Source organism: Croceicoccus marinus (genome assembly GCF_001661675.2).
In the GTDB taxonomy this organism is placed as follows: domain Bacteria; phylum Pseudomonadota; class Alphaproteobacteria; order Sphingomonadales; family Sphingomonadaceae; genus Croceicoccus; species Croceicoccus marinus.
The window spans coordinates 504043-702500 of sequence record NZ_CP019602.1; the positions used below are offsets into that span (position 1 = coordinate 504043).

At 66.4% G+C, this 198458-nt stretch carries 173 protein-coding genes, 3 tRNA genes and 1 pseudogene (1 of these 177 running past the window's edge); 75 read left to right on the plus strand and 102 right to left on the minus strand.

The genetic code is table 11. From position 1 onward, the window contains the following. The first annotated feature begins 2 nt into the window (after window positions 1-2). The 4 genes from A9D14_RS02485 to A9D14_RS02500 are packed head-to-tail and all read left to right on the plus strand — an operon-like array spanning window position 3 to window position 3582. Window positions 3-1109: an ABC transporter permease gene (locus A9D14_RS02485; RefSeq protein WP_066842669.1), complete on the plus strand. Its 1107-nt coding sequence runs from the start codon at window positions 3-5 to the stop codon at window positions 1107-1109. Further along, complete coding sequence (locus A9D14_RS02490; protein ID WP_083987970.1) at window positions 1109-2020, plus strand: ABC transporter ATP-binding protein; 912 nt, start codon at window positions 1109-1111, stop codon at window positions 2018-2020. The genes A9D14_RS02485 and A9D14_RS02490 overlap by 1 nt, the downstream gene beginning before the upstream one ends. 12 nt (window positions 2021-2032) lie before the next feature. Then, window positions 2033-2971 carry an MlaD family protein gene (locus tag A9D14_RS02495; protein ID WP_066842671.1) on the plus strand — a complete coding sequence of 313 codons (939 nt, stop codon included), beginning with the start codon at window positions 2033-2035 and terminating at the stop codon, window positions 2969-2971. After that, window positions 2971-3582, plus strand: a complete 612-nt coding sequence (locus tag A9D14_RS02500; RefSeq protein WP_066842672.1) for an ABC-type transport auxiliary lipoprotein family protein — start codon at window positions 2971-2973, stop codon at window positions 3580-3582. Before A9D14_RS02495 ends, A9D14_RS02500 begins: the two co-directional genes overlap by 1 nt. 13 nt (window positions 3583-3595) lie before the next feature. Here the strand turns inward: A9D14_RS02500 and A9D14_RS02505 are convergent, their stop codons facing one another. From A9D14_RS02505 to crcB, 6 genes are all read right to left on the minus strand, one after another. After that, a complete protein-coding gene (locus A9D14_RS02505) occupies window positions 3596-4213 on the minus strand; it encodes a flavodoxin family protein (protein WP_066842674.1) in 618 nt (205 codons plus the stop codon). Between the two features lie 79 nt (window positions 4214-4292). Then, window positions 4293-5006, minus strand: coding sequence for an ATP12 family chaperone protein (locus A9D14_RS02510; protein WP_066842676.1), 714 nt, complete (start codon window positions 5004-5006; stop codon window positions 4293-4295). Next, a complete protein-coding gene (locus A9D14_RS02515; protein WP_066842678.1) occupies window positions 5003-5290 on the minus strand; it encodes a hypothetical protein in 288 nt (95 codons plus the stop codon). Before A9D14_RS02515 ends, A9D14_RS02510 begins: the two co-directional genes overlap by 4 nt. Beyond that, window positions 5283-5945, minus strand: coding sequence for an HAD-IA family hydrolase (locus A9D14_RS02520; RefSeq protein ID WP_066842680.1), 663 nt, complete (start codon window positions 5943-5945; stop codon window positions 5283-5285). Before A9D14_RS02520 ends, A9D14_RS02515 begins: the two co-directional genes overlap by 8 nt. Then, window positions 5942-7273 (minus strand): RluA family pseudouridine synthase, encoded by a 1332-nt coding sequence (locus tag A9D14_RS02525; RefSeq protein WP_066842681.1) that lies wholly within the window; start codon window positions 7271-7273, stop codon window positions 5942-5944. Before A9D14_RS02525 ends, A9D14_RS02520 begins: the two co-directional genes overlap by 4 nt. Further along, window positions 7273-7692 (minus strand): fluoride efflux transporter CrcB, encoded by a 420-nt coding sequence (crcB, locus tag A9D14_RS02530; protein WP_066842682.1) that lies wholly within the window; start codon window positions 7690-7692, stop codon window positions 7273-7275. Before crcB ends, A9D14_RS02525 begins: the two co-directional genes overlap by 1 nt. Before the next feature lie 305 nt (window positions 7693-7997). Between crcB and rpsU the strand changes: the two genes are divergently transcribed. The 6 genes from rpsU (at window position 7998) to gatB (ending at window position 12448) form a co-directional block, all read left to right on the plus strand. Continuing rightward, window positions 7998-8204, plus strand: a complete 207-nt coding sequence (gene rpsU, locus A9D14_RS02535) for a 30S ribosomal protein S21 (protein WP_066842689.1) — start codon at window positions 7998-8000, stop codon at window positions 8202-8204. 134 nt (window positions 8205-8338) lie between these two features. Further along, window positions 8339-8866, plus strand: coding sequence for an FKBP-type peptidyl-prolyl cis-trans isomerase (locus A9D14_RS02540; protein ID WP_066842691.1), 528 nt, complete (start codon window positions 8339-8341; stop codon window positions 8864-8866). Between the two features lie 72 nt (window positions 8867-8938). Beyond that, on the plus strand, window positions 8939-9241 hold the full coding sequence (gene gatC / locus A9D14_RS02545; protein WP_066842693.1) for an Asp-tRNA(Asn)/Glu-tRNA(Gln) amidotransferase subunit GatC: 303 nt from the start codon (window positions 8939-8941) through the stop codon (window positions 9239-9241). Then, window positions 9241-10725 (plus strand): Asp-tRNA(Asn)/Glu-tRNA(Gln) amidotransferase subunit GatA, encoded by a 1485-nt coding sequence (gene gatA, locus A9D14_RS02550; RefSeq protein WP_066842695.1) that lies wholly within the window; start codon window positions 9241-9243, stop codon window positions 10723-10725. The genes gatC and gatA overlap by 1 nt, the downstream gene beginning before the upstream one ends. Then, window positions 10722-10961 (plus strand): hypothetical protein, encoded by a 240-nt coding sequence (locus tag A9D14_RS02555; protein WP_157668111.1) that lies wholly within the window; start codon window positions 10722-10724, stop codon window positions 10959-10961. Before gatA ends, A9D14_RS02555 begins: the two co-directional genes overlap by 4 nt. Continuing rightward, window positions 10958-12448 (plus strand): Asp-tRNA(Asn)/Glu-tRNA(Gln) amidotransferase subunit GatB, encoded by a 1491-nt coding sequence (gene gatB, locus A9D14_RS02560; RefSeq protein WP_066842699.1) that lies wholly within the window; start codon window positions 10958-10960, stop codon window positions 12446-12448. The genes A9D14_RS02555 and gatB overlap by 4 nt, the downstream gene beginning before the upstream one ends. A gap of 82 nt (window positions 12449-12530) precedes the next feature. On the opposite strand, the gene A9D14_RS02565 is transcribed toward gatB, so the two are convergent. Then, complete coding sequence (locus A9D14_RS02565; protein WP_066842701.1) at window positions 12531-15434, minus strand: M16 family metallopeptidase; 2904 nt, start codon at window positions 15432-15434, stop codon at window positions 12531-12533. A 349-nt stretch (window positions 15435-15783) separates the two neighbouring features. Between A9D14_RS02565 and clpB the strand changes: the two genes are divergently transcribed. Next, window positions 15784-18363, plus strand: a complete 2580-nt coding sequence (gene clpB / locus A9D14_RS02570) for an ATP-dependent chaperone ClpB (protein ID WP_066842703.1) — start codon at window positions 15784-15786, stop codon at window positions 18361-18363. 109 nt (window positions 18364-18472) lie between these two features. Then, window positions 18473-19048: a hypothetical protein gene (locus A9D14_RS02575; protein WP_157668112.1), complete on the plus strand. Its 576-nt coding sequence runs from the start codon at window positions 18473-18475 to the stop codon at window positions 19046-19048. 171 nt (window positions 19049-19219) lie between these two features. On the opposite strand, the gene A9D14_RS02580 is transcribed toward A9D14_RS02575, so the two are convergent. Next, on the minus strand, window positions 19220-22135 hold the full coding sequence (locus A9D14_RS02580) for a TonB-dependent receptor domain-containing protein (protein ID WP_157668113.1): 2916 nt from the start codon (window positions 22133-22135) through the stop codon (window positions 19220-19222). Between the two features lie 321 nt (window positions 22136-22456). Here A9D14_RS02580 and A9D14_RS02585 point away from each other — a divergent pair, with 321 nt between their 5' ends. Continuing rightward, window positions 22457-22927 (plus strand): MarR family winged helix-turn-helix transcriptional regulator, encoded by a 471-nt coding sequence (locus A9D14_RS02585; RefSeq protein WP_066842708.1) that lies wholly within the window; start codon window positions 22457-22459, stop codon window positions 22925-22927. Window positions 22928-23033: 106 nt separating this feature from the next. Here A9D14_RS02585 and A9D14_RS02590 read toward each other — a convergent pair whose 3' ends face one another. The 7 genes from A9D14_RS02590 to A9D14_RS02620 form a co-directional block, all read right to left on the minus strand. Next, a complete protein-coding gene (locus tag A9D14_RS02590; RefSeq protein WP_066842709.1) occupies window positions 23034-24020 on the minus strand; it encodes a type II secretion system F family protein in 987 nt (328 codons plus the stop codon). Between the two features lie 24 nt (window positions 24021-24044). Continuing rightward, window positions 24045-25016, minus strand: a complete 972-nt coding sequence (locus tag A9D14_RS02595; RefSeq protein ID WP_066842710.1) for a type II secretion system F family protein — start codon at window positions 25014-25016, stop codon at window positions 24045-24047. Window positions 25017-25089: 73 nt separating this feature from the next. Next, window positions 25090-26358: an AAA family ATPase gene (locus tag A9D14_RS02600; RefSeq protein ID WP_066842713.1), complete on the minus strand. Its 1269-nt coding sequence runs from the start codon at window positions 26356-26358 to the stop codon at window positions 25090-25092. Window positions 26359-26380: 22 nt separating this feature from the next. After that, window positions 26381-27049, minus strand: a complete 669-nt coding sequence (locus A9D14_RS02605) for a CpaD family pilus assembly protein (protein WP_066848004.1) — start codon at window positions 27047-27049, stop codon at window positions 26381-26383. A 26-nt stretch (window positions 27050-27075) separates the two neighbouring features. Beyond that, on the minus strand, window positions 27076-28602 hold the full coding sequence (locus A9D14_RS02610; RefSeq protein ID WP_066842715.1) for a type II and III secretion system protein family protein: 1527 nt from the start codon (window positions 28600-28602) through the stop codon (window positions 27076-27078). Between the two features lie 77 nt (window positions 28603-28679). Then, a complete protein-coding gene (cpaB, locus tag A9D14_RS02615) occupies window positions 28680-29687 on the minus strand; it encodes a Flp pilus assembly protein CpaB (protein ID WP_066842718.1) in 1008 nt (335 codons plus the stop codon). Window positions 29688-29788: 101 nt separating this feature from the next. Next, window positions 29789-30307 (minus strand): A24 family peptidase, encoded by a 519-nt coding sequence (locus A9D14_RS02620; protein ID WP_066842720.1) that lies wholly within the window; start codon window positions 30305-30307, stop codon window positions 29789-29791. A gap of 103 nt (window positions 30308-30410) precedes the next feature. Between A9D14_RS02620 and A9D14_RS02625 the strand changes: the two genes are divergently transcribed. Next, window positions 30411-31421 (plus strand): alpha/beta fold hydrolase, encoded by a 1011-nt coding sequence (locus A9D14_RS02625; protein WP_232468730.1) that lies wholly within the window; start codon window positions 30411-30413, stop codon window positions 31419-31421. After that, window positions 31421-32551 carry an NAD(P)/FAD-dependent oxidoreductase gene (locus tag A9D14_RS02630; protein WP_066842721.1) on the plus strand — a complete coding sequence of 377 codons (1131 nt, stop codon included), beginning with the start codon at window positions 31421-31423 and terminating at the stop codon, window positions 32549-32551. The genes A9D14_RS02625 and A9D14_RS02630 overlap by 1 nt, the downstream gene beginning before the upstream one ends. Before the next feature lie 14 nt (window positions 32552-32565). On the opposite strand, the gene A9D14_RS02635 is transcribed toward A9D14_RS02630, so the two are convergent. Next, window positions 32566-32733, minus strand: coding sequence for an LbetaH domain-containing protein (locus A9D14_RS02635; protein WP_083987556.1), 168 nt, complete (start codon window positions 32731-32733; stop codon window positions 32566-32568). Between the two features lie 200 nt (window positions 32734-32933). On the opposite strand from A9D14_RS02635, the gene A9D14_RS02640 reads away from it, so the two are divergent. The 7 genes from A9D14_RS02640 to A9D14_RS02670 all read left to right on the plus strand — a co-directional run bounded on the left by A9D14_RS02640 (window position 32934) and on the right by A9D14_RS02670 (window position 40593). After that, complete coding sequence (locus A9D14_RS02640) at window positions 32934-33524, plus strand: response regulator transcription factor (protein ID WP_157668114.1); 591 nt, start codon at window positions 32934-32936, stop codon at window positions 33522-33524. Window positions 33525-33893: 369 nt separating this feature from the next. Beyond that, window positions 33894-35054, plus strand: coding sequence for an isovaleryl-CoA dehydrogenase (locus A9D14_RS02645; protein ID WP_066842722.1), 1161 nt, complete (start codon window positions 33894-33896; stop codon window positions 35052-35054). Window positions 35055-35069: 15 nt separating this feature from the next. After that, window positions 35070-35348 (plus strand): hypothetical protein, encoded by a 279-nt coding sequence (locus tag A9D14_RS02650; RefSeq protein ID WP_066842723.1) that lies wholly within the window; start codon window positions 35070-35072, stop codon window positions 35346-35348. Continuing rightward, window positions 35349-36956 carry a carboxyl transferase domain-containing protein gene (locus tag A9D14_RS02655; protein WP_066842725.1) on the plus strand — a complete coding sequence of 536 codons (1608 nt, stop codon included), beginning with the start codon at window positions 35349-35351 and terminating at the stop codon, window positions 36954-36956. It begins immediately after the preceding gene. A gap of 17 nt (window positions 36957-36973) precedes the next feature. Next, complete coding sequence (locus A9D14_RS02660) at window positions 36974-37456, plus strand: hypothetical protein (RefSeq protein WP_157668115.1); 483 nt, start codon at window positions 36974-36976, stop codon at window positions 37454-37456. Then, window positions 37453-39327 (plus strand): acetyl-CoA carboxylase biotin carboxylase subunit, encoded by a 1875-nt coding sequence (locus A9D14_RS02665; protein WP_066842730.1) that lies wholly within the window; start codon window positions 37453-37455, stop codon window positions 39325-39327. The genes A9D14_RS02660 and A9D14_RS02665 overlap by 4 nt, the downstream gene beginning before the upstream one ends. A 48-nt stretch (window positions 39328-39375) precedes the next feature. Further along, entirely contained in the window at window positions 39376-40593 is a 1218-nt protein-coding gene (locus A9D14_RS02670) for a mechanosensitive ion channel family protein (protein ID WP_066842732.1), read from the plus strand. Window positions 40594-40630: 37 nt separating this feature from the next. Here the strand turns inward: A9D14_RS02670 and A9D14_RS02675 are convergent, their stop codons facing one another. The 3 genes from A9D14_RS02675 to A9D14_RS02685 form a co-directional block, all read right to left on the minus strand. Beyond that, window positions 40631-42004: an amidohydrolase family protein gene (locus A9D14_RS02675; RefSeq protein ID WP_066842734.1), complete on the minus strand. Its 1374-nt coding sequence runs from the start codon at window positions 42002-42004 to the stop codon at window positions 40631-40633. After that, window positions 42001-43365 carry an amidohydrolase gene (locus A9D14_RS02680; RefSeq protein WP_083987972.1) on the minus strand — a complete coding sequence of 455 codons (1365 nt, stop codon included), beginning with the start codon at window positions 43363-43365 and terminating at the stop codon, window positions 42001-42003. The genes A9D14_RS02675 and A9D14_RS02680 overlap by 4 nt, the downstream gene beginning before the upstream one ends. A 148-nt stretch (window positions 43366-43513) precedes the next feature. Further along, window positions 43514-45727 carry a spermidine synthase gene (locus A9D14_RS02685; protein WP_066848011.1) on the minus strand — a complete coding sequence of 738 codons (2214 nt, stop codon included), beginning with the start codon at window positions 45725-45727 and terminating at the stop codon, window positions 43514-43516. A gap of 183 nt (window positions 45728-45910) precedes the next feature. Here A9D14_RS02685 and A9D14_RS02690 point away from each other — a divergent pair, with 183 nt between their 5' ends. Continuing rightward, entirely contained in the window at window positions 45911-46858 is a 948-nt protein-coding gene (locus A9D14_RS02690) for a complex I NDUFA9 subunit family protein (RefSeq protein WP_066848019.1), read from the plus strand. 89 nt (window positions 46859-46947) lie between these two features. On the opposite strand, the gene A9D14_RS02695 is transcribed toward A9D14_RS02690, so the two are convergent. Beyond that, a complete protein-coding gene (locus A9D14_RS02695; RefSeq protein WP_066842736.1) occupies window positions 46948-47619 on the minus strand; it encodes a glutathione S-transferase family protein in 672 nt (223 codons plus the stop codon). Window positions 47620-47861: 242 nt separating this feature from the next. On the opposite strand from A9D14_RS02695, the gene A9D14_RS02700 reads away from it, so the two are divergent. The 3 genes from A9D14_RS02700 (at window position 47862) to dcd (ending at window position 49736) form a co-directional block, all read left to right on the plus strand. Next, window positions 47862-48344, plus strand: coding sequence for a UPF0262 family protein (locus A9D14_RS02700; RefSeq protein ID WP_066842738.1), 483 nt, complete (start codon window positions 47862-47864; stop codon window positions 48342-48344). Window positions 48345-48355: 11 nt separating this feature from the next. Then, the gene (locus A9D14_RS02705) at window positions 48356-49087 is read left to right on the plus strand and encodes a glycoside hydrolase family 25 protein (protein WP_066842740.1); all 732 of its coding nucleotides are present in this window, start codon (window positions 48356-48358) and stop codon (window positions 49085-49087) included. 94 nt (window positions 49088-49181) lie between these two features. After that, complete coding sequence (dcd, locus tag A9D14_RS02710; protein ID WP_066842742.1) at window positions 49182-49736, plus strand: dCTP deaminase; 555 nt, start codon at window positions 49182-49184, stop codon at window positions 49734-49736. Here the strand turns inward: dcd and yghU are convergent, their stop codons facing one another. Beyond that, window positions 49737-50570, minus strand: coding sequence for a glutathione-dependent disulfide-bond oxidoreductase (yghU, locus tag A9D14_RS02715; RefSeq protein WP_066842744.1), 834 nt, complete (start codon window positions 50568-50570; stop codon window positions 49737-49739). Window positions 50571-50653: 83 nt separating this feature from the next. On the opposite strand from yghU, the gene A9D14_RS02720 reads away from it, so the two are divergent. The 3 genes from A9D14_RS02720 to A9D14_RS02730 all read left to right on the plus strand — a co-directional run bounded on the left by A9D14_RS02720 (window position 50654) and on the right by A9D14_RS02730 (window position 53505). Then, window positions 50654-51529 carry an XdhC family protein gene (locus tag A9D14_RS02720; RefSeq protein WP_198302036.1) on the plus strand — a complete coding sequence of 292 codons (876 nt, stop codon included), beginning with the start codon at window positions 50654-50656 and terminating at the stop codon, window positions 51527-51529. Then, on the plus strand, window positions 51526-52101 hold the full coding sequence (locus tag A9D14_RS02725) for a nucleotidyltransferase family protein (protein WP_066842748.1): 576 nt from the start codon (window positions 51526-51528) through the stop codon (window positions 52099-52101). The genes A9D14_RS02720 and A9D14_RS02725 overlap by 4 nt, the downstream gene beginning before the upstream one ends. 78 nt (window positions 52102-52179) lie before the next feature. After that, on the plus strand, window positions 52180-53505 hold the full coding sequence (locus tag A9D14_RS02730) for an alkaline phosphatase PhoX (protein WP_087910538.1): 1326 nt from the start codon (window positions 52180-52182) through the stop codon (window positions 53503-53505). Between the two features lie 137 nt (window positions 53506-53642). On the opposite strand, the gene A9D14_RS02735 is transcribed toward A9D14_RS02730, so the two are convergent. Then, window positions 53643-53717: transfer RNA gene (locus A9D14_RS02735), tRNA-Gly, on the minus strand. Window positions 53718-53994: 277 nt separating this feature from the next. Here A9D14_RS02735 and A9D14_RS02740 point away from each other — a divergent pair. After that, window positions 53995-54906: a tetratricopeptide repeat protein gene (locus A9D14_RS02740; RefSeq protein ID WP_066842750.1), complete on the plus strand. Its 912-nt coding sequence runs from the start codon at window positions 53995-53997 to the stop codon at window positions 54904-54906. A 14-nt stretch (window positions 54907-54920) separates the two neighbouring features. Next, window positions 54921-55544, plus strand: a complete 624-nt coding sequence (locus tag A9D14_RS02745) for an LON peptidase substrate-binding domain-containing protein (protein WP_066848022.1) — start codon at window positions 54921-54923, stop codon at window positions 55542-55544. A gap of 13 nt (window positions 55545-55557) precedes the next feature. Here the strand turns inward: A9D14_RS02745 and A9D14_RS02750 are convergent, their stop codons facing one another. The 12 genes from A9D14_RS02750 to A9D14_RS02805 form a co-directional block, all read right to left on the minus strand. Next, window positions 55558-56181 (minus strand): MarC family protein, encoded by a 624-nt coding sequence (locus tag A9D14_RS02750; RefSeq protein WP_066842752.1) that lies wholly within the window; start codon window positions 56179-56181, stop codon window positions 55558-55560. 1 nt (window position 56182) lies between these two features. Then, window positions 56183-56905: a hypothetical protein gene (locus tag A9D14_RS02755; protein WP_083987559.1), complete on the minus strand. Its 723-nt coding sequence runs from the start codon at window positions 56903-56905 to the stop codon at window positions 56183-56185. After that, window positions 56898-57767, minus strand: coding sequence for a bifunctional methylenetetrahydrofolate dehydrogenase/methenyltetrahydrofolate cyclohydrolase FolD (gene folD, locus A9D14_RS02760; protein ID WP_066842754.1), 870 nt, complete (start codon window positions 57765-57767; stop codon window positions 56898-56900). Before folD ends, A9D14_RS02755 begins: the two co-directional genes overlap by 8 nt. Before the next feature lie 2 nt (window positions 57768-57769). Next, complete coding sequence (locus tag A9D14_RS02765; protein WP_232468732.1) at window positions 57770-58015, minus strand: YggT family protein; 246 nt, start codon at window positions 58013-58015, stop codon at window positions 57770-57772. A 165-nt stretch (window positions 58016-58180) separates the two neighbouring features. Next, the gene (locus tag A9D14_RS02770; protein WP_066842758.1) at window positions 58181-58723 is read right to left on the minus strand and encodes a hypothetical protein; all 543 of its coding nucleotides are present in this window, start codon (window positions 58721-58723) and stop codon (window positions 58181-58183) included. Between the two features lie 2 nt (window positions 58724-58725). After that, window positions 58726-59634 carry an acetylglutamate kinase gene (argB, locus tag A9D14_RS02775; RefSeq protein ID WP_066842760.1) on the minus strand — a complete coding sequence of 303 codons (909 nt, stop codon included), beginning with the start codon at window positions 59632-59634 and terminating at the stop codon, window positions 58726-58728. Between the two features lie 78 nt (window positions 59635-59712). Beyond that, complete coding sequence (locus A9D14_RS02780; RefSeq protein WP_066842763.1) at window positions 59713-62502, minus strand: phosphoenolpyruvate carboxylase; 2790 nt, start codon at window positions 62500-62502, stop codon at window positions 59713-59715. Between the two features lie 41 nt (window positions 62503-62543). After that, the gene (locus A9D14_RS02785; protein WP_066842765.1) at window positions 62544-63176 is read right to left on the minus strand and encodes a bifunctional 4-hydroxy-2-oxoglutarate aldolase/2-dehydro-3-deoxy-phosphogluconate aldolase; all 633 of its coding nucleotides are present in this window, start codon (window positions 63174-63176) and stop codon (window positions 62544-62546) included. 30 nt (window positions 63177-63206) lie between these two features. After that, window positions 63207-65036: a phosphogluconate dehydratase gene (edd, locus tag A9D14_RS02790; RefSeq protein WP_066842767.1), complete on the minus strand. Its 1830-nt coding sequence runs from the start codon at window positions 65034-65036 to the stop codon at window positions 63207-63209. Between the two features lie 148 nt (window positions 65037-65184). Then, window positions 65185-66639 (minus strand): glucose-6-phosphate dehydrogenase, encoded by a 1455-nt coding sequence (gene zwf, locus A9D14_RS02795; RefSeq protein ID WP_066842769.1) that lies wholly within the window; start codon window positions 66637-66639, stop codon window positions 65185-65187. Between the two features lie 136 nt (window positions 66640-66775). Further along, window positions 66776-67579: a transglutaminase-like domain-containing protein gene (locus A9D14_RS02800; RefSeq protein WP_066842771.1), complete on the minus strand. Its 804-nt coding sequence runs from the start codon at window positions 67577-67579 to the stop codon at window positions 66776-66778. 163 nt (window positions 67580-67742) lie between these two features. After that, window positions 67743-68159, minus strand: a complete 417-nt coding sequence (locus tag A9D14_RS02805; RefSeq protein ID WP_066848056.1) for a secondary thiamine-phosphate synthase enzyme YjbQ — start codon at window positions 68157-68159, stop codon at window positions 67743-67745. A 195-nt stretch (window positions 68160-68354) separates the two neighbouring features. Here A9D14_RS02805 and A9D14_RS02810 point away from each other — a divergent pair, with 195 nt between their 5' ends. Further along, complete coding sequence (locus A9D14_RS02810) at window positions 68355-69428, plus strand: diacylglycerol/lipid kinase family protein (protein WP_066842773.1); 1074 nt, start codon at window positions 68355-68357, stop codon at window positions 69426-69428. 2 nt (window positions 69429-69430) lie between these two features. Next, entirely contained in the window at window positions 69431-70354 is a 924-nt protein-coding gene (locus A9D14_RS02815; protein WP_066842776.1) for a hypothetical protein, read from the plus strand. On the opposite strand, the gene A9D14_RS02820 is transcribed toward A9D14_RS02815, so the two are convergent. The 4 genes from A9D14_RS02820 to A9D14_RS02835 form a co-directional block, all read right to left on the minus strand. Further along, window positions 70351-70791, minus strand: coding sequence for a hypothetical protein (locus A9D14_RS02820; RefSeq protein ID WP_066848059.1), 441 nt, complete (start codon window positions 70789-70791; stop codon window positions 70351-70353). The genes A9D14_RS02815 and A9D14_RS02820 overlap by 4 nt on opposite strands. 65 nt (window positions 70792-70856) lie before the next feature. Then, window positions 70857-71408: a DUF924 family protein gene (locus A9D14_RS02825; protein ID WP_066842778.1), complete on the minus strand. Its 552-nt coding sequence runs from the start codon at window positions 71406-71408 to the stop codon at window positions 70857-70859. 6 nt (window positions 71409-71414) lie between these two features. Beyond that, window positions 71415-72842, minus strand: coding sequence for a metalloprotease TldD (tldD, locus tag A9D14_RS02830; protein ID WP_066842780.1), 1428 nt, complete (start codon window positions 72840-72842; stop codon window positions 71415-71417). A gap of 68 nt (window positions 72843-72910) precedes the next feature. Beyond that, window positions 72911-73162 carry a zinc-finger domain-containing protein gene (locus tag A9D14_RS02835; protein ID WP_066842782.1) on the minus strand — a complete coding sequence of 84 codons (252 nt, stop codon included), beginning with the start codon at window positions 73160-73162 and terminating at the stop codon, window positions 72911-72913. Between the two features lie 107 nt (window positions 73163-73269). On the opposite strand from A9D14_RS02835, the gene A9D14_RS02840 reads away from it, so the two are divergent. Continuing rightward, window positions 73270-74232, plus strand: a complete 963-nt coding sequence (locus tag A9D14_RS02840; protein WP_066842784.1) for an ABC transporter ATP-binding protein — start codon at window positions 73270-73272, stop codon at window positions 74230-74232. Here A9D14_RS02840 and A9D14_RS02845 read toward each other — a convergent pair. The 10 genes from A9D14_RS02845 to A9D14_RS02890 form a co-directional block, all read right to left on the minus strand. Continuing rightward, window positions 74220-74660: an acyl-CoA thioesterase gene (locus tag A9D14_RS02845; RefSeq protein ID WP_066842786.1), complete on the minus strand. Its 441-nt coding sequence runs from the start codon at window positions 74658-74660 to the stop codon at window positions 74220-74222. The genes A9D14_RS02840 and A9D14_RS02845 overlap by 13 nt on opposite strands. 193 nt (window positions 74661-74853) lie before the next feature. Continuing rightward, window positions 74854-75165 carry a hypothetical protein gene (locus A9D14_RS02850; RefSeq protein WP_066842788.1) on the minus strand — a complete coding sequence of 104 codons (312 nt, stop codon included), beginning with the start codon at window positions 75163-75165 and terminating at the stop codon, window positions 74854-74856. A 259-nt stretch (window positions 75166-75424) separates the two neighbouring features. After that, window positions 75425-77632, minus strand: coding sequence for an alpha/beta hydrolase family protein (locus tag A9D14_RS02855; protein WP_083987563.1), 2208 nt, complete (start codon window positions 77630-77632; stop codon window positions 75425-75427). A gap of 151 nt (window positions 77633-77783) precedes the next feature. Next, entirely contained in the window at window positions 77784-78032 is a 249-nt protein-coding gene (locus A9D14_RS02860; protein WP_066842790.1) for a hypothetical protein, read from the minus strand. Between the two features lie 116 nt (window positions 78033-78148). Next, the gene (locus A9D14_RS02865; RefSeq protein ID WP_415877347.1) at window positions 78149-79711 is read right to left on the minus strand and encodes an amino acid permease; all 1563 of its coding nucleotides are present in this window, start codon (window positions 79709-79711) and stop codon (window positions 78149-78151) included. Window positions 79712-79975: 264 nt separating this feature from the next. Beyond that, window positions 79976-80824, minus strand: a complete 849-nt coding sequence (locus A9D14_RS02870) for an eCIS core domain-containing protein (protein ID WP_066842794.1) — start codon at window positions 80822-80824, stop codon at window positions 79976-79978. A gap of 265 nt (window positions 80825-81089) precedes the next feature. Next, complete coding sequence (locus tag A9D14_RS02875; protein ID WP_066848064.1) at window positions 81090-82127, minus strand: sugar kinase; 1038 nt, start codon at window positions 82125-82127, stop codon at window positions 81090-81092. A gap of 149 nt (window positions 82128-82276) precedes the next feature. After that, on the minus strand, window positions 82277-83077 hold the full coding sequence (locus A9D14_RS02880; protein WP_066842796.1) for a fructosamine kinase family protein: 801 nt from the start codon (window positions 83075-83077) through the stop codon (window positions 82277-82279). Beyond that, window positions 83074-83550: a low molecular weight protein-tyrosine-phosphatase gene (locus A9D14_RS02885; protein ID WP_066842797.1), complete on the minus strand. Its 477-nt coding sequence runs from the start codon at window positions 83548-83550 to the stop codon at window positions 83074-83076. The genes A9D14_RS02880 and A9D14_RS02885 overlap by 4 nt, the downstream gene beginning before the upstream one ends. 49 nt (window positions 83551-83599) lie before the next feature. Continuing rightward, the gene (locus tag A9D14_RS02890; protein WP_066842799.1) at window positions 83600-84211 is read right to left on the minus strand and encodes a TetR/AcrR family transcriptional regulator; all 612 of its coding nucleotides are present in this window, start codon (window positions 84209-84211) and stop codon (window positions 83600-83602) included. Window positions 84212-84300: 89 nt separating this feature from the next. On the opposite strand from A9D14_RS02890, the gene A9D14_RS02895 reads away from it, so the two are divergent. Genes A9D14_RS02895 through A9D14_RS02905 form a run of 3 tightly spaced genes read left to right on the plus strand, consistent with a single transcriptional unit; the run spans window position 84301 to window position 90267 of the window. After that, on the plus strand, window positions 84301-85503 hold the full coding sequence (locus tag A9D14_RS02895) for an efflux RND transporter periplasmic adaptor subunit (protein WP_232468734.1): 1203 nt from the start codon (window positions 84301-84303) through the stop codon (window positions 85501-85503). A 4-nt stretch (window positions 85504-85507) separates the two neighbouring features. Further along, window positions 85508-88801 carry an efflux RND transporter permease subunit gene (locus A9D14_RS02900; RefSeq protein WP_066842801.1) on the plus strand — a complete coding sequence of 1098 codons (3294 nt, stop codon included), beginning with the start codon at window positions 85508-85510 and terminating at the stop codon, window positions 88799-88801. Further along, a complete protein-coding gene (locus A9D14_RS02905; protein ID WP_157668116.1) occupies window positions 88798-90267 on the plus strand; it encodes an efflux transporter outer membrane subunit in 1470 nt (489 codons plus the stop codon). The genes A9D14_RS02900 and A9D14_RS02905 overlap by 4 nt, the downstream gene beginning before the upstream one ends. 25 nt (window positions 90268-90292) lie before the next feature. Here A9D14_RS02905 and A9D14_RS02910 read toward each other — a convergent pair whose 3' ends face one another. Together A9D14_RS02910 and A9D14_RS02915 are read right to left on the minus strand one after the other, a co-directional pair. Beyond that, entirely contained in the window at window positions 90293-91483 is a 1191-nt protein-coding gene (locus A9D14_RS02910; protein ID WP_066842803.1) for a two-component regulator propeller domain-containing protein, read from the minus strand. Window positions 91484-91505: 22 nt separating this feature from the next. Further along, on the minus strand, window positions 91506-92330 hold the full coding sequence (locus A9D14_RS02915) for a sulfite exporter TauE/SafE family protein (protein ID WP_066848073.1): 825 nt from the start codon (window positions 92328-92330) through the stop codon (window positions 91506-91508). 262 nt (window positions 92331-92592) lie between these two features. Between A9D14_RS02915 and A9D14_RS02920 the strand changes: the two genes are divergently transcribed. Next, the gene (locus tag A9D14_RS02920) at window positions 92593-94884 is read left to right on the plus strand and encodes a putative bifunctional diguanylate cyclase/phosphodiesterase (protein ID WP_066842805.1); all 2292 of its coding nucleotides are present in this window, start codon (window positions 92593-92595) and stop codon (window positions 94882-94884) included. Here the strand turns inward: A9D14_RS02920 and A9D14_RS02925 are convergent. Together A9D14_RS02925 and A9D14_RS02930 are read right to left on the minus strand one after the other, a co-directional pair. Then, entirely contained in the window at window positions 94881-95327 is a 447-nt protein-coding gene (locus tag A9D14_RS02925; RefSeq protein WP_066842807.1) for a cytidine deaminase, read from the minus strand. The genes A9D14_RS02920 and A9D14_RS02925 overlap by 4 nt on opposite strands. A gap of 6 nt (window positions 95328-95333) precedes the next feature. After that, entirely contained in the window at window positions 95334-96197 is an 864-nt protein-coding gene (locus tag A9D14_RS02930) for a mechanosensitive ion channel family protein (RefSeq protein WP_066842809.1), read from the minus strand. A gap of 225 nt (window positions 96198-96422) precedes the next feature. On the opposite strand from A9D14_RS02930, the gene A9D14_RS02935 reads away from it, so the two are divergent. Continuing rightward, window positions 96423-97229, plus strand: coding sequence for a S1/P1 nuclease (locus tag A9D14_RS02935; RefSeq protein ID WP_232468736.1), 807 nt, complete (start codon window positions 96423-96425; stop codon window positions 97227-97229). 15 nt (window positions 97230-97244) lie between these two features. Here the strand turns inward: A9D14_RS02935 and A9D14_RS02940 are convergent, their stop codons facing one another. Beyond that, window positions 97245-97919, minus strand: coding sequence for a queuosine precursor transporter (locus A9D14_RS02940; protein WP_066842814.1), 675 nt, complete (start codon window positions 97917-97919; stop codon window positions 97245-97247). 177 nt (window positions 97920-98096) lie between these two features. Between A9D14_RS02940 and A9D14_RS02945 the strand changes: the two genes are divergently transcribed. Both A9D14_RS02945 and A9D14_RS02950 read left to right on the plus strand, forming a co-directional pair. Beyond that, window positions 98097-99452 carry a NupC/NupG family nucleoside CNT transporter gene (locus A9D14_RS02945; RefSeq protein WP_066842816.1) on the plus strand — a complete coding sequence of 452 codons (1356 nt, stop codon included), beginning with the start codon at window positions 98097-98099 and terminating at the stop codon, window positions 99450-99452. 10 nt (window positions 99453-99462) lie between these two features. Continuing rightward, complete coding sequence (locus tag A9D14_RS02950) at window positions 99463-100407, plus strand: isopenicillin N synthase family dioxygenase (protein WP_066842818.1); 945 nt, start codon at window positions 99463-99465, stop codon at window positions 100405-100407. On the opposite strand, the gene pabB is transcribed toward A9D14_RS02950, so the two are convergent. Next, window positions 100391-101539: an aminodeoxychorismate synthase component I gene (pabB, locus tag A9D14_RS02955; RefSeq protein WP_066842820.1), complete on the minus strand. Its 1149-nt coding sequence runs from the start codon at window positions 101537-101539 to the stop codon at window positions 100391-100393. The two genes, A9D14_RS02950 and pabB, sit on opposite strands and share 17 nt — an antisense overlap. 118 nt (window positions 101540-101657) lie before the next feature. Here pabB and A9D14_RS02960 point away from each other — a divergent pair. Further along, window positions 101658-101731: transfer RNA gene (locus A9D14_RS02960), tRNA-Gly, on the plus strand. 43 nt (window positions 101732-101774) lie between these two features. On the opposite strand, the gene A9D14_RS02965 is transcribed toward A9D14_RS02960, so the two are convergent. Then, on the minus strand, window positions 101775-102431 hold the full coding sequence (locus tag A9D14_RS02965) for an alpha/beta hydrolase (RefSeq protein WP_066842822.1): 657 nt from the start codon (window positions 102429-102431) through the stop codon (window positions 101775-101777). Between the two features lie 231 nt (window positions 102432-102662). On the opposite strand from A9D14_RS02965, the gene A9D14_RS02970 reads away from it, so the two are divergent. From A9D14_RS02970 to A9D14_RS02985, 4 genes are all read left to right on the plus strand, one after another. Next, window positions 102663-103652 carry a cysteine desulfurase family protein gene (locus A9D14_RS02970; protein ID WP_232468866.1) on the plus strand — a complete coding sequence of 330 codons (990 nt, stop codon included), beginning with the start codon at window positions 102663-102665 and terminating at the stop codon, window positions 103650-103652. Beyond that, a complete protein-coding gene (locus A9D14_RS02975) occupies window positions 103649-104737 on the plus strand; it encodes a cysteine desulfurase family protein (protein ID WP_066842824.1) in 1089 nt (362 codons plus the stop codon). The genes A9D14_RS02970 and A9D14_RS02975 overlap by 4 nt, the downstream gene beginning before the upstream one ends. A gap of 5 nt (window positions 104738-104742) precedes the next feature. Beyond that, window positions 104743-105075: a 2Fe-2S iron-sulfur cluster-binding protein gene (locus tag A9D14_RS02980; protein WP_066842825.1), complete on the plus strand. Its 333-nt coding sequence runs from the start codon at window positions 104743-104745 to the stop codon at window positions 105073-105075. 236 nt (window positions 105076-105311) lie between these two features. Next, window positions 105312-106238, plus strand: coding sequence for a transglutaminase-like cysteine peptidase (locus A9D14_RS02985; protein ID WP_066842826.1), 927 nt, complete (start codon window positions 105312-105314; stop codon window positions 106236-106238). A 7-nt stretch (window positions 106239-106245) separates the two neighbouring features. Here the strand turns inward: A9D14_RS02985 and A9D14_RS02990 are convergent, their stop codons facing one another. The 7 genes from A9D14_RS02990 to A9D14_RS03020 form a co-directional block, all read right to left on the minus strand. Further along, entirely contained in the window at window positions 106246-107517 is a 1272-nt protein-coding gene (locus A9D14_RS02990) for an HlyD family type I secretion periplasmic adaptor subunit (RefSeq protein ID WP_066842828.1), read from the minus strand. Beyond that, window positions 107514-108512: a cell wall hydrolase gene (locus A9D14_RS02995; protein WP_083987569.1), complete on the minus strand. Its 999-nt coding sequence runs from the start codon at window positions 108510-108512 to the stop codon at window positions 107514-107516. The genes A9D14_RS02990 and A9D14_RS02995 overlap by 4 nt, the downstream gene beginning before the upstream one ends. Continuing rightward, the gene (locus A9D14_RS03000; RefSeq protein ID WP_083987978.1) at window positions 108505-110682 is read right to left on the minus strand and encodes a type I secretion system permease/ATPase; all 2178 of its coding nucleotides are present in this window, start codon (window positions 110680-110682) and stop codon (window positions 108505-108507) included. The genes A9D14_RS02995 and A9D14_RS03000 overlap by 8 nt, the downstream gene beginning before the upstream one ends. Before the next feature lie 32 nt (window positions 110683-110714). Continuing rightward, complete coding sequence (locus A9D14_RS03005; protein ID WP_066848085.1) at window positions 110715-112133, minus strand: TolC family protein; 1419 nt, start codon at window positions 112131-112133, stop codon at window positions 110715-110717. After that, window positions 112133-112897: an OmpA family protein gene (locus tag A9D14_RS03010; RefSeq protein WP_083987571.1), complete on the minus strand. Its 765-nt coding sequence runs from the start codon at window positions 112895-112897 to the stop codon at window positions 112133-112135. Before A9D14_RS03010 ends, A9D14_RS03005 begins: the two co-directional genes overlap by 1 nt. Window positions 112898-112965: 68 nt before the next feature. Beyond that, entirely contained in the window at window positions 112966-119955 is a 6990-nt protein-coding gene (locus A9D14_RS03015; RefSeq protein WP_066842830.1) for a DUF5801 repeats-in-toxin domain-containing protein, read from the minus strand. A 512-nt stretch (window positions 119956-120467) separates the two neighbouring features. Further along, a complete protein-coding gene (locus A9D14_RS03020; RefSeq protein WP_066842832.1) occupies window positions 120468-121013 on the minus strand; it encodes a type 1 glutamine amidotransferase domain-containing protein in 546 nt (181 codons plus the stop codon). 176 nt (window positions 121014-121189) lie between these two features. Here A9D14_RS03020 and parC point away from each other — a divergent pair, with 176 nt between their 5' ends. Next, window positions 121190-123502: a DNA topoisomerase IV subunit A gene (gene parC, locus A9D14_RS03025; RefSeq protein ID WP_066842833.1), complete on the plus strand. Its 2313-nt coding sequence runs from the start codon at window positions 121190-121192 to the stop codon at window positions 123500-123502. A gap of 177 nt (window positions 123503-123679) precedes the next feature. On the opposite strand, the gene A9D14_RS19285 is transcribed toward parC, so the two are convergent. After that, window positions 123680-123922: a hypothetical protein gene (locus A9D14_RS19285; protein WP_157668117.1), complete on the minus strand. Its 243-nt coding sequence runs from the start codon at window positions 123920-123922 to the stop codon at window positions 123680-123682. 132 nt (window positions 123923-124054) lie between these two features. On the opposite strand from A9D14_RS19285, the gene argJ reads away from it, so the two are divergent. Next, window positions 124055-125275 (plus strand): bifunctional glutamate N-acetyltransferase/amino-acid acetyltransferase ArgJ, encoded by a 1221-nt coding sequence (argJ, locus tag A9D14_RS03030; protein WP_066842835.1) that lies wholly within the window; start codon window positions 124055-124057, stop codon window positions 125273-125275. Further along, complete coding sequence (locus tag A9D14_RS03035) at window positions 125272-126063, plus strand: inositol monophosphatase family protein (protein ID WP_066842837.1); 792 nt, start codon at window positions 125272-125274, stop codon at window positions 126061-126063. Before argJ ends, A9D14_RS03035 begins: the two co-directional genes overlap by 4 nt. Here the strand turns inward: A9D14_RS03035 and trxA are convergent, their stop codons facing one another. The 7 genes from trxA to A9D14_RS03070 form a co-directional block, all read right to left on the minus strand. Next, window positions 126064-126384 carry a thioredoxin gene (trxA, locus tag A9D14_RS03040; protein ID WP_066842839.1) on the minus strand — a complete coding sequence of 107 codons (321 nt, stop codon included), beginning with the start codon at window positions 126382-126384 and terminating at the stop codon, window positions 126064-126066. A 95-nt stretch (window positions 126385-126479) separates the two neighbouring features. Further along, window positions 126480-129974 carry a double-strand break repair helicase AddA gene (gene addA / locus A9D14_RS03045; protein WP_066842841.1) on the minus strand — a complete coding sequence of 1165 codons (3495 nt, stop codon included), beginning with the start codon at window positions 129972-129974 and terminating at the stop codon, window positions 126480-126482. Next, window positions 129971-133012: a double-strand break repair protein AddB gene (gene addB / locus A9D14_RS03050; protein ID WP_066842843.1), complete on the minus strand. Its 3042-nt coding sequence runs from the start codon at window positions 133010-133012 to the stop codon at window positions 129971-129973. The genes addA and addB overlap by 4 nt, the downstream gene beginning before the upstream one ends. Window positions 133013-133014: 2 nt before the next feature. Continuing rightward, entirely contained in the window at window positions 133015-133752 is a 738-nt protein-coding gene (locus A9D14_RS03055) for a nucleotidyltransferase family protein (RefSeq protein WP_066842845.1), read from the minus strand. Between the two features lie 5 nt (window positions 133753-133757). Beyond that, the gene (locus tag A9D14_RS03060) at window positions 133758-134786 is read right to left on the minus strand and encodes an aminoglycoside phosphotransferase family protein (protein WP_066842847.1); all 1029 of its coding nucleotides are present in this window, start codon (window positions 134784-134786) and stop codon (window positions 133758-133760) included. Continuing rightward, entirely contained in the window at window positions 134783-135250 is a 468-nt protein-coding gene (gene tsaE / locus A9D14_RS03065; RefSeq protein ID WP_066842849.1) for a tRNA (adenosine(37)-N6)-threonylcarbamoyltransferase complex ATPase subunit type 1 TsaE, read from the minus strand. The genes A9D14_RS03060 and tsaE overlap by 4 nt, the downstream gene beginning before the upstream one ends. Before the next feature lie 9 nt (window positions 135251-135259). Continuing rightward, window positions 135260-137584 carry a PAS domain-containing sensor histidine kinase gene (locus A9D14_RS03070; RefSeq protein ID WP_066842851.1) on the minus strand — a complete coding sequence of 775 codons (2325 nt, stop codon included), beginning with the start codon at window positions 137582-137584 and terminating at the stop codon, window positions 135260-135262. 275 nt (window positions 137585-137859) lie between these two features. Here A9D14_RS03070 and A9D14_RS03075 point away from each other — a divergent pair, with 275 nt between their 5' ends. Together A9D14_RS03075 and A9D14_RS03080 are read left to right on the plus strand one after the other, a co-directional pair. Next, a complete protein-coding gene (locus tag A9D14_RS03075; protein ID WP_066842853.1) occupies window positions 137860-138060 on the plus strand; it encodes a hypothetical protein in 201 nt (66 codons plus the stop codon). Between the two features lie 336 nt (window positions 138061-138396). Continuing rightward, entirely contained in the window at window positions 138397-139566 is a 1170-nt protein-coding gene (locus A9D14_RS03080) for a polysaccharide pyruvyl transferase family protein (RefSeq protein ID WP_066842855.1), read from the plus strand. A gap of 59 nt (window positions 139567-139625) precedes the next feature. Here the strand turns inward: A9D14_RS03080 and ahcY are convergent, their stop codons facing one another. Further along, window positions 139626-141035, minus strand: coding sequence for an adenosylhomocysteinase (ahcY, locus tag A9D14_RS03085; protein WP_066842857.1), 1410 nt, complete (start codon window positions 141033-141035; stop codon window positions 139626-139628). 279 nt (window positions 141036-141314) lie between these two features. Next, a complete protein-coding gene (locus A9D14_RS03090) occupies window positions 141315-141785 on the minus strand; it encodes a hypothetical protein (protein WP_066842859.1) in 471 nt (156 codons plus the stop codon). 206 nt (window positions 141786-141991) lie between these two features. Between A9D14_RS03090 and A9D14_RS03095 the strand changes: the two genes are divergently transcribed. After that, a complete protein-coding gene (locus A9D14_RS03095) occupies window positions 141992-142471 on the plus strand; it encodes a peroxiredoxin (protein WP_066842861.1) in 480 nt (159 codons plus the stop codon). A 268-nt stretch (window positions 142472-142739) separates the two neighbouring features. After that, window positions 142740-143084, plus strand: a complete 345-nt coding sequence (locus A9D14_RS03100; RefSeq protein WP_066842862.1) for a hypothetical protein — start codon at window positions 142740-142742, stop codon at window positions 143082-143084. Between the two features lie 61 nt (window positions 143085-143145). On the opposite strand, the gene accC is transcribed toward A9D14_RS03100, so the two are convergent. From accC to A9D14_RS03115, 3 genes and pseudogenes are all read right to left on the minus strand, one after another. Further along, on the minus strand, window positions 143146-144495 hold the full coding sequence (accC, locus tag A9D14_RS03105; RefSeq protein ID WP_066842865.1) for an acetyl-CoA carboxylase biotin carboxylase subunit: 1350 nt from the start codon (window positions 144493-144495) through the stop codon (window positions 143146-143148). Between the two features lie 16 nt (window positions 144496-144511). Continuing rightward, window positions 144512-144979 (minus strand): acetyl-CoA carboxylase biotin carboxyl carrier protein, encoded by a 468-nt coding sequence (gene accB / locus A9D14_RS03110; protein WP_083987979.1) that lies wholly within the window; start codon window positions 144977-144979, stop codon window positions 144512-144514. A 279-nt stretch (window positions 144980-145258) separates the two neighbouring features. Further along, window positions 145259-145673 (minus strand): annotated as a pseudogene (locus A9D14_RS03115) (holin family protein). A gap of 102 nt (window positions 145674-145775) precedes the next feature. On the opposite strand from A9D14_RS03115, the gene A9D14_RS03120 reads away from it, so the two are divergent. Next, entirely contained in the window at window positions 145776-146357 is a 582-nt protein-coding gene (locus A9D14_RS03120) for a GNAT family N-acetyltransferase (RefSeq protein WP_066842870.1), read from the plus strand. Window positions 146358-146375: 18 nt separating this feature from the next. Here A9D14_RS03120 and A9D14_RS03125 read toward each other — a convergent pair whose 3' ends face one another. Next, window positions 146376-147032: a TetR/AcrR family transcriptional regulator gene (locus A9D14_RS03125; protein ID WP_083987573.1), complete on the minus strand. Its 657-nt coding sequence runs from the start codon at window positions 147030-147032 to the stop codon at window positions 146376-146378. A gap of 120 nt (window positions 147033-147152) precedes the next feature. Here A9D14_RS03125 and A9D14_RS03130 point away from each other — a divergent pair, with 120 nt between their 5' ends. The 3 genes from A9D14_RS03130 to A9D14_RS03140 are packed head-to-tail and all read left to right on the plus strand — an operon-like array spanning window position 147153 to window position 151763. Then, on the plus strand, window positions 147153-149510 hold the full coding sequence (locus A9D14_RS03130) for a TonB-dependent receptor (RefSeq protein WP_066842871.1): 2358 nt from the start codon (window positions 147153-147155) through the stop codon (window positions 149508-149510). 20 nt (window positions 149511-149530) lie between these two features. Then, window positions 149531-150442 carry an alpha/beta fold hydrolase gene (locus A9D14_RS03135; protein WP_066842873.1) on the plus strand — a complete coding sequence of 304 codons (912 nt, stop codon included), beginning with the start codon at window positions 149531-149533 and terminating at the stop codon, window positions 150440-150442. A gap of 31 nt (window positions 150443-150473) precedes the next feature. Then, entirely contained in the window at window positions 150474-151763 is a 1290-nt protein-coding gene (locus A9D14_RS03140; protein WP_066848097.1) for a spinster family MFS transporter, read from the plus strand. A 13-nt stretch (window positions 151764-151776) separates the two neighbouring features. Here the strand turns inward: A9D14_RS03140 and A9D14_RS03145 are convergent, their stop codons facing one another. From A9D14_RS03145 to A9D14_RS03155, 4 genes are all read right to left on the minus strand, one after another. Next, on the minus strand, window positions 151777-153219 hold the full coding sequence (locus A9D14_RS03145; RefSeq protein ID WP_066842875.1) for a helicase HerA domain-containing protein: 1443 nt from the start codon (window positions 153217-153219) through the stop codon (window positions 151777-151779). Between the two features lie 622 nt (window positions 153220-153841). Then, window positions 153842-155986, minus strand: coding sequence for a malate synthase G (locus A9D14_RS03150; RefSeq protein WP_066842877.1), 2145 nt, complete (start codon window positions 155984-155986; stop codon window positions 153842-153844). 70 nt (window positions 155987-156056) lie between these two features. Then, on the minus strand, window positions 156057-156209 hold the full coding sequence (locus tag A9D14_RS19765; RefSeq protein ID WP_185884015.1) for a hypothetical protein: 153 nt from the start codon (window positions 156207-156209) through the stop codon (window positions 156057-156059). Between the two features lie 64 nt (window positions 156210-156273). Continuing rightward, a complete protein-coding gene (locus A9D14_RS03155; protein WP_066848100.1) occupies window positions 156274-157869 on the minus strand; it encodes an isocitrate lyase in 1596 nt (531 codons plus the stop codon). Between the two features lie 171 nt (window positions 157870-158040). On the opposite strand from A9D14_RS03155, the gene A9D14_RS03160 reads away from it, so the two are divergent. The 3 genes from A9D14_RS03160 to A9D14_RS03170 all read left to right on the plus strand — a co-directional run bounded on the left by A9D14_RS03160 (window position 158041) and on the right by A9D14_RS03170 (window position 160212). Then, complete coding sequence (locus tag A9D14_RS03160) at window positions 158041-159438, plus strand: helix-turn-helix domain-containing protein (RefSeq protein WP_066842879.1); 1398 nt, start codon at window positions 158041-158043, stop codon at window positions 159436-159438. Between the two features lie 234 nt (window positions 159439-159672). Further along, complete coding sequence (locus tag A9D14_RS03165; RefSeq protein WP_066842888.1) at window positions 159673-159885, plus strand: cold-shock protein; 213 nt, start codon at window positions 159673-159675, stop codon at window positions 159883-159885. Between the two features lie 87 nt (window positions 159886-159972). Further along, window positions 159973-160212 carry a hypothetical protein gene (locus tag A9D14_RS03170; RefSeq protein ID WP_066842890.1) on the plus strand — a complete coding sequence of 80 codons (240 nt, stop codon included), beginning with the start codon at window positions 159973-159975 and terminating at the stop codon, window positions 160210-160212. A 261-nt stretch (window positions 160213-160473) separates the two neighbouring features. Here A9D14_RS03170 and A9D14_RS03175 read toward each other — a convergent pair whose 3' ends face one another. Both A9D14_RS03175 and A9D14_RS03180 read right to left on the minus strand, forming a co-directional pair. Further along, a complete protein-coding gene (locus A9D14_RS03175; RefSeq protein ID WP_066848104.1) occupies window positions 160474-162345 on the minus strand; it encodes an AMP-binding protein in 1872 nt (623 codons plus the stop codon). Between the two features lie 23 nt (window positions 162346-162368). After that, on the minus strand, window positions 162369-163769 hold the full coding sequence (locus A9D14_RS03180; protein ID WP_066842892.1) for a DcaP family trimeric outer membrane transporter: 1401 nt from the start codon (window positions 163767-163769) through the stop codon (window positions 162369-162371). Between the two features lie 245 nt (window positions 163770-164014). Between A9D14_RS03180 and acs the strand changes: the two genes are divergently transcribed. Further along, window positions 164015-165982, plus strand: a complete 1968-nt coding sequence (gene acs / locus A9D14_RS03185) for an acetate--CoA ligase (protein WP_415877348.1) — start codon at window positions 164015-164017, stop codon at window positions 165980-165982. A 5-nt stretch (window positions 165983-165987) separates the two neighbouring features. On the opposite strand, the gene A9D14_RS03190 is transcribed toward acs, so the two are convergent. Continuing rightward, window positions 165988-166410, minus strand: a complete 423-nt coding sequence (locus A9D14_RS03190; protein WP_157668118.1) for a hypothetical protein — start codon at window positions 166408-166410, stop codon at window positions 165988-165990. Window positions 166411-166605: 195 nt separating this feature from the next. Between A9D14_RS03190 and A9D14_RS03195 the strand changes: the two genes are divergently transcribed. After that, window positions 166606-167265, plus strand: a complete 660-nt coding sequence (locus A9D14_RS03195) for a response regulator transcription factor (RefSeq protein ID WP_066842896.1) — start codon at window positions 166606-166608, stop codon at window positions 167263-167265. 10 nt (window positions 167266-167275) lie between these two features. Here the strand turns inward: A9D14_RS03195 and A9D14_RS03200 are convergent, their stop codons facing one another. The 6 genes from A9D14_RS03200 to A9D14_RS03225 form a co-directional block, all read right to left on the minus strand. After that, on the minus strand, window positions 167276-170635 hold the full coding sequence (locus A9D14_RS03200; RefSeq protein WP_066842898.1) for a hybrid sensor histidine kinase/response regulator: 3360 nt from the start codon (window positions 170633-170635) through the stop codon (window positions 167276-167278). Window positions 170636-170739: 104 nt separating this feature from the next. Beyond that, on the minus strand, window positions 170740-172515 hold the full coding sequence (locus A9D14_RS03205; protein WP_066842900.1) for a sodium:solute symporter family protein: 1776 nt from the start codon (window positions 172513-172515) through the stop codon (window positions 170740-170742). Window positions 172516-172527: 12 nt separating this feature from the next. Then, window positions 172528-172803, minus strand: coding sequence for a DUF4212 domain-containing protein (locus A9D14_RS03210; protein WP_066842901.1), 276 nt, complete (start codon window positions 172801-172803; stop codon window positions 172528-172530). A 130-nt stretch (window positions 172804-172933) separates the two neighbouring features. Continuing rightward, complete coding sequence (locus tag A9D14_RS03215; RefSeq protein ID WP_083987577.1) at window positions 172934-173626, minus strand: exonuclease domain-containing protein; 693 nt, start codon at window positions 173624-173626, stop codon at window positions 172934-172936. Continuing rightward, complete coding sequence (locus A9D14_RS03220) at window positions 173623-175530, minus strand: DUF294 nucleotidyltransferase-like domain-containing protein (protein WP_066842903.1); 1908 nt, start codon at window positions 175528-175530, stop codon at window positions 173623-173625. The genes A9D14_RS03215 and A9D14_RS03220 overlap by 4 nt, the downstream gene beginning before the upstream one ends. A 63-nt stretch (window positions 175531-175593) precedes the next feature. Continuing rightward, the gene (locus tag A9D14_RS03225; protein WP_066842905.1) at window positions 175594-176619 is read right to left on the minus strand and encodes a fumarylacetoacetate hydrolase family protein; all 1026 of its coding nucleotides are present in this window, start codon (window positions 176617-176619) and stop codon (window positions 175594-175596) included. Between the two features lie 85 nt (window positions 176620-176704). On the opposite strand from A9D14_RS03225, the gene A9D14_RS03230 reads away from it, so the two are divergent. After that, the gene (locus A9D14_RS03230) at window positions 176705-177925 is read left to right on the plus strand and encodes an APC family permease (RefSeq protein WP_066842907.1); all 1221 of its coding nucleotides are present in this window, start codon (window positions 176705-176707) and stop codon (window positions 177923-177925) included. A gap of 25 nt (window positions 177926-177950) precedes the next feature. On the opposite strand, the gene A9D14_RS03235 is transcribed toward A9D14_RS03230, so the two are convergent. Then, a tRNA-Ser gene (locus A9D14_RS03235) sits at window positions 177951-178042 on the minus strand. A gap of 258 nt (window positions 178043-178300) precedes the next feature. Between A9D14_RS03235 and A9D14_RS03240 the strand changes: the two genes are divergently transcribed. After that, entirely contained in the window at window positions 178301-179188 is an 888-nt protein-coding gene (locus A9D14_RS03240; RefSeq protein ID WP_066842909.1) for a DUF1134 domain-containing protein, read from the plus strand. Between the two features lie 96 nt (window positions 179189-179284). On the opposite strand, the gene A9D14_RS03245 is transcribed toward A9D14_RS03240, so the two are convergent. Together A9D14_RS03245 and A9D14_RS03250 are read right to left on the minus strand one after the other, a co-directional pair. Beyond that, on the minus strand, window positions 179285-180268 hold the full coding sequence (locus A9D14_RS03245) for a calcium/sodium antiporter (protein ID WP_198302037.1): 984 nt from the start codon (window positions 180266-180268) through the stop codon (window positions 179285-179287). A gap of 44 nt (window positions 180269-180312) precedes the next feature. Continuing rightward, a complete protein-coding gene (locus A9D14_RS03250; protein ID WP_066842913.1) occupies window positions 180313-180531 on the minus strand; it encodes a hypothetical protein in 219 nt (72 codons plus the stop codon). Between the two features lie 358 nt (window positions 180532-180889). Between A9D14_RS03250 and A9D14_RS03255 the strand changes: the two genes are divergently transcribed. Continuing rightward, on the plus strand, window positions 180890-182065 hold the full coding sequence (locus A9D14_RS03255) for an amino acid aminotransferase (protein ID WP_066848113.1): 1176 nt from the start codon (window positions 180890-180892) through the stop codon (window positions 182063-182065). A 51-nt stretch (window positions 182066-182116) separates the two neighbouring features. Here the strand turns inward: A9D14_RS03255 and A9D14_RS03260 are convergent, their stop codons facing one another. Genes A9D14_RS03260 through A9D14_RS03280 form a run of 6 tightly spaced genes read right to left on the minus strand, consistent with a single transcriptional unit; the run spans window position 182117 to window position 186173 of the window. Then, window positions 182117-182722: a riboflavin synthase gene (locus tag A9D14_RS03260; protein WP_066842915.1), complete on the minus strand. Its 606-nt coding sequence runs from the start codon at window positions 182720-182722 to the stop codon at window positions 182117-182119. Further along, the gene (ribD, locus tag A9D14_RS03265; RefSeq protein ID WP_066842917.1) at window positions 182707-183705 is read right to left on the minus strand and encodes a bifunctional diaminohydroxyphosphoribosylaminopyrimidine deaminase/5-amino-6-(5-phosphoribosylamino)uracil reductase RibD; all 999 of its coding nucleotides are present in this window, start codon (window positions 183703-183705) and stop codon (window positions 182707-182709) included. Before ribD ends, A9D14_RS03260 begins: the two co-directional genes overlap by 16 nt. Then, the gene (locus A9D14_RS19970) at window positions 183689-184246 is read right to left on the minus strand and encodes a hypothetical protein (protein WP_232468740.1); all 558 of its coding nucleotides are present in this window, start codon (window positions 184244-184246) and stop codon (window positions 183689-183691) included. Before A9D14_RS19970 ends, ribD begins: the two co-directional genes overlap by 17 nt. Window positions 184247-184303: 57 nt before the next feature. Beyond that, window positions 184304-185065 carry a M48 family metallopeptidase gene (locus A9D14_RS03270; protein WP_066842921.1) on the minus strand — a complete coding sequence of 254 codons (762 nt, stop codon included), beginning with the start codon at window positions 185063-185065 and terminating at the stop codon, window positions 184304-184306. After that, the gene (locus tag A9D14_RS03275) at window positions 185062-185562 is read right to left on the minus strand and encodes a YcgN family cysteine cluster protein (RefSeq protein ID WP_066842922.1); all 501 of its coding nucleotides are present in this window, start codon (window positions 185560-185562) and stop codon (window positions 185062-185064) included. Before A9D14_RS03275 ends, A9D14_RS03270 begins: the two co-directional genes overlap by 4 nt. Beyond that, window positions 185550-186173 (minus strand): SCO family protein, encoded by a 624-nt coding sequence (locus A9D14_RS03280; protein ID WP_066848116.1) that lies wholly within the window; start codon window positions 186171-186173, stop codon window positions 185550-185552. Before A9D14_RS03280 ends, A9D14_RS03275 begins: the two co-directional genes overlap by 13 nt. Before the next feature lie 143 nt (window positions 186174-186316). On the opposite strand from A9D14_RS03280, the gene A9D14_RS03285 reads away from it, so the two are divergent. From A9D14_RS03285 to A9D14_RS03310, 6 genes are all read left to right on the plus strand, one after another. Then, window positions 186317-186958: an ankyrin repeat domain-containing protein gene (locus A9D14_RS03285; RefSeq protein ID WP_415877349.1), complete on the plus strand. Its 642-nt coding sequence runs from the start codon at window positions 186317-186319 to the stop codon at window positions 186956-186958. Beyond that, complete coding sequence (locus tag A9D14_RS03290) at window positions 186958-187620, plus strand: COQ9 family protein (protein ID WP_066842923.1); 663 nt, start codon at window positions 186958-186960, stop codon at window positions 187618-187620. Before A9D14_RS03285 ends, A9D14_RS03290 begins: the two co-directional genes overlap by 1 nt. Window positions 187621-187700: 80 nt before the next feature. Beyond that, a complete protein-coding gene (locus tag A9D14_RS03295) occupies window positions 187701-188018 on the plus strand; it encodes a FeoA family protein (RefSeq protein WP_066848120.1) in 318 nt (105 codons plus the stop codon). After that, complete coding sequence (gene feoB / locus A9D14_RS03300; protein WP_066842925.1) at window positions 188015-189865, plus strand: ferrous iron transporter B; 1851 nt, start codon at window positions 188015-188017, stop codon at window positions 189863-189865. Before A9D14_RS03295 ends, feoB begins: the two co-directional genes overlap by 4 nt. Before the next feature lie 91 nt (window positions 189866-189956). Next, a complete protein-coding gene (ssb, locus tag A9D14_RS03305; RefSeq protein WP_066842927.1) occupies window positions 189957-190529 on the plus strand; it encodes a single-stranded DNA-binding protein in 573 nt (190 codons plus the stop codon). A 139-nt stretch (window positions 190530-190668) separates the two neighbouring features. Further along, window positions 190669-191688 (plus strand): 2-hydroxyacid dehydrogenase, encoded by a 1020-nt coding sequence (locus A9D14_RS03310; protein ID WP_066848128.1) that lies wholly within the window; start codon window positions 190669-190671, stop codon window positions 191686-191688. A 54-nt stretch (window positions 191689-191742) separates the two neighbouring features. Here A9D14_RS03310 and A9D14_RS03315 read toward each other — a convergent pair whose 3' ends face one another. Further along, window positions 191743-192264, minus strand: coding sequence for a YceD family protein (locus A9D14_RS03315; protein WP_066842929.1), 522 nt, complete (start codon window positions 192262-192264; stop codon window positions 191743-191745). Then, window positions 192261-192773: a ubiquinol-cytochrome C chaperone family protein gene (locus A9D14_RS03320; RefSeq protein ID WP_232468742.1), complete on the minus strand. Its 513-nt coding sequence runs from the start codon at window positions 192771-192773 to the stop codon at window positions 192261-192263. The genes A9D14_RS03315 and A9D14_RS03320 overlap by 4 nt, the downstream gene beginning before the upstream one ends. A 246-nt stretch (window positions 192774-193019) precedes the next feature. Here A9D14_RS03320 and A9D14_RS03325 point away from each other — a divergent pair, with 246 nt between their 5' ends. From A9D14_RS03325 to A9D14_RS03340, 4 genes are all read left to right on the plus strand, one after another. Next, on the plus strand, window positions 193020-193517 hold the full coding sequence (locus A9D14_RS03325; protein ID WP_083987585.1) for an outer membrane protein assembly factor BamE: 498 nt from the start codon (window positions 193020-193022) through the stop codon (window positions 193515-193517). A gap of 78 nt (window positions 193518-193595) precedes the next feature. Beyond that, window positions 193596-194195 (plus strand): ATP-dependent protease subunit HslV, encoded by a 600-nt coding sequence (gene hslV, locus A9D14_RS03330; RefSeq protein WP_066842933.1) that lies wholly within the window; start codon window positions 193596-193598, stop codon window positions 194193-194195. A gap of 13 nt (window positions 194196-194208) precedes the next feature. Continuing rightward, window positions 194209-195507 carry an ATP-dependent protease ATPase subunit HslU gene (gene hslU / locus A9D14_RS03335; protein WP_066842935.1) on the plus strand — a complete coding sequence of 433 codons (1299 nt, stop codon included), beginning with the start codon at window positions 194209-194211 and terminating at the stop codon, window positions 195505-195507. A gap of 14 nt (window positions 195508-195521) precedes the next feature. Further along, window positions 195522-195716, plus strand: coding sequence for a DUF1737 domain-containing protein (locus A9D14_RS03340; protein WP_066842937.1), 195 nt, complete (start codon window positions 195522-195524; stop codon window positions 195714-195716). Window positions 195717-195776: 60 nt separating this feature from the next. Here A9D14_RS03340 and A9D14_RS03345 read toward each other — a convergent pair whose 3' ends face one another. Together A9D14_RS03345 and A9D14_RS03350 are read right to left on the minus strand one after the other, a co-directional pair. Then, entirely contained in the window at window positions 195777-197270 is a 1494-nt protein-coding gene (locus A9D14_RS03345; RefSeq protein ID WP_066842939.1) for a SulP family inorganic anion transporter, read from the minus strand. Between the two features lie 150 nt (window positions 197271-197420). Next, window positions 197421-198458, minus strand: partial view of an ABCB family ABC transporter ATP-binding protein/permease gene (locus A9D14_RS03350; RefSeq protein WP_066842941.1) — the 3' portion only. Its footprint extends 780 nt past the window's final position; only the last 1038 of its 1818 coding nucleotides appear in the window; the start codon falls outside the window, past its right edge; its stop codon occupies window positions 197421-197423.

The window sequence follows — 198458 nt, forward strand, 5'->3', positions numbered from 1 at the left end:
CCATGCGCGAATGGGCCGAATTCGATTTGCAGGAGGGCGAGGGCGGCCCGGTGCTGGTGGTGACCGGCCCGCTGACGGTCTCGTCCATCGCCCCGCTGGACTATCGCCTGCGCGAGATTGATTCGCTGCATGCCATCGACATTTCCGGCGCGACCAATATCGACACGGTCGGCGCCTGGGTGGTGATGCGCGCCTCGCGAACGCTTGACGCGCGCATCGACGGCCCGAGCAACAAGGCCAGGCGCCTGCTCGACACGGTGGAGACCTGTTCCAGCAGTGCCGACATCACCCCGCCGCGGCTGAACCTGGCGGAGCGCGTGACCAGTTCGGTCGGCGAGAGGATGTTCGGCTGGGCACGCGGCGTGGTCGGCGTCGTCGACTTCCTGGGCGCCACCATGCTGGCGCTGGGATCGGTGATCCGCCATCCCCGCCGCTTTCCGATGACCGCGCTGGTCCGCCAGTTCGAGCTGGTGGGCGTATCGGCGCTGGGCATCATCGGGCTGATGAGCTTCCTGATCGGCATCGTGATCGCGCAGCAGGGCGCGGTGCAGCTGGCGCAGTTCGGGGCCGAGATCTACACCATCAACCTGACCGGGCGGCTGGCCTTTCGCGAGCTGGGCGTGCTGATGACCGCGATCATGGTCGCGGGCCGGTCGGGCAGCGCCTTTGCCGCGCAGATCGGCACGATGAAGCTGACCGAGGAAGTGGACGCGATGCGGGTGATCGGCGTGTCGCCGATGGAACGGCTTATCCTGCCGCGCATTCTGGCAGCCGTGCTGATGATGATCCCGCTTGGCTTTTTCGCATCGGTGCTGGCGATCGTCGGCGGTGCGTTCATCGCCAATTTCGCGCTCGACATCCCGTTCTTCACCTTTTTGCAGCGCATCCGCGAGGTCGTCCCGCTGACCGACGTGTGGGTCGGCACGATCAAGGCGCCGGTGTTCGGGCTGATCGTGGCGCTGGCTGGCTGCTATCAGGGCATGCAGGTGTCCGGCAATGCCGAGGAAGTGGGCAAGCGGACCACCATGGCGGTGGTGCAGGCGATCTTTGCGGTGATCGTGCTGGACGCGTTCTTCGCCATCTTCTTTACCGAGATCGGGTGGGGCTGATGCCAAGCGAACGTTCACGCGACCTGATCGAGCAGGCCAAGGAAAAGGCCAGCTTCACGCCGCCTTCCTTCGACGGCGAATATCCGATCGTGATCGAGGACCTGACCAACGCGTTCGGCCCGCAGGTGGTGCACGAGCATCTGTCGCTGAAGGTGAAGCGGGGCGAGATCCTGGGCGTGGTCGGCGGATCGGGCACCGGCAAGTCGGTTCTGATGCGATCGATCATCGGGCTGCAGACGCCGACCGCCGGCAGGATCGAGGTGCTGGGCCGCGACCTGACCGATCCGGACAACCGCGACGACGAAAGCATCCGTTCGCGCTGGGGCGTGCTGTTCCAGGGCGGCGCGCTGTTCTCGACCCTGACCGTGGCCGAGAATGTCGAGGTGCCGCTGAAGCAGTTCTATCCCGAGATCGCGGCGAGGCTGCGGCACGAGATCTCGCGCTACAAGGTGGTGCTGTCGGGCCTGCCGGCCGAGGCGGCGAGCAAATATCCATCGGAACTGTCGGGCGGCATGAAGAAGCGCGCCGGGCTGGCGCGCGCGCTGGCGCTCGATCCCGAGCTTCTGTTCCTGGACGAGCCGACGGCGGGGCTGGACCCGGTCGGCGCGGCAGCGTTCGACCGGCTGACGCGCGAGCTGGCCGATACGCTGCGGCTGACCGTCTTCCTGATCACCCACGACCTCGACACCTTGCACGCGATCTGCGACCGGGTGGCGGTGCTGGCGGACAAGAAGGTGATCGCGGTGGGCACGATCCCCGAACTGCTGGCGACCGACCATCCGTGGATCCAGGAATATTTCAACGGGCCGCGCGGGCGCGCGGCCGAGGCATCCTATGCGACGTCGCGGGACAACCCTGACAACAGGCGCGATGCGGGTGCGATGGACAAGACAGGGCCCGACAGGGCATAGGGGCAGGCAACGATGGAAACGCGGGCAAATCATATCTGGGTGGGGGCCGTCACCCTGTTGCTGCTGGCGATGGCCGCCGCATTCGTCATCTGGATCGCCCGGCTGAACGAAGGCGCGCAGAACGAATACGACATCTTCTTCAAGCAGTCGGTCAGCGGCCTGGCCCGCGGGTCCGAAGTTGCCTATGCGGGCGTCCCCGTCGGCAAGGTGACCCGGATCGAGCTGTGGGAGAAGGACCCTGAATTCGTGCGCGTGCGCGTCACGGTGGACGAGGAGGTGCCGATCCTGCAGGGCACCACCGCGACGATCCAGGGCAGCTTCACCGGCGTATCGACCATCCAGATGGAAGGCGCGGTGCGCGGCGCTCCGCCGATTACCGAGCCGGGGCCCGAAGGCGTGCCCGTGATCCCGACCAAGCGCGGCGGGCTGGGCGAATTGCTGACCAATGCCCCGCTGCTGATGGAGCGATTGGCCAATCTGACCGAGCGGCTGACCATGGTGCTGTCCGACCAGAACCAGGAATCGATCGAGGGCATCCTGCAGAACACCAACCGCATGACGCGCGACCTTGCCGAGGCGACGCCGCGGATCGACCAGACCATGGCCGAGCTGCAGGCGACGCTGCGGCAGGCGACGCAGACCCTGGCCGAGTTCGAGCGCGTGGCGCAATCGACCGATCGGCTGGTGAACGGCGAGGGGCAGTCGCTGGCCGACCAGCTGCGCCAGACGCTGCAGAGCGCCGAGAGTGCGATGACCACGCTGGAGGCGACGATCGACGACGTGCGGCCTGCCGCGCAGCAGCTGTCGTCGAGCACTCTGCCCGAGACCGAGGCCGCGATCCGCGACCTGCGCGCCACCACGCGGGCGCTGCGCAATGTGACCGAAAAGCTGAACGACGATGGTGCGGGGGCCTTCCTGAACAGCCAGCCCCTGCCGGAGTATGAGCCGTGATGATTGTGAAGCGCGTTCTTTCCCTGGCAGCCGCCGCATTGCCGGCCGCCTTGCTGGCGTCATGCGTCAGCATCGGCGCGGGCGGCGACCCGCCGGAGCAGCTGATTACCCTGACCGCGCGCACCACCGCGCCGGCCGGCGCGACCAGCCAGGGCACGGTGGATTCTGCCATCTTCGTGTTCGAACCCGAGGTCGAGGATCGGCTGGACGTCAATCGCGTGCCGGTGCAGATCGACCCATCGAGCGTCGCCTATCTGCAGAACGCGTTCTACGTCGACCATCCCTCGCGCCTGTTTCAGGGATTGCTGGCCGAAACCCTGCGCGTTTCCACGGGACGCCTGGTGATCGCGGGTGCCGATCCGGGCCTTCCCAATCGCACGCGCCTGTATGGCCGGCTGGTCGAGATGGGCTATGACGTGCCGTCGATGTCGGTGACCGTCACCTATGACGCGGTGCGCGTCGATCCCGAGGGCAACATCAACGCGCAGCGGTTCTCGCACAGCGTGCCGGGCATCGCGGCGGATTCGATCTATGTGGCGCCCGCGCTCAACGATGCGGCGAACGAGGTTGCCGCATCGGTGGCGCAATGGATGGGCGGGTTTCAAGGCTAGGCGACAGGCTGCGTCAGCCGGGGAACGGGCTGCCTTTCAGCAGGCCTGCCAGATGGGCCGCGTTCGATGCGACCATCGCGGCCGTCTGGGTAACCTTGTCGGGCACCTGCTTCAGGTCCTTGAAATCGGTCGATCCCATCGCCTCGCCGACCCAGTAGCAATTGGCGACCGGCGGGATGGTCCAGCCGGTGTCGTTCAGCGACTGGAAGATCTGCGAGGACGCCCAGTGCGCGCCATCCTCGTTCCCGACGATGCAGCACACCGCCAGCTTGCCATAGCTGGGCATGCGGCCCTGGTCGTCGGTTTCGGACAGGAAGGCGTCCATCCGTTCCAGCACGCGCTTGGCGACCGAACTGATCTGGCCCATCCAGATCGGGGTGCCGAAGATCAATATGTCGTGCTTCAGGATCTCTTCGCGCAGCGATGGCCAGTCGTCGCCCTCGCCCTCGTCCGAGGTTACGCCGGGCAGGATGTTGTGCGCGGCGGCGCGGATGGTGCGGGCGACCTTCACGTCATGCTCGGCAAAGGCCTTTTGCACGACCTGGATCATCGAATCGGTGGACGATACGGCGCTTTCGTCGCCTTTCAGCGTGCAGTTGATGGCGATGGCCGTGGGGGTGTTGGTGGACATGGGGGCTTCTCCTTGTTTGCCGAAGAAGCGGGCGGGCGGCGTTAAGGTTCCGCCTTCAAGATGGCCCCAAGGTGCAGGGTCAGGGTTCGGGTGCGTCGGCGTCCCGGGCCAGAAGCGCGAAATCCCGCGCCAGTGCGAAGCCGCGCGCCCGCGCGTCGCGGCGGGAAAGCGCCTCGGCTTCCCAGCCCCATTGCTGCGCCTGCCAGTCCTCTTCCAGATTGGCCGCGGCGAACAATGTTTCGGCGTCCTGCCCGCCGTCCAGCGCCGCGAGCCCGGCGATCAGCGAGGCGGACAGGCTAGCCAGGTTCTGCAGCGCGGCCAGGGTGAAGCCGTCCATCGCGGCCAGATCTTCGGCGATGCGGGCGCGAGTTTCGGCGGGATGCGGCGCATAGGTGATGCCGGTCACGCGCGAAAAGCGGCAATCCAGCGCCTTTTCCGCGGCGAGCACCAGCGGTTCCCAGACCTCTTCCTGCCGTTCGCGCAGTGCATCGCCCTCATCGGCGAGGTAGCACAGCGTATCGGTTTCGGCGAAGGGCATGATCGCGGCGATGGCGATGACGGGATCGCGCGAGACGCGGTCGATCGCGTAATCGGCCATGTCGCGCAGCACGAAGCCCGCGGGATCGATCGTCTCGCCCTGCGCGGCCCATTCCTGCGCCAGCGCATCGGCCAATGCGCGCGTCGGCACGATCTGCGGCGCGCCGCCCTGCGTCTTCAGTCCGCGCCCGTCGAGCGTGACCTGCCAGCCGCCAGCCTCGGCCCTGACGTCGACATCCTTGTAGAAACGCTTCATGGCAGGAGCCGGTCGTCCGATGAGTTGTGGGATCCCGATGAGTTGCGGGCCTGCGACGACCTGCGAGCCAGCGCCTCGCTGTTCCAGGCACGGGCCATCATGCGCGGCACCAGCAGCGCTTCGGCCATGCCGGCGACCAGCAGCACGAAGCCCAGCCAGCGGGGCAGTCCATCGGGCCAGGGAATGTCGGCCGCCGCCGCCAGCAGGCCATAGACCGCGACGGCCACGCCGGCCATGCGCGCCAGCTGCATCGCGAAGAAACGCGCCGCCGCGGGATCAGCCATGGGGCACCGTGAGCATGGCGGCCAGCTCCTCGACCGTGTCGACGACGCGGTCGGCGCCGGTCGCCAGCAGTTCCTCGGCATGGTGATAGCCCCAGTCGACGCCGATCGCGCGCACGCCCGCGGCGCTGGCCATCAGCATGTCGAAGCTGGTGTCGCCGATCATCACCGCGTCCTGTGCCTGCGCCCCGGTTTCCCAGAGCACGGCGGTGATCATCGCGGGATCGGGTTTGGACGGGTGGTCGTCGGCGGTCTGCAGGCTGCAGAACAGATCGGAGATGCCGTGCGCGGCCAGGCAGTGGCGCAGGCCGCGCCGCGACTTGCCGGTCGCGACGGCCAGCTGCCAGCCATCCTGGTGCAGCCGCCTGAGCAAGGGGCCGATGCCTTCGAACAGGGGCTCGTCGATGCGGCCCTGGCGGCGGTGTTCGCGAAACGCGATGCGATAGCTCTCGGCCAGCATTTCCTGCTGATCGGGCGTGCTTTCGGGCAGCAGCAAGCCCATCGCCTGCGGTAGCGACAGGCCCACCGCGCGGCGGATCAGCGCGCGCGACGGCGCGGCGAGGGATGCTGCGGCAAACGCCTCCTCCATTGCCTCGCACACATTGGCCTGTCCGTCGACCAGCGTGCCGTCGCAATCGAAAATGGCGATCCGGCTCATCTGCTGCCGGGCTTTCGGGGGGAGGGCTTTCGGGATGCGGGCTTGCCGGCAGCTTTGCCAGGCGGCCTGCCAGCGGGCTTGCCGGATGACCTGCCGGATGACTTGGCGGCAGGTTGCGGGCTACCCTTTCCCTTCTTCACGCCGCTCCGCTTGACCCCGCCCTTCTCGAACGGGGCCGCTGCGTCCGAACGCTTGGTGGTCGGCTTGCCGGGCTTGGGCGATCCGGTGGTTCGGTCGCGGCGTTCGCCCCGGCGTTCCTTGCGCAGATCCTTGGCATGGCGGCGCGCGGCGATCTTCCTGTCCTCGCGCGAGGGGGGCGGGGGGCCTTCCTCGGGCAGGGCGGCAGACGCATTCTCGTCGAAGCCGAGCTGCTGCATGCTGGCCGCGAAATGGTCGGGCAGCGGTGCCGTGACGTCGAGCGGCGTGCCATCGGGATGGTCGATGATCAGGCGCCGGGCATGCAGGTGCATCTTGCGGCTGATGCTGCCGGTCAGGAACGCGGCCTGCCCGCCATATTTGCCGTCGCCCACGATGGGATGGCCGATCGCGGCCAGATGCACGCGCAGCTGGTGGGTGCGGCCCGTCAGCGGCTCGAGCTCTACCCAGGCGGCCCGGTTGCCCGCGCGGTCGACGACGCGATATTTCGTGCGGGCGGGCTGGCCTTCGGGATCGGGCATCATCTTTTCGCCCCCGGTGCCGGGCTGCTTCGCCAGCGCGAGGTCGATGGTGCCGGCCGAGATGTCGGGCACGCCCGTCACCAGCGCCCAGTAGATCTTCTTGGCGCTGCGGCCCGAGAACCGCTTGGAAAAGAACGCGGCGCTGCCCGGGGTGGCGGCGGTCAGCAGCACGCCCGACGTATCCTTGTCGAGCCGGTGGACGAGGCGCGGGCGGGGGACCTTGCTGTCTTCTTCCGGCACGAAGGCTTCGAGCAGGCGGTCGACGTGGTGCTTGGTGCCGGTGCCGCCCTGCGTGGCAAGCCCGGGCGGCTTGTTCAGCACGATGGCGGCGCGGTCGCGGTGAAGGACCATCTCGTCCGCCTCGGCCAGTTCCTCGTCGCTCAGCTGGATGCGCTGGCGCTGCGGCCCCTTTGACAGGCTTTCGCCGCCGGGGGGGACGCGGATTTCCTGCCCCGCGACGATCCGGTCCTCGGGCTTGGCGCGCTTGCCGTCGACGCGGATCTGGCCGGTGCGCGCCCAGCGCGAGATGGTGTTGAAACCGATCTGCGGCATGTGCCGCTTGAACCACCGGTCGAGGCGCGCGCCATCGTCGTCGTGGCCCACGGTGAAGCGGCGGATCGTATCCTCTTGAGCCGGGAATTGTTCAGGCATCAAAGGGTCCCTCGTGCAAATGTCAGGCCTGCGACCAGTCCAGCAAGACCCAGCACCAGCGAAGCGATGATATAGATGAGTGCCAGCCCCGCTTCGCCGCGCTGCCACAGCAGCACGGTTTCCATCGAGAAGCTGGAGAATGTAGTGAAGCCGCCCAGCAGGCCGACGCCCAGCAGCAGGCGCCATGGCTCGCCGCCCCCGCCGGTCGATGCGTCGTGGCGGGCGAGCCAGGCGATCAGCACGCCCATCGCCGCACTGCCCAGCGCATTGGCCGTCAGCGTGGCCCACGGGAAAGCCAGCGCCTGCGGCGGCGACAGATGCGTCACCAGCCGCCCCAGCTGATAGCGCAGCACGGCCCCCGTGCCGCCGCCCAGGGCGACGAGAAGCGATGCGGCAAGATGTGAAAGCGGCGTTGCCATGGAACCATTGTGTGTAACGGGGGAGGGGGCTCGGCGAAAGGGGTAGTGGTCATCGACCTTCTTTGCCTGTGGATTTGCGTCCGATGGGCCTTTTGTGGTAGTAACGCAACAGTTGGTGGATGCATCCGGCCGATTCCCTTAACAAGCGCGCTTGCTTTGCGGGGTCCGTGCTGTTAGCGGCGCCGCCGGTTCAGGCCGGTCCCGTGGGGATTCGGCCCACGCAGTATTTTTAAGCAGATCACACGGCGCTCGCGGCGATTCGCTTCCCGCAGGTGTCCTGTCAGAAACCGAGGTAATAGCGTTTTATGCAAATCATCGTTCGCGATAACAATGTCGACCAGGCTCTCCGTGCACTCAAGAAGAAGCTGCAGCGCGAGGGCGTCTATCGCGAGATGAAGCTGCGTCGCCACTTCGAGAAGCCCAGCGAGAAGCGCGCCCGCGAAAAGGCCGCTGCCGTTCGCCGCGCCCGCAAGCTGGAGCGCAAGCGGATGGAACGCGACGGCGTTCGCTAAGGACTGAAGGTTCGGAGCGGCCGTGCGGGCCCGCATCGCTAGCCGCTTGAACCTTGTCGCCGCATAAGCCAAAGGGGCGCGGGAACTTCCTTCCCGCGCCCTTTTTGCATCTCTTACGGAAAGCGCATCACATCATGACGGAAATCACTCGCGTCCCGCTTCAGCCGATCGGCAAGGGTATCCTCTCCAAGCTCTGGATCGGTATCGCCATCGCGGTGCTGCTGGCTGCGGGCGCCGCATGGGCGACGCGCTATCAGGGGCTGGAAGTCACCACCCTGTCCGAAGGCACTGGCGGTTCGCCCACGATGGAGGACATCGTGAACGTGAACTACGAAGGCAGGCTGGCCGACGGCACCGTCTTCGATTCGGCCGATGGCGCGATCTTCCCGGTGGCGGGCGTGGTGCCCGGCTTTGGCCAGGCGCTGCAGCAGATGAAGCGCGGCGGCCGGTACGAGGTGTTCATCCCCGCCGACCAGGCCTATGGCGCGGAAGGGGCGGGCGACCGCATTCCCCCCAATGCCGACCTGACCTTCACCGTCGAGCTGATCGATTTCCGTTCCGAAGCAGAGCTGCGCGCGATCCAGCAGCAGATGCAGCAGATGGGCCTTGGCGGCATGGCGCCGCCGCAGGGTGCACCCCAAGGCGTGCCCGCCGGGCAATAAGCGCGGGGATTAAGCACCCGGCACGTCAACAGACGCTTGGCATGGGCGCGATGGCAAGCTAATCGCGCCGCCATGTCTGTCGATAAAGCAACGGTCGAAAAGATCGCCTCGCTGGCCCGCATCGCCCTGCGCGACGGGGAAGCCGAGGCGTTCGTTCCCGAACTCAACCAGATCCTCGACTGGGTCGAACAGCTTGGCGAGGTCGACGTGACCGGCGTCGAGCCGATGACCGCGGTCATTCCGGGCACGCTGCGGCTGCGCGATGACGTGGTCGATGCCGACCCGCTGACCGGCGGCAACCGGCGCGAGGACGTGCTGGCCAACGCGCCCGCCGCCGAACACGGTTTCTTCGGCGTGCCCAAGGTGATCGAATAATGAGCAATCTGACCGAACTGGGCGTCGCGGCGATCCGCGACGGTGTCGCGGGCGGCGAATTCACCGCGGTCGAGGTGGCGGAGGCGTTCAACGCCAATGTCGCGGCGGCCAGCAGCCTCAACGCCTTTATCGTGGCGACCCCCGAAGCGGCGGTCGATGCGGCCAAGGCGGTCGATGCCAAGCGCGCCGCGGGCGAACCCTTGGGCAAAATGGGCGGCGTGCCGATCGGCATGAAGGACCTGTTCGCCACCAAGGGCGTGCAGACCACCGCGGCCAGCCACATCCTTGAGGGCTTTACTCCGCAGTACGAATCGACCGTGTCGCAGAAACTGTGGGACGCGGGCGCGGGCATGCTGGGCAAGCTGAACCTGGATCAGTTCGCGATGGGTTCGTCGAACGAGACGAGCTATTTCGGCAATGTCATCAGCCCGTGGCGCAGGAAGGATGGCGGCAATGCGGCGCTGGCCCCCGGCGGTTCGTCGGGCGGATCCTCGGCGGCGGTGGCGGCGCGTCTGGCACCGGCGGCGACCGGCACCGATACCGGCGGATCGATCCGCCAGCCAGCGGCCTTCACCGGCATCACCGGGATCAAGCCCACCTATGGCCGCTGCTCGCGCTGGGGCGTGGTGGCGTTTGCCTCGTCGCTCGACCAGGCAGGGCCGATGGCGCGCGACACGCGCGACTGCGCCATCATGCTCGAGGCGATGGCGGGATTCGATCCAAAGGATGCGACCTCGCTCGACATGCCGGTGCCCGAATGGGAAGCGGGGCTGAACCCCGACATGACCGGCAAGCGCATCGGCATACCGCGCGAATACCGCATGGACGGGATGGACGAGGATGTCGCGAAAAGCTGGGACGAGGGCATCGCGTGGATGAAGGACGCGGGCGCCGAGATCGTCGACATCTCGCTGCCGCATACCAAATATGCGCTGCCCGCCTATTACATCATCGCACCTGCCGAGGCGTCCTCGAACCTCGCGCGCTATGACGGGGTGCGTTACGGCTTGCGCGACCTGCCCGATGGCGCCGGGCTGCAGGACATGTATGCCGCGACCCGCGCCGACGGCTTCGGGCCCGAGGTCAAGCGCCGCATCATGATCGGCACCTATGTGCTGAGCGCGGGTTTCTATGACGCCTATTACAACCAGGCGCAGAAGATCCGCACGCTGATCGCCCAGGATTTTGCCAAGGCCTTCGGGCAGTGCGACGTGATCCTCGCCCCGACCTGCCCGACCGCAGCCTTCGCGCTGGGCGAGAAGACGAGCGATCCGCTGGCGATGTATCTGAACGACGTGTTCGCGGTGCCCGCCAGCCTTGCCGGGCTGCCGGCGATGAGCGTTCCGGCCGGCATGAACCGCGAGGGGCTGCCGCTGGGCCTGCAGATCATCGGCAAGGCCTTCGACGAGCAAGGCGTGCTGAACGCCGGGCTGGCGATCGAGAAGGCGGCGGGTTTCGTGGCGACGCCGGACCGGTGGTGGTGAACGTCTCGCCGGAATATACTCTGGCGATGGCATCGCTGAACGCCTCGCTGCAGTCGATCCGGATGATCGCGAGCACGGGCCTCGTCTCGCCGCGCGACGTCGATGTGTCGCTGGAAGGCGTGGCCCGGACGCTGGAGCATCTGCCGGACGAACTCTCGTCGCGGATCATGCCGATCCTCGACAAGCAATTCGCCGCGATCAAGCGCGCTGCCGAACTGAACTGGGACGAAGAATGAGCGAATATCGTATTCACGGCGCAACGGGCGAGTGGGAGGTCGTGATCGGCCTGGAAGTCCACGCGCAGGTCACTTCGCAGGCCAAGCTGTTCTCCTCGGCCGCGACCGCGTTCGGGGCGGAGCCCAATACGCAGGTGTCGCTGGTCGATGCCGCGATGCCGGGCATGCTGCCCGTGCCGAACCGCGAATGCATCCGCCAGGCGGTGCGCACCGGCATGGCGATCGACGCGCAGATCAACAAGTGGAGCCGGTTCGACCGCAAGAACTATTTCTACGCCGACCTGCCGCAGGGCTACCAGATCAGCCAGCTCTATCATCCGCTGGTGGGCGAGGGGCATCTGGACATCGCGCCGGACGACAAGGATCCCGAGAACACCAAGCGTATCGGTGTCGAGCGCATCCATGTCGAACAGGACGCGGGCAAGCTGATGCACGACCAGCATCCGACCATGTCCTATGTCGACCTCAACCGCAGCGGCGTCGCGCTGATGGAGATCGTGTCGAAGCCCGACATGCGCTCGCCCGCTGAGGCGGGCGCCTATGTGCGCAAGCTGCGTTCGATCCTGCGCTATGTCGGGTCGTGCGACGGGAACATGGAGGAAGGATCGATGCGGGCCGACGTCAACGTGTCCGTCCGCAAGGCAGGGGAAGAATTCGGCACGCGGACCGAGACGAAGAACGTCAATTCGGTGCGCTTCGTGATGCAGGTCATCGAGTATGAGGCGAACCGGCAGATCGACGTGCTGGAATCGGGCGGCAAGGTCGACCAGGAAACCCGCCTGTTCGATCCCGACACCGGCACAACGCGCACCATGCGGTCGAAGGAAGACGCGCATGACTATCGCTATTTTCCCGATCCGGACCTGCTGCCGCTGGAGCTGGACGATGCGTTCCTGCACGATTGCCGGGAATCGCTGCCCGAACTGCCCGACGCCAAGCGCCACCGGTATGAGAACGAGCTGGGGCTGACCGCCTATAACGCGAACCAGCTGACCGCCGATGTCGACGTCTATAATAGGTTCGAGGATGTGCTGGCGGCGACCGCCGACAAGACCGGCAAGCCGGAGAAGGACGTCGCGACGCAGGTGGCCAACTGGGTGCTGTCGGTCGCGCCGGGCGTGAAGAACGCCACCGAAGGCGCGGTGGAGGCGAACGATACCACCGCTGCCAATGCGGGCATCCTGGCGCTGGCGGCGGCCAATGTCGTGTCGGGCGGGCAGGCGAAGGAGATCTACGAGATCGTCCTGAAGACCGGCCGCGAACCGGACGAGATCGCCGAGACCGAGGGGCTGAAGCAGAACAGCGACACCGGTGCGATCGAGGCGGTGATCGACGAGGTGCTGGCCGCCAACGAGGACAAGGTCGCCGAATATCGCGGCGGCAAGGACAAGCTGTTCGGCTTCTTCGTCGGCCAGACGATGAAGGCGATGAAGGGCAAGGGCAATCCCGCCGTGGTGAACGATGTGCTGAAGGCCAAGCTGGGCTGACCTTTGCGCCGCGACGAGGCCAGACGAAAAGGGGCGCCGGTCATGGCCTGACCGGCGCCCCTTTTCCTTTGTGCGTTGCCGATTATTCGGCCGCTTCGCCCACGGTCGCGGTTTCGACCGTCAGGCCCAGCTGGTCGAGCTGCGGGCGCACCGTCGCCGCATCGCCCACCACGACCCAGACGAGGCCGTCGTCCAAGTTCTGCTCGCGCGCGACCTGGTCGAGCATGGCGGGGGTCAGCGCTTCGTACTTGGCGGGAAGCAGCTCGTAGTAATTGTCCGGGCGGTCCAGCTCGACGATATTGACGAGGCCGGCCAGCACGCCGCCGCTCGTCTCGAACGTGCCGGGCAGGCCGCGCACTTCGCCATTCACCGTCCGGACCAGCTCGTCCTCGCTCACCCCGTTGGCGGTGAGGAAGCCGTCCATCTGTTCGCGCAGCGCCGCGATTGAATCGCCGGTGCGGTCGGCCTGGACCGGCGCATAGACCGCAAAGGCGACCTGCTCTTCGGGCGAGACGAGCAGGCTGCGCACGCCATAGGACCAGCCCTTGGTCTCGCGCAGGTCCGAGTTGAGGCGTGACAGGAAGCTGCCGCCCAGCACGCTGTTCGCGGCATCCAGCGCGACGAGGTCGTCGGTACCCTTCTTGTCGATCACCTTGCCCGCGAAGATCATCGACTGCGGCGAGGCGGGCCGGTCGATCAGGATCACGCGCGGTTGCGGCGCGGGCAGCGCGACGTCGAAGTTTTTCTCAGGCGCAGGGGCGGAAGGGCGCGCCCAGTTGCCGAACGCCTGCCGGGCAAGGCTGGTGACCTGCTCCATCGTCACGTCGCCCACGACATAGAGCCGCGCCTGGTCGGGCCGCAGCCAGGTCGAATGGAACTTGCGCAGGTCCTGCGTGGTCAGTTCGGTCACGACGCTGGCTTCGCCCAGACCGCTTGGCGGAACGCCATAGGGATGGGCCGGGCCGTAGATCGCGGGCATCAGCACCTTTTGCGCGACCGCCAACGGCTGCGTATTCTCGGCATTGATGCGGTTGAGCTGCTGGCTGCGGACACGCTCCAGCTCGCTGGTGTCGAACGCGGGGTTGCGTACGTAATCGGCCAGCAGCGCGAAGCTCTGCGCCAGATTGGGCTCCAGCGCCGAGAGGGTGAACACGGTGTTGTCGCGATTGGCGCTTCCGCTGATCGAGGCGCCAAGACGTTCCTGCGCGATCGCCAGTTCGGTCGCGTCCAGCGTGGTGGTGCCGGCGTCCATCGCTTCCAGCATCAGCGACTGGGTGCCCAGCGCGTCCTTGGGATCGGCGGCGTGGCCCGCATCGAAGCTGATCTGCGCGGTGATCATCGGCACGCCTTCGCGCTGCGCGAGGTAGATCTCCATCCCGTTGTTCAGAACGGCGCGCTGGATGTCGGGAAATTCGAGCGGCTGCAGATCGCCCATCGCAGGCAGCGAGGAGCGGTCCGGTTCCGCCTTGGGAGCCGCGACCACGGGGCCGGTCATGCTGCCGGGCTGCCAGAAATATTCGGGCGTGCGCATCGGCGGCGTCTTGCCGGTGACATAGCCGCCGCGGTTCTCGCCGCCTTCCTGACGCTTGCCGGGCATGACGGTCAGGCGGAACACCGGCCGGTCGAGCCAGCGGATTGCCGCGTTCTGCACTTCCTCGGGCGTGACGGAGGCGATGCGGGCCAGCCGCTTCTTGTAGAATTCCGGATCGTCCGCATAGAGCAGGCCCTGCGCCAGCGTCGGCGCCTTGCCGTCGAACCCGCCCAGATTGTCGAGCCCGCGGATTTCCGCCGCCGCATATTGGGTGGCGGCGCGCTGCAGCTCGTCCTCGGTCGGGCCATTGGCGATCAGGTCGGCAAGCTCGGCATCGAGTGCGGCCTCGAGATCGGCCAGTTCCACGCCCGGCTTCAGATCGGCATAGACCTCGAACTGTCCGGCCTGCGCGAAGGTGCTGGTCTGCGCGACCGCCGAGACGGCCAGCTGCTTGCCGCGCACGAGCTGGTTGTCGAGTCGCGAGGACGCAAGGCCGCCCAGCACGCGCGCCGCCATTTCCAGCGGCACCGCGTCCTGGTCGTTCAGGCCCGGAATTGCCCACAGGCGATAGACGCGCGGGGTCGACACCTGGTCGTAGATCACCTTGGACACCGGCGCGTCGAGCGTAGGGACGGGAGCCTCCACCGGCTCGATCTCCGGCCCGGCGGGGATGGAGCCGAACCAGCGGTTCACCTTTTGCTTGGCGGTTTCGACATCGATGTCGCCCGCCAGCACCAGCACGGCATTGTTGGGCCCGTAATGGCCGGTAAACCAGCTTTTCACATCCTCCAGCGTGGCGCCGGAAAGATCGTCCATCGAGCCGATGGTCGAGTGATGATAGGGATGGCCCGAGGGATAGAGCGTCTCGAGCTGTTCGTATTCCACCATGCCGAAGGGCTGGTTGTCGCCCTGCCGCTTCTCGTTCTGGACGACGCCGATCTGGTTATCGAGATTTTCCTGCGTCACCGCGCCCAGCAGGTGGCCCATGCGATCGGATTCGAGGAACAGCGCGGTATCGAGCGCGCCGGTCGGCACAGTCTGGAAATAGTTGGTGCGGTCGAACCAGGTAGTGCCGTTGAAATCGGTCGCGCCGACCTGCTGCAGCGGTTCGAAGAAATCGCCGGGGGCGTTTTCCGACCCGTTGAACATCAGATGCTCGAACAGATGGGCAAAGCCGGTCTTGCCGCGCGGCTCGTGCTTGGATCCGACGCCGTACCAGACCGAAACCGCCACGACGGGTGTCTTGCGGTCTTCGTGGACCAGCACGGTCAGGCCGTTTTCAAGCGTGAACATCTGGTACGGAATGTCGACGCCCGCGATCAGCTCTTCCAGTGGGGCGGGTTCGGCCTGGGCCGGGGCCGCGGGGATAGCCTGGTTGGCGAGTGCGGTCGCGGCGGGGGCAGCCATGATCGAGACGGCCGAGGCGGCGATGAGCAGCCTTGTATTGAGGCGCATGAGATCTCCAGTCCGAAATGGCGCGTGCCCGGTCTTCCTTTCCATCCGGTGGAAGGGTGCCTGCCCGCGCAGATGGTTGCTACTGTTATCAAAAGGAGCGGCGGTTTCCAGCCAATTGCGGACTTTCGTCGAAGGGAATCGCGTTTTCGTCGATCAGGGGCGTCCGGGGCAGGGTTGAAATTGCCGGGCGCTGTCCGAAATTCATGCCGGCAGCGAAAAACGCGTCTCAAAAACGGGTGCAGGAGGCTTGTGTTGTAAATAGGCAACACTATCTTGTGTTGGATCGAAGGTGCCGCTGTTGGGCCTTCGGCGTCAATTGGCCTGCCAAGGCAATGAGGGGCAACATCCCATGAATCTGGAAAAATTCACCGATCGCGCCAAGGGCTTCCTGCAAGCGGCGCAGACCGTGGCGATCCGCATGAACCATCAGCGGATCAGCCCGGCGCATATTCTGAAGGCCCTGCTGGAAGACGGCGAGGGCATGGCATCCGGCCTGATCCAGCGCGCGGGCGGCAATGCCGGTTTCGCGCAGGCCGAGATCGACGAGGCGCTGGGCAAGGTGCCGCAGGTGTCGGGCGGCGGGGCGCAGCAGACGCCGGGCCTGGACAACGATGCCGTGCGCATGCTGGACCAGGCCGAGCAGCTGGCGACCAAGTCGGGCGACAGCTATGTCACCGTGGAACGGCTGCTGCTGGCGCTGACCCTGGCGACCACGACGTCTGCAGGGCAGGCGCTGAAGGCTGCGAACCTGACTCCGCAGGCGCTGGAGGCGGCGATTACCGAGCTGCGCGGCGGGCGCAAGGCCGATACCGCCAGCGCCGAGGAAAGCTATGACGCGCTGGAGAAATACGCCCGCGACCTGACCGAGGCTGCGCGCGAGGGGAAGCTGGATCCCGTGATCGGCCGCGACGAGGAAATCCGCCGCACCGTGCAGATCCTGGCCCGCCGCACCAAGAACAATCCCGCGCTGATTGGCGAGCCCGGCGTGGGCAAGACCGCCATTGCCGAGGGGCTGGCGCTGCGCATCGCCAATGGCGACGTGCCGGATTCGCTCAAGGATCGCCGCCTGATGGCGCTCGACATGGGCAGCCTGATCGCGGGCGCGAAATATCGCGGCGAGTTCGAGGAACGGCTGAAGAGCGTGCTGGACGAGGTGAAGGGCGCAGAGGGCGAGATCATCCTGTTCATCGACGAGATGCACACGCTGATCGGCGCGGGCAAATCCGAAGGCGCGATGGACGCGGGCAATCTGCTGAAGCCCGCGCTCGCCCGCGGTGAGCTGCATTGCATCGGCGCGACCACGCTGGATGAATACCAGAAATATGTCGAGAAGGACCCCGCGCTGCAGCGGCGTTTCCAGCCAGTGTTCGTGGGCGAGCCTACGGTCGAGGACACGATCTCGATCCTGCGCGGGCTGAAGGAGAAGTACGAGCTTCACCACGGCGTGCGCATCACCGACGGGGCGATCGTCGCGGCCTCGACGCTGTCGAACCGCTATATCTCGGACCGCTTCCTGCCCGACAAGGCGATCGACCTGATGGACGAGGCCGCCAGCCGCATCCGCATGGAGGTGGAGTCCAAGCCCGAGGAGATCGAGAACCTCGACCGCCGGATCATCCAGCTGAAGATCGAGGAATCGGCGCTGTCGAAGGAAACCGATTCCGCGTCGCAGGACCGGCTGGCCTCGCTGCGCGAGGAACTGGCGAACCTTGAGCAGCAGTCGAGCGAGCTGACCACCCGCTGGCAGAACGAGCGCGACAAGATCGCGGCCGAGGGCAAGATCAAGGAAGAGCTGGACCAGGCCCGCATCGAGCTGGAACAGGCGCAGCGCGCGGGCGACCTCGCCAGGGCGGGCGAGCTGTCATACGGCAAGATCCCGGCGCTGGAAAAGCAGCTGTCCGAAGCCGCCGCGCAGTCAGAAAACGCGCTGCTGCGCGAGGAAGTGACCGAGGACGACATCGCCGGTGTCGTCAGCCGCTGGACCGGCGTGCCAGTCGACCGGATGATGGAGGGCGAGCGCGAGAAGCTGCTCAAGATGGAGGAGGTCATCGGCACCCGCGTCATCGGGCAGGAACAGGCGGTGCAGGCGGTGTCAAAGGCGGTGCGCCGCGCGCGTGCGGGCCTGCAAGATCCGAACCGCCCGCTGGGCAGCTTCCTGTTCCTGGGCCCCACGGGCGTCGGCAAGACCGAGCTGACGAAAGCCCTGGCCGAATTCCTGTTCGACGACGACAGCGCGATGGTCCGCATCGACATGTCGGAGTTCATGGAGAAGCACGCGGTTGCCCGGCTGATCGGCGCTCCTCCGGGCTATGTCGGCTATGAGGAAGGCGGCGTGCTGACCGAGGCCGTGCGGCGCAGGCCATACCAGGTCGTGCTGTTCGACGAGGTCGAGAAGGCGCACAGCGACGTCTTCAACGTGCTGCTGCAGGTGCTGGACGATGGCCGTCTGACCGACGGGCAGGGCCGCGTGGTCGATTTTTCGAACACGCTGATCATCCTGACCTCGAACCTGGGTAGCCAGTACCTTGCCAACATGGACGACGGGCAGAAGGTGGAGGATGTCGAGCCGCAGGTGATGGACGTGGTGCGCGGGCATTTCCGCCCCGAGTTCCTCAACCGGCTGGACGAGATCATCCTGTTCCACCGCCTTGGCGCCGAACACATGGCGCCAATCGTCGAGATCCAGGTGAAGCGCGTGCAGAAGCTGCTGAAGGACCGCAAGATCGTGCTGGACCTGACCGACGCGGCCAAGCGCTGGCTGGGACGGGTCGGCTACGATCCGGTCTATGGCGCAAGGCCGCTGAAGCGCGCGGTCCAGCGCTATGTGCAGGACCCGCTGGCCGACATGCTGCTGGGCGGGCAGGTTCCCGACGGATCGACGGTGCATATCGACGAGGGGGACGGGGCGCTGAATATCTCGGTCGCCTGATCCGGTCTGCACTCATGGCGGCGTGCCCGATCGGCTTGACCCCGGCGGGCGCGCTGTTAGCGTTCTGACCATCTGACAGGCGGATGCCTGCATGTATTGGAAAAGCTGGATGAAGAAGGCGAAACAAACTGGTTCCACCTCGGCGGCGGCGGCGTTGGCTTTCCTGGCCGTCTCCTTGGCTTCGCCCGTCGCACACGCACAGGAGGAGCGGGAATCGCGCCTTCTGGCGCCGTTCGCGGAATGCGGATCGATCAGCGAGAATGCAGAGCGGCTGGCATGCTTCGACATGGCGCTTGACCGGCTGCCGGAAATTCGTGCTGCCGAAGAGCGGCGCGATGCGCAGTTGAGTGCCGACACCTTTGGCCTGACCCAGCGCGAAAGGCAGGACGCCGGACCCGGGCCTTTCGCAGATGCCGGGGCGGACGCGGCTTATGCCGCCGGTCTGGACCGTGATGAAGAAGGCAATTTCACGATGACCATGACGATCGAGGACGTGCTGGTGAACGAGAGGCGCAGCACGGTAATCCTGTTCGACAACGGGCAATTGTGGCGAGAGACCGGGAACGGCAATCTGCGGGGGCTTCGCCGGGGCTGGGAGGCGACCATATCGTCGAGCGACTTCGGCGGGTACCGGCTGCGCGTTCCCAATCGCAACGGATTCATGGGGGTGCAGCGCGTTCGCTGATTCCGCTGGCGGCAGCGCATAACGGTGCGGCGGCTTGTGTGAAACGCGCGACGTGCGACGGTCGCCGGTGGAGCGGTATCGCGATCGCGCTTAAATCTTCAGGCGCAAAAAGGAAGGGGGGTGGAGGCCGAAGCCTCCACCCCCCTTTTCATCTTCGTCTCGGTGTACCGATCAGAAGCTGAGGTCAGCCGTCAGCATGAAGCGGCGGCCAAGTACGTCATAGTTGCTCGGATAGGTGTTACCCGAGTTGTAGGCCGTCGAACCGATGTAGGACGATACGATCGGAGCCTTCTTGTCCAGCAGGTTGAAGACCGAGAACGTCATCCGCAGGTTGTCGGTGATCTGGTTGCGGTAGGTCGCATCGAAATAGCTGCGCGCACCGATCTCCGTGTACTCGGGCAGGATGCCCGAATCTTCAAGCACGAAGCCTTCGTCGTTCAGCTCTTCATACTTGAGTGCGTCCATCCAGGTCCACAGCACCGAGAATTCACCGGCGGTGCCGAAATCGAGCCCGACGCGCGTGTTGAAGCTGAATTCCGGCTGCGGGGGATCGCAATCAACGCCGTATTCACCCGAACAGATCAGCGCATCCGACGTCGGCGAGGCCTTGAAGTAATACTCCTTGGTCCAGTTGCCGGTGACGTCGAAATTCACACCGCCGAAGCCGGTGGGAAGCGCGTAGGTAAGACGAGCATCGACACCCGAGGTCTTGATGGTGCCCTGGTTGGTAAGGTTCAGCAGCAGACCCGGAGTGTCGCCACCACCGTTGAGCGAGCCATTGAGCGGATTACGGACGATCAGCGCGCAGGCATCCTCGTTGAAATCCTCATAGCACGGATCGAGGATGTCGCCCGGTGTCGGGGTGGTGATCGCGTCGGTTACCTTGATGTTGTAGTAATCGACGGTCAGCGACAGGCCGGGAACCGACAGCGGAGTCAGGACCGCACCAAGCGTCCAGGAGTCAGCCTTTTCGGTTTCCAGATCGGGATTGCCGCCGCTCGTGGCGTTGATCTGCCCAGCATTCGGCTCGGGGATCTGGCCGATTTGACCAGCCGGAGCACCCTGCGAGATACAGATATTCGTCAGCGTGGCATTGCCAACCGGATTGGCGCCCTGGCAAGGATCGAACGCCAGGTTCGACAGGCCCGTGGTGACCGGATCGAACAGTTCGCCGATGTTGGGTGCACGTTCCGAACGCTGGTAGATGCCGCGGATCTTGTAACCCGGTGCGACTTCCCAGTTACCGCCGGCCTTCCAGGTGAAGGTGCTGCCTGCATTCGAATATTCCGAATAGCGAGCGCCGACTTCGGCCGACAGGTTGTAGATGAACGGCACGTCTTCGACCAGCGGGACGATTGCTTCGCCAAAGACTTCCCAGACGTCATACTCACCCGAGAACGAGGGAGCGGGCGCACCGGTGCCAAGCACTTCGTCCTGCGTCGCGCTTGCGGCGTCGGACTGCTGTGCAGCGCGGTAACGGCGATATTCCGAACCGACAGCGACACCGATCGGGGTCTGGGCGAAGAGGAACCCTTCCGGAGTCAGGTCGCCGCTGATGTTCCCGCTGACGACCGAAAGGGTCGTCTTGGTCGTTCCGATCGCAGGAGCATTGAAGAAAGCGATCGACTGCGGATCGATCGACTGCCCGTCACCGAACAGGTTGATCGGATAGCAGCCGTTCGAATCGTCAAGGCAGGTTTCGGCATCAGTCGTGCGGAGAGCCTGCTGCACACGCGACTTGAGGCCCCAGTTGACGTTGGTTTCGGTACGATCCGATTCGCCGTAGGTACCGTAGAGGTCCCAGTCCAGAAGTTCGGTCAGGGCGCCGCGCGCACCGGCCCAGATCTGGAACTGATTGGTGACATAATCGGTTTCGCGGGGACCCATTTCGACGAAGCGACGATTGATCGTGGTCGCTACTTCGGTGCCGCTTGCGATGGCGCCGGCGCAATCCGCGATTTCGTTGTCGGCGCAGAGCTGTGCCTGGATTGCCGGCGTGAGGAACGCGTTGTTCAGCGGAAGCTGCCACGTGTCGCCGAACATGCCCGACGGGGCAAGGGCCAGCGAAACGGTCGACTTCGTGAACATGCCCTTCGCATAAAGCTCGATCGAGTCGGCAACTTCGTAGTTTGCCTGACCGTAAACGTTGAAACGTTCCATCGGGGTTTGGAAGTAGTTGAAGGGTGCGAAGTTAAAGCTGCTGTAATACGGAACCAGCGAGCCGGTTTCCGGATCATACTGATCGCCGTTGAGGCGAGTCGGAACTGCCGTGCCCGAACCGAGCTCCTGGCCGCCGACGAACAGCGTCTGCCTGGAAACATCGCGGTCGCCCTGAAGCACCGGGTCGATCGTCTGGTAACCGACGTTCAGCACGGCATTGCCGCGGCCGTCGTCGAGATTGGCACCCAACGTGACGTCGGTGCGGAAACGCTTGCCGTCGCCGTCTTCGTTCAGGCCAATCGAGGTGGTGACGTTCGCGCCTTCGAAATCACGCTTGGTGACGAAGTTCACGGCACCCGAGATCGCGTCGGCGCCATACACCGAGGATGCACCGCCGGTCAGGATGTCGACGCGTTCGATCAGCGCGATCGGAATGATGTTGAGGTCGGTCTGCGACGCAGTGCTGGAAGGCACGAGGCGAGTGCCGTCGAGCAGGATCAGGTTGCGGTTCGAACCGAGGTTGCGCAGGTTGAAGGTAGCGAAACCGCCGCTGCCATTGTTGACGTTGTTGCCGATGCCCGGTGCCACGCCCGGAAGCTGGCCCAACAGTTCTTCGGCATTGGTCGCCTGGCGAAGCGAGATCTCGTTTTCGCCAACCACGTTCACCGGGCTCGACTGTTCGAGATTCGGGTTGGTGATGCGCGAGCCGGTGACGATGATGGCTTCTGACTGTGCGGCTTCCACTTCGGCTTCGGTCTGCGCCTGCGGCTCGACCTGAGCAAACGCGGGGGTGGTGCCGATAAGCGCCACGACCCCGAGTGCCGTGCCAGCGCGAAGCGCCGGCTTCCGGATGTGAGTGAGTTTCATAATTGCAGTCCCTATAAGATGGCCCCAGGGCTTCGGCTGCTGTCGGCCCCAGTATTCCAACTTCAATTCACCCGTACGCGAACTGAAGCTTCGCGTTGATTGACCATTCGCTTTGTGATTGCAAAAGCGATGGTATCAGGAGTAACGTTTTTGAAATGTAGCGTTGCACATTCGCAACAACGACTGTGGCCTTATAGATTCCGACGACGGCCCGCCCTGTTTGCCCAGGGTGACATGTCGGATTGCTTGGGGTGTGAACGAACGGGATCGACGGATCGGGAGGGCTCTCGATGGGACCGAGGGGATCGGGATGGAAGTAGACCGCAAAGACCACTGCGTGGGTTATGAGCGCAAGGGCGAGGGCGCGCCAGGGATGCGCTCATGACGGCTGAGAGATCGCGCCTTGCAGAATTCCTTCCCTATCGTCTTTCCATTACCTCGAACGCGGTTAGCCAGCGTATTGCGGTGGAGTATCGATCGCAATTCGATCTGAAGCAGACGGAATGGCGCGTGATGGCGGTTCTGGGTGATGTCGGGCCGCTGACGCAGCGCCAGCTGGTCGGTGCCACCTTCATGGACAAGGTTGCCGTGAACCGCGCATGCAAGGCGCTGGTCGACGGCGAACTGGTGAAGCGGGATCGCAATACCTTCGACGGCCGTTCTCATCTGCTCGAATTGACAGAGAAGGGCACGGCTCTTCACGCGCGTGTAATGCCCCTCGCCCTGCGCATGGAGGCCGAGATCATGAGCTGTCTTTCAGCCAAGGAGCGCAGGGATTTCAGCAAGACGCTCGACAAGCTCTTCGCCAAGGTCCGGGATATTGATTTGGATGCATGTGCCGATGACGAGTGAGTTCCGGGGGCGGTCGCCCATCGTTTCGCGCTTCGATCAACGCTAGGATAGGGGCGGCGCCGGTTGGTCCGGAGCCGCCCTTTTACTCGCCGGTCGCCCGGGCCCCCTAGAGCATCGCGTCCGAGATCGAGCAGGCCGCGGGGCCCAGGATCACGATGAACAGCACCGGCAGGATGAACAGGATCAGCGGCACGGTCATGATGGCGGGCAGGCGCGCGGCCTTTTCCTCGGCGCGCATCATGCGTTCGTTGCGGAATTCGGCCGACAGCACGCGCAGCGCCGAGGCGAGCGGCGTGCCATAGCGTTCGGTCTGCACCATGGTCGTGGTCACGCCCTTCATCGCTTCCAGATTGACCCGATAGGCCAGGTTTTCGAACGCCATCCGGCGCTCGGTCAGGAAGGACATCTCGATCGAGGTCAGCGCGAATTCGTCGGCCAGCTCGGGATAGGCGCGGCCCAGTTCGCGGGCGACGCGGTTGAAGGCGGAGTCGACGGTCAGGCCCGCTTCGGCGCAGATGACCAGCAGGTCGAGTGCATCGGGAAGCCCCTTGCGGATCGCGTCGGTGCGCTTGTTGACGATGTTCTTCAGATAGATGCCCGGGCCGTAATAGCCCGCTGCCAGGCTGGCCGCGAAGGCGGCGAGGCGCTTCATCGGGCCCCAGTCGGGATAGGTATCGGTCCAGTAGACCATTATTGCCGCGAACAGGCCGAACACGATCGGTAGGACCAGCCGCGCGGCGACGACGACATAGGCCAGTTCCTTGCGGCGGATGCCGGCCTGCATCAGCTTCTGCTCGATCTCCTTGATCTGGCTGTCCTGCAGCATCGAGAAGCGGGCGAGATAGTCGCGCACCTTGTCGGTCATGTCCGTCTTGCGGCGCAGCGTTCGGCGCTTGACCTGCGCTTCGGTCATCAGGCCGAGCTTCAGTTCCTCGCGCCGAGCGTTCAGCGACTTGACGCGCTTGGCCATCGGGTCGCGCACGGTCAGCGCGGCATAGATCGCCATCATGGTGGCGAGCGCCGCGATCCCTGCCAGGATCGATCCGACGAGGATGACATCAACGCCGAGAAGGGTGGGGCCGGTTGTCTGCATGATAAGTCTCGTGCCTTTTCCCGATCAGATCTCGAAATTGACCATCTTGAACATGACGAAGGCGCCGATGCTGATCCAGCACAGTCCGAACATGCCGGCGACCATCAGGCGTTCGTCGACGAAGAAGCCGCCGAGATATTCGGGATTGAGGATGTAGACGATCGTGAACACCAGGAAGGGCAGGGCGCCGACGATATAGGCCGATGCCTTGGCTTCCGAGCTCATCGCGCGGATCTTCAGGCGCATCTGGATGCGCTTGCGCAGCACGTCGGCCAGGTTGGCGAGCGTTTCCGCCAAATTGCCGCCCGTCTCGCGCTGGATGGCGAGCGAGATGCAGAAGAACTTGAATTCGGGAATGTCCAGCCGGTCGGCCGTTTCCTGCAGCGAATCGTCGAGCGACTTGCCGACCTTCACGCGGTCGGTGATCGCCTTGAATTCCTCGCCCACCGGGCCGGGGATCTCGGTCGAGACCACCGCCAGCGTCTCGGTAACCGGAAGGCCCGAGCGCAGGCCGCGGACCAGCAGGTCGATCCCATCGGGAAAGCGCGCATTGAACATGGCGAGGCGCTTCTTGATCTGGCGGCCGACGATGAAATGCGGCAGCCCCATGCCGAGCACCGCTCCTCCCGCGAGCGCCAGCAGCGGGGCGCCGGTCTTGATCAGGATTGCCACCGCGGCGGCCAGCGCGAGGCCGCCCGACACGTAGAAATAGTTCGCGACCGTCCAGTTCTTGCCGGTGCGATGCAGGCGCAGTGCCAGCGCCGCGATCTTGGAATCGGAACCTGCCGCATGGCGCACGCGCGGCTTGCGCGCCGAGATTGCCTTCTTCAGCTGCGCCTCGACCCGCGCTTCGGCGCTTTGCGAGTGGCGGTAGCGGATCTGCTGCAGGCGCTTGGCCTGCTGGCGCGAGGATCCCGAACCGTAGAGGGCGAAAAAGGCGATGCCCAACACCAGCATCATGCCGATGACGACAATGAAAATCTGCGCTAACTGCATCGCCGTGAACCTCCGGTACGCTAAATCAAACTGATGCGCGGTCCCCGCCCCGACCGGGGCAGGGACGCATGCATCAGGCCTTCTGCCTGGTCTTGGCCTTCATCGAGCCAAGGCCGAACTTCTCCATCAGGGATCCGCCGCCGGCATTGCCCCCAATGGGTGCCGCATCGTCGCCGTTGACCGCCATGATACTGCGGCCAAGATCGCGCAGCACGGCGGATGCCTTGCTGGCGCGGTTTGCCTCGACGAAGACCTGCCCGACCTTGGCGGCCTGGGTCGCGGTCTTGATGTCCATCGGCATCAAATAATCGATCTTGCGCTCGATCGAGGCTTCGAAATCGGACTTGCTGATTTCGCCCGCGCCGCTGGTGATCTTGTTGGCGACCACGATCGGCTTCATGTGCGAGGCATTGGTCGCGACCCATGACAGGATGCGGATCGCATCGCGCGCGCCCGACAGTGTCAGCTCGGTCGCCAGCACGAAGACATCGGCGTCGGCCAGCACGTGCGGAAAGTTGATCAGCATGTTGCGCGGCAGGTCGACGACTGTCATGTCGAAGGCCTGCCGGAACTCTTCCTCAAGCTGCACGAAGGCGCTGCCGTCGGTCATCAGCGGCGAATGGATCGGCGCTTCGGAAGACAGGACTGACAGATTGTCGTTCGCTCGCACCATCGCGCGTTCGATGAACAGCCCGTCGATGCGCGAGGGGTTCTCGATCGCGTCGGACAGGCCGCGTCCCGGTTCGAGGTCCATCGTAAGCGCGCCGGTGCCGAAATGCACGTCGAGGTCGAGCAGCGCCGTCGGCAGCTTGTGCTCGGCGCTGAACAGCCAGGCGAGCGAGGTCGCGATGGTCGAGGCGCCGACGCCGCCGCGCGTGCCGACCACTGCGGTGATGACATGATTGCGCGCGGCCGCCGCATCGGGATTGTGCCGCGGCGCGCTGAGCACGCTTTGGGCCTGCAGCAGCGAATCGCGCAAGGCCTCCTCGCTCAGCGGCTTGAGCAGATAGTCCTGCAGCCCGCTGGCGGTGAGGTCGCGGTAAAGGCGCACGTCGTTGATCTGGCCGACCGCGATCACCACCGTGCCGGGTTCGCAAACCTCGGCCAGGGCGTTGATGTCGGACAGCGGGTCGCCGCATTCGGACAGGTCGACCAGCAGGATCTGCGGGCTGGCCGAGACCGAAAGCGTCTGCACCGCGTTGCGAAGCCCGCCCATGTTGCACTTCTCATGCGGCATGGCGAGGTTCGAGACGGTGGTGCGGACCACTTCCATGGTGGCTTCGTCGCTGACGAAGGCGGCAAACGCATCGCGCTCGCTCATTCCGGATGACATCTGGTTCATCTTATTTCTCCTTCGCGATCCGTTAGCTGCCGCCGCCGCCGCCCTGCTGGGTTGATATCGTGGGCAGGCCGCCTTCGCCGGTGGGCGCCTGTTGGCGATAGCTGTCGATGGCCTTCGTCGAGCTCATCACCACGGTTTCGCCGGTGCCCTTCTGGCCGGTCAGCAGGTCCTCGGGATTGGCAACCATCGCGGCGAGATTGGCGTTGACCGCGCAGCCATAGCCGTCGCTGGTGGCGTTGTTCGGATTGAAGTCGGTCTTGTCGGTCCACATCGGGCAGTTCTCGACCGCGGCGATGCTGCGCGTGACGACCACGCGGGCTACGCCGGGGCCGGTCTGGCCTTCGGTGACGGGCGGGGATTCGGCAAGGATGATGCCCTGCCGGTCGGCCAGCGCCATCAGGTCCGCGCGCGCGGCGGGGCCGATATTGGCGGTATCGACCGAAACCTTGTCGCCATAGGAAATGTCCATGGCTTCCCACCAGCCGGCCAGCCGGCTCTGTTCGCCGATCGGAACCCCGGATGCGCTGGTCATCACGTCGAACACATAATTCGTGCGCGACACGACCGGCTGGTGTTCGGAGTAAAGCGTGCGATTGGAAGACACGCCGCCGACGCAGCCTGCCAGGCCAGCCGCGGCGCCGAGCAGAAGCGCGGCGCTGGCCGCCTTTCGCGCAGTGATGGTCTTGATCATCTTGGTCACTCTGCTGCTCCCGTCTGTCAGAAGTTGAAGCCGGGCTTGGCGTCGCCGGCATCGGCGCTGCGAACCGGGGCGGATTGCTGCGGAACATCGTTCATACCGACGACCGGACCGGTCGGGGCCGCCTCGCTGGCGCGGGGCATCGGACGGCGTTCGCCGCCGGTTTCGCCATCGAACTGCATGCCCAGCAGCTGGCCCAGGACCGTGGGGTTCTTGTAGCCATCGGTGGGCAGCGCGATGTCCTTGGCGTCCACCGGCTTGACCAGATAGGGCGTGACCACGATCACCAGCTCGGTCTCGCCGCGGCGGAAGCTGGTGGAGCGGAACAGATTGCCCAGGATCGGCAGGTCGCCGGCGCCCGGCGTCTTGTCGATGGTCTGGTTCGAATAGTTCGACAGCAGGCCGCCGATCATGAAGCTCTGGCCCGAACCCAGTTCAACCGTCGTTTCCGCGCGGCGGGTGGTGAGGGCGGGGACCTCGAAGCCTTCCAGCGTGACCGAACCCGCGCTCGAGAGTTCCGAAACCTCCGGACGGACGCGGATCGAGATGCGGCCATTGGCCAGCACCGTGGGCGTATAGGCCAGGCTGACGCCGTATTTCTTGTATTCGATGGCGACGGTGCCCAAGCCCTGGCTCATCGGGATCGGGAATTCGCCGCCCGCCAGGAACTCGGCCGTTTCGCCCGACAGCGCGGTAAGGTTCGGCTGCGCCAGCGTGGTGACGAGGCCGTCCTGCTCACCAAGGTCGAGTGCGCCTGCAAGGTCGAGGCCTAGGAACCTGCCGAAGCCGGCAATCGTGCTGCCGCCGCCACTGCCGGTGACGAGGCTGGCGTCGATGTCGCCGCCAAGCTTGTTGAATCCAGTTCCCAGAGGTGCGCCAGGTCCATAGGGGTTCACAAAGCCCCCACGGCCTTGTGTGACGCCGAACTTGAAGCCACCGGTGGAGTCGAGTGACGCCAGGTTCACGCCGATGGCGCGGACCAGCGTGCGGCTGACTTCGGCGAAGCGCACCTGCAGATTCACCTGCAGCGGGGTAGCCAGCTTCAGGCGGCTGATCACGTTCGTCCCGTCGCCCACGAAGGCGGAGACGAGGCGCTCGGCCTCTGCCGCGTCTTCGGGCGCGGCGACGGTGCCGGTCAGCAGCACCGTGTTGTTCATGGTCGCGGTCGAGATTTTCGCCTCTGGCATGGCGAGACCGAGCATCTGGTCGATGCTGTCGATGTTGGTGCCCACGCGGATATTGGCCGACCAGATGATCGCGCCCGCCGCGTCGCTGGCATAGACCGTCGTCTCGCCGCCCGACTTGCCGAACAGGTAGATCTGGTTGGTCGACTTCACCTGCACGTCGGCGACGCTGTCGTCGGCGATGAAGATGTCGGCCATGCGGCCGCCCACGTTCACCAGCTGGCCGCGCCCGATCGACAGCAGGATCTGGTCGGAGGGCGCCGGCATCGTCTGCGCAGCGGCGATGGTCGCGGTGCCCGGCAGGCCGATCGGCGCCAGGGCTGTGGCAGCGAGCGCGAGGCCCGAAAGCAGGCGGCGTTTCATGCTATGTCCCCCCTTGGACATGATAGTGCGGTTCTTGGTCACGGCGTGTCTGCTCCCGTCCCTGCAGCGCTGGCTGGTCACTTCCCGGCCGGCACGATGACGGTGTTGTTGCCGCGGCTGACGCGGACGGTCGGTCCGCTGGGCCGGACGGCGGCAGCAGCAGGTGCCGTGCCGCTGGCGACCGGCGCGGGATCCGCGCCCCGGCTCTGGCTGGGCATGTAGCGCGACTGGAAGCGCGAGACGTCGCCGCCGGTCTGGAAGGTGGTTCGGCCTTCCTGTGGGCGGTTCATCGCCAGCTGCAGGATTTCCTCTTCCTCTTCGGGCGTGGCGCCATCGGGCACGACCACCTCGCCCGAGGCGATGGCGCGGTCGAGTTCGGCGCGGTTGTCGGCGATCGAGCGCAGGGCCAGCGAAAGCGTGCCGACTTCCTGGGCGACATAGATCTTTTCGGCGATGCGCGGCGTGGCTTCCAGCGTCACGGTGCGGAAGCTCTTCACCACGGTCTTGCCCTCGACCTGCTCGGTCTCGGTCGACTGGTCGGTGGCCAAGACGCGCAGGTTGCGCAGCACGGTTTCCGTCGCGTTGAAGCCGGGTTCGTCGCGGCCGCCGCCGATGGCCTGCGTCAGCAGCAGGTCGACGCGGTCGCCCGGGAACACGAAGCCCGCCACGCCGGTCTTTTCCGACACGGTGACCGTCACGGCGCGCATGCCCGGCCCCAGCGCAGCGGCCAGGAAGCCGCGGTCGCCCGGCTGGACCAGCGTGCCCTTGGTAAGCGGCTGGCCGGCGGTGACGGGGAAGCGCGCGACGGTACCGAGCAGCTTCTGCATGTCAGCCTGGCCCTCGACGAAGTAGACGTCCTGCACCATCTCCTTGGGCCACATCTTGAACTGCAGCGCATCGGCGGTGATGATCGTTCCGACGGGCAGCGCACGCTGGGCGACCAGCACGCGCGGGCCTTCGGGCTCGGCCACTGCGGCCTCTGCCTGGGGGGCGGTGCCCCCGGCGAACATGCTGCGTGCCATCAGCGCGGTCCCCACCGCGACGACCAGCGCGAATGCCAGCAGGATCAGCTTCTTCTTGTCCATGGCTCCAAAGCCCCTTCGTCAATCGGATCGGGGATTCTTGCCCCCATCGTGCTGCCAGACTCACCGGCAATGGTTAAAATCAGGTCAAGGCGACCCGCTCATCACGCAAAATTCGCAGAACTTCCCGAAAGTACCGTCTCGATGTCCGGGCCGTAGCGGACCGCGAACATCACCAGCATCGCCAGCGCGGCCGACACGCCATAGGGCGTGGCGCGCGCCTCCACGGTCCGCCCCTCGCGCCGGGCACGGCGTACGCCGCGCAGCACGATCAGGGTCGCGATGCCGTTGACCGCCATGGTCAGCAGCACCACCATCATGAACAGCGAAGGTTCGAGCCACAGCGCGAGCGCGGTGAACAGCTTCACGTCGCCGCCGCCCATCTGGCGGATCTCGAAAAGCAGGGCACCGAACGCGAACCAGCCCGCCGCCAGCGCCAGCTGGACCGCGATTCCCGGCCATGGCGAGAGCCCGCTCGCCCACCAGAACAGCGGAGCGGCGATGGCGATCGTACCGGTCAGCCGATTGGTGATCTTCCGGCGGCGCAGGTCGGTGATGCCTGCGTACAGCACCGCGATTGCCAAGGCGGCAAGCAGTCCGTAAGCGATGAGTTGCGTGTTCATGTCCAACCGGTTCCCCCTGATCACGGGCCGGTCTAGAGGGCAGGACTTACCAAACAGTAACCATGCCCGCGAAGATGCCGTTACCCAAAGTGAACCCGCGTCCTTGACCCAGTTCTCATCCGACCTGTCCCGCCTGTCATCGGCCGATCCGGCAGCGGCCCGCCGCGCCATTCCCGGCCATGCGCGCGAATCGGTCTGGAAAGCCCCCGACGGGCATGAAATCCGGCGCATCGACTGGCGCCGGCCCGCGGAATCGCGCGGCTCCCTGCTGTTCCTGGGCGGGCGCGGCGATGCGTATGAGAAATATCTGGAGACGCTGGAATACTGGTTCGGCCAGGGCTGGCAGGTCACCGCGATCGACTGGCGCGGACAGGGCGGGTCGGGGCGGCTGGGCGACGATGACGCGACCGGGCACATCGGCGATTTCACGCACTGGATCGACGATCTGCGCGGCTTCTGGCGCGACTGGAAGGCCGAGTCGGGCGCGAATCGTCCACCTTGCGGCAAGCACGTCCTGATCGGCCACTCGATGGGCGGGCAACTCGCGCTGCGCGCTGTGGCGGAGCGGGCGGTGGATCCGCGGGCGCTGGTGCTGGTTGCGCCGATGCTGGGCTTTGCCGGACCGCCGCTGGCGCCTTGGATGTGGCATGGCGCGGCGCGTATCATGGCTGCGCTGGGCCCGGTCAGCCGGCCCGCCTGGAAGATGGGCGAAAAGCCGGGTCAGGCGGCCGGGGCGCGGCAGGGCATCCTGACGCACGACGTCTCGCGGTACGAGGACGAGCTGTTCTGGCGCGAGGAGCGCCCGCAATTACGGCTGGGCGCGCCGAGCTGGGGCTGGGTCGAGCGTGCTGCCGAATCGATGCGCCGGACCGCCCGTGCCGACATGCTGGCAAGGGTGACGCTGCCGGTGCTGATCGTCTCTACCAGCGCGGACCGGCTGGTCAGCGCCCGCGCCATCCGCCGCGCCGTGCGCCTGCTGCCCGATGCCCGGCTGCTGGAATTCGGGGCAGAGGCCGCGCATGAGATCCTGCGCGAGGGCGATGAAGTGAGAGGCCGGGCGCTGGCAAGGATCGACGCCTTTCTTGCGGAGCAACTCGCTGTAGAAGGCCGCTGATGGGGGATAGCTGCGACATCGCGATCATCGGCGCGGGCATGGCGGGCGCCAGCCTTGCCGCCAGCCTTGCAGGCTCCGGAGTGGGCCGCGGAGTGGGCCAAGGGGCGGGCGAGACATCGGTCGTGCTGCTCGAGGCGGAGGATGCGCCCGGCTATCACGCGACGGGCCGCTCCGCCGCGTTCTGGGAGGAAACCTATGGCGGGCCAAAGATCTTCCCGCTGACCGCCGCCAGCGGACCCTTTTTGCGCGAGGGCGGATTCCTGACGCAGCGCGGCGTCTTGCATATCGGAAGGCAGCGGGACGAGGGCGCCATCGACGCCTTCATCGACCAGTTTCGCGCGCTGGGCGCCCGGATCGAGCGGCTTGGGCGCGACGCCGTGGCCAGGCTGGTGCCGGGGCTGCGGCCCGAATGGGTGCTGGGCACGTGGAGCGAAGCATGCGCCGACATCGACGTGGCCGCCTTGCACGCGCATTTCCTGGCCGAGGCCAAAGCCGGGGGCGCCCGCCTGCGGACCCGCGCAAGGCTGGTCGCCGCGCAGCGCGAAGCGGGCGAATGGCGGCTGGCTCTGACGGATGGCGAGACATTGCGGGCGCGGGTGATCGTCAATGCGGCGGGGGCGTGGGCCGACGAGGTGGCCCGGATCGCGGGCGCGCAGCCCATCGGCATCGCGCCGCTGCGCCGAACCGTCGTGCAGTTGCGCTGCCAGCCGCCCGCGCCGGCCGATCTTCCGCTGGTGCTCGACATCGGGGGGACATTCTATTTCAAGCCCGAGAACGGGCGCCTGTGGCTCAGCCCGCATGACGAGACGCCGTCGCCCGCCTGCGATGCCGCGCCCGACGAGATCGACGTCGCGCTGGCGGTCGAGCGGCTGGAGCAGGCGGTCGACTGGAACGTGGAAGCGGTGGAGCGCAAATGGGCCGGGCTGCGCAGCTTCGCGCCCGATCGCGCGCCGGTCTATGGCTTCGATCCGCGGGTGCCGGGCTTTTTCTGGTGCGCGGGGCAGGGCGGCTTCGGCATCCAGACATCGCCCGCCGCCGCCGACATGGCCGCCGCCATGCTGCTTGGCCGCGATCCGGTGGGGCCGGGCAGGGGCGTCGATCCCGCTCCGTTCAGCGCGGCACGGTTCTGACTGGCGGCCTTGGACTAGTCGTCCGCGGCGGGCTTGACGAATTCGCCATATTGGCGGACCCGGATATTTTCGCGAATGATCCTGGCGGGGTTGCCCGCGACGATCGTGTTCGGCGGCACGTCCCTTGTCACCACCGACCCGGCGGCCACGACCGCATTGGGACCCACGCGCACGCCGGGCATGATGATGCTTCGGCAGCCGATGAAGCAATTTGATATCTTTACGCCTCCTAAGAATCTTCGGGGATACAGGCGCTTATTTAAACTTTAACCATTCCTTTAATCCTTAAATTAAGGCGGAAATCGATAATATGATGAGCTAAGGTTTCGTCACAATATTGAGGTTGAAGGTCGTAGAAATGAGAAGGGTTAGGGTACATGTATTGGATGCGAACCCCCTTCGAAGGGCGCAACTTGCCCGAGCTCTTAACGAAGCCGGAGCTCATGCCGAAATATACGAAAGTGAAGATGAGCTATGTGCACGAGCCCTAATTTCCGGCTTTATAACTGCTGATCATGATACTTTCGGAACAGATACAGGCCAGGGTGACGTAATTAGGCTGATGGAAAAGACCGGCCTTCCTGTTAGCATTTATTCTGACGAGCCTGCCCTTGCTCGTGTAGTTCGTGCGATGCTGGAGGGTGCCTTCGATTACATGAGTTGGCCTATTTCAAAGGCGAAGCTCGTTGATCTTTTGCGCAACTCCGAGCATCTAGAACAAACTTTGACCCAAGAGTTGAAGGCGCGTACTGAGGCGTTGGAACTGCTTGCATATCTGAGTCCGCGCGAGCGTGAGGTGCTGTCTTTGGCCGCGGAAGGCCATTCCAATAAAAGCACTGCGAGAGTTCTGGATCTTAGCCCTCGTACTGTCGAAATCCATCGGTCCAAAGCATTCAAAAAAATCAATGCGCGGTCGGTGGCGGATGCTATACGAATCTGTCTCCAAGGAGGATTGAGTCAACAACAGCGTTAAATAAGTCTCTATCACAGTCGTGTATATGCCGAGAAAACAGAGTAAATTTCTTATTATATATTGATCGGGTTATCGGCGAGGATTGGCGTTTTAGACTCATTGGGCCACCATGCCTAATTATCTGCATTACAAAGCCAGTCTCTCGGCGCCTCGTTGATAAGACTTCGGGGTGAAAGCAAATGTCGTTTTCGCGTGAACCGGTGCGATGCAATTCCGTCGTCGCGCGGCGGCTAGCCGGCGGCGATGCTGCAAAATGACCTGCTTGCGCCGCTGCATGCGATTCCTGTTTTCAGTTGAAACCATCCCCTGTCTGACACTACGGGACATCGGACATTCCTGCCGCGAAGAGAGCAGGGGAAAGAGGATTCTATGCGCGCGACCCCCGATTTCGATTTCGCCCTGGGCGAAACTGCCGACATGATCCGCGAGACGGTGTCGCGCTTCGCCGACGAGCAGATTGCCCCGCTTGCCGAGAAGACGGACAGGCAGGATGTCTTCCCGCGCGAATTGTGGAAGCCGATGGGCGAGCTTGGCCTGCACGGCATCACCGTGGGCGAGCAGTGGGGCGGGCTGGGCCTTGGCTATCTGGAACATCTGATCGCGGTCGAGGAAGTGTCCCGCGCCAGCGCGTCGGTCGGCCTGTCCTATGGCGCGCATTCCAACCTTTGCGTGAACCAGATCCACCGCTGGGCCTCGGACGCGCAGAAGGACAAGTACCTGCCCGGGCTGGTCAGCGGCGAGCATGTCGGCAGCCTGGCGATGAGCGAGGCAGGCGCGGGCAGCGATGTCGTGTCGATGAAGCTGCGCGCCGACAGGGTCGATGGCGGCTGGAAGCTGAACGGCACCAAGTTCTGGATCACCAACGCGCCCTTTGCCGACGTGCTGGTCGTCTATGCCAAGACCGATGCGGACGCGGGCGCCCGCGGCATCACGACCTTCCTGATCGAGAAGGATTTCGCCGGTTTCTCGATCGGCCAGAAGATCGAGAAGATGGGCATGCGCGGATCGCCCACGGCAGAGCTGGTGTTCGACGACTGCTTCGTACCGGACGAGAACGTGATGGCGGGCGTCGGCGAAGGCGTCAAAGTGCTGATGAGCGGCCTCGATTACGAGCGGGTGGTGCTGTCGGGCGTGCAGCTTGGCATCATGCAGGCATGCCTCGACACGGTGATCCCCTATCTGCGCGAGCGGGAGCAGTTCGGAAAACCGATCGGATCGTTCCAGCTGATGCAGGCCAAGCTGGCCGACATGTATGTCGCGCTGCAGTCGGCGCGGTCCTATTCCTATGCCGTGGCGCGCGCCTGCGACGAAGGCCAGACGACGCGTTTTGACGCGGCGGGAGCGATCCTGCTGGCCAGCGAGAACGCGTTTCGAACCGCGAACGAGGCGGTGCAGGCGCTGGGCGGGGCAGGCTATACGCTCGACTGGCCGGTGGAGCGCTATCTGCGCGACGCCAAGCTTTTGGACATTGGTGCCGGAACGAATGAGATACGACGCATGTTGATCGGCCGGGAACTACTCAAAAGCTGATCACGAGGTAATTGCATGAGCGAGACGACACTGGACGCCCTGCAGTATTACGGGGCGGGCGCCGCCTTGCTGGCTGCGTTTCTGGTCTCGCTCAATCTGGGAGTGAAACTGACTGGCTGGGCCTTTGTCATCTTCGTCACCAGTTCGATTGCCCTTATCCTTTGGGGCTTCATCAATGACGAGGGCGAGGGCATAGGCTGGCAGAACATAGGGCTGCTGGCGATCAATGTGGTGGGCGTCTATCGCTATCTGATCGTGGGCGAGCCGAAGAAGAAAGCGGAGAGCGAGAGCTAGATGAGTGCCCCAGTCCTGACGTCTAAACTCGACCGCGAAGGCCCCGAGGCGAAGCAGCGCGCCGCCTATAACCGCAGGCTGGCAGACGAATTGCGGGACAGAGTGGCAGAGGCGGCGCTGGGCGGCCCGCAGCGGCACCGCGACAAGCATGTCTCGCGCGGCAAGCTGCTCCCGCGCGAACGGGTGGAGCGGCTGCTCGATCCGGGTTCTCCCTTTCTGGAGATCGGCCAGCTTGCCGCCAATGGCATGTACGAAGGCGACGTCAGCGGCGCATCGATGATCGCGGGGATCGGCCGCGTATCGGGGCGGCAGGTGATGATCGCCGCCAACGATCCCACCGTGAAGGGCGGCTCGTACTATCCGATGACGGTGAAGAAGCATCTTCGCGCGCAGGAGATCGCGCAGGAGAACCGCCTGCCGTGCATCTATCTGGTCGACAGCGGCGGCGCCAATCTGCCCTATCAGGCCGAGGTGTTTCCCGACCGCGATCATTTCGGGCGCATCTTCTTCAACCAGGCGACCATGAGCGGGATGGGCATTCCCCAGATCGCCTGCGTGATGGGAAGCTGCACCGCGGGCGGCGCCTATGTCCCCGCGATGAGCGACGAGAGCGTGATCGTGCGCGAACAGGGCACGATCTTCCTGGCTGGCCCGCCGCTGGTCAAGGCGGCCACGGGCGAGGTCATCAGCGACGAGGATCTGGGCGGCGGCGACCTGCATGCACGCAAGTCGGGCGTGGTCGACCACCTGGCCGAGAACGACGAGCATGCGCTGACCATCGTGCGCGACATCGTCAGCCATCTGGGCGCGAACCCCGCCGCCGCCAGTGACATCGCGGTCCGCGAACCCCGACCGCCCAGGTTCGACGCCGAGGACCTCTATTCCATCATCCCCGACGACGTGCGCGCGCCCTACGACGTGCACGAGGTCATCGCGCGGCTGGTCGATGGCAGCGAGTTTCACGAATTCAAGCCGCTCTATGGCAGCACGCTGGTCTGCGGCTTTGCCCATGTCTGGGGCATGCCGGTGGCGATCCTTGCCAACAACGGCGTATTGTTCAGCGAAAGCGCGCAAAAGGGCGCGCATTTCATCGAACTGGCCTGCCAGCGCCGTATCCCGCTGCTGTTCCTGCAGAACATTTCCGGCTTCATGGTCGGCGGCAAGTACGAGGCCGAGGGCATCGCCAAGCACGGCGCGAAGCTTGTCACCGCTGTCGCAACGGCGCAGGTGCCCAAGATCACCGTGGTGATCGGCGGCAGTTTCGGCGCGGGCAATTACGGCATGTGCGGGCGCGCCTATTCCCCGCGCTTCATGTTCACCTGGCCCAATGCGCGCATCAGCGTGATGGGCGGCGAACAGGCGGCCAGCGTGCTTGCCACGGTCCACCGCGATGCCTCGACCTGGAGCGAGGACGAGGCCGAGGCGTTCAAGACCCCAATCCGCCAGAAATACGAGGACGAGGGCAACCCCTATTATGCCACCGCCCGGCTGTGGGACGACGGCGTTATCGATCCGGCGCAGACCCGTGACGTGCTGGGCCTTGCGCTCTCGGCCTCGCTGGAGGCGCCGATTGCCGAACGCGCGCCGTTCGGCGTGTTCCGGATGTGATGGCCATGGTGCTTGCCATGCTTTCCTCAGCGGTGCTTGCCATGTCCGCGAATGCCGCCGTGCCGCCGCCGGAAGAGGGTGACGACCGCACCGCCATTCTCGTCGCCGTCAACGCGCTGTTGGACCGGCTCGGCACCGCCGATGGCGAGCAGTTTCGCGAGGTGCTTTCCCCCGAGGGCACGATCTTCATCCATAATCTGATGGATACCGCCGATCCGCAGCTGATCGTGCGTTCCAACGCGATCATGACCGAGCGTGCGGCACCGGGCGACCAGCAGCTGACCGAGAAGATGGGCATCCCCACCGTCCTCCAGCGGGGCGACATGGCGCATGTCTGGGCGCCTTATGCGGTCTGGATCGAAGGCGAAAAGACGCATTGCGGCATGAACTCGCTCTCGCTGTCACGCAGCCTGGGTGTGTGGCGCGTCACCAACCTGTCCTATACGGTCGAACCGACCGATCGCTGCGCCGAACTGGGTGCGCCGGAGAGTCCCGAATGATCTCGAAACTGCTTATCGCCAACCGCGGCGAGATCGCCTGCCGTATCATCCGCACCGCGCGGGAACTGGGCGTGGCGACGGTCGCGGTCTATTCCGATGCCGATGCCAAAGCGCTGCATGTGCGCATGGCGGACGAGGCGGTGCATATCGGCCCGTCGCCTGCCGCCGAAAGCTATCTGGTCGGCGACAGGATCATTGCCGCCGCAAAGCAGACAGGCTCAGAGGCGATACATCCCGGCTATGGCTTCCTGTCCGAAAACGCGGCGTTCGCGCAGGCTGTGATCGATGCAGGGCTGGTCTGGGTGGGCCCAAAGCCGGCCAGCATCAGCGCCATGGGGCTGAAGGACGCCGCCAAGAAACTGATGCGCGAGGCGGGCGTGCCCGTCACTCCGGGCTATGAGGGCGAGGACCAGTCGGCCCAGCGCCTGTCGGCCGAGGCGGACAAGATCGGCTATCCCGTGCTGATCAAGGCAGTCGCGGGCGGCGGCGGCAAGGGCATGCGCAAGGTGGATGCACCCGGGAATTTCGCTGCCGCGCTGGAAAGCTGCCGACGCGAGGCCAAGGCCAGCTTCTCGAACGACGAGGTGCTGCTGGAAAAATGGATCACCAGCCCCCGCCATATCGAGGTGCAGGTGTTCGGCGACAGCCACGGCAATGTCGTTCATCTGTTCGAACGCGACTGCACGATGCAGCGCCGCCACCAGAAGGTGATCGAGGAAGCGCCCGCACCCGGCATGGACGCGGATACGCGCGAGGCGATCTGCGCCGCCGCCGTTCGAGCCGCGAAGGCAGTGGACTACGAAGGCGCGGGCACCATCGAATTCATCGCCGACGCCAGCGACGGTTTGCGCGCCGACCGCATCTTCTTCATGGAAATGAACACGCGCCTGCAGGTCGAACATCCGGTGACCGAGGAAATCACTGGCGTGGATCTGGTCGAATGGCAGCTGCGGGTCGCCAGCGGCGAGCCGGTCCCGCTGGAGCAGCACCAGCTTTCGATCAATGGCTGGGCGGTCGAGGCGCGGCTCTATGCCGAGGATCCGAGCAATGGGTTCCTGCCATCGATCGGCCCGCTGACCGAGTTCAATCCCGAGGACGTTCGCGTCCGGCTCGACACCGGGGTCGAGGAGGGTGATGCGATTACCCCCTTCTATGATCCGATGATCGCCAAGATGATCGCCTTTGCCGAAGACCGGGAAGACGCGATCGAGCTTTTGCGCGATTCGCTGATGGGCACCAGCGTCTGGCCGGTGAAGACGAACGGCGCGTTCCTGGTGAAGCTGCTGGCGGACGAGGATTTCGTGGCCGCGGACATGGATACCGGCCTGATCGAGCGCAAGGGCGAGGCGCTGATGCCCGCCTCGCTGCCGTCGGACGAGGTGCTGCGCGGGGCCGCGCGCAAGCTGATGGAGGAAGGGCCGCTGCCCGCGCCCGCCATCCCCGGCTTCCGCCTGAATGCCGCTCCCCGCCTGATGGCGCGGCTGGAGGTCAATGGCGCCGAAATCGACGTCGATTATACGGCCGACGCCGAAAGCTGGTTCATGGGCATGAGCGAGGGCCGCGACCGCGTCATGGTGACGCAGGACGGCCAGACCTTCGGCATTCGCCATGCACGCGCGGGCGGCAGCGGTCACCATTCCGCCGCGGACGGCGCGATCCTGGCGCCGATGCCGGGCAAGGTCATCGCGCTCGACGTGGCAGAGGGGGACAGCGTGACCGAAGGACAGCGCCTGATGGTGCTGGAAGCCATGAAGATGGAGCACGCGCTGACCGCGCCGTTCGACGGCATCGTTCGCGATCTGGCGGCCAGCGTCGGCGGGCAGGTCGAGGTGGAGACGATGCTGGCGCGGATCGAGGCAGGCGAAGAGTAGCCCCGCGCGGGTTGAAGCGGGCGGGGGTTTCGGGCATCCGCCCGTTCCATGTCGGAATTCTACACGCTTTTCCACGAACAGCCGCTCTGGGCGCAGTCGGCGATCGGCCTGGCGCTGCTGGCGCTGGCGGCGGCAATCGTCAATTTCCTGATCAAGCACGTGCTGCTGCGCCTTGCCGCGCCGTTCCTCGACCGGCGGAGCAAGACCGCGGACAGGGCGGCGGCGCGGCTGGCGAACGTGGTGCCCGCGCTGATCGTGGGCAATGGCATCTATCTGGTGCCCAATCTGCCGCCGGGGCTTGTCGTGCTTGTCCACAATGTCTGCAACGCGCTGATCGTGGTGTTCATCGCCTTCGCGATCAGCGGGGCGCTGTCCTATGTGAACGAGCTTTACGCCCGCCGGCCCGAGGCCAAGAACCGCCCGATCAAGGGCTATGTCCAGGTCGTCAAGATCGCGGTCTATTGCGGGGCGCTGATCCTGGCCATCGCGACGCTGATGGACCGGTCGCCGCTATTGCTGCTGTCGGGCCTGGGCGCGATGGCCGCCGTGCTGCTGCTGGTGTTCAAGGACACGATCCTGTCGCTGGTCGCGTCGGTCCAGATCGCCTCGAACGACATGCTGCGCGTGGGTGACTGGATCGAGATGCCGTCCATGAACGCCGACGGCGACGTGATCGACATCGCGCTGCACACGGTGAAGGTGCAGAACTTCGACAAGACGATCACGACGATCCCGACCTACAGGATCATCACCGAGAGCTATCGCAACTGGCGCGGGATGAAGGAAGCGGGCGGGCGGCGCATCAAGCGCGCCATCCATGTTGACCAGAGCGCGATCCGCTTCATGACCGACGAGGAAAGCGCCGATGTCCGGCGCTTTCGCATCCTGGCCGATTATCTCGATGAAAAGCAGGCCGAACTGGCGCAGTGGAACGCGAAGAATGCCGGGGACAGCCCGGTCAACGCCAGGCGATTGACCAATATGGGCACGTTTCGCGCCTATGTCGGTGCCTATCTGCATCGCCATCCGCATGTTCGCGACGACATGACGGTGATGGTCCGCCAGCTACCGCCCGAGCCGGAGGGGCTGCCGCTGGAAATCTATTGCTTTACCGACACCACCGTGTGGGGCGATTATGAGCGGATCCAGTCGGACATCTTCGATCACCTGATCGCGATCCTGCCCGAGTTCGGACTGCAGCTGTATCAGCAGCCCAGCGGCATGGACATGCGCGCCGGGCTGGCGGGGACTGGTCCCAAGGGGTGACCGGCGCGGCATGGCGCCGCGCCGGTCGGCAGGCCGCTTACCAGTCGTAGGCCTTGGGCAGCTCGCTGCGGTCGAGGTCGCGGTAGCGATTGCGCAATGCGCTTTGGTGGTTGTCGAGCGGCTGCTCCACCCCGTCGATCCATACGCGTTCCGGCGCGGAGGACAGTTCGAGCGGATCGCCGTCCCAGATGACCACATCCCCATGCGCGCCGGGGGCGAGCACGCCCGCCTGTCCTTCCATGCCCGCGATCTTCGCAGGTACCGAAGTGATGGCGGCGAACGCCTCGCCCCAGGTCAGGCCGGTGGCGCCGGGCACTTTCTGCAGCCCCACCAGATTGCCCGCGAACTGCGGGGCGAAGCGCGGCTGGAAATCGTCGGTGAAGGGCCCGATGGCGACGGTGACGCCCGCGTCCTTCATGCGGCCGATATTGCTTTGCGTCGCGGCCAGTTCCTCGAACGCGACGGGCAGGTCGTCGAGCGCAAAGGCGACCGCGGGCACGCCCGCCGCCGCGATGTCGCTGGCGACCAGCCAGCCTTCGTGCACGCCGACAAGCACCAGGTCGAGCTGCGGGAACTCGTTCTTCAGCGCCAGCACCGCGCGGATGTCGGCTGCGCGGTCGACCTGCACGTAGAGCGGCTGCGACCCGTTCGCCACCGGCACCAGCGCGGCGGCATCGAAGCGGGTCAGCAGCACGTCCTCGCCGCGCTGCGTCTCGTTATCCACCATGCGCGGGTCGATCGGCAGGTCGTCGCCGGTCCGGACAGCTTCGGGGCGCGATGCGGTGCCCGCGATGCCCGACCGGTTGCCATAGTCGCGCGCCTCGCGCAGCGCGTTGCGCAGCAACGCATGGGCCGCGGTGCGGCTGCCGCCCGCAAGCCGCGCACCGGTCTCGTCCAGGTTGATGAACTGGAACGCGCGCGCACGGGTGACCGTGTCGGGATCCTCGCCCAGGTCGATGATCGCTCCCTGGCCCGAGAAGATCGAGCTGCCCGGCTGGCCGATCACCGTCGCGCGGGTCACCCCGCCCATGCGGCTGACAAGGATGTGCTGCGATGCCGGATTGATCGCGACCGACATGTCGAGCGATGCGGAAAAGGGCGAAGCCTCCGCCTCGCGGTCGTCGCTTTCCTCGACTGCGCCGACATCCCACAGGCCGAGGTCGGTCACGGCGGAGAACAGGCCGGGCGTGACCCATTTGCCGGTGCCGTCGATGACCGGGACCCCGGCGGGCACGGCAACGCCGCTGCCCGCGGCGACCACCCTGCCGCCGCGCACGACGACGGTGGCGTCCTGGATCGGTTCGCTGCCGTCGCCGGTGGCGACCGTGGCGCCGGTGATCGCCAGGTCCTGCGCGATGGCAGGGGACACGAGAGCGACGGAGAGCGCGAGCGCGCTTGCAAGCATCTTCATTTCACGTCTCCCGCACCGGGCTGGCCGAGTTCGAAATCGCTGACGGGGCGGCGTTTCGGATCGTTGGCGTCGAACATCAGCGCGCCGTCGATCCACACCTTCTCGGGCCGGGAATAGACCGAGAGCGGGTCGCCGTTCCACAGCACCACGTCGGCGGCCTTGCCGATTTCCAGGCTGCCCGTCTCGTCCGCGATGCCCATCGCCTTGGCCGGGTTGTGCGTGATCCAGCCGATAACCGCGGCATCGGAGATGTCGATGCCGATGCGGCGGCCCGCGGCCTGCGCCTTGGCAGCTTCCTGGTTCAGGCGCTGGATGCCGTCCTGATCGTCGGAGTGGATGACGACGCAGGCGCCCGCGTTCTGGATCAGGGCGGCATTTTCCAGGATGCCGTCATAGGCTTCCATCTTGAAGCCCCACCAGTCGGCCCAGACCGCCGAGCAGATGTCGTTCTCGCGCAGCAGGTCGCCGATCTTGTAGCTTTCGACCGCGTGGTGGAAGGTGGAGACGGTGTAGCCGAATTCCTTGGCCATATCGATCACCAGCGCCATCTCGTCCGCGCGGTAGCAATGGTTGTGGATCTTGATCTCGCCGTCGAGCACCGCCTTCAGCGTTTCCTTGGCCAGGTCGCGATCGGTCCCGTCATAGGCCTGCGCGTCGATCCAGGTCTGCCGGTTGACCGCGAAATTGCCCATTCGGGTCGATGGTGCCTGTCCCTTGCCGCCATAGACGCGCTTGGGGTTCTCGCCGCAGGCCATCTTCAGGCCATAGGGCGCGCCGGGAAATTTCATGCCCTGCACGGTCAGCGCGGGCACGTTCTTCAGCGTCACCGAACGCCCGCCCATCAGGTTCGCCGAACCGGGCAGGATCTGGAGGCTGGTCACCCCGCCGTTCGACAGGGCCCGCGAAAAGCCGGGGTCCTGCGGCCAGACCGAATGTTCGGCCCAGACTTCGGGCGTGGTGGGCGATGTCGCCTCGTTCCCGTCGCTGTGCGCGCCGACGTCGGGCGAGGGATAGTCGCCAAGGTGCGAGTGGATGTCGATGACGCCGGGGGTCACGTATTTGCCCGTTCCGTCGATCTGGTCATAGCCCGCCGGCACGCCCAGCGAGGCATCGCCCACGCCGGTGATCCGGCCGTTTTCGAACAATACGGTCGCATTCCGCATTTCGCCGCCAAGTCCGTCGAAGACGGTGGCGCCGACCAGAGCGGTGGGGCGGTCCGGATAGGGGGCATAGGTCGAGGGATAGGGGTTCGACACGGGCGGCGCGGCGGACGCCGACTGCGTGCCGGTCTGGTCTGCGGCGCATGCCGAGACGGCTGCGGCGGCGCAGGCCAGCAAGGCGGCCCGGGCGGCGAAACGGATGGAAGGCAAGAGCAACCTCTCTTTCCTGAAAGGGTCGGGCGGGGCAGCGACCCGGCGCGGGGATGCGGCGGGCCGGTTACGCGATCGCAGGTGCGAAATGGTAACCGATGAACCTATCTCTTGCGCGGGGCATCCTGGTCAAGTGCCTTCACCAGCGGATCAGCGGAAGGATCGAGGCATTGTCGTCGGTCCACGCCTGTTCGCTGGGCGGGGGCAGTTGCGACCATTCCGCCTCGCTGTCCTCTATCAGCCGGTTATGGCTTTCGTTGTCGCGGGTCAGCGCGATCCACAGCGAGGGCGTCATGCCGGGGCCAAGGTCGTCGGTATCCATCCGCATGGCGCCATGCCAGCCGCCCCGCCGCGCCAGAGCGGCGACCATCGGCGCAAGGTCGAGATAGCGGTTCGAGACATGGACCAGCAGCAGGCCGTCGGTAGCCAGTGCATCGCCATAGATCGCGAACGCCTCCTGCGTCAGCAGATGCACGGGAATCGCGTCGGATGAGAATGCGTCGATCGCCAGCAGGTCAAAGCTGTCCGCCGGCTGATCGTCCAGCGCGATGCGCGCGTCGCCGATCACGATGCGTGCGTCGGGGGTGCAATCCGACAGGAAGGTGAACGCCCCCGCTTCGGAAAAGGCGACGACCTGCCGGTCGATCTCGAAAAAGGTCCAGCGCTGGTCCGGCTTGCGATAGCAGGCGAGCGTCCCGACGCCGAGGCCCACGACGCCGACCCGGGCATCGGGCGCGGCATGGCGCATCGCGATGCCGACGCCCGAGGTGGTGCCGTAATAGCTGGTGGGATCGGTCGCGCGGTCGGGATCGATGAACTGCTGGCCGTGCAGCGTGGTACCGTGGGTCAGATAGCGCAGCTCTCCATCGGCCGAATTCTCGATATGATAGGCGCCGAAATAGCTGCGCGCGCGCTGCCCGTCGATGCTGGACTGGATGGTCGACCAGCCCAGATGCCCAAGCATCAGCAGCGACAGCACCGCGACATAGAGCCAGCGCTGCGATCCGACGATGATGCCGATGACGGCGATCAGCCCGATGAACCCCGCCACCCTTGCGTTCAGCCCGTACACGGCGGCGAGCGAGAGTTCATAGGCGAGCCACGCCGCCAGCGCGAGCAGCAGCGCCCCGGCCGCCACTGGCAGCCAGCCGCCCCGGCGCCAGAAGGCGGAGACGAAGGGCAGTTCGATCGGGCGCAGCAGCATGGCGGCGGTGATCAGCAATATGGCGTGTTCATAGATCCAGTCGAACACCACCGGGGCGATCAGCGCGCTGAAGATGCCGCCCAGCGCCCCGCCGGTCGCGGTCATCAGGTAGAACAGGGTCAGGTGGCGCGGATCGGGGCGCAGGTCGAAAAGCCTTTTGTGCAGCGCGACCGCGACCAAAAACAGCAGCACCGCCATCGCCAGCGCAATCTCCATGCTGGCCTGCCCCGCCGGTGACAGCGCCAGCGCGCCCACGAACAGCAGGGTGATGGGGGCGATGGTCGACAGGTGCTCGGCCAGCGTGCCCTCCTCGCTGAAGGCGACAGTATAGCTGAGCAGGTAGAGGCCGAGCGGGATCACCCACAGCATCGGGGCGGCCATGACGTCGGTCGTCAGCAGGGTCGTCGTCGACAGCATCAGGCCCGAGGGCACCGCCGCCAGCGCGATCCACAGCGCCAGCAGGCGCGGCGTCACCGCGGGTGCCTCGCGTTCGCGGTCGTCGGGGGAGACATATTCCTGGAAATCGGTGCCGGCGTTCCAGCGCGACCATCCGGCCAGGGCGACCATCGCGATCAGCGCGACGAAGCCCGCGCTCCACAGCAGGCTCTGCACCGCCAGCGGCATGGTCGGTTCGAACAATAGCGGATAGGCGATCAGCCCGCCGAAACTGCCCAGGTTGGATGCGCCGTACAGCACATAGGGATCGCCCGCATCGAGCGAGGCGGCGAACCAGCGCTGCATCAGCGATGCCTGCGACGACAGCATGAAGAACACCGGCCCGATCGACAGCAGGAACAGGCCGGGCACCCACAGCGCCTCCCACCCCGGCGCGGCGGGCGGCAGTTCGGCCAGCGCGATCGGCAGGGTCAGCGCGGCGGCGACCAGCAGCGCGAGGTGGAGCACGACCTGCCGGCGCATCCGCTGGCGCGCGATCGCATGGCTGTAGAGATAGCCGCCCAGAAGCAGCAGCTGGAACACCAGCATCGCGCTGTTCCAGACATTGGGCGCGCCGCCCACCACGGGCAGCGCGAAGCGCGCCGCCATCGGCTGGATCAGGAACAGCAGGAAGCTGCCGACCAGGATCGTGGCGACGAACAGGTTCTGCCGTGCCGGCGCGGTGCCGGCCCGGTCGGCGGTCAGTTCGATCATCTGGGCAGCGCCTTCATCGATGCCATGCATAGGCGATTGGCGCGCGCGTGCAATCCACCTGCGCGCACGGACTTGAGAACACCAATGATGTTTCGGCAGTTGCAGGATGGGGCGCGCTTGGCTTAAGGCGCGGGCCTGATGATGAACGGCGGCCGGTTGGGCCGTGCAAGCAAAGGGCATGACATGTCGGTTTTGAAGGGCAGGCTGGTCACGCTGATCGGCGGCAGTGGCTTTTTCGGGACCCATGTCGCGCAGGCCCTGCTGGAACGGGGCGCGCGGCTGCGCGTGGCGGCGCGCAATCCGAAGGACGCGTTCTCGCTGAGGCCGCTGGCCAATCTGGGGCAGATCCAGTTCGCCCGCGCCGACATCACGAACGAGGCGTCGCTGAACGCCGTGATCGACGGCGCAGACGCGGTGGTGAACCTGGTCGGCGCGTTTTCGGGCAATCTGAACGCGATCATGGGCACGGGCGCGGGCGATGTCGCGCGCATCGCCGCGGACAAGGGCTGCAGCGCCATGGTCCATATCTCGGCCATCGGGGCGGATCCGAATTCATCCATCGATTACCAGAAGTTCAAGGGCGAGGGCGAGATACGCGTGCTGGACGCGTTTCCGATGGCGACCATCCTGCGCCCTTCGATCCTGTTCGGGTCGGACGACAATTTCCTCAACATGTTCGGCGGTCTGATCTCGTCCATGCCGGTGCTGCCGGTGTTCGCGCCTGATGCGAAGCTGCAGCCGCTCTATGTCGACGATGCGGCAGAAGCGGTCGTGTCGGCGCTGGAGGATCCGGGCAAGCATGGCGGCAAGACCTATGAAATCGCGGGTCCCGAAACCGTCACCATGATGGAGCTGAACGAGCGGATCGCCGCCGCGCAGGGCCGCAAGCGCCATTTCGTGCCGCTGCCCGACATGGTGGGTTCGGGCATCGCCAGCATCTCGGGCTTCATCCCCGGCGCGCCGATCAATTCGGACCAGTATGCGATGCTGTCGCAGGGCAATACCGCCAGCGGCGACATGCCGGGCCTGATGAGGCTGGGCATCCAGCCCCGCCCGATGAGCCTGTTCCTGGAACGCTGGATGGTGCGCTATCGCAAGCACGGCCGGTTCAGCGACGACCGGGACATCTGAGGGCGCGACATCTGAAGGGCGCGACATCTGAAGGGCGAGACATCTGAGGGCGCCGCATTCCGGCGGCGCGAATTCCGACGGGTTCGCGCCTAGGCGTTGACGTCGGCGTAATGGCGCGGCGGCAGCGCGCCATCGACGCGGTCCGACAGCAGAGGCTGGAAGCTGGGGCGGCTTTTCAGCACAGAATACCAGCCGCGCGTCGATTCGTGCCCGCGCCAGTCGATCCCGCCCAGATAATCCACGACCGAGATCTGCGCCGCCGCGGTGAGGTCCGCCAGGCTCATCGTTGCGCCCGCCAGCCAGCGGCGATGGTCGATCAGGTAATCGCAGTAATCGAGGTGCTGGTCCGCCAGCCGCATCGCATCGCGCAGCGCCCGCGAATCGGGCGTCTGGCGCAGCACCACGCGCTTGGCATAGCGTTCGGTCAGCAGCGGGGCGGTGACGTCGCCCCAGAAATTCTCGTCGAACAGGGCGACCAGCCGCCGGATTTCTGCCCGATTTGCGGCCGGGCCGTTAATCATCGGGTTCTTCTCGACCGTTTCTTCCAGATATTCTGCGATGGCGCGGCTGTCCGCCAGCACGAGGTCCTTGTCCTCATGCCGCATGGCGGGGGTGCGGCCCGCCGGGTTGATCAGGTAGAATTCCTCGCGCAGCGCCCAAGGATTCTCGGGCTCGAGCGTGTAGGGCACGCCCTTCTCGCTCATCAGCAAGCGCAGCTTGCGGCTGAACGGACACAATGCGAAATGATGTAGCCGCCACATGGCCCCTGGAAATCGTCCCTCGTTTGCCGATCCCGCCGGTCTTCGTCCTGATCCCGCCCGGCGCGGATCCACCGCAAGCGATAGACGCCTGCCCCCGGTGCCCGTCAACAAGCCTTACCAATAATAGTTCCCCTGTTCATAGACTGTTGGCGGCAGGCCGCGGCGCATCCGTGCAGCGATCGGGGCAGTTCTTGCCATTGGCGCTTGTGCGGCAAGCTGCCATTTGCGATGGCACCGGCCCTATGTCCGATCCGCGCATCACCGACATCACCCTGGACGAGGCCACGATCACGTGGCGCAATCCCGATATCGAGCAGGAGCGCCGCGTCGCCATCTTCGACCTGATCGAAGAAAACAGCTTCAAGCCGGTGCGATCGTGGGAAGCGGGGCACAAGGGGCCTTATCGGCTGGCGCTGTCGGTGGTGGACGGCAGGCTGTCGATCTCGGTCAAGGACGAGGAAGGCGGAGAGCTTGAGACGCTGCTGCTGGGCCTGGCGCGCTTTCGCAGGCCGATCCGCGAGTATTTCGCGATCTGCGACAGCTATTACCAGGCAATCCGCAAGGCGACCGCTTCCGAGATCGAAACCATCGACATGGCGCGGCGCGGCATTCACAACCGCGCGACCGAACTGCTGATGGAGCGGCTGGAAGGCAAGATCGAGACCGATTTCGCCACCGCGCGCCGCCTGTTCACGCTGATCTGCGTATTGCACATTCGCGGGTGACGGCGGCGGGCATGGCGAAAGGCAAGCGCATCTGGCGCGCGGGCGCGATCGTGCTGGCTGGCGCCCTGCTGACGGGCGCGGGGTCGGCGTGGTGGCATGCCGCGCACTGGGAACCGGCGGACGGCAGCTATCCGGTGCAGGGCGCCTGGGTGGACGAGCGGCACGATGCACGCGCCGTGCTGGCGCTGGCCGAGGGGGGCGAGGGCGGCACGCCGCTGGTGCGCTTCGTCTATGCCACCGCCAGCAGCGGGGCGTCGGGTCGTAACGACCGCTTTGCCGAAGAGCGCGAGCGCGCGGGCCGTTCGGGCCTCCCGTTCGGCGCGGTACATGTGTTCGACCCGTGCGTGCCCGCCGACCGGCAATCGGCCAATTTCGTCACGCTGGTCCCGCGGGACCGCACCCTGCTGCCGCCTGCCGTCCAGCTTAACGCACTGGGCGAAGACTGCCCCCGCCCGGTGCGCGCGGCGGAGGTGGAGAGCGAGCTTGTCACGTTCCTGAACCAGATCGAGGCGCATGCAGGCCGCCGCGCGGTACTGGCGCCGAGCGAGGCGTTCGAGGCCGCCTATGGCTTCGGCGCGCGGTCGAAGCGGGCGCTATGGCTGGGCCAGGACCGCGAGGAGCCTGCCTATGCCGGCGGCGACTGGGCGATCTGGACCGCGAACAGCGCGCTGCGTCTGGATCAGCTGGAGGAGCCGGTCGGCTGGCTGGTGATGCGGCGCGAACCCGGCGGCGAAACGGGCTGACGGCCGGGATCGTGCACAGGAAGCGGGCGCGCAGGGCTTGCCCCCGCGCCAGCCGATTGGGCAGACCGGTTGCAACAGATATATTGGAGCGAACATGGCGATTCTCTCGGACCGGTGGATCCGCGAACAGGCACAGGCGACGGGCATGATCGAACCCTTCGTCGAGGCGCAGCGGCGCGACGGCTGCATCTCGTACGGCCTGTCGTCCTATGGCTATGATGCGCGGGTGGCGGACGAGTTCAAGATCTTCACCAATGTCGACAGCGCCATCGTCGATCCCAAGGACTTTGCTGCCAACAGCTTCGTCGACCGCAAGACCGACGTCTGCGTCATTCCGCCCAACAGTTTCGCGCTGGCCCGCACGGTCGAATATTTCCGCGTGCCGCGCGATGTGCTGGTGATCTGCCTGGGCAAGAGCACCTATGCGCGCTGCGGGATCATCGTCAACGTCACCCCGCTCGAGCCCGGCTGGGAAGGCCATGTCACGCTGGAGTTTTCGAACACCACGCCGCTGCCCGCCCGGATCTATGCGAACGAGGGCGCGTGCCAGTTTTTGTTCCTGAAGGGGAACGAGCCGTGTGAGGTCAGCTATGCCGACCGGACGGGCAAATACATGGGGCAGCGCGGCGTGACGCTGCCCCGGCTTTGATCAGTCGAGATCGGCGGCGGAGTGCCGCTCGTCCACGGCGCCTTCCACCCGGTCGGATGAGGCATTGACGCGCAGGCCCCGCTTGACGCCGGGGCGTTCGGCGATCGCCTTGGCCCAGCGCTGCACGTTTTCATAGCTCGCGACGTCGAGGAATTCCGCCGCGTCGTACAGGCGGCCCAGCGCCAGCTGCCCGTGCCAGGCGAAGATCGCCATGTCGGCGATGGAATAGTCGTCCGCCAAGAATTCGCGCGTTGCCAGGTGCTTGTCGAGCACGTCCAGCTGCCGCTTCACTTCCATCGTATAGCGGTCGATCGGATAGCGGTATTTCTCTGGCGCATAGGCGTAGAAATGGCCGAAGCCGCCGCCAAGCAGCGGCGCGGTGCCCATCTGCCACATCAGCCATGACAGCGTTTCGCTGCGCTGCGGCCCATCGGCCGGCAGGAACGCGCCGAAAGTCTCGGCCAAGTGCAGCAGGATCGCGCCCGATTCGAATACGCGGAACGGCGTGCCGGTGCTGCGGTCCATCAGAGCGGGGATCTTGGAATTGGGGTTCACCTCGACAAAGCCGCTGGTGAACTGGTCCTGGCTCAATATGTCGATCTTCCAGGCATCGTATTCGGCGCCCTTGTGCCCGGCCGCCAGCAATTCCTCGAACAGGATGGTCACCTTCTGGCCATTGGGCGTGCCCAGCGAATAGAGCTGGAAGGGATGCTCGCCCACAGGCAGCTCGCGATCTTCCCGAGCGCCGGCGGTGGGGCGATTGATGGCGGCGAACTTGCCGCCGTTCTCGCTGTCCCAGGTCCAGACCTTGGGCGGCGTGTAGGCGTCGTTCATGAAGGGGCTCCTCGCGAAAATCTCGATTGCTGCGGTTGCGCATGCTTGTGACTGCGCGCTGTGGTCGCGATATGGGGTGGATGATGACAGACGCAATCGCCGCAGGGATCTACAGCGACAATGCGGCGCTTCGCCGCGCCGCGCGGGGGGATGCCGCGCTGTGCACGATCACCCATATCGATGGCAGCTTCTCGCGCAGGGTGGGGGCGCAGCTGGCGGTCGGCCCCGATGGCGGGATCACCGGCAGCATGGCGGATGGCTGCCTGGAAGCCGCGCTGGCGCATCACGCGGCCGAGGCGGCGGCGCAAGGGGAGCCTCGCTTCCTGCATTTCGGCGGAGCGGGCGACCCGATGGATCTGCGGCTGCCCTGCGGGTCGCGCATCGCGGTGACGGTCGATCCCGATCCGGCTCGTGAGGGGCTGGCGCAGGCGGTCGGCGCGCTCGACGCGCGGCGGCATGCCGAGCTGACGGTGCCGCTGGCGGACGGTGTGTTCCGCCGCACCTATCGGCCCGAGCTGCGCATCGTCGCGATCGGCACGGGGCCGGAACTGGCCGCATTCGAGCGGCTGGCGGCGGTGCATGGCGCGGTCGTCGCGGCAGTGCGTCCCTTTGGCGAGCAAGCGGGTTGCGGCGTGGCGCAGGGCCTGTCGCTGGGGGCCGCGCCCGATCTGCCGCTTGACCGCTGGAGCGCGGTGGTGGTGCTGTTCCACGACCACGAATGGGAGCGTTCGATCATCCCCTGGGCGGTGTCCAGCGACGCATTCTATGTCGGCGCGCAGGGCGGCGCGCTGACGCGCGAGGCGCGGCTGGCGCATCTGTCCGAGCTTAGCCTGTCGGACCGCGCGCAGGGACGCCTGCACGGGCCGGTGGGGCTGATCCCCAAGGCGCGCGACCCGGCGGTGCTGGCATTGTCGGTGCTGGCCGAGATCGTCGCGGCATATGAGGCAGCGGGCGAATGATCGAGGCACGGCGCGTCTTCGCCGCCACGCTGGCCGCCGGGCTGGCGCGGCGGTTCGGGGGCGACAAGCTTTCGCAGCAATTTGGCGGCGGCAGCGTGCTCGGCGCCGCGCTTGCGCCGCTTGACGGCTTCGACTGGCTGGAACGGGGCGTCGTCGTGCAGGCCGGCCGCGATGTGCCGGGAATGCGAATCGTCAATCCGGCTCCGGAACGCGGCATGGGCCATTCGCTGGCACTCGCGGCCCGCGCGGCGGAGGAAGCGCGGGCGGATTTCCTGCTGGTAACCCTGGGCGACATGCCGCGGCTTCGTGCCGCCAGCCTTGGCCGCCTGCTGCAGGCTTGCCCCGACCGGGACGATGCGCTGGCGGCGCTGGTGGTGCGGGGCGGTCCGCCCGGCCCGCCTGCCGTTTTCGGCAAGTCATGGTTCAGGCAGCTTGGTCTAGAGGGCGGCGACACGGGCGCGCGAGACGTTCTGCGCGATCCGGCGAACAGCCCGGTGCTGGTCGACCTGCCCGCCGACGAGGCCGCGGACATCGACACGCCCGCCGACCTTCGGCGCCTGCGGAACGATTAGTGGCGGCTTTGATACATTGCCCCTTGAATAGATGCCCTGTCACCTATTGGTAAGAATTTCGACCTAGCGGAAATGCTCATGACCCAGATCGCACCCATGCCCCTCGACCGGCGCCGCTTTCTTGCGGCCACCAGCGCCTTTGCGGGCCTTGCCGCCAGCGGTTGCACCACCGCCAGTTCCGGTCCGCCGGCACCCCGCGCGCTGGTCTATGGCCAGCTGGTGAAGGATCCCGATGGCGTTCTCGACCTGCCGCAGGGGTTTTCCTATCGCGTGGTCAGCCGGCTGGGCGATGCGATGGACGATGGCGGCACCGTGCCCGACCGCGCCGACGGGATGGGCTGTTTCCAGCTGCCCGATGGCCGGATCGCGCTGGTCCGCAATCACGAGCTGAAGCCGAACCATGACGCGGGCGGCGTGCTGCCAAGCGGCTTTGCGCGCGGCCGCGATGGCAAGGTGCTGCCCGGCGGCACCACGACTTTGGTGCTGTACCCCGATACGCTGGAGGTCGAGCATCAATATCGCTCATTGGCAGGGACGATCCGCAATTGCGCGGGCGGAACCACGCCATGGGGCAGCTGGCTGACGTGCGAGGAAGCCAAGCTGGGCGGCGATACCGAACCGGGCCATGGCTGGGTATTCGAAGTGCCTGCCGCGCATCGGGGGTTGGTCGATCCGGTGCCGCTGAAGGCGATGGGCCGCTTCAATCACGAAGCGGCGGTGATCGATCCAGTCAGCGGCCATGCCTATCTGACCGAGGACCGCGAAGACGGGCTGATCTATCGCTTCATTCCCAATGAGAAGGGCAATCTGGCCGCGGGCGGCAGGCTGCAGGCGCTGACCGGCATCGCCGATACGCGCAACTGGGGCGGCAATGTCACGATGAAGGTCGGCGAGCCGATCCGCGTGGGCTGGGTCGACCTGGACGATGTCGAGGCGCCCAGGGACGATCTGCGGCTGCGCGGCGCGGCCAAGGGCGCGGCGTTGTTCGCGCGGGGCGAGGGCATTCACATGGGCCCCGACAGTTCGGGCCGCAGCGAGGCCTATTTCTGCTGCACCAGCGGCGGTGCGGCGGGATATGGGCAGGTATTCCGCCTGATCCCCGGCCCCGACGGCGACCGGCTGGAATTGTTCTATGAATCGACCGACCGGCGCGACTTCTTCTATGGCGACAATCTGACCGTGGCGGCCAACGGGCACCTGGTGGTGTGCGAGGACAGCTATGACGCGGTCGTCGACAACCATATCCGCGGCATCACGCCCGAAGGCGCGGCCTATCCGATCGCGCGCCTGACCATGCAGACCGAGCTGGCGGGAGCGTGCTTTTCGCCCGATGGCCGCACGCTGTTCGTCAACGCCTATAGCCCGTCGATCACCTTTGCGATCACAGGGCCCTGGCTGGCCTGACCGATCGTCTTAAGGCACGGTCTTGAGGGGGCCTGCCGCCACCGGGCGGCGGGCCCTTCTTGCGTTCGGGCCGAAGGCGGCCGACGCTGGACGCACCCTTGCGGGCACGTTCCAACCATCTGCGATGTCAAGGAAAATGGAGCGGGCGAAGGGATTCGAACCCTCGACCCCAACCTTGGCAAGGTTGTGCTCTACCCCTGAGCTACGCCCGCTCTGAACGCCTGCATCGGTGGGTTTGAAGCCCTTCCGATCGGGGTGAGGCGCGCCGTTAGCATGGGGTCTGGGGGGTCGCAACAGGAAAATACACCCAATCGGCATTTCGCTGAAAAATAAGGGTGCTTTCGTTCCGCCGTCCATAGCTCGCAGCCCGCGCGCTCTTGGAAAATGGCGCGAACCGCCCCACATTAGCCGCCAAGCCAACCTTTCGGCGCATGCCGCGCATTGCCGCAGCGCCAGACGACAGTTTCAGGAGAATCACACTTGGCGAGCATGGGTCTGAACCTCGACGAGCAGAAAGCCGTGGACCGTTTCCGGCAGCAGGTCGTCGAGCCTTCGATGAAGAGCCTCGTGATCCTGGACTTCTGGGCGGAATGGTGCGGGCCGTGCAAGGCGCTGACGCCGACGCTTGAGAAGATCGCCGCGGAATATGCCGACAAGGGCGTCGTCCTTGCCAAGGTCAACGTGGACGAGGAGCAGTTCATCGCCTCGCAGTTCCAGGTGCGTTCGATTCCCACCGTCTATGCGATGTTTCAGGGCCAGCCGGTCGCGGACCTGACCAGCGCGCGCAGCGAGGGGCAGCTGAGGCAGGCGATCGACCAGATCCTGTCGCAATTGCCGATCCAGCCGCAGGCTGCCGATGGCGAGGATCCGCAAGAGGATATCGCCCCGCTGCTCGCCATGGGCGAGGATGTGCTGGCCAGCGGCGATGCGGAGCGTGCCATGGGCATCTTCGCGCAGATCGTGCAGATGGCGCCCGACAATGCCGCCGCGCATGCGGGCCTGCTGACCGCCATGGCCAGCGCGGACCATGTCGCCGAAGCCGAAGCGGCGCTGGCCGAACTGCCGCCCGAAATGGTAGGCGATCCGGCCATCGACCGCGCCAGGGCGGCGATCCAGCTGGCGAAGGACAAGCCCGACGATGCGGCGCTCGATGCCCTGCGCAAGGCCGCGGCGGAGCGTCCAGCGGACATGGAGGCGCAATACGAATTCGCGCAGGCGGCCTTTGCCGCCGGCTCGCGGGATGAGGCTGCCGATACGCTGCTGAAGATGATAGAGAGCGATCCGGCCTGGAACGAGGGCGCGGCCAAGGCCAAGCTGCTGCAGATGTTCGAGGCGGTGGGGCTCGATGATCCATGGGTCGCTTCCACGCGCCGCCGCCTGTCGCTGCTGCTGTTCGGATGATCGGCGGAACGGACATGGGTTCAGGCCTCGAAACGACGCGAATCTCGATCTTCCCGCTTTCGGGTGCGATCCTGTTTCCCGGGTTGCAATTGCCGCTGCACGTGTTGGAGCCGCGCTATCGCGCCCTCGTCGAGGATTCGCTGGCTCGCGACCGGATGATCGGCATGATCCAGCCGCATCGCCCATCCGAAGGCGCGCCCCTGTTCGATGTCGGCTGCCTTGGCCGCATCGGCGAGGTCGAGGCGCTGGAGGACGGGCGTTTCAACCTCGTGCTCGACGGGGTGACCCGGTTCCGCGTCATGGAGGAGATGGAGGTCGACACCCCGTTCCGCCAGGTACGCGCCGAACTGCTGTCCGACAATGACGAGACTGCCCTGCTGCCGGTCGAGCGTGCCGCGTTCGAGGAGGAAGCCAAGAGCTTTGCCGATGCGCAGGGCTATTCGGTGGACTGGGAACAGGTTTCGCGGCTGGACGACATGTCGCTGATCAACGGGGTGGCGCAGGTTGCGCCGTTCGACGCGGCGGCGAAGCAGGCGCTGCTCGAAACCGATACGCTGGGCGAACGCTGTTCGCTGCTGGTGCAGCTGATGCAGTTCTTCGGCCGCCATGGCGAAGACGATTCGGTCACGCTGCAATAGCGCGCGCCGGGCCCTAGACTCCGAGGCTGCCTTCGATCCCGTTGATCACGAATTGCGCCGCCAATGCGGCCAGCAGGACCCCCAGAAGCCGGGTGATCACCGCCTCGAACTGCTTGCCCAGCAGTTTCATCAGCGGCGCGGATGCCAGCAGCGCGACCAGTGTCAGCACCATCACGGTCGCCAGCGCACCCAGGATGACGAAGGTCTGCTCGATCCCCTCGGCCCGCGCCATCAGCAGCATGATGGAAGCGATCGCGCCCGGACCCGCCAGCATCGGCATGGCCATCGGAAAGACCGACACATCCTCGATCTCGGGCGTGGCCTTGACCAGGTCGGCGCGTTCGTGGCGGCGTTCGGTGCGTTTTTCGAACACCATTTCCAGCGCGATCAGGAACAGCATGATACCGCCCGCGATGCGGAACGAGTCGAGTTCGATATGCAGCGCATTCAGCAATTGCTCGCCGAACAGGGCGAACACCAGAAGGATGGCGCTAGCGATGACCGTGGCGCGGATCGCCTGCGCGCGGCGTTCGGACGCCGGCATCTCGCTGGTAAGGCCGTAATAGATCGGCGCGCAGCCCGGCGGGTCGATCACCACGAACAGGGTGGCAAAGGCAGAGGCGAAGAGTTCGAACATGTCAGGCCGCGCAGTCCGCCCCGCCGGGAGCGGCTATGTTGCGGGTGAAGACGGGGTCGCCCCATTCCTCGCCCGCTTTCATGCGAATGTTGATCGTACGCGCGCAATCGTCCGCGACCAACACATCCCAGCGCAGCGTGCCGTCGCGGCTGACGCCGAAGGGCGCGCCGGAATGGGCGGGGGGCTGCATGGCCTGCGGGTCGCGGCCTTCGCACGATGCCACATGGGTGGCGATGATGTCGGGTGCGGCGATGGGCTGCGCCGCTTCGTCTCCCTGGTCCATCGTCCAGCGATAGCTGCCGTCGTCCTGCCGCGCCCAGGCGGTGGTAAACCAGCCGGTCGATCCATCGGGACGCTGCCACGCGCCATAGCTGACCGATAGCGAGCCATCGCAGCTCGACCAGATCTCGTGCGGTTGCCAGCGGACCGTTTGCGCCGGATCGGCGCGGCCCTTCAACCACTGCTGCGCATTGACGACCTGCGGCACGAACATGATGGCATCGTTCGCGGCATATTCGCGGAACGCGGTCCACTGGCCCTTTTCGCGGGCACGCTGGGCAAAGGCGATTTCCGCCGCGACCACCTGGCCCGGCTGTGCAATCGGCTGCAGCGACCGGCCGTACTGGCCATAGCCGCCGCGGCTGGTCGAGCCGCTGCAGGCGGCCAGCGCCAGCATGGCCGAAACGATCAGCCCGCCGCGCAGCCATGCATGCGTCTCAGCCAATATTCTCGCGCCTTCTGGCAGCGGTCAGCGTGTTGTGGAGCAGGCAGGCGATGGTCATCGGTCCGACGCCGCCGGGCACGGGCGTCACCGCCGCGGCGACCTTCATCGCTTCGGCGAAGTCGACATCGCCGACCAGCCTGGTCTTGCCGTCGTCCGCGGGGACGCGGTTGATGCCGACGTCGATCACGGTCGCGCCCGGTTTCAGCCAGTCGCCCCTGACCATTTCGGGCCGTCCGACGGCGGCCACCACGATATCCGCGCCGCGCACCACGGCGGGCAGGTCCTGCGTGCGGCTGTGCGCGATGGTGACGGTGCAGCTTTCGCGCAACAGCAACATGGCCATCGGCTTGCCCACGATGTTGGAGCGGCCGATGATCACCGCGCTTTTGCCCGACAGATCGCCCAGCCGGTCCTTCAGCAGCATGAGACAGCCCAGCGGGGTGCAGGCGACGAAGCCGTCCTGGCCGGTCGCCAGCCGACCCGCGCTGCCGATGGTGAAGCCGTCGACGTCCTTGTCGGGGTCGATCGCCTCGATCACCTTGAGCTCGTCGATGTGGCGGGGCAGGGGCAGCTGGACCAATATGCCGTCGACCGCAGGGTCGGCGTTCAGCTGGCCGATCAGGGACAGCAGATCGCCTTCCGCCGTATCGGCGGGCAGGCGATGCTCGAAGCTCTCCATCCCCGCTTCGACGCAGGCCTTGTGCTTGGATCTGACATAGACGGTACTGGCCGGATCCTCGCCCACCAGCACCACCGCAAGGCCCGGCGCGCGCCCGGCCTGTGCGCGGAAGGTATCCACGCCTTTTGCCACATCGGCGCGCAGATTCGCGGCGAAACCCTTGCCGTCGATGATATCGCCCATGGCTAGTAAACCACCGCCGAACGATAGACCGCGTTCAGGATCATGATCAGCACGTTGAGCCCGACGATCAGCACCAGCGGCGAGAAATCGATCGCGCCGGTATTGGGCATGATCTTGCGGATCGGTCGGAGCATCGGTTCCAGCAAGGCGTTCAGTGCGGTGTAGATCGCCGACACGAACTGGTTGTGCATGTTGACCACGTTGAACGAGATCAGCAGCGACAGCACGAATTGCACGATCACCAGCACGACGATGATGTCGACCAGATAGCTGAGGATCTGGATGAGCAGGGCCAGGAAAACGGTAATGGCTTGTGGTCCTTGGGCCGGAATATTGAGGGAAGGCCTCGTCTAGCCGAGAGCGGCAAGCAAGGGCAAGCGGCGCGGTGTATCAGGGGTGGAAGGGCCGTGCCCTCAGCCGTCCCAGTCGATGCTTTCGATCCGCCAGCTCAGCTCGTCCGCATTGGCGCCGGGAACGTCGTTGGCACGGCGCAGCGTCATCGTGCCGGCCAGCTCGACATCGGTATCGTCGATCGACTGGCCGCGCAGCATGATCGGCATGCTGTAATAGAGCGAGCCCGCCGCCCCCTCCATCCGGCCATCCTGCGAGGTGACGGTGATGTTCGACAGATTGGCCCAACGCGGGGCGGTGCCGCCGGTGCGCACCTCCTTGCGCCATGCGCGGCGCGCCGCGTCGACATCGCCCGCTTCGACCGCGGCGCTCCAGTAGGACAGCAGCGACTTGGGGTCCTTCTGGTCGGGGCCGGGAAGGATCATCGTGAATTCGGGGCGGGGCGCAGGTTCGGGATCGTCCAGTTCGATCGACAGCGGCTCTACCTGCGGTTCGGTCGGCTCCGCCTTGAGGGTCTCGAACTCCGGCTCCCGGCTTTCGCCGCAGCCCGTGGCCATCAGGGCCAGCGCGGGGAGGGCCAGGGCGCAAAGGCTGAACCGCCGCATCGTCACCGGCTCCGCACGATGGTGCCGGCGCCGCGTTCGGTGAAAATCTCGATCAGCATGGCATGGGGCACCCGCCCGTCGAGGACGACGGCCGCCTCGCAGCCCGCTTCCACGGCCTGCACGCAGGTTTCCAGCTTGGGGATCATTCCGCCGGTGATGGTGCCATCATCGATCAGCGTGTCAACATCGTCCGGAAACAGGTCGGTCAGCAATCCGCCCTGCTTGTCGAGCACGCCCGGCACGTCGGTCAGCAGCAGCAGGCGCGCCGCGCCCAGCGCCGCGGCCACCGCGCCCGCCATGGTGTCGGCGTTGATGTTGTAGGTCTGCCCCTCGGCATCGGCACCGATGGGCGCGATAACGGGGATCAGCCCGGATGCGACCGATGTCTCGATGATGCGGGTGTCGACATGCTCAGGCTCGCCCACAAAGCCCAGGTCGATCGCTTCCTCGATCGCGCTGCCCTCGATCTTGCGGGTGCGTTCGACCTTGCGGGCGGTGACCATGCCGCCATCCTTGCCGGAGATGCCGACGGCGCGCCCGCCGGCCTTGTTGATCCAGCCGACCAGTTCCTTGTTGATCGCGCCCGACAGGACCATCTCGGCGATCTCGGCGGTCTGCTTGTCGGTGACGCGCAGCCCGTCGACGAAGCTCGATTCCACGCCCAGTTTCTTCAGCATGGCGCCGATCTGCGGGCCGCCGCCGTGGACGACGACCACGTTGATGCCCACCGCGCCCAGCAGAACGACATCCTCGGCGAACTCGCGCGCGGCTTCGGGATCGCCCATCGCATGGCCGCCATATTTGATCACGAAGGTGCGCCCGGCATATCGCTTCATGAACGGCAATGCCGTCACGAGTGTCTTTGCCTTGGCGAGAAGCGCCTTGTCGTCGGGGTTCAGCGGATCGACCATGATGCGCGGGCCTTTGCACGGGCGGGCGCGGGTTTCAATCGATTCCCTCGATTGCCTCCCGCGCGCGCCGCCTGGTCGTCAGCCATGCGCCCCGAACTCGTTGGCGATGGCGGTCGAGATGCGCAGCACCAGCGCATAGGCCTGTTCGATCGGCTCAATATAGTCGCGGCGGATCCGTTCGTATCCCCGGTCGCCGCCATCGGGATAATCGCTCGGCTCGTCGATGGCATAGTCGTCGATGCTGGGGAAATTGGTCGGGAACGCGCGCCTAAGCTGTGCCAGCGCATCCTCGATCCGCAGGGTGAAGACCATTTCCATGACATCCTCGCGGCTGATGTCGTTCGACCGCGAGAAGACAGGTACCTGCACGATGCGCAGGAACATGTGCTGCAGCAGGGCCAGTCTCAGCGATTGCAGCAGGCCGATGGAACGGCGCTTTTCCTCGCGGTCGGGGATCGGCGTGCCCCAGCCGTCGCGGCTGCCCGGCGTGGCGTCCAGCAGGCGGTGCAGATGCAGCGCATCGACGCGCAGCCGGCTGGCAAGACGGCGGAACACGCCTGCGCGGTCGTCCTTGGTCAGATATTCGGCCAGCGTCAGGCAGGCATCGGTCAGATGTTCCTCGGTCCCGCGATAGGGGCGGCTGGCCCAATAGGCCGAATTAAACAGCTCGCCATAGGCGGCCACCGTCTTGATGCTGGCCAGCGCGTCGGCGCTGCGCAAAAGGCGCAGCATCTGCTTGCCGCGCTCGCTTTCGGTCAGCAGATTGGCGATTTCCTCGCGGTTGGTGTCAGCCGCCGTGCCGAACCCCGCGATCACGTTCACCGGATAGCCCAGCTGCTGCAGGATGGCATTATGCGGGATCGCGCGGATCTGCCGCAGGCTCATCTTGCGGTCGGCGTTGAGGTCCGACTGGCGGCGCGAACGGCGGCTGCCAGTATCGTTCAGCAGGCCCAGGCCAAAGGCGGTGATCGCGCGGCTATAGGTGTCGGACACAAGATGCATGTGCTGCACCCGCCGGATCGCGCGATAGAAGTCGAGTGATAGGTCGGTGCGGCGATAGAACATGTCGGTCGGCGCATCGGGATCGGCCTCGCGCGGCGGGTTGCTGGCGATATTGGCTAGCGTGGCCAGCGCAAGTTCCGCCGTTCCGAACCATAGATAGCCGTCGCCGCCCTGGAAGCTGACTTCGGGTTCGAGCCGGATATTGCGCCGCGCGAACCGGCGGCGCGCCCAAGGTGACAGCGGCCATTCCAGCCGGTCCTTCATCGACACCGGATGCGCGCCGCGGCCCATGCTTTCGCCGTGGGTGTTGAAGATCAGCGCGGCGACGTCGGTAAGCCCGTTGGCCTCCATCGCTTCGGCGAGGCGGCCCTGCAGCCGTTCGATGGCGAGTGCGGCCGGGATCTGCCCGACGAAGCGGCCGGCATCGGAAAAGCCCGTCTGGATCGCGATGCGGCCGCGCTTCTTCGCGTAATCGCGAAAGGCTTCCTCTGCCAGCAGCGCATCCAGGAAACGGCCGCCGTGCTCCAGCGCGGTCTCGGTCTCGAACAGGGGAGAGACGTCGATCCTGTCCTCAACCCCGAACAGCTTGGCGAAATAGAGCGCGGCCAGCACCGTCTGCGGCTGTTCGCATTCGGCGATCAGCATGCGGATCGGCGCGTCTGCGTCGACGTGGCGCAGGATCTGCTGCATGGCGATGAACTGCCGGATCGCGGTGCTGCTCTCGATCGCGAGCGCCGCGAAATTGGCATCCAGCGGCTCGATCGCTTCAAGGCCGCTGCGGATCGCGTTCAGCGCGGCCTGGCTGGCGATGTCGAGCTTGGATTCGGGATCGACGCGGCGGCGAATCGCGTTCTGCAGCTGGCTCGAATTGACGCGGAAATGCACCCAGCCCATGCCCAGCCCGTCTGCGCGCATGGCTGCGGCGGCGGTCAGCAGTTCGATCGCCGTATCCTCGTCGGTTTCGGCCCCGGCGCGGTCTTCCAGTTCGGAGATGATCGGCGCGAGGCTGGTCAGCCTGTCGGGATGATTGGCCGTCAGCGAATTGGCGGCATGCGACAGCGCGGCCGGGTCCGACATGTCCTTGCCGAACAGCGCCGCCATGCGGCCGGCGAACTCACCCGCATTGACCAGCCTCGCCGAAAGATCGGGCGCGATGCCTGCCAGGGTGGCGGCATAGCCCGCCAGCCGTTCCGACTTTTCGGCCAGGCGATAGCGGATCGATGTGTTCCAGCCGATATCGGTGCGGCCATCCATGTCATAGCCGACCCAGCTGGCGAAGCGCACCGGCGTGGGGCGCAGGCTCTTCCATTCACCCGGCCAGTTCGACTTGGCAGAGCGATAGATCGCCCGCACCGCCCGGTCGCGCGCGGCCTGGGCGCGGCTGATCGCCTGCATGGCGGCGTCATGTTCGGAATCGAGCGTGATCTGCGTCCGTTCGTGCGGGGCGACGCAGGCGGTGTCGCTGTTCACGTCGCCGCTGCTGGCGGCCTTCGCCACCGCCTGCGACTGGACCGGGGTCAGCAGGAAGGTCGGGTGGGCGGTAAATACCACGTGGATCATCGGATCCGCCCAGCGCTGTGCGAAGCTTTCGAAATCATCCCCCTCGCGCACCGCGAAAGGGGTTAGGTTCCGGTCCGCATCGATCGGCGCCAGCATCCGGTCGAGCTTTTGCGCGCGCGCCTTCAGCCCTTCGCATTCGAGCGCGCTGACCAGACCGTCGATGTCCTGCAGCGATTTTCGCCCCCCTTCCAGATCGCGCGAAAGCTCCAGCCCAAGCTGGAACACCGGATTGTAGATCGGCGTGTCCTGCGTGTGGCGGTGCAGGACCTGCAGCCTCTCGTTCAGCTCTTCGATCTGCGGTGTCATGGCGTCCTCCGGATCGGGGTGGGAAGGGGGGGTAGGGGATTTCAGCGCGGCAGGGCGGCGGCCTCCCGGGCCAGCGTCTCGATACGCGCCTTGTCGACCGGACCGCCCATGGGCATCGCCTCGCCGGGCGCGACCCAGCTGCCGCCGACGCACAGGATCGACGGATGCGCGAGATATTCGGGCGCATTCTTCGCCGACACGCCGCCGGTGGGGCAGAAGCGCGCCTCGTGGAACGGCGCGGCCAGCGCCTTCAGCGCGGGCAGGCCGCCATTGGCTTCGGCGGGAAAGAACTTGAAGTGCGAAAGCCCCATGTCCATCCCGCGCATGATGTCGGCGCTGGTCGCGATACCCGGCAGGAAGGCGATGTCATTGGCGATCGCCGCCTTGCCCAGCGTCTCCGTCAGGCCCGGCGAAACCACGAATTTCGCGCCGGCTTCCATCACCGCGTCCAGCTGGTCTGGGTTCAGCACCGTACCCGCGCCCAGGATGGCGCCCGGAACCTTGGCCATCTCGCGGATCGCGTCGAGCGCGCAGGGCGTGCGAAGCGTAACCTCAAGGCAGGGCAGGCCGCCTGCGACCAGCGCTTCGGCCAGCGGGATGGCCTGATCGATGTCCTGCACCACCAGCACGGGGATGACGGGGGCGGCTTCCATGAATTCGCGGATATTGGCCATGTCGTGTCCTGTTTCCTGAAATTTGAGCTGTCAAAGACCGGCAAGCGCCAGCATGGCCGAGCCGCCCTTTTCCGCCTCGTCCGCGCCCAGACGCATCATTGCGAACAGTTCGCGGCCGACGCCCATGGCGGGCGGCGGCGGAGTGGCGGGATCGCGCGAGGAAAGGTCGGCATTGGTCGACAGCGTGCCGTTGACCGCATCGACGCGCACGATGTCGCCATCGCGCAGATAGGCGATCGGCCCGGGCTTCTCCTCTCCGTGAGAGAGCGCTTCGGGCGTGCAGTGGATGGCCGCCGGCACCTTGCCCGATGCGCCCGACATGCGGCCGTCGGTGACCAGCGCCACCTTGAACCCGCGGTCCTGCAGCACGCCCAGCGGGGGCGTCAGCTTGTGCAGTTCGGGCATGCCATTGGCGCGCGGACCCTGGAAGCGGACGACGACGACCACATCCTTGTCGAGCTCGCCCGCCTTGAACGCGGTGGCCACTTCGCTCTGCGTGCTGAACACGCGGCAGGGCGCCTCGATCACCCAGCGGTCCCTGTCGACCGCGCTGGTCTTTATCGTGGCGCGGCCGAGATTGCCGGTCAGCAGGCGCAGGCCGCCATCGGGGTTGAACGGGGTGGCGGGCGGGCGCAGCATGCTGTCGTCGCCGCTTTCGGGCGGCAGCTTGCGCCAGGTAAGCCTGTCGTCCTCCATCACCGGCTCGTCCGCATAGGCGCGCAGCGACGGGCCGCCGACGGTGGTGATATCCTCATGCGCCAGCCCTGCATCCAGCAGTTCGCGAATGACGTAGCCCATGCCGCCCGCCGCGTGGAACGCGTTCACGTCGCCCGCTCCGTTGGGATAGACGCGCGCGATCAGCGGCACCACGCGCGACAGCTCGTCGATGTCCTGCCAGTCGATGATGACGCCGGCGCAGCGGGCGATGGCGGGAAGATGGATGACGTGATTGGTCGATCCGCCGGTCGCGAGCAGCCCCGCGATGGCGTTCACGATCGCCTTCTCGTCGATGCATTTCGCCAGCGGGCGCGGATCCTCGCCCCTCAGCGAGATGCGGGCAAGCTGGTGCGTCGCGGCGCGGGTCAGCTGGGTGCGCAGCGGGGTATTGGGCGGGATGAAGGCGGCGCCCGGCATGTGCAGGCCCATCATCTCCATCATCATCTGGTTGGAATTGGCGGTGCCATAGAACGTGCAGGTGCCCGGCGAATGATAGCTTGCGCTCTCGCTCGCCAGCAGTTCCTCGCGCCCGACCTTGCCTTCGGCGTAAAGCTGGCGGGTCTGCTGCTTCTGCTTGTTCGAGATTCCGGTGGGCATCGGGCCCGCCGGGATCAGGATGCAGGGCAGATGGCCGAAACGCAGCGCGCCCATCAGCAGGCCCGGCACGATCTTGTCGCAGATGCCTAGCAGCGCCATGCCGTCATAGGTTTCGTGGCTGAGCGCGACCGAAGTCGCCAGCGCGATGGTATCGCGGCTGAACAGCGACAGTTCCATGCCGTCCTGCCCCTGCGTCACGCCGTCGCACATCGCAGGCGTGCCGCCCGCAACCTGCGCGGTCGCGCCCACTTCGCGGGCATAGAGCTTCATCGCCTCTGGGTATCGGCCATAGGGCTGATGGGCCGAGAGCATGTCGTTATAGGCGGTGACGATGGCCAGGTTGGGCGACTGCCCGCTGGCGATCGCGCCCTTGTCGTTGCCGCTGCCCGCCATCGCATGGGCAAGGTTGGAACAGGCCAGCTGCGTTCGGTTGGGCTGGCGCTGCGCCTCGCGCTCCATCAGGTCGAGATAGCGGCGGCGGGTGTCGCGGCTGTTGTCGATGATGCGCTGGGTGACGCGGGCGAACTGGTCGTTGAGCGTGGGCATGAAGCCTTCCTTGGGTCCTGTGCGGCCGATCGCGGGGAGGGAATCGGCCGTGCGGTCGTTTTGCGTTGCAGCATAGCAGGTCCTGGACCGGCTTGCAGAATTTCGGCGCGGGCCGGTTCGCCCTGGCCTCCATCAACCCCCGCGGCGATCAACCTTCGTGCCAGGTGACGCCGTCGCGTTCGGTCAGACCGATCGCGCTGGTGGGCCCCCAGCTTCCCGCGGTATAGGTCTTTGGCCTGGTGTCGTTCTCGGTCCAGCTGGCGCGAATGCCGTCGATCCATTCCCACTGGGCCTCCACCTCGTCGCGGCGGACGAACAGGGTCTGGTCGCCCTCCACAAGGTCGAGCAGCAGGCGTTCATAGGCGATGCGGCGCTGCGGCCCGGCGAAGGCGTCGGGCATGGCGATGTCGAGCGGCGTGGCGCGCAGTCGAATGCCCTCGCGGTCGAGGCCGGGCACCTTGCTCATCAGCGACAGGCGGATATTCTCGCGCGGCTGGATCCCGATGACCAGCTGGTTGGGAACGGTCTTCGCGCCGCGGCCCTCGAAGATGGAATAGGGGATGCAGCGGAACTGCACCACGATCTCGGTCATGCGGATCGGCAGGCGCTTGCCGGTGCGCAGATAGAACGGCACGCCCTTCCAGCGCCAGTTGTCGACATGGGTCTTGATCGCGACGAAGGTCTCGGTGTCGGAATCCTTGCCCAGTTCCTGGTCATAGCCGGGCACCGCCTCGCCCTTGATCGCGCCCGCGCGATATTGGCCGGTCACCGTCTCGCCCGCGACGGCGGGGCGCAGGGCGCGCAGGATCTTGACCTTCTCGTCGCGGATCGCGGTGGCGTCGAAGCTGGTCGGCGGCTCCATCGCGACCAGCGCCAGCAATTGCAGCATATGGTTCTGCACCATGTCGCGCAGCGCGCCGCTGCCGTCGTAATAGCCCGCGCGCGATTCCAGCCCGACCGTTTCGGCCACGGTGATCTGCACATGGTCGATATGCGCCGCGTTCCACAGCGGTTCGAACATGATATTGGCAAAGCGCAGCGCCAGCAGGTTCTGCACCGTCTCCTTGCCCAGGTAATGGTCGATGCGGAAAATCCGGTCTTCCGGAAAGGCGGAGGCGACCGCGTCGTTGATCTCCTGGCTGGTGCCCAGGTCGGTGCCCAGCGGCTTTTCCAGCCCGATCCGCACATTGCCGGTGGCAAGCCCGTTGGCGGTCAGGCCCTTGATGGTCGGTTCGAACAGGAAGGGCGCGGTCGACAGGAAGATCGACAGGCCTTCCTTGTCACCCTTGCCGATCGGCCCGACCTTCTTCGCCAGCGTGTCGAAACCCTCGGGCGTGGACGCGTCGAGGTCCTGGTAGGTCAGGCATTCCAGGAACGGTTCGATCTTGAGATCGCGGCCCTTGGGCAGGAACCTTGCCAGCGCATCGCGCGCGAAATCGCGGAACTCCTGGTCGGTATATTCGGTGCGCGCCGTGCAGATGATCTGCATGTTCTCGGGCAGCAAACCCTCGGAATGCAGGGCGCACAGCGAGGGCAGGAGCATGCGCTGCGACAGGTCGCCGGTCGCGCCGAACAGCAATAGCTTGTTCGCGGTGAAATTCATGGCGGACAGGCTCCTGCAAGGCGGCGGCGGTGGCGGGTCGTCGGTGCGGTCGCACCTTGCGCGGCATTAATCCCGGGTGCGAAGCTGTCAACCTCGATCGGAAAAGCCAATGCCGCGTTTCGGCAATTATCTTGCGTCAGCCGCGTTGCACGCTGATCCGCTTGTCCTGCAGCTGAGTCATTCCATAACAGGTGAGGAAGCTGACATCCGCGGCATCGCGGCCCAGCCCGATCTTCACGATGTCGGACGGGGTCGCCATGCCGGTCGCGTCGATCAGGTGCCAGCTGCCGATGCTGTTTTCCTCGCCGCCGGGATCGGCCAGGAAAACCTCGGCCACCGCGTGGAAATCCTGTGGCTGGACGTCGGGGGCATAGCAGCTGACGAAGCGCGCGGGGATCGCCGATGCGCGGGCCAGTGCGACGACGACATGCGCGAAGTCGCGGCACACGCCCCGGCGCTCGACGAAGCTGTCGACTGCGGTCGTCGTCGCATCGCTGGTGCCGGGCGCATAGCTGAAATTGCTGGCGACCCATGAACGGATCGCCTCGATCCGCTCTCCGCCGCTGGTGCCGCCGAATTCCGCCTCGACGAACGGCTGGAAGCGGTCGGCGGGGCAGAAGCGGGAATCGAACAGATAGGACACCGTCTCGCCCGGCAGGCGGTGGGGCGGCAGGGCGTTCAGCGTCTGGATGTCGCCGATGGTGCGGGCGATCTGCGCGGTGATTGCGTAATCGGCGGTGAAGTCCCCCTGGCAGCGCAGCCAGATGCGTTCGCCGATCATGTCCTCGCCGGATACGCGGGCGGTATGCTCGCTGGCGCTGATGGACAGGCCGGGGCCCGACAATTGCTGTTCGGGGATCGCCGCCGCTTCCATCTGGAGGAGGAAATCGGTCGGCTGGTCGAAGCGGAACGCGACATGGGCTTCGATCGAGATGGTCATGGGACGGCGGCTTTCTGTTCGGTGCGTGCCGCGCTGGCGGGCGGCATCGCGGTCATGGTTGGTGATGGTATCGACGGTATCGGGGGCAATCTCGGGGCGGTGTCGGTGGGCCTAACGCTTCGGCCCGCCGGTGTTTCCGGGCGGCGCGATAAAAGCCCGGAAATCACTCGCCCATCAGATGAAGCACGATATTGCGGCGATGCGGCCGGGTGCGATGCTCTGCCAGATAGATGCCCTGCCACGTGCCCAGCGCCAGATCGCCGCCCATGACGGGTATCGACAGGCTGACCCCCGTCAGGATCGCCTTGAGGTGGGCGGGCATGTCGTCAGGCCCCTCGTCGTCATGCTGCCATCCGCCGTCCTCGGGCGCGATTCGGTTCAGCCAGTCGATGATGTCGCCGGGCACTTCGCGGGCGGCATTCTCCTGGATCAGCAGCGATGCCGAGGTGTGGCGGCAGAACACCGTCAGCAGGCCGGTATCGACCGCCTGATTATGCACCCAGCCGGCGACTTCGCGCGTGGTCTCGACCAGCGAACGGCCAGTCGTCGATATGGCGAGGCTGGTTGCCGATTGTCTCAAGAATATTTCTCCAATGTTCATACCCGTCTGGTATCGCTGACGATCGGGCTTGCGTTCGAAGCGGGAAAAGTGGGCCTTTTCAATTCGAATGGGGTATCGCGGAAATGTACAGGACGGGGGCGGAACTGCAATTTTCGTCACGGAAACTTCATTTTCGCTCTCGCCACACTAGCTTAAGACGGTAAAGACAAAGCAATGGATGGCACGATCTACGATAGCAGAAGCCTTGCGCGGCTCGCCTTCGATGGCGGCACCGACGAACTGCGCCTGCACGTGAACGCTCCTGCCTTCGTCCGACGTACCGGCCGCGCGCCGCTCGATGCCTCGCGCGTGGCGGTCATCTGCAACCCGCGCAGCCACGGGGTCAAGACCAACGGCCTCGACGTGCCGCCGGGAGTGGAGGTGCTGTCGCCGCGCACCCGGTCCGAACTGCGCAAGACGCTGACCGAATTCAAGGAGCGCGGGGTCGGGCTGATCGTCGTCGCGGGCGGTGACGGAACCGTGCGCGACGTGCTGACCTGCGGCGGTCCGCTGTGGAAGAGCGGCGCACCTGCCATCGCGGTGCTGCCCAAGGGCAAGACCAATGCGCTGGCCTTCGACCTCGGCATCGACGCCGAGGCAAGCGTCGCCGAAGTGATCGATGCCTGGCATGCCGACCGCCTCACCATGCGCCCCGCGATCGAGATCAGCCGTCCGGGCGAGGCTGCGGCCCCCGTGCGCGGCTTCCTGTTCGGTGCGGGCATCTTCGTCAGCGCCACCGATCTTGCCCAGACCACCCACCGGTTCGGCGCATTCAACAATCTGGCCGTGGCGCTTTCGATGCTGGGGTCGATCGCCAACGTCGCCTTCGGCTTCGGGGGATCGGGCTGGCGCGAGGGTAGGCGCATCAGCATCGCGGCTCCGGGCGCTGCGTCGACCGGACCGGGCCCCACCGCAGCGGGAATGGATGTCGTCGGCACGCGCAACCGCCTGATCATGCTGGTATCGACCATGCACCGCCTGCCACTGGGCGTACGCCCGTTCGGCGAAGAGCGCGGCGGCATGAAGCTGCTGGCGACCGAGGCGCCCGTGCCCAACTTCCTCGTCAATTTCTGGCGCACGATCCGCGGCGGTGACGATGCCCGGCTGGCCAAGGCGGGAATCTACCGCCTGGACGCCCAGCAATTCGACATCGATGTCGAGGACGGCTTCGTGCTGGACGGCGAGGTGTTCCCCGGCGGCCGCTACATCCTGCGCGAGGGTGCGCCGATCGCCTTCGTCACGCCGTGAACATGCGGCCCGACGGCGCGGCGCTTCACACCCGCGTCACCGCCGCGCTGGAAGCGCCGGTTCGCGGCGAGATACGCGATTTCGCACAGGCACTGGCAGACCTATACGATGCGCGCGCAGTGCTGTTCTATGGCTCGAACCTGCGCAGCGGTTCGCTGGACGGTGTTCTCGACTTCTACGTTCTGACCGGCGGCCCGCGCGAGAAGGGCCTGTGGCCCCGCGTCGCCTATCACGAGCGGGAGCACGCGGGCGAGACCTTGCGCGCGAAAGTGGCGGTGATGCGGCTGTCGACGTTCCGCCATGCGGCAGAGGGGCGCCACGCGGATACCACCATATGGGCACGTTTCGTGCAGCCTTGCACATTGGCATGGCAGTCCGATGCGCAGGCTGGCACCGAAGTCACCGCGGCGGTCGAGGCAGCCTGCATGACGGCGGCGCGTTTCGCGTCCGCGCTGGGCGATCCGCAGGGCACCGAGCGCGACTATTGGCAGGCGCTGTTTCGCGCCACCTATCGCGCGGAGCTGCGGGTCGAGAAGCCGGGGCGCGAGCAGCAGATCCTGGAATTCGGGGCCGGTCATTTCGACGGGCTGCTACCTGCCGCCTGGCAGGCCGCGGGCATTGCCTTCGACAAAGCGGGTCGCAGGCTGCAGCCGCATCTTTTGCCGCAGGAGCGCGAGGCGCTGGTCCAGCGCTGGGAACGGCGGCGGCGGCTGGGCAAGCCGCTCAACGTCGTGCGCCTGCTGCGCGCGGGCACCACCTTCGAAGGTGGTGCCCGCTATCTGGCATGGAAGGTCGAGCGGCACAGCGGCGTCGTGGTGCCGCTTACCCCGTTCAGGGAGCGGCACCCGCTGCTGATGTCACCCGTGCTGCTTGCCGATTACTGGCGTGCGCGGCGCAGGCGCGCCGCGACGCAGGACAGCGACTAGCCTTCCTGCTCGGGCTTCGTATAAGGCACGAATTCGCCCAGGAAGACGATCCCGCTCATGAAACCGGTCTGGTCCATCATCTGGACCGTGTCGATATCGCAGATCTGGCCGATCGTGGTGCGATTGACCATGATGTCGCGGCTATCCAGGAAATTGGCGCCGCCATCGGGCCGGTTGACATAAAGCGTGCTGCCGACCCGGTAGACGATGGCCGTGTCGTCATAGATCGTGCTGCTGGTGATGCGGTTCAGCTGGATGCAGTTCTCCGGCTCTCCGGCCACGCGGCCTTCAAGCGCCTTGGCAAGGCGCTGTTCGCCCTTGCTAAGCTCCTCCGTTGCCGGATCGTCCTGCGCAGCCTGAGCGGCGATGGGGGTCAGGGCGAAAACCGGCGCAAAGGAAGCAAGTGCGATCGCCGCTAGTCTGTTCTTAGGCGTCATGTTCATTCTCCTCGCCGAGGATATAGGGCGTCTTGCCTGAACTTTTACTGACGATTACCCGAATTCTACCACGAATTGCCCGCGGCAATAGCGGCCTTTTCATCGGCGGTGGATTGCCGGCCCAGCACCTCGTTACGGTGCGGAAAGCGCCCGAAGCGCGCGATCATCGCGTGGTGGGAGCGCGCGAAGGACAGGATATAGGCATCGCCCATCGCCGCGAATATGGCGAGCGAGCGGCGCTGGTCGGCGATCCGCTCGCTATGCATCAGCGGCATGGCCAGAAACTGGCGGCCCGCCTGGCCGAGCCCCTTGTCCCACCCGCGTTCAAGCGCACCGATCGCGATGTCGCGGGACAGCGGATCGCTGGCGAATGCACGCGGATCGTCGCGGAAGAGATTGCGCGGCACCTGGTCGAACAGCAGCACCGCCGCGCGGGCGGTCAGCGGATCGGTCAGGAATTCACGGGCAGGGCGATGGCGCAGCGCGTGCCATTCGCGTGCGAAGCGGCGGCGCAGCAGGGCGTCGACCTCTGCCCCGCCGCGAAACCAGTCCTCCGGCCCCAGCACATGGAACCAGACATGCAGGATTTCAGCCGCCCACGGGCGCTGCGCCAGCATGGCGGCTCAGCCCGTTCCGCCCACGGTCAGCCCCTCGATCAGCAGGCTGGGCTGGCCCACGCCGGCGGGCACGCTCTGCCCGCCCTTGCCGCAGGTGCCGATACCTTCGTCGAGCGCCATGTCGTTGCCGATGCCGATTACCTTGGTCAGCGCAGTCGGCCCGTCGCCGATCAAAGTCGCGCCCTTGATCGGGGCGACCACCTTGCCGTTCTCGACCTTGTAGGCCTCGGTACAGCTGAACACGAACTTGCCCGACACGATGTCGACCTGTCCGCCGCCGAAGCTGGTGGCATAGATGCCGTCCTTCATGCGGCCCATCAGCTCGGCGGGATCGTCCTTGCCGCTGCGCATGAAAGTATTGGTCATGCGCGGCATCGGCGCATGGGCATAGGACTGGCGGCGGCCGTTGCCGGTCGGCTCGACGCCCATCAGCCGGGCATTCAGCCGGTCGTGGATATAGCCCTTCAATATGCCATCCTCGATCAGCACGTTCTCACGCGTGGGGGTGCCTTCGTCGTCGATGGTCAGCGATCCGCGCCGGTCCGTGATCGATCCGTCGTCGACCACGGTCACGCCGGGCGCGGCCACCCGCTCGCCGATGCGGCCAGAAAAGGCGCTGGTGCCCTTGCGGTTGAAATCGCCTTCCAGCCCGTGGCCGACCGCTTCGTGCAGCAGCACGCCGCACCAGCCGGGGCCCAGCAGCACCGGGCACACGCCCGCAGGGGCTGGCACGCTTTCGAGATTGGTGAGCGCCTGGCGCAGCGCCTCGTCGATTGCGCGGTTCCAGCTCGCCTCGTCCATCACCTCGTCATAGAGGCGGCGGCCGCCCATGCCGAACGAGCCGGTTTCGCGCCGCCCGTTCGATTCCGCCACGATCGCGACATTGAGGCGGACGAGAGGCCGCACATCGGTCGCGACGAAACCGTCGGGGCGCACGATCTCTACCACCGACCACGATCCCGCCAGCGAGGCGGTCACTTGCTTCACGCGGGGATCGCGCGCGCGGGCGGCGGCATCGATCTTTTCGAGGAGCGCGACCTTCCGGGCGAATTCCACCCCGTCCAGCGGGCTGGCATCGGTATAGAGGTGACGATTGGTCGCGGCCGGCGCGGGCGCCAGCGGGCTTTTCGTGGTGTCGAGCAGCGACAGGGTCTCACCCGCGCGGCGGATCGCGGCAGCGGAAATCTCGTTCGCATGGGCGAAGCCGGTGGTCTCGCCAGATACGCCGCGCAGGCCGAAGCCCGCCTCGCGCGAGTAGTCGGCGCTGCGCAGGCGGCCGTCGTCGAAGGCAAAGCTCTCGCTGGCGGTGAATTGCAGGAACAGCTCGCCATCGTCGCAGCGCGACAGCGTCTCGCGGGCCAATGCCTTCGCGGTTTCAGGGTCGAGCTGGTCGGCGCGGTAGAGAAGCGAGCGGGGGTCGGTCGGAATGGTCATCTGCCCGATATAGGCAGCGCCGACCGGTTTGGACAGCGCCGCGTTGACGCCATACCCTGCGCGAGCGATCAGATCCGCTGTTCGCGCGCCGCGCCCAGCGCCGGATCGACCCCGGTCACGTCATGCGCGGGGCCGCCGTTCAGCACGAAGCGGCGATCGCAATAGCCGCAATCGACATAGCCTTTCTCGTCAATCTCGAGCCAGACGCGCGGATGTCCCAGCGCCGATGCGCGATAGCCGAAGCCGGGGCGGATGTCGGTCGCACCGTCGCAGCTGACGCGGGTGGAATCGGTATGGACGGTTTCGGGCGTATCGGTCATGCATTCGCGATTATCAGCGCCGTTTGGCGATTTCCAGACGAAAACGCGCAGGCCATCTGCAAAGCGCCCCTTTACGGGCGGGGCTGGCTGCCCCACATGGCCTTTCCATGAACCCGCTCGCCCAATCCGCCATATCGATCCGCAATCTTTCGAAGACCTATGCCCCCACGGGCAAGGGCACCGTGCCCAAGCAGGCGCTGACGGATGTAAGCTTCGACGTGCCGCGCGGCATGATCTATGGCCTGCTGGGCCCGAATGGCGCGGGCAAGTCCACGCTGATCAACATACTGGCGGGCCTCGTTTCGAAAACCCAGGGCGAGGTGTCGATCTGGGGCTTCGACATCGACCGCGACCGTCGCAACGCCAAGGCCAGCATCGGCATCGTCCCGCAGGAGATCGTGTTCGATCCGTTCTTCTCGCCGATCGAGGTGCTGGACGTGATGGCGGGCTATTACGGCGTGCCCAAGGCGAAGCGCCGCAGCGCCGAGCTTCTGCGCGCGGTGCGGCTGGAGGACAAGGCGCATGCCTATGCCCGGTCGCTGTCGGGCGGCATGAAGCGCCGCCTGCTGGTCGCCAAGGCGATGGTGCATTCGCCCCCGATCCTGGTGCTGGACGAGCCCACCGCGGGCGTCGACGTCGACCTGCGCCGCCAGTTGTGGGAGTTGGTGACCGAGCTTAACCAGCAGGGCGTGACGGTCGTTCTGACCACGCATTACCTGGAAGAAGCCGAGCAGCTGTGCGACCGGATCGCCATCATCAACCATGGCAGGCTGATCGCCGACAAGCCGACGCGCGAGCTGATCGCCATGGCGCGCGAGAAGGTGGTGGAGGTCACGATCGACCAGCCGATCGCCAAGGCGCTGGCGCATCCCGCCTTCCTGAAATCGGAACTGACCGACGACAACACGGTCGCGATCACCTTCGACAAGGACCAGCTGACCGCGGGCGAGGTGCTGTCGCTGGTCCAGCAGCAGGGCTGCGCGATCGTGGACGTGACCACGCGCGAGCCGGATCTGGAAGATGTGTTCGTGCAGCTGACCCGTGACCAGCGGGAAGATCAGCCCGCCTGATCGCCTGTCGGCTGTGCGGCCATATTGGCGTTGAACGTCTTCTGCAGCTGCTCGCCAATGCGGGCGGGGCGCAGGCTTTCGGCATCGACGCAGCACCAGCTCGATTCGATTTCGGCCAGGATCTCGGCCCCCTTGTCGAGCGTGCGTTCGATGATCGTGCTGTAATAGGCGCGCGCGCCGCGGACCTTTTCGAGCACCGTGTGTGCGATCACCTCGTCCCCCAGGAAGGCGGGCCGGCGATAGGTAATCTCGTGCTTCAGCGCGACCCACAGGCGGCTGGCCACCGCATCGGCGGGCGCATGCGCCTTCCAGTGGGAGAGGACGACGTCCTGCACCCAGCCGAGATAGCGCGAATTGTTCACATGCCCCATGAAGTCGATATCCGAGGGATCGACGACAATCGGCATGGAGTAGGGTGTTGCTGACATGGTTGTAAGTTACACGATTTCGGTGATTCGCGAAAGAGCGGGATTGCCCGCTGTCTCGTCAGCATAGCTGCTCTGTATGTCCTCAATATGACACGCCCGCCGCGCGGTGTCACCCGTGCCGAAGCGCGGCGGTATTCCATCCATCGCACATAATTTCGCATCCACCGCCCATGTAATACGCCGGGATGCGGGCCTAGCGGTCGACCGCTGCGCTGATCCGGTGCAGGAACGGATGGTGCGGGGCGGGGCCGCGCTGGACCTGGCTGAACTTGCCGCCTGCCAGCGAGGACAGCTTCGTTTCCACGCAAAGGATTTCCTCGCCCTTGCGGATGTCGATATGGGCGCGCAGCTGGCCGTCGAACGATAGCGAAACACCCTCTGCATCGGGGAATTCGCTGTGGAGCATGTCGCGCAGCTGCCGCAGCTGATCGCTGAGCGTGCGATCGACGGGAGCCTTGGGAAACTGCTCTACCTGACCGGCTGATTGCGTGGCATTCGTGGACATGATGACCCCCAAACTACGAACCGCACCCGCCACGAAGGGTACAGAACGGGGACCGATTCGGCGAGCGTGAAGCAGCCGGTCGGAGGGCTTCGGAGGCATCAAAAAGCCATCGAGACAGACGATTTCGCAGGCGCGGTTTCGTTCTGGCCAGGGGCGCTGCAAAATTGCGGAATTGCGCGGCTTCGGCCTTGGCGTGACGCCTGCGGTGTCGGCCCCGGGTCCGGCGGATCGCCATGCGCCGCCGCCGGACCCGATACGATCAATTCGTGCCGGTCGCCGGCGGACGCGTCCAGCCGGTACGATAGCGGTCGAACCAGGCCAGGATGGCCGCCGCCTTGGCCGCGCTTTGCGACGGACGGGCCGCGATGCCGCCATGGCTTGCGCCGGGCACCTTGACCAGCGCGGTGGGCACGCCGCGCAGGCGCAGGGCGGTGTAATATTGCTCCGATTCGCTGACCGGGGTGCGGTAATCCTCGCTGCCGACGACGACCAGCGTCGGTGTCTCGACATTGCCGACCAGCGACAGGGGCGAGACCTTCCAGAACGCCTCGGGATCCTCCCACGGCTGCGCGCCGATCCAGTAGGGGCCGAAATAGGCCGCTCCGTCCGAGGTCAGCGCCTGTGTCGTCCAGTTGATCACCGGCTTCTGCGTCGCGGCGGCCTTGAAGCGATCGGTCTTGCCCACGATCCAGCTTGTCAGCGCGCCACCGCCCGATCCGCCCGTCACGAACAGCGCGTTTTCATCCGCGATGCCGAGTTCGACGGCGCGGTCGACGATGCTCATCAGGTCGAAATAATCGTTGCCGGGATAGGCCTTGTCGATGCCGTTGGCGAACGCCTCGCCATAGCTGGTCGATCCGCGAGGATTGGCCGACAGCACGGCATAGCCCGCCGCGGCATAGAGCTGGTTGTCGGATGCAAAATGCGGGCCATAGGCGGCGAACGGGCCGCCATGGATTTCCAAGATCAGCGGCACGCGCTGCCCCTCGCGGTAACCGGGCGGCAGGGTCAGCCAGCCATCGATCTGCTGGCCGTCGAAGCTGGAGCTTGCGGTGATCTTGCGCACCTCGCCCAGCGCCTTCACCTCGCGCAGCGTGCGGTTTAGGTCGGTCAGAATGCGGGTATCGCCGCGGCGCGCCAGCTGCACCTCGGCAGGGCGCAACGGGGTGCCGCCGGTAAAGGCGACCGCGTCATTCTCCGCGACCGAGAAGCTGCCCCCGGTATAGGGCCGGTCGAGTCCGCCGCCCGACAGTCCAGTGGCGGCATCGCGGATCGAACCGTCGAGGCCGATGCGTGCGACGCGGGTCTCGCCGCCGATGTCGTATTGCGCATAGACGGCCCGGCCGTCCGCGTCCCAGATCAGCCCTTCGGGGCTGAAATCCCAGTTCTCGGTCAGCTGGCGCACATTGCTGCCGTCGGCGTTCATCACGTAGAGATCGGCATTCTCGTACGCGCGGCCCGCATCGTCGAAGCCGGTATAGGCAATCAGCCTGCCGTCGGGCGAAACGGCGGGGCCGCTGTCCGGACCGTCGCGCGTGGTCAGCTGCGTCAGCGCGCCGCTGGCGATGTCGAGCGCCCAGATCTCGCCTTCCACCGGGTCGGTCTGCCAGTCGGCATTGCGGTTCGCGCCAAAATAGATCGTGTCGCCGTCCTGCGACCAGGCAAGCGGGCCGCCGTCGTGATAGGGCCCGAAGGTCAGCTGGCGGGGCGCACCGCCGGTTGCGGGGACGAGGAAGATCTTCTCGAACCCCGGCTTCAGATAGCCGGCACCGTCCGCGCGATAGGTGATGAGGTCGTGAATCTCGAGCGGGGCCGCCCATTCCGCGCCCTCGGGCTTGCCGGCGGGCTGGCTGCCCAGCTGCAGACCGCTGTCCTCGACCATCATGCTATAGGCGATGGAATTGCCATCGGGCGACCATGCGATGCTGCCCGGGCTGGACGGCAGGCCCGTCAGCTGCACGCTTTCCCCGTTCTCCATCCAGCGCACCCATAGCTGCGCGCTGCCCCCCTCGGTCGAGACGAAGGCGAGCCGGCTTCCGTCGGGCGACCAGCGGGGCGAGAATGCGCCGGTCATCGTGCCGGTGATCGGCACTTCCTCGCCGGTCCTGGTATCGATCAGCCAGATCGCGCTGCGGGCGCGGTCGGTCATGATGTCGTTCGACCGGCGGACATAGGCGATTCGCGAGCCATCGGGGCTGATCTGCGGGTCGGCGGCGATGGCGAGGTCGAAGAGATCGGCGCCGGTGAAGCGCCGGTTGGGTCCGCTGCGCTCGCTGCCCATCGCCGAGGCGGTGGCGGGGGCGGTTTCGGCTGCTGCCTGGGCAGGGGCCGGGGCAGGGGCCGGGGCAGGTGTCGCGGGCGGGGCGTCCTGGGCGGCCATGGCAACCTGCGAGGCGATGGCAGCCTGCGAGGTCAGTGCAAGTGTGAGGGCGGTAAGGCTTGCGCCCAGCGCGGCCAATCTGGTCATCGTGATCCTTTGGACAGGGTGATTTGCGCGCTTTTGTAACCGATGAAACGATCCGGTCAATCGAAGCCGCATTTCCGCGGAACCAACGAAAAACGGCCCGCTTCCCTGGTGGGAGGCGGGCCGTCTTCATGCCGGGAAGCCGGCGGCGTGATTACTCGGCCGGAGCAGCTTCGACAGCGGTGTCGGCAGCGTCCATGGTCGCTTCTTCAGCAACCGGAGCTTCGACGGTTTCTTCGGTCACGAGATCGGTGCCTTCGATGGCAGGCTCTTCAACGACCGGAGCAGCAACTTCTTCAACCGGAGCGAGTTCTTCGGTCGTCGCTTCTTCAGCGGGTTCCGAGCAAGCGGTCATCGCGAAAGCAACACTGCTGGCAGCAAGAACGAGAGCAATCTTCTTCATGAGCAAAATCCTTGAACGCCGAATCACAATGAACCGGCAACGATGCTTTAGACGACAATGTGGCGACCTGTCCATATTATTGCCACATTGTCGCCATAAAAAATTTGGCGGTTCGATCAATGTTCCACGATGGGCGGCTGCGGAGCGTCCTCGTCCTGCTCGTGCACCTCGATCAGGCCGCGGCCGACATGGCTGTGGCGGTGGCCGTACAGGAAGTAGACCGCCAGCCCGATCGTGCCCCAGACAGGCAGGACCAGCATTGCCTCGAACGGCAGGTTGACGAACAGCGCGACACATCCGGCAGCGGCAAGCGGGGCGACGACCCACACCGCCGGCGTGCGGAACGGGCGCTTGCGATGCGGATCACGCCTGCGCAGGATCATCACCGCGACCGCCACCATGAAGAACGCGAACAGCGTGCCAGAGTTCGAGATGTCTGCCAGCTGGCCCACCGGCAACAGCGCCGCGGCAATCGCGACGCACACGCCGGTGATTATCGTCACGATATGCGGCGTCTTCCAGCGCGGGTGGATGGTCGCCAGCTTTTCCGGCAGCAGGCCGTCGCGTGCCATCACGAAGAAGATGCGCGTCTGGCCATAGAGCATCATCAGGATGACCGAAGGCAGCGCCAGATTGGCCGCGATGCCGACCAGATTGCCTGCCCAGCCATAGTTGATGGCGCGCAGAACATGGGCCAGCGCTTCGTCGGAACAGACCAGCGGCTCTGCGCCCTGGGCCGCCAGCGCCGCGCATTCGCGTGCGAACTGCGCCGAACCCGGCTGCACGCCCAGCGAGGTGGGCTGCGCGCCGATGGTGCCGATCGCGCCCATGGTGACGAGCAGGTAGAACAGCGTACAGATGACGAGGCTGCCGATCAGGCCGATCGGCACGTTGCGCTGCGGATCGCGGGTTTCCTCGGCCGCGGTCGAGACGGCGTCGAAGCCGACATAGGCGAAGAAGATCGACGCAGCCGCGCCCACGATGCCAAGCCCGCTGGTGCCTTCGGGGCCGAACCAGCCGTTGGGCGCGAAGGGCATGAAATTGCCGCTTTCCATCGCGGGAACGGTCAGCGCGATGAACAGGGTCAGCGCCGCGATCTTGATGGCGACCAGCACCGCGTTGAAAGTGGCGCTTTCCTTGGTGCCCACCACCAGCAGGGCGGTCACCGCCAGCGCCACGCCGATCGCGGGCAGGTTGATCAGCCCGTGGCTGAAGTCCACGCCCGACAGCGACCACGCCGGTCCCGCGGACAGCGCGGCCGGCAAGGCCAGTCCCGTCGAACTTTCGATCAGCCCCATGAAATAGCCCGACCAGCCGACGCAGACTGCCGCCGCGGCGACCGCATATTCCAGGATCAGCGCCCAGCCGACCATCCAGGCCAGCAATTCGCCGACTACGGCATAGGAATAGGTATAGGCAGAGCCCGAAACCGGCACCATCGAGGCCAGTTCGGAATAGCACAGCGCCGCGACCGCGCAGACGCCGCCCGCGATCACGAAGCTCCAGATCATGCCGGGCCCCGCCTTTTGCGCGGCTGCGGCGGTCAGCACGAAGATACCGGTGCCGATGATCGCGCCGATGCCCAGAAGCATCAGCTGCACCGGGCCGAGGGAGCGGGGAAGCGCGTGTTTCTCTGCCGTGGCGAGAATGGCGTCGAGCGGTTTGATACGGCTTTGCATCAAATGCAGTCTTTCGAAATGGCTCGCGCGGCGCGTTGGCGCATGCGCCGATGGGCGGGGACCATGTCCCGCCGCCCGGCATGCTGACCAATGATCGTCATCGCGAATATAGGGTGGATGGCACGAAAACTTCGCCTCAGGCAAAAGGCTTTGAAGCCGCCGCCTGACTGGAATCCGGCACGTGCTGAGCGGCGATTTACGATAGATTCGAAGCGCTCGCCATCGAAATTTTACGCGGCGATTACAAAATTGTCGGGAAGGGGTTCAGCCCTCGTCCGGGACGTCGGTTTCCTCGACGACGGCGGGTGCGGGATGGGTCGGCAGCGCGAAGCCCCTGCCGACGTGCAGCCGGTGCTTCACGATGACATATTCGCCCTTGTCGGTGTCGAAGAACGCGTATTGCACCTCGGGCCGCTCGCTTTCGGCGCGGCGGGACATGTCCTCGCCGGCATCGGGATGACATTCGCGGCGCTGGTCGCTGGCGTACCAGGCGTCCAGCATGGCCTGCTCCTTGTTGCGCACCTCTTCCTCGTAGAAATTCTGCCTGGGCTTTGCCCCGTTGGCATAGCTGGCCGCCGCGCTGGTCGCATAGTCGCCGATGTTCAGCCCCTCGGCATATTGCGCGACATGGGCAAGCTCGTGGAAGAACAGCCGTTCGTTGAGCTGGTTGAGGTTGGCGGGCTCCTTGGGCACCGCGATAAAGATGTCGTTCTGCCGGGTGATGCCCAGCACGCCGCGGGCGAAGGCGACCTCGTTGATGATGTCGTCGTTGCGGAATTCGGGGTGGAAGCGAACGCGCGACCAGTCGGCCGCGCCGATCAGCGGCTCCTGCTCTTCCAGGAACGAAATCACGCAGGGGTGAAGCGGCGTTCCGTTGCGGCGAAGGCCGGCGACATCGATGGGGCGCATCCCCTCGGCCGGCATGTCGTCATAGGCTAGCACGGCGTTCTTGGCAGCAGGCGTGATCTTGGGCGTCCCGACCGTTTCAAGCACCCAGTACGCCCCGGCGGCCCCGCCGAGCGCGCCGCCCAGCAGTCCGATGATGCCCGCCCCGGCGATCGCGAATGCAACCAGTCGGCGCGGTCTTCTACGCTGCGAGCCGCTCGCGGCCATGCTCTTCGCACCTCTCCATCGAAGGGCGAAATGGACGTTTGCGGGCGTTCGACCTTGGTCAGGAATGCCCGCATCCATCCGGTTTCGCGGTTTACCCGTCCATCATCAGGACTATAGCGCAAACCGGCTTGCAATAGCCTTAATTTTTGTGCCCAATTGCAGGCCGGTTTCGGCCATCGTTCAGCCTTAAAACGGCTGTGGTCCGGCCTTTATCCGCGTTTTGGGCGGGTATTCCGGAGGGGGGGAAGGCGGCCTTTTTGCGCGTTCAGCGCCTGACGTCGCCCGCTGCCGGATCGAAGGCCAGCAAATCATCTTCGGTGACCAGCACCATGTCGCCCGGAACGCCGTGCTTCAACGCGGCCAGCGCGAGGCCGGATTTGGCCATGTCCTGCGCCGAACCGCCCGCCAGCCAGCTGCGCAGCATGCCCGCGGCATAGGCATCGCCGGTGCCGATGCGGTCGACGATATTCTCGATCCGCACCTCGTCGGTCTGCCAGTGGCTTTCGCGCAGGTCGATGCGCGCGGCGATGCGGTGGGTGCCCGCGGTCTCGACATGGCGCGCGGTGCTGGCGATCAGCTGCAGCCTGGGGAAGGCTTCGAACGCGGCTTCGCTGGCTTCGCGGCGGCGGTCGGGGCCGTCGCCCGAGAATGTCTTGCCCAAAAGCAGCGAGATGTCGCGGTGGTTGCCGATCATCAGCGTGGCCTCGGACATCAGCTCGGTCAGGATCGCATGCGGGTCGCTGTCCCATGCGTCCCACAGGTTCGCGCGGTAATTGCCGTCGAAGCAGATCGGCACGCCAGCCGCATTGGCCGCCGCGACGGCGGCGCGTGCCAGCGCCACGCCGTCGGGGCCCAGCGCGGGGGTGATGCCCGACATGTGCAGCAGGCTCGCCCCTTCCAGCGCCTTGGCAAAGGGCAGGGCAGCGGGGTCGGCCAGCGCAAAACTGCTGCCCTCGCGGTCATAGGTCACGCGGCCCGCGATGGGACCAGCAGGCGACTCGAAGAAATAGAGGCCGATGCGTCCCGGCTTCTTCACGATGAAGCGCGTGTCGCTGCCCGCCGCGCCCATCGCGGCGATCGCCTTGCGGCCCAGCGGATTGTCGGGGACGACCGAGATCATGCGCGTCGGCGTGCCTAGACTTGCGAGCGCGGCGGCGACATTCGCCTCCGCCCCGCCGACGTCGATGGCGACGCTGCCCGCCTGTGCCAGCGGGATCTGGCCCTGCGGGCTCAATCGCAGAAGCATCTCGCCGAAGCATACGACTGGTCCTGTCCGACGTTCGTTCAATGTCCCGCCCCTCATCTTGCTGGCATCCATTCCGCAGGCACCCGGCAGCGCATCCGCCCGCCGCCCGCGTTACCCGCCATATTGACCATAACGCCGGTCTATCCGAGCGTGAATGTGCCGCTGTCCACCATATGCCGTGCGCATTTGCCGGGCGGCGGCGCTGGTCAGTGGCCCAGTTCGCTCAGGCATGCCTCGACCCCGCGGCGATAATGGCCGCCGAACAGGCGCAGATGCACCAGCAGCGGCCATAGGCGATAGGCAGGCTGCCGTTCGCGCCACCCGGCATCCAGGTCCAGCGCGTCGAAGAAGCGCGGCGGCGGGTGGTCGAACAGGGTCAGCATCGCGGCATCGACCTCGCGGTCGCCGTGATAGCAGGCCGGGTCGATCAGCGCCGCAACGCGTGTCCCGCTCGACAGAACATTGCCGCCCCAAAGATCGCCGTGGAGCAGGGAAGCGCACGGCCGGCGGGGCAGCAAATCGGGTAGCGCTCGCGCAAGCTCTTCGATCCGCGCGCGCAGCCCAGCGGGCAGATCGGCGATAAATGGCAGCAGCCGCCGCTCTGCCCAGAAGGTCGGCCAGTCGTCGGCCGGGGCGTTTGCGATCGTCACCTCGCCGAATGCGTAATCCTCGGCCCAGCCATAGCTGCCGCCTTGCGCGCCGTGCAGGCACGCAAGCACCTGCGCCAGTTCGTCCCATTCCAGGCCAGGGCCGCCGTTGCTGTCGATCCATTCCATCAGCAGCAGGTCGCCCTCGCAAGCGATCACCGCGGGGACGGGCACGCCGGTGGCGGCCATCGCCTTCATCATGGACGCCTCCGTGGCCACCAGTGCCCCCTGCTTGGCGATCAGCCGCGCGCCATCCGCAAGGTCGAGCCGCCAGACGGCCGACAGGTCGCCGCCGTGCACGACTCGCACGCCGCGGACCGGCGAGCCGGCAAGGCGCGCGGCGGCATCGGCGATGGTCATGACTGCAGCCGCGCGACCAGTGCCCGGGCTGCGCGGTCGACCTGGTCCCACGTGGTGTGGAAGCCCTCCTCGCCGCCGAAATAGGGGTCGGCGACCGGCTCTCCCTCCATCCCCTCGACCAGGTCGAGCAGCAGGGCGAGCCGTGTCGTCGCATCGGCTGGGGCGCGGTCCTTGAGCTCGGCGAGGTTTTCGTGATCGAGCGCAAAGATATGGGTGAAACGGCGGAAATCCGCGTCCTGGACCTGCCGCCCGCGATAGGCGGCGATGTCATGGCCGTTGAGCCGCGCGATCGATTGCGCGCGCGGATCGGGCGGGCTGCCGACGTGCCAGTCCCCGGTGCCGGCGGAATCGACATGGGCCTCAAGCCCCGCTTCCTCCAGCCGGGCACGCAGCGCGGCTTCGGCCAGGGGAGAGCGGCAGATATTGCCGAGGCAGACGAAGAGGATGGAAGGCTGTCTGTCGCTGGAAGTCATGCGGCGGGTCTAGCAGGCTTTGCAGGCCAGTCGAACCCCGCGGGCTCGCTCAATCGGCCAGTCCGGCGCCGCGCAGGAAAAAATCGGTCCGCTCGCGCATCTGCTGCTCGGTCGGCGGAGCGAGGAAGCCGTGGCTGATCGCCTGGATCTGGAAATCGAACACCAGCAGGCCCAGGAACAGATCCGACAGCATCACCGGATCGCCCTTCATCGCGGTACCCGCGCGTTTCCAGTGTTCGAACAGCTGGCGCAGGGCCAGCTTGGACTTCATCTGCGACTGATCGAAAAAGCCGCGCGCAAAGTCGAGATTGCTGATGCTGCGCCCGATCACGATCCGCACCACCGAAAGGTTCGGCGGATCGAGGTAGATACGGCTCAGCTCGGTGCCGATCCTGTGCAATGTCTCGGCAGGCGAAAGCTGCAGCGCCGCGATGCGCAATATGGCACTGTGGCCCAGATCGCGCGACTGCGACAGCACCGCATCCAGCAGGCCTTCCTTGTTGCCGAACAGCTTGTAGAGCGTGGCGAGCGATCCGCCCGCGCGCTCGACCACCTCGGCCAGCGAGGTCTGTTCATAGCCCTGTTCGATGAAAAGCTCGCTCGCCGCATGCTGGAAAGCCTGCCTTCGCCTGTCGAGCCTTTCGTCCTGCGTTTTTTCCAACTTTTCCAATCCCGGGTCTTTTTTACGGCTTGAAGTCTGTTGTGTAATACCTATTACGCTTTCGCAACTGCAAAATCGGAATTCCGCGAATGCGACTAAGACTGACCCCGCTTCTGGCCGCACTTGCCCTGACGGCAACCGGGGCCCTTGCGGCATGCGGATCGGGTGAAGAACCGGCAGCGCCCCAGGCCATGCCGGTGCGCACCTATACCGTCGCCGCGGAAGACATGCCCAATATCATCGAACTGCCGGGCCGCGTGGCCGCGATCCGCACCGCGGAAGTGCGCGCCCGCGTCACCGGCATCGTGCAGCGCCGCCTGTTTACCGAAGGGACCGACGTTGGCGAGGGCCAGCCCCTGTTCCGCATCGATCCGGCCGAGATGCAGGCCAGCTATGCGCAGAGCGAGGCGAGCCTGGACCGCGCGAAGGCGACTGCCGCCAATGCCCGCGCGGTGGTGGAACGCTATCGCCCGCTGGTCGACGAAAACGCCATCAGCCGGCAGGAATATGACGCCGCCGTCGCCGCCATGCGCGAGGCGGAAGCCAATGTGGCGCAGCTTCAGGCGCAGCTTCGCGCGGCGGGGCTGCAGCTGGGTTATACCACCGTCCGCGCGCCAATTTCGGGCAGGGCGGGGCGCGCACAGGTCACCGAAGGCGCATTGGTCAGCCAGGCCGAAGGCACGCTGCTGACCACGGTGGAGCAGATCGACCGCGTCTATGTGACCTTCAACCAGTCCGCCACCGAACTGCTTCGCCTGCAGCGGCAGATGGCCGCGGGCGAGATTGACGTGCCCAGCCGCGATGCGATCGACGTGACGATCCTGTTCCCCGACGGCACCGCCTATCCCATGACTGGCAAGATCGACTTCCTCGCGCTCTCAGTCCAGGAAACGACGGGCACGGTCGAGGTCCGGGCCGAGTTGCCCAATCCCGACAACCAGCTGCTGCCCGGCGAATTCGTGCGCGGGCGGATCGCGGTCGGCACGCGCACGAACGCGGTCACCGTACCGCAAAGCGCGGTGATGCTCGCCGACGATGGCGGCAGCGTCTATGTGGTGGGCGCGGACGGCACGGTCGAAGCGCGCAAGGTGACGCTGGGCGAAATGGTCGACGGCAAATGGATCATCGAGGAGGGGCTGAGCCCCGGCGACGAGGTGATCATCAGCCGCCTGCAGGTGCTGCGCCCCGGCATGCCGGTGACAATCGCCAATACGCCGACCGGCCAGCAGCCGTCCCCCGGGCAATCTGCTCCGAAGCAAGCCGCCACCAGATCCGGCGCGGGGGCGCGCTAGGTCGATGGCCCGCTATTTCATCGACAGGCCGATCTTTGCCTGGGTGATCTCGCTCGGCATCGTGCTGGCGGGCCTGATCGCGCTGCGTGCGCTGCCGATCGAGCAATATCCGGAAGTCGCGCCCCCCTCGCTCAGCATCAGCGTCGCCTATCCCGGTGCCGATGCGGAGACGCTGGAGCAGAACGTCACCCAGGTGATCGAGCAGTCGCTGAACGGTGTGGAGGGCTTCCTCTACATGGATTCGTCCAGCACCTCGACCGGGGCGGCGACGATCACGCTGACCTTCGAATCCGGCACCGACATCGATATCGCGCAGACCGAGGTGCAGAACCGCCTGTCCACTGTCGAGGCGCGCCTGCCCGAAGCGGTGCGCCAGCAGGGCATCCAGGTCCGGCAGGCCAATGCCGGCTTCCTGATGATCGTCGCGCTGTTGTCGGAAGACGGGAACCGCAACGCCATCGACCTTGGCAATATCGCTAGCACCCAGGTGGTCGACGAACTGCGCCGGGTGCAGGGCGTGGGCGACGTGACCCTGTTCGGATCGTCCTATGCGATGCGGATCTGGCTGGATCCCGACAAGCTGGCTTCGTTCCGCCTGTCGCCGACCGCGGTACTGGCGGCGGTGCGCGAGCAGAACAGCCAGACGGCGGGCGGTTCGCTGGGCGCGCAGCCCTATGCGGACGACCAGCAGCTGACCGCGACGATCACCACGCAGGGCCGTTTCCAGATCGCCGAGGAATTCCGCGAGATCATCCTGCGTGCCGAGACCGGCGGCGCCACCGTGCGGCTGGGCGACGTCGCCCGGGTCGAGCTGGGGGCCGAGAACTACGGTTTCGCCGCCTCGCTGAACGGCAAGCCGATGGCGGGACTTGCGGTCCAGCTGGCGACAGGCGCCAATGCCCTGGCCACTGCCGAGGCGGTGGAAGAGCGCATGGAAGAGCTGTCGGGCGCCCTGCCTGCCGGTGTCAGCTGGGCGATCCCCTATGACACCACGCCCTTCGTCCGCATCTCGGTCGAGGAAGTCGTCAAGACGCTGATCGAGGCGATGGCGCTGGTCTTCCTGGTCATGTTCCTGTTCCTGCAGAACTGGCGCGCGACGATCATCCCCACGCTGGTCGTGCCGATTGCGTTGATGGGCGCTTGCCTGGGGCTGTGGCTGTTCGGCTTTTCGATCAACGTGCTGTCGCTGTTCGCGATGGTGCTGGCGATCGGCATCCTGGTCGACGACGCCATCGTGGTGATCGAGAATGTCGAGCGCATCATGCGCGAGGAAGGCCTGCCGCCGCTGGAAGCCACGCGCAAGGCGATGGACCAGATCACCGGTGCGATCATCGGCATCACGCTGGTGCTGATCGCGGTGTTCGTGCCGATGGCGTTCTTCCCCGGATCGACGGGCGGAATCTATCGCCAGTTCTCGCTGACACTGTCGGTTTCGATCTTCTTCTCGGCGCTGCTGGCGCTGACCCTGACGCCTGCGCTGTGCGCCAATTTCCTGAAGCCCATCGACGAGGGCGAAAATGGGCATGGCGACGGGCACGGGCATGGCGACGGGGACGGGGACGGGCAGGTCGAACCGGCCAGGCCCGCGAACATGGACGAGCCCGGCTGGCGCGGCAAGGTCGCGGCGGCGCGCTATCGCGGCACGCTGTTCTTCGGCCGCTTCAATCGCTGGTTCGGCAACATGACCGAACGCTATGCGCGCGGGAACGAGCGCATCCTGTCGCGCCCGATGCGCGGGCTGGCCGTCTTCGTCGTGCTGGGCGTGGTCACGGCACTGCTGTTCATGCGGTTGCCGACGGCATTCCTGCCGACCGAGGACCAGGGCAATCTGATTACGGTGGTGCAGACGCCCCCCGGTGCGACGATGGAGCGCACCGACGAGGTGCTGGCCCCGATCGAGCAATTCTGGATGTCGCAGCCCGAAACGCGCGACCTGATCGTCGTGCGCGGCTTCAGCTTCTTCGGGCGCGGGCAGAACAATGCGATGATGTTCACCAATCTCAAGCCCTGGGAAGAGCGGAGCGATTCCGAAAGCCAGGCTTCCGCCATTCTCGAACGGGCGAGCCAGTTCTTCCAGGGCGTCGACAATGCGCTGGTGTTCCCGATCCAGCCGCCGGCGATCCGGTCGCTGGGCACGGCCAGCGGGTTCACCATGAAGCTGCAGGATCGCGGCGGGCTGGGCCGCGACGCGCTGATCGATGCGCGCAACCAGCTGATGGCGGCTGCCACGCAGAGCGAGCTGATCGCCAACATCCGGCCCGAAGACCAGGCACCTTCGCCCGAGCTGGAGCTGGAAGTGGACCGGGTGCAGGCGCGCGCGCTGGGCCTGTCGATCGACGACGTGAACAATGCGCTTTCGATCAACAATGGCTCCGCCTATGTGAACGACTTCACCTACCAGGGCCGCGTGCTGCGGGTGGTGGTGCAGGCCGACGCGCCGTTCCGCATGACGCCCGAGGACATCATGTCGCTGCGGATCCCCAACAACAACGGCGAGCTGGTGCCCTTCAGCGCGTTTGCCACCGCCGACTGGTCGGCCGCGCCGCCCAGCCTTGGCCGCTATAACGGCTATCCGGCGATGACCCTGTCGGGCACCGCGGCGCCGGGCAAGTCGTCGGGCGACGCGCTGGCGGAAATGGAGCAGCTGGCATCGCAGCTGCCGCCGGGGATCGAGTTCGAATGGACCGGCCTCAGCTATGAGGAGAAGCAGGCGGGCGGGCAGATCGGCCTGTTGCTGGGCCTGTCGGTCGTGGTGGTCTTCCTGATGCTGGCGGCGCTCTACGAAAGCTGGGCGGTGCCGCTGGCGGTGCTTCTGGTGGTGCCGATGGGCGTGCTGGGCGCGGTGCTGTTCTCGATCCTGCGCGGGCTGTCGGCGGACGTGTATTTCAATGTCGGCCTGATCACCATCATCGGCCTGGCCGCGAAGAACGCGATCCTGATCGTCGAATTCGCGATCGAGGAGGAAGAGCGCGGATTGTCGCCGCTGGACGCGGTCAAGTCGGCGGCGCGGCTGCGGCTTCGGCCGATCATCATGACCTCGCTCGCCTTCATCCTGGGCATGGTGCCGCTGGTGCTGGCAAGCGGTGCGGGCGCGGCGAGCCGGATCGCGGTAGGCACGGGCGTGATGGGCGGCATGATCGCCGCGACCGCCATCGGCATCTTCATCATCCCGCTGCTCTATCTGCTGACGCGCCGCTATCTCAGCCACAAGCAGCCGTCGGCGGCGGGCCACCTGGACGAAGGCGGCGAACCGGATACCCGGGGCCCGGGCGCGCAGGAAGGGGAGGCCGCACGATGAGCATCACGCGCAAGGGAACGCTCGCCGTGATGGCGATGGCGCTGGCTCTGCCGGGCTGCATCAACATGGCGCCCGACCATGTCACGCCCGACCTGCCGGTGCCCGCCGATTACGACGACAGCGTGCGCCCCGACGGGACGGTGGTGGCGACCAGCCTGTCATACGATGCATGGTTCGCCGACCCAAGGCTGGACGCGCTGATCGCCGAGGCGCTGCGCAACAACCGCGACCTGGTGGCGGCGACGGCGCGGATCGAACAGGCGCGGGCGCAATATCGCATCCAGGACAGCCGCCGCCTGCCGCAGGTGGTCGCCAGCGCCAGCGCATCGCGCAGCCGCACGCCGCTGACCGGCTTTGCCGGACAGGCGAGCGGCAATATCTCGGCGATAACGCTGGACAATTACCAGCTGGGCGTGGGGGTCAGCGCGTTCGAGCTGGATTTCTGGGGCCGGGTCCGCAACCTTAGCGATGCGGCGCGGGCGCAATATCTGTCGACCATCGCGGCGCAGCGGGCGTTCTATCTCTCGCTGATCGCCGATGTGGCGACGACCTATTACGAACTGTTGGAAACGCAGGACCAGATCGAGCTGGCCGAAGCCACGGTCAGCAGCCGCAGCGATTCGCTGATCATCGCGAAACGGCGGCTGGACATCGGCGTGACCTCGGCGCTGCCGATGCGGCAGGCCGAAACGCTGCTGACCGCCGCGCAGCAGCAGCTGGCGAGCGAGAGGCTGGCCGAGGCGCGGCTGCGCAACCAGCTGATGGTGCTGATCGGCGGCCGGATGCCCCGGGAGATGCCCGGCGGCCTGCCGTTGGACCAGCAGGGCAACGGCATGCGGCTCGATCCCGGCATGCCGTCCTATCTGCTGCTGGCGCGGCCCGATATCGTGGCGGCGGAAGCGGATCTGCGCGCGGCGAGGGCCAATATCGGCGCGGCGCGGGCGGCGTTCTTCCCGACGATCTCGCTGACCGGCAGCGTGGGCGCCACCTCGCAGTCGCTGGGCGGCCTCTTCAGCGAGGATGGGCTGGCGTGGAATTTCGGTCCGGCGATCAGCCTGCCGATCTTCGACTGGGGCGCGCGCGAGGGCAATCTGGACTATGCGCAGGCGCTGGAGGTCGAGGAAGTCGCCAATTACGACCGAACCGTCCAGACCGCGTTTCGCGAGGTGGCCGACGGGCTGGCAGGCCGCCGCTGGCTGACCGAGCAGGTCGCGATCCTGGAACGCACCGTCGCCGCGCAGGAGGAGATCGCCCGCATCTCGACGCTGCGCTACCGCGAGGGCGTTACCGACTATCTCGAAGTGCTCGATGCCGAGCGGACTCTGTTCAGCGCGCAGCAGGACCTTTTGGCGACGCGGCGCGCGCTGCTGCAGAACGGCGCGACGCTGTATGTCGCGCTGGGCGGCGGGTTCGAGACGGACGGCGGCGAGATCGAGGGTGCCGGAAGGATGCCGGTCGGCGAATGACCGGCCGGATGCCGCCTGTCGCCGCCTAGTCCGACAGGCCCTGGAACACAAAGCGCTGCACGCGGCGGCCGGATCCGACCTCGGTCGTGTAGACATTGCCCATGCTGTCGACGTCGACGCTGTGCAGCCAGATGAACTGCCCCGGATAGCGCCCGTTGCGGCCAAAGCTGCCGACCATCTCATGCGTTTCGCGCAGCAGCACCCATACGCGGCCGTTCATCATGTCGGCGACATAGACATAGGTGCCGTCGGGGCTGAACGCGACATCGCTGGCCGAACGCGTACCGCCCGTGCCCGCGCCGATCACGATGTCTCGCAGGAACTCCGCCCCGTCCGCCGTTTCGCGAAACAATTGCAGCCGGTTGTTGCGCCGGTCGCAGACATAGATCGTGCTGTCGGGCCCGCGCACCACGCAGTGCACGATGTCGCCGAAAATCCGCGATTCGGGATCGGCCCCGCCGTCGGCGGTGCTGCTGGCCTGGCTCTGGTCGAAGGGTTCGTCGCGCGTGCCTCCGCCCGGCACCGCGCCATAGGCACCGAACAGATGGGTCATGGCCAGATCGGCGTCGGAAAGTTCGACGACGCGCTTGTTGATATAGCCGTCGGCGACCAGCACCGATTCGTCATTGGCCGCAATGTCGGCGGGATTGCCCAGCGTGGTGCGCGATTCGTTGCCGTCCGTCTCTCCGCGCATGCCGAACTGGCGGATGAACTGCCCGTCGGCGGTGAAGTTCAGGACGACGTGGTCGCCGTCGCCATTGCCGCCGATCCAGACCGTGCCATCGTCATCGACATACAGGCCGTGCACATTGGCTGGCCATTGCTCGCCTTCTCCCTCGCCGGGGGCGAGCTGCGGGCCGCCCCAGCCCGATAGCAGGTTGCCCTCCTGATCGAAGCGCAGGACATGCGGCGGCAGCCTGCAGCAGGCGAGCGCGATGGGCGGATCCTGCGCCAGGCCCGATTCGGTGGGGTCGAGCGAATTGGGCCGCGTCAGCACCCAGATCGTGTCCTGCGAATCGACCGCGAGGCCCGGCGACTGGCCCAGAATCGTGTCCTCTGGCAGGCGCGGCCACGAGGCATCGGCCTGAAACAGCGGCATGGGCACATCCTCGTCCACATGCTCGCTGACGATATCGACCAGCGTGTCGGCCATGGCAGACTGGGGAACGGCGATGACGGCAACGCTAGCGGCAAGGGACAGCAACGATCGGCGCATCGGTTATCTCCCGGGGTTCGTGTCAGGCTTTCGTTATCATGGTAATCCCTACCACCACCAGATAGCTGCCGAACACCCGTCGCAGCAGTGCGGGGCTGAGCCTGTGCGCGGCCGCCACGCCCAGCGGGGCGGCGATCACCGCGGTGGCGATGATCGCGATGGCTGCGGGCATGCTGATATAGCCGATCGACAGGCGCGGCAGCCCCGCCTCGCCAAAGCCGGTGATGGCAAAGCCGATCGCGGCGGGCAGGGCGATGATCGCGCCGACGCCCGATGCGGTGCCGATGGCGCGGTGGATCGGCGCGCCGCAGCTGGTCATCGTCAGCGTCGTGATCGTGCCGCCGCCGATCCCCAGCAGGGCCGAGATCAGGCCAAGGAAGCCCGCCAGCCCGATGCGCGTGGCGCCGGTCGGCATGGTATCCGATATCTGCTGCCGCTCTGGCCTTATCGGCAACAGGAAATAGGCGGCGAAGACCAGCACGCCGATCCCGAAGATCAGCGCCAGCGTGCTGCTGGAAACCCGGTCGGCGATCAGCGTGCCCAGGATCGTGCCCACTACCAGCCACGGGGCCCAGCCCCTGATGAAGGGCACGTCGACCGCGCCCCGCCGGGCGTGCGACTGTACCGAACGCAGCGAGGTGAAAATGATCGTGGCAAGCGATGTGCCGATCGCGACATGCATCACCTGCTGCGGCGAGGTGCCCAGCATCGGCAGGATCAGCGTGAGCGCGGGTACCACAACGAAACCGCCGCCGATCCCGAACAACCCGCCCGCGAAACCGGCGCCGAGCCCCGCCGCCAGAAGCGCCAGATAGGGCAGGAGGGAGATTGCGAGCTGGGCCAAGATGGCGCAATCATACCCGCGGTCTTGCGTTGGTCGAGCATTAATGTTGCGGTGCAATATATTTCCGCTTCGGTGGCTCGCGCGGGCGGCGGCGCCATTCCGTGCCGCGATGCCCTCGCCATTAACGAAAAGCTTACCAAGCTGAGCGTAGTCATTCTTCGTGATGTTTGCGCTCTCTCGGAATAAAGCCCCCAAGGGGCCATCGTCGGCCGAGGACCGGCCTGTTTTCGCGACTGCGGCCAAGGGTCCGCTGGGTGGAGGGTTCATGCAGCGCATGGGCATCGCCGGAGCCAAGACGCAGAAGCTGCTGGGGCTGCAATATGCGGCGCTGGCGCGAACGGCGTTCCTGCGATTCGCGGTCTTCGTCGTCGCGGCCATTCCTGCAATCACCTTCTGGGTGGAAAGCTCGGGCTTCTGGCTGGCGGCGGGCTGGTTCCTCCTGGTCGTGCTGATCGCCGCGGCACTGCTGCGGATGGAGCGCGGCTTCATCGATGCCGAGCGGCGCCAGATGGCGTCGGAGGAGCAGCGCACCCATCTGGCGGCGGTCGGGCTTGCCGGGCTGCTGTGGGCGGGGCCGATGCTGGCGTTTCCCGATGCGATGGCCAGCGGCAATGCGCCCCAATATGCGGTCATGGCGTTGCTGATCTGCGTGTTCGTGCTGGCGCTGTCCGCTGTGCCGGCCGCGGCGATGACCTTTATCGCGATCTTCGCCTTTGCCGGTGCGACCTCGATGATCCTGGCGGGCGATTTTGCCGGCACGGTGGCGCAGCTGGCGTTCGGAATGGTGGTGGCGGCGGGCGCGATGGCGCTGTCGCGGCTGTATCTGCGGCTGCGCCTGACCGAGGCGAACCTGGCCGAGAAGCAGGAAACCGTTTCGCTGCTGCTGCACGAGTTCGAGGAAAATTCGGCCGATTGGCTGTGGCAGGTCGATGCCGCGCGCCGGGTGCGCGGCGTGTCGCCCCGTTTCGCCCATGCGCTGTGCATGGAACCTCGCGAGGCCGACGGCCAGCCGCTGCTGCGCCTGATCGCGGGCGAGGGCTGGGACACCGGCGCGCTGCCGTCGTCGCTGCGCGACCTGGCCGAGCGGCTGAAGCGGCGCGAGAGTTTTTCCAACATGATGGTGCGCGTGTCGATGAACGGGCGCACCCGCTGGTGGGAATTGTCGGGCACCCCCAAGCATGACGAACACGGCCAGTTCGCAGGCTTCCGCGGAGTGGGATCGGACGTTACCGAACAGCGCGAAAGCGCCGAGAAGATCGCGCAGCTCGCCCGCTATGACCAGCTGACCGGCCTGCCCAACCGCATGATGCTGACCGAGGCGCTGGGCACCGCGCTGCAGCGCGCCGAGCAATGGCGCACGCGCTGTGCTTTCCTGATGATCGATCTCGACCGGTTCAAGGCGGTCAACGATACGCTGGGCCACCAGATTGGTGACAAGCTGCTGGCACAGGTGTCGCGCCGCCTGCGCGTGCTGATGGGCCAGCATGACACCTGCGGCCGCCTCGGCGGCGACGAGTTCGCGGTCGTCATGGCCGACGTGAACGACCGCGAGGCGGTGGACCGCATGGCGCATGCGATCATCGACGTGCTGTCCAAGCCCTATGACGTCGATCACCACACCCTGTTCGTCGGCGCGTCGGTCGGTTCCGCCGTCGGCCCGCGCGATGCGCGCACGGTCGAAACGCTGATGCGCAATGCCGACCTGGCGCTCTATCGGTCGAAGGACGAGGGCGGCGGCAGCCATTTCGCCTATGAGCCGCAGATGCACGCCCATGCCGAGGAGCGCCGCAAGCTGGAATTCGCGCTGCGCCATGCGCTGGAGCGCGACGAGCTTGAGCTGAACTTCCAGCCGGTGGTCGACGCGGTGACCGAGGAAATCCTGAGCTTCGAGGCGCTGATGCGCTGGAACAGCGTGGAGTTCGGCCGCGTCAGCCCCGCCAAGTTCATCCCCATTGCCGAGGATACGCGGCTGATCGTCCCCATCGGCGAATGGGCCCTGCGCCGTGCCTGTGACGAAGCTGCGCACTGGCCGGGCCATGTGAAGGTGGCGGTCAACGTGTCGGCAGAGCAGATGCTCGACGCCAATTTCGCCAGCACGGTGGTGTCGGCGCTGGCCGCCAGCGGGCTTGCCCCCGAACGGCTGGAGCTGGAAGTGACCGAATCGATTTTCCTGCGCGACGGCGGTGCTGCGCAATCGACGCTGAACCAGATCCAGTCGCTGGGCTGCAAGCTGGCGCTGGACGATTTCGGGACTGGCTATTCCTCGCTGGGCTATCTGCGCAACAACCGGTTCAACACGATCAAGATCGACCGCAGCTTCGTCACGGGCGCGGCCAAGGACAGCCCCGAATCGCTGGCCATCATCCGTGCCGTCGTCGCCATGTGCGACGCGCTAGGGATGGAAACGACGGCCGAGGGCGTGGAGAGCGAGCGCGAACTGGAACGCATCCGCCAGCTCGGCTGCTCGAAGATCCAGGGCTTCCTGTTCGGCCGCCCGATGGGCGCGCTGGAAGCCAACGCGCTGCTGGACCAGCGGGCCGAGCGGCGGATCGCCTAACCGGGCAGGACGTCCGCGCCGAACCCATGCGGCAGAAGCTGCGAGATGGTCGTCTCCAGCACCTCGCTGCCGGTGGCGCTGGCGGAAATCACCACGATGTCGCGGCCCGATAGCGAGGCTGCCTCGGCAATCGCCTGGCGGCAGCCGCCGCAGGGGGTGATGATGTCATCGCCCGCGATCCCGCCTCCAGTCATCGGCCCGCCCGCCACCACGACATGGGTGATCGCCGCCAGCCCGAACGCGTGCTGGGCCGCTGTCAATGCCGATTGCTCGGCGCACAGGCCAAGGCGATAGCAGGCGTTTTCCATGTTCGCGCCGGTCGCGACCGAACCGTCCGCTGCCATCACCGCGCAGCCGACGTGAAAGCGGGAATAGGGCGCATGCGCCTTGCCCGCCGCCTCGCGGGCGAGGGCGATCAGGCGGCCGCGCGTGGTGCTGTCCATCCCGGCCTACTCCGCAGCGTCGCGCAGCAGGGGTACGGGTTCCTTGAAGGTGTGCGTGACATAGGGGAAGGGAATCTCGATCCCCGCATCGTCCAGCGCCCGCTTGATCGCGCGCACCACGTCGCTCTTCGTCTCGCGCCGGTCGCGCGGGCGGGCGTCGGACCACCACTGGACCAGGAAATCCACCGAACTTGCGCCATAGGACCAGGCGAAGACCGAGACGGGCTTGTCGTCGTCGATCGCCTCGATCCCGACCAGAGCGCCCTTGATGACCTCCATCGCGTGATCGAGGTCGGTGTCATAGGACACGCCCACGGTCAGCTCGTCGCGGCGGATATGCGCGTCGGTCAGGATCTGGACGGGGTTCTTGAACAGCATGGAATTGGGCATGATCGTCAGCTCGTTCGACAGCTGGCGGATATGGGTTTCGCGCAAGGTGATCGATTCGACCCTGCCCAGCACGCCCTCGACCTCGATCAGATCGCCGATCTCCATGTTCTCGCGCAGCATGATGAGGACGCCGGCAAGGAAATTCTCGAAGATGTCCTGGAACGCGAAGCCGATGGCCACCGTGCCAAGGCCCAGCCCCGCGATCAGCCCGGCGGGTTCCAGCCCCGGCAGCACGATGGTCGCGGCGATCATCAGGCCGACTAGCCAGACGCCGACGGTGGTCACAGTGGCGATCAGCGTGCGCAGGCTTTCGCGCAGATGGGCGCGGGCCGACAGCCGCGCGGTGATGCGCACGGCGATCTTGGCGACCAGCCACGTCAGCAGGATGATGACCAGCCCGATGGCCAGGCTGGGCAGCGAAGCCACCAGCCCTTCGGCCATGCCCATGATTTCCCGGTTGATCGTTTCTACGTAGTTCATGGTATTCCCGTTACTGGCTGCGACAAGGGACCGGCGCCGTGCGAAGCGGACGCGCGGCAGCGCCGCCTTCCTTCAATCTGTCGCATAACGCGCGTAAGGCCGCCGAAGCAATGGCGACTATTCGCGCGCGCCCCCAGGGGCATGCCCTTGCCTTGGCCGCGCGGATCAATCAGGGAAGCGGTCGTTATTCCCAGCCCGTCCCCCCCGACCGGAGTTCATCGAAACGTGAAGACACGCCGCATCATTCGCCGCAGCCTGTGCGCCATCGCCGCCATGGCTGGCGCGCTTGTCGCCAGCCAGCCGGCCATGGCCTGGGGCGCGAACGGCCACCGCATCGTGGGCGCGATCGCGCAGGAATATCTCTCTCCGCAGGCGCATGCCGCCATGCTCGAGATACTGGGCAGCGAGACTTTGGCCGAGGCGGGGCCGTGGCCCGATTTCATGCGATCCGATCCGGACGAATACTGGCAGAAGACCGCAAGCCCCTGGCATTATGTCACCGTTCCCGAAGGGGAGAGCTATGACGAGGTGGGCCCGCCGCCGCAGGGCGATGCGCTGACCGCGCTTCAGGGCTTTGCCGATACGCTGCGCGATCCGCAGTCCAGCCTGTCGGACAGGCAGACTGCGCTGCGCTTCATCGTGCACCTGGTCGGCGATCTTCAGCAGCCCATGCATGTCGGCAGCGGCGACGACCGCGGCGGCAACGATGTGAAAATAAGCTGGTTCGGCGAGCCGACGAATCTGCATGCTTTGTGGGATTCGGGCCTGCTCGACAGCCAGCAATTGTCGTACAGCGAATATGCGGCATGGCTGAACCAGGACCTGACGTCGCAGGAGATGCGCGAATGGGCCAGCCCCGATCCCAGGGCGTGGATCGCCGACAGCGCGGCGGTGCGGCCCGGCCTCTATCCCGCGGATCCGGACCTTGGGTATGAGTATAATTACAAGTTCAAGGGGCTGATGGAGGAACGCCTGCAGAAGGGCGGCCTGCGGCTGGCGGCGTTCCTGAACAAGGTTTTCGCGCCGGAGTGAGGGGGGCGGCGCGGATCAGCCGCCCAGCCGACCGGAATTGGGCTCCATCCATTTCGCCAGCCGCACCAGCAGAGCGATGACCGGCGGTACCAGCACCAGCGACAGCACCACCTTGGCCAGCGCCTGCCCGGCGATCAGGTCGGCGATCGGGCGCACGCCATAGAACGCGACCGTGATGAAGATGAGCGTGTCGATCACCTGGCTGATGATCGAGGCGACCGCCCCGCGTGCCAGCATCGGTACGCGCACCAGCACGGCAAGGCGCGAAAAGATCAGCACGTTCAGTGACATCGATATGCCATAGGCGATGATCCCCGCCGCCATCAGCCGCCAGCTATGCCCCAGCACGATGGGAAAAGCCTCTTTCGCGGGTTCCCACATCTGCGCGTCGGTGGGCAGAGCCAGCACGATGAAGGTCAGCAGGATCGCCATGACCAGCGGCACGAAGCCGAAGCGCACCATCTGCGTTGCGGTCTTCTGCCCGTAAAGCTGCGCCACGCTGCTTGAAATCGACACCAGCAGCAGGAAGGGAAAGATCCCCGCCTCGACCGCCAGCGGCCCCAGCGCCACCTGTTTGGCGCCCAGCACGCCCGCGATGCAGGTCATCCCGCCATAGAACAGCGCATAGAGGAACAGTGGCCGGGGATATTGCGGCGCGAGGTCGATCTCGCGGGCAGCGGTCTGGATCATGGCGCACCACTAGCGCGGAAAACGCGTGCGAGGGAAGCGCCGGGCGGCGGGAAATCCCCCGCCGGCGATTCGTCGCGGCGGGGGATGCCGGCATGCGAGACGCTTGAGCAAAGGCGCGCCATGTAGCAATACCGGCATCCAGTCGCCCTTTCCCGCCGCTGCCGGTGTCTCTCCCTGATGCAAACCCCTTTCGTGAGCCTTCTGGGCATCGCCGTCATCCTGCTGATCGCGCTGGCGCTGTCCAACAACCGGCGCGCGATCCGCCTGCGAATCGTCGGCGCGGCGTTTGCACTGCAGACGCTGATGGCGGTGCTGGTGCTGCGCACGCCGTGGGGCGCGGCGGTGATCGCGGCGATGGCGCGCGGCGTGTCGAACCTGCTGGGCTATGCGGCGGAGGGAACGAATTTCATCTTCGGTCCGCTCGCCAGTCCCGACATCGGGGGCAACAGCTTTGCCATCGCGGCGCTCACGGTGATCATCTTCTTCGCCAGCCTCGTCTCGGTGCTGTATTATCTGGGCGTGATGCAGCTGATCATCCGCTGGGTGGGCGGCGCAATCGGCTGGGTCACCGGCATCAGCCGCGTCGAATCGCTGGCGGCGGCGGCGAATATCTTCGTCGGCCAGTCGGAAAGCCCGCTGGTGGTGCGGCCCTATCTCGCGGGTCTTGCCCCCTCGCGCCTGTTCACGTTGATGAGCGTGGGCATGGCGGGCGTCGCGGGCACGATCCTGGCGGCCTATGCCAGCCTGCTGGGCGCGCAATACCTGCCGTTCCTGCTGGCGGCGGCGTTCATGAGCGCGCCGGGCGGCATACTGATGGCCAAGATCATCATGCCGGACCTGCGCGAACCGTCGCCCGCTGCCGAGGGCGCGATCGACCTGCCCGACAGCCGCCGCAGCGGCGAGGGGCCCGCCGCCCTGCTGCCAGAAGGGGGCCGGCACGAGGGCGTGGAAGGCGAAGCATCGCTAGGGGCCGGAGACGACATTCCCGACGCGCATGACGACGAGGAAAAACCCGCAAACGTCATCATGGCCGCCGCACAAGGGGCGCAGACCGGCGTCAAGCTGGCGGTCGCGGTGGGCGCGATGGTGCTCTCCTTCGTCGCGCTGGTCGCACTGGCCAACGGCCTGCTGTCGGGTGCGGGCGAGCTGGTCGGGGTCGAGGGGCTGACCTTCCAGTCGATCCTGGGCTGGCTGTTTTCGCCGGTGATGTTCCTGCTGGGCATCCCCTGGAATGAGGCGCAGGTCGCGGGCGGGCTGTTCGGCACCAAGATCGTGCTCAACGAATTCGTCGCCTTCATCGAGCTGGGCGGCTACGGCCCCGAGGTGCTGAGTCCGCGCAGCCGCGCCATCGTGACGTTCTCGCTGTGCGGTTTCGCCAATATCGCGTCCATCGCCATCCAGATCGCGGTGATCGGCGGGCTGGCCCCCAACCAGCGGCCGGTGGTCGCGCGGCTTGGCCCCAAGGCGCTGGCCGCGGGTTCGCTGTCGAACCTGATGAGCGCGGCTCTGGCGGGACTCATGCTGCCGATGTAAGGGCGCACCCATGACGGACAATATCGCACATGTTTCGCTGACCCGGCCGCTGGAAACGCTGGCCGACCAGCTGGGCCGCAGCTTTACGGAATTCGGCTTTGCGGTGGTATCGGACCACGGCATCGACGAGGACCTGATCGCCAGGGCCGAACGGATGAGCCGCGCCTTCTTCGCGCTGCCCGAGGATGCCAAGCGCGGCTATTTCATCGAAGGCAGCGGCGGCGCGCGCGGCTACACGCCCTATCGCACCGAAAAGGCGGTGGGACAGGACACCACCGACCTCAAGGAATTCTGGCATGTCGGACGCAGCCTGCCCGCGGGCGACCCGCTGGAGGAGTTCATGCCCGCCAATGTCTGGCCGGCACAGCTGCCCGAATTCCGCGAGACCTTCGAGCGGCTCTATGCCGAGTTCGACAAGGCGGGGCTGAAAATCCTGTCGGCCATCGCGGTCCATCTGGGGCTGGAACCCGACTGGTTCGACGCGACTGTCGACCAGGGCAATTCGGTGCTGCGCCTGCTGCATTATCCCCCAATTCGCGATGCAAAAGGGGTGGAAAATGCCGAGGGCGCGGTGCGTGCCGCGCCGCATGGCGACATCAACACGATCACCCTGCTGCTTGGCGCGGAAGAGGCAGGGCTGGAACTGCTGTCGCAGCAGGGCGAGTGGATTCCGGTGTCGCCGCGGCCGGGTGCGCTGGCGGTCAATATCGGCGACATGCTCTCGCGCCTGACGAACGACCGGCTGCGCTCGACCATCCACCGCGTGGTCAATCCCGAGGGAGAGGCGTCGCGCCGCAGCCGGTTCTCGATGCCGTTCTTCCTGCATTTCCGGCCCGACTTCGTGATCGAGACGCTGCCCCAATGCGTCGATGCGGACCACCCCGACCAGTACGAACCGCTGTCGAGCCACGATTTCCTGATGCAGCGCCTGCGCGAGATCAATCTGGCGAAATGACTTCCGAAAGGAAGCGCGCCTTCGACAGGCATTCGCGCCATTCGCCGTCCCCGTCGCTGTCGGCCACCACGCCCGATCCGACGCCGAATGTCGCGCGACCGTCCGGCGTCAGCCGCAGCGTGCGGATCGCCACGTTGAAGCACGCCCCGTCCGCCTCCATCTGCCCGATCGCGCCGCAATAGGGTCCGCGCTGCCAGCCCTCGACCGCGTCGATGATTTCCATCGCGCGCAATTTGGGCGCGCCGGTGATCGATCCGCAGGGGAACATGGCGCCCAGCACGGCGGCAGCGTCGAAACCGTTCGCCAGCGTGGCGCGCACCGTGCTCGTCATCTGGAAGACGGTGGGATAGGCCTCGATCCGGAACGGGTCGTCCACCCGCACCGACCCCGGCACCGCCAGGCGCGAGAGGTCGTTGCGCATCAAATCGGTGATCATCAGGTTCTCGGCCCGGTCCTTGCGGCTGACGACAAGGTCGTCCTTCAGCGCGCGGTCGGCGGCCTTGTCGTGCCCGCGCGGGCGGGTGCCCTTCATCGGCCGGGTCTCGATGGCTGCGCCATTGGCCCGGAAGAACAGCTCGGGCGAGAAACTGAGCAGCCATTGTGCCCCGTCGAACACCAGTGCCCCGAACCGCGCCGCCGCGCGCGGGCGGATCGCGCGGTAAATGGCGACCGGATCGCCCCGCCAGCCGCCGCCCAGCGCGATGGTGAGATTGGCCTGGTAGATGTCGCCCGCGCGAATCGCCTCGATGATCCGGTCGAAGCGCTTGAGATAGGCGGTGCGGTCTGTCAGCGGCTCCATCGGGCCCAGGCTGCCGCTGCCGCTGCTGCGCTGAGCCAGCCAGCCGTCGACCGCGGCGATGGGCATGGCCGCGGCGCGGTCAAAGGCGGCCATCCACATCAACGGCCCGGCAGAGTGCCCACGCAGCGGCGCAAGCCGCGGGTCGAGCGCGAAGCCCGCCTCGTACCCAAGCCAGCCAGCCAGTTTCCCGCCTTCCCGGCGCAGCGATTCCAGATGCTTCAGCTTAGCCGGGACATCCGCATGATCGCGCGGGGCGAACACCTCTTGCGGGTCTTCGAACAGGCGCGCAGTGCCGGTTTCCAAGTCCTCTATCAGGGCGAAGGGCGAAAGCATGGTCGCCCTTAACCGAGCGGCGCGGCGCAGACAAACCGGAACAGCGCCGCCGCGCGATCCCGATTGACCGCTCGCGCGAAATCTGCCAACCGCCTCCTCCGCCTTGCAGCGATGCTTCGCGGGTGTAGCTCAATGGTAGAGCAGCAGCTTCCCAAGCTGACGACGAGGGTTCGATTCCCTTCACCCGCTCCAGCAGCCTATCAGGCCCGCGTCCGCGACGCGGGCCCGGTGTCGATCAGCGGATCGGGCAGTCCGGGCTCAGCCGGAAATTCAGGTAATTGTCGACCGATCGCATCAGGTCGTCGAACTCGTGCTCGAAGAAATGGTTCGCGCGCGGGATTTCGTCGTGGTGGATGGTGATGTGCTTTTGCGTGCGCAGCTTGTCGACCAGCTTTTGCACCGCGTTCGGCGTGACCACCGTATCGGCCGCGCCCTGGATGATGATGCCACTGGCGGGGCAGGGCGCCAGGAACGAGAAATCGTACATGTTCGCGGGCGGCGCGATCGAGATGAAGCCGCGAATCTCGGGCCGGCGCATCAGCAGCTGCATGCCGATCAGCGCGCCGAACGACACGCCCGCGACCCAGGTCACCTGCGCTTCGGGGTGGATCGTCTGCACCCAGTCCAGGGCGGCGGCGGCGTCGGACAATTCGCCGATGCCATTGTCGAAGCTGCCCTGGCTGCGGCCCACGCCGCGGAAATTGAAGCGCAGCACGGCAAAGCCGCGCGCTGCGAAATCCTTGAACAGCGCCTGGGTGATCCGCTCATTCATCGTGCCGCCGCCCTGCGGGTGCGGATGCAGGATCAACGCCAGGGGCGCACGCGGGCGCGGCGCGGGGTGGTAGCGGCCTTCGAGGCGGCCTTCGGGTCCGGGGAATATAACGGAAGGCATCGGTGGAAATGGCACCTGTTGCTGCCCCGCGGGGAACCTTTGCGGCCCGCGGGGGTGTGATATGAAGTTGCTGCCTATATAGATAGCGCGCGCGCAAGCGCAATCTTGTGCTGCAACGCCGTGCCGAACTGGCATGGCTGCCCGATCCGTTTCGCAAAGAGGTCCATCCTGCCCGCCATCTATCTCGACCATGCCGCCAGTGCCCCCCTGCTGCCCCATGCGCGCGAGGCGATGCTGCAGGGGCTGGCGCTCGATGCCAATCCGTCCAGCCCGCACCGCGCGGGGCGCGCGGCCAAGGCGGCGCTGGAAGATGCACGGTCGCGGGTGAAGGCGGCGCTGGGGTGGAGCGGCGAAGTGATCTTCACCAGCGGCGCGAGCGAGGCGCTGGAGATCGCGCTCACTCGCAGCCATGCGGCGCGGCGCGCGGTCTCTGCGGTCGAGCATGACGCGGTGACGCGCCATGCACCGGGCGCGGCGGTCGTGCCGGTGGGCTCGCACGGGTTGGTGGAGACCGGCGCTTTGGAAGATTGCGCCGATACGCTGGTGGCGGTCCAGCAGGTCAATAACGAGACGGGCGTGATCCAGCCGGCGGCGGCAATCCGCGACGCGGTGCACCAGGCGGGCGGGATTCTGCTGGTCGATTGTGCGCAATCGGCTGGCAAGATCGCGCTGCCGCCCTGCGACATGGCGGTCGTCAGCGCGCACAAGTTCGGCGGACCGATGGGGATAGGCGCTTTGCTGCTGCGCGACCTTGGGCTGATCGCGCCGTCCGGCGGGCAGGAACGCGGCTATCGCGGCGGGACCGAGAATGTCGCGGGCGCGATGGCGATGGCCGCCGCGCTGGAAGCGGGCAGCGACTGGATGCAAGGCGCGGCGCGGCTGCGCGCAAGGCTTGAGGACGCGATCATCGACACGGGGGGGCAGGTGATCGCCGCCGCATCGCCGCGTATTGCGACCATCGGGTCCTATCGCCTGCCGGGACTGGCCAGCGCGGTGCAGCTGATCCGGCTGGACGGAGCCGGCATCGCGGTGTCGGCAGGCAGCGCCTGTTCCTCGGGCTCGCTCAGGCCCAGCCGCGTGCTGATGGCGCTGGGGCTTGGGGAGAAGGCCGCCGCCGAGGTGATCCGCGTGTCTATCGGGCGCGAGACGACCGAGGACGACATCAAAGCTTTCCTGACGGTCTGGCGTGACCTGGCGGCGCAGGTGCGGACGGCAGCATGATCTATCTCGACTACCAGGCGACGACACCGCTCGCACCCGAAGCGCGCGAGGCGATGCTGCGCTGGCTCGACGGGCCGGGCGGCATGGGGTTCGGCAATCCGCACAGCCCGCACCGCTATGGCAGGCAGGCCGAAGCCGCCGTCGAACTGGCGCGCGAACGGGTCGCGGCGCTGTTCCCGCCGGGTGGGCGCGTGATCTTCACCGGCAGCGCGACCGAGGCGCTGAACATGGCGCTGCTGGGGAACGAGCAGGCCCGCGCGGGCCGCGCCGCGGCAGTCAGCGCCATCGAGCATAGCGCGGTCTACGAGACTGCCGAGCGACTGGCAGGCGGGCGCCATGTGCTGCCGGTGGGCGAGGACGGGCTGCTGAGCCAGGTTGACGATTTGCCCGGCAATGTCGGCATAGTCGCCGTCATGCAGGTGAACAACGAGATCGGCACGATCCAGCCGATGGTCGAGGTCGCGCAGATGGCCAGGCAGGCGAATGCCTTTCTGGTCTGCGATGCCGTGCAGGCGGCAGGCAAGCTGCCAGTCGCAATGGCCGACGCGGTCGCGATCAGCGCGCACAAGCTGCATGGCCCCAAGGGCATCGGTGCGCTGTGGCTGCGCAACGGGGTCGATCTGGACCCGCTTGTCACTGGCGGCGGGCAGGAGGACGGGCTGCGTTCGGGCACGCTCAGCCCGGCACTTATCGCGGGCTTCGGCGCGGCGGCAAAGCTGGCGGCGGAGCGGATGGAGCAGGACGCCGTCCATATCGAATCGCTGTGGCAGCGCGCGCGCGAATTGTTCGGCGACTGGACGCTGAACGGCAGCGCCGATGCGCGCTGGCACGGCAATCTCAGCCTGCGCAGGGACGGTCTGGATGTCGCTAGGCTGATGAGCGACACGCGCGACGTGGCCTTCTCGGCGGGCTCTGCCTGCGCATCGGGTTCGGGAAAGCCCAGCCGGGTCTTGCAGGCGATCGGTTTGCCTGCCAATCTGGCAAAAAATACGATGCGGCTGGGTTTCGGCCGTTACACGACTGGAGAGGAGCTGGAGGAAGCCGCGGCCGCGATCAACGCGGCTGCGCAAGCGCAAGGTGCTTGAAGCTCATGGTCCGCGTCACGTTTGTCACTCCCAAGGGCGATAAGGTCGAAGCCGAATCGAAGGCAGGGTCGTCGCTGCTGGAAATCGGACAGGCGGCGGGCATGCCGCTGGAAGGAACGTGCGAGGGCCAGATGGCCTGCTCCACCTGCCATGTCATCGTCGCAAGCGAATGGTTCTCGCGCCTTCCCATGGCCAGCGACGATGAGGAAGACATGCTCGACCTCGCTGCCGGAGCGGCTCCGACCAGCCGGCTGGCCTGCCAGATCATCGTGGACGAGGATCTCGACGGCGTCGTGGTGCGGGTGCCCGATACCGCCCACGACATGATGCGCCGTTAACGCGTCGGCGCGGTTTAACCGTCCTGCGCAGGGCTGGCCTGACGGAAGTTGAGGTGTTCAGACGATCTTTCGGGCTGGTGTCGTTTCAGCCTAGCGCGTTGATCTATAGTTATATTTCAGGCCATAACCTTTTGCGGCATCCAGAGGGTCTGCCCGGTAGGGCGTCAGCAACTAACACAATTCGTTAATCATAGATGGAAAGGCTTTGTTGAAGCGCCCCGGGTCATGCTGCGTGCATGGTCAGAACGAAGCCCTCGCGCCTGCGCCGCCAGCTTGCCCTTGCCGCCATGTCGACCGGAATGCTCCTTGCGCCCGCCGCGCAGGCTGCGCCCTGGAACGCCATCGCATTCACGGCCTGGCAGACCGCGATCCAGCCCCATGCGGGCTGTTCCGATGCTGCTGCCGATAGCCAGGGCGCGCCATCTGCCCTTTCGGCGCTCGATCGTATCCGGTTGCAGCAGTCGGGTCTGGCCGAAAGCCGGTCCGCACCGCCGCTGAACGAAGCGGGACGAATCGTACCCGTGGCCATGCGTTCTGCCGCAGGCGGCCGGATGGAACCGGCTGCAGCCGGTGTCCGCTGCGCGCGGCTTGCGCCCTCCATATCGGGCGGGTTCAAGGGCGGGTCGCTGGGACGGGCGAAGGCCGATACCGATTTTCTCGACAGCCGCATCGTGCCGATCAGTCGCACCGGCTTTGACGCGCAATGGGACCGCGTCAGCGCGCGGGGGGCAGGGCAGGCCAATGTGCGCTCCGCCGTGCTCAGCGCGGGTGAGGGCGCATCGCGCCGCGCGCAGCTTGCGGCCGTCAATCGCTGGGTTAACGCGCGCGTGCGCTTTACCGAGGATAGCGTGAATTACGGCCGCCGCGACTATTGGGCCGATGCCGCCGAAACGCTGCGCCGCGGCGCGGGTGACTGCGAGGATTACGCGATCGCCAAGATGCAGATCCTGGCCGCCATGGGCATCGCGCGCGAGGACATGTTCCTGACGCTGGCCCGCGACAAGATCCGCCGTGCGGATCACGCGATGCTGGTGGTGATGCTGGATGGGCAGCCGCTGGTGCTCGACAATGGCAGCGACGTGCTGCTCGACGGAACGGTCGCCAATGAATTTCGGCCGGTCTATTCCTTCAGCGGCGACCGGCGCTTCCTGCACGGTTTCTAACGCCGCGTTACTGCTCGGTCAGCGCGGTCGACAGGCCGCGGGTAAAGGGTGTCAGCAGATAGGCCAGCACGCTCTTGCGGCCGGTGATGATCTCGACGTCGCAGATCATGCCCGGCATGATGGCCAGACGCTGGCCGGCACGCTCCATGAAGGCGCGGCTGGTTTCCACCTGCACCAGATAATAGCTTTCCCGCTCGTTCTCGTCATAGACGCTGTCGGCGCTGATCTGGCGAACGGTGCCGGGCAGGCCGCCATAGATCGAGAAATCATAGGCGGTGACTTTCACGTTCGCACGGTCGCCAACCTTGATGAAGGCGATGTCCGAAGGCTTGATCCGAGCCTCGACCAGCAAGCGCTCACCGGTCGGCACGATCTGCATGATCGTCTCGCCCGGAGACACGAAGCCGCCGACGGTGGTGACCTGCAGATTATTCACGATGCCGTCGACCGGCGCGCGCAGTTCGTTGCGCTGGACCCGAGCCTCGGCGCCGCGGATCGATTGCTCGTTCACCGCGATGCGGGTGGCAATCTCGCTTCGCTCGTTCAGCGCCTGTTGCTGGAAGTCCAGCCGCGCGCTGGCGAGCTCGGCCTGCGCCTCGCGCACCGAGGCACTGGCGCGCTGCACACCTTGTCGCGCCCCGCTGAGACGCCCGCGCAGATCTGCCAGCTCGCGCTGCGCGCTGAGTAATTCGGTCTGAGGCACGATGTTCTTGGCCGCCAGCGGGGCCAGCATGTTGACCTGTTCCTGCGCCAGCCGTGTGCTCTCTTCCAGAGCGCCGACGGTCGCCTCGCCCTCGCGCAGGTCGCGGCGGCGCTGTTCGACGGCGGCGGCCAGGGCGGCCTCGCGGCTGCGATTGGCGGCGGCGCGCACGCTTTGCAGGCGGGCTTCTTCCGAACACACGCTGCCCGGAGCGCAGCCCGTGCCCGACCCGCTGGCCTCGCGGCCCAGCCGGTCGGCGCGGGCGGACAGCCGCTCTGTTTCGGTCTCGAGTTGGCCGAGCTGGCTGGCGCTTTCGCTGTCGTTGAGCCGGATCAGCAGTTCGCCGCGCTGTACCTGCTCGCCGTTCTGGATCAGGATTTCCTCGACCGTGGCGGGATCGGCCGCCTGCACCACCTGTACCTTGCTGGACGGGATGACGCGCCCCTGTCCGCGCGTGATATCGTCGAGCGGGGCGAAGCTGGACCAGACCAGCAGCAGCAGCATGCCAATGGCCGCCACCACGATCAGGCGGCGCGCGGAATCGAGCCTGTCCCAGCCCTGTCGTGCGCGTGCGATCATTGTGCCTGTGTCTCTGTAAATGCAGTGGTGTCTGCCATTTCGGCGACGCGGGTTTCATCCGCCTGACCGGCGACAAGCTGGCGATAATGGCCCTGCGAGGGGGCGGGGAGTTCCAGCTTCCAGCCCTTGGTCGTGTCGAGCCGCCCGCCGATGTCGGCAGGGGCATGGCGGTCCGCGCTGCTGGGCGCGACCGTCAGGCCGTTTTCGAACCGCCCGGTGTCGGGGTCGGCGCCGCCGGCCAGCTGAATTTCCGCTACCGGACGGGTTAGCTGCGGAATGCGTTCCGCCCCGGCATAAAGCTGGGTGAACGCGCGCGCGCGGCCTGCCCCGCCATTGAAGCGATAGAAGATATGCGTGCCGATCTGCCGCACCTTTCCCAGCGAATAGGCCCAGCGCGGCACGACATAGTCGGCATGGTAATGCGTCGCCGATCCGACGCTGCCTTCGACATGGCCGGCCAGGGCATCGCGCGCGACGTCCTCTGCCTGGGCCCATGCCCGCGCCGAGGGGCGGCGTGACAGCGAACCGTCGCAGGTGAAGCTGAACTGGCAGACGGGATCGTTCGCGCCTTGATAGACGACGCCGCACACCGAGTTGGGATAGGCCGGATGCCGCATGCGATTGAGCACGACCTGCGCCACCGCGCGCTTGCCGCTTTCGGGTTCGTAACCGGCTTCGTAGTAGATCGCCTGGGTAAGGCATTGCTGCGCAGTCGCGCCGGCTGGGCCGCTGGCGGTGAAGCCGCGCATCGCCTCGGCAGGGGCGTGGCTGACCGCGATCAGCGCGTTGCGGGCCTTGGCATTGTCGCCCTTGGCCACCAGTTCGGCGCGCTTGCCCTGGGTCAGCGCGGCGATGGCGCGCTTCTGCTGCGCCGACATGCTAGCGGGCGTGTCGAACGCACCGGCCGGCGCGGGCAGCGGTACGGGTGCGGACAGGGTGAAGCCCGCGCACAGCGCCGCAGCCGCCGCAAGCATGCGGGGAGCCAGCCTAGCCATCGGTCCGCATTCCCACGCTCTTGATCACCTCTTCCTTCGGACCGTCGGCGACGATGCGCCCGCCGTCGATCACGATCACCCTTTCGCACAGCTGGAATAGGGCCGGGCGATGGGTGGAGACAATCAGGGTCTGATCCGGTGTCAGATTCTGTGACAGGCACTGGATGAACAGCCGTTCGGTCTGCGCGTCCATCGCGCCGGTCGGCTCGTCTAGGAACAGCAGCTTGGACGGCTCGACAAAGGCGCGGGCAAGCGCGAGGAAATTGCGCTGGCCGCCCGACAGCTGCCGCCCGCCTTCACCGACCGGACGGTCGAACCCGCCCGCATCGCGCGACAGATAGCGGTCCGCGCCGACCTTGCGAAGCGCGGCAATCAACTGCTCCTCGGTGGCGCGCGACGAGGCGAGCGAGAGATTGTCCTTGATCGTGCCCGAAAACAGGTTCGAATCTTGCGCGACGAAGCGGAATTCGCGCCGCAGGTCGTGGGGGCGGTACTGGTGGCTGTCGATCCCATCGACCAGCATGGCGCCCGCGCTCGGTTCGAACAGGCCGGATATAATGCGCCCCAGCGTGGACTTGCCCGCCGCGACGCGGCCGACGATGGCGATCCGTTCACCGGGCCGGATGGTCAGGTTGATGCCCGACAGCGAGGCCGTGTTGGCACCCGGGTAGGTGAAGCTGACGTCGCGCAGTTCCACGCTCGCGCTGCGCACCTGCGGCGGCAGCGAGGTGGAGCCCATGCGCCGCTCGTCGGCCTGGTCCCACAGACGCTCGATCGAATCCAGCGTCTCGCGCGCCTGCCTCCAGCGGGTGAGCAGATAGGCTAGCTGCCCCGCGGGCGCGAGCGCGCGGCTGGACAGCATGACGATCGCGATGATCGCACCCATGGTGATCACGCCCGCGTCGAACAGATAATAGCCGCCGATGACCAGCGCGATGGTGCTGAACTGCTGGAAGGTCGAGGCCGCGCCGATGGCGGTCGAATTGACTTCGCGCAGGCGTTTCTGCGACCGGCTTGCCATGTCTGACAGGCGCCGCCAGCGGCCCAGCATCTCGCCTTCGCCCGCGATGCTCTTCAGCGTTTCCAGGCCCGCGATGCTTTCAACCAGCTGCGTCTGCTGCAGCCCGTAATCCGCCTGCGCGTCGCGCGCGGCATCCGCCGCCTTGCGCTGAAGATACAGGCCGAGCAGCCCCATGCCGGTGATCGCCAAGATCGGCACGAAGGCCAGCGGCCCCGCGATGATCGCGATGAAGGCCACAAAAATGAACAGGAACGCCACGTCGACGACCAGCACCACCGTGGTCGAGGCAAAGAAGTCGCGCAGCACGGAATACTCGCTGACGCGCGCGACCAGATTGCCGGTATGGCCCGACTTCTCGGCAAGCGGCGTCGCCATCACGCGCGAATAGATCTTCTGCGAGAGCGAAATGTCGAGATCGCGGCTGATCCCGTCGAGCACATCGGTGCGCGCACGGCGCAGCGCGAATTCCAGCGCGAATGCGATCAGCACGCCGATGGCAAGCACCCACAGGCTTGCATCCGCGCGGTTGGGGATCACGCGGTCATAGACATTCATGGTGAAGATCGGCAGCGCGACCGCCAGCAGGTTGATGACTACCGAGGCCAGCAGCACCGGCCAGAATTCGCGGCGACGCTTGGTAATCTCGGACCAGAACCAGTGCTGGCGCGCCTTGCGGTGCCACGGCTGGCCCGCATCGCGCATCGCTGTGGAATCGCCTTCCACCGACAGCAGGGTCAACGCCTCGCTGGCGGCATAGCGGTCGGCAGGCTCCCAATGCTCGTCGCCCGATGCCGGGTGCCATGCCAGCACGTCGCTGTCGTTGCGTTCCAGCAGCAGCGTCAGCGCGCCATCGGGCATCCGAACGATCATCGGAAACAGCGAGGCATCGAGCGGCAGCTTCCTCGCGCGGCGCTCTTCGTAGTTCAGGCCCAGCAGTTCCAGCGCCGGACCGGTCTGGTGCCAAGGCAGCAGGCCGTCGGCCCCCATCGCCAGCGAACTGTGCAGCGTGGCGGGCGCGAAAGGCGTGTCGAAATGCCGCGCCACCCGCGCAAGGCAGGCGATCAGCGGATCGGCCGCAAGGGTCGAAGTCCGCGACGGGTCGGACGCGGCGGGGCCGCGCTGGCTGTCCGCCGCTGGGCTGTCAGCCATGTCCATGGAGCGATCGCCTGTCGTTCATCGCTTTATTCGGGATAGACCCGGCCCTGCTGCTCGGCGACGACCGACGGGCCATAGCCGTAGATTTCCCGCTCGTTCTCGCCCGCGCCGTGATGCGGTTCGACCGACAGCGCCTTGAGGAACAGATTGGTTGCGGCCAGCACCTGATACTGCGCGAAAATCTCGGAAAAGCGCGCGCTTTCCAGCCGGACCTGTACGTTATAGCGCGTGTTCTGCGCATCCAGCACGTCAAGCAGCGAGCGGCGGCCGATGTTGAACTGTTCCTGATAGGAATTGATCAGCCCGTCGGTGACCGTGCTCTGCGTGGCCAGTTCCTGCACCACGCGCTGCTGCGTCTGCAGGCCGTTCCATGCGGTGCGAACATCCTCTTCGGCATCGCGCTGGCGGCTGTGCATGGCAAAGCGCGCCTCGCTCGAACGGCGGACCATTTCCTGGTATTTCGCCGCGTTGATGCCGCTGTCGAAGATTTCCCAGCGGACATAGGCGCGGGCCAGAACGTCGGTCGTCTCACCCTGGAAACCGTCGATGTCGTCGCCGGCGCGGGCATAGGCCTCGACCCCGACGGTGGGATAGAGATCGCCCTTGGCGCTTTTCGCCAGCGCATTGGCTGCATCGACATCGGCCTGGGCTTCACGGACGAGCGGGTTCTGCGTGCGGGCAAGGCCGATGGCCTGCGCTTCGCTGGCGGGCAGCATGGCGCCAAGATCGGGCGGCAGCATCACCGCCTGGATCGGCAGGCCGGTGAGGGCCTGCAGCCGGATGCGGGCATTCTGCAGCGTTTCGCTGGCTTCCGCCTCGCGCACCAGGGCGGCCTGCAGCCTTTCCTCGGCCTGCTGGCGGTCGGCGATGGAGATCGAGCCCTGCTGGACCCCTTCGCTGAGATTCCCGACGAGCGTGCGGTGGAAGCCGGTGTTGTCCATGCTGGCCGCGACCACGCGTTCCTGCAGCAGCACGTCGAGATACTGGCGCGCGATCTGCAGGCCGATGAACTCGCTGCGTTCAAGGACGCGCAGCGACGCGCCATCGACACGCGCGGCCTGGCGCAGCAGTTCGCCGCGGCGCCGGCCGAAATCGAACACCGTCCAGTCGGCGCGAACCTGCGCGTCGATCGGGTTTAGCCAGTCGTTCGAAATGCCCAGCGAATTGCGTGTCGGATTGTCAAGCCTGCGTGCGCCGACACCAGCCTCGACCTCGACCCGAGGACCATAAAGGCCCTGCGCCTGCTTGCGCTCGAACTCGATGGCTTCCTTGTTCATCTGCGCCTGGCTGATCTGCGGGTGCGAATCCACGCCGACGGTCACCGCCTCGGTCATGGAAATGGCGCCCGATTGCTCTTGCGCCAGGGCGGCGCCGCCGATCGCCATCGCCGAGACGCTGGCGAACAGCACGCTGGCCGTGATCGTGATTTTGCGAAGCTTCTTCATCATTCTGCCCCCTGCCGGATCGAGACGGTCACGCGGCGGTTCTGCGGGTTACGCTCTCCGTCCACGGTCGGCACTGCCGGGTCGCTTTCGCCCCGTCCGGTAATGGAAATCATCGTTTCGGGTATGCCCTGCGCGGTCATGACATCGGCCACGGCCTCTGCGCGGTCGATCGACAAGGCCTGGTTATAGGCCTCGGACCCCGAACGGTCGGTGTGGCCCACCACGTCGAAGCCGGTCCAGCCGCAAGTCTGCGTGTTCGACTGCAGGAACCGCGCGGTCGCCGCCGCCGTGGGCGGAGCGCTGCGAGAATCGAAATCGAAGAATACCGTATTCACCGACTGGTCGCAGATCGGCGGGCGCACAGGCTCTGGCGGCGGGGGAGGCAGCGGCGGCGCGGGCGGTGCAGGCGGCGTCATCAGCCGCTCGTAAGCGGCGTTGCACTTGCGGATGGAATCGCCGTCGCGCAGATCGTTCTTCATGAAGCCCAGGGCGATCGCGCATTGCACCTTCGCCTCGGACGCCCAGTGAAAGCGTGCGTCGGTGGCATTGACGATCGCCGGGTCCAGCGTGGCCGCCAGCGAGGCGTCATACCGCATCTGCAGCGCATCGCGCAGCTCGTCGTCGCCCAGCGCAGTCAGGTCCTGCCCGGTCTGCACCTCGTACTGGGCCAGCGCGGGCTGCGAGAATGCGAGTTGGCCCAACACCATTGCCAGCGAGCCAGCGACGGATTTGGCCGCAAAGCTGCGGCCGGTGCGAAGTCTCATTGATTATTGCCCCTGTTGTGATCGCAAGCCCTTGCAGGCTTCGCCCCTCATTATCTTCCAGAACGACCCTATTGCGCCGCTGCAGCAAGCAGTGCCGCGTCGTCGCCGTGATCGACCGGCATGGCAGCGCCATGGCCGGCACCCGCGACCTGCCCGTTCAGCAGGGCCGCGATATCGCTGGCGTTCCAGTCGTGACCCGTGTCGTTCGCAGCGGCCCCCTGTTCCACCGGCTGCGCATGGGTATCGACGCGATTGCCCTGCGCGCCTGCCGGATCGGAGTCAATGAGCTGGTCGACGATGTGCGAAATTGCATCATTCCCAGTGACTTCGGCCAGCGCCTCGCGAACAGCACCCAGTGCCTGCTCGCCCTGCTGATCGGCTGCTTCCACCGCCGCCGGCTGAGCGGCAAGCTGGAGCAATGCCTCCATCAGCTGGCCGGAAGCCGCGTGGTCCGCAGTGGCGCCATGGCCGGTGTCGAATGCCGCTGCCGCCTCGGACGAGGTGCCGAGCGATCCGATGTCTGTCGCCGCAGTTTCGGGCTGGGCGGCAAGGCTTGCTGCAAGGTCCGGCCCCTGTTCGGCGGTGTGATGCGACATAGCCGCCTCAGGCTCGGAAGTGAGAGCCGCCTTGCCGAGCGTGATCTGCGCGGCAGGCTGCGCATCCTGTTCGGGCTGCAGACGGACGAGATCGTGGCCGAACAGATAGTCGCGGCCCGTTTCCTCCAAATTAACCATATGGTCGGTTGCGAAAAAGGGCGCGGCGTGGGCTGCGGTCGATCCCGTCAGCGCGGCGGCGGCAGCGGCGATGGTCGCCACCTCCTGCGTGCGCTGTACTGCCGGTCTCGCGCCCTGCTGGAAGCGGAACGCGGCATCGACCAGAGTGCCGGTGCCGCCGTTGAAGGTGCCCGTGCCCATGATCTGCACCTCGCCGCCGATGGCGGTGTCGCTGGCGCCATTGCTGACCAGCGAAATGTCGGTGATGCCCGCCTCGGCCAGCGTCAGGAATTCGCCGGTCTGGAAGATTCCGTCGCCGTTATCCATCCACAGGCCGAACTGGCCGAACTCGGTATCGCCCGCATCAAGCACGTCGCCATAAAGCGCGTGCAGGGTCTGCAGGTCGGTCATCCCCTCGCCGTGGAAGATGAACTCGCCCGCGTCGTCGACCATGCCATTGCCGTTCGCATCGCGCACCAGGATCGCATCCCCCGCGCCGATCCAGGCGGTCTGGTCCAGCACGCCGTCGCCGTTCATGTCGTACATCACGCCGCTGTCGAGCGACTGGAAGTGGAAGCCGTCGCCGTCCATGTCGAGCACGATCGGATCGCCGAACGGGTTGATGTGGAAGTTGGCGATTTCCTTGTCGCCATCCGCGTCGGTCACGGTGATCGAAAGGTCGAGCGAGATCGCCTGTTCGTTGAAGACAGTGCGGATCACACCGATGTCGGTGACCGTGACCACGTCGGCATCGTCGGTCTGCTCGCCGAACGCAATGGAACCGCTGCTGCCGCCATCATCGCCGACCGCGCGATTGAGGTCGATTCCGCTGCCGCTCAGCCCGTTCGTCGACGACATCACCTGTGCGCCGACGATCACGAACCCTTCGCTGCCCTGCAGGTAATCATTGGGTTCGATGATGACGAAGCCGTCATCGCCGTCCAGCGCAGGCGCGCCGAAACCTTCGGGGATGGAGTCGGCCTGGCGATAGATGTCGTCGGCACCGACAACGATTGTGCGCGTCGTCAGGATCGTGCCCGGATTGTTCGGGTCGGCCAGCTGCAGCACGACGACGAAGTCTTCGCCAGCCGCGACATTGTCGAGCGTGAAGGTCAGGCCGGAAACGAAGGATGTGGCCGGGAAGTCGTACTGATAGGGATCCAGCGCGTGGAACCGCAGTTCCAGCACTTCGCCCGCATCGATCGTGTCGCCTTCCACGCCGTAGGCGGTATTATTGGTCGAGATCCAGCTCTGCGCCGCGCCGACCCTTTCGCCCACGCCCAGCACATTGTCGCCGCCCGCGTTCAGCCCGCCCTTGAAGCCCGTGATCTGCACGAAGAACGGATCGCCGGTGCCATCGTCGAGTTCGTTGGTGAGAATGTCCTTGTGTTCGTTTGCCAGACCATAGGCGTCATAGGCAGTGCTCTTTTCCGCGCCGGTGACGGACGTCACGGTCGTGAATTCGAACGGCTCGTTGATGATCAGCTGGTAGTTGTCGCCGTCATAGGAAATCTCACCGCTGTTCGATCCCGCGCGGCCTTCGCTGTCGACATAGTCGAACGCAAATTTCCAGACCCCGTCGACCGGATCATAGGTCGGCTGGTCGATCTGGGTAAGCGCGATGCCGTCGACGCTGCTGGTCGACTTGATCACGAACGCGACCCCGGTGCCCAGCGAACCGCCGAGCGGTCCGTCTGTGCCGAATTCGAAGTCGAGCGTGCCGTTCGCCACCAGTGCGTAATCCGCGGTGCCAGAGAGGTTAAAGGCGGTGTATTTGGTCACCATGCCGACGCTGGGGCCGGCATCTTCGATAGTGAAGCTGTTCTGCCCCAGGTCGACCGAGGCGCTGTCGCTGTCGCCATCCGCATCGGTGATGGTTGCAGTCAGCTTCAGTATGTCGGCGGGCAGCTTGATCGTCTGCGCATCGTCCTGCGCATAGAAGCCGGTCACTGCGTGCCAGATGTTCTCCGAACGAGAGAAGGTCACCTCTCCGCTGCCCGGATCGAGCGAGATGCGGAAATATTCCGTCCCGTTCGCCATGCCGACGACATCGCCTCCGTCCATCGACAGCAGGATCGGATCGCCCTGGCCGATGCCGTCGCCGTCGCCTGCGGTCAGGTCGCTGTTGTCGAGCGCGGACAGGCCGCTGGGCATGCCATCCGCCGACAGGTTCAGCGCATAGCTGGTGGTGTTCGGTCCATCGGCGCTATTGGTAAAGTCGAACTGCGCGGAGAAATCGGCGGTGACCGAATAGATGCCGTCAGCCGCAGGCGGCAGCAGAGATTCGTCGAGGACTACCTCGGGCACGTTGCCGTTCGCCTCGACCAAGGGCACGTCGTCGGTGAAGGTCAGATTGCCGCCAAGATCGATGCTGGCGGTGTCGGCAGCGCTGTCTCCGTCGCCGTCGGTGATGGTCACGGTGTAGTCCGCGCCGATCAGCCCGTCGGCCAGGGTGACCGCATCGCTGCCCGGCGCATGGTCGATGACCTGCGCCTGGCTAAGCGTCAGCGTGCCATCCGCGCCGACCGTCACCGTGAACACGGTATTGCCCGCATCCACGCCGCCTTCGCTGGCGGAGGTCGAACCGGTGACGGTAAGTCCGTCATCGCTGACGAACAGATTGACCGCTTCCCCGCCGCTGGTGAGGCCGCTGGCACTGCCTTCGGCGACCAGCAAGGTCAGCGCATAGCTTTCGCCGATGCTGCCGGATCCGTCCGCGCCGAAATCCGCGCCTCCATAGCCGAACAGCGCAGCTAGGTTCAGGCTGGCCGCATCGCTATCGGGCAGGGCCGCGTCGCTGGTCTGCGCCGATATGCCATCGTCCATGGCGGTGGCTGCGATCGCGGGGCCGTCATCCTCGAACAGCAGGGTCTGGCCGATGTTCAGCGTCGCACCGGCGGTATCGCCGTCGCCATCGGTGATCGAGGCGGTGAGCGTCACGAGCCCTGCCGAAGCCAGCGTTTCCGCCGCGTCGGGCGCCGCTTCCACCGGATCAGCCGGATCGTCATGCGCGATGGCGCGCTGCTGGTCCAGCGTGACGATCCCAGCAGTATCGACGTCGACCGTAAAGGCGACCGCACCCGCTTCTCCGCCGACGCGGCCCACGACCGTGCCATCTTCCAGATAGAGGAGGATCGCCTCGCCCGTCGCCGTGTCGGTCAGGCCGCTGTCCGCGCCCGCTGCCGAAATGCCCAGCGCATAGGCGGTATTGGCCGTCCCGTCCGCGCCTGGCCGAAGGTCGAACGAGCCGGCGAAATCGGCGCTGGCATCGCTGCCCAGCGTGCTGTCGTCCACGACCAGCACCGGAGCGCTGGCTGCCGTCGTTTCGGCGGTTGGCACGTCGTCGGTGATGGTCGCGGTGAAGCTGCCCGTAACCGGCGATCCGTCGCTGTCGGTCACGGTGAAGCCGATGTCGGGGATCGTCACTGCATCCTCGCTGCCGCCGACGGGGTGGTCGACCGGCTGCTGCAGGGTGACTTCATAGTCATAGTTGACGCGGCCATCGGCCCCTTCGGTCGCGCCGGTCAGCGTCACGGTGATCACCGTGGTCGCGCCGCCATCGACGGTGCCGACGATATTGCCGGATGCGTCGAGAGCGAAATCCACCGGCTGTCCGCCCGAACTGATCGAACCGTCCAGCGCATCGACGCCGGTAAATGCAAAGGCACCTTCCGCGTCGGCGGGCGTGTCGAGGCCGAAATCGACGAGGATGCTGCCGGTCGCGCTGGTCATGCCGGTCGAGGGCGTCTCTGCCGGGTCGGTCTGCCCGCTGTCCGCATTGGCCATCGGAAGGCCGTCCTCGTCCACCGTGGCATTGTCGATGCCGACGATGGTGGGCACGGTATCGGGCGCGATGTTCAGCGTGACTGTCGCCGTCGATGTATCTCCGTCCGCATCGGTGATGGTGTAGGTGAAGCTGTCGCCGCCGACTGCGCCGGGATTGGCGGTATAGGTGAAGCTGCCGTCGCCATTATAGCTGACGACGCCCTTGGCCGGGCCGGTAGCCAGCGCGATGCCGTCCGCCATATCGACTCCGTCGGTGCCGGCGCTGTCATTGGCGAAGACGTCGATGGTGATCGGCGCATTGACGACCTGGAAACCGGTATCGTTGGCCGCCACGGGGCCATCGTCCTGGATCACGAAAATGCCGGTGCCAAGATCGATCGCGGCATTGGCGGTGTCGCCATCGGCATCGGTGGCGCTGGCGATCAGAGTGATCGCACCGGCGTCTGCCACCAGGGCCGCGACATCGTCGGGATCGGTTGCGTCGCCATGGCTGACATTGGCGTATTCGGCGGTAAAGGCGAATGTCACCTTTCCTGCCGCATCCACGCCAATCGTGAAATAGTCGGTGCCGCCCGCGGATCCCGTGATGACCCCATCCGCGATGTTCAGCAAGATTTCCGTACCGTCCAGCGTGAACAGGCCCGATCCCACATCGCTGCCCGACAGGGCAAGGGCATAGTCGACATCCCCTGCGCCATCAGCGCCGAATGCGACGTCGAAACTGCCGGAGAAGTCCACGGTCGCGCTGGCGATGCCGTCCGCCGAAAGCGGGGATTCGTCCAGCACGCCAAGCCCGGCTTCCGCTCCGGTCAGGGTCACCGACGGGCTGTCGTCGTTGATGGTGAGCGCGATCGTGCCGGTCACGCTGTCGCCGTCGGCGTCGGTCACCGTCACGGGGATGGGGAGGACCGCGTTATCCTCACCCGCAGCCGGATGTGCGATGGGGGACAGCAGGGTGAATTCATAGCTGCCGGTGGCTACATCGGTGATGACCAGCGTGAACACCGCTTCGCCCGTTACCGCATCCTGGCCGGTCAGCGTATGGGTGGCCGTATCCCACACCGTCTCGACCGGATTGCCGGCGATCGTCGTAAGGCCGGTATCGGCCGAAGGTGCCAGCGCGATGTCGCCAGTACCGTCGCTGCCGAAGTCCAGCCCTTGCAGTGTGCCGCTTGCCGTGGTGGCATCGCCAGGGATGTCGCCCTCACCGCCGGACAGGCCGCCAGGGAGGCCGTCCTCGTCGACTGCGATCGCGGCGGCATCGACGGTCAGCGCAGGCCCACCCTCGGTCAGGGTGACGGTGAACTCGGCCTCGTTCGAGACGCTGCCGTCGCCGTCGGTGATCGTATAGGTGAAGCGCTCCACCACCGTTTCGCCGGGCGCGACATCGATGCCGGGGGTATAGACCAGCTCGCCGTTCACGATGGTGATCGTGCCGCCGCGATCGCCCGTGCCGATGGTGATCGCCGGGACGCCCGGCCCGTCCGCGCCATAATCGTCGTTCGACACGATCTGACCGACCGTGCCGATCACCGTGCCGACTGCCTCGTCGGGCAGGGTGGCCAGATTGCCGTCGTCGACTGCTACCGGAACGTCGTCGATAATGGTGACCACGACATTGCCCGTCGCGGTGCCGCCGCCCGGCGCCAGGATGGTCACGTCGAAATCGACGCTGGTACCGCCGCCATCGGTATTGTCGGTCAGCGTGTAGCTATAGGTTATCGTGCCATTGGTCAGGTCGACATCGACGATCGTCAGGACGCCGGGGCCGATCGGGGTCGGCTGGAACACGATGACGGGCTGGCCGTCCACGATATCGACCGCGGGCACGCCATCGATCAGGATCTGGTCGACACCGTCGGGAGAGCCGAAGCGGATCGTGCCGGTCGACGTCTCGGCATCGGTCTCGTCGAGCGTGCCGGCGGGCTCGAAGCCTTCGTCTCCGTCGCGCGCGGGCAGGCCGCTTTCATCGACCGTGGTATTCGAGTTCGCCTCGATCACCGGGACCGAGCCGGGAGGTGTCGGACCTTGCTGCTCGGGGCGCAGCGGATAGAGACCGACCTCGATGTTCTCCTGCACCGGAAATTGCAGTTCGGTATAGGGAAGCAGGTTCCCGATGTCATAGGCGGGATCGAGCGGGATCACCGGATCGGCGAAATTGCCGCCGGAACTGCGGGTGCCGCCCGCCTCGGGGTCGAGCTGCTCGTCGACGCCGAGATAGTCCTTCCAGTTCTCGTCGGGGATGCGCGTACCCTCGACGACCAGATCGACGTCGTAGATCGCGGCGTCGACGATGACCATCTGCGTGCCGTCGGGCAGGGTGACGATCAGGTTCTCGCCATCGACGCGCAGGTCGTCGAGCGAAGTCCCTTCGGGCAGGACGACGGTGGTGACCTGGTCGGCGTCCGCGATGACGCGGCGCCCGGTGCCGGCGAAAGCCGCCGTGGCCGCCTGCTGGACGAGTGGCGCCGACTGGCCGTTCAGACCGGCATCGCCATTGCCCGTTGCAGCATTGTCGGTTGCAGCGCCGGCAAAGTTCTCGTTCGCACCAAATTCCATCGTTTACGCCCCATTAGATGGAACCCCGGCCTGTACGCCGCGGCCCCGGCAAGCGGTAAGGATGCCGCCTGCGTTACCCCTGTTTTCGCAATGGCTGCAGCCCTTGCGCGATCGAACTTTGGCTTGAGCCGATGCCCTGGCACCATCACTCCGCGACCCATGCCCTTCGGGTTTAATCGCGGCCCTCGCTACGCCTCCGCTCAACACGTTAATGTTGTGACTTAACAACCCAGTAGCAAGCAACCCGTTCCACGTGAGCCAAATTGGGATAAATCGCTGTGCCGCGAACAGCCGACTGGAGCGAAAACCCCTCGATTCCGCCAAATTTACGGGTGCGGCCTTGGTACGGCAAGCGCGACCTGCGGTTAACGGGAATAGTTAATAAACGGGCGTTGCAACGATGCCATGGAAAAGGGGCGGGCGTTAACGACTTCGACTCGTGGCGGGGCACGGAAAACCCCCGCCCGGCACCTGCCGAGCGGGGGTCTTCTTTGCCGCATTGTCAGGGAGGGTCAGGCGCCTGCCGGCGCCGTCGCTTCCTGAAGCGCCTTGATCACCGCTTGCGAAAAGGCCGGAATATCGTCCGGCTTGCGGCTGGTGATGATATTGCCATCGACCACGACTTCCTGGTCCACCACATTGCCGCCTGCATTCTTCAGATCGCTGCGCACCGATGGCCAGCTCGTGATTTTCTTGCCGTCGACCAACCCGGCCTCGATCAACAGCCATGGGGCGTGGCAGATTGCCGCGACCGGCTTTCCGGCCTTGTCGAACTCGCGGATCAAATCGATCGCCTTGTCTTCAAGGCGCAGGCTGTCCGGATTCATCTGTCCGCCCGGCAGCACGATCGCGCCGTAATCATTCGCGCTCACTTCATCGAGCGTGAGGTCCACGTCGACCTTGTCGCCCCAGTCGGTCTTGTCCCAGCCCTTGACTTGGCCGCTTTTGGGGCTGGCGACGATCACTTCATAGCCTGCATCCTGAAGCCGGTCACGCGGGCCGGTCAGTTCGCTCTGTTCAAATCCGTCGGTTGCGAGGATGAGGACTCGTTGAGTCATGTCAGACCTCCTTTTCTGTCTGTTTGAGGGTTTGCTGAATCAACGGATGCGGTCGCCTGTCGTTCCGTCCTTCACACCCGGTTCGTCGCGCCTGCGGAGCGGCTCGCACGGCGATGGCGGGGGATTGCCTCGTGCCCGCGCTTTGCGCTGGCGCGCCCGCTTGCTAGTCCGCTGGTATGGCCGACGAGATTCCCGATACGCTTGAACCCGATCCGTTCGACCGTCTGGTCGATGCGCCCTTCGATGCCGCGCTGTCCGAACGCTATCTCGTCTATGCGCTTTCGACCATCACGGCGCGTTCGCTGCCCGATCTGCGCGATGGGCTGAAGCCGGTGCACCGCCGCCTGCTGTGGGCGATGCGGCAGCTCAAGCTGAACCCGACCGACGCGTTCAAGAAATCCGCCCGCGTGGTCGGCGACGTCATCGGCAAGTATCACCCGCACGGCGATGCATCCGTCTATGACGCCATGGTCCGCCTCGCGCAGGATTTCGCGCTGCGCTATCCGCTGGTGGAGGGGCAGGGCAACTTCGGCAATATCGACGGCGATAATGCCGCCGCCTACCGCTATACCGAGGCGCGGCTGACGCGCACCGCCATGCTGCTGATGCAGGGGCTGGACGAAGGCACGGTCGACTTCATCCCGACCTATAATGGCGAGGAGTCCGAGCCCGACATCTTCCCCGGCATCTTCCCCAACCTGCTGGCCAACGGCGCCAGCGGGATCGCGGTAGGCATGGCGACCAACATTCCCAGCCATAACGTGGCCGAGATCGTCGACGCCGCGCTGAAGCTGATCGACAACCCTCGCGCCGAACATGCCGAGCTGATGGAAGTGTTCCATGGCCCCGACTTCGCCACCGGCGGGCTGGTGGTCGACAGCGCGGAGGCGATCTCGCACGCTTATGAGACGGGGCGCGGCGCGTTCCGCATGCGCGGCCGCTTCCACGCCGCCGAGGCCGCGAGCGAGGCCGACCGCGATGCCGGGATCGAGCGGCTGGGCGGCGGGCAGTGGCAGCTGATCATCAGCGAGATACCCTACCAGGTGCAGAAGGGCCGCCTGATCGAGCAGATCGCCCAGCTGATCGGCGACCGCAAGCTGCCCATCCTGGAAGACGTTCGCGACGAAAGCGACGAACAGATCCGCATCGTGCTGGTCCCGCGCAGCCGCAAGATCGATCCGGAACTGCTCCAGGAAAGCCTCTACAAGCTGACGGATCTGGAAAGCCGGTTCAGCCTGAACCTCAACGTGCTGGACGCGACGCGCACCCCGCAGGTGATGGGGCTGGGAGAGGTGCTGCAGCACTGGATCGCCTCGCAGATCGACATATTGCTGCGGCGGGCCAACCATCGGCTGGACCAGATCGCCCGCCGCCTGGAACTGGTCGAGGGCTATATCATCGCCTTCCTCAACCTCGACCGCGTGATCGAGATCATCCGGACCGAGGACGAGCCCAAGCAGGTCATGATGGCCGAGTTCGAGCTGAACGACCGGCAGGCCGAGGCCATTCTCAACATGCGGCTGCGCAGTCTGCGCAAGCTGGAGGAGATGGAGCTTCGCAAGGAGCACGACACGCTGCTGGCCGAGCGCGAGGACTTGCAGAAGCTGATCGACAGCCCCGCGCGCCAGCGCACGCGGCTGAAGCGCGACCTGACCGCCCTGCGCAAGGAATATGCCGAGGACACGAAGCTGGGGCGCCGCCGCACCACCGTGGCCGAGGCCGAGCCCGCCGTCGAATTCAGCATGGACGCCATGATCGAGAAGGAGCCGGTCACGGTCATCATCTCGGCGCGCGGCTGGGTGCGCGGCATGAAGGGTCATGCCGACCTTGGTCCCGATGGCACGGGCGCCGAGTTCAAGTTCAAGGAAGGCGACGGGCCTGCATTCGCGCTTCATGCGCAGACCACCGACAAGCTGCTGATCGCCAGCGGCGACGGGCGCTTCTATACCCTCGGGTGCGACAAGTTGCCGGGCGGGCGCGGGTTCGGTGAGCCGCTTCGCACCACGCTCGACATCGATTCGGGTCAGCCGATCGTCGCGGTGCTGGTCTATCGCAAGGCCGGGCAGATCCTGCTGGCGAACAGCGTGGGCCGGGGCTTTGCCGCCGAGATGGACGAGCTGCTGGCCGAAACGCGTAAAGGTAGGCAAGTGGTCAATCTGAAGGACAAGGTCACGCTGAAGATCGTGCGCGAGATCGCGCCGGCCGACGACCATGTCGCGGTGGTGGGCGACAATCGCAAGCTGGTGATCTTCAGCCTGGAAGAACTGCCGGTGATGTCGCGCGGGCAGGGGGTGCAGCTGCAGCGCTACCGCGACGGCGGATTGTCCGACGCGATCACGCTGAAGCTGGACGACGGCCTGTCGTGGAAGATGGGCGGCGACACCGGACGGACGCGGACCGAGAGCGACATGTGGCAATGGAAGGTCGCGCGCGGCGCCGCAGGCCGCCTGCCGCCCAACGGCTTTCCGCGCGACAACACCTTTGGCTGAGACGCTTGCCGGTCGCTGCCTATGCGGTTGACACAAGCGACACGTCCTACACGGGCTGTCACCCTGCCGGAACCCGCGCAATTGCTGGCGCCGAGGGCCCGTGGTTGACACCAGCGGGGGCCGGGAAAAATCGACATTGTCAAACAGCCGGATCGCCGTGCGGGGCGAGCGGCGGTGTTACGGCCCTATCCTGAAGTAGGATAATAAAAGATCGATTGCGCGCGAGCGACTTTGAGAAAGCTTTTGCAGTTCGGCCCAACTCTTATTGCAATGGCATCGGTGTTTCAGTGCAGATGGCTGTGCTGTTCGTGGACATGAGTCGGGGGGGAGAAAGCGGTCGTACGCTGCGGCGGAGATCACGTTTTGCTGCACACGGGCGAGCGGAATGCCGAAGGTCTTGCCGAGTGCCTTGAAGATCATGGAGGGGCTCTCCCATCGCGCGGCCCGGTTGCGATCGTATCAGCCGGGGCCGCGATGAAAAGAGGCCCGCGCGCGCTCGCGGCCTGTTTCGCGATTGCGCCTGCCGCCTGCTGGCCATAAGCAGCGGGCACCATGGATATTTCGCCGCTTGCCCGCCCGTTTCCCGAATTGCCCGCCATCGCGGGGGCCGTGCCGCGCATCGCGCGCGCGGGATACAAGAACTGGGGGCGCTGCGACCTGACCTTCGTGACGCTGGATCCGGGCACCTCCGTCGCGGGCGTGTTCACGAAAAACGTGTGCTGTTCGTCCGAGGTCGAGCTGGGCCGCGACCAGGTGACGCTGGGCCGCGCGCGGGCGTTGGTCGTCAATGCAGGCAATTCCAACGCCTTTACCGGCTATCGCGGGCGCGAGGCGGTGGAGACCATCATGGCCGAGGTTGCCGCGCATCTGGACTGCGAGCCGAGCGATGTGTTCGTGTCCTCCACCGGGGTGATCGGCGTGCCGCTGCCGCAGGACAAGGCGCGCGAGGGGCTGGCCCGCGTCTTCGCGGCAGAGCCCTGCAGCTGGCAGCAGGCGGCCGAGACCATCGGCACCACCGACACCTTCACCAAGGGCGCGCATGCCAGTGCCATGGTGGGCGATACGCGGGTGGAGTTCAGCGCGATCATCAAGGGCAGCGGCATGATCGCGCCCGACATGGCGACGATGCTGGGCTATGTCTTCACCGACGCCAATGTCGCGCCCGCCTTCCTGCAGCAATGCCTGTCCGCCGCGAACGAGGCGACGTTCTCGTGCATCACGGTCGATGGCGATACCTCTACCAGCGACACGGTGCTGGCCTTTGCCACCGGCAAGGCAGGCAATGCCGAGATTACCGGGCCCGACAGCCCCGGCGCGGATGCCTTTGCCGCCGCTCTGCATGACGTCTGCCGCCAGCTGGCGCATCTGGTGGTGCGCGACGGCGAAGGTGCGCAGAAATTCATCGAGATCGCGGTGACGGGGGCCAAGTCCGACGACAGCGCGCGGCGCGTGGGCCTTGCCATCGCCAATTCGCCGCTGGTCAAGACCGCCATCGCGGGCGAGGATGCGAACTGGGGCCGCGTCGTCATGGCGGTGGGCAAGGCGGGTGAACCGGCGGACCGCGACCGCCTGTCGATCGGGTTCGGCGGGGTATGGACCGCGCGCGACGGCCAGCCGCTTGCCGATTATGACGAGGCGCCGGTGGCCGCGCATCTGAAGGGACAGGACATCCGCATCGATGTCGACCTGGGACTTGGCGGGGGGCGCGCGACCGTGTGGACCTGCGACCTGACCCATGGATATATCACCATCAACGCGGATTACCGGACATGAACGCTCCCATCCAGGCCGTCGCCGCGCTGATGCGCGAGGTCGCCGAAAAGACCATCCTGCCGCGATACCAGTCGCTGGCCGCAAGCGAGATCGTCGAAAAGGCGCATGACGATGTCGTCACCATCGCCGACCGCGAGAGCGAGGTAATGCTGGCCGAGGGGCTGGCCAGGATCCTGCCCGAGGCTGCCATCGTGGGCGAGGAAGCCGCCCATGCCGACGGCGCGGTGATGGATCTTCGCGGGGCAGATCTGTGCTGGATCGTCGATCCGCTGGACGGCACCAATAATTTCGCGCGCGGCAAGCCGCCCTTCGGCATGATCATCGCGCTGGCCGCGGGCGGCGAGACGCAGGCGGGCTGGCTGTGGGACCCGCTGAACGAGCGGCTGTGCCACGCCGAGATCGGCAAGGGCGCCTTTATCGATGGGACACGCATCACCGCACGCCCGACCGGCGAGGACCGGCCCGTCGCCGCGATCAGCACCGTCTTTTTGAACGAGGAGCAGCGCCGCGAAGTGCAGCGCAATGTCGCGCCGCATTTCCGGCTGGTCGACATCCCGCGCTGCGCCGCCGAGCAATATCCGCGGCTGGCGCTGGGGGTGAACGATGTGTCGGTGTTCAATCGCACGCTGGCATGGGACCATGCGGCGGGCGTGCTGTGGCTGAACGAGGCGGGCGGCAGGGCCGCGCGGCTGGACGGTTCGCCCTATCGGCCGGACCAGGACGGCACCGGCCTGCTCGCAGCGGCGAGCCCGGCCCTGTGGGACAGGCTCGCCGCTTGCATTCCCTGATTACAGTTCGGATTCCAGCCAGCCCTTGAGCTGGCCTTTCGGAGCGGCGCCCAGCTTCTGCGCGACCGCTTCGCCGTTCTTGAACAATACCATCAGCGGAATCGACTGCACGCCGATCTGGCCGGGCACGCCGGTGTTTTCCATGATGTCCATCTTGGCGATGGTGACCTTGTCCGCCAGCTCCTCGCTGATTTCCTCGAGCGCGGGGGCGATCATCTTGCACGGGCCGCACCAGTCGGCCCAGAAATCGACCAGCACGGGCTTGTCGGATTTGAGCACCTGTTCCTCGAAGCTGGCGTCGGTGACGGCGATGGTGGGCATGGGATTCTCCTTGAAGGGGGATGTCTGCAAAAGGTCTTGGCACCATAGATAGGACGGCGGCGGCCAGACGCAAACCGCGCGCGGGGCAATGGTTTCTAGGCCCCCCTTAACGCCGCCTTCTCACGCGCCATCACATCGGCGGGAATCGCGAACAGGCGCGGCGCATGGGTATAGAGCAGCAGCGCCTCGACCTCTCGGCCCGGATGGATCGCCTCCAGCGCGCAGGCATAGGCAGCCATCTGGCGCAGATAGGCGGGCGGGATGGCGGCGAAATCGTCAGGCGGGCGGCGCGCGGTCTTGAAATCGACGATGCGGATAGGGTCGCCTTTCGCCGCGTCGCCCAAGTGCAGCCGGTCGACCGTGCCAGCCACCACGCGCGCGCCGACCGTGGCGGAGAACGACACTTCGGCCAGGGCTTCGGGCGCGAACAGGTCGGCGCATTCCGGGGCCATCAGCACGCGGATCGCGGCCTGCGCCATTTCGGCGCGGGTTTCTTCCGAAAGGTCCGCCGCCTGCCGTTCCAGCCAGCGCATCGCAGCGTCGATGCGGCGTTCGGGCGGCAGTTCGGGCAGGCGTTCCAGCAGCCGGTGGATCAGCACGCCGCGCCGCGCGGCATCGACGCCGATCCCGCCCATCGGCGCATGCGGCGGCTCGGCGGCTTCGTGCGGATCGCCCAAAGACGACGGCGCAAGCGGGCGGGGCGGCGCAGGCTCGGCACCCGCCGGGGCCAGCGCCCAGCCGGGCAGCAGCGCGAAACCGGTCTGCCTTGCGCCCGCGGGCATGCCGGGCGTACGCTCCGCCCCCTGGCCCAATTGCTTCATGCCACCCCAGATCGGATCGGCCAGCCAGTCACCGGCTTCCCCGAACAGGGGAGCAAGCCGCGCATACCAGCTGTTCGCCGGGGGCTCGGTCTTCTTGGCCCGCAGCGCGCCTGCCAGAAACAGCGCTTCCTCCGCCCGCGTCATCGCGACATAGAGCAGCCGCCAGTGCTCCTCGCGCTCTTCCTTTGCGGCGGTTGCCTCTGCCTTGGCGATCGGGCCCAGCTTCTCCGCCTTTTTGAGCGACGGCAGCGGCAGGGTGCGCGGCGCGAAGCCCGGCGCATCGGGCAGCGGTTCGGTCAGTTCCAGCGTGCGTGGGGGCGACAAATCGGGATCGTCCGCCGCATCGGCCAGGATCACGATGGGCGCCTGCAGCCCCTTGGACCCGTGCACCGTCATCACGCGCACCAGCCCGCCCTGCTGGTCCGCCTCGCGCTTCAGCTCGCCGTCGCCCGCCTCGAACCAGCGGATGAAACCGGCAAGACTGGGGGTCTGGCTGGCGCTGAAGGCCATGGCGGCGTTCAGCATCTCGTCAATGGGGTCGTTGACCTCGCCCCCCAGCCGCGCGGCCAGTCTGCGGCGGGCCTGCCAAGGGCCGACCAGCATCCAGTGCAGCAGCGCCTGCGGCGTGTCGTAATCGGCCAGCCGCAAAAGATCGTTGAGCATGGCCAGCGCCTGACGCGGGCGGCTTTCGGTGCTGGCGCGCAGATGGTCGTAGAGCCGCACACCCTTTTCGCGCCAGCCATGTTCCAGCAGCTCTTCCTGCGACCAGCCGAAGATGGGTGAGACCAGCAGGCAGGCGAGCGACAGATCGTCCTCCGGCTGCGCGGCAAAGCGCATCGCCGCCATCAGGTCGCGCACGCCCAGCGGCGCGCCCAGCCGCAGCCGGTCCACGCCCGCGACCGGCACGCCCTTGGCATGCAGCCGTGCGACGATCAGCCCTGCCAGCTCCTTGCGCTTGCGGACGAGGACCATCACGTCGCCGGGTCCGGCCAGCCTCTCGCCGCCCTTTACCAGAGGGAAGCCCGCGTCGATCCAGTGGCGGATCTGGACGGCGATATTCTCGGCCACGCGGCGGTCGGGGCGCGAGAGCCAGCCCTCGGTTCCTTCGTCGGTGTCCTCGTCCTCGCCGCCGGGATCGCCCACCGTGCGCCACAGCACGACCTGTCCGGGGCGCTTTTCGCCCAGATGCACGCCGGGATCGTCGGCGAGGCCCAGCGCTTCCGGCCCGATTTCGGCAATCGCGGCATCGACGAAGTCGAGCACGGGCTGCGCGGTGCGATAGCTGCGGGCAAGGCCGTATTCGCGGAACGGGCGCTGCTCTTTCGCACCGCGCGTGAAGGACAGGTTCTCGATCGCGCCGGCCATGCGGGCCTTGACCCGGTCGCGGGCGCGCTGGAAATTCTCGGGGCTGGTGCCCTGGAAGCGGAAGATCGCCTGCTTGTAGTCGCCCACCACGAACAAGGTGCGCAGGCGGTCGCCGCGCGCGCCTTCGCCGGTGAAGAACTCCTCGGTCAGCGCGTCGATCACGTCCCATTGCGCGCTGTTGGTATCCTGCGCCTCGTCGACGAGGATGTGGTCGAACTGCCGGTCGAGCTTGTAGCGGATCCACGCCGACATGTCGGAGCGTTTGAGCAGCCTTGCGGCCTCGGCGATCTGGTCGTCGAAATCGATCAGCCCGGCGCGCGCCTTGGCCTCGCCCCATTTCAGCGCGAAGGCCCGGCCAAGGGTGAGCGCGGGGGCGAGCCACTGGGCGAGCGCGCCGAGGTTCTTCGCCTCCTCCACCTTGTCGAGGCAAGTGATCGCCCGATACGCGTATTCACCGTAGTCGGGATCGATCTTGGACAGGTTTGCCAGATACTTGGGCTCGCCCTTGTCGTTCATGAGCGCCTTGCGGAGATCGGTACTGGCGGCCAGTCGCGCTGTCCCATCGCCCGCCAGCCACGCTCCGATCGGACCCGCCATCTTGCCCGCGGTCGCCGTGCCCCATGCCAGCAAGGCGTCATGGCATCGCCGAAGCGACTGCGTGTCGAACGCTGCGTCTTCGCATAAGGATGCAACGGTTGCCGGATCGTGATCTGGCTTAAGCCCCAGCAGCCGATAGACGCGCGGCAATAGCGGGGGCTTCCAGCTTCCGGTCCCTTCCCATGCGGCGCGCGCTTCGGCGCAGGCCATCAGGAAGCGTTCTATCGCGCCCTGATCGGCGCGCAGCGACATGGTGGCCAGCGCGTCGGTCAGCGAAGTGTCGCCCCGCTCCTCCGCCGCGATCAGCAATTCCGCCAGCGTGTCGCGCAGCAGCAGTTCGCGGTCGCGGTCCTCCATCGGGCGGGTGCCGGGCACCAGCCCCGCCTCGAGCGGGAAGGCCGACAGCAGCCACTGCGAGAATGCGTGGATCGTCTCGATGCGAAGGCCGCCGCCGGGGCAGTCGAGCACGGCGGCAAAGCGCGTGCGGGCGCGGGCGATGTCGTCGGGGCCGAACTCACCGCCGATCGCCTGCAGGTCGCGGGCCAGTGCAATCTCGTCCGCGCGCACCCAGCTGGCGAGCACGTCGTTGACCCGGTTCGCCATTTCCGCCGCGCCCGCCTTGGTAAAGGTCAGGCATAATATCTGCGACGGTTCGACGTCGCCCTGCAGCAACAGCCGCAGCACGCGGGCGGACAGCACCTGCGTCTTGCCGGTGCCCGCGCTGGCCGAAAGCCAGACGGTATCGGCGGGGTTCACCGCCTCGCGCTGGCTGCCGGCGAGCGGATAGACCTTGGCGGGACCGCTCACTGGTCGCCCCCTTCAGGCCCGCGCCCCTGCCATTCGTCCAGCCGCATCAGCTGGTCGTAATCGTTGTATCCCGGCAGATCGGGATTGAGCCGCGCGGTGAACGGCTCCTCGCCCACGATCCAGCGGTCGAGCGCGTCGTGGAGCAGGTGTTCGCTCTCGCCCAGGAAATCCTCGCGCGGGATGCCGCTTTTCTTGCGGCCTTCGAGGATGGGTTCGTCGCGATAGCCGAACTCGCCCGACTTGCGATTCCGGGCGAGCGACCAGTATTCGAAATGGGTCGGCTCACCGCGCAGCTGGTCGAAGCCCTCATGCGCCGCGATCACGCCCGTCGTGCCAAGTTGCAGCGCGAAACCCGCCGCGACTTCGGAGGCGCGGGGCGGGTGGCCCGTCTTGTAGTCGACGATGGCCAGCTCGCCATTCGGCAGCCGGTCTATGCGGTCGGCGCGGGCGCTGATCTCGACGCCCTTTACCGTGATGCGGCCCTTTTCCTCGACCGCCGCGATCTCGCGCCCCTCGGCGCGCAGGGCCTGCGTTTCGGCATCCAGCCATTCGAGCGCGGCCAGCAGGCGCGGCTGCCACAGCCCGCGCATGAACGGATGGCCGGAGAGTTCGCGCAGCCGCTCCTCGGCCAGCGGGATCAGCGCGCCGGGGGCGGCATCGTGCTTCCAGTACCAGTCCTCGAGGATCGCGTGCACCGCGCTGCCCCGCCAGGCGGGCGTCGGCTCCTCGTCGATGCTTTCCAGCCGCTTCAGCCGCAATATGTGCGAGGCATAGAACTGGTACGGGTCGGATCGCAGCCGGTCCAGGGCGGTTGCGCTGATGTCGACCTTGCGCTGTTCGGCGCTTGGCACCGGCGCGGGCTGGGGGTGCGGATCGGCGGGCTGCGCGAAATCCAGCTGTTCGGCCAGCGCCGGGATCTCGGTCTCCATGTGCCGGTCCAGCAATTCGCCCAGCATCGCGCGCACGCGCAGCACGAAGCGGCTGGCGATGGCGGGGCCGCTGGCGTCCTTGCGCGCGTAGGACAGCACCACTTCGGGCGCGCCCAGCGCTGCGGCAAGGTCGTGCGCCGACAGGCCGATGCGGAAATCGCCGCCCGGCACGCCCAGCGCGCGCATCACGGCGGGCGCGACCAGCGGGTCGCGGGCAGGGGGCTGGGGCCAGCTGTTCTCGGTCAATCCGCCGCAGATGACGAGGTCGGCGCGGCTCATCCGCGCCTCGATCAGGCCATAGATCGCGATGCGCGGGTGCCCGCCATAGGGCGGCCGGACCGAGATCGTGTCGATCGCATCGCGCAGCACCAGCGGCACCTCGGCGGGGGCGAGCGCGGTCGGCACCTCGCGGGCGCCTTCGCGCAATGTCTCCATCGCGGCGGAGAGAGCGCGGCCGTCCGCCTCGGCCCAGATGCGGGTTTCGCACAGCGCCTCGCCCGCCGCCGCGATGGCGGAGAGCGCCTCGGCCATGTCGACGGTTTCGTGTTCGCCCAGCGCCACCAGCGGTTCGACGATGGGTTCGACCTGCGTTTCCCACCAGTCGAGCAGGGTGGTGCTGCCCCGTTCCTTCGCATGGCTCTTCAGCATGGCGCGGATCGGTTCCAGCCCGACATCGATGCGCGGACCGCGCAGCAGCTTTTCGAACCGGCGCAGGCGGCGCAGCCATGCGGCGCGCGCGTCCCCCGTGCCGCCCGCCAGCGGATGCGACAGCGCGGCGACCAGCGGCACCGGCGCGGCGCGGGCAGCCAGGATTTCCGCAAGCAGCAGCGCCATGCGGCCCGCCGTGGTGTGCGGCATCGGGCGGCCCGCCGAATCGTCGGCCTGGATGTTCCAGCGCTTGAGATGCGCGATCACGCGCCCCGCCAGCCCGCGATCCGGCGTCACCAGCGCGACGCGGCGTTCGGGCACCTCCAGCGCCTCGCGGATCAGCAGGGCGATGGCCTGCGCCTCGTGCTCCGGCCTTGCGGTTTCCATCAGGCGCACGCCCGACAGGCGGCGGCGTTCGGGCGGCAGATCGACCCAGCTCGCGCTTTCCCTGGGCGGCAGGAACAGGCTGGACAAGGCGCGGCTACGCTCGGGCGGCGCGGCGGAGGCGCCCCGGCGGTGCCAGGGGCGCACCTCGCCCCGCGCGACACCCATGCGGTTCAGCAGCAGCTTCAGATGATATTGCGGATGCGTCACCGCGTCGCTGGGCCCCAGCGGCGCGTCGCCCGGTTCGGCCCCGATGCCTGCGCGGCCCAGCGAATCCCAGACCTCGTCTTCCAGCGAGAGGTCGAGGTCGGGCAGCACCACCGCCCCTTTCGGCAGGCCGGCGATCGCGCGCAGCAGGCCGGCGATGGCGGGGCTGGCGCTGGTGATGCCCGCCGCGACGATCGGCATTGGCGGCGGGTCCTCGCGCCAGCGGCGGGCCGCGTGGTCGAACAGCGCATTGCGCCGCGCGGGCACGTCGGTCTCGCCGCGCTGCTGCAATTCGGCCAGCCACATCGCCTGCACCGTGGCGAACAGATGCAGGTTCTGCTTCCAGTGCTCCGACAGCTCGCCCACGATGTCGAGCACGCGTTCACCCAGCAGTTCCTCGGGCCCGATGCCTTCGACCAGCAGCCGGTCCATCGCGCGCCCGATCTCGCGCGCCTGCCGCAGCAGGGCCGAGGCGACGGGGATCTGCATGCCCGCGCGCTCCATCGCCTGTTTCAGCAATTGCGCCAGCCGCAGCCAGCGCCGCGTGGGATCGGCGGCGGGCGGGATGTCCGCGCCTTCCCCTATCGGATCGAGCAGCGGCCCCAAAGTCTCGTCCAGCTCGATATCGCCGATAACCGCCATGCGCGGCAGCAGCAGGCCCCCCGATATCTCTGGCCTGCTATCCTCGCCCATCAGGCGGGTGAACGCCTCGGTCATGGTGCGGATCGCGCGGCGGCCGGGCAGAAGCAATGTCAGCCGCGCGAGGCCATAGCCATCCTCGTGGTAACGCGGCACCAGACCCGCCGCCAGCGCATCGGCAAAGCCGCGATGGGCAGCGATGGAGTAGATCGAGAGTTGCTGCGAGGCCACGCTTACAGCACGTCGGCGAACAGGGCCTCGGCCGGCGCGATATGCTGGGGTTCGCCGATCTCGATCCAGTCGCCCTGGTGCACGACGCCGTAAAGCCGCCCTTCCTCGATCGCGCGGTTCCAGAACACATTGGTCGAGAATTTCGCCTCGTCCGGCGGATCGCGCAGCAGCGATTTGGCGATCAGCTGGATGCCGGTGAACACATAGGGCGCGACCCGGCCCGACTTGCGGCGCGTGATCCGGCCATAAGGGTCGAGGTGGAAGTCGCCCTTGCCGCAATAATTATGCGCGCGCTTGTGCGGCACCATCAGCAGCAGCGCGTCCATCCTGTCCGCATCCCACGCGCCCGAAAGCTCGTGGAACACGTCGACCGGCCCGTCGAGCCACATCGCATCGGAATTGAGGCAGAAGAACGGGTCCGCGTCGATCAGCGGCCATGCGCGCACCAGCCCGCCGCCGGTTTCCAGCAATTGATCGCGCTCGTCCGAGATGGTGATCTGCGGGGCGCTGCGCAGTTTCATGTGCCCTTCGATATGATCGGGCAGGTAATGCACATTGACGACCGCGCGCGCGATCCCCGCATCGGCGATCTTGTCGAGCGCATGGTCGAGCAGCGGCTTGCCCGCCACGCGGACCATCGGCTTGGGCCGGCTGGTGGTGAGCGGGCGCATGCGCTTGCCCAGCCCCGCGGCCATGACCATCGCGACATCGCTGGCAAGCGGCGGGCAGGTGAGGGCCATCAGCCTTACGCCTCGCCCGTCGCGCCGCTGGCGGCCCGCAGTTCGCCGGGGATGTTCGCGTCCATCCAGCGCGCCACGGGCTCCAGCGCGGGATGGGCAAGGTCGCGTTCGAGCAGATCCCACACGCGCGGGATCAGGCCGAGGTAATGGTGCTTGCCGTCGCGGCGCGACAGGCGCACGAAAATGCCCACGATCTTGGCGTTCCGCTGCGCGCCCAGGATCGCGTAATCCGACAGGAAATCCTCACCCGCGCCGGTGCGCGCACGGTAATGGTCCAGCATCGCGGCCTCAAGCTCGGGCGCGACGTCGCGGCGCGCATCCTGCAGCAGCGAGACGAGGTCGTAGGCCGGATGCCCGACCAGCGCGTCCTGAAAATCCAGCAGGCCCTGTTCGTGGACCGAGTCCAGCAGCATCACGTTCTCGGCATGATAGTCGCGCAGCACGGTGACGCCTCCGCCGGGCAGCTTCGCCTGCGTGTCGAGCACGGGCGCCAGCACTTCGCGCCACGCCGCCTCGAACCCGTCGTCGTCGACCGCCAGCCCGTGCGCGACGCAGAACCATTCGGTGAACAGCTTCGCCTCGCGCAGATAGGTGTTGAGGTCGTAGGGATCGAAAGGACCGGCGGGCGCATCCGCCAGCCGGGCCAACACGTCGACCGCGGCGGCATAGACGTCATGCTCGTCCTGCGCCGCCCGGTCCAAGTGGTCGCGCATGCGGCGGTGGCCGAAATCCTCCAGCAGGACCAGGCCCTGCCCGGCGTCCTCGGCCAGGATCGCGGGGGCGCGAAAGCCGTGGTCGGCCAGGTAATGCGCGGCCTTCAGGAACGGACCCGGATCCTCGTGCGGCGGGGGCGCGTCCATCAGCATCGCGCTTTCGCCTTTCCCGCTTCCTGACGAACGCACCACGCGGAAATAGCGGCGGAACGAGGCATCGCCCGGCAGCGCGTGGATGTCCCCGTCGCCCCAGCCGGCCGCGTCGAGGAACGCGCGGGCATGGGGAGGGAAGGGACGGGATGCGGAAGCGGGCGTGTTCATCCCCAGCGCTCTAGCCAATCGTGCCCCGCGCGGGCAATGGCGATCCGGCAGTCACCCGATGTTTCGATGTGGATTGCGAGACAGGCGGGGTCATGCGCGAAGCCGCCCGCCATTTCCGGCCACTCGGCGATCAGCGCGGCGTCCTGCAGATAATCGTCGAGGCCCAGCTCTTCCGCCTCTGCCGGATCCTCCAGCCGGTAGAAATCGGCATGCACCAAAGGCAGCGCCACGCCGGACCCATCGGGGGCCGGATCATATGTCTGGATGATCGCGAAGGTCGGGCTGGGCACTTCGCCTGCATGCCCCAGCGCGGCGATGATCGCGCGGGCCAGAGTGGTCTTGCCCGCGCCCAGCCCGCCGCTCAGCGCGACGACATCGCCCGCGCGCAGCAGCCCCGCGATTCGCGTGCCCAGCGCCTGCGTCGCGGCAAGGTCGGGCAAGGGATGGCGGGTCTCGCTGCTCATCGCCGGGCCTCAGGGCAGCACGACGGTCACGACCACGCGCCCGCGCGCATCCTGCGCATGGTCGAGCGAACCCTTGTGCGCCTCGATCAGCTCGCGCGCCAGCGGCAGGTTCAGCCCCGCGCTGGTGTCGGCGCTGCCCGACACGCCTTCCTGCGCGTTGTCGTGGGTTATGGTGATCGCCACCCCGTCGCGGCGGCGGCGCAGGTCCATGTTGATCCGCCCCCCGCGCGGCGAGGAGGCGATGGCATTGTCGATCAGATTGCCGATCGCGCGGGCCAGTTGCCGCTCGTCCCCGCTGACCAGTCCGGACGTGCGGTCGCCGCGCAGGTTGAAGGTGATGTCCGCCTGCTCGATCGCCTGCGAGCGGTCCTGCACCAGCCCGGTGACCAGCGGCATCAGCTCGACGTCCTCCTCGGCCATCGGCATCAGCCCCGCCTCGCTCTGCGTCAGGTCGAGCACCGCCTCGATCTGCTGCGACAGGCGCGCGGTGGAATCGAGGATCGCGGTGACATATTCGCGGCCCGTCTCCGTCATCTCGCCCGCCACGCCGGCGCGCAGCATCTCGGCAAAGCCGGTGATCGAGGTGAGCGGGGTGCGGAACTCGTAGCTCATGTTGGCAAGGAAGCGGGTCTTGACCGCATCGGCCTCGACCAGCGCCTCGTTGCGCTCGATCAGCGCGGCCTCGGCCTTTTGCGCGTCGGTGATGTCGAGGCTGGTCAGCATGCCGTTGCCGTCGGGCAGCGGCACGCCCGCCAGCGCCAGCGTGCGCCCGTCGGCCAGCGTGACCCTGCCGGTGGTCTGCTCGCGCTGCAGGGTCGCCGCCTCGACCAGCAGGCGGATGCGGCGGGTGTCGGCGCGGTCGCGCAGCAGCGGGGCCATGCCTTCCAGCAGCGCGTCGATATGCGGGTGGCCCGCCAGCACTTCCTCGCGCAGGTTCCATTCGGCGGCGAAGCGGCGGTTCCAGATCTGCAGCCGCCCGTCAGGGGCCAGCACCACCAGCCCCTCGAACAGATTGTCGAAGGTCGCGGTGCGGGTCCGCAGCAGCGTGTCGCGCGCGCTGGCCAGCTTCAGCTGCTCGGTCCGGTCCTCGAAGATCATGACCAGCCCGCCGTCGGGCATGGGCTGGGCGACGACGCGCAGATGGGTGCCGTCGGCCAGCACCCATTCCTCGTCCTTGACGTCGTTGGCGGTGAACCAGCCCTCGCGCTCGGCGCGCCAGGCGGGAAAGTCGCGCACCTCGGGCAGGCGGCCGGCATTGCGCATCATGTCGAAGATGCGGCCCACGGGCAGCGCTTCCTGGCCGATATTGGGGGGCAGGCGGAAGATGCGCTGCATCGGCAGGTTGGTAAAGACCAGCTGGCGGGCATGGTCGAACTGGGCGACGCCGCTGCTCATCTGGTCGAGCAATGCGCGCTGCGCGTTGCGGAACGCGCGATATTCGCGCTCCAGCAGCTGCAGGTCCTCGACATCGACGGCATAGCCCGCGACGCCTTCGTTCCCCACCGGCAGGTCGGACACGCGAAAGGCGCGGCGCTCGCCGTCGATGGTGATCATGGCCTGCCGCTCGACCGCCTGCTGCGAGGCCTTGGCCTGCTCGGCCACTTCGGTCGCGGTCATGCCGCCGACCGTCTCGACCAGCTCGATCCCGCCCGACACGACATCCTCGGCGCTGTCGGCGCCGACCGCGGCGACATAGGCCGAATTGACCAGCCGCAGCCGCCCGTCGGTATCGCGGAACCACATCGGCACGGGCGCCGCCTCGATCAGGCCGACCAGCGCGTGGAAATCGTGGCGCGACCGCTCGGCCTCGGCCGACAGGCGGGCGATCTCCTCGGCGCTGTCGCTGGCGTCGGATACCCACAGCATGACGGCGCCGCCGCCCGCGACCTGTGGGTCGGCCAGATGCCCGATCACCGACAGCGCGTGATTGGCGCCGCCGGGATGCAGCATCATGCGCAGCGGCGCGGCGGACGAGCGGGTCTTCTCAACCGCGTCCCACAGCGCCTCGGCCTCCTCGACCGGCAGGCCCGATTCGGGGCCAGCCAACCCGTGAAGATGCTGCGGCAGGCTCGAGCAGCCGAACCACGCCGCCAGCCGCTCCGACGCCTCGATCCTGCCGTTGGAGCGGACCAGCAGGGGAAGGGCGGGCGATTCGTCGATCATGCGCGACAGGCGCAGATTGGCGCGGCGGTCGCGGCGCGCGCGGCGCAGCTTGCGGCGCGACACGACCAGCGCCAGGCCCGCCGCCGCGGTCCACGCCGCCAGCAGCAGCCCGATCAGCAGCAGGGCAGGCAGCCCCAGCGTAAACCCCTCTGCGGCGGTGCTTGAATCCATGCAGCAGCGCTAGGCGAGAGAAGGCGCAAGGGCAATCGCCTTGAGGGAGCGCGTGCGCGGCGGCGCGGCGCGTCGGGGCAGGGCGGCAGGGCGGCGCGTCGGGGCAGGGCGGCGGCGCGGCGCGGCGCGGCGCGGCAGGGCGGCGCGGCGGGGCGGGGCACGCGGAAGGCTGGCGGTTCGAAGCGCGGCTGCGGCCGATCCGCAATGCAACTATCTGGAAGGTTACGGACACTTGATCTTGCTGGTCCAGTTCAACACAGGAAGGCCGACGGGAGATGGATCGTGGCTGCTGCCCGCCGACCGGGAAGCCACCCGCAAACCGCCGTTCGACGGACCCCGCCGGGGCCGATCGGCTGGTCGCACCAGCCGCGCCCGGCATGGCCATCGGCCTCGCCCTGATGGCGCCCGCCTGCCTGACGCTGCTGCGCGGCGCGCGCGCTGCCCGCTGCCGTTCGCAGGCGCGGGCCTATATGTAGATGGTCTGTTCGGACCGCGCCCAGCCGCTGCCGAACCCGCGACTCCGCGATCGGGCAAGCGTCCCGCTGGTCGCCCGAGGCGAAACGCTGGCCTGATCTGGGCCTGATGCCAGATCGTTCCCGGCAAGACCGGTGAAGCCCTTGGAAATCGGGATTAGCCGCCGGCGTCTGCCTGGCGCATTCGGCTAGGATTTTGCTTTCTGTTGAATTGTCTCGCCGCGGGACAGTATCATCGCCGCAGCTCGCCTTCGCGTGGCCGCTTCGCGTCCATGTCGTGCGGGTTCGACTGATCGATTGTCACGGCGCCCCAGGCGCTTACACACGAGGCGGAACCGCATGAACATGATGAGCAGAAAGACGCCCGTACGCGGACGACAGAAGATCCGCGCGGCACGCCCCATGCGGGTCGGCATCCTGACCCTGCCGCTGCATATCAATTACGGCGGCATCATCCAGGCCGCCGCGCTCTATCGCATGATCGAGGATATGGGCCACCAGCCCGTCTTCCTCGACAAGAAGCCCAAGAGGTCGCTGCCGCACCGGCTGACCAAGCGGCTGCTGGCGTCGATCCCCGGCCAGAACATCGGCAATGTGCGCGAGGCGGTGCGCAACATGAACGTGCACAAGCCCTTCGTGCGCCGCTTCCTTCCCAATGCCACCCGCCCGCTTCTGACCGGCACCGACCTTTCGGCCGCGGTCAAGCGGCGCAAGCTGGACGCTGTGGTGGTGGGCAGCGACCAGGTATGGCGCCCGCATTACCACCAGGACGACCAGGCGCTGGTCTATTTCCTCGACTTCGTCGAGCCCGAGGTGACCGCGCGCATCGCCTATGCCGCCTCGTTCGGGAAGCCGACGTGGGAGTATGAGGACATCGCCAAGCCCGCGGGCGAGCTGCTGAACGATTTCGCCCATGTCTCGGTACGCGAGAATTCCGCCGTCGACATCTGCGCCGAGGCGTTCGGCGTCGCTGATTGCGAGGTCGTGCTGGACCCGACGCTGGCCGTCGACCCCGCGTTCTACGAGGAAGTCGCCGCCGAAGCGTCGGACCTTGACTGCAAGGACGGCGAGTTCGTGTTCGAATATGTGCTGGACCGCGACAGGATCGAGCCGGGCATCGCCGGGCGGCTGGCGGACAACATGCCCGACCTGTCGCATGCCCGCGCGATCCACCCCGAACTGCCCGGCGACGCCGATACGCTGCCCGACTGGATGGCGCATTTCCGACATGCCGGCTGCGTGCTGACCGACAGCTTCCACGGCACGGTGTTCTGCATCCTGAACCGCCGCAATTTCATCACCATCGTCAACCCCAAGCGCGGGGCCGACCGGTTCCATACGCTGCTGGGCGCGCTGGGCCTGGAAGGGCGGATGGTGAAGCAGCTGGACGATGCGACCGCGCGGCGCCTGCTGGCGCAGCCGATCGATTACGATGCGGTCCATGCGCGGCTGAACCTGCTGCGCCGCAGTTCGCGCGATTTCCTTCAGGGCGCGCTGGACGCCGCCTGAACCCTGTCAATTCTTGATGGCCGCGCCCGGCTGCCGCCTGGCAACCGGGCGCGCGCCGATCAATAGCGGTAATGTTCGGGCTTGAACGGCCCTTCGACCGGCACGCCGATGTAATCGGCCTGGCGCTTCGACAGCGTCGTCAGCTTCACGCCCAGCTTGTCGAGGTGCAGCGCGGCGACCTTCTCGTCCAGGTGCTTGGGCAGGATGTGGACGGCGTTGTCGTACTGGTCGGCCTTGGTGAACAGCTCGATCTGCGCCAGCGTCTGGTTGGTGAAGCTGGACGACATGACGAAGCTGGGGTGGCCCGTGGCGCAGCCCAGGTTCACCAGCCGGCCCTTGGCCAGCACGATGATCTGCTTGCCGTCCGGGAAAGTGACCAGGTCGGTGCCCGGCTTCACTTCCTTCCACTCGTAATTGTCGAGCGCGCTGATCTGGATCTCGCTATCGAAGTGGCCGATGTTGCACACGATCGCCATGTTCTTCATGGCTTCCATGTGCGCGCCGGTGATCACGCCTTCGTTGCCGGTGGCGGTCACGAAGATGTCGCAGCGCTTCACCGCCTCGTCCATGGTGACGACTTCATAGCCTTCCATCGCGGCCTGCAGCGCGCAGATCGGATCGATCTCGGTCACCAGCACGCGCGCGCCGCCGTTGCGCAGCGAATCCGCGCTGCCCTTGCCGACGTCGCCAAAGCCCGCGACGCACGCGACCTTGCCGGCCAGCATCACGTCGGTTGCGCGGCGGATCGCGTCGACCAGCGATTCCTTGCAGCCATAGAGATTGTCGAACTTCGACTTCGTCACGCTGTCGTTCACATTGATCGCGGGGAAGGGCAGCTTGCCCGCCTTGGCGATGTGATACAGGCGGTGGACGCCGGTGGTCGTCTCTTCCGACACGCCCTTGATGGCCTTGACCGTCTCGGTCAGATAGCCGGGCTTCTTCGCGATGAACGCCTTCAGCGCGCGCTGCATCTCGATCTCTTCGGCGTTCTCGGGATCGGGCATGGTCTCGCCCGCTTCCATCCGCGCGCCCCACAGCGCGAACATGGTGGCATCGCCGCCATCGTCGAGGATCATGTTGCAGGTTTCACCATTGCCCGCATCCCAGTCGAAGATGCGGCCGACATAGTCCCAGTAATCGGCCAGGCTCTCGCCCTTGACCGCGAACACGGGAATGCCCTGCTCCGCAATGGCGGCGGCGGCGTGGTCCTGCGTCGAATAGATGTTGCAGGTCGCCCAGCGAACCTCTGCGCCCAGCGCGGTCAGCGTCTCGATCAGCACGGCGGTCTGGATCGTCATGTGCAGCGATCCGGTGATGCGCGCGCCCTTCAGCGGCTGCGACGCGCCATATTCCTCGCGCAGGGCCATCAGGCCTGGCATCTCGGTTTCGGCGATGGCGATCTCGTCCCGGCCATATTCGGCCAGCGAGAGATCGGCGATGACATAATCCTTTTCAGCGACACTGGCCACGGCGGGTGCTCCTGCTATTCGGCTTGGGTTCTTCAAACGGGTCGGCGGGCGCGAAGCCGCGCCTTTGCTGCGCCCGCTCTACAGGCCCAGCCGCGCCAGGGCAAATATAAAGCTTTCTTTATATCGCCTGCGCCCGCTGCCTCTTGCAGGGACAGCAAACAGCTCGCACGACAAGAGGCCGGAGGTCCCCACCCCCGGCCTCTTTCGCGGAAAGGCGCCGAATGGCTGGCCCCTTTCCTCGCGCGCCCCGCCATGCGGGGAATTCCGGAAAATCGCGTGTCAGTCGACCATGGCGAATTGCGCGGGCCGGGCGGGCGACAGCAGGTGCTGTGCGGCCAGAACCACCTCGGCCTCGCCGCCATTGTCGGCCAGGTCGCGGGTCACCGCCTTCAGTTGGTCGCATTGCAGCCAGGGGTGGCCCAGCCCGTACCGGTTCGCCATGCCGGTGCTGATCTTGTCCATCTCGCGCCGGGCGCCGCGTTCGCCAAGGCGGGCGTGGCCCTGCTTCAGCGTCTGGTAGGCGGCCTTCATCATCACCACCCGTTTGGCGGCGAAATCCTTGTAGTCGGCCTGGAAATCGTCGGCGCCCTTGCGGCAGCGCAGCGATGTCACCATCAGCATGATGTCCAGCTTGCGCAGGTTCTCGGCCTGCGCGATGTCGGCCGGCGTGGCTGCCAGTGCCGGTGCCGGCATGGCCGCCAGCATCGCGCTTGCCGCCGCGGCCGCGGCGAATGTCCTGAAAGTCCCCATTTCGCGTATCCCCGTTTGCCCGGGCCGCCCCTTGGCCCTAGGCGCAGGATCGCGCGATTCCTTTACCGGATATTGAAGCTCCGCGGTAAATCGATCTTTACCATCGCCAGTCGCCCCGCCAGCGCCTTGCACCTTGGGCGGCAGCACCTATGTCTCGCCCTGACGCGCGGAAATGGCGCGGACACGGGAAAGAAGGACACACCACCATGACCATCAAGCAGGGCGACAAGCTGCCCGACGTGACGCTGACCAAGACCACCCCCGACGGCCCGGAAAAGGTCCAGTCCGCCGATTATTTCGCCGGCAAGAAGATCGCCCTGTTCTCGGTTCCCGGCGCGTTCACGCCGACCTGTTCGGCCAAGCACCTGCCGGGCTTCGTCGACAAGGCGGACGAGCTGAAGTCGAAGGGCGTGGACGAGATCGCCTGCACCGCGGTCAACGATCCGTTCGTGATGCAGGCGTGGTGCGACCGCGACGGCAGCGAGTCGATCACCATGCTGGCCGACGGCAATGCCGATTTCGCCGAGGCGCTGGGCCTGACGATGGACGGTTCGGGCTTCGGCCTGGGCAAGCGCGGCCAGCGCTGGTCGATGATCGTGGACGACGGCACCGTCACCGAACTGAACGTCGAGGATCCCGGCGCGTTCGAGAAGTCGAGCGCCGAGCACATGCTGGGCCAGCTCTGACCGGGCCTTGAGCAGTATTGAAGCGCGAAGGGGCGGCCGGTCATCCGGTCGCCCCTTTTCGCGTCCGGTCCGGGCCGAAAAGACGGGACGCGGATCGTCCCGCCGCATAAAAATGACGATTGGCGGGAAACCGTCATCGCCCATTCGCATTTCTGTGGAACATGCCGTAGCAACATAGCGCCTTGCGGAGGTCCGGTCAGAAGCCATGCGATCCGTGTTGTCGTCCGAATGCCGTCTCCCTTTCCTGCTTGTCGCGGGCCCTTGCGGCATGATCGCGCTGGCGGTGCCCGCCGCTGCACAGGATCTGGTCGCGCCGCACCAGCCGCGCCCGCATCAGGGAATGCTCGCTCTCGATTTCGACCTGGTCCCCCTCGATCCGCGCGCGGTGCTTGCCCTGGCAGAAGCGGAGGAGGTCGCGGAGAGCGAGGATGAAGAGGAAGGCGCGCTGGACGAGCCGGAGATGCCGATCCGCCCGTGGGACGATGAAGGGCTGAAGCGCGAATGGTCGATCATCCCGATCGACGACGGCCCCGCGCTGGAAGTGGCCGCACTGGGCGGCGGGCGCAAGAAATCGGGCAAGCTGGCCCATGTGCGGGTCAGCTGGGCGTTCTAGGCGGCCCAGCCAACCCCATCTGCGCCGACCCCATCTGCGCCGACCCGATCTGCGACAGCCGTCAGCTACCCCGCCTGGGCAGCCATTCTTCCAGCCATTTGATCGAATAATCGCCGTTCAGGAAATCGTCCTGGCGGATCAGTTCCTCGTGAAGCGGGATCGAGGTCTTGACCCCCTCGATCACCATTTCCTCCAGCGCGCGCTTCAGCCGCATGATGCAGCCTTCGCGCGTGCGGCCATAGACGATCAGCTTGGCGATCATCGAATCGTAATAGGGCGGGATGCGATAGCCCGCATAGATCCCGCTATCGACGCGCACATGCATGCCGCCCGCCGCGTGATAGCTGGTGACCATCCCCGGCGAGGGGGTGAAGTTGAACGGATCCTCGGCATTGATGCGGCATTCGATCGCATGGCCGGTGAATTCCACGTCTGCCTGTTTCACCGACAGCGGCTTGCCGGCCGCGATGCGGATCTGCTCGCGTACCAGGTCGAGGCCGGTGATCGCTTCGGTCACCGGATGCTCCACCTGCAGGCGGGTGTTCATCTCGATGAAATAGAACTTGCCGTTCTCCCACAGGAACTCGATCGTGCCCGCGCCGCGATAGCCCATGTCGGCCATGGCCTTGGCGCAGACGCCGCCCATGCGGTCGCGCTCTTCGGAGCTGATGACGGGCGAGGGGGCTTCCTCCAACACCTTCTGGTGGCGGCGCTGCAGCGAACAGTCGCGCTCGCCCAGATGAATCGCCTGGCCCTTGCCGTCGCCGAACACCTGGAATTCGATGTGGCGCGGATTGCCGAGATATTTCTCGATATAGACGGTGTCGTCGCCGAACGCGGACTTGGCTTCCGAGCGCGCCGCGCTCATCAGCGCGGGCAATTCGGCGGCGTTGTTCACCACCTTCATGCCGCGCCCGCCGCCGCCGCTGGCTGCCTTGACCAGCACCGGATAGCCGATCTCCTCGGCCAGCTTCAGCGCCTCGTCGGCGGATTCGACCGCGCCCGCGCTGCCCGGAACCAGCGGCAGGCCCAGCGCACCCGCGGTGCGCTTGGCCTCGACCTTGTCGCCCATGGTGCGGATATGCTCGGGCTTGGGACCGATCCACTTGATGTCATGCGCCTCGACGATTTCGGCGAAGCGGGCGTTTTCGGACAGGAAGCCGTAACCGGGATGGATCGCATCCGCGCCGGAAATCTCCGCCGCCGAGATGATAGCCGCGATGTTGAGATAGCTTTCGCTGGCAGGCGCAGGGCCGATGCAGACCGAATGGTCGGCAAGGCGGACATGCATCGCATCGGCATCGGCGGTGGAATGCACCGCGACGGTCTCGATGCCCATTTCATGCGCGGCGCGGTGGACGCGAAGCGCGATCTCGCCCCGGTTCGCTATCAGGATACGCTTGATGGCCATGGTCAGCGGCTCGCCGTCACTCGATCACGACAAGCGGCTGGTCGAATTCGACCGGGTCCGCATTGCCGACCATGATGGCGGAAACCGTGCCCGCGCGCGGCGCCTGGATGGCGTTCATCACCTTCATCGCCTCGACGATGACCAGCGTGTCGCCGGCGCTGACCTGCTGGCCCACCTTGATGAAATCGGGCGCGCCGGGTTCGGGCGCCAGATAGACGGTGCCGACCATCGGGCTCTTCACCGCGTCGCCATTGGCGGCAGAGGGCGCCGACGCGCCGGCATCCGACGCGGCGGGACCCTGCGCGGGCATGCCTGCCGGATGCGCTTGTGCCTGCATCGCCGGGGCGGGCGCGGCATAGGATGCCACGCTTGCCGCGCGCGATACGCGGATCTTGCGGTCGCCGTCCTCGACCTCGATCTCGGTCAGGCCGGTTTCGCCCAGCAGTTCGGCCAGTTCGCGCACCAGCGCGCTATCGACATTCATTCCCGTATTCTTACGGCCGGGAGCGGATTTTTCGTCGCCCATCCATACCCTCGCTTGAGGTTGCACAATGGGTGCGGCCTATGCGCTTGTGCTTGGCAGAGGGCAAGGGGGGCAAGGTTCTTTCTGGGAAAAGCAGGGGCCTTTAGGGGAAGAGCGGGGGCGTTTGGCCAGAAAAGCAGCGGGCTTTACGCGATAACAGGGCGCTTCGGTGGTAAAGAAGGCCCCCCGGCCCGGCCCGTACCCCGCGCCGGGGCGGCGGGCCCGGAAGCGCCGCGCACCCTAGCGCTCGACGCCCTTCACCTTCCCCCACTGGCGCGCGGCGGTATAGCCCAGATAGCCGGTGCCGAAGAGCGCATAGAGCGGTTCGGGCAATGCGCTGAGATAGCCGGTCATGCCGCGCCCGATCGCCTCGGCCGCTTCGGGGCGAAAGGCCGCGACCACCCCCATCGGGATCGCGAACAGGATCAGCGTGTACATCACATACAGGAAGCCCGGCCGCGCACGGCTGGTCCACGGGTCCGACGATTGCGCCTCGGCGACGATGGCGGTCAGGCGCGCCTCGATCGTCCTGAGCTCCTGGCTGTTTTCCAGTTGCAGCAGTTCCAGCTTGGCCCGCTCGCGCGCTTCCTTGTCGGGGGATGACGCGGTCGATGATCTTGGCAATGGGAACGATAAGCGATTCGATAAGCGGCATGGCAGGATCCTGACGACAAGGGTTGGCCCCGCCCCTGTGCCCTGCCGGCGCGATGTAGGAAAATAAAAGAACCGATATGGTTCGTTATTGCCAGGGATCATCATGGAGATACGCACGCTGACCGGACAGGACCTGCTTCAGGCGATCGATGCGCTGGCCGACTTGCGGATCGCGGTGTTCGCCGAATATCCCTATCTCTACGAAGGCAGCGCCGCATACGAGGGTGCGTATGTCCGCGAATTCGTCGCCGAGCCGGGCAGCGTGCTGGTCGCCGCGCTCGACGGGGACCGGATCGTGGGCGCTGCCACCGCCTCTCCGATGGCATCGCAGAAGCCCGCCTTCCGTGCGCCGCTGGAGGAGCGCGGCATTGACACGGGCCGCCTGTTCTATTTCGGCGAAAGCGTGCTGCTACCCGAATATCGCGGGCAAGGTATCGGCCACCGCTTCTTCGACGAGCGTGAGGCTGCCGCACGCGGGGCAGGAGCCGCCGCCGCCTGCTTCGCCTCGGTCATGCGGCCCGCGGATCACCCGCTGCGCCCGGCCAGCTACCGCCCGCACGATGCGTTCTGGACCCGGCGCGGCTATGCGCCGGTCGAGGGGTTGGTGACGCAGCTTGCGTGGAAGGATCGCGGCGAGGCGGCGGAAAGCGCCAAGCCGATGCAGTTCTGGCTGAAACGCTTGTGACGCCCCGCGCCCGGAAATTCAGCGCTTCACGATGCCCTTTTCCAGTATGGCCCCGGCGACCCCCGCGATGTCCGCCGTCTCGCGCCCGCCCGACCAGATCGCGTATTTCAGGCCCAGGAACACGTTCATCCCCATGATCGCCCAGGCGCTCGCCTCGTCCAGGTCCTCGCGCAATTCGCCAGAGGCGACGCCGCGCTGCAGCCGTTCGTGGATGCGCTGCGCCGCCGATTCGTAATGCTGGCGAAAGCTGGCGGGATCGACGAATTCCGCCTCGTCGATAATGCGATAGATTTCCTGGTGCGAGCGAGCGAAATCGAAGAACGCGCCGAATGCCGCGCGCTCGGCGCCCAGCGCGTCATGGCTGCCCGACAGCGCCTCGCGCGCCTCCAGCCCGACGCGGGTGGACAGGTCGCTGACCAGTGCGCGGAACAGCGCGTCCTTGCTGTCGAAATAGGTATAGAAGCTGCCCAGCGCCATGCCTGCGCGCCCGGTGATCGCGCTGATCGACGCCTCGTGGAAACCCTTCTCGCCGAATTCCAGCGCGGCGGCATCCAGCAGCTTGCGCAATGTGCGCCGCCCGCGTTCGGTGCGCGGCTGCTTGCCGCCCGGCAGCGGGGCTGGGCCCAAAGACGCATCATGGGACGAGGCAGGCGCAGGCGTGATTTTCGGGCTCATGACGCCACTCGCTAAACCGCCAAAACGCGCTTGGCAAAATTTTAAAGTTGAAAGGTGGTTCGGGTTTCAATATCCATCATCCCAATAACAAGGTTTCGTTTGGGAGAATACTGGATGCTCATGCCCCGTCTGCGGCATACGACCGCTTGCGCCTTCGTCATCGCCGCCGCCGTCACCGCGCCTTCCGCCTTCGCGCAGGAAATCGACGCCGATGCCGTGGCAGAGCCCAATATCGCCGACGGCACGCCGGTCGACGACGGCATGATCGTCGTCACCGCCCGCCGGCGCGAGGAGCGGCTGATCGACGTGCCGCTGTCGGTGACGGCGATCTCCGGCGATGCGCTGGCCAAGCAGGGCACGCAGACGATCGAGGAGATCGGCGAGCAGGTTCCCAACGTCACGCTGGAAGTGTCGCGCGGCACCAACACCACGCTCAGCGCCTTCATCCGCGGCGTGGGCCAGCAGGACCCGGTCGCCGGGTTCGAGGCGGGCGTCGGCCTCTATGTCGACGATGTCTATCTGAACCGCCCGCAGGCCGCCGTGCTCGACGTCTACGATGTCGAGAGGATCGAGGTGCTGCGCGGCCCGCAGGGCACGCTCTATGGCCGCAACACCATCGGCGGCGCGATCAAATACGTCACCGCCAACCTGCCCGACCGTACCGAGGTCAAGGTGCGCGGCACCTATGGCAGCTATGACCAGGCCGACCTGATCGTCACCGCCTCGACCCCGATCACCGACAGCGTGAAGATCGGCGCCAGCGGCGCGCGCCTGTCGCGCGGCGGCTTCGGCGACAATCTGTATCGGGAAGGCGTCGAGAACTACAACAAGGACGTCTGGGCCGCGCGCGCCACGATCGAGTTCGACAGCGGGCCGTTCTTCGCGCGGCTGTCGGGCGATTATGTCCAGGACAATTCCGAACCGCGCCAGGGCCACCGCCTGATCCCCGGCCTGCTGAGCGGCGCGCCGGTGCTCGACGACGTGTACGACACCCGCGCGGGCCTCGATGTCGTGGACCAGAAGGTCGAGGCATGGGGCGGCGCGCTCAACATGGCGCTGGAAGTGTCGGACACCATCACGCTGAAATCGATCACCGGCTACCGCGAGGATAGCTCGACCAGCCCGATCGACTTCGATTCGCTTCCCGCCGTCGACGTCGACGTTCCCGCGATCTACGAGAACGACCAGTTCAGCCAGGAATTCCAGCTGCTCTACGAAAGCGACCGGCTGTCGGGCGTGCTGGGCGCCTATTACCTGGACGCCAATTCGTTCACCGCCTTCGACGTGGGCATCTGGACCACCGGCGATCTGCTGAACACCCTCAACAACACCACGGTCTTCAGCGGGCTGACCGCGCAGACGCTGGGCGACGTCAACACCAAGACCTGGTCGGTGTTCGGCGATTTCACCTATGACATCTTCGACCGGCTCAGCCTCTCGGTCGGCGGGCGCTATACCTATGACAAGCGGTCGTCGCGGGTGCTGCGCACCACTTTCGTCGGCGGCTATTCCGACCTGTTCGCCGATGGCTCGGTGCCCACAGCGGTCACGTCCGACTTCGACGACAGCGCGACGTTCAAGGAATTCACCCCGCGCGCGTCGATCAGCTTCATGCCGACGCCCGACCAGAACCTTTATTTCACCTATTCCAAGGGCTTCAAGGGCGGCGGCTTCGACCCGCGCGGCCAGACGAGCAGCGCCCCGGATTTCGACGGCGACGGCACCGTGTCCTATGACGAGGTGTACGAATTCATGCAGTTCGACCCCGAAACGGTCGACAGCTTCGAGCTTGGCTACAAGGCATCGCTGCTGGACCGCCGCCTGAACGTCAGCATCGCGGGCTTCATGTCGCAGTACAAGGACGTGCAGATCCCCGGTTCCGCCGGCGTCGATTCCGACGGCGACGGGGTGAACGAGACGTTCGTGGGCATCACCTCGAACGCGGCGGACGCCGACGTGAACGGCGTGGAGTTCGAGATGAATGCCCTGCTGGGCCGCGATTTCGCGGGTATGGGCAGCCGGATGAACGTGAACCTGGCGCTCGGCTATCTGGATGCGAAGTTCAACACCTATATCGACGCCTTCGGCAATGACGTCGCGGACCAGCGCGTGTTCCAGAACACGCCCGAATTCACCGTCAACGCCGGTTTCGACCTGGGCCTGCCGGTCGCAAGCGGCATCGTGGACCTGATCGGATCGGTCTCCACCCGCAGCGACGCCAGCCAGTTCGAGGTGCCGAACCCGCTGCTCGACCAGGACGGCTTCTCGCTCGTGAACGCCAGCGTGGTCTATACCGACGATTCCGACCGCTTCTCGATCGGGGTCCACGGCAAGAACCTGTTCGACAAGCGCTATATCGTGTCGGGCTATAATTTCATCGGGGCGAACGGCGCGCCGACGCTGGGGCGCGAAGGGACGCTGACCGCCTTCTACGGCGATCCGCGCCGCATCTTCGTGACCGGCCAGATGCGCTTCTGACCGCCGGACGGGAAGGCCGGATGCCCGAATATCGCTCTCATCGCTTCCGCAGCGCGGACGGGCGGCTGGACCTGTTCGCCCGGGACTATCCGGGCGACACGCCCGACGCGCCCGCCCTGCTGCTGATGCATGCGCTGACCCGCAACAGCGCCGATTTCGAACCGCTGGTCGACTGGCTAGCGCGTTGGTCGGCCAGCGGGGCAGCAACCGGGTCTGGGGGGCGGTTCCGGCTGGTCGTGCCCGACACGCGCGGGCGCGGCCGGTCGGACCGAGATGCCGAACCGGCGAACTACAACCCGGCGGTCTATGCGCAGGACATGTTCGCGCTGATGGACGATCTGGGACTGGCCAGCGCCGGGCTGATCGGGACGTCGATGGGCGGGCTGGTCGCGATGGCGATGGCGGCGACCGCGCAGCAGGGCGGTTTTCGCGGCCGCCTGGGGCCGGTCATCATGAACGATGTCGGCGCGCATCTGGAACCCGGCGCGCTGGACCGGATCGGCAGCTATGTCGGAAAGTCCGGCCCCTTCGCCGACTGGGACGAAGCGGCCGCGGCCTGCCGCGCGGTCAACGCCCCGGTCTTTCCGGACTTCACCCCGGCCGACTGGATGGATTTCGCCCGCCGCACCTGCCGGGAAACGGGCGAGGGCGTCGCCTATGACTACGACCCGGCCATCGCCGTCCCATTCGAGACGGAAAGCGCGGACGTCGACCTCTGGCCGCTTTGGCAGGCGATGGACGGCCTGCCCGTTCTGGTCGTGCGCGGCGCGAACAGCGACCTGATCACCGCCGCGACGGTGGCCGAGATGGGCCGCCGCCACGACGGCCCCTTCGCTTCGGTGGAAGTGCCGGATCGCGGCCACACGCCCTTGCTGGACGAACCGGCGGCGCGCATGGCGATCAAGACTTTCCTGACGGAGCATTACGCATGATGGGTTTCCGCGCATGACCGCAGCCGCCCCCATGACTTCAGCCACCCCCACGACTGCACCCGCGAGCGCCGCCCGCAAGCCGCGCCCCAATGTGGTGCTGGCGATGCTGCTGGTCGTCTATATCTTCAACTTCATCGACCGTCAGATCCTGGCGATCCTCGCCGCGCCGATCCAGGCCGATCTCGACCTGTCGGACGCGCAGATGGGGATCCTTGGCGGGCTGGCCTTCGCGCTGCTCTATTCGACGCTGGCGGTGCCGCTGGCCGCGCTGGCCGATCGCACCAGCCGCAGCTGGGTCATCACCGTCTCGCTGGTGCTGTGGAGCGGCTTCACCGCGGCCTGCGCGCTGGCGCAGGGGTTCTGGCACATCTTCCTCGCGCGGCTGGGCGTCGGTATCGGCGAGGCGGGGGGCGTCGCGCCCAGCTATGCGCTGATCGGCGATTATTTTCCGTCGAGCCGCCGCGCCTTCGCGCTGTCGGTCTATTCGCTGGGCATTCCGCTGGGATCGGCGGCTGGCGTGCTGGCGGGCGGCTATATCGCCGCGCGGGTCGACTGGCGCATGGCGTTCGTGGTGGTCGGCATCCTCGGCATATTGATCGCGCCCGTCTTCCGCCTGCTGGTGCGCGACAACCGCCCGCAGGTCGCTCCCGGAGAGCCGGTGATGGCCAGGCCCCGCCTTGCCGACACCGCACGGCTGCTGGCGAAGAAGCCGGCATTCTGGTTCCTGTCCTTCGGCGCGGCATCCAGCTCGATGTGCGGCTACGGCCTCGCGTTCTGGCTGCCCAGCCTGCTGCAGAGGAGCTTCGGCCTCGACCTGATGCAATCGGCCTGGTTCTTCGGCCTCGTGCTGCTGATCGGCGGGACCGCGGGCATGCTGCTGGGCGGCTGGATCGGCGACCGGCTGGGCGGGCGCGACCGGGCATGGTTCGCCTGGGTCCCGGCGGGGGCGTTCCTGATCGGCGCGCCCTTGTTCGCGCTCGGCATCATGAGCGGCAGCGTGCTGCTGGCCTTCGCGCTGTTCATCGTGCCGCAGGCGCTGGTCTATGTGTGGCTGGGGCCGGTGCTTTCTGCGGTCCAGCACCTCGTCCCGCCGCCCGCGCGTGCGACCGCCTCGGCGCTGTTCCTGCTGATCAACAATCTGATCGGTCTGGGCGGAGGCATCTATGCGCTGGGCCAGGTCTCGACCCTGCTGGCGCCCGTCTATGGGGACGAGGCGCTGCGTTACTCGATGCTGCTGGGCCTGTCGCTTTACCTGCTGGCGGGCGTGCTGATGCTGCTGGCGGGGCCGGGCCTGCGCAAGGGCTGGGTCGAGGAAGCCTAGGCCAGTTCAAGGATTAAGCTAGTTCGAGGCCGGGCACGTTGATCGTGCGCCCGCCGCCGTAATTCTCGCGCGTCACGATCAGGCCCTTGCGCTCCAGATGCTCCAGCAGCCGCCGGATGCGCCCCGGCGAGCTGGTGCCATAGGCGCGCGACAATTCCTCCTCGTCGGGCGATTCCATGCCTTGCGCCGCCGAGCGCGCGATCAGCAGGAACGGCGCCAGCAGATCGTCGTCCACCTGCGTCCCCAGATCCAGCACGCGCTCGCGCATGACCTCGTCCAGCCTGTCCAGCCCCGCGACGGCGACTGCGAAGCGCCGCCGAAACGCCGCCATGTCCAGCAATGCGGCGGTCGCGCCCCTGCGGCGGCAGGCCATCATGAAGCTCTGGAACTGGCTGGCGGCGGGCTGGAAGGTGATGGCCGCGTCGCTCGCCAGATCGGCCAGGATCTCGTCCAGCATCGCATCGCTTGCCGCCGGGGTCGCGGCTGGCGCGGCGGGCCCGCCCGAAACGGCACGCGGCTGGGCGGCGGGCTGCATGCGGCGGGCCAGCTCCTCCGGGTCCTGCCGCGGCGGCGGGGGAGGGGGCGGCGGCGGAACCGCCTTGTCCAGTTCCTTGTGCAGCAGCGCCTCCATCTCCTCGGGCGCGGCGGAGGGCAGCGGGACCAGCGCGCTGGCATTCACCCGCGATCCCGATTTCACCGGCCCGATCCTGATCGCCACCGGCCGCCGCGTGATCGCCGGACCAAGGCCCAGGAAACGCCCGCGCTCAAGATCGCGGATCTGCTCGGCCTGCCTGCGTTCCATGCCCAGCAAATCGGCGGCGCGCTGCATGTCGATATCCAGGAAGGTGCGCCCCATCAGGAAGTTCGACGCCTCCGCCGCGACGTTCTTGGCCAGCTTGGCCAGCCGCTGCGTCGCGACGATGCCCGCAAGGCCGCGCTTGCGGCCCCGGCACATCAGGTTCGTCATCGCGCCCAGCGACAGGCGGCGCGTATCCTCCGCCATCTCGCCGCTGGCGGAGGGAGCGAACATCTGCGCCTCGTCCACCACGACCAGCGCGGGGAACCAGTGCTCGCGCGGCGCATCGAACAAGGCGTTCAGGAACTGCGCCGAACAGCGGATCTGCAATTCGACATCCAGCCCGTCCAGCCCCAGCACCACCGAGGCGCGGTGCTCGCGCACCCGCGCGGCCAGCGCGACGATCTCCGCCGCCGAATGCGCGCTGGCATCGATCACCACATGGCCGAAATGATCGGACAGCGAGGCGAAGTCGCCCTCCGGGTCGATGATGATCTGCTGCACCATGCCCGCGCTTTCTTCCAGCAGGCGGCGCAGCAGGTGCGACTTGCCCGATCCGGAATTGCCCTGCACCAGCAGGCGCGTGGCGAGCAGCTCCTCCATATCGACGCGCACATCTGCCCCATGCGCGTCCTGACCTATGACAATATGCGAATCCACTCCGGCGGGGTTAGCCGCTGACGGCCCAAGGCCCAAGAGCGGGGCGGGGGCTTTTGCCCGATTGGGTGGTTCGGGGTTTGGAAAGGCAGCTTCGCGGACTTTTGTGCCGAAAGCTGCCTGTCTGCAAACGACCGATTGCGGACGTTCGCCTATGCTCTAAGCTGACAACATGTCCGTATTTGCGACTGCTTCGGAAGTTTGGTCGGTGACCGAGTTAGTTTCTCCGACGATCTGGGCGGCTTCCGTTGTGGTTCCTGCCATTCTCGCGTTTTCGGTTGCACGCTGGCTATCAGGACGCGTCCGCCTACTCCTCCTGCTCATCGTTGTTCCGCTGCCAGTCTGGCTGCTTACATCGTCAATGCTCTACCTTCCGCCAGCGCCGCCGTCCTCATTCGCTTGGTGGGCTGCTGGCATGTTGATGATTGCCCCTGTGGCAGTAGCATGGGCAGTCATTGCTGCGCTCGCCGCGAGAATGGGCTGGAGGAATTTCCGCTAACCTCCCCATTCCGGTCATCGGTCAGTAAAAACCATCCCCTCGAAAGCAGCCATAGCCACGGCAAAGCCGCGGCTGTGACGTCGAACGACAGCGCTGGCTTTGTCGCCCGCACTGTGGTCGGCCACCTTACTTCGCCTCTGCGCGCAGGCGGTGCAGGACCGGTTCGGTATAGCCGCTCGGCTGCTCGCGCCCTTCCAGGATCAGCGCGCGCGAGGCCCTGATCGGCAGGCAGTCGCGCCCGCGCGGCACCATTGGCACATAGGACGGATCGCCTGCGTTCTGCCGGTCGACGACCTCGGCCATGCGCCACAGCGCGGCCTCGACCATGTCGCGGTCGATCACGCCATGTTCCAGCCAGTTGGCAAGGTGCTGGCTGGAAATGCGCAGCGTGGCGCGGTCTTCCATCAGCCCGACGTCGTGGATGTCGGGCACCTTGGAGCAGCCGACGCCCTGGTCGATCCAGCGCACGACATAGCCCAATATGCCCTGGCAATTGTTGTCGACTTCCTCGCGGATTTCGTCGTCCGACCAGTTCGCGTCATCAGCCAGCGGCACGGTCAGCAGCGCGGACAGCGGCGCGATGCTTTCCTTCGCGCGCTCGGCCTGCCGCGCGGCGACGTCGCAGCGGTGGTAATGGGTGGCATGCAGCGTGGCCGCGGTGGGCGAGGGCACCCAGGCGGTCGTCGCGCCGCTTTGCGGATGGCCGATCTTCTCGGCCAGCATCGCCTGCATCCGGTCGGGCGCGGCCCACATGCCCTTGCCGATCTGCGCGCGCCCCGCAAATCCGCAGGCCAGCCCGATCTGGACATTGCGATCCTCGTAAGCCTTGATCCATTCGGCTTGCTTGATCGCGGCCTTGCGCAGCATCGGGCCCGCCAGCATCGAGGTGTGGATCTCGTCTCCCGTGCGGTCCAAGAAACCGGTGTTGATGAAGAACACCCGGTCCTTCACCGCATGGATGCAGGCCGCCAGATTGGCGCTGGTGCGGCGCTCCTCGTCCATCACGCCGACCTTGATCGTGTTGCGCCTCAGCCCCAGCATGTCCTCCACCGCGTCGAACAGATCGTTGGTGAACGCGCATTCATCGGGCCCGTGCATCTTGGGCTTCACGATATAGACCGACCCGGCGCGGCTGTTGGTGTTCTGGCCCAGGTCCTTCAGATCGTGCCCCTTAATATCATGCAGGGCGATCAGCGAGGTAATCGCCGCGTCCATGATGCCTTCGGGGATGTCGCTGCCGTTCGGCAGGCGGATCGCCGGATTGCGCATCAAATGCCCGACATTGCGGACCAGCAAAAGGCTGCGCCCCGGCAGCGTCAACTCGCCCGCATCGGTCGCATAGGTCCGGTCGGGGCTGGCGCGGCGGATCATCGTCTCGCCGTTTTTGCTGAACTCGGCAGTCAGGTCCGACCGGACGATCCCCAGCCAGTTGCGAAAGGCGGCGGTCTTGTCAGCCGCATCGACCGCGGCGACCGAATCCTCTAGGTCGACGATGGTGGTCAGCGCCGATTCCAGCTCGATATCCGCGATGCCCGCCGGGTCGTTCCGGCCAATCGAATGGCCGGGATCGATCACCAGCTCGATATGCAGACCGTTATGGCGCAGCAGGATATTGTCACCGCGCATGCCGACATATTGCGAAGGGTCGGCAAGCTGCGGCCTGCCGCCGGTCCACGCTTCCCAAGACCCGTCGGCCAGCGGAACCGCATCGTCCAGGAACGCCTTGGCCCAGCCGATCACGCGCGCGCCGCGCTCCTCGTCATATGCCTTGCCCTGCGGCAGCGAGCCATCCAGCGCATCGGTGCCATAGAGCGCATCATACAGGCTGCCCCAGCGCGCATTGGCGGCATTGAGCAGGAACCGCGCATTCAGCACCGGCACGACCAGCTGCGCGCCCGCGACCTCGGCGATTTCCGGATCGACGCCTGTCGTGCCGATGGTGAAGGGCGCGGGCTCTGGCACCAGATAGCCGATCTCGCGCAGGAACGCCTCGGGCGCGCCGCTGGCGGCACCGGGATTCTCGCGGTGCCAGCCGTCGATATCCGCCTGCAACCGGTCGCGCGTCATCAGCAGGTCGCGACCCTGCGGCTCGAACCGGGCAGTCAGATCGGCCAGCCCCTGCCAGAAGCGATCGTTCGAAATGCCGGTCCCCGGCATGGCTTCATTTTCCACGAAGCTCGCCAGGGACGGGTCGACTTGCAACCCGGCTCGCGTGACGGTTCCGGCCTCCCCGCCGGACGTCGCGTTGTCGTGGTGCAAATCTTTCAGCATAATCCGTCCTTCCCGTGCGCGGCCCCGGTGCGCGGCGCCGGGGCGCGTATCCTCTCGATTGGTGAAACCGTCAGCCCATCCGCCCAAGGCGGTGGTGCAGGTTCACGAACTTGGGCGTCTCGATATCGTCCTGGTTGTTCTTGATGAACTCGACCACGGCGCGGCGGATCAGGCGCGAATCCTCGGTCGAGAAGACCGGACGGGCAAGTGCGGGTGCGGGCATTTTACTTCTCCTTCCTATGTGTCGCGCGGCTGGGTCAGGCCGCAAATTGGTTCCCCCGCGGCCTTTAGGCCGCAAATTGATTCATCGTATTGTCCTTGCCGCCGGCTTTCAGGGCCGCCTCACCGGCAAAGGCCTCCTTGTGGTCGTCCCCGATGTCGGACCCTGCCATGTTCTGGTGCTTCACGCAGGCGATGCCTTCGCGGATCTCCTTGCGCTGGACGCCCTTGACGTAGCCCAGCATCCCGGCCCCGCCGAAATATTCGCGGGCGAGATTGTCGGTCGACAGCGCCGCCGTGTGATATGTCGGCAGGGTGATGAGGTGGTGGAAGATCCCCGCCTCGCGCGCCGCGTCCTTCTGGAAGGTGCGGATGCGCTCGTCGGCTTCGTCCGCCAGATCGGTGCCGTCGTAATCCACGCTCATCAGCCTGGCCCGGTCATAATCGGACACGTCGCGTCCCTCGGCTTCCCAGGCGTCGAACACCTGCTGGCGGAAGCTCAGCGTCCAGTTGAAGCTGGGCGAGTTGTTATAGACCAGCTTGGCGTTCGGAATGACCTCGCGGATGCGGTTCACCATGCCGCCGATCTGGCCGATATGCGGCTTCTCCGTCTCGATCCACAGCAGGTCCGCCCCGTTCTCCAGCGCGGTGATGCAGTCGAGCACGCAGCGGTCCTCGCCGGTTCCGGCCCGGAACTGATAGAGGTTCGAGGGCAGGCGTTTCGGTGCCAGCAGCTTCCCCTGGCGGCTGATGAAGACCTGCCCGTTGGCGATGTCCGACGGCGCAACCTCCTCGCAGTCCAGGAACGCATTGTACCGGTCGCCCAGGTCGCCCGGTTCCTTGCTGAACGCGATCTGCTTGGTCAGCCCCGCACCCAGCGAGTCGGTGCGGGCGACGATGATGCCGTCCTCCACGCCCAGTTCCAGGAACGCATAGCGGATCGCCCGGATTTTCTGCAGGAAATCCTCGTGCGGAACCGTGACCTTGCCGTCCTGGTGGCCGCATTGCTTCTCGTCCGAGACCTGGTTCTCGATCTGAAGCGCGCAGGCGCCCGCCTCGATCATCTTCCTGGCCAGCAGATAGGTCGCCTCGGCATTGCCGAAGCCGGCGTCGATATCGGCGATGATCGGCACGACGTGGGTCTGGTGCTCGTCGATCTCGCGCAGCAGGCGGTGGGTATTGACCGCATCGCCCGCGTCCTTGGCGGCGTCCAGATCGCGGAACAGCATGCCCAGCTCGCGCGCATCGGCCTGGCGCAGGAAGGTATAGAGCTCCTCGATCAGCGCCGGAACGCTCGTCTTCTCGTGCATCGACTGGTCGGGCAGGGGCCCGAACTCGCTGCGCAGCGCGGCGACCATCCAGCCGGACAGGTACAGGTACCGCCCCTTGGTGGTGCCGAAATGCTTCTTGATCGAAATCATCTTCTGCTGCCCGATGAAACCGTGCCAGCAGCCCAGCGACTGGGTGTAGCTGGCAGGATCGGCGTCATAGGCGGCCATGTCCTCGCGCATGATCTTCGCGGTATAGCGCGCGATGTCGAGCCCGGTGCGGAAGCGGTTCTGCACCGCCATGCGCGCGGCCGTGTCGGGATCGATCGCGGCCCATTTTGCGCCAAGGCTGGCGATGGTGGCGCGCTGGCGCTGGATTTCGGCTGCGTAGGTCATGCGTTCTCGGCCCTCATGCAAATTGTTCGTCGGCCCCGAATCGTCCGGGGGCATGACCAGTGTTGTGCAATGCGAAACGGATGCCGGACACCGCGCCCGGTGTGTCCTTGTCAAACTTTACAGGATTTGCTTGTATAGTTGTAAAGCTATCTACAGTCGGACCCCGAACCCATGGCGCGCAAGGCAATCTATCTCGGCCCCAGGCTCAAGCGCATGCGGCGCGAAATGGGGCTGACGCAGGCCAACATGGCCGCCGATCTCGACATCTCACCCAGCTATATCGCGCTGATGGAGCGCAACCAGCGTCCCGTCACGGCCGAGCTGCTCCTCAATATCGCAACCACCTACCGCATCGACATCGCCGACCTCGCCAATGACGACAGCGAGGAGACGACGACCAGGCTTCAGGCGGTGCTGCGCGATCCGATCTTCGCCGACATCGACCTGCCCGGGCTGGACGTCGCCGACATCGCCGCCAGCTTCCCCGGTTTCGCCGAGGCGTTGATGCGGCTCCACACCGCCTATGGCGAGGAACAGCTGGCGCTTGCCGCGCGCAGGGAAGGCGGCGAGGGCGGCGAGACTGCCGCGCCCGACCCGGTGGCCGAGGCGCGCGGCTTCCTAGCGGCGCGGCGCAACTGCTTTCCTTCGCTCGACGACAGTGCCGCGCTGGCCGCGCAGGACCTGCCGAACATCGCCGCCATGATCGACCGCATCCGCGACCGCCACCGGATCGAGGTCAGCTTCGCCCCGCCCGAGATGCTGATGGGGGCGCTGCGCTGGTACGATTACCACCGCCGCCGCGTGCTGTTCTCGCGCCAGCTCGACCACAAGGCGCGGCGCTTCCAGCTCGCCCTCCAGATCGCGGTGCTGGAACGCGGGGACGAGATCGACGCCGCCATCGCCGAGGGCCGGTTCGAAACCGACAATGGCCGCGTGCTGGCCCGCCGCGCGCTGGAATCGTATTGGGCCGCGGCGCTGCTGATGCCCTATCGCCCGTTCCTCGATGCGGCGAAAAGGCTGCGCTATGACATCGACGCGCTCACCTATGAATTCCAGGTCAGCTATGAACAGGTCGCGCACCGGTTGACCACGCTGCAGAAACCGGGGGCCGAAGGCGTGCCCTTCTTCTTCATCCGCGTCGACCGCGCGGGCAATGTGTCGAAACGGCTGGACGGGGCGGGCTTCCCCTTCGCGCGCCACGGCGGGGCCTGTCCGCTGTGGAACGTGCACCAGGCGTTCGACCGGCCGGGCGACGTGCTGGTCCAGCGCATCGAACTGCCGGACGGGGAACGCTATGTCTCGGTCGCGCGCACGGTGATCTCGGGCGGGGGCAGCTTCGACGCGCCGCGCATCACGCGCGCGGTCGCGCTGTGCTGCGCCGATTCGCGGGCGGGCGAACTCACCTATTCGGATCGCCTGGATGCCGCGCAATCGACGCCCATCGGGATCGCCTGCCGCTTCTGCCACCGGCCGCAATGCATCGCGCGGTCCGCCCCGCCGATGGGGCGCGAATTGCGCTTCGATCACTACCGCCGATCGGGCGTGCCGTTCGCGTTTGCCGATGAATGATCCGGGCACTCCGATGATTGGGGCATTAAAAATTAGGGCATCGCGGCAAACTCTGCTATGGCGGCTGCGCTGACGTCGAAAATTGCGACGGACTTCGGCATTTGACGACCGCCAGAAACTGCATTTGCAATCTGGCGCAAATTAGACGGCGACTTCCTCTTCTTGGACGACTTTACGCACGACCGCTGCTGCATTTCGTAACAGCACTTACTACGTTCTTGAAAGGAACATCTTATGTCGAAGACCGGCACCGTGAAATTCTTCAATTCCGACAAGGGCTATGGTTTCATCCAGCCCGACGATGGCTCGGCTGACAGCTTCGTTCACATCTCGGCCGTCCAGGCGGCTGGCATGCAGACGCTCGATAAGGAACAGCGCCTGAACTACGAAGTCGAAATGGGCCGCAATGGCAAGGCCAGCGCCGTCAATCTGTCGGCTGCCGACTGATTTCGCATCGCCCCGCGCCGTCGAACGATGGGCGCGGGGCCATGTTTCTCCACTTGGACGTGTCCCTCCACCTAGACGGGAGCCTGCGTGAGCCAGACTTTTGAATTCTACGACGCCCGCGCCCGCGAGGCTGCGGCAGAGGCCGATCAGGCCACTCTCGACAATGTGAGGGACCGCAATCTGCGCGCCGCCAAGACCTGGCGCGGCCTTGCCGACCAGGCCCGCCGCGTGCTGGCCGAACGCAACAAGGCCGAGCAGGAGCGCGTCGACCGCCGCAAGGCCGAGGCTGAAGAAGCCGAAGAGGCCGAAGTGAACGGCGCCGAATAGGCGCGTCCGTTCCAGTGTCCCCGCCGACAAGTCCGGCGCGGGATTTACTGTCCTACATCGAAGATCCGCGCTAGCTGCAGCCTTGTTCCACGCGGGACAGGGCTCTTTGGCATTGCCGGAATTTTCGCAGGGGGTGCATGGTGTCACCCTCGCCCCCGAAAACGGCTGCTCTCCGCGAGTTTGCGCCGGGTGACGGGCGTTGGAGGATGTGTCGCCTGTGTCAACCTTGGGGTGTCAACCGGCGGCTGCCAGCCGTCGCTCTCAATCGGCGGCCGTCTCCGCCAATTGCGCGGCAATCGCCTCGATCACTGATGGATCCTCGATGGTCTGCGGCACCACGATCTCCTCGCCATTGACGATGGAGCGCAGCAGGTTGCGCAGGATCTTGCCCGACCGCGTCTTGGGCAGCCCGTCCACGAACCACACGCTGCGCGGACTCGCGATGGGGCCGATGGTCTCGCGCACCGAGGCGATCAGTTCCTTGCGGACCAGATCGGGATTGCCGCCATCCCGGCGAGGGACAACAAAGGCCACCGCCATCTCGCCCTTCAGCGCGTCCGCCGCGCCGACCACCGCGCATTCCACGACCTCGGGGTGGGCGGCGACGACCTCCTCCATCTGTCCCGTCGACAGGCGGTGGCCCGCCACGTTGATGATGTCGTCGGTGCGGCCCATGATGTGGATGAAGCCGTCGGCGTCGATCATGCCCGCATCGCCGCTGGTATAGTGCCTCGGAAAGTCGGCAAAGCCTTCGGCAAAACGTTCGGGATTGTTCCACAGGGCGCGAAACGCGCCCGGCGGCAGCGGCTGTTCGATCAGCAGATTGCCGACCGTGCCGGGGGCGACCTTTCGGTGGTTGTCGTCCTGCACGCTGAAGCGGAAACCGGGCACCGCGCGCCCGGCGCTACCGGGCCGGATCTCGCTTTCGCCCAGCCCGTGGCAGGTGGCAATGGCCGGCCAGCCGATCTCGGTCTGCCACCAGTGGTCGATTACCGGCCTGTCCAGCAGATCGGCGATCCAGTTCAGCGTATCGGGATCGGCCCGCTCGCCCGCCAGGAACAGCGCCTGCAGCGACGACAGGTCTGATTTTGCAACGAACGCGCCATCGGGATCGGCGCGGCGGATGGCGCGGATTGCGGTCGGGGCCGTAAACAGCACCTTGACCCGGTGCCGGTCGATCAGCCGCCAGAATATCCCCGCATCGGGAGTGCCCACCGGCTTGCCCTCGAACAGGATGGTCGTGCAGCCCGCCAGCAGCGGACCATAGACGATATAGGAGTGCCCCACGACCCAGCCGATGTCGGACGCGGCCCAGTATACATCGCCCGCAGAAACGCCATAGACATGCGCCATCGACCAGGCGAGCGCGGTCGCATAGCCGCCGGTGTCGCGCACCACCCCCTTGGGCGTGCCGGTCGTGCCGGAGGTATAGAGGATGTAGAGCGGGTCGGTCGATTTCACCGGTACGCAATCGACGGGGTCGGCGGCGTCATGGGCGGCCTGCCAGTCGATATCCCGATTCGGCGTAAGTTCGGCGCGCAATTCCTTGCGCTGCAGCAGGATGACGGTGTCGGGCTTGTGCCTGCACTGCCCGATCGCGCTGTCGAGCAGCGGCTTGTAGGCGATGGTCCGCCCGGGCTCCAGCCCGCACGAAGCAGTGAGGACGCAGACCGGCTGGCAATCGTCGATCCGCTTGGCCAGTTCGGGCGCGGCGAACCCGCCGAACACCACGCTGTGCACCGCGCCGATGCGCGCGCAGGCCAGCATGGCAAACACCGCCTCTGGAACCATGGGCATGTAGATGACGACGCGGTCGCCCCGTTTCACACCGGCGCCCGCCAGCATGCCCGCGGTTTTCGCAACCCGCGTCAGCAGTTCGCGATAGGTGAAGGTCGCCGCCCGGCCAGAGATGGGGCTTTCATAGATCAGTGCCTGCTGATGGCCTCGCCCCTCGGCCACATGCCGATCGACTGCATTGTGGCACAGGTTGATCGACCCGTCGGGAAACCACAGGTCGTCGTCCCGGTCATGCGCGCGGGCCGGAAACGCCGCCCAGTCGAGCGATCTCGCCGCCTCGAGCCAAAAGCCTTCGGGATCGCGCCGTGCCTGTTCGATGGCTGCCTGATAATTCATCGCGTTACCCGCTTTCTGCATCGTCAGAAACTGTACTTGGCCGAGGCCTGGATCTTCTGCAGATTGCCGCTGGCACCGCCCTCGTTCTCCCGCTCGGCATACATGTACTCCAGCCCCAGATCGAGCTTGGGTACTGGCGAGTAGATGATGTTGGCCAGCGCGTTCCACACATTGTCGGTGGGGCTGGTGCCGGTCAGGTCGACCGGATTGTCCGCCTTGAAATAGCTGCCGGCGATGGTGGAATGCAGCCTTTCGCTCCACACATGCCGGAACGCGGCAAAGCCCGCATAGGTCGGGATCGGGTCGAGATTGCCATTCGCGTCGATCGCGGCATCGTTCACGATATTGGCGCCGATGTACCGGCCCAGACCTTCGCCCGCGGTCGCCATAACGCGCAGATCGTCCCGCTCGCCCAGCGCGATCCTGCCCGATACGGAAACGCCATAGCCGAATGCGCTGTCGCCGCCCTGGGGCAGGATGCGCCCGGACGCGTGCAACTGGCGCAGGATGCCCGCCACCGCGAACCCGCCGCGGTCATAGCGCAGGACGAGATCGGGCATCTGGTCGTCCGAAGGGAGGATGCGCCCGCCCGTTTCGTTGGTAATCGTCGTCTCGGGCTGTTCGACGGCGATGGAGATGCCGCTGTTCGTCCTGTAGCGGATCATCGCCTGCCGGTTGAAGACGGTTCCCGGCATGGTCCCGACGAAGTCCACGCTGTCGGGCAGGGCGGCAACGTTCTGGAAGGTCGACCACGCTTGCCCAAAGGTCCAGCCGCCATAGGTGATATAGGCCTGCCGCATGCGGGGCAGGTAGCTGTTCGAAACGCGCTGGTCGCCGCCGTCGGTTACCAGGAAGTCCAGCTCCAGCAGTCCGCCCAGCGTCTTGTCGCCGACCGGCGTCTCGCCCTTTAGGATGACGCGGCTCTGCCGTGCGTGAAAATGTGTGTCCCAACCAGAAGGATCGCCGCCGACGGGTATCAGGCTGGGGATGAGAAAGTCGCGATTGATCGAATCGCCGGGGACCTGACCGCCGCTCGTGCGCTGGCTGATCGCGTCCAGCTTGACATAGCCGCCCAGCGTGAACTGCGTCTGCCCGACCCGAAAGCCCTGCGCGTCCTTCTCCTCGACGGCGGCAAGGCGGGTCTCGATCCGGTCCTGCTGCTGCGCGGCGGCGCGCGTCTCGGCGACCGCGGCGCGCATCTCCTGTGCGATCGCGACGTTCTCGGCCGATGCCGCGGCGGTTCCGGACGCGTCTGCGGCATCCATGCGCGCTTCCAGCCTGCCGATCATGGCTTCCAGCCGGTCCAGCCGTTCCTCGACCGTTGCGCCGTCCTGCGCATGCACGGCGGCCGGCACCAGCGCGCTTCCTGCCATCAGCGCCGCTGAGAAAATGGTTTTCCAGACCACTTTTGCTCGTTTCGACATCTCTCTGCTCTCCCCGTAAACGACCGCTCGAGCCTCGTCTGTGCGGGCCTGTCGATCCTGCTCGGTGGGTTGGATCTTGCAGGGGAGGATGAATGTTCCCAGCTAGCGATTGGTCTATAAGACTTTGGTCGCAATGACCGCGCCGGCCTTTCGGGGTTAGGCTTTACCGCACAGCCGCCGCCCGATTGGCCGGTCGCATCGGCCTGGTCGGAACGGCCAGATCAACAGAATAGACGGGAGATAGCATGCAGGACACGATGGCACCCGCGACCGACATGATCCCGGTCCCCGATTCGGCAGTGGACGGTACGCACTGCACGCTCGACCAGTATCGCGCGATGTATGCCCGCAGCATGGACGATCCGGACGGTTTCTGGCTGGAACAGGCCGGGCGGCTGGACTGGTTCAAGAAACCGACCAGCGTTTCGGGCTGGAGCTTCGATCCGGTGGAGATCGCATGGTTCGAGGATGGCGAGATAAACATCTGCCACAATGCGGTCGACCGTCATGTCGAGGCCGGGAACGGCGACCGCACGGCCCTGATCTTCGAGCCGGACAGCCCCGATACGCCGGTCCGCCGCTTCACTTTTTCCGAGGTGCAGCGCGAGGTTGTCCGCATGGCGAACACGCTGAAGAAGATGGGTGTGGCCAAGGGCGACCGGGTGACGATCTACATGCCGATGATCCCCGAAGGCGCTTTCGCCATGCTGGCCTGCGCACGCATCGGGGCGGTGCACAGCGTCGTGTTCGGCGGCTTCTCTCCCGATGCGATCGCTGGCCGGATCGAGGATTGCCGGTCGGATTACGTGATCTGCGCCGACGAGGGTCTGCGCGGGTCCAAGGCGATCCCTCTAAAGGCCAATGTCGATGCCGCGCTGAAGAAGGTGGCCGTAAAACAGGTGCTGGTGATCCGCCACACCGGCGGCGCGGTCGAGATGACCGAAGGCCGCGACCGCTGGTATCACGAAATCAGCGAGGGTGTTTCCGGCGATTGCCCGTGCGAGGTCATGAAGGCGGAGGACCCGCTGTTCATCCTCTATACCTCGGGTTCGACCGGCAAGCCCAAGGGCGTTGTCCATACCACGGGCGGCTATGCCGTCTGGACCGAAACGACGTTCCGGTATGTGTTCGACTACCGCGAGGGCGAGATCTACTGGTGTACCGCCGACATTGGCTGGGTCACCGGACATTCCTATATCGTCTATGGCCCGCTGCAGGCCGGGGCCACCGCGCTGATGTTCGAAGGCGTGCCGAACTATCCCGACCACAGCCGATTCTGGCAGGTGGTGGACAAGCACAAGGTCAACATCTTCTACACCGCGCCCACCGCCATCCGCGCGCTGATGCGCGAGGGCAACGACCATGTCGACAAGCACGACCTGTCGTCACTGCGCCTGCTGGGCAGCGTGGGCGAGCCGATCAATCCCGAGGCGTGGCGCTGGTACCACGATCATGTGGGGCACGGCAGCGCGCCGATCGTCGACACCTGGTGGCAGACCGAGACGGGGGGCATCATGATCACCACGCTGCCGGGCGCGCACGGAATGAAGCCGGGCAGCGCGGGGAGGCCCTTCTTCGGCATCGCCCCGCAGCTGGTCGACAATGAGGGCGCGGTGCTGGCGGACGAAAACACCGGGGGAGCCGCCGAGGGCAATCTGTGCATCACCCGCAGCTGGCCCGGACAGGCGCGCACCGTCTATGGCGACCACGATCGCTTCATCCAGACCTATTTCAGCCATTATCCCGGCAAGTATTTCACCGGCGACGGATGCCGGCGCGATGCCGATGGATATTACTGGATCACCGGGCGCGTCGACGACGTGATCAATGTCTCGGGGCACAGGATGGGGACCGCCGAAGTCGAAAGCGCGCTGGTGCTGCATGAAAAGGTGGCGGAGGCCGCGGTGGTCGGCTTTCCGCACGACATCAAGGGGCAGGGGATCTATTGCTATGTCACGCTGAACGCGGGCGTCGATGCCGATGATGCGCTGGCCGGGGAACTGCGCCAGTGGGTGCGGACCGAGATCGGGCCGATTGCCACCCCCGACCACCTGCACTTCACGCCGGGGCTGCCCAAGACCCGTTCGGGCAAGATCATGCGCCGCATCTTGCGCAAGATCGCCGAGAACGAATTCGGATCGCTTGGCGATACCTCTACGCTAGCCGATCCGTCGCTGGTGCATGGGCTGATCGAGGGGCGGCAGAACCGCTGACGGTATCAGTCCTGGGGCTTGGCCGCGCAATTTCGCTGGCATTGCGAGCTTGCCGAGGGATTGAACCGGCCGCTCACCCGGATGGTCGCGCCATTATCGAGCGTGTAGGTCGCCGCGTCGGTGTTCGCCAGCGGATCGACACCGGCCGGTATGCTGCCACCTATATTGTGCGAGGATGCGCGGCTGTTGCGCTGGGCGGCATTCCGCCACCGGCTGACGCGGGCGGTGCTGCCCACCGCGTGGGCGGCATTGCCAACGCTGCCGCTGATCGTACGGCCCAGCGAGCGCTGCGCCGATCCTGTCTGGGCCGAGCCCGAAAGGATGACTGCCGTTTCGGCTGCGCCCTGCGCGAAGGCTGCCGTGGCAGCGATCGGTGCGGAAGCGGTGGTTAACAGCGCGGCGAGCGAGAGCATTCGTGTTCTGGACATGAACCGGGCCTCCATCCTGTCGGACCCAGGCAATCTGTGCCTGCCGCCGGACGATGACAAGCAGGTGCTTCGAACTGTGCGGGAACGTGACGGTCCGCCGCGACGACGCCGCTTGATAGGACGCGCTCGCTGCCGCTAGGATCGCATGCCGGCTTGCCGGTGGGAGAAGATGCTGCCGACGGGAGGTCACGCACGATGACCGGGACCATAGTGATTGCCGACGATCATCCGCTGATGCGCGGCGCCATTCGCGCCGCGGTCGAAAGGATCTGGCCGGGCCATGCCATCGTCGAAGTATCGGACGCAGCCGCCGCCCGCGGTGCGGCAGGGGAGGAGGTGGCGCTGATGACGTTGGACCTTCACATGGCTGACAGTGCCGGGCTGCTGACGCTGATGGAACTGCGCAAGGATTTTCCCGCCATGCCGATCGCGGTCGTGTCCGCCAGCGAGGAAGCGCGCATCTGGCAAGGCGTGAAGTCGCTGGGCGCCGCGGCCTTCATACCCAAGAGCGCCTCGTCCGAAACGATGCGAGAGGCGCTGACGGCGATTGCGAATGGCGACCTCTGGTTTCCGGAGCAGCCGGCGGACGCCAAAGAGGCGGGCGACGATACGCTGGCGCGCCTGCAGCGCCTGACGCCCGCCCAGCGCCGCATCCTGGCGCTGGTGGCCGAGGGAAAGCTCAACAAGCAGATTGCCCACGAAATGCAGATTTCCGAAGCGACGGTGAAGGCCCACATGACCGGCATCTTCCGGCGGCTGGGCGTGATCAACCGGACGCAGGCGGTGCTGATGGCGGGCAGGCTGGACGATCCGGGCCTGCCGCCCCTGGACGACGCAGAGGTCAGCGGAGCCTGAGGCAGGCCCGTCAGCCCGGCAGCAATCCGCCGATCAAGGCCCGCAAGGCAGGCGGCGAGGGCGGCTTGATCATGCGCTTCGCGGCCATGGATTCCGCCGCCGTCTTGGTGGCTGCGCTGTCCTCTGCCGTCAGCAGCACGGTCGGAACCGGCCCGCCCCAGCGTTCGTACAGCTGCCGGGCGGCCCGGTCGCCGGTCAGACCGCCATCCAGGTGGTAATCGATCACCAGCAGGTCGGGCGGCAAGGCGCCCGCGGCATCGGCGGGGTGCGAAGCGGTGGACACCGCATATCCCCATCGCATCAGCAGGCTTTCCAGCGCTGACAGCGAAGCGGCATCATTGTCGATGCACAGCACATGGCCGCCGCTCTCGGTGCGCGGCAGGTCCAGGGCCGTTCGCAGCGCGGGTTCGCCGGCTCCTGCCGCTACGGTGGGAAGGCGGAACGAGAAGCAGCTGCCGCGGCCCGGTTCCGAGCGAAGGTGGATATCCGTGCCCAGCATCGCCGCAATGCGCTGCACGATGGCCAGGCCCAGTCCCAGCCCGCCGTCGCCCCGATCGGTGCCGGCACCGCCCAGTCTGGTGAATTCGCGAAAGATGGCGGACTGGTCTTCGCGGGCGATGCCCATGCCCTGGTCGATCACCACGATCTCGGCCATCGCGCCGCGACGCCTAGCACCGATCAATATGCGTCCGCTGTCCGAATAGCGCACGGCATTGGTCGCCAGGTTCTGCAGAATCGACATGAACAGGCCGCGGTCGGTCTCAAGCCACAGCCCGCTTGGAACCGTCACCAGCGCCAGCCCCTTGTTCTCGGCCTGGATCTCGAATTCGTTGGCAATCTCGGCAAAGGCAAGGTCGATGGCGAAGCGTTCGGGATCGACCGTCGCCTTGCCGCCGTCGAGCCGCGATATGTCGAGCAGGGCGCGCAGCAGCCGGTCCGCCGTTTCGATGGAGCGGTCGATCTGCCCCAATAGAGCCCGTTCGTTGCGGCGTTCGGGCGCGATGTCGTCGGCAAGCGCGCTGGCGAACAGGCGCGCTGCGTTCATCGGCTGGACCAGATCGTGGCTGGCGGCGGCCAGGAAGCGGGTCTTGGACCGGGTCGCGCTTGCCAGCGCCGCGTTCGCTTCGGTCAGTTGCTGCGTCCGTTCGCGAATCTTCGCCTCCAGCGCCTGTTCGGCCAGGCGATCGGCGGTGACATCGGTATAGCTGGTCACATAGCCGCCATCGGGCGCGGGATTGCCCTGGATGCGCAAGATGCGGCCATCGGCCAGCGTTCTTTCGCTGTTATATCTGCTGCCGCTGCCCAGATGGTGCAGCCGCTTCAGCACGGCATTGTCGATCGCCTCTTCGCGCACGCCCAGATTGCGCATGTTGAAGCGCAGCAAATCCGCGATCGGGCGGCCGACCTCGACCAGTTCGGAGGGATAGCCGAACATCTCTACATAGCGCCGGTTCCACGCGACGAGCCGCTGTTCCTTGTCGACCACCGAGATGCCCTGGTCGATGTTCTCGATCGCGATCTGCAGCAGTTCCGCCCCGAACTGCAGGCGCTGCGAGGTCTCGTCGAACATGGCGACGACCCGTTCGATGGGCACCGGGTCACCCTCCAGCGTGGATTGCACCAGCGCCCGTGCCGAGGAACTGCCGATGATCGCGCTGATCATCCGCTCGCTGGTGTCGATCAGCGCATCGTCGGGGGCGTCGGCATCGGCATAGGGCCGCCCGCTGGTCAGCCGCAGCGTGTTGATCGCCTGGCGCGCCCGGTCGGTGCCGACGAATTGTTCGAGCAGCGCGCGAAAGTCGGCCACCCGCGTGCGGGTCGCGAGCCGCGGATAGCCGAGGTCCGGCTGGCCACGATCGACGAACGCGACCGCCTGCACGCGGTCGATCAGCGCCGGTTCCCAGCCCAGCGAGAACAGCACGAACAGCGCGAGATTGGCGGCAAGGCTGATCAATATGCCGGGTACCAGCGGATCGCTGCCCGGAAGCGGCGGGACCAGCGCCAGACCCGACACGGGCAGGGCGAGATAGGCGAGCCACAAGGCAAAGCCCGCGCACAGCCCCGCGATCATGCCGGCGCGATTGGCCTTGCGCCAGAACAGGCCGAGCAGCAGGCCCGGTGCCAGCTGAGCCGCGCCGGCAAAGGCGATCTCTCCCAGCCCCGCCAGCGTGGCCTCTCCCTCGATCGCGGACAGGTAGAACAGGGCGAACACGAACAGCCCCGCGATCGTCGCACGGCGGGCGTTGACCAGCGCATGGCCCAGCGCCTCTGCGGTGCCGCGCTGTCGCATCTGGTCGCGAAAAAGCAGCGGAACGATCAGGTCGTTGGTGATCATGTTCGACAGCGCGATCCCGGTCACGATTATCATGCCGGTCGCGGCGGACAGCCCGCCGATGAAGGCAAGGACCGCCAGCCAGTAAGCATCGAAGGAAAGCGGCAGGGCGATGAGCATCATGTCGGGACTGGCGTCCGCGGGGCCGATCAGCCCGCCCGCCAGCATGACAGGCACGATGGCCGCGCAGATCAGGACGAGATAGGCGGGAAAGAGCCACCGCGCCGCGCCGCGCAGGCGGTCCTCGCGCGCTTCCACCACCAGCATGTGGAACTGGCGCGGCAGGCACAGCACGGCGATGGCGGACACGAAGGTCAGCACCACGAAGCGCAGGTCGAATTGCGACGGCGAAAAGCGCTGGGCGGCGTGGCGCGCCACCGATCCGGCCGGGGCCTCCCCCAGCAGCAGCAGGGCGAAACCCGCCACCGCGATCAATGCGACGAACTTCACCACCGCCTCCAGCGCGATGGCCAGAACCAGCCCACGGTTGTGGCCGGTCAGTTCGGGCCTGCCCGTGCCGAACAGCATCGCGAACACGGCCAGGACGGCGGCGACTGCCAGCACAACCTGGTCCTGGCCCAGCGCCGCGACCAGCTCCGGCGAAAGCGCGCCGAGCGTCTGGCTGACCGATTTCAGCTGCAGGGCCATGTACGGAAGCGCACCGAACAGCGCGAGCAAGGTGACAAGCGCCGCGACCCACGCGCTCTTGCCATAACGCGCCGACAGGAAGTCGGCGATGGAGGTGGAGTGCTGTGCCTTGCCGGTGTGCAGGATACGCTCGACGAACCTGCCGAACAGGGTGAACAGGATCACCGGTCCCAGATAGATCGGCAGGAACTGCCACCCGCTTGCGGTCGCAGTGCCGACTGCGCCGTACAGGGTCCAGCTCGTGCAATAGACGCACAGCGCAAGGCCCAGGATGACCCGCTTGTGGCGTTCGGCGAAACGCGCGATGTGCGGCCTGTCGCCCGCGTCGGCCACCCAGAACAGCAGGGCGGCATAGGCAATGGCTGCCAGCGGAACGATCCAGATCGACATGAACTTTCGCGCGGCCCCCTCTCTGGTCCCGCCGGTTGATAGCGCAAAAACGAAAAGGGGCGACAGTCTCCTGCCGCCCCGTCCCGTTTTCGCAGGCCGCGGACCTAGTGGGCGTGGGCCGTGGCTGCTCCGCGGGGAACGCGGATCGAATCGACCAGCCGGGCGATTTCCACCGGCGGCCGCGCCGTCATCTTCATCACCGCGATGGCCACGGCGAAGTTGATCAGCATGCCGATCACGCCGATCCCTTCGGGCGAGATGCCGAAGAGCCAGTTGTCGGCGACATTGGCGTCGGGATTCCACAGCTTGAAATAGGCGATATAGATGAAGGTGAAGGCCAGCCCCGACACCATGCCAGAGATCGCGCCTTCCTTGTTCATGGATTTGGTGAAGATGCCCATGAAGATCGCCGGGAACAGCGACGCCGCGGCAAGGCCAAAGGCAAAGGCCACGACCTGCGCCACCCACCCCGGGGGATAGATGCCCAGTACGCCCGCCACCACGATCGCCGCCGTCGCCGCGATGCGCGCAGCCAGCAACTCGCCCTTTTCCGAGATGTTCGGCTTGAAGGTGGACTTCAGCAGATCGTGGCTGACGGCGGTGGAGATCACCAGCAGGAGGCCTGCCGCCGTCGACAATGCCGCCGCAAGACCGCCCGCTGCCACCAGCGCGATGACCCAGCCGGGAAGATCGGCGATCTCCGGATTGGCCAGCACCATGATGTCGCGGTCCAGGTAGACCTCGTTGGGGTTTTCCTCGACGGGTTCATTCGCCACGAGGCGGTTGCCAGCAGGACCCCGCTCGCCCGTGTATTCGGGGGCGCCTTCGAAAGGTTCCCCGGCTGCGATCTGCATCACACCGTCGTCATTCTTGTCCTTGAAGGCGATCAGGTTATTGGCCTCCCAGTTGGTGAACCAGCCGGGTGCATTGGCATAGGCGGTGTTGTGCACCGATTCGTTGAAGTTGATCCGCGCGAACGCCGCCACCGCGGGAGCCGTGGTGTACAGCAGCGCGATGAACACCAGCGCCCAGCCGGCCGACTTGCGGGCATCCGACGCCTTGGGCACGGTGAAGAAGCGCACGATCACGTGTGGCAGCCCCGCCGTGCCGATCATCAGCGCGGCGGTGATGCAGAACACGTCGATCATCGACTTGCTGCCGTCGGTATAGGGACCGAAACCCATCATCTGCAGCGACTGGTCCAGCTTTTCCAGGACATACATCCCCGATCCGTCGTTGACGGTGGAGCCAAGCCCGATCTGCGGGATCGGATTGCCGGTGATCAGCATTGAGATGAAGAAGGCGGGCACCATGTAGGCGAAGATCAGCACGCAATATTGCGCCACCTGCGTATAGGTAATGCCCTTCATGCCGCCCAGCACCGCGTAGAAGAACACGATGCACATGCCGATGATCACGCCCAGTTCGACCGACACGTCGAGGAAGCGGCTGAACACGATGCCGACGCCGCGCATCTGCCCGGCGATATAGGTGAACGAGATGAAGATGAGGCAGATCACCGCCACGGTGCGCGCCACGTTCGAGTAATAGCGCGTGCCGATGAAGTCTGGGACCGTGAACCGGCCGAACTTGCGCAAATATGGCGCCAGCAACAAAGCCAGCACGACATAGCCGCCGGTCCAGCCCATCAGATAGACCGAGCCGTCATAACCCATGAAGGCGATGAGACCGGCCATCGAGATGAAGCTGGCCGCACTCATCCAGTCGGCGGCAGTGGCCATGCCGTTGACGACGGGGTGGACCCCGCCGCCCGCCACGTAGAATTCCTTGGTGGAGCCGGCGCGCGTCCATATGGCAATGCCAATATAGAGCGCGAAGCTGACGGCGACGAAGATATAGATCAGGGTCTGTGTCGACATGCCGGCCTCCGGTTAATCGTCAAGGTCGTAGCGCTGTTCGATCTTCTTCATCCGCCACGCGTAGAAGAACACCAGAACGATGAAGACGTAGATCGAACCTTGCTGGGCGAACCAGAAGCCCAGCGGAAATCCGCCCAGCATGAACTGGTCGAGAAAATCGCGAAGCAGTATGCCGAAGCCGAACGAGACGATGAACCAGATGGCCATCAGCGTCAGCAGCAGCCGGATATTCTCTTTCCAATAGGCCCCTTCATGGCCGTTGCCGGCCTCGGGATTTTCGTCGGACATTGGCTGTCCTCCCCCAATATGTATCGTTGCACCAACCGCGCCGCACCGGGCGCGGTCTGCCGTGCAGGGTCAGGGAAGAGCGGCTGCTTGCACAGAGCGACTTTGGTCTAATGCGCCGGAAGGCGGCCATTCAGCGTCGCAGCAGGTCCGAAAGCGTCAGCTTCTCGCACCCGTGATGCGCGATCTGCGCCATCAGCAGCTCGGCACAGGCAAGGGCGTCGGTCAGCCCGTCATGGGCCGTATAGGCGGGCAGGCCATAGGCGGCGCGCAGCTTGCCGAGGCGCAGGCCGTCGGCGGCGCGGCTGCGGGGAAACCAGCGGTTCTCCAGCTGCATCGTGCAGATGAACGGGGCGACGAAAGGCGCACCGAACGCGCGGCGGCATGCCGCGTCCAGAAAACCCGCCTCGATCTCGGCGAAATGGGCGATCAGCACCTTGCCGGACAGCAGGGGAAGCAGCCGCGCCAGCGCTTCGCCTTCCGGAAGCGCGTCCGTCAGTGCGTCGTCGGTAATGCGGTGGATGACGACGCTGCTGGCGTGCAATGCCTCTGGCGGGCGAAAACGGATGCGCCGTGCGTGCGAGGCAGCGACCGAAGCCGTGCTCGCGGGGACGATGCCGGCCTCCAGAATGGCGCTGGCGGCCAGGTCCAGCCCGTCCGTTTCGAGATCGATGGCCACCATCTCCTGCGTGTCCGCCGCCGCGGCCAGATCCGGAAAGCCCGCCGCGTAATAATCCCGCAAGGGTCCCGGCAGCGCGGCTTTCGCCGCAGCCTCGAACTGGCGGCGCAGGCGGTTTTCCCGCCCCGGCCAGCCGGGCAGGATCAAGTGACGCCCCCGGCAAATCGCGTGCGCGTCCGGTCGAGCTGTTCGCGGATCAGCTTGAACGCGCCGCGCAGGTGCTCGCGGTCGAAACGGGACAGCCTGGCAGGCGGCAGCTTGTTCGTCGGCAGCTCGCCCCTTGCGACCTGTCCGGCCTGGTGGCGCAGGCGGACGTCGCGCACGAATTCGAACGCGGCGGCCAGATCGCGGGCCGGGTCGGCATCGATGCTTCCCTGCGCGGCGGCGACGCGCAGCCGTTCCAGCGTATGCGTCGCCCTGGTGCCGTTCGCCAGCGCATGCACCCGCGCGATATCGACGATGGGGGCGATCGCCTGCGTCTTCAGATCCAGCACCTGCCCCTCGTCCGCGTCGTCCTGCAGCAGGAAATTGCGGAAGAACCCCAGCGGCACGCGCGTGCTGGCCGCCGCCCGGGCCACGAAGGAGAGGAAGATGCGATTGGCGCTGGCGGACGCGAACACGCGGTCGCGCAGCCGGTCGACCAGCGCGGCATCGCCTGCAAGGCAGCGCATGTCGAAGAAGATCGTGCCCTGCAGGATCGCCTGGGGATCGGGCGCGTCGATCCAGCCGCTAAACTGCGCCTGCCATTCGGCGACGCTGCGGCGATAGGCGAGATTGGTCGCCATGATGTCGCCGGGGCAATAGCGATAGCCCGCCGAATTCAGTCCGTCGGCCAGTCGGCGCGCCAGCTCCGCGAAATAAGGGTCCGCGCCCGCAGCCCTGTCCCCGTCGCCGAAGATGAAGCCATTGTCCTGGTCCGAGCCCAGCGCCTGCTCGCCCCGGGCGAGCGAGCCGAAGCAGACCAGCGCGAAGGGGACGGGGGGCGGCCCCAGATCTTCCATGGCGAGAGCGAGGATGCGGCGGTGCGCGCCTTCACCGATGGTGGAGACGTAGCGCGAGACATGGTCGGCATCGACGCCCGCCGACACCAGCCCGCCCACCGCATCGGGCAACTGGGCGCAGGCCCGCGCCACCTGCGCCGCGCTGGCAGAGGCGGCGATTTCCTTGGCGATCAGCAGGCTGTTTGACCCAAGCCGGGCAAGGATGTCGTTCGAGGAGATGACGGATACGAGCGCGCCATCCCGATCGGTGACGGGCAGGTGATGGATCTGCCGCTCCGCCATCATCACCAGCGCGGTCAGCACCGGGGTGTCCTCCGGTGCGGTAACCGGATCCGCCGTCATGATGTCGCGAACGGGGCGGCGGGTGTCCAGTTGCGGCGCAAGGACGCGCCGGCGCAGATCCTTGTCGGTCACGATCCCGACCAGCCGCTGTCCATTCGTCACCGGCAGGGTCGATACGTCCCGTTCGGCCATGATCCGCGCCACTTCGGAAATGGGCGTTTCGGGCGTCGCGGTCACGACCTGACGCCGCCGGTGGAGCGAGGAGACGGGGCCATGCACGCCCAGCACCTCGGCATCCGGATTGCCCGCCTGAACCTTGCGGCGCATCCCGTCGAGCGCGCGGCGCAGGCGCGCTGCCTCGTCCGTATCGAAAAAGCCGCGGAACCCGTCATCCGCCTCGCGGAGAGCGAGAAAGGCGGGTCTGGCCATGCGGTAGAGGAGCGTGTCCTCGATCGCGAGCACCTCGTTCTGCGCGGGTCCGCCGCGGATCAGCGAGGGGTAGCCGAAGCATTCGCCTTCGCCCAGCCGCGCGTGAAGATCGGTGCCGCCCAGCCGCAATTCGACCGCGCCCGACCGCACGACCGACAGGAAGCGATTGTCGTCGCCTGCATGCGTGACCGTGCTGCCGCGCCGGTGATAGCTGATCTCGCTTCCGCGCATCAGCGCGGCCAGCGCATCCGGCCCCAACTGCGCAAACGGCGGATGGCTGGCCAGGAACGCGCGCAGCTCGTCGGGCTCCGCCGGAGCGAAATGGGTGGTCTCGGTCATGACAGTCCGGCACGCTATGCCTGTGGGCGCGCGCGGTCCATCGGCGAAAGGTCGTAGACGGTGCTAGCGCAGGCCTTCGGGCGGTGCCGTTACCGTCTGCTCGATCGCGCCGAAGATCGAATGGCCCGCCTTGTCCCGCATCTCGATCCGCACGACATCGCCTGGCTGAAGGAAAGGCGTCGCGGCTTCGCCGTCGCGAATCGTCTCGATGGTGCGAAGCTCCGCCAGGCAGGAATAGCCAACCCCGCCCTGGTCGACAGGCCGACCGGGTCCGCCGCCTTCGTCCTTGTTGCTGATCGTGCCCGACCCGATGATGGCGCCCGCGCCCAGATTGCGGGTGCGCGCGGCATGCGACACCAGATCCGCCAGCGTGAATGTGGCATCGGCCGCGACATCGGCCCTGCCGAAAGCCTGTCCGTTGTAATCGACCATCAGCGGCAAATGGATCACATTGCCCTGCCACGCATCGCCCAGCTCGTCGGGCGTGACCGCGACCGGCGAAAAGGCGGTGGCGGGCTTCGACTGGTAGAAGCCGAAGCCCTTGGCCAGTTCCCCCGGGATCAGGCCGCGCAGCGACACGTCGTTCACCAGCATCAGCAGCTTGATGTGATCGGCGGCCTGCTGCGATGTCGTACCCATCGGCACGTCGTCGGTGATGCAGGCGATCTCGCCCTCCATGTCGCAGCCCCAGTCGGGATGGCCCAGCGGAATATCGGCGCGCGGCGGCAGGAAATCGTCGGATCCGCCCTGGTACATCAGCGGATCGCTATAGAAACTCTCGGGCACTTCGGCCCCGCGCGCCTGGCGCACCAGTTCGACATGGTTGAGATAGGCCGACCCGTCCGCCCATTGATAGGCGCGCGGCAAAGGCGACAGCGCAGCATGCTCGCGAAAGCGCAGGCAGGGGACGGTCTCGTGCTCCACATCGCGGTAGAGCAGCTCGAGGCGCGGGGCGATCTTCTCCCACTCGTCCAGCGCGGCCTGCAGCGTGGGGGCGATATTGTCCGCGGCGCAATAGCGGGTGAGGTCCTTCGAGACCACGACCAGCTGTCCATCGCGGCTGCCATTGTCGATTGATGCTAGTTTCATGCGATCGGCCTTCGGCTTGTTTTGTTATGGCCGTCTGGGTGCCATACTCGCCCATCGGTGAACAGGGGAAAGGCAAGGGGACGCCATGACCGACACGGAAACCGCCTTGCAGCCGGCACTGTCGCGTTGGGTGCTGGCGATCTATGGCCTGGGCACGATCGTGGGCGCGGGCATCTATGTCGTCATCGGCAAGGTGGCGGGCGAGGCCGGCGCGCTGGCGCCGCTGGCCTTCCTGGCGGCGGCGATCGCCGCCGCCATCACCGGGCTTTCCTATGCCGAACTCAGCGCGCGAGTGCCGGAAAGCGGCGGTTCGGCCGCCTTCATCGCGCGCGGTTTCGACCGGCGCTGGCTGACCGGCATCGCGGGATGGGGGCTGATCGCCACGGGCCTGGTGTCCGCCGCGACGATCACGACCGGCTTCGTGGGCTATGTCGGCGTTTTCCTGTCCGTGCCCCGCCCCTTGGCGATCGGCCTTGCCGCGGCACTGCTGACCGCGGTGGCCGCGATCGGCGTGCGGCAGGCGGCCTGGTTCATGATCGCGACGACGGCGCTGCAGGTCGCGGGCCTGATCATGGTGATCGTCTATCTGGGCGGCGAGCTGGTCCATTTCCCCGCCGCCTTTTCGGCCGCCCTGTCGAGCGAACCCGCATTGCCGCTCGCCGCCAGCGTGCTTTCGGGCGCGGTGCTGTCGTTCTACGCTTTCATCGGCTTCGAGGATCTGGCCACCCTGTCGGAAGAGGCGAAAGACAGCAGGCGCGCCATTCCCTTCGCCATCGTCGCTTCGCTGACGGGCGCATCGGTGCTGTATCTGCTGATCGCGGCAATAGCCGTTTCCGCCATGCCGCCCGAGGCACTGGCCGTCAGCGGAGCGCCACTCAGCGACATCCTCGCTAGGCATGGCGGACCGGCGGAGATCATCGCGGTGATCGGGCTGCTCACCATCCTGAACGGAGCGCTGGCGCAGATCGTGATGGCCGCGCGAGTCGTGCATGACCTGGGCAGCAGACGCGGATCGGCACCGGCCTGGCTGGCCCGGATCCACCCGCGCACCACGACCCCGCTGGCCGCGACCGTCCTTGGCGGAGCGATCGTCGCCGTGCTGGCCATGGCCTTCCCGACCGAGCAGCTTGCCGCGGGCACCAGCCTTCTGATGCTGCTGATCTTCACGGCCGCCTGCGCGGCGCTGCTGGCCATCAAGGCCCGCCGCGAACCGGTGCCGCAAGGCGTGCGCACCTATCCCGCGATCATACCCGCGCTCGGATGCATGATCTGCCTGACGCTGGCACTGGCGCGCCTGCTGACCTAGCGGGCGGGACCGTTCGATGGGGAAATGGCGGAGACGGAGGGATTCGAACCCTCGAGACAGGTTACCCCGTCTGGTTCCTTAGCAGGGAACTGGTTTCAGCCACTCACCCACGTCTCCGGAAGAAGGGGGCCTATAGCGAGCGTTCGGACCGGCTTCAAGACTGGTTTTGCGGTCTGGCGAATGTCGGCAAGAAAGCGGCGGATAAGTGAAGGCGGGGGGTCGATCCGGCGCGAAATCGATCCGATTCACCGCCCATTCATTGCCGTAATGGCTGCATGGATTCAGGCAGCCACGTCAGGCAGGTGGCATCGCGGTCCGCATCGGCATCATCGCTCGGTCGGTACCACGCGACAGAAAGAACACGGGGTATTACCGATGAATTTGCGCTCCAGTTTCGCCAGGCGCGCCAGCGCGCTGCTGGCACTCGGCCTCGGGCTCGGCTCTGTCCAGCCGGCTCTGGCCCAGATCCAGACGATCGATCCGAACGAGATCTATAATGCGGGCGCCAGCCAGTCGGGCGGCGCGATCGACGGCGATCTGAACGGCGAACTGCCGCCCGTGTCGGGCAGCGCGATGGGCGGGGATCCCTATGCGGCCCAACCGACACCGGCACCGGCACCGGCACCGGCACCGGCCCCCACACCGGCCCCCGCACAGGATCCCTACACGCCGCCCCCGTCGCAGGTGGTGACCCCCGGCGATCCGTATAGCGCACCGGTCGAAGGCGCGGCGACGGATGTCTTCCCCGCCGAACAGGCCGCCAAGCAGGCACCCGCCAGCACCACATATCAGGAAGACGACTTGATGGGCGCGGCCGAGGGCGTGTTCGGGCAGGGCGCCGAGGGGCTTGCCGGGCTGATAGAGAAGATCCTGAAGGACCAGGGCGAACCCAATGCCTATATCGTCGGACGCGAGGCGGGCGGCGCGTTCATCGCGGGGATCCGCTATGGCTCGGGCACGATGTACCACAAGGTGGAGGGCAAGCGCCCCGTCTACTGGACCGGGCCGTCGATCGGTTTCGACTTTGGCGCGAATGCGGCATCCACCTTCGTGCTGGTCTATAATCTGTGGGACAGCGAGGAGCTGTTCGAACGCTATCCGGCGGGCGAGGGCGCGGCCTATGTCGTGGGCGGCCTCAACGCCAGCTACATGCGCAAGGGCGATGTCGTGCTGATCCCGATCCGGCTGGGCGCGGGCGCGCGGCTGGGCATCAATGCCGGCTACATGAAATTCTCGAAGAAGCAGGACTGGCTGCCGTTCTGATCGCGGCCATTCCTGCCGATGGGCCGCCCGCGGCCTGACCGTCAGGGTCGGGCCAAAGGGGGTTCAGGCAAAACAGGGGTTCAGGCCAGACGGCGCTCAGGCCGCGGCCAGCAGCCAGGCCAGATAGGCGCAATAGGAAGCCACCAGCACCCCGCCAAGGCCGCGCCCGACCCGGCCCCGGAACACCGCGACCGCGAACAGCATGGCCGCGCTCAGCGCCATCAGGCCCATGTCCCACGGCAGCAGCTCGGTCGGCAGGGGCATGGGCGCGACGATCATCGTGACGCCGCCGATCCCCAAAATGTTGTAGATGTTCGATCCGACCACATTGCCGAACGCGACCTCGGTCTCGCCCTTGCGCGCGGCGACCAGCGAGGTGACGAGTTCGGGCATCGATGTCCCGATGGCGACGATGGTCAGCCCGATCACCGTCTCGCCAAGGCCCGCCAGCCGGGCAAGGTCGATCGCCGCATCGACCAGCAGGCGCCCGCCGATCACCAGCAGGACAAGGCCGCCCACCGTCAGCAGGATCGGCCTGGTCCATCCCGCTTCCGCGACATGCAGGGCGCTGTCGCTCATCTCCAGCGCTTCCGCCCGGTCGTGCACCGCATTATGCACCGCCGCGCGCTTGTCGCGCTTCTCCTCGATATAGCACCAGGCGATATAGGCGATGAGCCCGGCCGCCATGACCATGCCGATCCACGCGCCGCTCCATTGGGCAAAGGCAAGCCCCAGCAGCGCCAGCGAAGCGCCCAGCGCCAGCCCCGTGTCGCGCCCGGCGATGCTTCGCCGGATCGCGATGGGTGCCATCAACGCGGCCGCACCCAGGATCAGCAGCGTGTTCGCGATATTCGACCCCGCGATATTGCCCCACGCGATGGCGGGCGAACCCGACAGCGCGGCCTGCAGGCTGGCCACCAGTTCGGGCGCGGATGTTCCGAACCCCACGATGACCAGCCCGATGACCAGCGGCGTCACCCCGGCCCGTTCGGCCAGCCGCACCGCCCCGCGCACCAGCAGTTCCCCGCCGACCAGAAGCCCGGCAAGCCCGACGGCGAGCGTCAGCAATGTCAAAATCACAATAGAACCTTCCTTGCGTAGCGGCCTGGCTGCGCGCGCCTCGGCTAGACCGGCAGAAGCGAGAGCGCCTTGCGGGCCCGCATCGCGCGGTGCGGGTTCACCCACCGTCGCGCCGAGCGGCGCAGCGCATTGCGGATACGGTAACGTAAAAGCCGAAGCCGCATCAGGTTCCATGCGTCGGGGTGCCGACGCTGCATTTCAAGCCGAAGGTGGCGGTCCACCTTCTGCAGCAATTCGTTCAGTCTGTAGATACGGCCCTTCATCCTTCACTCCTTTGATCGAAGCCTGTTCGATCGGACACCGGATGCGATGAGCGTGGGGCCTGACAGCGTGAAAGTGGCAATAGGGCCCGTCTATGTCGCATCGGATGATCCGATACGGTCCGACATCACGCGCATCCCGCAGGATACACGCCAGAGGAGCCCGGCCCGCCTGGATACTATGCCAGCAAACCGCGCCCGTTTCAAGGGACGGCCGATCCGCGCAACAATGCTTCAGGGCTTGCCCGAAGCGCGAAGCCCCGGCATGGAGCGCGCGCCCTGACGCAGCCGTCGCGGCGCGAATCGAAACCGGGTCGACGGTTTCGGCCCACCAGACCGTCCAACAGGATTTTGTATGACCATGCTTGCCCAGCTCACCCAACAGCCCCCCGATGCGCTGCTCGCGCTCATCAAGCTCTATTCGGCTGACGACCGGGCGGACAAGATCGACCTGGGTGTCGGCGTCTATCGCACAGGTGAGGGGGATACCCCGGTCTTCACCTCGATCAAGAAGGCCGAGCAGATGCTGGTCGACCGGCAGGATTCAAAAGCCTATCTGGGCCCCGAAGGCGACATGGCTTTCGTCGAGGCGCTGAAGCCGATCATCTTCGGCAAGGATTTCGCCAGGATCGACTGCATCGACGGCATGCAGACGCCGGGCGGCACCGGCGGCGTGCGGCTGGCGGCGGCGCTGGCCAAGGCGGCGGGCGTGGGCCGGATCTGGATGGGCACGCCCAGCTGGCCCAACCATGCGCAGATCATGAAGGACCTGGGCGTCGAGGTCGGCACCTTCAACCACGCGGCCGAAGACGGCACCGCCGACATGGCCGCGCTGCGCCAGGCCGTTGCCGATGCCGCGCCAAACGATGCCATTCTGCTGCACGGATGCTGCCACAATCCGACCGGAATCGACTATTCGCCAGCCGATTGGAAAGAGATCACGGGTCTGCTGGCCGACAAGGGCCTGCTGCCGATCCTCGACCTTGCCTACCAGGGCCTGGGCGACGGGCTGGAGGATGATGCCGCCGGCGTGCGCATGGTGATGGAAGCGCTGCCCGAGGCGCTGATGGCCTATAGCTGCGACAAGAATTTCGGGCTGTACCGCGACCGTGTCGGCGCGGTCTACATGATGGGCGAGGGCGCCGATTGCCTGCCGCGCATCGCGTCGAACGGCGCGGCGCTGGCACGTGCCAACTGGTCGATGCCGCCCGATCACGGCGCCGCGGCGGTTCGCATGATCCTCGAAGACGAAGCGCTGACGAAGGAGTGGAAGGACGAGCTGGAATCGATGCGAACCCGAATCAACCAGGTCCGCGCAAGGCTGGCCGAGGCCGGTGTCGCCGGTTCGATCGACCTGCGCCCGCTGGCGGATCAACGCGGCCTGTTCGCGGTGCTGCCGCTGTCGAAGGACCAGATCGCCGCCATGCGCAGCGATCACGCGATCTATATGGCGGGATCGGGGCGCATCAACATCGCGGGTCTGACGATGGGCAATATCGACAAGTTCATCAAGGCGCTGACCAAAGTCAGCGGCTGACGCCAGAGGCCGAATTACCAGCGGGCGGGGCAGCGCCTCGCCCGCTATGTGTCAGCCTTGTAGCGACTGCATCCGCTTGAGATAGCGGGCCAGCACGTCGATTTCCAGATTGACGACGTCGCCTACGCGCAGCGCGCCCAGCGTCGTGACCTCGGCGGTGTGCGGGATGATGTTCAGCGCGAAACGCGCGGTGCCATCGGGCAGGTCGTTCACCGCGTTCACCGTCAGGGAAACGCCGTCGACGGTGATGCTGCCCTTGCCCGCGATGAAGGGCGCCATGCCGGCAGGTGCGTCGATTTCCAGGTGGACCGATCCGCCCCGTTCGTCGCGGATTGCCACGGTGCCCACCGCGTCGACATGGCCCGTCACGATGTGACCGCCCAGCTCGTCGCCCAGCTTCATCGCCAGCTCCAGGTTCAGCCGCCGCCCCGCGCTCCACTGGCCGGGGACGGTGCGGCTGATCGTCTCGCCGCTGACGTCCACCGCGAACCAGCCTTCGCCGCGTTCCACCACCGTCAGGCATACGCCCGAACAGGCGATCGATGCGCCGATGTCGATCCGGGCGGTGTCATAGGGGCAGGCGATGCGCAGGCGGGTGTCGCCCTGTTGCCGGGCCTCTCCCACGGTGCCGATGGCGGTGATTATTCCGGTAAACATGGCGTGCGCTCGTAAACGCAGAACTGGTCGTTGCCAAGCATGCGGCTGTCGCTCATCCGCCAGCGTCCATGCGCCTCGGCCAGCGAGCCGAGGCCGATGTCGGCAATCCCCGCCCGTCCGCCGCCGATGACGATGGGCGCGCGATAGATGGCGAGCCGGTCCACCCGGTCCGCCGCCAGGAATGCCGCAGCGGTCCGCGCTCCGCCCTCGACCAGCAGATATTGCGCCGATGTCATCGCGGTCAGGTCACCGGGATCGGCGACAGCCTGCCAGCCTTCGGGCGCGGCGCCGTGGGTCAGGACCCAGCGGGCGGGGCTGAACCGCTCCAGCCCCTGCAGGCGGACGTCCAGTCGGGGCTTGTCCGCGCGCACCGTGCCGCTGCCCACCAGGATCGCATCACTCATCGCGCGCAGCATGTGGGTATGGGCGCGAGCCTGCGGACCGGTGATCCACTGGCTTTCCCCGCCTGCCATGGCGATGCACCCGTCGAGCGACAGCGCCAGCTTCAGCGTGACATGCGGCCTGCCCAGCTTCTCGCGCGTCAGGAAGCCCGCGAGCGAATTGCGGCTGGCTTCGCAATCGGCAAGGACGGCATCGATCCCCGCTTCGCGCAGCAAGGCGATGCCGCGGCCATTGGTGCGCGGATCTGGGTCGCCGCAGCCGATGACGACGCGGGCGGGACGCGCCTCGACCAGCATGCTGGCACAGGCGGGGCCGCGGCGGCTTTCGTGGGCGCAGGGCTCCAGCGTGACATAGACCGTGCTGCCATGGATCGACCCGCCCGCTTCGGCGATGGCCACCGCCTCGGCATGGGGGCGTCCGCCGGCGGCGGTCCATCCGCGGCCCAGCACCTTGCCGCCGCGCACGATGATCGCGCCGACAGCCGGATTGGGCCGCGACAACGGGCGCGCGCGAACGCCAAGCGCCGCCGCCGCCGCAAGCCAGCGGCGGTCCTGCGCGCTGGCCTTACTCGCCTGCGTCAATGGCGGCCTGCTCGGGTCCGTTACGGGCCGGGGCTTCAGCTTGGCCCGATTCGGCTTGGTCGGGGCCGACGATTGCGCCCGTCTCAGGATCGATCGTGCCCCAACGGGAAATGGCGCGGGCGCGGGCCTCGGCCAGGTCGCGCTCGTACTGGCGGCGTTCGGCCTCGCCCTCGGCGCGGGCTTCGTCGGTGTCGACGCCGGTGGCGCTACCGACCGCCTCATAGGCCTGGCGGGCCGCCTCGCGGCGCGCATCGGCCTCGGCGAAGCGCTCGTTCTTCTCGCGCTGGTTGGCGATATTCTCGGCGATGATCTCGGCATCGCTCCGCTCGCCCTGATAGCTGGTGATATAGGTCACCTCGGGCGGGCGGGGCTGTATCAGATGCGATTCGCCGAACATCGTGCCAAAGATGGCAAAGGTCGCCGCGCCCGACAGCAACAATATGCGCAGGCGGTGCGGGTTTTCCTGGACCCAGACCTCGCGAAAATCGCGCACGGCGACGGCCGGGTTGAAAAGGCGGAACATGCGGGAGAATGAGAACATGGCGGCTAGATAATAGCGCAGGCCAGCTTGCGCCAGCCTTGACGGAAACGACCCAGTCTAGCCGAAATGGAGATAAAGCGAGCGCCCCTCACGCTTCAGCCAGCGGTCGGCGGCGGGCAGGCCGGGACCATGGAGGCGCGCGAGCAGCGCATGAAACGCGGGCGAATGGTCGAAATGCACCAGATGCGCGACCTCATGCGCCACGACCGAGCGGCGCACTTCGTCGGGCGCCATGACCAGCCGCCAGTTGATCCGCACCGTCCCGCTGGTCGAGCAGCTGCCCCAGCGGCGCGTCGCGCGGCTGAGGCGCAGGTCGGGGGCGTCCACATTGGCAGCCGCGCAATATTCGGCAAGATCCGCGCGGCACAGTGCCAGCGCTTCGGTTTCCAGCCAGCGCTGGATACGGCGCGCCAGACCGTCCTGCGGTCCGCCCAGGACAAGCATGTCCTGCATCACGAGCGGCTGGCGCCGGGCCGCCTTGTCCCATTCGATCCGCAGCGCCATGCCGCGAAACGGCAGCGAATCGCCATGTTCGAGTCGCTTTGCCTGCGGCGCGGCCGCGCGCTGTCGCGCCAGCCAGTCGATGCGCGAGCGGGCGAAATGCGCGCCCTCGCGCAGCGGCACGCCCAAGGGCACAGTCACTCGCGCCTCGCTCCCGTCGGGCGACAGGCGCAGCGTCATGCGGCGCGCGGTATTATGGGGCCGCACCAGCAGCGGCAGCGGCCCGCCGGGCAGGGCAAGCTCCTCGCGCAACTCGCGCGGCGGACGGGCGCGGCGCGACAGGAAATTCTCCAGCCCCCGGCGCGCGCGGTCGCTCATTCGTCCTCGTCCTCGTCCTCGTCGGGCGTCTGTACCAGGGTGAAGCCCTCGATCAGCGCATGTTCCTCGATCGGGCCCGCCTCGTCTTCCGAGATGACGCGGCCCGCGACCGATACCCCGGCGCGTTTCACCGCCTCGCGGTCGCCGCACACCAGATAGTGCCATTCGGGCAGCGGCTTGCCGTGGGCGCGCAGCCGGTACGCACAGCTGTCGGGCAGCCATGGCAGAGTGCCCGCCGTCTCACGCGTCAGCTGCAGGCAATCGGGCACGTGGCGCTTGCGGTTCGGGTAATCCATGCAGCGGGCGGTGCAGGTGTCGAGCAGGCGGCACGAGACGTCGGTCGGATAGATCTCGCCGGTATCGGCATCTTCCAGCTTGTGCGTGCAGCATTGGCCGCATCCGTCGCACAGAGCTTCCCATTCCGCGTCGCTCAGCTGGTCGAGCGGCTGCTCCCAGAACGGCGGATCGTTGCCGTTTTCGGGCTTCACTGCACCCATTTCGCCAGCTCGTCCGCCAGCACCTGCGGACCCTGATGCGTTTCCAGGATGGCGACCGGATCGCCGGAGGGATCGAACAGCATCGTATTGGCGGTATGATCCACCCGGTAGAAGTCGTTGTCCTGCACCTCGCCGCGGTTATAGGTCGCGACGAAGGCTTTCGCGGCCTCGGCGATCTGTTCCTCGCTGCCGGTCAGGCCGACCATGCGAGGATGGAAGGCGGCGGCGAATTCGCCCACCACTTCGGGCGTATCGCGTTCGGGATCGACCGTTATGAAGATCGGCGTGACCTTGGCGGCGCGTTCGGGATCCGTCTCCTCGAACCGGTTCAGCCCGGCGGCGATCGCGGCAGCGTCCACGGGGCAGACGTCGGGGCAGAAAGTATAGCCGAAATAGACGATCCGCCACTCTCCGGCGAAATCGTCCCAGGTGACGGTCTCGCCGTCCTTGTTCACCAGCGTGAAGTCGCCGCCGATCGACGCTCCCGCAAGCGGCCAGTCGGCCTGGGTCGGTGCGGGCGGGCCGCTGTTGCAACCCGCGAGGGCAAGACCCAGCGCAAGCAGGGGAGCAAGCAGGGCGCGGCGAAAATACGGGGCATTGTCAGTCGTCATGGCAGGCGGGTTCATGTCGTGCTAAGGCCCCGCTGGCAAGGACGAAACAGCCTTCCCGCGGATCGATTTCGCGGCGGGCGCCCCTGCTTTCGGCGGGACCGTCGTTTCGGTGGCGGCGCCCGGAAGGATACAAGAACGGATCAATGCGCGTGTCTGACATGAAATCGCCCAAGACAGGAACGCTCGTGAAGCGCTCCATTCGACTTTCCGCCGCGCTGGCAGCGGCCGCCTTTGCCTTGTCGGCGCTTCCGGCGCAGGCGCAGTTCTCGCAAGGGTACAAGTTCCTCGAGGCGGTGAAGAAGTCCGAGGGCAACGACGTCGTCGACATGCTGTCCGATCCGTCGAGCACCATCGTCAACACACGCGACCTGTCCAGCGGAGAGACCGCGCTCCACATCACCGTCGCGCGCCGCGATGCGACCTGGACCCGCTTCCTGCTGCAGAAGGGCGCCAATCCCAACGTCGCCGACAAGAAGGGCGTGATGCCGCTTCAGATCGCAGTCTCGCTCAATTTCGTCGACGGGGTGGAGGCGTTGCTGAACGGCGGGGCCAATCCCAATTCCACCAATGCCACCGGAGAGACGCCGCTGATCACTGCCACGCTGATGCAGAACGTATCGCTGGCGAGGCTGCTGCTGGACAAGGGCGCCGATCCCGACCGTGCCGACCGGTCGGGCCGCACCGCGCGCGACTATGCGCGGCAGGGCGATCGCAACCCGGTGCTGACGCTGATCGAGCAATCGGATACCGATACCGCCGACCAGTACGGGCCGGTGATGAACTGATGCCGATCGCAGCCGACGAACTCATGCTGGACGAGCTGGCCATCGCGCTGGCTCCCTTTGTCGCCGATGCCGCGATCTTCGACGGCTGGTCGCCGACCGCCGTGCGCGCCGCGGCCGAGATGGAGGGTGTCGATCCCGATGTCGCGCAGCTTGCCTATCCGGGCGGGGCGATGGACATGATCGCCGCCTGGATCGGTTCGGTCGACGCCGCCATGGCAGAGGAACTGCCCGCCCCGGCATTGCAGGCGATGGGCGTGGGGCAGCGCATCCGCGCGATGCTGGTGTTCCGCCTCGAACGGCTGATGCCGTACCGCGAATCGCTGCGCCGCGCGATGGCGATCATGGCGATGCCGCAGAACGCGGCCCGCACCGCGCGGCTGGGCTGGAGCAGCGCAGACCTGATGTGGCGCATGGCGGGCGATACCGCGACCGATCTCAACCATTATTCCAAGCGCGCGATCCTGGCCTCGGTCTATGCCAGCACGCTTACGGTGTTCGCGCAGGACGACAGCGACGGGTTCGCCGACAGCTTCGCCTTCCTCGACCGGCGGCTGAAGGACGTGGCCGATTTCGGCAAGTTCACCGCCCGCTTCAGGCGCGCCGATGCCGAGAGCTTCTCGGTCATGCGCCTGCTGGGGCGGCTGCGCTATCCGGCGCGCTGAACGGAAACCCGTTTCCGCCACCATTCAATAATGCGAACGAGTTGCAATTCTCGCCCGACTATGCGAGCGCCGCAGCCGACATGACACAGATTGGCGATTCACTGGCCGATTGCGCGCTCGGCACATCCGTCCGCGTTCTTGCGGTCGACTGGGACCGGCTCGACCCGGCCGAGGGACGGCGACTGCGCGCGCTGGGTCTGGACGCGGGCGCCGTGCTGCGGCTGGCGCATCGCGGCATCTTCGTGGGTCGCGACCCGATCGCGCTTGAGATTGGGCGTATGACGATCGCGCTGCGCCGTTCGCACGCGCTGGCCGTCAGCGTCGAACCGGCGCCCGAGGAAGCGCCCCATCCCGCCGCAGAGCGTCCGAATGACGGAAAGATCGGCGTTCCGGCATGACGCGCCCCATCCAGACGGTGGCGCTGGTCGGGAACCCCAATTCCGGCAAGAGCGCCCTTTTCAACGCGCTGACCGGCGCGCGGCAGAAGATCGCCAACTATCCCGGCGTCACGGTAGAGCGTAAGTCGGGCCGCATGCTGCTCCCCGATGGTGAGCCGGTCGAGCTGATCGACCTGCCCGGCAGCTATTCGCTCGATCCCTCCAGCCCGGACGAGGAGGTGACGCGCGCCGTCATCACCGGGCAGCAGGACGGCCAGCGCCAGCCCGATGCGTTGATCCTGGTGCTGGATGCGAACAATCTGGAACAGCATCTCGTCTTCGCGCAGGAAATCATCGCGCTGGGCATGCCCGTCGTGGTGGCGCTCAACATGGTCGACTTGGCCAAGCGCGACGGGCTGGTTCTGGACCCAGGGGCGCTTGGAAACGCGCTGGGCGTCCCGGTGGTCGAGACGGTGGCGGTGCGCCGGCGCGGGCTGAGCGAGCTGGGCGACGTGCTTGGCCAGGCTGCCGACCGGCAGAACACCGCGCCGATCATCTCGGACAATCTCGACATGTCGGAACGGCGCATCTCCGCCCGCGCCATGGCCAGGGCCGCGATCCTGTCCGAAACCCGGCAGCGCCGCCTGCATCGCGGGCTCGACAGCGTGCTGCTGAATCCCTGGGCGGGTCCGGTCATTCTGCTGGGCCTGCTGTTCGTGATGTTCCAGGCGGTGTTCGCCTGGGCCACGCCCTTTGCCGATGCGCTGGACGGCGCGGTCGTCGCGCTGTCCGGCTGGGTGACCGCGACCTTCCCGGAAAACCTGTTGCGCGACGCCGTGACAGAGGGGCTGCTGGCAGGCGTCGGATCGGTGGTGGTGTTCCTGCCGCAGATCGTGATCCTGTTCCTGTTCATCCTGCTGATGGAGGCATCGGGCTACATGGCCCGCGCCGCCTTTCTGATGGACCGCATGATGGCGTTCGTCGGCCTGTCGGGGCGAAGCTTCATCCCGCTGCTCTCCAGCTTTGCCTGCGCGATTCCGGGCATCATGGCGACCCGATCGATCAGCGACCCCAAGGACCGGCTGACGACCATTCTGATCGCCCCGCTGATGACCTGTTCGGCGCGGCTTCCCGTCTATGCGGTGATCATCGCGGCATTCATTCCGGCGCGAACCGTGGGCGGAGGTATCGGGCTGCAGGGGCTCGTGCTGTTCGCGCTCTATCTTGCAGGGATCATCGGCGCGATGCTGGTGGCGCTGGTGCTGCGACGCTCGGTGGCGAAGGGCGGGGCTTCGGGCTTCATCATGGAACTGCCGCGCTATCAATGGCCGCGCCTTGGCGACATCCTGCTTGGCCTGTGGCAGCGCGCGTGGATATTCCTGCGCCGCGCGGGCACGATCATCTTCTCGGTCACGGTAGTGCTCTGGCTGCTGCTGTCCTTCCCGCAAGCCGGTCCGGGCGAGGACCAGGTGGACGTGTCGATCGCCGGCAGGATCGCCAGCGGCCTTGCCGTGGTGGTCGAACCGATCGGCTTCAACCGCGACATGGCTCTGGCGCTGATCCCCGCGATGGCCGCGCGCGAAGTGGCCGTGTCCTCGCTCGCCACCACATATGCGGTCGCCAGCGACGACGAGGATGAAACCGCGGAGGCGCTTGGCGACCGGCTGGCGCGGGACTGGACGCTGCCTATGGCGCTGTCCTTCCTGGCCTGGTTCGTCTTCGCGCCGCAGTGCCTGTCGACCATCGCGGTCGCCCGGCGCGAGACGAACGGATGGAAATGGCCCGCCTTCATGCTCGCCTATCTGTTCGCGCTGGCCTATCTGGCGGCGGGGGCGACCTATTGGATCGCCGTTTCCGCCGGGCTTTAGGTGAAGATGGGGAAATCGCCCGCGCCGGCTCTGGCAGCATGGCGTTCGCGTCCCTAGGTGTTGGGCCAGGCAATTCACGAAGGACTGGAATATGGCGGGTTCACTCAACAAGGTCATGCTGATCGGCAATCTGGGCGCGGACCCGGAGATCAAGAGCTTTCAGAACGGCGGGCGCATAGCTAATCTGCGCATCGCGACGTCCGAAAACTGGAAGGACCGCCAGACCGGCGAGCGCAAGGAACGGACCGAATGGCATAGCGTCGTGATCCAGTCCGACGGGCTTGTCGGCGTGGTCGAACGCTTTCTGCGCAAGGGCAGCAAGGTCTATATCGAAGGCCAGCTGCGTACTCGCAAATGGCAGGATCAGTCGGGCAACGACCGCTACACCACCGAGATTTCGGTGGGCGGCATCGGCGGCGTGATGACGATGCTCGACGGTGCGCAGGGCGGGAAAAGCGGCGGCGGCGGCGGCGGCGGCGGCGATTGGGGCGGGTCCTCTGGCGGCGGATCGTCGGGCGGCGGCTGGAACCAGGGCGGCGGATCGACCGGCGGTTCCAGCAACTGGAACCAGGGCGGCGCCGCGGCTGGCGGAGCGGGTGCCGGTGGATCCGGCGGCGGTTCGGGCGGCGGCTATGACGATCTGGACGACGACATCCCGTTCTGATCGCCGATCCCGCAACCGGTGGCAAAGCGCCCGGCGGTCAGCGACTGCCGGGCGTTTTCATGTGGGGAAGGGCACACAGGAAAGCGCATTTCTGGACGCAAGCGGCCGCAGGCTTTACGTTCGGATCCAGGAGGTGCCGATGAGAACCGCCGTCTATAGCACGCGCGCCTATGACCGCGATTTCCTGGCCGAAGCCAATCGCTCCGCCGGATCGCGGCACGAGTTCAGTTTTATCGAGACCCATCTCGATGTGCACACCGCAAGGATGGCAGAGGGGCACGACGCGATCTGCATCTTCGTGAACGATGTGCTCGACCGCCCGGTGCTGGCAGCGCTTGCCGATGCGGGGGTGCGGGTTGCGGCGCTGCGCTGCGCGGGCTTCAACAATGTCGATGTCGCCGCCGCCCGGGATCTCGGTATCGCACTGGCGCGCGTGCCTGGCTATTCGCCCGATGCAATTGCCGAGCATACGCTGGCGTTGATCCTGTCGCTTAATCGCAAGATCCACCGTGCCTATGCCCGCGTGCGCGAAGGCAATTTCGCACTGGAAGGACTGCTCGGTTTCGATCTGAAAGGCAAAACGGCCGGCATCGTCGGGACCGGGCAGATCGGGCTGCGCGTGGCCGCCATCCTGCACGGGTTCGGCTGCGAGGTGATTGCCAGTGATCCTTGCCCATCCGACGCATTGGCGGAGGCGGGCGGGCGCTATGTGGGAATGGACGAACTGCTGGCACGCTCGGACATCGTGTCGCTCCATTGCCCGCTTACGCCGGGTACCCGGCATCTGATCGACGAAGCCGCCATCGCGGCGATGAAACCCGGCGCGATGCTGATCAACACCAGCCGCGGCGCGGTAGTCCACGCGCAGGCACTGATCGGGGGATTGAAGAGCGTCCGGATCGGCCATGTCGGCCTCGACGTCTATGAAGAGGAAGGCGACCTGTTCTTCGAGGATCTGTCGGGCAAGGTGCTTCAGGACGATGTATTCGCCCGCCTGCTGACTTTTCCCAACGTGCTGATCACCGGCCACCAGGGCTTCTTCACGCGCGAGGCGATGGAGGCGATCGCCGACACCACCATTGCCAATCTCTCCCGCTTTGAAGAGACGGGAACGCCGAAGCACCCGGTGACGATGGACATGCTCGCGGGCCGCCAATAAGGGGCCCTTGTGTCTGCCGGAGTCTTGACAGACATTCCCGCGGCGACTGCGCCGTCAGTTCAGGCCCAGGCCCTTCAGTTTCGCGAAGGGGTTTTCCTTCTCCGGCTCTGCCAGACCGACTTCCTGCCTTACCCGGTCCGCCTCCGGGCCGGTGGCGAAGGGATCGATGGCAAGCGCGAGGCTTTGCGCCACCGCCTCGCCCAGGTCGAACCGGTCGCCCTCGTACGGAATCTCGTCGAGGTCGCTTTCTTCCAGCTCGATCTCCTCGTCTGGGCGGAAATCGCTCCTGGCGGGGACGAACAGCAATTCCAGCTCCTCGTCGATTCGGGCGGGCAGATCATTACCGGATATGGCGCAGCTCTGCACGATGGCGGCTTGCATATGGCCGCTCGCGGCGACCTTTTCGCCGTCGCGCGACAGGCTCAGCGTGGCCGAAAGGCTACCGATCGACACCAGCGAGAATCGCTCGGCAAGCGCGGCGCGCTCGGCTTCATCGGCGGTGATTTCGGCGGTGCGGCCGTCGCACTGGCGCACCGCGATCCAGCGGGTGAGTTCCGAGCCGGGCAGATCGCTCATCGCGCGACCTTTCCCTGAAGCAACTGGTCCATCGGGGTGGCGGCAAGGTCGGCCCACAGGCCGCGAAGCCGCTTTGCGACCGGCCCCGGCGAAGCGCCGTCCAGCAGGGTCACGTTGCGCCGCACCGCTTCGTCCAGCACGGCCGGATCGTCGCTCTCAAGCCCCTCGCGATAGGCAGAGATGCGTCCGCCCAGCGCCGACACGAGCTTGCCGATGTGCTTGCCGACCATCAGGTCGCCCACGCCTTCCTCGCGCAGCTGGCCGTCCATGTCGGTAATGAACAGTTCGGTCAGCTCCACGCCGTGCCGCGGATCGCCCGAGTCCTGCAGCCGCGCCATGGTGAGGGCTGTCACGGCGCTGACCATGTCGAAGCGCCCCTCGATCGTGTCGGCGACCTGCGCATCGCGGTACCATTCCGGTTCGCGCGCGATGGCCACCACATCGTGCCACAACGCATTGATGCCGCTTGGCTCGATCTGCCTGAACAGGCGGGAGAATAAGGACTTCAACGCAGGTCACTCCTGTCCCGGGCCGCTGGCGGTGCGCTTTCGCACCCATCGTTCATCGGGCATTAAATCGGCAAAATGCAGGCCCCATGTGCGCCCGGCACGAAGTTCGCGGCCCATGCGGTGATAATCGGCGGGCGAACTTGTATGGCTGCGGGTCAGGCTCTAAAGGCTTGCCACACACGATATAGTAAGAACGCGCGCCAAGCGGAAGCCTGCCGCGCGGCATCAAGACAGATAAGGCGGATCATGCAGTCCACGCCCCGTTTCAAGGTTTCCCGATTGGCCGTTCTGGCCGCGATGTCGTCGGCGGCATTGCTGGCCGGCGGCTGCACCGCGATCCGCGATCATCGCGGCTATCTGTTCGACCCCGCTTTGACCGATGCGATCCAGCCCGGCGTCGACAATCGCCAGTCGGTGGAAGGCACGCTTGGTCACCCCAGCTTTGCCAGCCAGTACGGGCCGCCCGTCTATTACTACGTCTCGTCCACGACCGAGCAGCGCGTGTTCGGCGTGCCCCAGACCGAGGAGCACCGCGTTCTCAAGGTCGCCTTCGACGACAGCGGCACGGTGACCAGCGTGACCCAGGGCGGCATCGACGACGTGCGCGATATCAGCCCCGATGGCGATGAGACCGAGACGATGGGCCGCGACCGCAGCTTCATCGAGGATCTGTTCGGCAATATCGGCACGGTGGGCGGCGTGGGCACCGGCGGTCCGGGTGGTCCCGGACCCAACGGCAGCTAAGGTTCGCGTCGTCGATGATTGCGGTGACCGTGACTGCGGCGACTTGAACCGGTTTGCGCGGGCCCCATATCCCGCCGCATGGACGGATATTCGCACAATAGCGCATCGGCTCATGGCCTTACGCCATGGCATGGCACCACCATCATCGGCGTGAAGCGCGGCGACCGCACCGTGATCGCGGGCGACGGCCAGGTTTCGATGGGCAATACCGTGATGAAGCCCAATGCCCGCAAGGTTCGCCGGCTGGGCGCCGGGGAAGGGGGCGGGCCCGAGAAGGGCAAGGTCATCGCCGGTTTCGCGGGTGCGACCGCCGACGCCTTTACCCTGTTCGAACGGCTGGAGCGCAAGCTGGAGCAATATCGCGGCCAGCTGATGCGCGCCGCGGTCGAACTGGCCAAGGACTGGCGCACCGACAAATATCTTCGCAACCTGGAAGCGTTGATGATCGTGGCGGACAAGGACGTGCTGCTGGTGATCACCGGCAATGGCGACGTGCTTGAACCCGAAGGCGGCATCGCGGCAATCGGGTCGGGCGGCAATTATGCGCTGTCCGCCGCCAAGGCGCTCGCCGATTATGAGGATGATCCCGAAAAGATCGCGCGCAAGGCGATGAAGGTCGCCGCAGACATCTGCGTCTTCACCAATGACAATGTGACGGTCGAAACCGTCGCGCCCTGATCAAGAGACATTCATGAGAAACCTGACACCCAAGGCCATCGTCGCTGCGCTGGACGAACATATCGTCGGCCAGAAGGACGCGAAGCGCGCGGTGGCGGTTGCGCTGCGCAATCGCTGGCGGCGCCAGCGCCTTGCCGCCGAGCTGCGTGAGGAAGTCACGCCCAAGAATATCCTGATGATCGGCCCTACCGGCTGCGGCAAGACCGAGATCAGTCGCCGGCTGGCCAAGCTGGCCGACGCGCCCTTCGTGAAGGTGGAAGCGACCAAGTTCACCGAGGTCGGCTATGTCGGACGCGACGTCGAGCAGATCGCACGCGACCTGGCCGAGGAAGCGATTCGCCTGGAAAAGGACCGCCGCCGCGAAGCCGTTCGCGAAGCGGCGAGCGAGGCTGCGATGAAGCGCCTGCTCGATGCCTTGGTCGGAGACAATGCCAGCGAGGCGACGCGCGAAAGCTTTCGCCTGCGGATCATCGACGACACGATGAACGACAAGGAAGTCGAGATCGAGGTCGAGGACCAGCCGAACATGAACATGGAGCTGCCCGGCATGGGCGGCAATATCGGCATGATCAACCTGTCCGACATGATGGGCAAGGCGTTCGGCGGCCAGAAGATGAAACGCCGCAAGCTGACCGTGGCGCAGGCGTGGGACAAGCTGGTCGACGAGGAATCGGAAAAGCGCATGGATCAGGACGACGTCGCACGCGTCGCTCTGGCCAATGCCGAATCGAACGGGATCGTGTTCCTGGACGAGATCGACAAGATCGCTGTGTCCGACCAGCGCGGCGGCACCGTCAGCCGCGAAGGCGTGCAGCGCGACCTGCTGCCCCTGATCGAGGGGACGACCGTGGCCACCAAATATGGCCCGATGAAGACGGACCATATCCTGTTCATCGCGTCGGGCGCGTTCCATGTGTCGAAGCCGTCGGACATGCTGCCTGAACTGCAGGGCCGCCTGCCGATCCGCGTCGAACTGCGCGCCCTGACCGAAGAGGATTTCGTGCGCATCCTGTCGGAGACCCGCGCGAATCTGGTCGACCAGTACCGTGCTTTGATCGGGACCGAGGACGTGACGCTGAACTTCACGCCCGACGCCATCGACGAGATCGCCTCCACCGCCGCGCAGGTGAACGAAAGCGTCGAGAATATCGGTGCCCGCCGCCTTCAGACCGTGATGGAAAAGCTGCTGGAGGAAGTGAGCTTCGATGCGGAGGAACGCACCGGCACGACCGTTACCGTCGACCGCGCCTATGTAAGGGAGCGGCTGGCCGAACTGGCCAGCGACAGCGACCTGTCGAAATACATACTGTAAGGAACAGCCCCGACATGCCCGCGACGAACCCGCCAGATGGCCGCCTGCCTTATCGATGCCTGACCGGCAGCAATGACCAGGCGTTTTGCGAACGTGTGTCCAAGGCGCTCGAAGAGGGTTGGAAATTGCATGGATCGCCCGCGCTCACCTTCGATGGAGAGCAGGTAGTGGTCGCGCAGGCGGTCGTCTGGCCGGGCTATCCCGACTGAACAGAACAAGGCGCCGGTTCGATTCGAAACGGCGCCCTTTCTTTCATCCGTGATCCGGCCTCAGGGGTGCGGCGCCAGCCCGATTTCGACGCCGGTCTTGTCGGTCAGCGCATATTTGTCGACCAGGTCCGAACTTGCGCGGTTCAGCCCCACCACCTGCACGCTTCGGCCATTGCGGCGCATCCGTTCGACCACCTTGTCCAGCGCGCCGACCGCCGAGATGTCCCAGAAATGCGCGGCGGTGACGTCGATCAGCACATGCCCTGCCGGATCTGGCTGCTCGCTTTCGGGGCCGAGCGCCGCCTGAAAGCGGTCGACACTGGCGAAGAAGATCTGGCCGGTCACGGTATAGATCGCCGTGTCGTCCTGGCGCGTGCGGACCACGCCGAACATGCCCATCACCTTCTGCGCAAAGAAGATGCCCGACAGGATCACGCCAGCCAGCACGCCTAGCGCCAGATTGTGAGTCGCCACGACGACGGCGACGGTGACCAGCATCACCACGCTCGACTGCCAGGGGTGGCGGCGCAGGTTGGGGATCGAGTTCCAGCTGAACGTGCCAATCGACACCATGATCATCACCGCGACCAGCGCGGGCATCGGCACCTGGCCGACCCAGGGGCCCAGCAGCGACAGCATGATCAGCAGGAACGCGCCCGCGGTGAAGGTCGAAAGCCTGCCCCGTCCGCCCGAGGTGACGTTGATGACCGACTGGCCGATCATCGCGCAGCCGCCCATCCCGCCCAGCAGGGCCGCGACGATATTCGCGCTGCCCTGACCGGCGCATTCGCGGCGCTTGTTCGAATCGGTGTGCGTCATGTCGTCGACGATCTGCGCGGTCAGCAGCGATTCGAGCAGGCCCACTGCGGCCATCGTCAGCGAATAGGGGGCGATGATGCGCAGCGTCTCCCACGTCAGCGGGACGTCGGGCAGGATGAAATAGGGCAGGCCTTCGGGCAGCTGGCCCATGTCGGCCACCGTGTTGACCGGCGCCTGCATCGCGATCGAGATGACCGACAGCACGACGATCGCGACCAGCGGCGAGGGGATGGCGGTCGTCAGCCGGGGGAACAGGTAGATGATCGCAAGCCCCGCGGCGACCATCGCATAGGTGACCCATGTGACATCGGTCAGTTCGGGCAATTGCGCCATGAAGATCAGGATCGCCAGCGCATTGACGAAGCCGGTGATGACCGATCGCGAGACGAACTGCATCAGAAGGTCGAGCCGCAGCAGCGCCGCGATGCCCTGGAAGATGCCCATCAGGATCGTCGCGGCGAAGAGATATTCGACGCCGTGATCGCGCACCAGCGGCACCACGACGACCGCCACCGCGGCGGTCGCGGCGGAAATCATGCCCGGCCGCCCGCCGGTGAAGGCGATCACCATCGCGATAGCCACCGACGCATAGAGCCCCACGCGCGGATCGACGCCCGCGATGATCGAGAAACCGATCGCCTCGGGGATGAGCGCCAGGGCGACGACGATGCCTGCAAGCACCTCGGCGCGCGGGTTGGAGAGCCAGTCGCGGCGAAGCGTGGCCGTGTTGATCATGGTAGGATCCTGCCTGATGCGAAGCGGGTTGGACGGCGTCGGAGGCGCGTCAATTCGGTTCGCATGTGCAGCAAAGGCGACCGAATGACAAGACCGGGCCCTTTTCGGCCGCGATCTGGAACCGGGCGCGCGGGGTCCAGCGGCCGGCCTCTAGACCGGTTCGGGCTCGTTGGCGGTGTCGGCGGCCTGCCTCTGCCACATTTCGGCATAGAGCCCGGCATGGGCCAGCAATTCGCCGTGGCTGCCGCTTTCGACAAGGCGCCCTTCGTCGAGCACGAGGATGCGGTCGGCATCGACCACGGTGGACAGGCGGTGGGCAATGGTCAGGGTCGTGCGGTCGCGCGCCACCGCGCGGATGGTCTGCATGATTTCCTGCTCGGTCCTGGTGTCGAGCGCGCTGGTCGCCTCGTCGAACAGGATGATCGGCGGGTTCTTCAGCAGGGTGCGCGCGATCGCCACGCGCTGCTTCTCGCCGCCCGACAGCTTCAGCCCGCGTTCGCCCACTTCGGTTTCGTAACCGTCGGGCAGGCGCTCGATGAAATCGGCGATGGCGGCACCGCGCGCGGCGGCCTCGATCTCGCTGCGGGTCGCGCCTTCGCGGCCATAGGCGATGTTGTAGCCGATGGTGTCGTTGAACAGCACGCTGTCCTGCGGAACCACGCCGATCTGCGAACGCAGCGATTCCTGCGTCACGCTGGTCAGGTCCTTGCCCGATACCAGGATGCGGCCCGAGGTGGGATCGTAGAAACGGAACAGCAGCCGCGCGATGGTCGACTTGCCCGCGCCCGACGGGCCGACGATGGCCACGCGCTCGCCCGCCTCGACCCGGAAGGACAGCGATTTCAGGATCTCGCGGTCAGGTTCGTAGCCGAAGCGCACATTGTCGAAGCGCACGGTCGGCTGCCGCATGATCAGCGCGGGCGCGCCCGGCGGGTCCGACACCTCGACCGGGGTGTCGACCAGCGCGAACATCTCGGCCATGTCGATCAGGCCCTGCCGCACGGTGCGATACACCATGCCCAGCAGGTCGAGCGGGCGGAAAAGCTGCGTCAGATAGGTGTTCACCAGCACGAGGTCGCCGGTGGAAAGGCGCCCCTGGCTCCAGCCCCACACCGTATAGCCCATCGCGCCCGCCATCAGCGCATTGGTGATGAACCCCTGCACGATGTTGAGCAGGCCCAGCGAGTT

What these genes read in the sequence shown, in the direction of transcription:
- A9D14_RS02485 (WP_066842669.1), top strand. Translation starts at nt 3, where the DNA reads ATGCGCGAATGGGCCGAATTCGATTTGCAGGAGGGCGAGGGCGGCCCG.
- A9D14_RS02490 (WP_083987970.1), top strand. Translation starts at nt 1,109, where the DNA reads ATGCCAAGCGAACGTTCACGCGACCTGATCGAGCAGGCCAAGGAAAAG.
- A9D14_RS02495 (WP_066842671.1), top strand. Translation starts at nt 2,033, where the DNA reads ATGGAAACGCGGGCAAATCATATCTGGGTGGGGGCCGTCACCCTGTTG.
- A9D14_RS02500 (WP_066842672.1), top strand. Translation starts at nt 2,971, where the DNA reads ATGATTGTGAAGCGCGTTCTTTCCCTGGCAGCCGCCGCATTGCCGGCC.
- A9D14_RS02505 (WP_066842674.1), bottom strand. Translation starts at nt 4,213, where the DNA reads ATGTCCACCAACACCCCCACGGCCATCGCCATCAACTGCACGCTGAAA.
- A9D14_RS02510 (WP_066842676.1), bottom strand. Translation starts at nt 5,006, where the DNA reads ATGAAGCGTTTCTACAAGGATGTCGACGTCAGGGCCGAGGCTGGCGGC.
- A9D14_RS02515 (WP_066842678.1), bottom strand. Translation starts at nt 5,290, where the DNA reads ATGGCTGATCCCGCGGCGGCGCGTTTCTTCGCGATGCAGCTGGCGCGC.
- A9D14_RS02520 (WP_066842680.1), bottom strand. Translation starts at nt 5,945, where the DNA reads ATGAGCCGGATCGCCATTTTCGATTGCGACGGCACGCTGGTCGACGGA.
- A9D14_RS02525 (WP_066842681.1), bottom strand. Translation starts at nt 7,273, where the DNA reads ATGCCTGAACAATTCCCGGCTCAAGAGGATACGATCCGCCGCTTCACC.
- crcB (WP_066842682.1), bottom strand. Translation starts at nt 7,692, where the DNA reads ATGGCAACGCCGCTTTCACATCTTGCCGCATCGCTTCTCGTCGCCCTG.
- rpsU (WP_066842689.1), top strand. Translation starts at nt 7,998, where the DNA reads ATGCAAATCATCGTTCGCGATAACAATGTCGACCAGGCTCTCCGTGCA.
- A9D14_RS02540 (WP_066842691.1), top strand. Translation starts at nt 8,339, where the DNA reads ATGACGGAAATCACTCGCGTCCCGCTTCAGCCGATCGGCAAGGGTATC.
- gatC (WP_066842693.1), top strand. Translation starts at nt 8,939, where the DNA reads ATGTCTGTCGATAAAGCAACGGTCGAAAAGATCGCCTCGCTGGCCCGC.
- gatA (WP_066842695.1), top strand. Translation starts at nt 9,241, where the DNA reads ATGAGCAATCTGACCGAACTGGGCGTCGCGGCGATCCGCGACGGTGTC.
- gatB (WP_066842699.1), top strand. Translation starts at nt 10,958, where the DNA reads ATGAGCGAATATCGTATTCACGGCGCAACGGGCGAGTGGGAGGTCGTG.
- A9D14_RS02565 (WP_066842701.1), bottom strand. Translation starts at nt 15,434, where the DNA reads ATGCGCCTCAATACAAGGCTGCTCATCGCCGCCTCGGCCGTCTCGATC.
- clpB (WP_066842703.1), top strand. Translation starts at nt 15,784, where the DNA reads ATGAATCTGGAAAAATTCACCGATCGCGCCAAGGGCTTCCTGCAAGCG.
- A9D14_RS02575 (WP_157668112.1), top strand. Translation starts at nt 18,473, where the DNA reads ATGAAGAAGGCGAAACAAACTGGTTCCACCTCGGCGGCGGCGGCGTTG.
- A9D14_RS02585 (WP_066842708.1), top strand. Translation starts at nt 22,457, where the DNA reads ATGACGGCTGAGAGATCGCGCCTTGCAGAATTCCTTCCCTATCGTCTT.
- A9D14_RS02590 (WP_066842709.1), bottom strand. Translation starts at nt 24,020, where the DNA reads ATGCAGACAACCGGCCCCACCCTTCTCGGCGTTGATGTCATCCTCGTC.
- A9D14_RS02595 (WP_066842710.1), bottom strand. Translation starts at nt 25,016, where the DNA reads ATGCAGTTAGCGCAGATTTTCATTGTCGTCATCGGCATGATGCTGGTG.
- A9D14_RS02600 (WP_066842713.1), bottom strand. Translation starts at nt 26,358, where the DNA reads ATGAACCAGATGTCATCCGGAATGAGCGAGCGCGATGCGTTTGCCGCC.
- A9D14_RS02605 (WP_066848004.1), bottom strand. Translation starts at nt 27,049, where the DNA reads ATGATCAAGACCATCACTGCGCGAAAGGCGGCCAGCGCCGCGCTTCTG.
- A9D14_RS02610 (WP_066842715.1), bottom strand. Translation starts at nt 28,602, where the DNA reads ATGAAACGCCGCCTGCTTTCGGGCCTCGCGCTCGCTGCCACAGCCCTG.
- cpaB (WP_066842718.1), bottom strand. Translation starts at nt 29,687, where the DNA reads ATGGACAAGAAGAAGCTGATCCTGCTGGCATTCGCGCTGGTCGTCGCG.
- A9D14_RS02620 (WP_066842720.1), bottom strand. Translation starts at nt 30,307, where the DNA reads ATGAACACGCAACTCATCGCTTACGGACTGCTTGCCGCCTTGGCAATC.
- A9D14_RS02630 (WP_066842721.1), top strand. Translation starts at nt 31,421, where the DNA reads ATGGGGGATAGCTGCGACATCGCGATCATCGGCGCGGGCATGGCGGGC.
- A9D14_RS02635 (WP_083987556.1), bottom strand. Translation starts at nt 32,733, where the DNA reads ATGCCCGGCGTGCGCGTGGGTCCCAATGCGGTCGTGGCCGCCGGGTCG.
- A9D14_RS02645 (WP_066842722.1), top strand. Translation starts at nt 33,894, where the DNA reads ATGCGCGCGACCCCCGATTTCGATTTCGCCCTGGGCGAAACTGCCGAC.
- A9D14_RS02650 (WP_066842723.1), top strand. Translation starts at nt 35,070, where the DNA reads ATGAGCGAGACGACACTGGACGCCCTGCAGTATTACGGGGCGGGCGCC.
- A9D14_RS02655 (WP_066842725.1), top strand. Translation starts at nt 35,349, where the DNA reads ATGAGTGCCCCAGTCCTGACGTCTAAACTCGACCGCGAAGGCCCCGAG.
- A9D14_RS02660 (WP_157668115.1), top strand. Translation starts at nt 36,974, where the DNA reads ATGCTTTCCTCAGCGGTGCTTGCCATGTCCGCGAATGCCGCCGTGCCG.
- A9D14_RS02665 (WP_066842730.1), top strand. Translation starts at nt 37,453, where the DNA reads ATGATCTCGAAACTGCTTATCGCCAACCGCGGCGAGATCGCCTGCCGT.
- A9D14_RS02670 (WP_066842732.1), top strand. Translation starts at nt 39,376, where the DNA reads ATGTCGGAATTCTACACGCTTTTCCACGAACAGCCGCTCTGGGCGCAG.
- A9D14_RS02675 (WP_066842734.1), bottom strand. Translation starts at nt 42,004, where the DNA reads ATGAAGATGCTTGCAAGCGCGCTCGCGCTCTCCGTCGCTCTCGTGTCC.
- A9D14_RS02685 (WP_066848011.1), bottom strand. Translation starts at nt 45,727, where the DNA reads ATGATCGAACTGACCGCCGACCGGGCCGGCACCGCGCCGGCACGGCAG.
- A9D14_RS02690 (WP_066848019.1), top strand. Translation starts at nt 45,911, where the DNA reads ATGTCGGTTTTGAAGGGCAGGCTGGTCACGCTGATCGGCGGCAGTGGC.
- A9D14_RS02695 (WP_066842736.1), bottom strand. Translation starts at nt 47,619, where the DNA reads ATGTGGCGGCTACATCATTTCGCATTGTGTCCGTTCAGCCGCAAGCTG.
- A9D14_RS02700 (WP_066842738.1), top strand. Translation starts at nt 47,862, where the DNA reads ATGTCCGATCCGCGCATCACCGACATCACCCTGGACGAGGCCACGATC.
- A9D14_RS02705 (WP_066842740.1), top strand. Translation starts at nt 48,356, where the DNA reads ATGGCGAAAGGCAAGCGCATCTGGCGCGCGGGCGCGATCGTGCTGGCT.
- dcd (WP_066842742.1), top strand. Translation starts at nt 49,182, where the DNA reads ATGGCGATTCTCTCGGACCGGTGGATCCGCGAACAGGCACAGGCGACG.
- yghU (WP_066842744.1), bottom strand. Translation starts at nt 50,570, where the DNA reads ATGAACGACGCCTACACGCCGCCCAAGGTCTGGACCTGGGACAGCGAG.
- A9D14_RS02720 (WP_198302036.1), top strand. Translation starts at nt 50,654, where the DNA reads ATGACAGACGCAATCGCCGCAGGGATCTACAGCGACAATGCGGCGCTT.
- A9D14_RS02725 (WP_066842748.1), top strand. Translation starts at nt 51,526, where the DNA reads ATGATCGAGGCACGGCGCGTCTTCGCCGCCACGCTGGCCGCCGGGCTG.
- A9D14_RS02730 (WP_087910538.1), top strand. Translation starts at nt 52,180, where the DNA reads ATGACCCAGATCGCACCCATGCCCCTCGACCGGCGCCGCTTTCTTGCG.
- A9D14_RS02740 (WP_066842750.1), top strand. Translation starts at nt 53,995, where the DNA reads ATGGGTCTGAACCTCGACGAGCAGAAAGCCGTGGACCGTTTCCGGCAG.
- A9D14_RS02745 (WP_066848022.1), top strand. Translation starts at nt 54,921, where the DNA reads ATGGGTTCAGGCCTCGAAACGACGCGAATCTCGATCTTCCCGCTTTCG.
- A9D14_RS02750 (WP_066842752.1), bottom strand. Translation starts at nt 56,181, where the DNA reads ATGTTCGAACTCTTCGCCTCTGCCTTTGCCACCCTGTTCGTGGTGATC.
- folD (WP_066842754.1), bottom strand. Translation starts at nt 57,767, where the DNA reads ATGGGCGATATCATCGACGGCAAGGGTTTCGCCGCGAATCTGCGCGCC.
- A9D14_RS02770 (WP_066842758.1), bottom strand. Translation starts at nt 58,723, where the DNA reads ATGCGGCGGTTCAGCCTTTGCGCCCTGGCCCTCCCCGCGCTGGCCCTG.
- argB (WP_066842760.1), bottom strand. Translation starts at nt 59,634, where the DNA reads ATGGTCGATCCGCTGAACCCCGACGACAAGGCGCTTCTCGCCAAGGCA.
- A9D14_RS02780 (WP_066842763.1), bottom strand. Translation starts at nt 62,502, where the DNA reads ATGACACCGCAGATCGAAGAGCTGAACGAGAGGCTGCAGGTCCTGCAC.
- A9D14_RS02785 (WP_066842765.1), bottom strand. Translation starts at nt 63,176, where the DNA reads ATGGCCAATATCCGCGAATTCATGGAAGCCGCCCCCGTCATCCCCGTG.
- edd (WP_066842767.1), bottom strand. Translation starts at nt 65,036, where the DNA reads ATGCCCACGCTCAACGACCAGTTCGCCCGCGTCACCCAGCGCATCATC.
- zwf (WP_066842769.1), bottom strand. Translation starts at nt 66,639, where the DNA reads ATGAATTTCACCGCGAACAAGCTATTGCTGTTCGGCGCGACCGGCGAC.
- A9D14_RS02800 (WP_066842771.1), bottom strand. Translation starts at nt 67,579, where the DNA reads ATGACCATCTCGATCGAAGCCCATGTCGCGTTCCGCTTCGACCAGCCG.
- A9D14_RS02810 (WP_066842773.1), top strand. Translation starts at nt 68,355, where the DNA reads ATGGATGGCACGATCTACGATAGCAGAAGCCTTGCGCGGCTCGCCTTC.
- A9D14_RS02815 (WP_066842776.1), top strand. Translation starts at nt 69,431, where the DNA reads ATGCGGCCCGACGGCGCGGCGCTTCACACCCGCGTCACCGCCGCGCTG.
- A9D14_RS02820 (WP_066848059.1), bottom strand. Translation starts at nt 70,791, where the DNA reads ATGACGCCTAAGAACAGACTAGCGGCGATCGCACTTGCTTCCTTTGCG.
- A9D14_RS02825 (WP_066842778.1), bottom strand. Translation starts at nt 71,408, where the DNA reads ATGCTGGCGCAGCGCCCGTGGGCGGCTGAAATCCTGCATGTCTGGTTC.
- tldD (WP_066842780.1), bottom strand. Translation starts at nt 72,842, where the DNA reads ATGACCATTCCGACCGACCCCCGCTCGCTTCTCTACCGCGCCGACCAG.
- A9D14_RS02835 (WP_066842782.1), bottom strand. Translation starts at nt 73,162, where the DNA reads ATGACCGATACGCCCGAAACCGTCCATACCGATTCCACCCGCGTCAGC.
- A9D14_RS02840 (WP_066842784.1), top strand. Translation starts at nt 73,270, where the DNA reads ATGAACCCGCTCGCCCAATCCGCCATATCGATCCGCAATCTTTCGAAG.
- A9D14_RS02845 (WP_066842786.1), bottom strand. Translation starts at nt 74,660, where the DNA reads ATGTCAGCAACACCCTACTCCATGCCGATTGTCGTCGATCCCTCGGAT.
- A9D14_RS02850 (WP_066842788.1), bottom strand. Translation starts at nt 75,165, where the DNA reads ATGTCCACGAATGCCACGCAATCAGCCGGTCAGGTAGAGCAGTTTCCC.
- A9D14_RS02855 (WP_083987563.1), bottom strand. Translation starts at nt 77,632, where the DNA reads ATGACCAGATTGGCCGCGCTGGGCGCAAGCCTTACCGCCCTCACACTT.
- A9D14_RS02860 (WP_066842790.1), bottom strand. Translation starts at nt 78,032, where the DNA reads ATGAAGAAGATTGCTCTCGTTCTTGCTGCCAGCAGTGTTGCTTTCGCG.
- A9D14_RS02865 (WP_415877347.1), bottom strand. Translation starts at nt 79,711, where the DNA reads ATGCAAAGCCGTATCAAACCGCTCGACGCCATTCTCGCCACGGCAGAG.
- A9D14_RS02870 (WP_066842794.1), bottom strand. Translation starts at nt 80,824, where the DNA reads ATGGCCGCGAGCGGCTCGCAGCGTAGAAGACCGCGCCGACTGGTTGCA.
- A9D14_RS02875 (WP_066848064.1), bottom strand. Translation starts at nt 82,127, where the DNA reads ATGAGGGGCGGGACATTGAACGAACGTCGGACAGGACCAGTCGTATGC.
- A9D14_RS02880 (WP_066842796.1), bottom strand. Translation starts at nt 83,077, where the DNA reads ATGACCATCGCCGATGCCGCCGCGCGCCTTGCCGGCTCGCCGGTCCGC.
- A9D14_RS02885 (WP_066842797.1), bottom strand. Translation starts at nt 83,550, where the DNA reads ATGACTTCCAGCGACAGACAGCCTTCCATCCTCTTCGTCTGCCTCGGC.
- A9D14_RS02895 (WP_232468734.1), top strand. Translation starts at nt 84,301, where the DNA reads ATGCGACTAAGACTGACCCCGCTTCTGGCCGCACTTGCCCTGACGGCA.
- A9D14_RS02900 (WP_066842801.1), top strand. Translation starts at nt 85,508, where the DNA reads ATGGCCCGCTATTTCATCGACAGGCCGATCTTTGCCTGGGTGATCTCG.
- A9D14_RS02905 (WP_157668116.1), top strand. Translation starts at nt 88,798, where the DNA reads ATGAGCATCACGCGCAAGGGAACGCTCGCCGTGATGGCGATGGCGCTG.
- A9D14_RS02910 (WP_066842803.1), bottom strand. Translation starts at nt 91,483, where the DNA reads ATGCGCCGATCGTTGCTGTCCCTTGCCGCTAGCGTTGCCGTCATCGCC.
- A9D14_RS02920 (WP_066842805.1), top strand. Translation starts at nt 92,593, where the DNA reads ATGCAGCGCATGGGCATCGCCGGAGCCAAGACGCAGAAGCTGCTGGGG.
- A9D14_RS02925 (WP_066842807.1), bottom strand. Translation starts at nt 95,327, where the DNA reads ATGGACAGCACCACGCGCGGCCGCCTGATCGCCCTCGCCCGCGAGGCG.
- A9D14_RS02930 (WP_066842809.1), bottom strand. Translation starts at nt 96,197, where the DNA reads ATGAACTACGTAGAAACGATCAACCGGGAAATCATGGGCATGGCCGAA.
- A9D14_RS02940 (WP_066842814.1), bottom strand. Translation starts at nt 97,919, where the DNA reads ATGATCCAGACCGCTGCCCGCGAGATCGACCTCGCGCCGCAATATCCC.
- A9D14_RS02945 (WP_066842816.1), top strand. Translation starts at nt 98,097, where the DNA reads ATGCAAACCCCTTTCGTGAGCCTTCTGGGCATCGCCGTCATCCTGCTG.
- A9D14_RS02950 (WP_066842818.1), top strand. Translation starts at nt 99,463, where the DNA reads ATGACGGACAATATCGCACATGTTTCGCTGACCCGGCCGCTGGAAACG.
- pabB (WP_066842820.1), bottom strand. Translation starts at nt 101,539, where the DNA reads ATGCTTTCGCCCTTCGCCCTGATAGAGGACTTGGAAACCGGCACTGCG.
- A9D14_RS02965 (WP_066842822.1), bottom strand. Translation starts at nt 102,431, where the DNA reads ATGCCTTCCGTTATATTCCCCGGACCCGAAGGCCGCCTCGAAGGCCGC.
- A9D14_RS02970 (WP_232468866.1), top strand. Translation starts at nt 102,663, where the DNA reads ATGCTGCAGGGGCTGGCGCTCGATGCCAATCCGTCCAGCCCGCACCGC.
- A9D14_RS02975 (WP_066842824.1), top strand. Translation starts at nt 103,649, where the DNA reads ATGATCTATCTCGACTACCAGGCGACGACACCGCTCGCACCCGAAGCG.
- A9D14_RS02980 (WP_066842825.1), top strand. Translation starts at nt 104,743, where the DNA reads ATGGTCCGCGTCACGTTTGTCACTCCCAAGGGCGATAAGGTCGAAGCC.
- A9D14_RS02985 (WP_066842826.1), top strand. Translation starts at nt 105,312, where the DNA reads ATGGTCAGAACGAAGCCCTCGCGCCTGCGCCGCCAGCTTGCCCTTGCC.
- A9D14_RS02990 (WP_066842828.1), bottom strand. Translation starts at nt 107,517, where the DNA reads ATGATCGCACGCGCACGACAGGGCTGGGACAGGCTCGATTCCGCGCGC.
- A9D14_RS02995 (WP_083987569.1), bottom strand. Translation starts at nt 108,512, where the DNA reads ATGGCTAGGCTGGCTCCCCGCATGCTTGCGGCGGCTGCGGCGCTGTGC.
- A9D14_RS03000 (WP_083987978.1), bottom strand. Translation starts at nt 110,682, where the DNA reads ATGGCTGACAGCCCAGCGGCGGACAGCCAGCGCGGCCCCGCCGCGTCC.
- A9D14_RS03005 (WP_066848085.1), bottom strand. Translation starts at nt 112,133, where the DNA reads ATGAAGAAGCTTCGCAAAATCACGATCACGGCCAGCGTGCTGTTCGCC.
- A9D14_RS03010 (WP_083987571.1), bottom strand. Translation starts at nt 112,897, where the DNA reads ATGAGACTTCGCACCGGCCGCAGCTTTGCGGCCAAATCCGTCGCTGGC.
- A9D14_RS03015 (WP_066842830.1), bottom strand. Translation starts at nt 119,955, where the DNA reads ATGGAATTTGGTGCGAACGAGAACTTTGCCGGCGCTGCAACCGACAAT.
- A9D14_RS03020 (WP_066842832.1), bottom strand. Translation starts at nt 121,013, where the DNA reads ATGACTCAACGAGTCCTCATCCTCGCAACCGACGGATTTGAACAGAGC.
- parC (WP_066842833.1), top strand. Translation starts at nt 121,190, where the DNA reads ATGGCCGACGAGATTCCCGATACGCTTGAACCCGATCCGTTCGACCGT.
- A9D14_RS19285 (WP_157668117.1), bottom strand. Translation starts at nt 123,922, where the DNA reads ATGATCTTCAAGGCACTCGGCAAGACCTTCGGCATTCCGCTCGCCCGT.
- argJ (WP_066842835.1), top strand. Translation starts at nt 124,055, where the DNA reads ATGGATATTTCGCCGCTTGCCCGCCCGTTTCCCGAATTGCCCGCCATC.
- A9D14_RS03035 (WP_066842837.1), top strand. Translation starts at nt 125,272, where the DNA reads ATGAACGCTCCCATCCAGGCCGTCGCCGCGCTGATGCGCGAGGTCGCC.
- trxA (WP_066842839.1), bottom strand. Translation starts at nt 126,384, where the DNA reads ATGCCCACCATCGCCGTCACCGACGCCAGCTTCGAGGAACAGGTGCTC.
- A9D14_RS03055 (WP_066842845.1), bottom strand. Translation starts at nt 133,752, where the DNA reads ATGGCCCTCACCTGCCCGCCGCTTGCCAGCGATGTCGCGATGGTCATG.
- A9D14_RS03060 (WP_066842847.1), bottom strand. Translation starts at nt 134,786, where the DNA reads ATGAACACGCCCGCTTCCGCATCCCGTCCCTTCCCTCCCCATGCCCGC.
- tsaE (WP_066842849.1), bottom strand. Translation starts at nt 135,250, where the DNA reads ATGAGCAGCGAGACCCGCCATCCCTTGCCCGACCTTGCCGCGACGCAG.
- A9D14_RS03070 (WP_066842851.1), bottom strand. Translation starts at nt 137,584, where the DNA reads ATGGATTCAAGCACCGCCGCAGAGGGGTTTACGCTGGGGCTGCCTGCC.
- A9D14_RS03075 (WP_066842853.1), top strand. Translation starts at nt 137,860, where the DNA reads ATGGATCGTGGCTGCTGCCCGCCGACCGGGAAGCCACCCGCAAACCGC.
- A9D14_RS03080 (WP_066842855.1), top strand. Translation starts at nt 138,397, where the DNA reads ATGAACATGATGAGCAGAAAGACGCCCGTACGCGGACGACAGAAGATC.
- A9D14_RS03090 (WP_066842859.1), bottom strand. Translation starts at nt 141,785, where the DNA reads ATGGGGACTTTCAGGACATTCGCCGCGGCCGCGGCGGCAAGCGCGATG.
- A9D14_RS03095 (WP_066842861.1), top strand. Translation starts at nt 141,992, where the DNA reads ATGACCATCAAGCAGGGCGACAAGCTGCCCGACGTGACGCTGACCAAG.
- A9D14_RS03100 (WP_066842862.1), top strand. Translation starts at nt 142,740, where the DNA reads ATGATCGCGCTGGCGGTGCCCGCCGCTGCACAGGATCTGGTCGCGCCG.
- accC (WP_066842865.1), bottom strand. Translation starts at nt 144,495, where the DNA reads ATGGCCATCAAGCGTATCCTGATAGCGAACCGGGGCGAGATCGCGCTT.
- accB (WP_083987979.1), bottom strand. Translation starts at nt 144,979, where the DNA reads ATGAATGTCGATAGCGCGCTGGTGCGCGAACTGGCCGAACTGCTGGGC.
- A9D14_RS03120 (WP_066842870.1), top strand. Translation starts at nt 145,776, where the DNA reads ATGGAGATACGCACGCTGACCGGACAGGACCTGCTTCAGGCGATCGAT.
- A9D14_RS03125 (WP_083987573.1), bottom strand. Translation starts at nt 147,032, where the DNA reads ATGAGCCCGAAAATCACGCCTGCGCCTGCCTCGTCCCATGATGCGTCT.
- A9D14_RS03130 (WP_066842871.1), top strand. Translation starts at nt 147,153, where the DNA reads ATGCCCCGTCTGCGGCATACGACCGCTTGCGCCTTCGTCATCGCCGCC.
- A9D14_RS03135 (WP_066842873.1), top strand. Translation starts at nt 149,531, where the DNA reads ATGCCCGAATATCGCTCTCATCGCTTCCGCAGCGCGGACGGGCGGCTG.
- A9D14_RS03140 (WP_066848097.1), top strand. Translation starts at nt 150,474, where the DNA reads ATGACTTCAGCCACCCCCACGACTGCACCCGCGAGCGCCGCCCGCAAG.
- A9D14_RS03150 (WP_066842877.1), bottom strand. Translation starts at nt 155,986, where the DNA reads ATGCTGAAAGATTTGCACCACGACAACGCGACGTCCGGCGGGGAGGCC.
- A9D14_RS19765 (WP_185884015.1), bottom strand. Translation starts at nt 156,209, where the DNA reads ATGCCCGCACCCGCACTTGCCCGTCCGGTCTTCTCGACCGAGGATTCG.
- A9D14_RS03155 (WP_066848100.1), bottom strand. Translation starts at nt 157,869, where the DNA reads ATGACCTACGCAGCCGAAATCCAGCGCCAGCGCGCCACCATCGCCAGC.
- A9D14_RS03160 (WP_066842879.1), top strand. Translation starts at nt 158,041, where the DNA reads ATGGCGCGCAAGGCAATCTATCTCGGCCCCAGGCTCAAGCGCATGCGG.
- A9D14_RS03165 (WP_066842888.1), top strand. Translation starts at nt 159,673, where the DNA reads ATGTCGAAGACCGGCACCGTGAAATTCTTCAATTCCGACAAGGGCTAT.
- A9D14_RS03175 (WP_066848104.1), bottom strand. Translation starts at nt 162,345, where the DNA reads ATGAATTATCAGGCAGCCATCGAACAGGCACGGCGCGATCCCGAAGGC.
- A9D14_RS03180 (WP_066842892.1), bottom strand. Translation starts at nt 163,769, where the DNA reads ATGTCGAAACGAGCAAAAGTGGTCTGGAAAACCATTTTCTCAGCGGCG.
- acs (WP_415877348.1), top strand. Translation starts at nt 164,015, where the DNA reads ATGCAGGACACGATGGCACCCGCGACCGACATGATCCCGGTCCCCGAT.
- A9D14_RS03190 (WP_157668118.1), bottom strand. Translation starts at nt 166,410, where the DNA reads ATGTCCAGAACACGAATGCTCTCGCTCGCCGCGCTGTTAACCACCGCT.
- A9D14_RS03195 (WP_066842896.1), top strand. Translation starts at nt 166,606, where the DNA reads ATGACCGGGACCATAGTGATTGCCGACGATCATCCGCTGATGCGCGGC.
- A9D14_RS03200 (WP_066842898.1), bottom strand. Translation starts at nt 170,635, where the DNA reads ATGTCGATCTGGATCGTTCCGCTGGCAGCCATTGCCTATGCCGCCCTG.
- A9D14_RS03205 (WP_066842900.1), bottom strand. Translation starts at nt 172,515, where the DNA reads ATGTCGACACAGACCCTGATCTATATCTTCGTCGCCGTCAGCTTCGCG.
- A9D14_RS03210 (WP_066842901.1), bottom strand. Translation starts at nt 172,803, where the DNA reads ATGTCCGACGAAAATCCCGAGGCCGGCAACGGCCATGAAGGGGCCTAT.
- A9D14_RS03220 (WP_066842903.1), bottom strand. Translation starts at nt 175,530, where the DNA reads ATGACCGAGACCACCCATTTCGCTCCGGCGGAGCCCGACGAGCTGCGC.
- A9D14_RS03225 (WP_066842905.1), bottom strand. Translation starts at nt 176,619, where the DNA reads ATGAAACTAGCATCAATCGACAATGGCAGCCGCGATGGACAGCTGGTC.
- A9D14_RS03230 (WP_066842907.1), top strand. Translation starts at nt 176,705, where the DNA reads ATGACCGACACGGAAACCGCCTTGCAGCCGGCACTGTCGCGTTGGGTG.
- A9D14_RS03240 (WP_066842909.1), top strand. Translation starts at nt 178,301, where the DNA reads ATGAATTTGCGCTCCAGTTTCGCCAGGCGCGCCAGCGCGCTGCTGGCA.
- A9D14_RS03250 (WP_066842913.1), bottom strand. Translation starts at nt 180,531, where the DNA reads ATGAAGGGCCGTATCTACAGACTGAACGAATTGCTGCAGAAGGTGGAC.
- A9D14_RS03255 (WP_066848113.1), top strand. Translation starts at nt 180,890, where the DNA reads ATGCTTGCCCAGCTCACCCAACAGCCCCCCGATGCGCTGCTCGCGCTC.
- A9D14_RS03260 (WP_066842915.1), bottom strand. Translation starts at nt 182,722, where the DNA reads ATGTTTACCGGAATAATCACCGCCATCGGCACCGTGGGAGAGGCCCGG.
- A9D14_RS19970 (WP_232468740.1), bottom strand. Translation starts at nt 184,246, where the DNA reads ATGTTCTCATTCTCCCGCATGTTCCGCCTTTTCAACCCGGCCGTCGCC.
- A9D14_RS03270 (WP_066842921.1), bottom strand. Translation starts at nt 185,065, where the DNA reads ATGAGCGACCGCGCGCGCCGGGGGCTGGAGAATTTCCTGTCGCGCCGC.
- A9D14_RS03275 (WP_066842922.1), bottom strand. Translation starts at nt 185,562, where the DNA reads ATGGGTGCAGTGAAGCCCGAAAACGGCAACGATCCGCCGTTCTGGGAG.
- A9D14_RS03280 (WP_066848116.1), bottom strand. Translation starts at nt 186,173, where the DNA reads ATGACGACTGACAATGCCCCGTATTTTCGCCGCGCCCTGCTTGCTCCC.
- A9D14_RS03285 (WP_415877349.1), top strand. Translation starts at nt 186,317, where the DNA reads ATGCGCGTGTCTGACATGAAATCGCCCAAGACAGGAACGCTCGTGAAG.
- A9D14_RS03290 (WP_066842923.1), top strand. Translation starts at nt 186,958, where the DNA reads ATGCCGATCGCAGCCGACGAACTCATGCTGGACGAGCTGGCCATCGCG.
- A9D14_RS03295 (WP_066848120.1), top strand. Translation starts at nt 187,701, where the DNA reads ATGACACAGATTGGCGATTCACTGGCCGATTGCGCGCTCGGCACATCC.
- feoB (WP_066842925.1), top strand. Translation starts at nt 188,015, where the DNA reads ATGACGCGCCCCATCCAGACGGTGGCGCTGGTCGGGAACCCCAATTCC.
- ssb (WP_066842927.1), top strand. Translation starts at nt 189,957, where the DNA reads ATGGCGGGTTCACTCAACAAGGTCATGCTGATCGGCAATCTGGGCGCG.
- A9D14_RS03310 (WP_066848128.1), top strand. Translation starts at nt 190,669, where the DNA reads ATGAGAACCGCCGTCTATAGCACGCGCGCCTATGACCGCGATTTCCTG.
- A9D14_RS03315 (WP_066842929.1), bottom strand. Translation starts at nt 192,264, where the DNA reads ATGAGCGATCTGCCCGGCTCGGAACTCACCCGCTGGATCGCGGTGCGC.
- A9D14_RS03325 (WP_083987585.1), top strand. Translation starts at nt 193,020, where the DNA reads ATGCAGTCCACGCCCCGTTTCAAGGTTTCCCGATTGGCCGTTCTGGCC.
- hslV (WP_066842933.1), top strand. Translation starts at nt 193,596, where the DNA reads ATGGACGGATATTCGCACAATAGCGCATCGGCTCATGGCCTTACGCCA.
- hslU (WP_066842935.1), top strand. Translation starts at nt 194,209, where the DNA reads ATGAGAAACCTGACACCCAAGGCCATCGTCGCTGCGCTGGACGAACAT.
- A9D14_RS03340 (WP_066842937.1), top strand. Translation starts at nt 195,522, where the DNA reads ATGCCCGCGACGAACCCGCCAGATGGCCGCCTGCCTTATCGATGCCTG.
- A9D14_RS03345 (WP_066842939.1), bottom strand. Translation starts at nt 197,270, where the DNA reads ATGATCAACACGGCCACGCTTCGCCGCGACTGGCTCTCCAACCCGCGC.